Below are 230,686 nucleotides of genomic sequence, written 5' to 3'. Positions count from 1 at the left end.
CTTTGTTGCGGATGAATATGGGAAATCGGGCAAAGTAAACAATATTGAGAAGATCGACTATCGCAGGGAATCACACTATTACTTCAATCTCGGCAAGTCGGGAACCATATTTATTATTGCTTAGGCTTATACCTAAAAGCCCGGAATCGTTAATGATTCCGGGCTTTTACTTTTGAGAGGTTAACTAAAATTTATAGGATAGTGTGGTTACAAACTGACGTGGAGGAATTGGGTTTACACTGTAGTTTTCGTGAACAAAATAATTTAGCTCGTTGGTGATGTTTGAAATTCTGCCTAAAAGCGAGAGTTTCTTCCAGGAGTAACCTGCTGAAAAATCGAAAGTTGTAAAGGCACTTAATGGAATCAATCTGCTATATGCCTGTATTTTGGTGTCATTATAGCCTCCGTTACGTGCACCTGTGTAATAGGCCGATGCACCTAGTTTCAGGCCTTTAACACTACCTTCCTGAAAAGTATAGAACAAGGTCCCATTTGCCGTATTTTTAGTAGAACCGACAAGTCTTTGTCCTTCAACCACACCGCCCAAAGTAACTGTTCTGGTTGCATTTGGATTTGCCGTTGTTGGGGCAGGAACAGTGAAAACGGTTTTATCGCGGGTTTCGGTATATCTGATAAAATTATAGCTATAACCTGCAATGAAATTTAGTCCTTTTACAATTGTTCCTGTGATATCCAGCTCTAAGCCATCACTTAATGATTTTCCGTTAAGTTCTTTAATGTTAGTATCGCCATTAGGTGCTCCCTGTGCATTGATCAGTGCCTGCTGCGCAAATTTATCATTGGCTATTCTATACCAGGTTAGGTTTACCGACAAACGACCCTTTAACAAATCATTTTTAATTCCTGCCTCATATTGTTGCAGTGTAGATGGATCAAGTGGTGCCAGATTAATATCTGTTCCTGTATTTTGTACGAAGTTACTTGAGTAGCTTGCATAAATTGAGGTTGTTTTTAGTGGCTGATATATCAATCCGAATTTTGGTGTAAAAGCGCTTTCAACCTTCGATTTATCTAAGCTGTTTACACTTAGTGTTTGCACCCCTGTAGCGATATTAGTACTCACCGTTCTCGGCGTTTTCTGGAAGGTATAGCGAACACCTGCAAGAACTTTAAATTTTTCAGTCACTGTAATGAGGTCTTGAACAAAAGCACCCATTCTATATAATGGTGCAAATGTCTCTGTAATCAAATTAGCAGTGGGTTCAATACCTGATCCATAATAGGTTGAAGGATCAAGCAAGTTCACATTTCCGTAGTTAAAGCTAGTTAAATTCGCGTTAAAGGTAAATCCACCACTGGTTGTTCTCGACTGATCAGCATCAGCGCCAACTAATAATGTATGATTGATCGAACCGGTTTTAAAAGCACCGTTTAGGTTAATCTGTTCGTTATACGTATACTCATGCGTTTTAGAACGGGTAACGTTTCGCGCTGCGAATCCATATGGGAGTGGGTTTTGGGCTTTAGTATCCGCGAAGGGACGTTCGGCACTGAAGTAGTTACGGTTGTACGACTGCAGATTTGCCAGCACATTCAATTTCCAGCTGTCGTTAAATTTGTGGTTTACACTCAGCTGTGAGGTAACGGTATTCGTTTTGTTATAGGCCCATGGCGCGTTAACATATGCACCACGACCAATATCAACTATTGTGTTTTCAACTGTACCAATACCAAAATCGGGAGTCATATTACTTTTTAAATAGTCTCCCTGAAGCAGGATATCTGTTTTGTTACCAATCTTATAAAGCAATGAGGGGTTTACATAAAACCGGTTAGATTTTACAGTGTTTCTAAAACTAGCCGCATCCTCATAGGTTCCGATTAAACGAAAGGCCAGATTTTTAGTTATCGGGCCATAAACATCAGCAGTAGGCTTATAAAGATCGTAACTTCCTGCACGCATGGAAACTTCACCGCCATATTCGAACTTTGGTTTTTTCGTTACCAGATTGACCACGGCACCACCAGACACTCCGCCATATAATAATGCGGCACTGCCTTTCAATACTTCAACAGACTCTAATGTACTTACCTCAGGCATACCACCACTGGTAGCGCGTGAACCATTTTTAAAAACATTATTCGCGCCCAGGCTATAGCCGCGTGCAAAAAATGTTTCTCCGCTTACAGATCCCCGGTTTTCGCCAAATGCTACGCCGTTCACATTTTTTAATACATCGCTTAAGCGATTGGCTTGCTGATCAGTGATTATCTGACTGCCGATCACCTGAACGGACTGAGGCAAATCCATTGGTGCAATAGCGATTTTACCCAGGTTTACAGGTTTTTTATTGGGTGTACGGTATCCGTTTACTGCGACCTCATCTAATTGTGATAACGATTCAATCGTAGTAAAAGTAATTTGCGCTACCTGGTCGGCAGTGACATTAACTTGTTTCTCCTGGGCAGATAAGCCAATTGCCGATATTTTAATGGTATAGGAACCGGGATTAATATTTTTAATGGTGAAGTTGCCCTTTTCATCTGTTTGGGCAGTTTTGTTTGTGTTCTTTAAACCCACACTCACGAAAGAAGCAGGGCTTCCATCACTTGTTTTGATTGATCCGGACACCGAACCATATTTGGATTGTGCGATGGCAGAGGCAGTAAACAATAATACGACAGCCAGCACGGAAAAAAATTGGGTAATCTTTTTGTACATCATTATTTAGATTAATTCTTAGTTGGCGCAAAGAAATGACATTAAAACCGTATTAACAAAATTATTTTTACTAATTCTAAATAAGATTAAAAACTTATCACAAATACTCAGATACTTTAATCAATCTGCTTGTTATATTGTTATATTAGTTAACAGATGGCAGCTCATTCAGATCACTTTTATTCCAATCTCCAGATTAATAAAATGCCTTTGCACCAATTGTTGCTTAAGGCTAAGCTATTTAATGATATTCCTGCTGACTGGCACGTGATTATCACCGATATCAGGAGTTCAACCGTAGCTGTCAATTCGGGATTACATGAAACGGTTAACCTGATCGCCACAGGAAGTATGGTTACCGTATTAAATATTGCCTTCAAAGCGAATATTTCGATTCCATTTTTCTTTGGTGGTGATGGGGCAACCTTTCTTGTGCCAGAAGGGATTCTTGATAAAGCACTCAAAAGTTTATCCCAGTATAAAGTAAATACGCTTAATAATTTTAATCTCGATTTGCGTGTGGGTGTAGTTTCAGTGAAAGAGATTTACAGCAATTCCCATCGGCTAAGCATCAGCAGGTTTAGTGCGTCTGAGAACTTTGTGATCCCTGTAATTCTGGGCGACGGATTGGACTACGCAGAGAAACTCATTAAAGGAGAAGATTATTTGCTCGCCGAAAAGCAATATGGAGCTGAAGAACTTGACCTTAGCGGCATGCAATGCAGATGGGATAAAATTGCCCCACCAGAGAACAGGGAAGAAGTGGTTACGCTGATTGTTATTGCACAGCAGGGCTGTAACCAGGCCGCTGCATTCAGCAGGGTAATTAAGTATATTGACCAGATTTATGGAACACCTGAAAAACGGCAGCCCATCAGCATTCCAAAACTCATATTTAAAACCAGCTTCAATAATTTAGGAAAAGAAATGCGCCACCGAATAGGTAAACTTAAGTGGTTTGAATTGATTAAAACCTGGTTTGTTAACGTATATGGCTATATTTATTTTAGAACAGATAGTGGAAAGAAGTATTTGAAACAACTGGTTGAGATGTCGGATACGCTTGTAATGGACGGACGAATCAACACGGTAATTACAGGTTCGGAAGCGCAAAGATTACGGTTGCAGTCCGCTTTGAATGGACTGGAGCATCAGAATGAAATTTTGTATGGCTTGTATGTGAGCAAAGAATCTGTGATGTCATGCTATGTCAGAGATTTGGAAGATGATCACATTCATTTTGTCGACGGCAGTGATGGTGGCTATACCCGTGCGGCAGCCTTACTAAAACAGAAAATCAGGCAGATTATGCCATTGTGATTGGTTCAGAAAATTTTAAAAAAAGACACACAATTTCTCCGGCTCAGGTGTTGTTATTTTATGAGCCTAACGTCTATTAATCCCCTGAACGGGGAAATCATCAGAACTTATCAGGAGGACTCTCAGGAAATCCTCATCAGCAAAATTGAGTTGGTTCACCGAACCTGGGCACGTTATCGTGATACCTCTTTAGCTGAGCGAGCAAATTTACTTTTAAACCTTTCCCGGTTGTTAGATGAACGTAAAGTTGAGCTTGCCGCTTTAATGGCTAGTGAAATGGGAAAACCACTTAAGGATGGTTTAGCCGAAATTAGCAAATGTGCTGCTGTGTGCGCCTATTATGCAGCAAATGGTGAACGCTTTCTTGCGGATCAGTTAATAGAAACAGCTGCATCAAAAAGTTATGTTACGTTTCAGCCGATTGGTGTGGTATTGGCCATTATGCCCTGGAACTTTCCATTCTGGCAAGTTTTCCGTTTTATTGCACCAGCTTTAATGGTTGGAAATTGCGGTGTGCTGAAACATTCATCAAATGTAACCGGCTGTGCGCTCGCGATTGAACAGGTTATCTCGGATGCAGGCTTCCCTGAATCCGTTTTCAAAACGCTAATTTGCACGAGCGAAAATATTAATACGGTAATTGAACACCAGCATGTAAAAGCCGTTACGCTAACCGGGAGTACCGGCGCGGGGAAAAAAGTTGGGGAGAAAGCGGGCAGCCTGATTAAAAAAACGGTGCTGGAACTTGGGGGAAGCGACCCCTATATTATCCTTGCCGATGCCGATCTGGAAAAAGCGGCCAAAGTTTGTGCAGACGCACGGCTGATTAACAATGGACAGAGTTGTATTGCAGCGAAACGTTTTATTGTGTTGAAAGAGGTTGAAGCGCTGTTTACAACACTATTTAAAACAGCCATGGCCGAAAAGGTTACCGGTGATCCTTTTGGAGATGATGTACAGCTCGGTCCTATGGCAAGGGTAGACCTGAGAGATGAGCTACATCAGCAGGTACTGAAAAGTGTAGCGCAGGGAGCTGTTTGTATTCTGGGAGGAAGGATTCCGGAATGGGAGGGAACACATGCCTTTTATGAGCCAACTATTTTAACCAATGTAAAAAAAGGAAATCTGGCTTACGATGACGAGATTTTTGGACCCGTTGCCGCAATCATATCAGCCGATAGCGTTGATGAAGCCATCAACATTGCCAACGATACACCATTTGGCCTTGGTGCAGCAATATTTACCCAAGATGCGCGCATTGCCGAAGACATTGCCCGAAACCGGTTAGTTGCAGGGTCATGCTTCGTAAATGAAGGGGTGAAGTCTGACCCGGCGCTACCTTTTGGAGGAGTTAACCAATCCGGCTACGGGCGGGAGTTAAGCCTTTTCGGAACCTATGAATTTGTTAATATCAAAACCGTATATGTAAAGTAGCCTTCGGTTAATCAAAATCGTTTTAAGATGTGATCTAAAGACAATCTATATTATTTCAGGATGATGTCGTTAGCATTTTCGTTCTCCGGGGCGTTTACCGACTGTGGCTGGATAATAACGAATTTAATGATGTCGTATTCTGCTTTTATCTTATCCCTTAGCCTGTCGATGGCACTGGTAATTTCTTCGGTGCGCAGGTCAGCCTGAAAGGTGAGTATCAGTACTAAAAGAACTTCTTTTGGAGATTGGTAAGTAGAAAGCAAACTTTTTAGCTCTATTACATCCTCGTCAGCTTGTATGAGATCTTTCAGCTTCAGTTGTGTTTCCGGGGTTAAGCCTTCTCCCATTAAAAGGCTCCTGCTTTCCCTCGCCAGAATAAAAGAAACAAATATTAAAAGCGTACCAACCAATACTGAAGCCAGCCCATCGAGCACCGGCATATTGAGGTTGTGGCTTAACACCATGAAAATAAATACAATGAGCAAACCCAAAACAGCAGCTCCATCTTCAAACAAGACCAGAAAACCCGAGGGGTCTTTGCTTTTGATGATGGCTTTCCACCAGGGCAAGCCTTTACGGGTTTTATCAAACTCCTTTATGGCAACGATTAACGAAGCACCTTCAAAAATAAACGATAGCCCCAGCACGAGATAATTCCATATCGGATTTACTAAAGTTTCAGGGTGGCGCATGTGGGTTATCCCCTGAGAGATAGAAACTACGCCACCTAAGCCAAATATCATAATGGAAACGATAAAGGACCAGAAATACAGTTCTTTACCATAGCCGAAGGGGCGGTACTTATCTGGTGGTTTGATACTACGTTTTAAGCCATACAGTAATAAAATCTGGTTGCTGGTATCCACTGTTGAGTGAATGCCTTCGGCAATCATGGACGAGCTGTTGGTAAACGCACCCGCAATAAATTTAGTTACTGCAATCAGCAGGTTTGCGGCTAAAGCGCTATAGATAGATTTATTGGCTCTTGCCATATTAAGAATTAAAGATTTACTTCTTAAACGAAATAGTATTGATTTGGTTTTGGATGTGTGAAATCAAATCGAAGCTTCGTGGCAGAGTACCGAATTACACTACTGAATCCAAACCCGAAAATCAAGATGAATTCAGTAGTAGTAGTAGGTTGATTTTTTTACTTTAGTATTTGATTGATCAGACCGATTTCTTCATCGCTAAAGGTGATATTATCTAAAGCTTTAATGGAATCAGTAATCTGCTCTGGTTTACTTGCGCCAATCAGAACCGTTGTGATTCGGTCATCTTTTAAAATCCAGGACAGCGCCATGTGCGCCAGTTTTTGTCCACGTGATTCTGCCACCTCATTTAACTTGGCGATAGTTGCAATTTTTTCGGGCGTGATGTTGCTCTCTTTCAGGAATACCCCGCTTGTAGCCACACGCGAATCGGATGGAATACCGTGAAGATATTTATCGGTAAGCAGGCCCTGAGCCAAAGGCGAGAAAGGGATACAGCCAACGCCATTTTCTTGTAACACATCAAGTAAGCCATCTTCCACCCATCGTTCGAACATAGAATATTTTGGCTGATGGATTAAACAAGGTGTTCCATTGGCTTCTAATATTTTGATTGCTTTTTCGGCTTCGGGGGCTCTGTAATTAGAAATGCCTACATAAAGTGCCTTGCCCTGTTGTACAAGCAGACTTAATGCACCCATCGTTTCTTCAAGAGGTGTTTCAGGATCGGGACGATGATGATAAAAGATGTCTACATAATCCAGTTTCATCCGTTTTAAACTTTGGTCGAGACTCGACACAAGGTATTTTTTAGATCCCCAGTCTCCATAAGGGCCATCCCACATGGTGTATCCGGCTTTGCTTGAAATGATCATTTCGTCTCTGTAACCACTAAAATCATCCTTCAGTATCCTCCCGAATACTTCTTCTGCCGAGCCTGGGGGAGGCCCGTAATTGTTAGCAAGATCGAAATGCGTAATGCCGTTATTAAATGCAGTATAAATTAAGTTTTTGCTGTTTTCGTATACATTTACATGTCCGAAGTTGTGCCATAAGCCTAAGGACACTGCCGGAAGCTTTAATCCGCTGTTTCCACAACGACGATAAATCATCTTTTCGTAGCGGTTATCTGAGATATTCTTGTTCATTATTGATGTTGATTCGAAGGCAAATTAGAAAGTTTATGTTAAAACTGCAATTTTAAATAATTAACCATTTCGCAGATCGCTTATATACTACAGAAATCATCTTGAAATGATATGTTGCGACCTGTGCCAGTCAGCTTGGTAAAACGTTTTATTTGTAAACTTGACACTTATTCCTATATTTAAAAATTAAATAATACCCTACACCAAATATCAGTACATATGAAATTTAAATCTCTAGCCAGTTTAGGCGCTATTGCAGCGATCGGATTTACATCCTGCCAGTCTGAAACCAAAAAAAGCACTACAACAGACAGTTCCAATACGAAGAAAACAGCAGTGGTGAAATTAATTGCCGATTCCTTTAAAAAAGAAATTGATGGTAAGCAAGTTGCACTTTATACTTTGAAGAATAAGAATCACGCTGAAGCCACATTTACGAACTACGGTGGCCGTTTGGTAAGTTTGATTATACCAGGAAAAGACGGTAACCCTGTAGACGTGGTTGTCGGCTTTAAAAGTGTTGGTGATTATGAAAAAGCAACAGAACCTTATTTTGGCGCTACCATTGGCAGGTTTGGAAACAGGATTGCCAAAGGTAAGTTTACTTTAGAAGGAAAAACCTACTCTTTATTTACCAATAACGGCCAGAATACCTTACACGGAGGTAAAAAAGGTTATCAGTACGTTGTTTGGGATGCAAGTCAGCCGAATACGAATACATTGGTGTTGCATTATCTTTCAAAAGATGGCGACGAAAACTTTCCTGGCAACCTGGATGTAAAGGTAACCTACACGTTGACCGATGATAACGAATTAAAAATGGACTACGAAGCCAAAACTGACAAAACTACAGTGCTGAATTTAACCAATCATGCTTTTTTTAATCTAAACGGAGATGGAAGCGGAACCATCTTAAACCATGAAGTTCAGATTTTTGCTGATGCATATACCCCTGTAGACTCTACCTTAATCCCAACAGGAAAAATAGATAAAGTAGCCGGAACACCATTTGATTTTACAAAGCCCCTCACTATTGGCGCCCGCATTGAAGATCAAAATGAGCAGCTAAAATTTGGCAAGGGTTATGACCATAACTTTGTACTCAATAAAACAAAAGGAATGGGCATGTTTCATGCAGCTAAAATCAAAGGTGACCTATCTGGTATTGTAATGGATATTTATACACAGGAGCCTGGCTTACAATTTTACAGCGGTAATTTTATGCAAAGTAAAAATACATTTAAAACAGGAGCGAAGGATGATTTCAGGACAGCTATTGCCGTTGAGACACAGCATTTTCCTGATTCGCCAAATCAACCTGGCTTTCCCAGTACAGTATTAAAACCAGGACAGGTTTATAAAACGAGCTCTGTTTACAAATTTTCAAAATAGTACAGCCTGTTTAACAAAAAAGGCTTCTGGATAAACCAGAAACCTTTTTTGTTAAAGCAAATCATCTATCACGGGATCACGATAATCGGCAATGAATGCAATAATATTATCATAAGCAGCAAAGTCCTCTTCGGTATGCATGGTAGTGAGTGCAATACACCCCATGCCGGCATTTCTGGCAGCCTCTACGCCTTTTGGGGCGTCTTCAAATACAATGCAGTCTGCTGGACTGACACCCAATAAATGTGCAGCTTTTGTAAAGGTATCCGGTGCCGGTTTACTATTCACTACATCTTCGGCACTTACAATGGCTGTGAAGTAAGCCCTGATATCAAGATTATCAAGTACAAAATTTATATTGAACGGAATGGCTGCCGAACCAATAGCCATTGCAATACCGTTGTGTTTTGCCTTTTCCAGAAATTCTCCCAAACCGGCTATGAGTTCCAGATGTTTGAGGTATGCTGCCTGATATCTTCTTTCTTTTTCAATGGAGATCTGATCGATCTGATCCTGGCTAAAATGACCAACACCAAATACCCGCTCCAGTAAGTCCTGGTTTTTACCATACATTTGCTTTTTAACCTCATCGAAACTAATGTTGGCACCTAAATCTTTTGTCAGGATTTCGTGCCATGCATGGTTATGAAAAACCATATCGTTTACCATTGTACCGTTAAGGTCGAAAAGAAATGCTTTAGCTTTTGTTGTTGTCATGGCGGTAAAATTATCAGATTTTTCTGATGAAATTACAGTAGAATTGTCATTCTTGAATCTATTTTACCGGAGACAATTGATATGAAAGATAATTTTATGTTTTAGGTTTGAAATAGAAATAACACAGCGGATATAAACAGATCAATCCCAATAGAAATCCGCCAAGTGTATCGGTAAACCAATGTGCACCCAGATATATCCTGGAAGGGGCAACCATGACGATTAAAAAAAACGAGCATGCACTTACAATCATCCTGGTGGTTTTGGGAATCCCTTTCAAATGACTCATCAAAATAATCAGGAAGCCAAAAAACAGTACATACGAAAGGGTATGGCCGCTGGGATAACTTTGAAAACGGTTTACTTCAACCAGCCTTACATAAAAAGAAGTGGGACGGGGCCGGTTGATCACATTCTTGACGCCCAGGATAATGAGCCCGGATAAGAGGACTGTTAAAATAAACAAAGCTTCTCTTTTATATTTTTGCCAGTAAAATATCAATGCAACTACCACTACTGATAGAAGGGAATAGGGCAATTCGCCAAAGAAGCTGATGGCAAGCATTAGTTTATCTAACCAGTCAGACTGGAACTGCTGAATGAATAAGGATATTTTTAGATCTACCTCCCAAATGATGTGTTGAGCGACAAAAATGCTCAGTGATACAAAGGCCACAACAAGGGCAATAAATACAATAAACAACCAGTTTCTATTCGGGAATGCAGACATAAATTCAAAACTATATAAATATGCTGAATCGGGAATATAAAAAAGAAAAAAATAACCGGCATTAAATCTTCATCCCGGAACCCGACCTGTTCATCAAGGATAAACTACTTTCTGTATAAACATTTGGTTTATTTGAGGGGCATTCTTCATATTTGCTTCAGATAATAAGGATATCTGTGCTTGGAAAGTCGGCGGATGCTAATCTGCCGACTGAAAGGCAATTCACCAGGATAAATCTCTCTAAAAATATACCCACGATTAACGCTCCAACCTAAGTCATCCTCCTAAAAAATCAGGAGGGGCTTCGGTTGATTTTTAGGTATCTTATTTTACCACAATCTGTTTTGGTTCGGTAACTACAATCTGCGGTTTGCCTTTAAATTCAGTAACCAGGCCGGTTACACAAATATTATTACCAATATACATGCTGCTGGGCTCTGATGTAAACTTTGCCAAATCATCCTTGTTAATGACGACCGTGACCAGTTCTTTAGGAAAAGCGCCGCCAAGATTAATCAAAGTAAGTTTATCCAGTGCTTTTGTACTGTAAACTGAATCGCAAATGGTTACGGTTTTGCCGACATACTGTGCGGCATCTTTTGCTAAAACCATCGTTTGGCTTTTAGCGATATAACCGGCAGATAAAAACAATAAAAACAGGAATAACTTTTTCATGGCGTTGGGATGTGTTCAAAGTTAGGAAATTAAAACCGGGATTTTTAAGATCAGGTAAAATTTGCAGGCTTAACTCTATTATCCGTAATTTGGCTTCCGGTTATTAATCCCACCCTCATTTGAATGAAGACTAAGTTATTTGCCCTTGCTTTTGCGATAGTTTATATATTACAGGTGTATGCTGAAAGTTCCGGAGATTTGTTTGCCGGCAATGTCACTAAGCCTCTAGTTGCCATCATACTGATGTTGTGGTTGTATGTGTCTACAAAACTGAAGGGCAGATTTCACAAGCGGATTTTTGCAGGATTGTTATTCGCCCTTGCGGGAGATATCTTTTTGATGATTGAGGCGAACCGACCAGGTTATTTTACCTACGGGTTGGTTGCTTTTCTACTGTGCCATATTTTTTACATCAGGGCTTTTATTCTGGATCATAAATCTAATCCATCCGTTAAAATACCGTTTTTCCTGTGGTCAGTAGGGGCGTTATTTATTTTCTGCATTGGTTTGTTTTTTTACCTGCAGCCATTTTTGGGCAGTATGCAGTTTGCCGTACTGGTATACGCCATAATTATCACTGTAATGGCAGTTATGGCGTTAAACCGTTATGGTAAGGTGAATATCCTCAGTTATAAACTCATTTTGTTTGGCGCTTTGTTTTTTCTTCTGTCAGATAGCGTTCTGGCGGTAAATAAATTTGCGCAACCAATACCACAAAGCGGTGTTTTGATCATGGCAAGTTACATGATTGCGCAATACCTGATTGTTTACGGCACTGTTGTAAGAGAACTGCTGGTGAAACGCACTGAAATTTAGATTAAAAACTCACTTTATTTCTTCTCTTTATCCAGTATTGTAAAAACCTGTTCCAGGCGTTCGCCATTTTCATCGACTAATGTCAAAGTATGTTTTCCTGGCATGGGGCTTACCGCTAGTTGGTGATAGTTCGTCGTGGTGGCGACATACTCATTGTCTATATGCCAGTAAATCTTAACATGCTGGTTTCGATGTGCCGCATTCAGCACCACCTTTCCGCGCTGACCATTAAGCTCCAGAGGGATATAAACCACCGCACCATTTTTTGGGTAAATCAGCTCCATCACGTTATTTGCACCGTTGAAATCACAACCCGTTAGGTATGGGGGTAATGTTTTGTAGTCGCTGTTCTTAATGCGGTAGTAATATTCCATAGCAGGGGGCAAAACGAACCAGCTTTTGTGCAGCATATGGGTTACCGTTTCACATTGATCGGTTACGCGGTAAGTTGCGGTTCTGTCCAGATGAATTAACTTATGATAGGGGCATATGACGGTCTTTTCCCCAGCTGGAGGCACCAGCTCATCCACCGCATCCGGGCAGTAATCACCGGCCTTAAAACCACTTTGTTTACATACTTTAGTCTTTTTAAGCTTTGTGAGTGGAGTATCAAACCATCTTCCATTGGGCAGCAGCCTGAAAACATCGAACAACACTGGTGCTGCTGCTTCTATGCCCACTAATCCCGGCCTGCCTTCTCCATCAGCATTACCGACCCAAACACATACCACGTAATCTGGTGTAAGCCCCACTGCCCATGCATCCCTGAAGCCAAAACTTGTTCCGGTTTTCCAGGCTACGCGCCTGGAAGAGGAAAACTGTTCCCACAATCCTTCATCACCAGGACGCATTACTTCTTCCATGGCATTGAACGTTGCCCAAATCGAGCCGTGGTCTAAGAAGGAATTACGCTGATCATCTTTCGACTCCTCATCTTCCCTCAATACATAACTTGCCTGATTATAGTCTGCCGGGCGATACATTCCTTTATAAGTATTGAAATGGTTTAAGGTCCTCACCATCCCCATATAGGTATTGGCCAGGTCCCACATGGTCACTTCGCTGCCACCAAGTATAAGAGAAAGGCCATAATGATCGGCTGGCTGATTCAAAGTACTGATGCCAAGCTTTTTCAGTTTATCATAGAAACGCTCATATTTATATTGCTGAAGCATTTTCACAGCTGGTATATTGAGTGAGCGGCTCAGCGCCTTATCTGCTGCGATGGCACCATCGTAACCCAGATCGTAATTTTGTGGCGAATAACCTGCTATCTGTGTCGGAATATCTGGTACAAGGGTGTGCGGCAGGATGAATCCGTCGTTAAGCATACTCGCGTATAACAAGGGCTTTAAGGTGCTCCCCGGACTTCTGGACGCTTTGATCATATCAACATGGCTTTGCAGATCTGCATTTTCAGGCTGATAAATATTGCCCACGTAACTTACTACTCTGCCCGTTCGGGCATCCAGTACCAAAGCCGAGATATTGTTAATATCATTGGCTCGGTAACGGTTATTATATCGCTTTAAAATGGTATTGATTTTAAGTTGGACATCTTCATCAAGGGTAGATCTTATTCTTGTCGAGGTGATATTGAGTTCAGCTCGTTCTGCCTTGAACCGATTAAGTAAATGTGGCGCATTTTGTGGTAAAGGGAGTGGTTTACCCGGAACCGGTTCAAGCTTCGATAAATTTGCCGTTGACTGATCAATATACCTCAATGTCGCAAGCTTGTCAAGCAGGTCATTCCGCTTTTTGATCAATCTCCCTGTATTTTTGCCGGGGTGCACCAAAGACGGACTATTGGGCAGTACAGCCAATGTTGCCATTTCACCCCATGAAAGGGTGGCTGCATCCCTGCCGTAATAACGCCAGCTCGCTGCTTCCAGGCCTACCACATTGCTACCGAAGGGGGCGTTTGCGGCATACAAACCAATGATTTCTTCTTTCGAATACTTAATCTCTAAACGGAACGCCAGTATGATTTCAAAAAGCTTCTGCCAAATGGTGCGTTCTTCTCTTCTGGACAAGCGGATCACTTGCATGGTTATTGTACTACCGCCGCTTACAATGCTTTTTGCCCTGATGTTTTGTCTTACAGCCCTTGACATAGCCATTAAGTCGACTCCAAAATGGCTGTAAAATCTTTTATCTTCAAATGCAATGATACAGGCTTTGAACTTTGCGGGCACGGAATCGGCAACCGGGAAGCGCCATTGGCCGTCCTTCGCAATTGAAGCGCTCAGTAATGCTCCGTTACTGGCCTCAACAACGTAGGAGGTGGGAGAGGTAAATAATTTTGACGGCAATATGAAAAGAAAAACCAGAAGCAGCATAAGGCAACTGATGTCTGAGACTAAAAAAGCATTGGATTTTTTGTTCATGTCAACAAATCAACTCATTGAAAAAGCTTTTGCCTCGCATTGACGGGTATGGTATCCGTTATGACGAGGCAAAAACAATTTAAGTACAGGTATAATGGGATGTATTCTATTTCACTACCTGAACCCATTTACCTGCCTGTGTGGCAGAAATATCATTATTATACATGGCCTCACACTGTACAGCAGATAAATAGTATTTGCCCACGTATGATGCATTAAGCAAGACTTTATAAACCAGGCTTTCATTCTCACGTATATTAAAATAAGTAAAAACACGGTCATCGCGAATATCCTGATAGGTATACGGAGATGACGACAAAATACTCTGGTTATCATTTACACGAGTATTAATTATTTCCCATCCTGACGGAAAGATCTGTGTTAAGGCCATCTGTTCGTAATAACCCATGCGACCGGGATTTTTAACCGTCACCTCTGCATAAAAGTCTGTACCCTGCTTAATGGTTACCGGATCGATAACTGTTCCGTTTAAGCGTTTGTATACCACATTCATATCCAATACGTCTGCCCGGTTCGGTAAGAAGTTGTTTTGACCTGCAACAGGTTGCCCTTCCAGTACCAGTCGCACAAATAAAACATTATTTCCGGTATTAGTGACCGCTGCCGTGCTGCCTTTAAAAGTAACGGCTGTGCTGTTCAGGTATTGTGCTGAGTTAATTGTTGCTGATTTGCCATCCAGCGCGTACTGATATTGCAATTTATTCGACGATTGATTTGAACCGCAGAACTTAGCAATAGCCAGTAAACTGTAAGCAGTGGTTTGGGTGCTGTACCAGGTGTTTTCTCCGAGTTTTGAAGCTAAGGGTAGCAGCAGTTCAGCTGCTTTGGCTTTTTGTCCCATCAGGGTAAGTGTCTCCAGAATCATGGCCTGATCACGAACGTCCGATCCGTAGGTTCCGCCAAGCTGTTTATAAGGTTGAACAGAAATATCCAGACCATTTATAATGCTTTGCGCCACGTTATTCTGACCGGCCAGTTTGTAGGCAGCTGCCAAACGCCATTTCGCAGCAACCGACAGGTATTCAAATGCCTTCAAACGATTCATTGCCGCCATTTCCGGCTTTTTAGCGAGGGCAAGCATATACAAACGGTAGGCCTGCGATAAATCGCCACCGTAGAAGTTACTGCTGTTTGGTGCCCAGTTTGTAGCTTTCCCTTTTTGATAACGTAACAGGTCATCAAGCAAACCTACAGGGAGCGTATAGCCGGCATTTTGTGCTTCAACCAGAAAGTGGCCTGCATAGTTGGTGCCCCATTCGTCGGAACTGCCTTCGCCCGGCCAGTAAGATAAACCGCCATCTGTGCTCTGAAAACCCTTAAGCCGGTTAATACCAGCTTTTATATTGGCCTCGGTTTTGGTTTTCTGTTGCTCGTTTAGCGGACTTAGCCGGTCGAGGTAAAGTTGCGGAAATATTCCTGATGTGGTTTGCTCGATGCATCCATGTGGATATTGAATCAGATAACTTAACCGCTTACCTAAATTAATGGCCGGGATGGAAGATACTTCCAGTGTACCTGCATTTGTGCCCGCCATGCCGATAGGCTGATAATTGACTGCCCATTTTGTATGTGGCTGAACAGTGGCTGAAACCACATTAGTGACGTATGGATTGGGATTTCTGATATCCATCTCTACATCGTAAACAGTCTTTTCAGCACCGCTCTGTGCAATCACCTTTACTTTTGCTATACCGACATTATTAGGGGCTTTGACTTCGAAATAGGCCATTTGCTCACCCGTTTTCTTGTAATATAGCTGCTGTTTACTGGTTCCCTGAACGATCAGATTGCCGGCCTGAAGCTGAACTGATACGTTTTTAAGATTAGCCTCTGTGGCAAACACCGTAACCGGAAGGGTGAAACTTTCGCCCGGGCCGATTACCCGTGGCAGGGTGGCTAATACCATGAGTGGTTTTTTAACCTGTACTGATTTCTCTGCAAAGCCGTAGGCTGCATCCTGTCCGGCAACAACCATAGCCCTCACTGCACCAATGTATTGCGGTAGCTTAAATTTATGGGTTTTGCTTTCGCCTTTGCCTAAACTAAAGGGGCCCAGGTATTTTACAACTGCCTGGAAACGATTGGCTTTAGCAGGATTGAGATTTTTGTTGATGCTGCCATCACCACCTATGCTCAGAATCCTTTCTAAATTTCCACCCCAGGCACCCAAAACGTAGTCGAATAAGTCCCATGTTTTTACGCCAAGCCCTTCACGTGCATAAAATGCACTATGCGGATCAGGCGTTTTAAAACGTGTAAGATCCAGTAATCCCTCATCAACCAATGCAATGGTGTAAGTCATGGCCTTGCCATTCTGTTCTCCAACGGTAATGGTGTTTTCAGTTTCCGGCTTAATTTTATCCAGCATTTTTATGGTGGGTTTCAGTATCGTCTGCGGATCTTCAACAGCCAGCGGAATTGCCCCATACATCCTGATTGGTAGGTCATTTATGGTTTGAGCGTGGGGTTGCAGTAAAGTAATATTGGCAAAAACATTCGGTGCCATTTCCTTCTCTGCCTTAAATTTGAATTGTGTTTGTCCTGCATCAGTGTCTATCCAGAAAGTTTTGAGCACATGGCTTCCGTTCTCGATGGAAATTAAAGCCCTTCCATTTTTAGCCGTCGGAATCGTTAAGGTAATCTCTTCACCCACAGTAAACTTTTCTTTATTGGCTGTAAACGATAGCATGGATGCTTCGGTAGGGTTGGCGCCCTGCTCACGTTGTGCCCATCCCGGCCAATCTATATAAACCGATTTGCCTGTAACATGCCCGCCATTTAAATCGCGAACCAGCACTAAATATCGTCCCCACTCAGGCTCGTCTATTCGTAAATTATAATTTCCCTTTCCATTAACCAGGGTAACCTGATTGCTTTCTACCAGCTTGTTGTATTGATTCTGGGTAAAGTTGGCATAAGTATACTGGTTATCCTGTTCCCACCACCAGCGCCACTGCGTTTTGTAGAGCTCTACCTGAACAGCTTTGGTTCCGCTGAGTAACTTACCATCTGTGTTTACATTTACAATCTCGATCTTATGGTCCTTTCCGGTAACCAGCATACCGCTCAAACGGTCGCCTTTAGGCGGACGTATCCCCAGGTAGCTCTTATAAACGTGATACGGAATACTAAAATTATCGATACTGAAATTGCCGCCCGGTTCGAATACTTTAGTGGTAAAATTGGCCCTTAAAACGCCAGGTGCGGTATTATTTTCATTTAAATTCGTATTAATCTGTGCTGTACCAGCAGCATTCAGCGTGCCTTCGAAAATAGTTTTTACCTGTGATTCAAAGCTGACAGTAGGGTTGTCGAAACTATAACCCTCAAAACCCTTAAACTTTGTCTCTGTGGTATTCAGGTTTACATCAACTTTGGCTTTTAAGTTTTGTGCTGCTGCACCAAAAAGCCATTTAGCCGAAAGGGTAGCAGCAGATGTACCTGAACTCAGGTAGGTTCTGTTGCCTACATTGAAGTCGATCTTCAACCGGTTTGGCATCACCGTTTCTATCTTCAGGGTTTTAGTAAATGTTGCACCACCAGCTTTAACTTTAGCCAGCCAGTTACCTGTGGGTGCCGTGCTCTCGGTTGCTGTTTTAAAGGAATAAAATCCATTTAAGGGTCTGCCATTAATTAAACGCTTATATAGCTGTCCTTTAGGATTATAAAACTCCATGGTTACAGGATAATTGGCGGGTAACTTTTTCAGTTTGTCTTCCAAAATAAAAGACACATATAAGCTGTCGCCCGGGCGCCAAACGCCCCGCTCGCCATATATAAAACCTTTCAGCCCACTCTGAACCACATCACCGCCTACATCAAACCTGCTGAGTGGGAGCGAGCCTCCATCATCAAGCTTCAGGTAGCCGCGTTCTGATCCGTTTTTAGCAATCAAAAGGAAGGGCTGACGTTTCAAGTCAAAATTAGCAAAGCCATCTCCATCTGTCTTGGTGGTGAAGATAATCTGTTTTTGATAATCCATCAGTTCCAGACTCACCCCACTTAAAGGTTTTGCGGTAAGCAGGTCGGTGGCCACAATCAGCATGCTGTTGTCGTTACCACGCTTGGCGATTAACCCAATATTTGATGCAATCAGGTTTCTGCTTGCCCAACGTTCGTTGGTATAAAAAGAGGGGGTGCAAGGGTTATCTTTATCTGCCCAGCGGTAATTATTCGGATAATAGGCATTGTAGCGTTGCCAGAAGTCATCGTCTTCGTCAATCTTTTCGCCATAACCTTCATATTCTTCCTCTCCCTCATATCCCTCATTATCGCTATCTGCCTTTTCTTCACCAGCCTTACAGTTAAAGGCATTATATTCCCTTCGGAAAGCAATGGTCACGCGATACATGGCTCCGGGTTCTGTGCGCAACATCTTATCAAGATCAAGCGTAAACCTGTTTTTCTTATGCAGGTTCAGTGATTTATCTTCATCCAATCGCACAGTTTTCTGCAATATGGGTTTGGCTACCCGGCGCAGCTCATTGCCATCTTTATAGCTGTTGGTTTGAAAAAACTGTGGAATGTTATTTTCATAAATTTTTATCACGGTTACATCAACTGCCTTTAAATTTGTTGCTTCAAAAGGAAGAACCAGCTTACCCGAATTAGGTAAAATCGTCCCTGCTCCGGAAACGGTAACCGATGGCAGCTTGTCTTCAAAAACAAGATTAGCCGTTTTACTGCCTTCCAATACCTTTCCGTTTATATTCTGGATACCGTTATTTACATTCAGTGTATAGTTGCCTTTTAATTCTTCGGCGGCATAAACTTTAATCTGACTGGCATCTATGGTGTAGCGCAAATCACTGAGGTTTCCCAGAGAAATCATCCCGTTGAGATCCTGTCCAACGCCAATGGGTTCAGAAAACTGAACCAATCCATAATCTTCTTCTCCCTGGATGGCTTTGATGTCCAGTACTTCAAATTTATTTAATGCCGGGATCCGGATTTCTTCTTTGCCCTTTTGATCAGCATCAATGGCATCGCCATCCCAGGTCAGCTCAAGTGTTTGGTCTTCAGCTTTCTTTTTAATACTATCTATAGTAAACCTGGAGATATTTTTCGCCGGATCATGTTGCCATTTAACTTTAAGTTTCTGGTCGAAATCCAGTTCAATAATTTTCTCAATCTTTGTTGTTTCTTCAGCATCAGCGGTAGCCACTTCACCTGTAAGTTTCATGTAATCAAGGGAAGTATTGTTTTGCGAAACCAGCCCGTTCTGACTAAGCATCACACCCGGAGTGATCACTTTAAACTCAAAGTCGAAATCTTCGAGACCTTTTTCGGTTGCAGAGACTTCTGAAAGCTTAAACGTTGCTTCATATTCTTTTCCGGGCTTTAGGTTTTCATCTGGCCGAAACTCAATAGTTTGGGGATCTACCCAGTAAGCTTTTCCTGATATGGATGGTGAAAAATCGAATAGTTCCCTTGAATCAGCTTTACCAAGGTCCTGCATGCCGCTTGCTGCATTGGCGAGATGAACGCGGATAAAGCTTTTTTTGGAAATAGTACCAGAGGTGTAGGCTTCAATGTATTTAGCATAAGCCTGGTTGTCTTCATTTGATTTGTTTTTCCGGTTGAAAAAGAAAAATAATAATGCTGCGATCGATAGCCCCAGCAGACCGATGAAAATGATTTTTCTCTTTCGCGAGGATTGGTAGGTAGATGGTTGTTCCATTCTTAAATTAATTTAGATGTAACGTAAAGTGCTGTTTAGGAGTTTGCTGTACGTGAAACAGTACAGGAGCGTTCTCAAAATCAACACGACGATTTTTTATAGGTAGCGAAAAATAACTAAAATTAATGTGAATAAAAATGATGTTGAAAATTAAGCGCCGAAACTTTGCGCTTTGCGCGTATTTGAATATGTTTACGGTATCAACCTAATTTTGACCAGATATGATAAAAAAAATAGTGATATTTTGTGGATTACTCTTCGTCGCCAACGCGGGCTTTGCCCAAAATGAGCGCGTTGAAGATGCGGTAAGCTTACTTACAAAACTGATGATCAGTCCCGATAGTTTGGCATTGGATAAGCTTGTGTTGAATAAACTGAGCTATGGGCATTCCAGTGGGAAAGTCCAGAATAAACAGGAATTTTTGCATTCACTGTTATCAGGAGAATCAGACTTCGTAGATATCAGCCTGACCGATCAGGCAATAATTGTTCAAAACAATACCGCACTGGTAAGGCATACCCTTACGGCCAAGACCAATGATAAACAAGTACCCGGAAATGTTAAGCTATATATATTACTGATCTGGAGTAAAGAGAAAGCGGGGTGGAAGCTACTGGGCAGGCAGGCAGTAAAGGTGCCTTAATTGTTGGCTTATTTGATCATCACCCCAGGCCGGTTCACCAGCGGGATTTTGATCAGGTTGGAATCGATAATACTTTCGGGAAGGAAGATGAATTTCTTATCAAAGATTGTTGAGCCGATGTAGTAACTCAACCAGTATTCATTTGTAAGGCCGAAAACTTCAGGGTCGATGGCTTCAACACCTTTAAAATCGTTTGCGGCCATGTCGCCTATAAAATGGCGAAGTACAGAAGTTTTCACTTGTTTACCATCTTTCTCCCCGTAACCTTTTGAGCTGATTAACACGTTTGTAATCGGCTCACTTTTCAGGTTAACAAGATAAACAGTCCAGTTTTTTACCTCCGGCGTTTCGCTCATCAGCACCACCGCCATAGCAATATCTTCAACTGTATTTTCTGGTAAATCTGCTTTCAACTGCTTATTATTGAATAAATGAGTGATTGGACTATTAAATTATTATTTCTTTTTTGCCACTGTTTTTTTAGCCGGAGCTTTTTTTGCTGCTGATTTTTTCGGCGCTGCTTTTTTCTTTGTTTCGAAGGCGTTTGGAACCTGCTCCACAATCATCTTTTTAACTACCTCCAGATCGATATCAACCAATTCTTCAGCAGTATATTTTTGTTTGGTAGCCTCATTGTTTCTGAGTTTCAACATGAGTTTTCCAAAGCGGATAAATGGTCCCCATCGTCCGTTTTCTATCGAGATTTTCTCTGCATCCCAGGTTTTAATGTAACGATTGGCTTCTTTTTCAACTTTTTTACTGATTAACACATCAATATCGGCCTGAGTTAGGTTATCATAATCATATCCTTTTGCAGGTATATTGATAAACAGATCGTTCCATTTGATGAAAGGGCCGAAGCGGCCTTTACCTTTTGTAACCTCTAAGCCTTCATAATAGGCAATGGGCGCATCTGCATCCATTTTCTGTTGAATGATCTGTACCGCTCTTTCGTAGTTAACTGAAAGTGGTTCTTCGTTTTTTGGAAGGGAGATAAATGCTTCACCCCATTTCACATATGGGCCAAAACGGCCAATACCTACCATCACTTCTTTGCCCTCAAAATCAGGAAGGGCAAAAGGAAGTTTGAAAAGTTCCAGTGCATCTTCGAGTGTAATTGTAGCCACCGATTGACTGCGCATCAAACTTGCATAGCGTGGCTTTTCTTCTTCATCGAGCTCACCAATTTGAACCAAGGGACCAAATTTACCGACTTTAGTATATACATTTTTCCCGCTTGCCGGGTCTAACCCGAGCAAACGTTCACCTGTAGCACGTTCCGCATTTTCCAACGTAGTCTCCACTTCCAGGTGGAAAGGATTATAAAAAGAATGCAACATTTTGGTCCATTCCTGTAATCCTTGCGCAATCTCATCAAATTCCTTTTCTACCCTGGCTGTAAAGTTAAAATCAACAATCCCTTTAAAATGTTCAACCAAAAAATCATTTACTACCTCGCCAATATCGGTAGGAAATAGCTTGGATTTCTCGGCTCCTGTAATTTCGGATTTTGTTTCTTTTTTTAACTGTCCGTTTGCCAGCACAATGGAAACAAAGTTTCTTTGCTTACCATCCCGATCCTCCTTTACCACATAACCGCGGTTTTGTACCGTAGAAATGGTTGGCGCATATGTTGATGGTCTGCCTATACCCAGTTCTTCTAATTTTTTAACCAGACTGGCTTCTGTATATCTTGCAGGCGGACGTGAAAAACGTTCCGTTGCCTGCATTTCCTTTAACAATAATTCTTGTCCTTTAGCCAAAGGAGGGAGGATTGAACCCCCTTCTTTTTCATCTCCTTCTTCTTCATCGGTTGATTCGAGATAAACCTTTAAAAAGCCATCGAATTTTAGCACTTCACCTTCAGCCACAAGATGTTCTTTTCTGGTGGAAGCTGTAATCTGGGCCGTTGTTTTTTCAAACAGGGCTTCACTCATCTGAGATGCGATAGAGCGTTTCCAGATTAAATCGTACAAACGTTTTTCAGAATTGTCGCCATCTACTGAGTGCCTGTCAAAATAGGTCGGGCGAATAGCTTCGTGAGCCTCCTGAGCGCCTGCCGATTTAGTTTTATAAACCCTTTGATGATGATATTTCTCTCCGTAAGCTGATTTGATTTCTGCAGCAGCAGCATTGATAGCGGTTTCTGATAAGTTTACCGAATCCGTTCTCATGTATGTAATCTTACCGGCTTCGTACAATCGTTGTGCCACCTGCATGGTCCTTGCTACCGAGAAGCCCAATTTCCTGGATGCCTCCTGCTGCAAAGTAGATGTGGTGAAAGGCGCTGCCGGGTTGCGTTTGGCCGGTTTGGTTTCCAGACTGCTGATATCAAACCTGGCTGATGCGCAGTCCTGAAGGAATTGTTCTGCTTCAGCCTCATTTTCAAAACGCTGGGGAAGTTCTGCTTTTACCACTTCTTTTCCCTTACCGGTAGAAAACTGAGCGGTAATTTTGAAAGCTGCAGCTGCACTAAAGTGCTGAACCTCTCGCTCTCTGTCGACAATTAACCGAACTGCTACCGATTGTACGCGGCCGGCTGAAAGCGATGGTTTTACTTTTTTCCATAAAACAGGAGAAAGTTCGAAACCCACTAAACGATCTAAAACGCGACGGGCCTGCTGGGCATTTACCAGGTTATAATCAATCGTTCGCGGACAATCAATTGCTTTCAGGATAGCAGGTTTGGTGATTTCATGAAAAACGATACGTTTAGTCTTCTCCACTTTCAGGCCTAAAGTTTCGAATAAGTGCCATGAAATGGCTTCTCCCTCACGGTCTTCATCGGATGCAAGCCATACCATTTCGGCATCCTTGGCAAGTTTCTTTAATTCGGCTACCAGTGCTTTCTTATCAGCCGGAACCTCGTATTTTTGCGCAAAATCATTTTCAATATCGATCGCCATATCGCCTTTGGCTAAATCCCGAATATGGCCATAGCTTGATTTCACCAGGAAATCTTTGCCTAAGTAGCCTTCTATAGTTTTAGCTTTTGCGGGTGACTCTACGATTAATAAGTTTTTGGCCATGAAATACGTTTTTGTGCAAATAAAGCTATAATAAAGGGATAAATCCAAACCTAAACATGATTTTGTTCAATTATTTATGCCTACATTACCTTTCTAAATCCTATTTGTGCTTATCTTCGTATATAAAATAAAACAAAGCAATGATCAACACTATCCTTATCCTTTTAAACTTTTTGGTGCCAAATCCGCCGAAAAATGTTTACGATTTCAGCTTCAAAACTATTGACGGCAAAGAAATCAAGTTATCGAAATTTAAAGGTAAAAAAATTATGATTGTCAATACCGCTTCTAAATGTGGCTTCACTCCGCAATATGAAGATCTTGAGAAACTGCAAAAACAGTACGGCAAGAAAGTGGTATTAATCGGATTTCCTGCAGGAAACTTCGGTGGTCAGGAATTTTCGACCAATGCAGAGATTAAAGAATTTTGCACTGGTAAATACAACGTTTCTTTCCTCCTGGCAGAAAAAAGCAGTGTAAAAGGTGACGATATCAGTCCCTTATTTAAATACCTGACTACTCAAACCAATACAGAGGAACAAGGTGATATCAAATGGAACTTTGAAAAGTTTCTGATTAATGAGAAGGGGGAGTTGGTTCACCGTTTCCGTTCAAAAACCAAACCTACAGACGAGGCAATCGTTAAGAACCTTTAATAGATAGGAGTTATGTAATCACCAGTGTTTGAAGACTTCCAATGTGGTTACAGAATACTTAAAAAAAGAGACTAATGAAAATTAGTCTCTTTTTTTTTGTTAATCTAAGTCGTTCCCGTTGATCTTGCTTAACAAATCAGAAATGAGAGTTTTTAATGTAAATACCAATAGTGATTTAGGGCCATTCTAGAACAGATTTAATTGTTCAGCCTGATGGCTATATGGATTAAAATGGTATGTGCTGCTACAGGAATTTTCGTTGCCTATATAATACAATTCTGTTTCTTCATAGCGCGAAGCAACTTTTATCAAAGTATTTCCGGCTACCTTTTTAAAAAGTTCTTCCACCAGCGATGGATCATTGTTATCCTTTGATAAATGACTCAGCAGGAGATGACTCATAAAGTCGGGTTTATGATTTTGAAAAAGATCAAGCGCCTGCGCATTGCTGAGGTGACCATGTCCGCTGGTGATGCGCCTTTTGAGAAAGTAAGGGTAATTACCGTTGGCTAGCATCCGGGCGCAATAGTTAGCTTCAAGAAAAGCTGCATGACAGGTTCTGAACTGGCTGATAAGCCGTTCGCAAACTGCGCCGATGTCGGTAAATATACCTACACGAATGTTATTGTGTTCTACAGTGAAACTATACGGGTCGGCAGCATCGTGAAACTTTGAAAAGGCAAAAACCTTCAAGTTCCCGATGCTGATGCTCTGGGTATGGGCAATAGGGAAGGTGCAACCTTCGTTGAACAGTAATTTACTGCTTTTTAAAGTTGGGCTACTGATATAAACAGGGATTTTGAATTTCCTGGCAAAAACGCTGAGTCCCTTGATGTGGTCACTGTGTTCATGCGAAATGAAAACAGCTTTCACTTTATGTACGGACAATCCAAGCCTCAGCATTCTCTTTTCCACTTCTTTACAGGTCAATCCCACATCAATCAGCACGGCTTCATCCTGATTGCCCACGTAATAGCAATTGCCGTTACTGCCCGAATTTATTGAAGTAAAATATAGTCCCATGCTGTGTGGCAAGTTACGGCTATTTCGGGTAAAGAGAAAGTAAAACTATACTCTTGTTCCGTTATGTTCTACTAACCGCGAAAGCAGGGGAAGAAATGCCTGTATCAGGTTAATTTCTTCTGAGGAGAATATTTTTTCCATGGTTTGTACCAGCCATTCCTCTTTAATCTTTCTGCTGGCGATGATGTGTTTCTCACCAAGCTTTGTTAAAGCGATATAAACTTTCCGCTTATCTTCCTCACTCGGGAAACGTTCCACACACTTTGCCTCATGTAAACGATTGATAATTTGCGATATCGCCTGCTTTGAAACGCGCTCCAGGTCAGCCAGCTCTGTAGATAGCATTTTTCCATGCTGCTCCAGTAAAGACATGGTAAGCAGCTCGGCATTACTAAATTCAGAACTTACATTCTGCTTCCTTAACTGGCGAGTAAGCCGGGTAACTGTACTTCTTAACTTAGCTGCTATTTCTTGTGTTTGCGATGGCATTATATTGGTAAATAAACTTTACAAATATAATGCTTATTATTTAATTATTATACAGTGATCTTAAAGATGAAGGATTCTAAATGATCTACAGATGATGAAAATAACAGATTTACATTTTGTAAATACTGTGGTAATCGTTACTTTTGTAAAGTTACTTTACTATTTAATCATGAGTATTTTTCGTTCCTTAAGACATTATAATTACAGGTTATTTTTTACCGGGCAAGCCATTTCACTTGTTGGCACATGGATGCAACGCGTAGCCATCAGTTGGCTGGTTTACAGATTAACGGGATCGGCTTTCTTACTGGGTTTAATTACCTTTCTTAGTTTAATCCCATCTTTAATACTGGCGCCATATGCCGGCAGCTATGTAGACAGGCATAATAAATATAAAATCCTGGTAATTACTCAGATTATACTGATGTTGCAAGCAGGGGCGCTTGCCGCGATGATCTGGTTCAAGGTGTATGATATGTTCTGGATAGCAGCCCTTTCACTTGTTCAGGGACTGGTGAATGCATTTGATGTTACGGCCCGCCAGTCATTAATGGTTAATTTAATTGATGATAAGGAAGATTTGCCGAATGCGATTGCACTCAACTCTTCTATGTTCAATGCGGCCAGGCTTATTGGTCCGGCGCTTGCTGGGGTAATTCTTAGTACCTTGGGTGAAGACATCTGTTTTTTAATCAATTTCCTTAGTTTTATTGCAGTGCTGGGTTGTATGGTGATGATGAAACTCAATCTGGCTGAACCAGCAAGATCCAAAGAAAACATCTGGATCGATCTGAAAAAGGGCTATGATTATCTCAAAGCGTCTCCGGATCTGGCCTCCATGATTTTGATGATGGCTGCATCCAGCTTGCTTGTGATTCCCTTTACCACCTTACTGCCCGTATTTGCTAAAGATATTTTTAATGGTAATGCCACTACATTTGGCTGGTTTGAAAGTGCTGCAGGTTTCGGGGCCTTCTTTGGTGCCATTTACATGGCTACCCTAAAACCAGGGCAAAACCTTCAAAAAATTGTGATACTATCGGGCACCGTACTGGCCATCGCCGTGATCGCCCTTGCTGTTTCCCCTTCACTCATACTGGCTTTAGGTTGTACCGGACTGGCCGCTTTGGGTTTAATGGCCCAAACATCATCCATCAATACCTACCTGCAAACACATGCTGATGATTTAATGAGGGGGCGTACCCTGAGCTACTATATCATGGCGTATCAGGGGGTGTTACCGATTGGAAGTTTGTTAATGGGTTATTTTGCCCATCAGTTTGGTACGCAAACCGTGGTAGCCTTTGAAGGGGCAGCAGGTTTACTAATTGTATTTGCGTTCGTATACCACGAAAAACACATCACTAAAACTAATGCCATCGCATTTTAATATGCACGAATAAAACATACGTCAATGTACTACCAATCGGCAATCAACCATCACCTTTTTGTAATCCTGCAGATCAATCTCCCGGTTGATGAGTTGCAATAACAATTTTATAGCGTTTTCGCCGACTGATTCCGGATTCTCCTCTATAGAAGCCACCGGCGGATTGTCCAGATAGGTAATAAATGCATTGTTTCCGAATCCAACACACTCTATTTTAGCAAATCCGGGATAGTTTATTGATTTCAGGTATTTGATTGCATCGAACAGGATTGGCTCCTTGAAAGCCACCAACGCAGTCGGTATTTTTTCAGCAGAAAAGAGGTGTTGTATTGCAGTAATGGTATTTTCCTGATCAAAATCAGTATAAGCAACCAGCTCAGCTGAAAAAGGAATTTGATTATCCTTTAGTGCATTAATATAGCCATTAAAACGATCATGGGTAAAATTGATCATCTTAGGACCACCCAGGTAGGCTATTTTTCGGTGGCCCCGTTCAATCAGGAATTGAGTAGCCTGATAGCAACCTTGAAAAGTATTCCCGAGTACTTTATGGCAATTTAAATTAAAGCTGGGATTCCGGGTATAATACACTACCGGCACACCCATTTTTTCAAACTGATTAAGGTGATCGAATTGCTGTGTATGTTTGGATATAGCCACGATCAATCCATCCACGCGGCTTCTTAAAAGCATATCTGCCGACTGGATCTCTTTTTGCAAATCATCGTGAGACTGACTGATGATGACATTATATCCATGTGCAGTGGCAAATTGCTCCACACCATCAATACTCCGGGTAAAAAAATGATCTGATAAATTTGGAAGGATGATACCGATAATCCGTGAACGTCTTTCCTTTAAATTGATGGCTGATTTATTAGGCGTGAAGTTCAGTTCCCTGGCCATTTCCTGAACGCGTTTCTTCGTAAACTCGTTTATGGTTGGATAATTATTAAGCGCCTTGGAAACTGTAGAAACCGACATTTTTAATTTACCGGCAAGAAATTTAAGCGTAACAGGCGTATTTTGCATCATCATTTCCAATCTCCATGCATAGTTAAGAAAAAAACGCAATTATTTCAAACGTTTGAAACGTTGTTTCTATCTGCTCTGCATGCCGGCGGGCATTTTGTAACTCTTTTATCGGGTTCCCTTTTATAAATTCGCTATGCTTTTAACATGAAAATATCCATCTATAACCAAATTTTGCCCTTGATGGAAACATCGTCAGTTATTTAATTGTTAGTTTTGGAACAATCAATTAATTAACAAATTAAAAATAAGTTATGCTAAAATTAACCTATAGAGTACTTTTAATCTGCTTATCGCTTTTTGCTTCAGTTAGTTACGCACAGGTTACCGCTATACAAAATATTCAGGCCCGCAAGGTGCAGAGTCTCAACGGCAAATGGAATTACATCATCGATCCATACGAAAACGGCTACTATGACTACAGGCATGAGCCTTTTGATAAATCCAAAAGTGGAACAGGCGGCTTTTTCGACGACCGTGTTCAAAAAGATAAATCGGAACTGATTGAGTATGACTTCGATCATTCACCTCAAATGAATATTCCCGGCGACTGGAATTCACAACTGGAAAAACTGGAGCTTTATGAGGGGAATATCTGGTTCAGAAGGAAATTTGACGCCAAACCTGAAAAGGGCAAGAAGTACTTTATCTATTTCGCCGCAGTAAACTATGAAGCGCATGTATATGTAAACGGAAAAAAAGTTGGCATACATAAGGGTGGTTTTACTCCCTTCCAGTTCGATGTCACCAGTGTATTAAAAGCGGGGGAGAATTCTATCGTTGTAAAAGTTGACAATACCCGGAAAGCCGATGAAATTCCGACCGTAAATACTGACTGGTGGAACTACGGCGGTATTACACGTGACGTTTTCCTGGCAGAATTCCCGGAACACTTTATCAGCGATTATAAATTACAACTCGTTAAAGGAAACAATAACTTATTAAGTTTTACTTTAAAACTCAATGATGCCACTCCAAATCAGGAAATTACACTTTCGATACCGGAATTAAAGCTGGAGAAAAAATACAAAACTGATGCAGAAGGTAGGGTAGCCGATGATTTCACCTGGAACAATTTAAGCCTATGGTCGCCGGAAACACCCAAGCTTTATGCGGTGAATATCAAAACCGATAAAGAAGATATTAATGATAAGATAGGGTTCAGAACGATTCAGGTAGATGGCGACAGCATCCTGTTGAACGGAAAATCAGTTTTCCTTCGTGGCATTTCAATTCACGATGAAAATCCACTACTGGCTGGCAGGTTGCGTGGGGAAGGTGATATGCGCATGATGCTGCAATGGGCAAAGGACATGAACTGCAATTATGTCCGCCTGGCGCATTATCCACATAACGAAGAGATGATTCGTTTGGCAGATGAGATGGGGTTGCTTGTTTGGGCCGAGGTACCTGTATACTGGACCATCAGCTGGACTAACCCCGCAACTTATGCCAACGCTAAACAGCAGCTTACTGATTTAATTGTGCGTGATAAAAACCGGGCCAGTGTGATAGTGTGGTCGGTAGGTAACGAAACACCACTGAGCGATGCACGGTTAAGCTTCATGACGAATCTGGTAGAAACCGCCCGCACGCTTGACGATACCCGGTTGGTGGCAGCTGCTTTGGAAGTACACCGCGATGGAAATGCAATGGTACTGAACGATCCGCTGGGCGAAAAAATCGACCTGGTTAGTTTTAATGAATATGCGGGCTGGTATTGGGGAGGTAATCCATCAGAGATTACCAAATATACTTTCAATATCAAATATAACAAACCAGTGGTGGTTACGGAGTTCGGTGGCGATGCCCTGGGCGGCTTTCACGCGGATGAAAATACCCGTTGGAGCGAAGAATATCAGGAAGCACTGTACAAAAACCAGATTACACTCTTATCTAAGATAGGTGCTTTACGCGGGATGACGCCCTGGATTTTAACCGATTTCAGGTCTCCAAGACGGCAGCATCCCATTTATCAGAATTTCTGGAACCGTAAAGGACTGATTAGTGAAACAGGTAAGAAAAAGAAGGCCTATTACATACTAAAAGATTTTTACGGGCAAATGCAGACGAAATATAAATAGAGATATTAAATAAACAGATGATGTTATTCGCCTAATAAATAATTGGTTAAACCCAAATCAGGGTGCTACAGAAAAAAATATACCTTAGAATGATGTTAAATGATGTAAGTAATGAAGTTTTTATTCGGAAATTCGGCATTACAAATATATCGATGTCTTCATTGGCATTTAACATAAGTATACGATCATGATGAAAGAGAAACTGAGCATCCTGTTAATTCTGGCCACCGCCTTTACTGCTGGTGCCCAAACCAGGAAAGTAACAAAACCAGCTGTGAAAAGCACCGGAAGCTATTCGACAGTAAACAAAAAAGTAACCGTTTATATAACTGCAGACAAGTCTGATTACCGGTTGAGTAAAACAGAAACATTAAATTTTACGGAACATAAACAACCATTTGAAACCGAGCCTTGTATTTTTGTTGATCCAACGATCAAATATCAAACTTTTGTAGGTATTGGTGGCGCGCTCACCGATGCTTCTGCTGAAACATTTGCCAAACTTTCTAAAGCAAATCAGCAGGAATTACTGACTGCCTATTATAGTACTGATAAAGGAATTGGTTACAGCCTGGCCAGAACCAATATCGCGAGTTGCGACTTTTCCAGCGGAACTTATGCTTATATTCAGGATAACGATAAGGACCTGAAAACATTCAGTGTGGCACATGATGAGCAATATAAAATTCCGCTGATTAAACAGGCTACAGCTGCCGCCGGCGGTAAATTAACCTTATATGTTAGCCCGTGGTCGCCACCCGCATGGATGAAAGACAATAACAGCGTAATCGGAGGCGGTCACTTGCTACCTGCATATCGCCAGGCATGGGCCAACCATTATGTTAAATTCATTAAAACCTACGAAGCGATGGGCATACCGGTTTGGGGTTTGTCGGTGCAGAACGAGCCTATGGCCAAACAAATCTGGGAATCATGCGTGTACACTGCAGAAGAGGAGCGGGACTTTATTAAAAACTTCCTGGGCCCAACTTTACAAAAATCCGGACTAGCGGCTAAAAAACTTATCGCATGGGACCATAACCGGGATCAGATATTCCAGCGTGCAAGTACTATTTTGAATGATAAAGAGGCGGCGAAATATGTTTGGGGTATTGGGTATCACTGGTACGAAACCTGGACGGGAAGTGGTATGCAGTTTGGAAATGTAAAACAAACACATGAGGCTTATCCGGATAAAGCCCTGATTTTTACCGAGGGATGTAAAGAACAGTATGATGTAAAAAAACTGGATGACTGGACTTTGGGTGAGCGTTATGGCTATTCCATGATCAACGATTTTAACGCCGGTACCGGCGCATGGACCGACTGGAATATTCTTCTGGACGAAAAAGGCGGTCCCAATCACGTAGGAAACTTCTGTTTTGCACCGGTACACGCCGATACTAAAAAAGATAAACTCATTTATACAAATGCCTATTACTATATCGGCCACTTCTCCAAGTTCATTCGTCCCGGAGCCAGAAGGATTGGTACAGCATCAAGTCGCGACAAACTGTTTTCTACAGCTTTCTTAAATACTGATGGTAAGCTGGTAGTTGTGGTGATGAACCAATCAGATGAAAAATTAAAATACAATTTATGGATTAAAGGTGAAGCAGCCGAAGCGACCAGCTTACCCCATTCCATAGCCACATTAGTGGTAAATTAACCAGATAAAACTAAACAAATGGTAAATAAAGTCGAAAGTCTGTTTTCGTTAAAAAACAAGGTGGTTGTGGTTACAGGTGCAACCGGTGTTTTAGGAGAGGCTTTTATTAACGGGCTGTGTGCAGCTGAAGCAACAATTGTAATCATTGGCAGAAATGAAGATGCCGCCAGGCAGCGTGTAAAAGAAGTCACTGAAGCTGGCGGAAAAGCCATGTATGTGATTGCTGATGTACTAAACGAGGAAAATTTAAATCATGCCCACTGCGAAATCATGAACACTTATGGCCGAATTGATGCGCTGGTGAATGGCGCAGGTGGAAATATTCCCGAAGCCGTTGTTCAGCCTGGGAGCGATGTTTTCAATTTAAATATTAATGCCTTGAAACAGGCTTTTGACTTGAATTTGTTTGGAACCATAGTACCTACACAGATTTTCGGGAAGGAAATTGCCAAACATGGAGGGAGTATTGTAAACATCTCATCGGTGTCTGCTTCACAAGCGGTAACACGTGTACTGGGTTATTCGCTTGCTAAAACGGCAATCGACAGTTATACCAAATGGATGGCGGTGGAGCTGGCCAACAGGTACGGCGATAAGATCAGGATGAATGCCATTGTTCCCGGTTTTTTTATCACCAATCAAAACAGGGCATTGCTCACCAACCCTGATGAATCATTAACCAGCAGGGGTCAGGCCATTATTACCAAAACGCCCTTTAAACGATTTGGTTCTCCAGATGAATTAATAGGGGCTTTGGTGTACCTTTTAAGTGATGCTTCGAAATTTGTAAGTGGCGAAAGCATTACGGTAGACGGTGGATTTTGTGCGTTTTCAGGTGTTTAGAACCAAATTTAAATATATCACAATTTTTTATGAAGTATAAAAAACTCGAGCAAACCTGGCGTTGGTACGGACCAAATGATCCGGTTAGTTTACAAGATGTAAAGCAAGCCGGTGCAACAGGAATTGTATCTGCACTACACCACATTCCCCATGGCGAAATCTGGCCTTTGGAAGATATTCAGGAACGAAAAGCCATTATTGAGGCATCAGGGCTCACCTGGTCGGTAGTGGAAAGTGTACCTGTTCACGAAGCTATTAAAACACGCAGAGCCGATGCGGAGCATTACCTTGAAAACTACAGGACTTCGTTGAGAAACCTGTCTGCATGCGGCATCAAGACCGTTTGCTACAATTTCATGCCTGTGCTGGACTGGACACGTACGCAACTGGACCTCCAAATGACTGATGGCTCCAAAGCTTTATATTTTAATTGGATCGACCTGGCCATTTTCGACCTCTACATCCTGAAACGTGATCAGGCAGCTTCAGATTATTCGCCTTCTATTTTGCAACGGGCACAAGATAAATATGCTACGCTGGATGAAAACGCCTTAAATGATTTACGCGTAAACGTACTGATGGGCATTCCCAATGAAAAAGAGATTGAACTGGAGACTTTAAGGGCCAGCATTAATGAATACGCTGCAATAGGTACCGCAGGGTTGAAAGAAAACTTAAATTTTTTCCTTTCTTCGATTGCCGGTGTATGTACCGAAGAAGGGATCAGGATGACTATCCACCCTGATGATCCGCCTTATCCTATTTTAGGCTTACCCCGGATTGCCAGTACCCTTCAGGATTTCAAAGACATTATATCTGGTGTAGACCAGCCTTTTAATGGTGTATGTTTCTGCACCGGTTCATTAGGTGCCGGCATGAAAAATGATGCCCTCGAAATTTTCCAGGCGGTAAAAGAGCGGGTATATTTTCTCCATCTGCGTAACGTGACAAAGGATGAAGACGGTAGTTTTTATGAAGCAGATCACCTCGGTGGCGACGTAAATATGTATGATATTATGAAGGCCGTTACAGAGGAGAATGCGCTACGTCAGCAGCCCATTCCGTTTCGTCCTGATCACGGGCATCAGATGCTGGATGATCTGGCCAAAGAAACGAACCCGGGGTATTCGGCAATTGGCCGTTTACGAGGCCTTGCAGAGCTAAGAGGACTGGAAATAGGGGTGACCGGAAATTATTAAAATCATTGTTTTTTGAGTTGCAGAAGTATTACTTCATCATTCAGACGATAATAGTGAAAAATTAATTCATTAGTATTGAATTACTTATTCCGCTGTAGCGCAGAATGGGCGATATTTTTGAAATATATTTTCTCTTATTAAATAGAACTTCTATATTTGCAGCTCATTAAAAAATGAGCCTCGGTAGCTCAGTTGGATAGAGCAACGGTTTTCTAAACCGTGGGTCAGGGGTTCGAATCCCTTCCGGGGTACAAAAAAATCCTCTTTAATTAATTTTAAAGAGGATTTTTTTTTGGCCAGTGATTGCATTGAAGTCGTATTTCAGGTTTACTGTTTATCAATACGATATAACCTTCCTCCATCGGTGACGGCGTAAAGTGCATTATCTATACCTTGCGTAATGTCGCGGAAACGCTGTCCCTCACTGGCCAGTAGCCTTTCTTCACCCACTACCTTATTATTAGTGATGACCAGCCGGGCAATATGCGTGGCGCTCAGCGAACACATAAACAAATTGTTCTGCCATTCAGGTATACGGTTGCCACTATAAAAAGTCATGCCACTTGGGGAAATTACCGGATCCCAGTAATAAACCGGTTGTTCCAGTCCATTCTGCTGCTGGATAGCAGAACCTATTGCCGCGCCGCTATATTCGATACCATACGTAATAGTTGGCCAGCCATAGTTTTTGCCGCCCTGTAGTCTGTTGAGTTCATCGCCGCCACGTGGCCCATGTTCGCTTTGCCAGATATCTCCGGTAACAGGATGCAGCGCTAATCCCTGCGGATTCCGGTGTCCCATACTATAGAGTTCTGGTAGTGCCCCTGACGTGGTGAAAGTCGGATTTGCAGCGGCTGGCTGACCGTTGGTATTGATTCGTATCACCTTGCCCAGTCCTGCGGTTACCGATTGTGCTAATGGTCTTGTTGCCAGGTCTGATCGTTCGCCTGCACTCACGATGAGGTTACCGGTTTTGTCGAAAATAATTCTGCCACCATAATGCAATGTGCCATTATAAGCCGGCCCTGCACGGTAAATTATTGTAGCATTCTCAATGGTCAGTTCATTTTGTGCCAACCGACCCTTTGCTACTGAAGTTTGTGTACCACCCGGCACATTTTCTGAAAATACCCAATAAACCATTCGATTGCTTGAAAACTGCGGATCGATACAAAGGCCGAGTAATCCGCCCTGTCCGTTTGCATTTACGGCGGGAAGACCGGTTATCGGTGCGCTTAAGGTTCCGGTAGAGGTGGCGATGCGCATGGTGCCAGCTTTTTGAGTAATTAAAAATCTCCCGTCAGGAAGGGTTGTAATACCCCAGGGAGCAATAAGCGATGTTGATATTGCGGTGCCTTGTATCGCCGTATTGGTACGTACCGCTGTCATTCTCGTTTGTCCGGCAAAGGCCGGAGGATAACTGGTATTCGGAGCACTGGTTTCAACGCCAGGACCAATAACCGGGTCAATTTCAGGATCTGTTTCATCAATGCTTCCTTTGGAGCATGCTGCTGCCAGCAGAACGAAACTGGCGATGGTAATCAGGTTAAGCTTGTTTTTCATGGTAGTGATTTTTAGATTTCTGATTAATTTTAGTTCAATTAAAGCTGCTACTTGTAATGAATATTCTTGTTATCATCGATATAGAAACCATAATCTTTTTCGTGATAAAAAATATGGTAAGGGTTATCCTTTGTTGCACCAAGGGTTTGTAAAACAGGAAAGAATGCACTAAAGATTGGTGTCATTCTGTCAACGGTTTCCTGAAAAGCTACCTCTTTAAGATCAATCGAGGCTTTAAGCGCTTCAGATGCTTGTTTGCCCGCTGCACTTTTATCCTGATCTGCTTCTGCTAAGGCTGGCTTCAGTTCCAGGTCTATCTCGGCACGTTCTGCAAGTGCTTTTTCTTTATTTTCTAAGTATTGAATTGCTAGTATTTCATTTTCCATAATTAGTTAACCGGCATCCATGAAAATAGTTTCCAATAAAAGAATTCTCCTTTCAATGGCACTGATCGCCGCGTTTAGCGGTTTTACAAAATAATCCACCATGGAAAAACAGTAAGCAGATAATAATAAAACTTGCTACCAAGACTAACTTCGATCCGCTGTAACCTCTGCAATGTAATGCGCCAGAAAAGGAGCTGTTCTACTTTCTGTACAACGGCTAAGTCCTTCGGTTGTTCCTGCATATACAATTTTACCTCCTTCATCTCCGGTGCCAGGCCCGATATCAATTACCCAATCACTCTGGGCAATTACCTGCATATCGTGTTCTACAATAATTATTGTATTTCCGGCATCCGCTAATTTATTGAGCTGTATCATCAATCTTTCAACATCAGCAGGGTGGAGTCCGGTTGTTGGCTCATCAAGTACGTATAGCGAAGACCCTTTCTGAATTTTTTGCAATTCGGTAGCGAGCTTGATTCGCTGTGCTTCTCCACCGGAAAGTTCAGTTGCAGATTGTCCCAGGCGCAGGTATCCCAATCCAACTTCCTGAAGAATATCGAGTGAACGGTAAATCTGTGGATCTTCATCAAAAAGGTTTCGCGCCTGGTCTACAGTTAGTTCCAGAATCTGGGCGATGGTTTTGTCTTTAAAAGTCACCTCGAGCGTAGCGTTGTTATAACGTGTTCCGTCACATACCGGACAAGGTGTATAAACACTTGGCAAAAATAGCAATTCAACCATTACGAAGCCTTCTCCCTGACATCTGGGGCAACGGCCTTTAGCTACATTGAAAGAAAAACGACCTGCATCGTATTTTCGCTTTCTGGCCAGCGGTGTTTCCGCGAATCGTTTTCGCACATGGTCAAAAAGACCGGTATATGTGGCCAGGTTTGAACGGGGGGTACGCCCTATAGGCTTTTGGTCTACAACAACCAAACGGGAAATGTTATTCAATCCCGATATGATTTTGCCTTGAACAGGAGCACTGACTTCTGCGTAATAACCATCGGCCGGGTTTACAGGCAACACTTCAAAATCTTGTCCAAGTCCTTTGGCGACGAGTTCTACGAGAATGTGGCTCACCAGACTGCTTTTGCCCGATCCTGAAATACCGGTTACGCAAGTCAATAAGCCGAGTGGAAACTCAACGCTGATATTTTTGAGGTTATGCCTGGTGGCTCCGCCAATACTCAGCTTTCCTGTTGTCTGACGGTTAGCTGAACGATTCTTTACAGGTGCGCTGAGGAGATATTTGGAGGTGAGTGAGTCTGCGATATTCTTTAGGCCGCCCGGCAAACCATTATATAAAATCTGGCCTCCGTGTGCACCTGCAGAAGGCCCCACATCAACAATCCAGTCTGCATGGCGGATGACTTCAATTTCATGTTCTACGACAAAAATGCTGTTCCCTGCTGCCTTTAGTTTGTCCAGGATGTTAAGCAGCGCCCGGGTATCTGCCGGATGTAATCCTGCGGAGGGTTCGTCAAGTACATAAACAACGCCAAAAAGATTTGAATGAACCTGTGTGGCCAGGCGGAGCCGTTGAAGTTCTCCAGGTGAAAGGGTAGGAGTGGTCCTTTCTAATGTAAGATAGCCAAGTCCCAACTCGAGCATCACGCTGATGCGCGAAAGGATGTCGGCGCAAATCCTGTGCTTAACCACTTGTTTTTCGCTTTTTCCGTTATTGCGGGCATATTTTCTAACAATAGCAGAAAGTGACGAAAGGGAGAGACGTGACATTTCTGCGATATCTTTTTTATCAAACTTAACCGATAGCGCGGCGCGCTGCAGGCGTTTGCCTTCGCATACCGGACAGGGTGTGCTGATCATGAATTCACTGACCCTTTTTTTCATCAGTTCAGACTGACTTGACGAAAAGGTTTTGAGCACGTACGGTTTTGCACCTATAAAAGTACCCATATAATCTGGTGTTCTTTTCTGCCTGATTGCCTTTGCTGTCTCCTCCGGCGTAAAACCCGGATATACCGGTACCGTTGGTGTTTCTTCTGTAAAGAGGATCCAGTCGCGGTCTTTTTGTGGCAAATCTTTCCACGGAATATCTACATTGTAGCCCATTGAAACCAATATGTCGCGTTGGTTCTGTCCCTGCCAGGCTTTTGGCCAAGAGGCAATAGCATGTGCCCTGATACTAAGGGAAGCATCAGGTACCATTGTTTTCTCTGTCACTTCAAATACGCTTCCAAGTCCATGGCATTCGGGGCATGCACCCTCTGGCGTGTTGGGCGAAAAGCCCTCTGCATAAATGATTTCCTGATCTTCAGGATAATCTCCTGCCCTGGAGTATAACATGCGGAGCAGGTTTGAAAGGGTGGTAACACTGCCAACAGAAGACCTGGTGCTGGCGCCTCCGCGCTGTTGCTGGAGGGCCACTGCGGGCGGAAGTCCATCTATCGAATCCACCTCGGGTACACTCATTTGATTGAAGAGGCGGCGTGCATAAGGAGAGACTGATTCCAGATACCGTCGTTGTGCTTCGGCATACAAGGTCCCAAAGGCCAGTGACGACTTACCTGATCCGGATACACCGGTAAATACTACCAGTTTGTCGCGTGGTATATCAAGCGAAACATCTTTCAGGTTGTGCTCCCGTGCGCCGCGGATCCTGATCATATTGTTATTATTTTTATCTGCCATCATGTATTCAATATTACAAAGATCCAAACCGCTATATTGTTTTAAAACCAGCAGAGATAATTTCTTCTTTGAAAATATAATTATGGTCAAACATTATATGAGCTTTGTTTGTATAGTAGCTACTATCGAGAATCATTAACACTTTATTTATTCTATGAAGCTACCTATACAAAGGCAAATTTTCTTTCTGGCCTTGTTTTCTCTAGCCGCAGGTGCGCAGGCTCAAATCAAAACAGATACAGTCCGGCGCCGAACGGACAGTACTTCCCGGCCAGTTAATCCACCAGATACTGTCCCGAAGACGCAATCCATACCAGAAACTCCAGTAAAAACGCCTCCCAATCCTCTCTCTGGAAGATCAGCCGCTCCGGCCAGTACAGGTAACAACCTAACCAACACTTCCTCATCCAAATCATCAGATACGACGGCTATCGTAGTGAAAGGTACTGTACGCGATGAAAAAAATCTTCCTGTTCCAGGCGCTGTTGTACAGGTTGTAGGAAAACCTGTTAAAACCACTACTGATGAAAATGGAAAGTTTACCATCAATCTGCCAGCTAAAAACAGCAGCATTCAGGTATTGTTTATCGGATATATCACTAAAACAGTTACACCCGGAACCCAGCGTGAGCTTTCAATAACCCTTGTTCCATCCAGCCAGAAGTTAGACGATGTTGTGATTACGGGTTATTCTACCCAGCAAAAGAAAGACCTTACGGGAGCCGTATCTCAAATCAGATCATCGGATATCGACAATATGCCGGTTGGGGGTGTTGATCAGGTACTTCAGGGAAAAGCTGCCGGGGTTTCTGTAACACAAGGCACAGGCGCTCCTGGTGAAGGTATTGCTGTGCGTATTCGCGGTATCGGAACCATTAACAATAACAATCCGCTCTATGTGATCGATGGCGTGCCAAGTACATCAGGCATTAACCAGATTTCACCAACAGATATTGAAAGTATCAGTATTCTAAAGGATGCTTCTTCGGCCTCAATCTACGGTGCCCGGGCATCTAATGGCGTAGTAGTTGTCACTACGAAAAAGGGAAAATCAGGAAAATCACATTTCAACCTGTCGCAATATACAGGTGTACAGGTACATGGCGATTTGATTAAAATGGCCAATACCGAACAGTACGTTGCAGCATTTAACACCGCTGCTATGGCAGACGGCAGAACGCAGATACCAGCTACTTTGATAGCTGGTCTTCCGAACGTAAACTGGCAAAAGGAGGTTCTTAAACCCGCATTGATCAACAATACTAACCTCTCTGTAGATGGCGGAAATGAAACAGGTAACTACCTGGTAGCGGCAAACTATTACAAACAGGATGGTTTGATCAATAACAGTGCTTATGATAGGTTTAATCTGAGGACTGCCGTAAACAGTACACTATCGAAAATATTTTCTACAGGCCTAAACCTTAACCTTTCTTATGCACGCACCCGGCAGGTAGGAGCCTCAGGCGATGGTTTCGGAAGCGGAAACCAGGGCGCCAGTGTGATGCGTTATGCGCTTTTCCGCACGCCGGCTACACCCGTGTTTAAACCCAACGGAGATTATGTAGACCTTCCGGATAATCCCGCTTTTTTTGGGGATGGATTGAATCCGGTAGGATATGCGGATAACTTTGACAGAAACAATAATGCCTATAGCATGCTTGGTAACGTATTTCTGGAGGCTAAAATTCTCGAAGGTTTAAAGTTCCGTACTACCCTCGGTGGTACGCTGGTCATCACCGACTTTAAGCAGTTTTTTAAAATCTGGGGAGATCGCGCACAGAACTCACCTGGTAGTTTAGCCCGCTCAAATGCTAACCAGTTGGATTATAACTGGACCAATACCCTGACTTATAACCTTAAACTGGGCGACAACCATACATTTAACTTCCTGGCCGGATCGGAAAGTATCAAAAGCCGCACTAACGGCCTCTCTGCTTCAAGGTCAATTTTTCCAAATCAATCTGCAGATTTCCAGTACCTGGATAATGGAATTGGCATACAGCAGAATGGAGAGAACGAATCCCGATGGGCATTGTTCTCCTTGTTTGGACGGGCCGATTATCAATATGCTGAAAAATATCTTGCCAGCTTTACCGTTCGCCGGGATGGGTCTTCGCGCCTGAATCCTGCAAACCGGTATGGTAACTTCTATGCCGGCTCAATTGGCTGGAGGTTAGATCAGGAATCTTTTTTAAAGAATTTTAAACCACTATCGATGCTGAAACTGCGGGCAAGCATCGGGCAGACCGGAAATCAGGAAATCAGTAATTATGCCTATACCTCACTGAATTCCTTTGTAGGCTTCTATCCATTTGGCGGCACACCTGTAATCGGAAACTCCCTCACCTCGAGAGGAAACAGCAACATTACCTGGGAAACCAGCACACAAAGCAATTTTGGTTTGGATGTGGCATTTTTCGACAATGCACTTCAGCTGAATGCCGACTATTTCATCCGGGATAATTCTGATATTCTTTTTGCCAATCCGTTGCCACCAAGTGCTGGCGGAGGTGGCAGCCCATATGTCAATGCCGGAAAAGTCCGTAATCAGGGCATTGAACTACAGGTTTCCTACCGTGGAAAAATTGCAGAGAACTGGAGTTTTGATGTATCAGGAAATGTGGCTACTTTAAATAATAAAGTACTTTCATTAGCTGGTTCGCCAATTGTAGGAGGCAGGATTGACAATGAGTATTATGCTACATTGACTACTGTTGGACAGCCCATAGGCGCTTTTTACCTGCTTCCTATGGAAGGTATTTTCCAGAATGATCTGGATATTTTCACCCATGCCTATCAGGGCGCCGGAATTCAACCTGGAGATGTAAAATATAAAGATTCGAATGGAGACGGCCTTATCGATGAGAAAGACAGAGAATTCGCCGGGAGTCCGATTCCGAAATTAACCTATGGTTTTACAGGCAATCTGAAATTCAAGCAATTTGATCTGAGTGTATTTTTTCAGGGCGCTTACGGCAATAAACTGTATAATCAGGTAGCTACCGATATTGAAGGCTTTTACCGCGCCTTTAATATCACTGAGCGCATTGCCACCGGAAGCTGGAACGGAGCGGGCAGTACCAATGAGTTTCCGCGCCTTACCTGGAGCTCGGCTTCTTCTACAAACAATAAAAGACCTTCAACCAGATTTCTGGAAAATGGCTCTTATTTGAGACTAAAAAATTTACAGATAGGTTATACCTTAAGCCCCAAAATATTGTCGGCCTTAAAAATCGCTTCAATGCGGGTTTATGCCAGCGGTCAAAACTTATTGACATTTACGAAATACACGGGTCTGGATCCTGAAATTTATACCAGCAGTAACGGCCAGGGAGATGGTGTACGCGCTGTAGGGATTGACTGGGGAACTTATCCTTCGGCAAGAATTTATACGCTTGGTCTTAATCTTAATTTCTAATCTGATGAAAAAACTATATATATTATCCTTTATCGCATTAACGTGTTCAACCCTCGGATGCAAGAAATTTCTGGATCAGCCGGCACTGGGCTATTACTCGGACTCAGACCTTTTTAGCAATGATGCTACCGCAAGAACTGCAGTTAATGCCGCTTATATTCCGCTAACTTTTACCGACGCCGCTTCTAATCCGGTGTGGGTTTTGGGCGACGTGGCAACTGATGATGCCATTATTGGTGGAAATGCAGGAGAACAGGCTGACTATACTGCCATTGATCTGTACAATATTCTGCCGGGAAATGCCGCTGTACAATCTCTTTGGGCACGATATTACGATGGCATTAACCGCTGTAATGTCGTTACCGGTGGGCTCACTTCCGATAATACTAACGTATCGGAAGCGGTTAAAACACAAATTCTGGCGCAGGCAAAGTTTCTGCGTGGCTATTACTACTTTATGCTGACGAATTTTTACGGCAATATTCCCTTGCGGTTGAAAGTAGCAACACTTGAAGATGCAGCACTCGCCGCTACACCACAGGCACAGGTATACACCCAGATTGAAAAGGACCTCACTGAGGCTGCTGCCGGGCTGCCTTCAAAGTGGGAATCGGCTACTGATCAGGGAAGGGCAACTAAAGGAGCCGCACTGGCATTGCTGGCCAAGGTTTCCCTTTTTCAGAATAAATATCCTCAGGCTATTCAATTCAGCGAACAGGTAGAAGCACTGGGCTATATGCTTACAGACAATTTTGCAGATAACTTTAATTCTGGTGCAAAAACGAATAATGAAGCGATTTTCTCGGTATGGCATAGTCGTGGGGCCCAACCATCACAAGGCAACTCATTAAATTACTGGTTTGCACCGAGGGCACTTAACGGTGCAGGAACCTTTTTCCCAACGCAAAGTCTGGTCGATAATTTTGAACCCAATGATCCCAGGCTCGATTTAACACTGGCCAGGGCGGGCAAACCTTATTACGATAACAGCTTTGATGCATCATGGACTACCACAGGTTACCTTTCAAAAAAACATATCCAGCCGATAAGTGAGGTGCCGGTGACTACTAAAAATGATGGTAACCTGAATTACGAGGCTATCCGGTTTGCAGATATATTACTCATCAAAGCTGAAGCCTTAAATGAGTCGGGCCAGTCTACGGCAGCATTAGTACCATTGAACCGTATCCGCGAACGGGCACGTAAAAACTTTTCCGGAACAGCACCCGCTGGTTTACTCGCACCGGTAACGGTTGTAAACCAATCACAGTTAAGAGATATCATCCGCAGGGAACGACGTTCGGAGCTGGCGCTGGAATTTCACAGATTCTTTGATGTGATGCGTTATGGACAGGCCTTTGCTGAATCTGCACTCAAACCTGGTGCACCAAATTTCAACTATAGCACGAACAGGTTCTTTCCTATCCCTCAAACAGAACTAAATGCTAACGGAAAACTTTAATCACAATGAAAATGAACGCTAATATTCACAGATATACCAGGTATTGTTTGACCTTATGTTCGCTGCTCTTTCTCATTTCATCTTGTAAAGACGATGTGGAAGTACCTGATTATGCTTCTAATAAATCAGGGCTCACTCAACTGGCTGACTCGCTGTCACGGGTGTACAATAGTAGTGTTGAAGGACACGATATCGGTCAATACCCAAAGCAGGCCCGTGCCGAGCTGAAATCTGCACTCGATCTGGCTGTTAATGTAAACGCAGGAGCCTTTACTCAACAGGAAGTAAATAACGCATTAGCAAATTTAAGAAGAGTGGCCACCGCTTTCAGCGCAAGGAGAATTGAGGAAGTGGCAGCATCGAACCTTATTGCCAAATGGCTTTTTAGTGGTAATGCTCAGGATGCTACTTCAAACGGTCATGACGGAACGCTGATGACAGGAATTATAGGAAACGCGGCGAATCACAGTGACGGGGGGCGACTTCCTGTTGCTACCGCCGATCGTTTTGGACGTGAGGCGAATGCCTATGCGTTTGATAATGGCGCATATATTGAAATACCCTATACCGCTTCGTTAAACCCCGACCAGCTCACCATGAGTTTATGGGTCAATGTAAAAGAAGCCAACGCAGATAATTACATGGTTTCATTAAATAAATGGAACGGATTTAAATTTCAGCTGCAATCGGATAATTTTCTGTTTATGACATTGAAAACCACCTCGGGAACTTACGACCGGGATAGTAACCCCGGGAAGATGACCGTTGGCGCCTGGCACCATGCAGTGGTTACAGCAGGGAATGGCGCAATTACTTTCTATGTGGATGGTGTTCAAACCAGAACAGAAAGTGCTTCAGGTACAGCATTTCACCTGACTAGCCCCGTAAATATGGCAATTGGCCAGATCCTTCCGAAAAGCACACTCAACTTCACAGATACATCGAGTCCGTTCTATTATTCCAGTGCTGCTTATTTCCGGGGTTCACTGGATGACATCAGGTATTATAACAAAGCGCTCAGTGCGGATGAGGTACTTCGGATCTATAACAACGAAAAACCGGACTAATTTAAATCTGGTTCCTTCATTGAAAAGCTGTCTCCATGTGGGGGCAGCTTTTTTATTATATCAGAAATGCAACAGGCTAATGCACCAGGATTAAAATATTATGTCATCAATCTTCAATGGCTTCGATACCATCATCCTTTAGTTTTGCCAAGTGCATCTTCATGGTATTTACCTGATCATCCGGATGGCCCGCCCAGATTGTAATTTCACCCACAACTTTAAAAGGATCTTTGGAACGATAGGAGAGACTTGGGTTACCCGGGAACTTTTTATCTGTAAGATTAGGATCATCTTCGATGGGCCCGGTGGGCTCCACGAGATAAATCCGCTCTCTTCCATCCCCCAAAGCAAGTTCCGCCCCCCAAACGGCCGCATCAAGTGTTGCACTCAGGTAAATAAACTTTGCATTTTTATTTTGTCCGTAATTAGAACTGATGCCTGTTGTAATGTATTCACCGATTTTTAAAACTGCTTTTGTTCCGTGAAAATAGGTTTGTTTAAAAGGACTGTGAGCCATGGTACTGGTTTTAGGTTTAATGTTTTGTTCCATCAGAATAACGGATTAGCGTAAATTCCTGTATGCACTGAGGTCTAAAGTATTAAAAAAATTATGTTTTGTGAGCTCATTTAAAGATATATTTTCCTGCCACTGCTAATACCTGCGTCGCTGTTAAGTCGGGCTTTGGTCGGACTTTGGTCGGGCTTGTGACAATTGTACCCGACTGAACTCCGACCAAATAGTGAAATAAGTTTGAAGAAAATGTTAACTAATTGAAAACCATTGCTTATATTAGTATGATCATCCCATAATATTATTATTAATTTTTAAATTTATGTATTATGGCAGTATTGAATGACGGCATTAATGGAGGTTTCCGCGGAAAGGTTGGAACCGTAGTTGGCTACCCGCAAAACGGGAAATGGGTGATCAGGGCATTACCAAAGCCCAGCACAAAAAACAAAAAGAGTTCTGTTAAGCAGAACAAATGTAGAAAGAAGTTCAGGGATTTGCAGGAATTTATGTCTCCTGTACAGGAGTTTATCCGAACTGGTTTTAATCTTGAGGCGCGGAGTAGAAATCTATCTGCGCATAACGCAGCAAAGTCATACAATATGCAGCATGCATTCAATGCCGATGACCAGCTTGACTACAGCAGGATTGCCGTCACTTACGGGAAGCTCGAAATGCCGGAGGAAATTTCTGTAAAGGATAATGAGCAGGGTATTGAGGTTCAGTGGGTAAATCTGCTTGGAGATTCACTGATCCGAAACCGCGATCAGGTGATGATCCTAGCATATTGCTTAGAGAGACGTAAAGCTGCTGTATTGTACAGCGGCGCGAAGCGCAAAGCCGGATTAGAACAACTGGAAATTGCGACTGCACTAAAAGGAAAAAAATTCCACATCTGGGTTGCGTTTATCGCCGATAACCGTGAATCTGTTTCGACCAGCAAATATATGGGAGAAATTTTATATTAGTCATTTCCATACCGCAGAGGCACCCGAAAGACTTAGCTGTCAGGGGTGCCTTTGCGGTTAATTACCTATACCATGGTTTTCTTCCATTTGCCTTTTTTGAACAGGATAAAGGCTGCAAGGGCTATACCTGCCTCAGCTGTGGGAATTGCAATAAAAACACCAGTGGGTCCGAATTCGAGATACTTCGCCAAGAAATAAGCCAGTGGAATCTGAAACAACCAGAATGCAAATATATTAATCTTGGTTGGCGTCCAGGTATCACCTGCACCATTGAATGCACTGCTAAACACCATAGCTGCACCATAAATTACAAAACCGATACTCAAAATCTTTAGCGCCTTTCCTGCAATCGCAATTACGGCCAGATCTGATGTAAAAAACGAAGCGAAGAGGTGCCCGCAGGTCAAAAATACCACACTTACGGTGGCCATGAAAATAATAATATATTTTAGGGTCTGAAAAACCGATTGTTCAGCACGCTCTATATGGCCGGCACCCAGATTCTGGCCCACCAGCGTAGCAGCTGCATTACTCAGCCCCCAGGCGGGCAGCATAAAAAACATCATTAAACGCAGGGCTGTCTGGTATCCTGCCGAACCTTCATCGCCACCTGTCGTGGCCACTAGTTCTGCCAGAAAGACCCAACTGCAACTCGCTATGACAAACTGAAAGATAGCAGGTGCAGCAATTTTAACAATGGCCCTGATCTGGCTAAAATCAGGAATAAAATGGCTGACACGTATTTTAAGGGCATTTTTTCCATTGAATAGCTGATATGCCTGATATATGACTCCAAGGCCACGTCCAATAGTAGTGGCAATTGCGGCGCCTGTTAATCCAAAGGCCGGAATGGGCCCGAAACCATTAATTAAAAGAGGGCAGAGGAGGATGTTAGCGATATTGGCGATCCACAAACTTCTCATGGCGATGGCGGCATTGCCTGCACCGCGAAATATTCCGTTGATCAGAAACAGTAATACAATGATGATGCTTCCGCCCATCATAATGCGTACGAAAGGGGTGCCATGATGAGCCGTTTCGCTGGAGGCACCCATCACGCGCAAAATATCACCAGCGTAAATTAAACCTAATATGCTGATGATGATATTGATCACCACGGCAATAACAATGGTTTGCATACCTGCCTTTGCAGCTGCATCAGGATTTTTCTCCCCAATTCTTCTGGCTACAACAGCAGTAGCTGCCATGCTTAAACCAATGGCGAGGGAATAAATAATGGTGAGTACGGATTCCGTTAGTCCAACCGTTTGTATGGCATAACTACTGTTTTCCAGGTGTCCGACAAAATATAAATCAACGAGCGCGAAAACAGATTCCATGGCCATTTCTAGCATCATTGGAATAGCGAGTAAAATGATCGCACGCTTGATGCTAATGGATGTCAGATCGACTTCATTACCCTTTATTGACTGTACGAGTAAACTAAAAAAAGAAGATAATTTGCCCGGTGTCTTTAGTGACTGTGACATATTGTTAGCATTAAATTGTAGTAATAACTAGATACTGTAGGCCTCAATCATTTCTGCAGAAACTTTGGTTCCGCGGCCAGTGTTCAAATCGATCAGCACATAATCAAAGATACCATCGGAAGACACTTTTCCGGTTTTTTTATTGATAATTTCAAACTGTACTGAACAACCTTTCTCCTGCATGGTTAAAATCCCGGTTCTAATCAGCATCAAATCGTTCATTAACAGAGGACGCTTGAAACTAATATCTACGCGGCTTACCACCCAGCCCAAACCCTGATTGGTGAAGTGTTCCCAGGGCATACCATAAAATTTTTCCATTTGCTCGTAACGGGCAGCAAGTACATAATCTAAGTATTTACTGTTGTGAACATGGTTAAACATGTCTATATCATCAGGCCGTACGCGCAGCTCGCTTTCGAAAATGCTAAATTGATTCTTTTCCAAGGTAAATGTTTTGTGCAAAAGTAAGGTATTCGTTCTATTTGTAATCGCTTAAAACAACTCATCCATTAAACAATTCACTCTACTTTGTTAATACAGAAAAATACTTTATCTTTGCGCCACAATTAATTAATTTTTATTGCTTTAATATTATTCAAGAAATGTATTTAAGTCCAGAAAAGAAAGCCGAAATCTTTAAACAACACGGCGAAGTAGAAACCAACACTGGTTCTGCTGAAGGTCAGGTAGCGTTATTTACATACCGTATTGCGCACTTAACAGAACACTTAAAGAAAAATCGTAAAGATTTCTCTACACAGTTGTCACTTCAAAAATTAGTAGGTAAACGCCGCGGTATTTTGGCTTACCTATACAAAAAAGATATTGAGCGCTACCGTGCTATCATCAAAACTTTACAGTTGAGAGATATCATTAAACAAAAATAAGCGAATTTTATCAGCGAGAGCCATTCTTTAGGGAATGGCTTTTTAATTTACCTTAAAATATTTTTGCCTGAATTTTATAGATAGGAATTTTTAATCTTATCTTCGTTAGCAAAAACAAAAACATATATAAACAACGGTGTGTAGAAAGAGGAAAACACATCATAATTCTATTTAAATGAATGTAATAAAAAAATCGTTCGATTTGGGCGATGGCAGAATTGTAGAAATTGAAACTGGTAAACTGGCGAAACAAGCCGATGGTTCGGTAGTAGTTAAAATGGGCGACACCATGTTATTGGCTACAGTTGTATCTACTGTAGGTGCAAAACCAGGTACCGACTTTTTACCTTTATCAGTTGATTATCAGGAAAAATATGCGGCTACAGGCCGTATTCCAGGAGGCTTTTTACGTCGTGAAGCAAGATTATCGGACTACGAGGTTTTAATCTCACGTTTGGTAGACAGGGCTTTACGTCCGATGTTCCCTAGTGATTATCACTCTGATACCCAGGTGATGATTTCATTAATTTCTGCTGATAAAAATATCATGCCTGATTGTTTAGCTGGTTTAGCTGCATCAGCTGCATTATCTGTTTCAGATATTCCTTTCAACGGTCCGATTTCTGAAGTTCGTGTTGCTAAAATCGATGGTAAGTTGGTAATCAACCCATACGCCAGCGATTTAGAGCGTGCAACTTTAGAATTTATGGTTGCTGGTTCAGCAAACGATATCGGCATGGTTGAAGGCGAGTGTGATGAAATTCAGGAAGATGAAATGGTTGAGGCATTGAAATTTGCACATGATGCAATTAAAGTTCAATGCGCCATTCAGGTTGAATTAACAGAAGCTACAGGCAAAACTGTAAAACGCGAATATAGCCACGAAGATCACGATGCTGATTTAAAAGCTAAAGTTTACGCTGATACTTACGATAAAGTATATGCTGTAGCAAAGTCGGGCTCAAATAAAGATGAGCGTAAAGTTGGTTTTACCAATATCATCAATGAGTTTTTTGAGGCAATGCCTGAAGATACTGCAGATTTGACGAAAGCAATGGCTAAACATTATTACCATGATGTACAGTACGATGCCATCAGAAATCTGTTATTAGATGAAGGTATCCGTTTAGATGGCCGTAAAACCACTGAAATCCGTCCAATCTGGAGCGAAGTAGGTTATTTACCTGCAGCACACGGATCGGCAGTTTTTACACGTGGTGAAACTCAATCATTAACATCAGTTACCTTAGGAAGCAAGGATGATGAACAAATGATTGATGGTGCTTTCTTCAATGGTTATCAGAAATTCTTATTGCACTATAACTTCCCGGGTTTCTCAACAGGTGAGGTTAGACCAAACAGAGGTGCTGGTCGCCGCGAAATTGGCCACGGTGCATTGGCACAACGTTCATTGAAAAAAGTGTTACCTCAGGGTGCTGAAAATCCATATACCATCCGTGTAGTATCTGACATTTTAGAATCTAATGGATCATCATCTATGGCAACTGTTTGTGCTGGTACATTAGCACTAATGGATGCAGGTATTAAAATCAAATCTCCGGTTTCGGGTATTGCAATGGGTTTAATCACTGATGAGAAAACCGGTAAATATGCAATCCTTTCTGATATCCTTGGTGATGAAGATCACTTAGGCGACATGGACTTTAAAGTAACAGGTACTGAGAACGGTATTGTTGCCTGTCAAATGGATTTGAAAATCAACGGATTATCGTACGAAGTTTTAACCAAGGCATTACTTCAAGCTAAAGAGGGTCGTTTACACATCTTAAACGAGATGAAGAAAACGATCAGCCAGCCAAATGAGGATTACAAACCACATGCTCCACGTATCGTTTCTTTAGTTATTGATAAAGAATTTATTGGTGCTGTAATCGGCCCAGGCGGTAAAATCATTCAGGAAATGCAACGTGAAACCGGCGCTTCTATCTCTATTGAAGAGGTTGATGGTAAAGGAAATGTTGAGATCTTCGCTGACAATAAAGCGGCAATTGATTCGGCAGTTTCGAGAATTCGTGCTATCGTTGCGAAACCGGAAATTGGTGAAGTTTACCAGGGTAAAGTAAAATCAATTATGCCGTTTGGTGCATTTGTTGAGATTATGCCAGGTAAAGATGGTTTGTTACATATCTCTGAAATTTCATGGCAGCGTTTAGAAACGATGGATGGTGTATTGAAAGAAGGTGATAAAATTGAAGTTAAATTATTAGACATCGATAAACAAGGTAAAATGAAACTTTCACGTAAAGTTTTATTACCAAGACCAGAAAAACCTGCTGCTCCGCAAGCATAAATAAAATTCAGGCGGCGGGATTCCGCAGTCGGGAGAAAAGATTAGCCCTTTCAGAATAAAGCTGAAAGGGCTTTTTTTGTTTATGGTTATTTTGTTTAATTAGGATTTTGTAACTTGCCTTATTACTATATATACAATTTACCCGTTGTTGCGCGGCACGAAGCAATGACGAAAACAACTGATTTGAATGAAAAAGATTATTGCCCCATCCATACTATCTGCCGATTTCGGCAATTTGCAGCGAGATATTGAAATGATCAACAGAAGTGATGCTGACTGGTTTCATGTCGACGTTATGGATGGTGTGTTCGTGCCAAATATATCTTTTGGCTTCCCGGTGATGGCAGCGGTAAAAAAACACGCTGTTAAACCACTGGATGTTCATTTGATGATCATTGAGCCCGATAAATACATTCAGGATTTTGCTAAAGCAGGTGCAGACCGGATTACCGTACACTATGAAGCATGCACCCATTTACACCGAACCATACAACTGATCAAGGCATCGGGATGTAAAGCGGGAGTAGCTTTAAATCCACACACACCTGTTGCCTTGTTAGGTGATATTATTGGCGATCTGGATTTAGTGTTGATTATGTCGGTAAATCCAGGCTTTGGCGGTCAGGTATTTATACCTAATACTTACAAAAAATTACAGGATCTGAAACAACTTTCGGCAGGAATAAATGATGACCTGGTTGTTCAGGTTGATGGTGGTGTAGGGGTGCAGAATATTGCCGCACTGGTAGCGGCGGGTGCAACCGCCTTCGTTGCAGGAAATGCGATTTTTGCCACAGAAAATCCCGCAGATACCATTTCCAAAATGAAAAGCCAGGCGCTTAACCGGTTAAGTGCTTAACCTTCGGTTCAGTTGACTAATTAGTTAACTACTGTCAGCTGGGTTCAATTTGCGTAAATAACCTGATATTGTATTAAAAAGATGCTCAGACTCCGGCTAACTTTTTTTCTTTTGATCGTTTGCTGCAGCGTTGGCATTGCTCAGCCCCTGGTACGGGTGTCAGGCATTGTTTACAATGAGGAGAAATTACCTTTATCACAGGTTACCGTAATTGTATTAGGTCAGGCCCAGTCGACTGTAACTGATGAGTTTGGGGTTTACACCATTTATTCAAGTTCGAAAACATTCAGCATCAAATATTCTTTACTGGGTTATCAGCAGCAAACCTTAAAGTTTGATGAACATTCAGGAGCAAGGATTAACCGGCAGGTTAGTCTGGTAGCCAATATCAATGAGCTTGAACAGGTAAATATTACTACTAAACAAAACCAGCTGAGCAATACCACCACCATCAATATTTCTGATGTTGCTTCAATGCCACTGGTATCGGGCAATTTCGAAACAATGCTTAAAACATTACCCGGTGTATCCACCAATAATGAACTCAGCGCACAGTATAGTGTGCGCGGAGGTAATTTCGATGAAAATTTGATTTACATTAATGATGTAGAGATCAACCGGCCGGTGCTAATCAGAAATGGTCAGCAGGAGGGTTTAAGTTTCATCAACGCCGAACTGGTGAGTAAGGCAAAATTTTCTGCCGGAGGCTTCGAAGCTCGCTACGGAGATAAACTGTCGTCGGTGCTTGATATTAAATACGACAGACCAGATAGCAACCAGCTAATTTTAAGTACCAGTCTCCTTAATACATCGCTGACTGCTAAACGGCTGGCAAAAAAAAGTTTCTTACTAGCCGGGATCAGGTATAAAAATAATTCGAATGTACTCATTAAGCAGGATGAAAAGGGGAGCTACAATCCTAATTTCGGAGATGTTCAACTGCTCTACCAGTATAATTTTTCGCCAAAATTCAATCTTAGTTTTCTGGGTAACATCAACATGGGACAATTTAAACTTGTACCCACAAACCGGGAAACACAATTCGGCACATTAGCCAATACATTAAGGTTAAACGTTGACTATGCTGGGCAGGAAATTGATGATTATCAAACGTTGGGTTCGGCCGTCACGGCAACCTATTCTCCCCAGCCCAATCTGGTCATTAAATTCATAAACAGCTATTTCAATACAGTTGAAAGGGAACGGTTTGATATTGATGGGAGCTATATTTTTGATGAAATAGATCCTGATTTCACAGGAGAGAACTTTGGTATGGTGACCAAAAACAAAGGTATTGGCAGCTATTACAACTATGGGCGAAACAGTTTAAATACGCAGACCCTTGCATCTGAGGTAAAGGTTGATCAAAATTTTAATAATCATTTGTTTTCCTGGGGTTTAAAGTTTGATCAGTCAAAATATAACGACAAGTTGAATGAGTATAACTACACTGATTCTGCCGGCTATATTTTACCTGTTCAGTCAAAGAATATTGTACTCCAGAATGTAATCAATGTAGAAAATAGTATTGATATTAAAAATTATAGTGCTTATATCCAGGATAGTTATACACTTTCCAGTTATGCAGAACTTCAATTAGGAACACGTGCTACATATAGTTCGTTAAGCAGGCAGCTGTTGATTAGCCCGAGGTTATTAATCGCATACCGGCCAAATTCAAACAATAAAATTTTGCGTTTTACGGCGGGTGTTTACAAGCAGCCACCATCTTACAGAACCATTCGTGAGTTCTCCGGAAAGTTGAACATTACCCAAAAGGCACAAAGTTCATATAACACCTCATTAGGATATGATTATGCCTTTGATGCATTTGGTACCCGTTTGAAATTTACCTCTGAAGCTTACTTCAAATATTCTGATCGTCTTATTCCCTATAAAATTGATAACCTGCGAATCAAGTATCTGGCCAATGAAGTTTCCAGAGGTTTCGCTTACGGGGCCGATTTCAGTATTGGCGGTGAGTTTGTGAAAGATCTGGTGTCGTATTTCAGAATGTCGGTGATGCACGCCAACGAGGATATCATCGGAGATAGCTATGTTGATAATGGAAAAATGGTTTACCCGGGCTATTTAAAGCGCCCTACGGATCAAAGAATTAATTTCTCGATCTTTTTTCAAGACAGACTTTTAAACAGCCCGACTTATAAAGTACATCTGAATGCACTCTATGGCTCACGATTGCCAATCGGGCCGCCACAAACGGCAAGATATCTGGACAGGTTTTACATTCCATCTTACAAGCGTGTGGACATTGGTTTCTCCAAGGACTTCCTGGATGATGCTGCCTTTCACAAACCTAAATTTCTCGATAAAAACTTTAATTCTGTTATTCTATTTTTCGAGGTTTTCAATATGCTGAATATCAACAATACAGTTTCATATTTATGGCTTAAAGATGTTGACAATGTACAATATGCCATTCCAAATTACCTTACTGGCAGGCAATTCAATTTAAAGCTCATTGTGAAACTGAAGCCCTAGGCAGATGTAATTGTTATACTGAAAAACCTATGCACAACTATCCATGCTTAATGGGGAAAGTTCTGTGTTTCTACTCTAAATGGTGCAAAAAAAGGAAAAATAAGGTTAAACGTTTTAATTACAAAAACCGCAATAAATACATCAATATCCGGTTGTTTTTTAACAAAATTTAATTTTTTATGATACGATTTTGTAGTCAGAACTCCTTTAAAAATTTTACATTTACGGCCATAAAACATTATATAATAAGATGAAGCATAATTTTGGCGCAGGCCCTTGTATTTTACCTCAAGAAGTGTTTAAACAAGCTGCACAGGCAGTTTTAGATTTTAACGATGGATTATCAATTTTAGAAATTTCACACAGAACAACAGAGTTTGAGGCAGTTGTTGCTGAAGCAGATAAATTGGTAAAGGAGTTACTAAATGTGCCATCGGGTTATTCCGTTTTATTTTTACAAGGCGGTGCGAGTTTACAGTTTGCAATGGTTCCAATGAACTTATTGGGCGAGGGGCAAACAGCAAGTTATTTAGATTCGGGCGTTTGGGCCACTAAGGCCTTAAAAGAAGCTAAATTTATTGGCAACGTGAATGTTGTAGCATCTTCTAAAGAGTCGAACTATACCTTCATCCCTAAGGATTTTGAAATCCCTGCAGATAGTGCTTATTTTCACTACACCTCGAACAACACGATTTATGGTACTGAGCTTTTTGAGGTGCCGGTAACTAATGTTCCTGTGGTAAGCGATATGTCATCGGATATCATGAGCCGCGTGATTGATGTTTCAAAATTTGATTTGATCTATGCTGGTGCGCAAAAGAATGTTGGTCCTGCTGGGTTGACAATCGTTATCGTTAAAGATGAAATTTTAGGTAAAACTGATCGTAAAATTCCTTCGATGTTAAATTATCAATCTCATATTGATAATGATTCCATGTATAATACGCCACCGGTTTTCTCTATCTACACCGCATTGTTGAATTTACGCTGGTTAAAATCAAAAGGTGGTGTTGCCGAAATTGAAAAAGAAAATAAAGCTAAAGCAGAAGCATTATACAGAGAAATTGACCGTAATCCATTATTTAAAGGCACTTGTGCCGTGGAAGACCGTTCAAGAATGAACATTTGCTTTGTAATGGAAAATGCTGAATTGGAAAAACCATTCCTGAAGTATGCTGAAGAGCAAGGTATCGTAGGAATCAAAGGACACAGAAGTGTTGGCGGTTTCCGTGCTTCTATGTATAATGCTTTGCCGATTACCAGCGTACATGCATTAATCGACGCCATGCAGGCATTTGAAGAAAACCAGGCAAAAGCAAATTAATAAAATTTTAGGAGATAATTGATCTGGCACATCAGCCGGTTTAATGAATTTATTCAGTGAATAAACGATATGATTAAGATATTAGCGAACGATGGAATAGATCCCATTGGAAAAGAATTACTGGAAAAAGCTGGGTTTCAGGTGGACACGGAAACCATTCCGCAGGATCAGTTGAGCGAAGCTTTGAAAAACTACGATGCCATTACGGTACGTAGTGCTACCAAAGTTAGAAAAGAACTTATAGATGCAGTTCCGAACATTAAGTTGATTGGACGTGGTGGTGTTGGTATGGATAATATTGATGTAGATTATGCCCGTAGTCAGGGTGTAGCTGTAGTTAATACACCAGCAGCCTCATCATTATCAGTTGCCGAGCTGGTATTTTCACACCTGTTTACCGGAATCAGGTTTTTACAGGATGCTAACCGCAAAATGCCTGTTGAGGGGGCAACTCAGTTTAATAACCTGAAAAAATCTTATGCTAAAGGAACCGAGTTAAGTGGTAAAACCATTGGCATTATTGGTTTCGGACGTATTGGCCGCGCTACTGCTAAAGTAGCCCTGGGTCTTGGTATGAATGTACTGGCTTATGACTTATATCCTTCTGAGTCTGAAATTACATTAGAATTTCAGGGTGGTAAATCCGTCAGCATTCCGGTTAAAACGGTATCATTGGATGAAGTAATTGCCGGAAGTGATTTCTTTAGTTTACATACACCATTTGCAGATAAGCCTATACTGGGCGCTGAAGAATTTGCTAAAATGAAGAATGGAGTTGGTATTGTAAACTGCTCACGTGGTGGTACAATAGATGAACCTGCCTTAATTGAAGCTTTAGATTCTGGTAAAGTTGCCTTTGCCGGTTTAGATGTATTTGATAATGAACCGACGCCACTGGCAGCGATTTTAACGCATCCGAAGATTTCGTTAACGCCACATATCGGCGCTTCGACTAACGAAGCCCAGGAACGTATTGGTACAGAACTTGCCACATTAATTATTGAGCACTTCAAGAAATAAATGGTTTCGTCATTTGGGGAAACGATTTGAAATGTGCTGATTGAATTTTTAAGGCCAACTGGGAAGTTGGCCTTTCTTAATCTAAAGCATTCGTAGTAATCCAATAACGATAACCCAATATCGCTTTCTGGAATGTTGTCAATTTCGCCGGGTCTTTTTTATATAAACTTGGCAGTATCCACTTATTGACTTTAGCCAAAGCCTTAAATAATCCCTTTTTCATTTCACTTTATTGCTTTAAGTTTTCTGTTGAAAAAATAAAAGCCGCCGGCCATCACCAGCAGCAAAAATACGATGATGTAATTTGCGGGACTGCTTCCGGCACTTGTCGACCTGATTCTGAGCGCTTCATTCTCATCTTGCAGCTTTTTGATATTGCGCATATAGCTTTGGATCCTTTCCTGTGAATGATCGGCCACTGCAACCTTTTGCTGGTTTTGCAAATCTTTGTACTCCATCAGCACTTTCAGTTCCTTGAAAATATTATTATCGGTTAAAACTACCTGACGCAAAATTTCATTGGAATTTTTAATGTCTTTTTTGGTTTGCCAGCCGAATATCCCGCTTCGCTGATTTAAACTTTCATCATACTGACCAAATTTGGCGCTGCGTTCGGCAAGCATAGCATTAACCTTAGCACGCTGTGCAGAAAAAGCTGATGTATCCTGTTGAGCCATAGCCTGAAATGCCGGCAACAGAACAAAAAGAAGATAAAAGAATTTATTCATGAGGTATAAACGTGAAAAGGTGAGCAGTTGTTTTAAGAGTGAAACTCTACGCGCACAATATCTCCCAGATGCAGGCCTAGCAAGCCACTTGCCTTGCCTTTATTGATGGCAATTTCAAGATGGTTACTGATCCCAAACAAGCAAAGCTTTTCACCTTCCTGCACCTCATTATAGTGCCAGCTCAGCTGCGTAATGGTTTCACTTTTTCTAAAGTAAAGCGTAAAGTCGCGGTTTTTTTGAATTCTGGTAAACAGGTCTTTCGTGATGTTGGTAATCACATTACAAAATGTATCAATATAAATCACACTACCGCGGATGATATCTTTCTCGATAACAGGGTGCAGAAGCATCTTTTGCTCAATCTCTGCTACAGGTATTCCGATGTCTTTTAACTTTCCGCCCTTTGCCAGATGAGTAGCTGCTTTAACAAAAATATCAACCAGTGGAAAGTGGAGATATTTCAGGTCCTGCATAATGTTCAGTTCTACAACATCTTCCGGAACATCATCAAAAAGCAGTGAGAATATGCCGTTATCTGCGCCTACAAAAAAGTGATCGCGATGTTTAATGGCAATGTATTTTGTGTTTTCGCTGTATACGGAATCGATGCCGATTAAATGTACTGTATTTTTAGGAAAGTAGGGGTAGGCATTCTTTAATACAAATGCAGCATAGGAAATGTTAAATGATGGAACTTCGTGGGTGATATCAACTAAATTAACGTTAGGCATAAGACTCAGCAGACTGCCTTTTAGTGCACTCTGATAAAAATCTTTTGATCCTAAATCTGTTGTTAAAGTAATTATCCCCATTAAAAATTCATTATAATTGCTTATTCTTGTGTAGAGGCATAAGCGAGTGCAAATATTCAAATTTTAATTAATATAGCCCGATAACTTTTTAAAATACTATAGTTTGAACGAATTAAAATTAACTCTGGATACCGTAAATCCTGCTCATTTTTGGGGGGCTAATAACGAGAATTATGAAATGATTAAAGGTGCCTTCGCCAAGCTAAAACTGGTGGCGAGAGGAAGTGATGTTAAGGTACTTGGTGACGAGCAGGAACTTAAGTCTTTCGAGGAGAAATTTAATCAGCTGGTGGCACACCTGGAAAAGTACAGTTCGCTCAGCAATAACGATGTGGAAACTATTTTGGGTGCCAAGGCAAATGGTGTGGCAAAAAAGGAAGTGGAAGCGCCGACTGGTGGTGGTGGTGAAGTGATTGTTTTTGGAACAAATGGCTTATTGGTGAAAGCAAGAACAGCAAATCAGCGCAGAATGGTGAGCAGTATTGCCAAAAATGACATCCTGTTTGCTATTGGCCCTGCTGGAACGGGTAAAACCTATACAGCTGTAGCGCTTGCAGTTAGGGCTTTAAAGAATAAAGAAATTAAAAGGATTATTTTGACTCGTCCGGCGGTTGAGGCAGGGGAGAACCTGGGCTTTTTACCAGGCGATTTAAAGGAAAAGATCGACCCTTATTTACGCCCACTCTACGATGCCCTGGATGATATGATCCCTGCAGAAAAGCTGAAATTCTACATTGAAAACCGGACCATCGAGATTGCACCACTGGCTTTTATGCGGGGAAGAACCTTAGATAACTGTTTTGTAATCCTTGATGAAGCTCAGAATGCTACAGATATGCAGCTGAAAATGTTTTTAACCCGTATGGGGCCAACGGCTAAATTTATTGTAACCGGCGATGTAACGCAGGTAGATTTGCCTAAGAAACAAATGTCGGGTCTGTTTAATGGTTTAAGGATTCTGGAAGACATTAAAGGCATAGACATTATTTACCTGAGCGGAGAAGACGTTGTGCGTCATAAACTGGTTAAAGACATCCTGAAAGCTTATGGAGATATTCAGTAAGTAAGGTTTTTTTCCTATTTTTACTGCCTCATGAAAGCACAAAAAGAAACCAATTTTAATTTCCCGAATCAAAGTAGTTTTTATAAAGGGAAGGTACGCGATGTATATACTATCGCAGACCAATTTATGGTAATGGTTGTATCCGATCGTATCTCTGCATTTGATGTGGTATTACCTGAAGCCATTCCCTTTAAAGGACAGGTATTAAACCAGATAGCAGCGAAGTTTTTAGCTGCCACACAGGATATTGTGCCGAACTGGGTTTTATCTGTACCAGATCCGATGGTGACAATTGGACGTATCTGCGAGCCTTTTAAAGTAGAAATGGTTATCAGAGGTTACCTTGCCGGACATGCCTGGCGTGAGTACAGTGCTGGCAAACGTAAGGTTTGCGGTGTTGCCTTGCCTGATGGATTGAAGGAAAATGATCAACTGCCTCAGCCCATCATCACACCAACTACCAAAGCGTCAGTAGGGCATGATGAAGATATTTCGAAAGAAGATATCCTAGCCAGGGGAATTGTTTCACTTACCGATTATGAAAAATTAGAGCACTATACTTACGCACTATACCAACGTGGTACTGAGATTGCAGCGAAAAGCGGACTGATACTGGTAGATACCAAGTACGAATTCGGAAAAGCGGACGGCGTGATTTACCTGATTGACGAGATTCACACTCCTGACTCATCAAGATACTTTTACGCTGAAGGTTACGAAGCCCGCCAGGCTGCTGATGAACCCCAAAAACAACTTTCGAAAGAGTTTGTGAGGAAGTGGTTAATTGAGAATGGCTTTCAGGGTAAAGATGGACAGGTGATCCCGGAAATGACTCCGGAAATTGTGAGCTCCATTTCGGAGCGGTATATTGAACTTTACGAGCAGATAGTAGGTGAAAAATTTGTAAAAGCTGATGCTGATAGCATTTCCAGCCGGATTGAAGCCAATGTTTTAAAAGCTTTGGAAACCCTTTAAATTTTTATACTTTAGTACAATAAAGATTAGAAGAGATGAAGTTTTCAGTAGATAAACATGATAAATACGTAACCTTAAAGCTTAAAGAACCAAGGTTTACAAATGATAACGCACCTGGATTAAAATCTGAATTATACCTCCTTAATGCAGAAGGATTTAAGAATATCATTGTTGATTTGAGCCATGTTAAGGAATGCAATGATGCCCAGGACCTAAGTTGCTTACTGGTTGGAGACAGATTGTGCAAATCGGTTAACGGACTTTTCATTGTAACCGGCATCAATGATGAAATTGCACCGATTATCGAATTGTCAAACATATTTCAATCTGTGACGTTTGTTAATACATTGGAGGAAGCAACGGATTTCATTTTTATGGATGAATTAGAAAAGGAATTCAGAGGCGAAAAATAGTTATTGATTTAAATAATACTAAAGCCTCGTAATGTTAAAATTTACGAGGCTTTTTACATCATACCCATATGAAATTTGAAGTTACGATTCTTGGAAGTAGTTCGGCGACACCGGTTTATAACCGGAATCCATCTGCACAGCTTTTAAATTGTAACGAAAAATACTACTTAATTGATTGTGGAGAGGGTACACAGCAACAGCTTACCAGGTACAATCTAAAAGCTGCACGGATCGATTATATATTTATCAGCCATTTACACGGCGACCATTATTTTGGCTTGATTGGTTTGCTTTCGAGTTTACACCTGAATGGCAGGGTGAAGCCTATGCAGATTTTTGGTCCTAAAGCTTTATTAGAAATCCTGGAGATTCAGTTGAGGTACTCTGATACTGTTTTAAGGTATCAAATTGAATTCATGCCGATAGAGGCAGATGAGCCAAGGCAAATTTTTGAGAATCAGGATCTGGTGGTTAAAACGATTATTCTAAACCATCGTATTCCGACAACCGGGTTTCTTTTTCAACAGAAGCAAAGACAACGGAAGCTGATTAAAGAGAAGACTGATGAAATTCCGATGGCCTATTATACCGCGTTAAAAAAGGGAATGGACGTGGAATTGCCTGATGGTCAAATCCTGAAGAGCGAGGATTATACTACGCCTGCCGACCCACCACGAAGCTACGCCTACTGCTCTGATACCATTTATGATGAGCGGTATTTTAACGTGATAAAGGGATGTGATACGCTGTATCACGAGGCGACCTTTATGCATGACCTGTTAGAGCGGGCAACAGAAACGCATCATACCACTGCTTTGCAGGCCGGAGAGGTTGCTAAAATTAATGGCGTAAAAAAATTAATCATTGGTCATTTTTCGTCACGGTATAAAACACTGCAAATGCTGCTGGAAGAAACTGAATCCGTTTTTGAAAATACGGAACTTGCAGTGGAGGGAAGAACTTTTCAGCTCTAGACTGAACTTGATAATGACGATAAAAGAGAAAGGCTTGTGATTTCTAATCACAAGCCTTTCTCTTTTACTAATGAGTTTCTTGTTTTTTTATTTATCCTTATTTCCGCCGCCAAATACAGAGAAGTGTACGTAGCGTTTTGGGTTGGCTTTTAAATCGATCATCAAAGCATCGAGGTTTTTGGATGCATTATTCAGGTTGTTATACATCTGATCATCCGTTAGTAATTGCCCCAAGCTACCTTTTCCATTTTTAATTCCTGCGATAACACTTTGCAAATCTGCAATCGCATTGTTTGCATTATCTAATGTTTCTTTAAAATTAGCTGCAGCAAATTTATCGGTAACGGTATTGATATTGGTTAAAATGTCGCTGATCTTTTTATTGTTGTTATTTAAATTAGCAGTAATTCCTTCAACATTTTTAAAGATGGCTTCGATACGCGCACTTTCAGAACCAACCAGACCGTCCACTTTTTTCGAAGTATTTTCCAGCGAAGCCAGGGTTCCTGCGATACTGTTGAAACTTCTGTCTACATTTTTCTGGAAGTTCGGATTTAAAATAGAATTCACGCTGCTCAGAATGGAATCCATTTTACCAATAATCAGTTCAGCTTTCTTTTGAACCGGCTGAACCTGTTCCATCAATCCTTTTTCTACATTGGCATTTAGTGTGAATCCGTCTTCAGCCATTTTTTTGGAGTTTCCCAAAGACATTACGATGGCCTTACTTCCTAATAAATCTGTACCTTCTAAACGGGCAATACTATTTTCAGGAATATCATATTTGCTATTGATGCTTAATGTGGCCAGGATGGTACCTCCAGGTTCGAGTTGAAGTTTAGCTACCCTGCCAATTTGGTAACCGTTAATTAAAACAGGCTTTGAAACAGTTAAGCCATCCACTCGGGTGTAACGTGCAAAAAGTGTGGTTTCGCTTGAAAAAATGGAGTTTCCTTTGAGGAAATTATATCCAATTATTAATAAAGCAATGGCAAAAGCAGCTAATATCCCTACTTTGGTTTCGTTCTTAATCTTCATGAGTGTTTTATTTAATGGCAACAAGCGCTAAAATTAATACTTTAAAACTTGTTAGAGCGCACATTTTGTTTATGGTGCTTAAATATGTAATTTTAATTACATAATGCTAACTGCACCGGTTTTGTTTGATTTTGTGTTATAATTTTTTGTTTTTGTTTGCACTTACTGGATTATTACTACCGTTATTTCACCTCAATGTTTTTTTTATAGGTTTTAATGGCCTCCAGAATAGAACTGGCAACTTCATCCTGTCCTTTAGCTGAGTAAATGTATTTCTCTTCTTCAGCATTGGAAATAAAACCAATTTCAGTTAATACAGCCGGCATGCCACATCTTTGCAACACCAGCACACCTTGCTCTTTAACGCCTCTGCTGGCACGTTCATCGCGACTGATGTAGGCATTTTGAATAAGTTTGGCAAATTTAATGCTTTTATCCCGAAAGGTGTTTTTTAAAAGTGATAAAAGAATAAATGAACTTGGATTGGATGGGTCGTAGCCATCATATTTACTTTTATAGTTTTTTTCAAGTTTAATATCGGCATTTTCACGAATGGCGGCGTCTTGCTCTTTTAGGCGATGTGATCCGGCGACCAGGGTTTCAACCCCCTTTATATGTTTGTTCCCGGGAGGCATAGAGTTGCAATGTATGGAAATGAATAAATCGGCCCCCGCATCATTTGCAATTTCTGCCCTTCTGTATAAGTCTACGTCAATATCTGTTTTCCGGGTGTAGATCACTTTGATATCCGGGAGGGCTTCTTTAATTTTTTCACCGAGCTTGAGACTTACCTTAAGGGCAATAGCCTTTTCTGTGGAGATCTTTCCAGATGCACCCGGTTTTCTGCCGCCGTGACCGGGATCGATTACAATTGTTTTAATCCTGTAACCCTGTGCAGCTAACTCCAACGAAGGAATTAATGAAACGAATAACAGGACTAAAAGCAGTTTAATCTTCATTTATTTATATTTAGAAAGAAGTTTCAGCAATACGCCTGTAATTTTTAATCGCTTTGATGATACCACCTACAATTTCATTTTGTCCCTCCGGAGAACTCATATAGTCCTCCTCATCAGGATTGCTTACAAAACCGATTTCGGTTAACACAGCGGGCATTGAGGCTCTTGCCAGTACGGCCAGGCTTTTCTCCTGAACACCGCGGTTTATCCTGCCGGCGTTAACATATTCCTGTTGTAACATAGAGGCAAACTTCAGGCTTCTATCCCTGTTCGTTTGTTTCATTAACGAGATCATGATGTCGTTTTCAGGAGTGTTTGCAATAAAACCCTCATAGTTTTTCTGGTAGTTGTCTTCCAGAAACATGGAAGCATTTTCCCTTTTTATCACTTCATCTTGCTCACTCATACGTCCTGTTCCCGAAACAAAAGTTTCCGTTCCACGGGTGGATGTACTTTTAGAAGTAACCGTAGTATATACCGGAACTTTTCTGCCTTTTACTTTTTTATAGTAATCTACAACTCTTGAAACACGGACAGGCATGTCGTTAAGGTGAATGGATATGAATAAATCGGCTTTGGCATTGTTGGCAATGTTAATACGCTCATAAAGCGGAATAAAAACATCAGTTTGCCTGGTATAGATCACTTTGATGTCTTTGAGGCTATCTTGAAGCGCTTTTCCCAGATTCAGCGCAGTTTTTAAGGCCACATCTTTTTCCTTGGAATAAACGCCATGTGTAGCCCCATCTTTACCACCGTGGCCGGCATCAATAACAATTGTTTTGATTTTGTAATCCTGTGCAAAAGCTTGATTATCAATACTGTTGAATAAAGCTAAACAAATAATAAATGTTAAAATGGATTTAAGATACATCAATGGTATATTTTTCACTAATTTTGAACGTTTTTGATTAAACATTTGTGCAAAAATAACATTCAAATACGAATTTGAAACTTCTTAAGAGCTCTATTTTACTAATTTCTGTCATTTTATTAACACATGCTGTTGGTAAAGCAAACGCATTTTCTAACTTTTCATTGCAACAGGTTATTCAACAAGACACAACTAAAAAGGATACCACTAAAAAAGTTACGCCGAATAACAGCAGCCTTGATCAAAAGGTAGAGTATAAAGCTGACGACTCCATCAAAATGAATAAAGCTAAAAATATCATTTACTTATATGGCAATGCCCGTGTCATTTATGGCGATTTCGAACTGGATGCTGCCTATATTAAATACGATCAGAAGAACAATACCATTTTTGCCAGCGGAGTGAAAGACCCGAAATCGGGCAAATATACGGGGAGGCCGATTTTCAAATCCGGTGCTGAGGGCACGGCCATTGCTGATTCTATTTTTTATAATTCTACCACCACACGTGCAAAAGTTTATGGGGTATTTTCAGAGCAAGAGGGGGGATTCTTCTCCGGAGGACAGAGTAAAAAGCAGATTGATGACGAGCTTCATGTTAAAAATGTGATGTACAGTACCTGTAACCTGCCGCACCCGCACTTTGGTTTAATGATATCGAAAGGGGTGGTGACAGAAAAGCAGATTATCACAGGTCCTGTATACTTAATTTTTGAAGATGTACCTACCTTTTTTGGTTTGCCATTTGCGTTTTTCCCCAAGCCAAATAAACGAACGTCGGGCTTTATTTTACCTACGCCCGGGGAGGATGCGACAAGGGGATTCTTTTTACAGCAGGGGGGCTATTACCTTGGTTTGAATGACTATTGGGATGCTAAACTTCTGGGTTCCATCTATACCAATGGTTCTTATGAAACCAGTATATTGAGTAATTACACTAAAAGGTATAAATACAGCGGCAACATCAATCTGGCTTACGCCAGCTTCAAAGACGGACTGGAAGGCACCGAAGCATTTGCCAATCCTACCAAAAACTTCAGCATCAACTGGAGCCATAATCAGAATGCTAATGCAAATCCCGGTACTACCTTCAGTGCTTCGGTAAGACTGGTTTCAACAGGGCGTAATAGCTATTATAAAAATACTGCAGCAGGAACAACGTATGACCAGGCGGCAATTGCAACAGCTACAACATCAAGTAGCATCAACTACGCAAAGTCTTACGCCAATGGAATGAACTATTCGGTAGGTGCATCCACCGATCAAACGATCAGTACCGGTGCGATTTCAGTACGATTACCAGAAGTGACATTTAACGTTCCAACCTTTAATCCCTTTGATTCAAAGAAAAGGGTTGGCGAGCAGAAATGGTATCAGAAAATTACTGTTGGTTATAGTTTACAGGGAACAAACAAGATAGACACCTACGATAGTTTGCTCTTTAGCAATGACGGATTGAAAAGACTTCGGAGTGGTGTATCGCATAGTATTCCCGTGAACATGTCATTCACCGCTTTGAAATACCTGAACTTTAGTTTAGGAGGAACTTACAATGAGGTATGGAACTTTCAACATATCGAGCGGAAATATACTTCCTTTGCCGATGGCACCTATACCTACAGACAAGACACTTTAAGCGGTTTCAGACGCGCAGGTAGTTATAACCTCTCAACTAGTCTTTCGACGAAAATTTACGGTCGCCGTGATTTTAATCCGGCCGCGAAGATACAGGCCATGAGGCACGTAATGACGCCAAGTGTTTCACTCAGTTATTCGCCTGATTTTACGCAACCTGGTACCGGACCCTATTTATCTGCGATAGATCAAACCGGTAATCAGATCAGAACAAACGGTTTACCATTAACCTATTCTATCTTTGAAGGTATGGCTCAAGCGGGTTCATTTGGAAGTAAAAACGCCTCGATTGGCTTCAGTTTAGACAATACGGTAGAGTTAAAGGTAAGATCGAAAAATGATACTACTGGTACTGGATCAAAAAAGATTCCGATTATACAAGGCCTTAGCTTTAGCGGATCATACAATTTTCTTGCTACCTCCTATAAACTTTCTAACATCGGTTTCAGTGGCCGTTCGCAATTTACCGATAAACTGGGTATCAACTATAGTGGTACTCTGGATCCCTATGCATTGGGACCAGATACCTTAGGCACGGGTTTACTGATCAGAAGGGATCGCTATTTCTTTCAGGCAGGGAAATTTCTTCCACGTCTGGCCAATTTTGGTTTCTCGTTTGATTATAGCCTGAACCCGGAAGCTTTAAAGCGAAAAAATGAAGCCAATGACAAACTGGGTGATGCGGCAAATAAAAAAGGACTAAACGATATTCAATCCGAACAACTGGCTGCTATTAGCCGGGATCCGAATGCTTTTGTGGATTTTAATATTCCATGGAATTTCTCCTTCTCTTATAGTTTTCAATACAGTAATGATGGAAACACGACCACCTTATCGAACACATTGAATTTTAACGGAGATTTAAATCTTACGCCAAAGTGGAAGGTAACTTTTAATTCCGGCTACGATTTTAAACAAAGTGCCTTAACGCCAATGAACCTTGCTATCTACAGGGATTTGCATTGCTGGGATATGAGTGTGAACTGGGTGCCTTACGGCGCCTACAAAAGTTACTCTGTAACGATAAAAGTTAAAGCTTCTATTTTGCAGGATTTGAAACTGAGCAAAAGACAAGGTTTCTACAGCACCTTACAATAAATTTATGTTAGCCGAAATTATAACCATTGGCGATGAAATACTCATAGGCCAGATTGTTGACACGAATTCTGCCTGGATGGCTCATCAGCTGAATTTGATTGGTGTATCTGTTAAACAGGTTACCTCAGTTTCTGACGATGAACAGCACATTCTGCAAACTTTAGCAGATGCTGAAAAGCGTGCGGACATTATTTTAATTACCGGCGGGCTGGGGCCTACGAAAGACGATATTACCAAAAAGACGCTGGCAAAATATTTCGGAATGGGTTTCCGGCGTGATGAAGGTGCCCTGGAAATGGTCACTTCTATTTTCAGGAAATATAACCGTCCGCTTCTGGATATCAATGCCCAGCAGGCAGATGTTCCTGATGGATGTGAAGTGATTGTAAACAGAAACGGAACCGCACCCTGTATGTGGTTTGAGCAAAACGACAAAATTTTTGTTTCTATGCCCGGAGTACCATATGAGATGATGTACCTGATGGACGACGAAATTCTGCCCAGGATTAAATCGAGATTTAAGTTGCCATTTATTGTTCATAAAACCATTCTTACTGCTAATATCGGTGAGTCATTCCTCGCCAAAGAAATTGAAGATATTGAGGATGCTTTACCGGTGCACATTAAGCTTGCTTATCTGCCTAAATTGGGGCAGGTGCGGTTACGTTTATCTGCAAAAGGCGATTCAGAAGCCATTTTAATAGCTGAAGTTGAGGCTTATGCCCAGCAAATCATGACCAGGGTAAGGAAGTATGTAGTTGCAGATGAGGATATCCCTTTGGAAAAAGCGATCATTAATATGATGAAGCATGAAGGTTTAACCTTATCAACAGCAGAGAGCTGTACGGGTGGCTACATTGCGCATCTGATTACCCAGCATCCTGGCTGTTCATCGGTTTTCTGGGGCGGGGCAGTAGCCTATGCTTATGAGCTGAAGGAATCAATTTTAGGTGTGAAACAAAGTACTCTTGATACTTTTGGTGCGGTTAGTGAAGAAACGGTTACCGAAATGGCGGAAGGGGCTATTAAACAATTTAAGACAGATTATTCGATCGCAGTAAGTGGCATTGCCGGACCTGATGGCGGTACCGAAGAGAAACCTGTTGGGACAGTCTGGATTGCAGTTTCATCGAAAGATAAAACAATTGCTAAAGTGTTTAATTTCAGCAATAAACGCATTCAGAATATCGAGCGTTCGGCTTCCTCGGCGTTGGCAATGCTATTAAATCTACTTAAAGAAGACTTACACAAAGAATAAAAACTGTATTTTTACAGCCTTACCAATACCAAATACTGTAATTTAATATGGCTCAATACGAATTATTGTTACCAAAAATGGGTGAAAGTGTTGCAGAGGCAACTGTAATTAAATGGGTAAAGCAAATCGGCGATTCTATTGATTTAGATGACACGATTCTGGAAATTGCTACTGATAAGGTAGACTCAGAAGTTCCGTCGCCTGTTGCCGGTAAATTGGTAAAACAATTATTTAGTGAAAATGATGTTGCACAGGTAGGTGAGGTGATTGCAGTTATAGAAACAGACGTACCTGAAGCAGTTAATGAAGAGGTTCCTGCAGAGCAGACTCCTGCTGTTGAAGAAAAAGCTGAGCCCATACCAGGTATTGCACAGTTACCGGTTGCGGAAGAGCAGGCGGTGTCAGCCGACTTTATATCATCTGAAAGATTTTATTCTCCCTTAGTTAAAAGTATTGCTTCGCAGGAAAATATTCCGGTGGCAGAACTGGATACGATAAGGGGTTCTGGTGCTGATGGAAGATTAAATAAAGATGATTTATTAAATTATATAGCCAATAGAGCTGGCGATAAGCCTGCAAAGGTTGCCACTGTAACGCTTCAGGCTCCTGCTCCGCCTCTAGCTGAACAAGCAGTTCCTGTTCCGACACCTGCATCTGGCAAAGCATCGACAACTTCAGTATCGGGAGGGGATGAAATCATTGAAATGGACAGGATGCGTAAACTTATTGCCGACCACATGGTAATGAGTAAAACCACTTCTCCACATGTCACCTCATTTGTTGAAGCTGATGTAACCAACATGGTTTTATGGCGTAATAAAGTAAAAAACAGTTTCGAAAAACGCGAAAATGAAAAGATCACTTTTACACCTATTTTCGTTGAAGCGGTTGCCAGGGCTATAAAGGATTTTCCAATGGTTAATGTTTCCGTTAACGGAACTCAGATCATTAAAAAACGTGATATCAATATCGGTATGGCGGCTGCCTTACCAAGTGGTAATTTGATTGTGCCTGTAATTAGAAATGCAGATCAGCTTAATCTGATCGGGTTGACCAAAGCGGTAAACGACCTTGCAGGCAGGGCACGTAATTCTAAATTAAAACCAGATGAGACACAAGGCGGTACATTTACTTTAACAAATGTGGGATCTTTTGGAAATATCATGGGTACACCGATAATCAACCAGCCTCAGGTTGCTATTCTGGCTGTTGGTGCCATTAAAAAGAAGCCTGCGGTTCTGGAAACTGAACAGGGCGATGTGATTGCAATCCGACATATGATGTTCCTTTCATTATCTTATGACCACAGGGTAGTAGACGGATCGCTGGGAGGGATGTTTGTGCGTAGGGTTGCTGATTACCTGGAAGCCTGGGACATCAACAGGGAGATTTAATCAAATCTCCATTAAACTTCGACAACCTGATTTGGCGTTACAGCAAAAATTTGTTCATTCGTTTTAGGATAAATGTTATAAAGACCTGTGAAGGTACTAAAGGCTGGAAGAACAGCATAACTGCTTCCAAAATAAAAACAAGGAAATTTTAGTCTTTGTTTGGCCTTACCTACTATGGTTACCCCAGGATGAATGTGTCCGCTTATTGGATATAATTCCTCGTCGGTACATTTAGGTGCATCGTGTATAAAGCAGAAAGGGCCCAGACAGTAACTGGGCTCGTGGATATCGATTCGCATTGAAGCATAGTCGGCATTCGCCAGGCGATCATGATTTCCTTTGACCAACAAAAAGTTTAGTTCGTTATATTGTATTCTCCATTCGGAGAACGCATCAATATCACTGTTTAAACCATGATGAAACATATCTCCGTTAATCAGCAAGGTTTCAGGTTTGTAGGCTTCAATAAGTAATCCTAGTCTGACTAAGTCATTTTGAGCAATAGTTGCAGGCACCTGAACCCCGGCAGACCGGAAGTGGGCAGACTTCCCGAGGTGTAAGTCGCTAATGGCTAATAATTGATGCTGAGGTAAGTATAAAGCCCTTTCTTTGTCTAAAATCAGTTCTTCGCCGTGGCTTGTAATGGTCATTAATAGGTTCTTATCTTATTTAAATTTTTCTGATTCAGCTTTCATGCGGGCAATTCTTTGCTCTAATTCTTCCGAACTCATATTTTCACGTAAGCTATCCACCTTAATCGGGAATGATAGCGGCGTGAAGCTTTCTGGATTCGTGATCACTATTGTGGCATTTTGGATCCGCTCAAGTGCAGCAGCTAAACGAGGCTCTTCGAGCTGCTGGTAAAAAACTTCATCGTAGGCCTGGCGCAAAAGTAAATTATGTTTATCATAATCACTAAAAACATTGAAAAACAAACCTGCCGATGACTGGAGGTGTTTGTTGGCTACATATTTACCCGGATACCCTTGAAACACCAATCCTGAAATACAGGCGATATCGCGGAATTTTCGCCTGGCCATTTCTGTTGAATTAATGCTCAGGGTAATATCTTCTGTGAGATTCTTCGGCGAAAACACATCATAGGCAATAGCATCGTCCATTGGTATTTCAATGTCGCTTAAAAGTTCGAACCCATAATCATTCATGGCTATTGAAAAACTTATAGGCAGGAGTTTACTTAGCCGGTATGCCACGAGGGCTGCGAGCACCTCGTGTACCAGACGTCCTTCGAAGGGATAGGCAAACAGGTGAAAACCTTCCTTATTATTAATCAATTCGATCAATAATTCGTCGTTACGGGGGACGTGAGAACGCTTTTCCTGCAATAAGAACAGGGGATAAACGGAGTCTAATTCTTCATCCTGATGTGTTTTATCTAAAGCTTCATTGTATTTTTTTCGTAAAACAGAGCCAAGGTTAGATGACAGGGGCAAACGTCCACCGTTCCAGCTAGGAGAGATTGCATTTTTCTGTTTGCTTACCCGTACAATTACAGTCATATCTTTAACCTGTACAAATTCAAGCACCCTACCAGCCAGCCGGAAATTATCACCGGCTTTTAAGCGGGTAACGAAATATTCCTCCACCATTCCAATATAACCGCCCGAGAGAAATTTTACTTTCAGCATGGCATCGCTCACGATAGTTCCAATATGCAAACGGTGCCGCATAGCCAGTTGCCGGCTTTTTACTTTCCATAAGCCATCATCATCCCTGGTAACTTTTTTAAATTCATTGTAAGCACTTAGACTATCGCCACCTGACGTGATGAACTGCATTACCCATGTCCATTCTTCAGGTAGAATAAGCTTAAATGCATGTGTATTTTTGATTTCTTCATAGATCACTTTATCATCGAAGCCATCGCCAATGGCCAGGCTTACCAGATATTGCACCAGTGTATCGAAAGTCATGATAAATGGTTCGCGGCTTTCAATATTATTGGTTACTGCTGCTTCTTTAATGGCTGCTGCTTCTACCAGTTCTAAAGCATGGGTAGGTAAAAAGTATATTTTTGAAACTTCGTGAGGGGAGTGGCCTGACCTTCCGGCACGCTGAAGAAATCTGGCCACACCTTTTGGTGAACCTACCTGTACAACGGTATCTACCGGTTTAAAATCTACACCTAAGTCGAGTGATGAGGTGGCAATTACGGCTTTTAACTGACCGGAATGTAGTGCATCTTCTATCCAGTTTCGCAGTTCGAAGTCAATAGATCCGTGATGAATGGCAATTCTTCCTGCCAGTTCAGGCTCCAGGTTAAGCAAATGCTGATACCACATTTCTGATTGTCCGCGGGTATTGATGAAAATCAAGGTGGTTTTGCTTTTCTCAATAATCGGCAATAATTTGTAGGCGAGCTTTAAGCCAAGATGTCCGGCCCAGGGCAGTGTTTCAATATCATCAGGAAGGATTGATTTTATCAGAATTTTCTTTTCCAGATCAGCTTTAACAATAATCCTTTTAGCTCTGGTATCCGGCTCCAGAACATCTAAAGCTTCTTCTATATTTCCAATTGTTGCTGAAATTCCCCAAACCCTTAAAAACTGATTTTTTTCGAGCTTTTGCAAGCCTTTAATTCTGGATACAGCAAGCTCAACGAGTACACCCCGTTTGCTTCCCAATAATTCGTGCCACTCATCAGCAACAATACATTTAAGATTTTTAAATAAAGTTGATGAGCCTTTTTGTGCCAGTAGTAAATGCAAACTTTCAGGTGTAATCAATAAGATTTCTGGCATTGACTTTTTTTGCTGTACTTTTTCAGCCTGTGACGTATCTCCGTTTCTTACCCCAACGTGCCAATCCAGTTCAATTTCCAGCAATGTTTCGCGCATGGCTCTGGCAATATCTTTGGCCAGTGAACGGAGAGGGGTAATCCAGATCAGTTGAAGCCGGTCTTTTGCCTTTTTATTGCTGGCTTCGGAGGCATTTAATGCTTCTATCACTACAGCCAAAAACAGAGAGAACGTTTTACCGAAACCTGTAGGCGCATTTACCAGTCCACTATAGCCGTTCAGGTAATTCTGCCAGGCATCTTCCTGAAATTTAAATGGTTTGCGACCATTGGCTTTAAGCCATTGCTTAATTGTTTTATAGCCTTTGGTTTTGGTTTGATCCATGTAGGGGTAGAAATTACTATTATTTATTAATATTGCCGTAATTAATGGGAATGAAACTGGAAACTATAATGTTGATTCCAGCAGTTGCTTCAGGTCGTCCAGGGTATTGATTTCAGCGGCTTTTTTGTCTTTTCTCCAACGCAAAATTCTCGGAAAGCGCAGCGCTAATCCGGCTTTGTGACGTTTGCTTTCAGCAATTCCTTCAAATGCAATTTCAAAAACAAGTTCAGGCTTAACGGTTCTGACCGGGCCGAATTTTTCGATGGCATTCCTGGTTACAAAAGCGTTGACTTCCTTAATCTCTTTATCTGTTAATCCAGAATATGCTTTTGCGATGGTGACCAGGTTTTCACCATCGCGAACCGCAAAAGTATAATCGGTAAAGAAATTTGCCCTGCGGCCGCTACCTTTCTGAGCATAAATCATTACTGCATCCACTGTGTATGGGTTTACTTTCCATTTCCACCAGTCGCCACGTTTACGGCCACTATGATAATGTGAGCTTAATTTCTTGAGCATAATTCCCTCGCTATTAATCTCGCGTGATGTTTTCCTTTGCTCTGCTAATTCTTCCCAGGTTTTACAGGTGATCACGGGTGAAAGGATAACTGCGCTTTTTGCCAAGCTGCCAATCAGCTGTTCCAGAATTCTTCTTCTTTCACTAAGTGGCTGTTCACGGAAATCAACGGTTTCATATTCTAAAATATCGTATACAAAAAAACCTATAGGTGCTTCTTCCAGTTGTCTTTTACTGATGGTTTTTCGGTTTAATCTTTGTTGCAAAGTGCTGAATGATAATACCTGTTTATCCTGAACGGCGAGTATCTCTCCATCGAGAACTACTCCATCAGGCAAAATATCCATTAGAAAGTGGAGTTCAGGGAACTGTTCCGTTACCAGCTCTTCGCCTCTCGACCATATAAATAATTCGCCATTGCGTTTAACAATTTGCCCCCTGATGCCATCCCATTTCCATTCTGCCTGCCACTCTGAAATATCACCTAATTTTTCTGGTTCTTGTTCTAAAGCATAAGCTAAGCAAAAAGGATAGGGCCATGAATTATCTGTATTTACATGGACGCCATTTATAAGTTCACTGAAAGTAATTTCGTAAGGGTTCCATTTGCCCATGATGCTGTGCATGATTTGTGCGCTATCCAGATTGCTTTGTTTTGCAAGTGCGTTTACCAGCATTTTATTTGATACGCCAATCCTGAAATTTCCTGAGATTAGTTTATTGAAGATAAACCGTTCCTGGGTTTCGAGTGTGTTCCAGGCGTTCAGGATAAATGTCTTTTTTGCTTCATCGTCTTTACCCTCCAGATTATGCAGATCTTCAATCCACTTATGTAATTGAAAATCCGAAGTATGCTCAGCCGGGGGAAGGAGCAGTGCGATTGTTTCACTTAAGTCGCCCACGTTAGAATAACTTTCTGAGAATAGCCATTCGGGAGTTTGCGTCATTTCAATTGCCCAATATTTTATTAATGCAGATTTAATTGGACGCCGGGGTTTCTTCCCTGTGAATAAAGCAATCACCCAAATCTTATCTCTGTCGTCGGCATAATTGAAATAATCTACCAATGACGCAATTTTATCGTTGGTTTTATTGCTCAGTTCGAGCTGCTGGATGAGTTGTGCAAAACGCTTCATATCTTTGGGTTTTCGCTTTGCATTGCTAAGTCCTTATCCTCTTCATCATCCTCCTGCCCAAATTTAGTCATCACCTCCTCTGACTCGATGCCATTATCATTTAAATAACGGCTGAATGCGGCTGTAAAACCATGTGTAACATATACTTTTTCTGCTCCGGTTGCACCAATGGCTGCTATCAAACCGGTCCAGTCTGCGTGGTCGCTCAATGCAAATCCGGCATCAGCACTTTGCCATCGGCGGTGTGCACGCACCTGCATCCAACCCGAACAAATTCCGGTAACCGGATGAGACAGGTTTTTAATCCAGCGACTATCTCTCATGGCAGGAGGAACAATTACGATTCCTTTTTGCAGTTCATCTTTGGTTGTCTCCGGGGTAATTCTTATGGTTTCAGGCAAGTTAACACCTGCATGGATAATGACCTCATTCAGGTTGGCAATGCTGTTATGAACATAAATGGGTACATCGCCCGAGAGGTTTTTAATTAACCGCTGGGCTTTACCTAAACTATAGGCAATGAGTACACTTGTTTTCTGTTGGTTAATGTTGTCAGTTACCCAGTTTTTGATTTTATCAAATACAATATTTTGTTTCTGCCATTTATAAACAGGTAAACCAAAGGTACTTTCAGACACAAATGAGTGACACTTTACAGGCTCGAAAACATCACTGATACCATCGTCTTCGGTTTTATAATCTCCTGAAATTACACAAATTTCTCCCTTATATTCCAACCGAACCTGTGCAGAACCGATAATATGACCAGCAGGATAAAAAGATATATTTACGCCATTTCTAACTATGCTTTCTCCGTAGTTTAGTGTTTCTACATCCAAATCTTCGCTAATCCGCCGTTTAATGATGGGTTTAGTAAGTGTATGGCATAGATAATGCTTATTACCGAAACGTACGTGATCGCTGTGTCCGTGAGTTGTTACGGCATAATCTACAGGCCACCAGGGATCTACATAGAAATCACCCTGCTTACAGTAAATACCTCTTTTGGTAAATTCGATTAATGCCATGAGTAGTAAACAATGAACTGGGCGATAAGTTTTGGCAGTATATCGGCTAATTACCCGATAAAGTTGAATATCGGGTGATTAGCCGATAAATCAGAATATCTGGTAAATAGCCGATAAATTAAAATATCGGGTAAATAGCCGATAATTATTTGAAATGTAATTAATAAATTGGATATTGTACCATGATTTGCATTATTACAGGCGATATTATTGGTTCAAGAAAAATTAAAGATAGCTGGCTGGTTAACTTAAAAGCTGCTCTGAAAATAGTTTCGGGGCAAAGCAGCAAATGGGAAATTTACCGTGGGGATAGCTTTCAGTTAGAAGTTGAGCCAGATCAAGCCATTAAAGTTGCCGCTTATTTAAAAGCTTGCATCAAAATAAATAAACCAGCTGATGTACGGATGGGGATTGGAATTGGCATGGTGGGCAGCAAGCGGAGGAAACTCTCTGAATCGAGTGGAGAAGCTTTTATTAATTCGGGTATTGCTTTTGATAGTTTAAAGCAGGCTAAAGTGAACCTGGCCATAAAAACGGATTTCTCCGATTTCGATGAAGAGATAAACATTTTGATTAAACTCTCGTTAATTGCGATGGATAGCTGGGGGACTGTGGCAGCAGAAATGGTAAAACTGGCACTGGAAAATGAAAATGTGGTGCAAAGCGGTCTGGCAGCTATTTCCGGACGAACACAGTCGTCAGTTAGTGAAGCATTAAAACGTGCGCATTATTCTGAGTTAATGGAGATGAACGAATTATACCGTAAAAAACTGAAAAACTTAATTCTGAACCATGGAAATCTATCTGGTTAAACTCATCATGGCCCATTTAATTGGTGATTTCTTTTTGCAACCTACCAGCTGGGTGAAAGATAAAGAAGAAAAGAAACTCAAATCAGTAAAATTATATCTGCATGTATTGGTCCATGTGGTATTGATTTTTATTGTTTTTTTGAGTTTTAACGTTTGGAAAACAGCGCTTGCTATAGGAATTATTCATCTAATCATTGATGCCTTAAAATCAATATTACAGACGCGAAGGAACACCAGGTTATTATTTTTTACGGATCAGGTTTTGCACATCAGCTCCATTGTTCTGGTATGGCATATCGTTTATAAAGGCAGTATAAACATTGGTTTTGTAAATGATGTGAGAAGCTGGGTGGTGCTATCCGGCTTACTTTTCTTAACAATGCCTACATCGGTTATTATGAAAGTAATTATTGCCCGCTGGCTACCTGAAAGTAATGATGAAAGTCCGAAATCATTGGAGAATGCGGGGAAATATATTGGCATCCTGGAGCGAACGTTAATTTTTATTTTCATCCTAACGAATCATTTTGAAGCTGTAGGTTTCCTACTTGCGGCCAAATCTATTTTTCGCTTCGGTGATTTAAAAGAAGCACATGATTTAAAGCTAACGGAGTATGTGCTTATTGGTACATTGCTGAGTTTTGGGATTGCAATCGTAGTTAGTTTCTTCAGTCAGATCCTGATTATATGAAAAAGGCAGCCCTGGAGCTGCCTTCGAGAAAATTTATCTTGCTCCCGGAGGGCAATTTTCTTTTAAGAATTTAGTATACGTTAATGACAGATGCTCGCTTGTACCTTCACCTTCAGAAATACTGTGTGTACGATTGGGATAGCTCATTAGCTGAAAAACCTTTTTGTTTTTGATTAATTCATTGATTAGCATCTCTGCATTCTGATAATGAACGTTATCATCACCTGTACCATGAATATACAATAAGTTGCCCTTTAAGTTTTTAGCATAAGTAACAGGAGAACCTTTGATATAAGCTTCTTTGCTTGGGAAAGGAGTCCCCATATAGCGTTCCTGATAAACATTATCATATGTTAACTGATTGCCTACAGCTGCAATAGCAATTCCAGTTTTATAAATCTCCGGATACTGGAACATCAGATTCAGCGTAGAAGATCCTCCGCCACTCCATCCCCAAACCGCTACACGGTCTTTATCCATAAAAGCATTTGTTGCAAGTAATTTTTTAGCTGCCATTGCCTGATCGCGGATATTAATTACACCAATGTTTTTATAGATGCCTTTTCTCCATGCAGCACCCTTTGGCACAGGTGCACCCCGGTTGTCCATAGAAATATAAATGTAACCGTCTTTTGCCATATCGCCTGCATAAAGACCATTTCTACCTGCTCCGTAAGTATCTGATGCTGTTGGAGAAGCCGGCTCACCGTAAACATAAAACACAACCGGATACTTTTTATCAGGATTAAAATTATCCGGCTTTTTCATCCAGCCATCTAATTCTATACCATCTTCGGTAGTGACTTTAAAGAATTCCACTTTATTTTTAGCGGGTTCCTGTTTAGAAAGCTGTGTGGTAATACTTCCATCCATAGTGAACGGGTTACCGGTGTTAAAATTCATCCATTCGGTAACCGGACGCACTGTAGCGCTATTGTAAGTGTGACGGGCAAACGCTGCGTTCGGAGAAATATCATAGCCATGTGTACCGGGAAGCAGAATAGAAGGGGTAACCTCCTCTAGTTTCCCTTTGCCATCCAGTTTGGTTTTGTACAAATAACGCTGAGTAGCATTAGTAGGAGAGGCAATGAAATACACGTAATTATTTTTATCGTCGATTAATTTGACGTCAACCACATCATAATTACCCCTGGTAATTAAAGTTTCTTTTTTGCCATCGCGGCTAATTCTATATAAATGGTTCCAGCCATCCTTATCAGATAAAATAGTAAACTCTTTATTGTCATTTAACCATTTCCACTCATCCTGAGCATCGATCCATGCTTTGGCTTTCTCGGTATGCACAGTTTTTGCCGTTCCAGTAGCAGCATCACAAATGAAAACAATACTTTCATTTTGCTCACGGTTTAATTGCTGAAGAATGATTTCATTACTACCGGGTACCCATTGCATGCGGGGGATATAATGCTGAATATTATCACCTGGTACATTCAGCCAGTTTGTTTTTTCAGAAGCAATGTCGACAACCCCGACCTTACAAGCTGAAGGATTTTCACCAACCTTTGGATATTCAACCGGTATTGTGAAGGGATAAATAGAATCAGTATTGTTAATCATCAGGAAGTTTTTGATTTTAGTTGCATCAATTTGCCAGTAGGCAATTGATTTACCATCAGGGCTCCACCGGAAACCATCTCTGCAATCAAATTCTTCTTCGTAAACCCAATCGAATGTACCATTAATCATCCGATCAGTTCCGTCGGTTGTTAAGGCTTTCGCATCGCTGCCATCAATATTTTCGACATACAGGTTGTGCTTGCTAACGTAAGCCACCTTGCTGCCATCGGGAGATAGTTTAGCAAACATGAGCGATGAAGCGGGTTTGTTTTTCCCGATCTGAGAGATCTTGTTTGCTGTTAAATCTGCAAGCCAATAGTCGCCGCGTGTATCATAGCGCCAAACCTTTTTACTGTTGGTATAAATAAGTGCCTTTGTACCATCTGCAGACAATTGAAAACTACGAACAGCAATGGCATTGTCTTTACCGGCAGGGGTTAGGAGCGCGCGGGAGATAACCGTTTTACGTTCATTTTTGGGCAAAGTAACCGACACAATTTCACCACCAGCAATCTGATAATAGGAATTGCCATCTTTAGCCCAGTTTACGCCCTGAGCTTTTGCATCTGTTAATAAGCAAACAGCAATACAGGCAATCGATAGTTTAAATAATAGATTTTTTATCATAGAGAAATAGGTCATAAAAAAAGCTTTTTAACTTTTCGGCTAATTTAAATAAAATGCCGGCAGTTAAAAAGCCCTTAATTATCAGATATTGGTTATTTATTCTCCACCACCTTGCATGGCTTTTAGCTCATCCATGGTTACTATATCGTAACCTGCAGGAATCTCAGTAGATATTGCACCAACTTTGGCTTCAGAAAGAGACTTTAGAACCAAATCAGAACTTACACCATTAATAACTGCCGAATATTTCACAGGAAAGGCATTCAAACCTTTGAAAAAACCTGCGCTGGTGATTGCTGAAATATCAACGTCTTTAGTTGCCCACAATTCATGTGCACCACCTTTATCATCTTTATAAGTATACTTCTCTGCGCTTAAACCGGCAATGGTTTGCTTTTCACCAGTAGCTTTGTAATCAGAATATTTCGGCAGCAATGCTTCCTGTGCTTCCGTGTCAGCCTTACTAACCTTTACTGCGAATTGTTTTTGCGCAACGGGAACATCAATCAATAATAAACCCGTTTTATCGGCTGTGTTAGAGATAATGTTCACTAAAGCCGGCCCGTTTTCAATTTCTAATTTGGTTAATGCACCATTAAATTTGGTTTTAACATCAGTTGTAGAGCCATTTGCGGTAACAGCAAAAACCAAAGTACCTTCGGTAACTTTCTTTTGGGCGTGTACAATGATAGCTGTACTGACTAGGATTAAAGCGACAACGCTAGTTTTGATTGATTTTAACATGTTTTTATTTTAAGTTAATGTAATATATTACCAATGAATTTTTTCTTTATTGAGGAACGATTGAATCCCATTTTTAAAATCTTCATGCTCCCGAACACGGGCATTTATTTGCACTGCAATTTCCAAACTCTTTTCAAAAAAAGGATTTGTTGTTTGTGTAATCAGCTGTTTTGTAATCATTAAAGAGTTTCCAGAACAATCGCTACACAAACTTAACGCAAATTCAGTTACTATATGATGGATTTCGGAGGAACTTGTTACAAAATTTATTAAATTATACTCAAGTGCCTGAGCTGCTGATAAAATCTTTCCTGTGAGTAGCAATTCTTTGGCAATGGTTTCATTTACTTTTTGCTTTAAAAAACATGAAACGATTGCCGGTACGAAGCCAATTTTCACTTCAGTATATCCAAAACTGCTCTCTGGTGTTGCAAATACGATATCGCAAATGGTAGCCAATCCACACCCTCCTGCAATTGCAGGTCCTTCAACCTGAGCAATTACTACCTTGGGAAGATAATAAATTGTTGTAAACAGTTTCTTCAAACGTTTAGAGTCAACGACATTTTCTTCAAAAGTGTTTTTTTGCAGTTGTTGCAAGTATTCCAGATCTGCACCTGCGCTGAATGCCACCCCATTTGCATTTAGAATCACCACTTTAACATCATCATCTTCTGATGCCCGGATGAAAGTTTCAGTTAATTCAGTGATCAGTTCAGGATTTAGCGCATTCCTCTTTTCAGGTCTGTTGATGGTGATGGTAGCAATTCTCTTATCTACATTATACAAAACCAGATTTTCCATGGATGATTGATTTCTTTATGCTGCAATTATATTACTGGGTTAGATTAATCAAATATGCAGGATTTTTCTTTAAGATATATGATGATACCCTATTATTTTCAGCAAAAGCTTTAAATGCAACTATTTTATATTCTTTATTTGTTGCATCTATAACGAGGTTTTTATATTCAATTTGTTTAGAAAGCTTTTGCAGATCAAATTGATTATTTCCGGTTAACCAAATGCAGGACAATTTCGCCTTCCCTCGTATCTGCTTATCATTGAAGCATTCATCAATAATCATAATCCGATATTTATTGAAGATAATCTGATGATTTTTCTGAATGAAATATGGTCTGACAATATTTTCGTTCAATTTAAAAAATTCGGTTTTATTCGTGTAGGCCTGCTCCAAAGCCGGCTTGACAGCAGACAGATAGATGTTATCTCCGGCAGCCAGATCAGTAACCAACACCGTGTGGCGACCGGTTATAAAGGCGGCTGCGTAATTTTTTCTTAAAGAAAAAAAGATAATTTTTTTTTGCTGCATTATTTTCCATTCCCGATAGGAAATCATTAAACTGTAGGTCAGATAAAATATCATTCCAAACGCCAGGATTTTTTTTTTGAATTTGGCGAAGGCCAAGATAAATAAGATCAAACCGATACATAGGAAAATAAGTTCCGGAAGATTAATCCATATGACCGGAACTGTAGCATACGGCAGATTAGACATCCATTTTAATCCGGTATTGGTTGAAACAATAACCCATTCAAATAGGGGAGAAATATGATTTAGAAAAGGGAATAAAACCGCTAAACCTAAAACCATCATCAGGATTAGGGGTATAGAAATAAAAAGATTGGCAAGCAAAAAATATACAGGGAACTGATGAAAGTAATAGACACTTAAAGGAAAGGTTGCGAGTTGGGCTGATAAAGATAAGGCGATGAGTTCCCAAATTTTATCTATCCATTTGTTTTTAATATAGACCCAGCTATTAATTTTTGGTTGAAGGTAGATTAAACCTAAAACTGACAGGTAAGAGAGTTGAAAACCAACATCCCAGATGAGGAAAGGATTGTAAGCTAATTGACAAAATGCAGAAAAAGCTAAAGTGTTGTATGCATTTTTATTTCTAGCGAATGTTTTCGCTGTTATGAAAATGCTAATCATTATCGACGCTCGTACCACTGAGGGCGACAATCCGGTTATTAATGCATAGATCCAGATAAGGGTACATATCAGTACAAACTTCAGGATGCTTAGCCATTGCTTTTTATCAAGAAAGGCCAAAAGGAAATCAAGCACAAAGAAAATAATGGCTACGTGACTACCGGAAACGGAAAGCGCGTGTATGGTACCAGTTTTCGAATAGGCATTCAGTGTTTCTTTATCCAGATCAGCACGAAAACCTAAAATGAGTGTTGATGCCACAGCGAAAGCCTCGTTATTTTTTATCAGGCTGCGATATTTGATAATTTGATGTTTCCTGATTTGCAGCGCAAGCCTGATTACCGGATTACCACAATTCCTGTTAAGTATCTTCATATGATTCTGATCAATAAATGTTTGCCTATATATATTCTGTGAGGCAAGCCACCATTTAAAATCAAATTCTGCAGGATTGTAGGGGGGATCGACGGGTAAATACCTACCGGAAATGATGAGTTCATCGCCATAGTCCAGGTTAATGGAATGAAGTGTATCTATTGTTAAAGCAACCATTAATTGGCCGGTGGATTTAATTCGCTTACGGGATTGGTATGCACAAATCACCTCAGCTTTAAACCGAAGAATATTACCTTTTCGCTGTGGCTCATCTTTTACCCAGATACGAACGGATGTAGAGGTTTGCTTTCCAAAATAATCGCGGCGAATCTGCTGGTTATTCCATAAACTTATTAAACCACCTAAATTGAAGAAAAAGAACAAAGTTAAGATGCCAGAAATCCCTTTAAAGCGATGCACGTTAAACTTTTTGTAGGTGATGTTCAGCGTCAAGATTAAGACAAAAAGAAAAAAAGTACAAAGAGAAAGCCAGTTAATAACCGTTAGAACCGGAAAAAAATAAAACAGTGGAATTCCTGATACAAATGGCACTAGAATCCTGACAAAGATGTATTCTGATTTGAACATTGGTTAAAACTGATACCTTACCTGCACTTTTATCTCAGATTTTTTATTACCCTGTATTTCATCGAGATATGTCCCAACAGTTTCAGCATTGCTATACACGAACATGGCATATCTTGTCCAGATGTTCATTTTTTTGCCCAGCTTATATCTGAAGTTAACATAAGACCTGAAGCCTTTTCCACTGTACATTCCAAACGTGAAATTATATAGGACATCATCTTCGTAGGCATAAATCCGGCTGTTGTAACCAGGGGTATTGAAATAGGCGAACCGGATATTTCCGCTAAGTTTTGAGACCAGTGAAGAATAATTTATATCCTGATAAATCAGGTAGCCAAACTCGCTGTTGGCATCTCCTTTCTTATATTGAGAAACCTCAGCACGGTTTTGAAAAGCCCAGTGATGGTTGAGTTGCCAGTTGATGTCGAGCCGGTACGCTTCTTTTTTGACGTTATCTAAAAAATTAAGGGGAACTTCAAGATCTGTATTTTGCTGTTTTGTTTCTGTTTTAAAGCGCATGAGCAGTTTGAATGTTTTGGACGGGGTATAAATAGCTTGAGCGAAAATCTCGTCTCCCTTAGAGGGTGCATCTATCCTGTATTTGAGCCAGGGAAACTGAAAATAATCTGTATAAAGGGAAAAGGCCCAACGTTTGTTAGGCGTAATATTTAATCCGGCATACAGGCCCTTTTCATTTACTGCTTCACTGGCTTCGGCCATACCCTGATTAAAAAAGCTATGATAATTTTTCGAATAGTTGCGATAACTTGCAGATGCAGATACAGTTGGCGATATACTCATTAGCAGTCCACTGGTATAAGCAAATCCGCTGTTTAAACTTTTTGCAGCCTCTCCAAATAAATAAACGTTTTTGAAAGTATAATTATAATAAGCACCCAAATTGGTTAAGCCATCACCAGTATAGCTAAACCGATCATAAGTGGCTGCCTGGGTGATGAATGAGTTGCTAAATTTTGTATGGTAAGCAATCCCTCCAATGACCATGTTATTTTTTGTATACTGAAGAACAGCACCATAGATCTTTTGACCTAAAGCGTCATTATTTTTAATTTCTGTCGCCGTTCTATGCAGGCCTGTTTGATTTATTGTTGCCTGGACCGTATTTCCGGAATCATCAATGCTCTGACTGGCATCAAGTTTTCGATAAGACAGGAAAGGGGTAATTTCGATATTGGTTGCGAGAGCAATTGTTCCGGAAATACCCCGGAAGAATGAGTATTCATTGGCGGAAGAATAGGGACGTAAACCAAGATCCTTTTTTGCTATACTGGTTACCTCAGGGCCTTTGCCAAATGAAAATCCGGACCAAAGAGTTAATCCCTGACCAAATTGTAGTGCATAGTCTCCTATAACCAGTTTTTTAATTCTACCCAATTTAAATACCGCGATATTCCATGACAAAAAATCAAATGGTTTAGCCGTAAATTTTTCACCTGCATCTTTATCCAATGTTAGCGAAGCCGAAATTATTGAACCAAAGTGGTAGCGGTAACGGGTTTGAAATTTTTCAGGTGATCCGAGGTATCGGTTGCCTGGTAGATCTTCGAAGCCTTTTTGCTTTTGCAAGTTTTGTGCAAAGCGCATAATCAAATCACTTTCACCAAGTTTAAAAACGTTCCTAAATTTAAACTGCTCATATTCGCCAAGTGACCTGAGCGTTACGAATGGCAGCAAATTTTGTATTGTTCTGATATCAAAACTGTTAATACTCTGAAGCTCCAATACATCAGTCAATTTCCCGTTTTCTTTGATATAGGCGAAGAAATTGCTTATTTGTAAAGGCGAGAGGAATACGAGCGCTTTCAATTCTTCAGGATTTGTATGATTTAAATTAATCGGATGCTTTCTCAACCGGGCTAAGACATCTGTCAATTCAGTTATATCATAATCGTCGGGAAGGTTTTCGGCAACACTTTCCAAAATGTCATTGATGTTAGCCTCCTCAGTATTTACTTGTGCTTTTGTGATAAAACCCGTTAAGACAAATGCAATGATCAAAAAACTAGAACGCATAACCCAGTCCGATTTGAGGTGTATAACCTAAGTTGGCATCATAGGCGGTTGCCATATCAATATTCAGCTTGTTGAAGTTTAGACCAAAGCCAGCATACTGCTTAACCTGCCTTACACTAAAGCCACCTCTCAACCTTAAAATACTCATGATTTTATATTCAAGTCCGAGACCGGCATCTGCTATCTTTTGAATATCTCTAACAAAGTACCCCGCTATTAAGACTTTATCTGACGCAAAATAGGTTGCGCCAACACTTACTGAGGTGGGGATACCGGAGGATACCTGAGACTGAACAAATTTCTGCCGGGAGGGATTACTGATTAAAACGCCGAATGCAAATTTATCTACTTTATAGAGCGCACCAGCATCAATAGAAAAGGCTGTTGCCGAGCCATACTCTGGAATTTTAACCTGATGATAGTTTCCTTTTATCGCAATAGAGAGGTGCGGGCCAAACTTTCTGCTATATGCAAAGGTAGCCTTGCTTTCTGTATAACCGCTAAAGCCATACTGTTGATATCCGGCCCCAACAAAATTATTATCGAGTGGTAAGACGAAAACGGCAGCCTGGGTACTGATCTCATTGCTGAATAAATGTTTGATATAGGCAACAGAAACGGTAGCTTTTTCAACATCAGTGATAGCTGAAGCGTTACCCTGTATGGCCCATACGTCTCGTACAGCTATACCATTGCCACCCAAAGCGGTAAGATGTGGGCCCAAAGTATTTTGAGCTGATGAAGAAAAATGAACAAGGGAGATTAACAATGCATTCCATATTTTCATAAAAGGGCGTTAAACCAGTTAATAAAAAATAGGGGTGATTGTATTTGATTACTCTAATATAGGATATTTATTTAAAAAAGAAAAAAGTGTATAAAATTTTATCTTAGGAAATGCTAAAGATAGCTTACTGACTTACAAACACTTACAGTTCCTGCGCTAAGTTTACCAGAAATCCCTTCAGTTTTTCCAGTGAATCGATTATTTTTTGATTTTCCTTTACATCTGACTTATTGTTTTTCAGGTGTTCTTTCGCACCTTTTAAAGTGAAGCCCTTTTCATCGACCAGATTAAAAATAATTTTCAGATTTTCAATGTCTTCAGGGGTAAATAATCTATTGCCTTTCTTGTTTTTTTTGGGTTGAAGAATATCAAATTCCTTCTCATAAAAACGAATCTGGGAGGCGTTTACATTGAACATTTCAGTCACTTCGCCCATGGTATAGTACATTTTATTGATGTCTCTTTCTTTATACGGCATAACTTGTGCTTGATTATGAATGTTTTATATCGATTAATTAAAGTATTCAAATGTAGCTCGATTTTTCCTGAATAACGCAATAAAGTTTTAATTTTGTTCCTCCAATTAATAAAATGTAATGACAGCAAAAGAGATCAGACAGGCATTCCTCAGTTTTTTCGAATCCAAACAACATCACGTTGTTTCATCGGCACCGATTGTGGTTAAGAACGACCCGACATTAATGTTTACCAACGCTGGTATGAACCAGTTTAAAGACTTGTTTCTTGGGGAGGCTGCAATTAAATATGCCCGTGTTACAGACACTCAACGCTGTTTACGAGTTTCGGGAAAACACAATGATCTGGAAGAAGTTGGCATTGATACATATCATCATACCATGTTTGAAATGCTGGGCAACTGGAGCTTTGGCGATTATTTTAAGAAAGATGCTATAGCATGGAGCTGGGAATTATTGACTGAAGTTTACAAAATTCCGAAAGAGAAACTGTACGTAACCTATTTTGAGGGCGACGAAAAGGAGGGGCTTGAAAAGGATCAGGAAGCCTACGATTTTTGGAAACAATACGTTGATGAAAGTCACATTTTACCGGGCAACAAAAAAGATAATTTCTGGGAAATGGGAGATACAGGACCATGTGGACCATGTTCTGAAATCCATGTGGATTGTCGTACTGATGATGAAAAAGCTTTAGTTGATGGAGCTACACTTGTCAATGCTGATCACCCACAGGTGATTGAGATCTGGAACAATGTATTTATGCAATTCAACAGACTTAAGGATGGCTCTTTACAAAGTTTGCCTGCCAAACATGTGGATACCGGGATGGGCTTTGAGCGTCTGGTGCGCGTATTGCAGGATAAAACATCGAACTATGATACAGATGTTTTTCAACCTTTGATTCAGTTTATTTCTGAAAAAGCAGGAATCAAATATGGTGAGCATGAAAAAACTGACATTGCGATGCGTGTTATGGCCGATCATATCCGGGCAATTTCATTTGTAATTGCCGACGGACAACTGCCCTCGAACAACAAGGCCGGATATGTTATCCGCAGGATTTTACGCCGTGCAGTTCGTTATGCCTATACATTCCTGAACTTCAAAGAGCCATTTTTAAATCAATTAGTTCCACTATTGGCCGAGCAATTTAAAGGGGTTTTCGATGAATTAATTTCACAGCAGGACTTTGTTCAGAAGGTAGTTCTGGAAGAGGAAGTTTCCTTTTTGAGAACTTTATCTACAGGCATTCAACGTTTTGAAAAATACCAGGCAACAAACAATACTGTTCAAGGCGCATTTGCTTTTGAATTATCTGATACGTTTGGATTTCCAATCGATTTAACTGAGCTGATGGCACGTGAGAAAGGCTGGTTAGTGGATTTAGCCGGATATGAGCAGGCGCTGAAAAAACAAAAAGATGATAGCCGGGCTGCTACCGCTATTGACACTGGCGACTGGGTAACTGTGCATACGGACGATCAGAGTGAGTTTGTAGGGTACGATGACCTGGAGATTGAGACCGAAATCCTCAAATACCGCAAGGTTAAGGCCAAAGGAAAAGAACAATTTCAAATCGTTTTGCGTCAAACCCCTTTTTATGCGGAGGGTGGTGGTCAGGTTGGAGATACAGGTAGATTAGAAGACCACAGTCGCCAGTTCTGGGTTGATATTACTGATACGAAAAAAGAAAACGGGTTAACCGTACATTTCGCCGACATATTGCCAGATTATCTGGAAGGAAAGTTCTGGGCTGTGGTGGATGAGGATAAACGAACACTCACAGAAGATAATCATTCAGCCACGCATTTACTGCACGCGGCTTTGAAGCAGGTATTGGGCACTCACGTCAATCAAAAGGGATCACTTGTGAATGCAGATTACCTTCGCTTCGATTTTTCTCATTTTACGAAAGTAACGGATGAAGAGCTGGCACAAATCGAAGTGATTGTGAATCAGAAAATCAGGCAAAATATCAAACTAAAAGAGCAGCGAAACGTACCTTATCAGGATGCAATAGAGAGCGGTGTTACTGCTTTGTTTGGAGAGAAATACGGTGATTTTGTGAGAATGATCACCTTTGATGACCATTTTTCAAAGGAACTTTGTGGGGGTACGCATGTAAAGGCAACCGGGCAAATTGGATCATTTAAAATCGTTTCAGAGAGTGCTGTTGCTGCAGGTGTACGCAGAATTGAGGCCATTACTGCCGATAAAGCAGAGCAATACTTTTTAGATCAACGGAGAGAGTTAGGTCACTTAAAGACACTTCTAAACGGCGCCAAGGATTTGACAGCTGCAGTACAAGCCTTAGTGGATGAGAACACGAAACTTAAAAGAGAGATTGAAAAATCAACACTTGAGCGGGTAAATACTCTAAAGCATGAGATCGTTCATCATGTAAGAGGAATTCATGGAGTAAATCTTATTGCAAAACACATCGACTTGCAAAGTGCAGAGGCGGTTAAAAACCTGGCTTTTTCGCTGAAAGACATGATAGATAATCTGTTTCTTGTTTTCACTACTGAGATCGATGGTAAACCGGGTATTACAGTGATGCTTTCCGATCACCTGGTGAAAAAAGGAATGAATGCTTCAAATATCGTTCGCGAGTTAGGAAAAGAAATTCAGGGCGGCGGCGGCGGTCAGCCATTTTACGCTACAGCAGGAGGCAAAAATTCTGCGGGTTTAGGTACTGTTTTGGAGAAAGCCGAAAGCTTCATTAAAACACATTAATAAAAGAAAAAGAGGCCCGAAAGCCTCTTTTTTTATTTTAGTGTCTACCGTGTTTTTCCCGGTGACCACGGGAGAAGAGGCTGGAATTAACTCTTCGATCGTGTCTTCTGTAATCCACATGCTGTGGTCTGTAATCCCTTCTTGGTCCAGAATATCTGACCGGACCGCGGCCTCCATATGATGAGTGTACTACATTAACATGATTTGCATATCTTACTCTATGGCTGTTATAGCTGCGATATGGACTATTACCATACATCACGATTTTCCTACCATGGTTTAAATCGTAACCCCTGTATCTAGCAGGCAGGTATCTGGACCTTGTCCACCGGTTTCCACTCAAATAAACAAACTGGCGTTGGGGAACATAATAGTAAGACTGCACTTCAGGTAAATAGTAGTAATTTACGTTCTGATAACCTGCAGGAACCCATGCCGGTTGAGTGCCAATATTAAGACTAAGACTAACCTGAGCGTTCGATTGCTTTGATGTTAAAGCCACGATACCTACAATCGCGGAAATAATTAATAACTTTTTCATAATCGATAGTTTTTGTGTGTGTATCAACTGTAATTCAAACGCTATGCCAAAAACAATATTGTAACAGAGATATGAGATTAGGATAGGTAGGTGCGCTCAGTCATGAATTTTAAGAATCTGTTTCAAAAAAACATGGTAGGTTTCTTACAGATAAAGTTTAGTTAATAACTATATTTGCGTGTACAATTTTATCATGGATAAACCTGAACCCTGTTTATCTGTGTTCACCTGAGGATTATAAAAAGTAAATGCCTTTAACAGAAACAAGCCCACATCGCCATTTCGAACTCGTTTCAGGACTAGAAATACATGTTCAGCTGAACACCAATACTAAAATATTTTCTTCCGACAGTGCATCTTACGGGGCGCTGCCCAATCAGAACATCTCAACGGTTTCTTTGGCGCTACCGGGTGCTTTACCGAAATTAAATAAAGAGGTAGTAGCTAAAGCGATCAGAATCGGGCTTGCACTTAATTGCACTATCAATCAGATTAACCATTTCGACAGAAAAAACTATTTCTATGCTGATTTACCTAAGGGTTATCAGATTACTCAGGACAACCAACCGATTTGTGTTAATGGTTTTCTTGATGTTGAACTAGCTGATGGATCAATAAAAAAAATAGGAATAAATAGAATTCACCTGGAAGAAGATGCCGGTAAAAGTATCCATGATCAGGATGATCATTACTCTTTGGTTGATTTAAACCGAGCTGGTGTTCCCTTAATTGAAATCGTTACTGAACCCGATATCCGTAGTGCGGAAGAGGCCTCAGCCTTATTGAGTGAGATCAGGAAACTGGTACGCCATTTAGATGTTAGCGATGGGAACATGGAAGAAGGGAGTTTACGATGCGATGCCAATATTTCTATTCGGGAGCACGGCAGTGTAACATTTGGTACTCGTTGTGAGGTAAAGAACCTGAATTCTATGCGTAACGTGCGCAGAGCGATAGATTTTGAATTCGGACGACAGGTAGAGGTAATTTCAGAAGGGGGCAAGATTATTCAAAGCACGCTTAACTTTGACGCTGACAAGGGGACTACATCCCCGATGCGTACAAAGGAGGAAGCTAATGATTACCGCTATTTTTCAGATCCTGATTTGCAGCCAGTTAATATTTCAGATGAATGGCTAGCCGAAATAAAATCAGCAATGCCAGCATTGCCAGCGGAAATTTCAAAGCAAATGATTGCAGATTTTGGAATCAGCAAGTCCGATGCCGCGTTATTTGCTGAGGATCTGCATCTGTTAACTTATTTTAATGAAGCATTGCCTGCGGTAAAAGTGAAAAGAAATCTGATTAACTGGTTAATTGGCCCTATAAGAGCAGCTTTGAATGAGAAGGGAATAAATATTGGCAGTTACAAAGTTAAGCCCTTACAGCTAGCGGTTGCACTAAATCTGGTGGATGACAAAAAGATCACTCAGCAAATTGCAATTCAACAATTATTGCCGGCAGTAGAAGAGATAGAAAATGCCGATGTTACTGCCTTAGCGACGGATTTAAACTTACTTATTTCAGATGATGGCAACGAGGTAGAAGGGTTTGTCGATGAGGTATTAAGTAAATATCCTCAGCAGGTTGAGGCTTACAAAAAAGGAAAAAAAGGTGTGTTGGGTTTATTTGTGGGCGACGTGATGAAGCTTGCAAAAGGCAAAGCAGATGCAAAAAAAATAAATGAATTGATACTTGAAAAACTAAAATAATGAGATTAAAAAACTTAAGCCTTATCATACTAATTGCAATTGCTTTTACTGGCTGTAAACCGAAAGACAGTTTTACCATTGACGGAACCTTTCAAAATCCTGGTACGGATAAAAAAGTATTTTTATACGGTATGCAAAGCAGCCAGATGGTAGCTGTTGATTCGACTAACTTATCAGAAAAGGGCGAGTTCAAATTTATCCGTAAAACCCCCTCGGTTGATTTCTTCAGGGTTTCAATTGGCAATCATGAATTTATGTTGATTGCTAAAAACGGAGACGAAATTAAACTGGAAGCCGATCTGGCTGATAACTCTATGGCATACAAGATATCAGGTGCCAACGAGGTGGAGAAACTATCTGAATTGAATGTGATCAGAAATGAATTTGCTAAACGGGTTGAAAAGCTTCAGGCTGATTTTGAAACGAAAGTTGCCGGGCAGCCTCAAAACCGTGCTACAATTTTAGAACAAATGAAGCCACAATACGAATCTTACATTAGCCAGCTTAATAATTCAACATTAAAATTTGCGGAAGACAATAAAGGAACACTGGCTGGTTTTTATGCAATGAATACCTTGAGTCCTCAGGATTTTGAATCACAGCTGGTGAAGTATGCAGAGGAAATAAAAGATGAAATTAAAGGCAATGCAACTGTTGATGCATTCATCAAACAAATGGCCTCGCTAAAAACTGTACAGGTTGGACAGCTAGCACCTGCTTTTACAATGAATACATCGGATGATAAACCGATTAGCCTATCTGATTATAAGGGAAAATATGTGTTAGTAGACTTTTGGGCCTCATGGTGCCAGCCTTGCCGTCAGGAAAATCCGAATGTAGTTAAGGTTTATCAAAAGTTTAAAAACAGAAATTTTGATATCCTGGGCGTATCGCTGGATACTGACAAGGCTGCATGGCAGGCGGCAATTAAAGCTGATGGATTAGCCTGGAGCCATGTTTCAGAATTGAAAGACTTCAACGGAGAAACAATTAAGAAGTATCAGGTACAAGCGATACCAGCCTCGTTTTTAATTGATCCTACCGGAAAGATTGTTGCTAAAAACCTTCGTGGTGAGGAATTGGATGCATTTCTAACTAAAACGTTACGGTAAAAGAAACTCAATGTTAACCTAATTTAAGTGATTAACAATTTCTTAACTTATAGTTAACTCATAATTACATCAGAGACAGTACTTTCGTAACAAATATTTAACTATGAATAACGCAGGTCAGAAAATATTAATTGTCGATGATGAACCAGACATCCTGGAATTGATCGAATATAATCTTAAAAAAGAAGGTTATCAGGTATTTACAGCGTCAAACGGGCAAGAAGGAATTACTGTAGCCAAAAAGGTTCATCCTGATTTGATTATTCTTGATATCATGATGCCTAAAATGGATGGAATAGAGGCTTGTCGTTTGATGCGTGCAATTCCGGAGTTTAAAAATACCTTCATGGTATTCTTGACTGCCAGAAGTGAGGAGTACTCGGAAATTGCCGGTTTTAACGTAGGCGCCGATGATTATATTGCAAAGCCGATAAAACCACGTGCTTTAGTAAGTCGCATTAATGCAATACTTAGAAGGAATGCAGGGACAGAGGAGATATCCGAAAACAAACTGGAAATAGGTGATTTGGTAATCGATAGGGAGGCCTATCTGGTTTTTCAGAATGGGACCAAGGTGGTATTAGCCAAAAAAGAGTTTGAATTGTTGTACCTCTTGGCATCGAAGCCTGGTAAAGTTTACACACGTGAATCGATTCTTAAAAATATCTGGGAAGATTCAGTGGTCGTTACTAACCGTACAATTGATGTTCACATCCGTAAACTACGTGAAAAATTAGGTGAAACTTATGTATCGACTGTAAAAGGTGTTGGTTATAAGTTTGAACTTTCTTAAAATATACCTATGCAAGATGAACCGCAGATTTACAGAATGATCAGTAAATCTGCGGTTTTTTCATTTTGGAGGTTTTTTCAGCGGAGATCAACATTGCTCTTTATCGCTTTATCTGGGTTGAATTTCTAAACCAATAAAAATAAATCCGTATTTTTGCACCTCATTAATACGATCATAGTTTGAAGTACCCAAATTTTAAAGACCTTATTCTTTTCGAGGACAACGATTTCATTGTCATTAATAAACCACCCTTTTTGGCATCTCTTGACGAAAGAGGTGGCTCCGGAGAAACCAATGTGTTGCGTTTAGCAAAACAATACAGTGACGATGCCCAGGTTTGTCACCGTTTGGATAAGGAAACTTCAGGTGCTTTGATCATTGCGAAAAATCCTGAAGGATACAGGCATGCATCTATGCAATTTGAACGCAGAAAGGTTGACAAGACATACCATGCGGTAGTAGACGGCCATGTTATTTTCGATGATTTGCTGGTTGACTTGCCGATCTTAAATGATGGAAATAAAAACGTAACCATCGACAGGATGGAAGGTAAACGTGCTGAAACACGTTTCAATTCGTTAAAGTATTATAAGCACTACACCCTCGTTGAATGTAAGCCAATTACAGGACGTATGCACCAGATCAGGATTCATTTGGCTACACAACGTGCCGCGATTGTTGGCGATGATATGTACAAAGGGAAACCTGTTTTTCTATCGTCCATTAAACGTGGTTATAAACTCACTAAAGGAGAAGAGGAGCAGCCGATTATGAAACGGTTTGCCCTGCATGCACGCCACCTGGTATTTAAAGCTCTGGATGATCAGGACATTGTTATTGATGCCCCTTATCCGAAAGATTATGCAACTCTGATTAAGCTGCTAGATAAATTTGATGCTTAGCCTGTAGGGCCAGGCAAGAAATTAAAAAAAAAAACAATGTATATCCGCTTCGTAAATTACCTTGATAAGATTAACCAATATAGAAAATCTAAAATATCAAACCGTAATTTCCTGGTTATACTAGCCGTTGTTGTTGGCGTTTTGGCAGGCCTCGCGGCTGCAGTTCTTAAGAGTTTAACACATCATATTGAAGAATTTCTGCAGTCTGACTGGCACTGGAAATATAAATACTACCTGTATTTTGTATTTCCTATGATCGGGGTATTCCTGACCGTTTTATATATTAAATACTTCATCAGGAAAACGAAGTTTGAAACAGGCCTGACACCACTGTTGTATGCTATATCTAAAAAATCGAGTAAGATAGATTCACATAATATCTATTCACAAATTATTACGGCTGCAGTAACTGTCGGATTTGGCGGCTCCACAGGACTGGAAGCGCCCATTGTTACCAGTGGATCTGCAATAGGGTCTAATTTAGGAAGAACATTAGGCCTGTCTTACCGGGAGGTTACTATGCTTGTTGCCTGTGGAGCGGCCGCTGCAATTGCGGGCGCTTTTAATAGTCCGATCGCAGGTATTGTTTTTGCAATTGAAATTTTATTGCCTGAATTTACCATACCGGCATTTATTCCCTTATTACTATCCGCTGCTACTGCAGCAGTAGTTGCCAGACTGTTTTATACGCAGCAACTTTTTTACCTGATTACCGAAGGCTGGGAGGTGAATGCACTGTTATTCTATGTCGTTCTGGCCGGATTAATTGGTTTATTCTCCATTTTTTTCACCAAAGCTAATTATGCGATCAAAGGCTTTTTCTATAAAATCAAGCATCCTTATTCAAAGGTAGTCATCGGAGGACTATTGCTTGGTGCATTGGTGTTTTTGTTTCCTACATTATACGGTGAGGGTTACATTACGATAAATTCCTTGCTTAAGGGTGATTACCTCGCTGTGATAAATAATAGTATTTTTTCAGACTACAATCAAATCTCGGGCATAGTGATCCTGTTTACCGTAGCGACAGTTTTCATGAAATCGGCAGCCACATTAATTACTCTTGGCGCAGGTGGAAACGGTGGAACATTCGCTCCAAGTTTGATTATGGGCGGTTTAATCGGGTTTGTATTTGCCTATTCAGTTAATCTTTCAGGAGTTGCTCACTTAAATGTGTCAAACTTTATTGTTGCTGGAATGGCTGGGGCTTTAGGCTCTATCATGCATGCTCCTCTAACCGGGATTTTCCTGATCGCTGAAATTACCGGCGGCTACATTCTCATGGTGCCATTAATGATTACGACGGCCATTTCTTATGCTATTAACCGTAGCGTTCAGAAGCACTCCATCTACACCAAAGCTTTAGCAGATAAGGGCGAACTTTTGTCGCACGAAGATAAAGATAGTACTGTATTGAGCCAGATGAAACTCAGGTATCTGATTGAAAAGAGCTACCCTATACTTCAGCTAAACGACATCATTTCATTGAAGATGAGTGAGATGGTTAAATCACACAAGAATGTTTGCGCTGTTACCGATGAGGCCGGAGATTTCAAGGGAATTATCTATATGGAGGATTTATTTAACGAGATGCTCTCTACACCGGGTAAAGAAATGGTTAAAGCCTCGGACCTGGTTCAACAGGCGCCCAATGTTCTTAGTGAATCCGATGATTTGAAGCAGGTTCTTGAGAAGATGGAACAGGAAAATGCCTGGATTTTGCCGGTGGTTGATGAAGCTAACCGTTATGTAGGATTTGTTTCCAAAACAGCAATATTTAATAAATACAGGGCTTTATTGATGCGGCAAAACGATTATATGGATTAAAACAATTTGTGATACTAAAAAAGAAGGCCTGAATGATTCTCATTCTGACCTTCTTTAGTTTATCTTAAACCAGAACTAATTTATTCTGCCCGTTTCAGGCCAAATTTCTCTATTTTACTGTACAGGTGACTGCGCTGGATATCAATCTCATCGGCTGTTTTCGATACATTCCAGTTGTTTTTCTCCAGCTTAAATTTGATAAATTCTTTTTCTGCATGGTCTTTATAATCCTGGAAGTTATTGAAGCTATCGAAAGAAGACGAAAAACCTGTGCCGACTGTCGCATTGGCAATCTGAGTACTGGATGCGGCTCCGATATTTGTTCCGCCGCCAGGGTTGGCAAATGCGCGAACATCATTTTCGGTAATTACCTTATCGCTCAGGATAATCAAACGTTCAATCATATTATGTAATTCGCGAACATTTCCCGTCCATGGTAGTGCTTGTAAAGCGGCCATACCACCATCGTTGATCTTCTTGACAGGCATGCCATAATCACCGCATATGCTTTCTAAAAAGTTTTGCGCTATAACCGGAATATCATCAGTCCGTTCCGTTAAGTGCGGTACGTGAATATTGATTACGTTCAAACGGTGGTATAAGTCCATTCTGAAATTTCCGTCTTCAATTTCTTTTAGTAAATCTTTATTTGTTGCCGCTAAAACACGTACATTGACATCAATTTCTTTCTCACCGCCCACACGCGAAATTTTGTGCTCCTGCAGCGCGCGGAGAACTTTTGCCTGCGCGGAGAGGCTCATGTCACCAATTTCATCCAAAAAAAGAGTACCACCATTAGCCAGTTCAAATTTACCAATCCGTTGTTTAACGGCTGATGTAAAAGAGCCTTTTTCGTGTCCAAATAATTCGCTTTCGATCAATTCTGAAGGAATAGCAGCGCAATTTACCTCAATTAGAGGGCTATCGGCACGGTTTGATTTTTCGTGTAACCAACGCGCAACTAATTCCTTACCGCTTCCGTTAGCACCAGTGATTAAAACACGGGCTTCGGTAGGGGCAACACGTTCGATGGTTTCTTTTATTTTAGATATACTTTCAGATTCTCCAAGTATTTCACGTGTTTTACTTGCTTTACGCTTTAAAACTTTCGTCTCGGTTACCAACGTTCCGCGATCCAGACCGTTACGAACGGTGATTAAAAGCCTGTTTAAATCAGGTGGTTTGGAGATAAAGTCGAAGGCACCCTTTTTACTGGCTTCTACAGCAGTTTCAACGGTACCATGGCCGGAGATCATGATAAATGGAAGATCAGGCTTGATGATTTGTGCCTGCTCCAGCACTTCCATGCCGTCCATCTTATTCATCTTGATATCGCAAAGTACAAGATCATAATTCCCTTTTTTGATCATTTCAAGCCCATCGATACCATTATCAATATCATCGACATCGTAATTTTCGTACTCCAGAATCTCGCGTAATGTGCTTCTTATAGCCCGCTCATCATCAATAATTAATAGTTTGGCCATTTGGTAATTGTTTATTCAATTGATATGCGAATATATTATTTTTAAATTAATGTATAGTTTTTTATACAATGATTTAGGCTATAAACGGGAATAGATTGAAAAGGTTTTGTTAATTTTTACAATTGTTGAATTGATCAAAGATATAACAAGTAACGCTTTTGCAACATTCATTTTACATATCCCTTAATTTTACTACTTTTGCGACGCTTTTGGTTTCCGGAGATACAACCGGAATTAAAAGGGAATACAGTGTAATTCTGTAACTGTCCCGCAGCTGTAAGCTTCACAACGGTTTTTCAATCATTTCGCCACTGTTTCAATTCTGGAACGGGAAGGCCGGAAAACCGGAAGTAAGTCAGAAGACCTGCCTTTAGCGTATAATTTCATAGCTTTCGGGGATTGAAGCTAGGATTGAAGTACCAGCATTTTAAGTATTTTCATTTCCTTTTCGAATCTGTTGGCTGTGGGCAAAACTCACAATCAAATGAACAAACAAACAGTATTAATTGCTGCCGGTCTAGGGCTTGCACAATTAACGTTTAGCCAGCAGGCTAAAGCACAAAGCAAAGACAGCGTCCAGTTAAAAGATGTGGTAATCAGTGCTACAAAAAACGACCAGAAACAATCGCAAACCGGCAAGGTGGTTACCATCATCAGCAGGCAAGTGCTGGAGAGAAGCAATGGAAAATCGCTACCAGAGCTGATCAGCGAGCAGGCAGGTATCATCGTTGCCGGATCAAGCAGTAATCCAGGGCTTAATAAATCTGTTTTCTTCAGGGGAGCAGGCAGCGCTTATGCAGTTGTTTTAATTGATGGCATCGTTCAGAACGATCCGTCAGGGAATGGAGGTGCGTTCGATTTAAGACTTTTATCAATTGATCAGATAGATCACATTGAAATTTTACGTGGCGGACAGTCAACCATTTATGGATCGGATGCAGTAGCTGGGGTAATCAACATCATTACCAAAAAAGGGGGACCTAAAGGAAACACAATTTATGGTGTTGCAAGTGCCGGCAGTTACGAAACCTATAAAGGAACTATTGGTTTAAACGGTGGAGTAGAAGGGTTTTCTTACAACATCAACTATACTCATGCTAAAACTGACGGAATCTCTGAAGCTGCAAATCCGGCTGGCAATACCAGCACTTTCGACAAAGACGGGTTTAAGACTGACGCCTTGAATGCAAATTTCGGAATCAAATTGGACAACCACTTTTCGATTAACCCTTTTATAAGATACTATCACGGAAACTATAGTTTCGATGGAGGTGCTTTCGCTGATGCCAATAATTATTCGATATTAAAGAATTTCGCAGCTGGAACAAACGCAAAATATGAGTTTGCAACTGGAAAGGTTACCTTAAATTACAGCTATGAGGGAACAAGAAATGATGCACACAGTCAATATCCAAGTATAACTGAAGGCCGTGTTTCGTTGCTTGACCTGTTTTATAATCAAAAGCTAGGCAATAAATTAGACCTTTTGGTGGGTATTGATAACCGTGAGATGAAACTTTCTTCGGCTACGAACAAGCCTGAAACCAATATTTTTGCTGCTTACGGTTCATTGTTTTTACATGATTTGAGTATTTTTAATTTAGAAGTTGGCGGACGCTATAACAAACACGAGCAATATGGAGAAAACTATACCTATTCTATAACACCAAGCATCAACATCATTAAGGAGATTAAACTATTTGGAACGGTTTCAACTGCGTTTAAAATACCAACATTAAATATGCTTTTTGGCCAGTTCGGCGCTAACCTCGCCTTAAAACCTGAAAAATCTCAGAATTATGAGGCTGGTGTAAACTTCAGCTTCGCCGAGGACAAATTCAGTTTGCGTATTGCGGGTTACAAACGTGATTTAACGGATGCGATTATTTATGCTTTCCCCGATGGATACATTAACCAGATTAGCCAGAAAACTAAAGGTTTTGAAGTGGAACCAGCTGTAAAGGTGGGTAAATTCAATATCAATGGTTATTATGCATACGTAGAAGGGAATGAATTCAACTTTGTTGATAATGCCATTGCAGATTATCTTTTCCGCAGACCAAAACATACTTTTGGTTTAACTGCAGGTGTACAAGCTACAGATGACCTTTTTGTTAGTGCGAACTACAGATATTTTGGTAAGCGTAGCGATGGAAATTTCACAACCTATACTGTTGATCATTTACCAGCATATAAATTGTTGAGTGCATATGCTGAATATGCTTTGGCGAAAAAGCGTGTAAAGCTTTTCTTTGATGCAAAAAACATTCTGAATGAGAAATACAATGAGATTATTGGATATAATAGCTTGGGATTCAATTTTAATACGGGTGTGATTTTTAATATCCACTAAGAAGATTTAACTTTGTATAAATAACAGAAAATATGTCGAATCTAAAATTCAATCCACGCACCTTAATATTACTTTTAATGATTCTTGTTATTACAGGATTTCGTTTATTGGTAACATTTAACTCTGATGCCTTGAAGTTCGCGAACTTCTCTTCGATAGGAGCTGTTGCTTTGTTTGGTGGAGCTTATTTTAAAGACCATTTAAAAGCTTTCGCCTTTCCGTTATTAAGTTTGTTTTTAAGCGATTTCATACTGTCGGCCACTATTTTCAGTGAGTACAGCAATGGTTTTTTATATGAGGGATGGTACTGGACATACTTTGCTTTTGCCTTGATGGTATTGATTGGACGTGTATTGTTAAACAAAATCAATCCAGTAAGTCTATTAGCCTCCACTTTATCGATCGTATTGATACACTGGATTGTGACGGATTTTGGCGTTTGGTTTAAAAATCCAAGTTACACGCAGGACTTCGCAGGATTCTGGCTTTGTTTAGAAAGAGCAATTCCTTTCGAAATCAGATTCCTGGAGGGAACTCTCATTTACGGTGCAATTCTATTTGGTGCATTCGAGATCTTAAAGGCAAAATATCCGGTATTGAAATTCAGCACGAAGCAAGCCTGATTGGACTAAAATAAGCATAAGGTCCCCTTTTGATGCAAATCGAAAGGGGACTTTTTTTATCTTTATACTTTGTACTAAAGTTATTTGTTATGTTAAAAGTGGTATCATTCCTTCCTGCAGCAACCAAAATGATCTATGATATGGGCCTTCAGGATCACCTTTACGGAGTAACTTTCGAATGTCCTAAAGAAGCAGCCGAGTTACCAAAAGTTGTACGGTGCATTTTAGAGGGTAAAAATTACTCCAGTGTTGAGATTGATCGGATCTTTTCTGCTTCAAAGGCTCAAGGGAAAAGTTTATACTGGGTAGATGATGATTTATTGGAAAGCATTTCGCCGGATATCGTGTTCACCCAGGACATCTGTGAGGTCTGTAATATCGATACAGTTTGTACTGAGACAGCTGTAATGAAACTAAGCAAACAGCCATTGCTTGTTCCTTTATCACCTAATAATTTGCAAGATGTTCACGTTTGTGCAATTACTATTGCAAAGGCAATGGGTAAGGAAGAAGTAGCATTACAATATCTGAGTGATTTACAAAAAAAGACCGATTACATTCTAGATCAGCTGAGATTAAATAAGGCACCATTAAAGCGGACCATGCTTATGGAGTGGATTGAACCCATTTACAACTGCGGGCATTGGATTCCCTTCCAAATCGCTGCTGCCGGTGGCGTAGACATGCTCTCCAATCCTGCCGGTGATTCTATTGTTACCCAATGGGATAAAATCAGAAAATACAATCCTGAAGTACTTGTGATCGCACCTTGCGGCTTCGATGTAGACCGGAGTACATTGGAAATGGAATTATTAAGCCGGAAGGATGGATGGAATGATCTTGCAGCTGTACAATCCAATCAGGTTTATATTGCGGACTTCGATATGTTTACACAACCCAGTATTGGTACGCTTGTTGATGGAATAGAGGCCTTGGCGTGCATGTTTCATCCTCAGATATTTCAGCCAAGTCCTTTTATCAGTACAAAATTCAGATCATTTAATATTGTACCCCAAAGCATTTCGATTTGATGAAAATAGTTGTTTTAACAGGAGCAGGAATCAGTGCCGAAAGCGGTTTAAAAACTTTCAGGGATGCTGACGGACTTTGGGAAGGGTACAATGTGTATGATGTTGCGACACCGGAGGCGTGGGAACGCAATCCTGTATTGGTTCAGCAGTTCTATAACGAGCGGCGAAAACAGGTGATTGCAGCAAAGCCAAATCGTGCTCATAAGATCCTTGCAGAACTGGAATCTAATTTTGATGTTGAAATTATAACACAGAATATAGATGACTTGCATGAGCGTGCTGGTTCTACCAAGGTTACTCATCTCCACGGAGTTATTACCAAATCTCAATCAGACAGAAGGGCAGACCTGACCTATATAATAGAAGGAGATGAAATCAAAATGGGAGACCTGTGCGAGTTAGGTACTCAACTGCGCCCCCATGTAGTTTGGTTCGGTGAAGCTGTTCCAATGATCGAAGTCGCGGCTAAAATTTGCAGCCAGGCGGACTTATTTGTTTTGATTGGCACTTCACTGGCTGTTTACCCGGCGGCGGGCTTGATAGACTTTATACCTTCAGCTACAAAAAAATACATTATTGATCCGAGGACACCTGATGTTGGGAGATACAAAAATGTGACCACTATACAGCAAGGTGCTGTTGAAGGCATGTCGGCACTGAAAGAAATCCTGTTAAATGGCCGTTAAAAAACGTTGTATCTTTAACTGGAGTGGGGGCAAAGACAGTACATTGGCACTGCACTATGCGTTGGAGGATCCAACCATTGAGATTTGTTATCTGGTTACAACTTTAACTGCTGAGTTTAACCGCATATCGATGCATGGGGTTAGAGAAAGCTTGCTAATTAAGCAGGCGGAAAGCATTGGCATACCTTTATATCAAATCCGGTTGAGCGAAATGCCTACGATGGAACACTATGATGAAACGATGGGCATGCATCTTGCAAAATTAAAGGCGGAAGGTATTACACATTCCATATTTGGTGACATTCACCTTGAAGACCTTCGCGCTTACAGAGAAAAAAAACTGGAAGAAATTGGACTTAAAGCCATATTTCCGCTTTGGAAAATGGACACTCGTTTGCTTATTCAGGAATTTTTAAACCTGAACTATAAAACCATCATGGTATGCACACAACAAAATCTGGAGATGGTATGTGGCGAGGTAATTACCCTGGATCTGATTGATAACTTACCACCTGAAATCGATCCGTGCGGTGAGAATGGCGAATTTCATACGTTCGCTTTCCAAGGGCCTATATTCAGAAAAAAGATAGAATTTGAGCTCGGAGAAAAGATTTTCAAAACTTATCGGGCACCTGTCAATACGGATCCTAAAAACGAAGAAGCGAAAGATTCAACAAGCATATCAGGCTTCTGGTTTATTGATTTAAAAAATTAATTATCTGAACCTAAAACATTTTGGCATCATTTTTTCTTTAGTAGTTGTAGTTAACTAATCGCACATGGAAAGGAACCTGCATCAACTGGGTTAGGTAGCTGATGTAAGATCTGATTAAATTAAAACGTTATGAAAAAGATATTTGTAGTAATTGCATTAAGTTCTGTAATGTTTGCTTGTAACAACAGGGCAAAAGAAGAGGCTGCTTTGAAACAACAGGAAGCTGATAAGCAACTGGCGATTAAAGCCGTTAAGGATAGTTTAAGACTAGATTCATTCAAAAAAGCTGAAACTGCTAAAATTGAAGCTGAAAAAGAGGCTCAACATCAAGCTGAACTTGTTGCAGCCAGAAGAGCGGGAGCAGCATCATCCAGATCTTACTCCAGCTCAGGTGGAAGTTCAAGTTCATATGGTGGTACCACACAGCCTACAGCTAAGAAGAAAGGTTGGAGTGATGCGGCTAAAGGTGCTGTAATTGGTGGTGCCGCGGGTGCTGTTGGTGGTGCATTAATTGATAAGAAAAAAGGCCGTGGTGCAGTTATCGGTGGTTTAGTTGGTGCTGGTGGTGGTTATCTGATCGGAAGAGGAGAAGATAAAAAAAGCGGTAGAGCTCAATAAAAAAAAGTCTTTAATATATGAAAAAGGCGAATCGTTATACGATTCGCCTTTTTTGTTGGATTGTAGTTTTCTACTATTTGTATGTTGCAGCAAGCTTTAGTGCATTGTATGCATTTACAATACCACCACTAATGCATAGGTCTGAAAACGGAACATATACATCCTGTTCAGCACCTTCTTCGCCTTTTTTATAGGAAACATTGTGATTTACTTTTGTAACTGATTTCACGATAATTTCCTTTACCTGAGCCGCACTCAGTTTAGGATAGTATGAACGAATTAATCCTGCTAATCCTGCAACTACTGGTGATGCCATACTCGTGCCATCGAGGTTTTTATATTTCGATCCTGGAACTGTAGAGTAAATCTGTACACCCGGAGCGAATACATCAACCTGAGTTTTACCAAAATTAGAGAAGCTCGCTTTTAAAGTTTCGTCATCTTTTGGACCCGAAGCGCCAACAGTAATCCATGAAGCAATTGTTTTCTCATCAAGGTCTTTATGATTTGGGAAATTATTTTCTACATCGATATCTTTATTTTCGTTTCCAGCGGCCTGAACGATTAACACGTCTTTTGACGCTGCATATTTCATTGCGTCGTTTACTACTGCTTTATTCCATGAATAAGCCTTACCGAAACTCATGTTGATTACTTTGGCGCCATTGTCGACTGCATACCGTATACTGTTTGCGACATCTTTATCCCGTTCATCACCATTCGGCGTACAACGGACACCCATAATTACCACATTATCGGCTACACCTGAAATACCAATTTTATTTGTTCTATCTGCAGCAATGATACCAGCAACATGTGTTCCGTGCATGGCGTCAGGGCCTGCTACATCATTATTGCCATAAAACTTTTCAGTAGCGTCGTTAGGATTATCACCAACTATAGCACGAGGATCATAATCAAGATTAAGGTTATATTCAGCCTGACGGGTGTAGTAATCTAATCCTTCTTTAATCTGATCTTCATAAAAGTCTTTGAAACTTCCTTTCTGTAACTGTTGAGCCATTACCCCTTGAATGCGGCCTTCGACATCAGAAGCTGGCTTAAAGTTTTTAAAGTCATCGGCAGTGGGATTTTCTTTTCCGATTTTCTTTACCACAGCATCCAATGCATTCTTAAAACCAGTGATACCTGCTAAACCCTCTTTGGCTTCTGCGAGTTGTTTTTCCAAATCTGCTCTTTGGGTTTTGAAAGCCTCCCAGTCTTTTTTATCTTTTTCTGCTACAGTAGCATCAGTAGTATTTGCAAAGCGCGTTTGATCGCGACGCACCAAACGGGTAAGTTCCAGGGTTTCAAAATTAACAGATTCTTTGGGGCCACCTATGAAATTCCATCCGTTAATATCATCGGCATAACCATTTTTGTCGTCGTCTTTACCATTACCTGCAATTTCTTTTGCGTTAACCCACATGATGCGTTTAAGATCTTCATGTGTTGATTCAACACCACCATCATTAACTGCAACAATCACTTTGGTTGATTTTTTTCCTTTCAATAGCTCTTTATACGCTTTCTCAGTGCTGATACCAAAGGTGGTATCGGACTTTAAATCAAGGTTTTGCCAATTGGCTTTTTGTGCATTGGCAAAAAGCGGCAAAGCTATCACAAATGTACCTGTAAGTAGTACATTAAATAATTTACTTTTATTCATTTAGTGTCTTTTTGTATTAAACGTCGAAAGTTAATGTTAATTTTTTCTCTGCCCAAAATGTATTAAAAATAATGTCTTTGGGGCATATCAAAAAAAATCCCGGATGATATGTCCGGGATCGTAAACTTTGTGGTGTGCGTTAGGCTATTTTAAATTCAGCGCAATTTTCTTAGCTGTTTCGTCATGTTGTTCAATAACTGTTAGTGTCTTTGTTGCCCATTGTTTCAGGTCGGCATCCCTGTTCGCCAAACCTTCTTTAAACAAGCTAACTGTTTTATCGTGATCAGTTACCATCATAGCGATATAGTGCTTATCAAATTCAGCACCTGTCAGTTTTTTCATCGCATCGATATGAATCTGATCATCAGCAGGCAATGCGTCAGGGGTAATCACTTTCTTAGCTTGAGCCAATTGTTTAAGTTCGGAGTTGACTTTTGAATGATCTTCAAGCATTTTAGCAGCAAAATCTTTTACCTCTTGCGTTGAAGCATTCTTCAAAGCAATTTTCGATGCCTCCACTTCCATGATGCCACCTACGGCTGCTTTTCTCAAAAACGTGGATCCGCTTTCGTCCAGACCGGATTGTGTACTTTCTGAACCGGTAACATGGTTACCGTTTACCATTGTAGTGTCTCCACCTACACTGTCTTTCAACGTTGATGATTTTTTATCAGCAGTTTGGCAGGCCTGAAATGACAAAGCACCTACTACCAACGTAGAAACTAACAATATCTTTTTCATGTTTTCTCTAAATTTTGATGTGTATTCAGAACAAGAGAGACACAAAAAGGTTTTTAAAAGCTAAACGTTACTAGTTTCGCATGTTAATGTACTGGAAAGGTTGACCAAAGTCTTCAGATCTACATAGATTAATTACCGCCTGCAAATCATCAATCTTTTTTGCCGTAACGCGAACCTGATCATCCATAATTGATGGTTGAACTTTCAAACCACTCGCTTTGATTTTTGCTACTACCTTTTTAGAGGCCTCCTTATCCAGTCCTTCTTTGATGGAAATTTCTTTACGGATCATATTTCCTGAAGCGATATTTTCTTTTCCAAAATCCAAACTTTTTGGATCTAGATCTTGTTTCATCATCCTGGAAATAATAGAACCTTCAATAGCCTTTAAACGCATATCATCCTCGGTAATAATGGTTACCACATTTGTTTTCTTATCCAAATCTATTGTACTTTTTGAGCCGTTGAAATCAAATCGGTTCAGAATTTCCTTTTTGGCATTGTTGATCGCATTATCAAGTGTTTGTGCGTCTACTTTACTTACTATATCGAATGAAGGCATGGTTTTAGCTTTAAATTAAAAATAAGTAGATTTAGTACTTCTAAACCTATTTCACAAAAAAACGAAAAATAATATGAAAACCACTAAAGCAAAGTCCCAAAAAAAAGTAACAAAAAAGGATGTTAAAAAACAATTAGAGCAATCTTTAACCGCTCAGTTTTTAGACGTGGTTAAGGGTTTAGGTCATGACGCTTCTGAAATCAGCACCGAAGTTGCAAAGGCCAGTAAAAGGGTTGCTAAAAAACTAACGAAAAAATTTACCATCATAAAGTCGGATGTAGGCCATAAAATTGATGATTTACTTCATTCATCAAAAGAAAAAGTGAAAACTGCGAAGCAGGATGTTAAAAGCACAGCAAGCAAGGCAGAGAAGACAGCTGAAAAGGTAGTTAAAAAAGCGGTTTCAAAAACGAAACCTGTTATTCAGAGCGTGAAAGTTGCAGCTATTGCATCGGAGGAAAAAGTAGTGGAAGCCATTACAAAAACTGCTTCAGCTTTAAAAGAGAAGACTGTAGAACCCGCAGCAGCTAATGTAATAAAAAAGGGTACCGGTGCGGCTAAAAAGGTAGCAAGTGCTGCATCAGTTACTAAGAAAAGTGCGGATAAGGCTGTTGAAAATATACAAGGTAATCTGGAGAATATCACGGAAATAAAGCCGAAAACTGCTGTTAAAAAAGTAGTAAAGAATGTAGCAAAAAAGTAATTTGTTAACGTTAATGAGCGAATGAATTAACATTGACTTAACAAATTAATGTGCAGTTTTGAGCATCCCTGCTTTGCAGGGATTTTTTATTTTTTACATGAGCAAAGAGAAGATTCCTTTTTTTAACCGAGAAATAAGCTGGTTATATTTTAACGACAGGGTGTTACAGGAAGCAGCCGACGAGACTGTGCCGCTTATTGAGCGGATAAAGTTTCTATCTATTTTTTCCTCCAACCTGGAAGAGTTTTACCGGGTACGTGTAGCAACAATGACCCGGCTGACCAACCTCAATGATAAAGCTAAAGCCCTTCTTGGGTTTAACCCGAAAAAGATTCTTAATGAAATTAAAAACATTGTAGTAAAGCAGGAGCGTAAATTTGATCAGTTATTTCAGGCTACATTGATTAATGAACTGGCTCAAAACAGAATCTTCATTTTAAACGACACACAACTTAACGTAAGCAGAGGAGAATTTGTTAAAAATCATTTTAGAGATAAGATTTTATCCAATCTGGTTCCCATTATGGTGGATATGGATAAACCTTTCCCTGAGCTGAAAGACCGGTACTTATATTTCTTCGTCAAGTTATCAAAGAATGAGCATAAGGTAAGGGAGAAATATGCACTCATTGAAATTCCCCCAAATCTTCCACGATTTTTGGTTCTTCCTGAAACGAACGATTTGAAGTTCATCATTCTGGCAGAAGACATCATCCGTTACTGCCTGGATGATATTTTTTACGTATTTACTTACGATAGCCTTGAAGCTTATTCGATTCAACTTACCCGGGATGCTGAACTCGATATTGATAAAAATATCAACGATAAATTTATCGAGGATTTGAAAAGCAGCCTGGAGAAACGTAAAAAAGGCAAGCCTATGCGTTTACTGTATGATTCGGCGATGCCACTAAATATGCTTACTGTGTTGGTTAACAAGCTCAAACTTGAAGCTGAGAGCTTGATCCCCGGGAACAGGTATCATAAATTCGGAGATTTTATTGCGTTTCCTAATGTTGGTAAAAAGGAGCTTGAATACATGCCTAACGTTCCATTGAAGGTTCATGGGTTACACCGTACAGAAAGTGTTTTTGCTAAAATTGCCAAGAAAGACTATCTGGTTAATTTGCCTTATCAGTCTTACGACTATATTATTTTGTTTCTTCGTGAAGCTGCGATAGACCCAAAGGTAACAGAGATTCAAATCACGTTATACCGACTTGCTGAAAACTCTAAAGTCATCAATGCCCTGATTAATGCAGCAAAGAATGGAAAATCTGTATCCGTTTTGGTGGAGCTTAAAGCGCGGTTTGATGAACAGGCTAACATTTTCTGGACAACGAGACTGATGGAAGAGGGGGTGAAGGTAAATTATGGTTTAACTGATTATAAGGTTCATTCTAAAATCTGTCTGGTAAAGCGTATAGAGAAAGACAGACCTGTTTATTACGCCAATTTAGCCACAGGAAACTTCAACGAAAAAACTGCCGGACTGTACTGTGATCATAGTATTTTTACTGCCAGAAAAGAAATCACTAACGATCTGGTCAAATTGTTCGATGCACTCTCTAAACGAACAGTTACCAAAGGTTTTAAGCACCTGATTGTATCACCATTAGAGAGCAGATCAAAACTGATCAACTTCATTAACAGAGAAATCAGAAACGCAAAGACAGGTAAAATTGCCTACATCATGCTCAAAGTAAACAGTTTAGCTGATGAAGGTATTATCAATAAGTTATATGATGCCAGTAACGCCGGTGTGAAAATTCAGCTTATTATTCGCGGTATTTGCTGTTTGGTTCCAGGGGTTAAAGGCTTTAGCGAAAACATTACCGCAATAAGTATCATTGATAAATTTCTAGAACATGCGCGTGTTTACATTTTTAGTAACAATGGGAAAAATGACATGTATTTATCTTCAGCTGATTTGATGAGCAGAAATTTTGAGCACAGAGTAGAGGTGGGTTTCCCGGTACTTGATCCTGAAGTAAAGCAGGAGATACAGGATATGATAGACCTGCAGTTACAGGATAACACCAAGTCGCGGCAAATCAATGCTACAAATAGCAATAAATACCATAAAAACAGGCAAAGTAAAAAGATAAGAGCCCAGGTAGATATTTACAATTATTTAAAAACCAAGCACCAATCCTAATGTTAAGATACGCAGCTGTAGATGTTGGTTCAAACGCAGTGAGATTACTCATCGCCGATATCAGCAAACAAGACGGGGAATATAAATACAAGAAGAACACTTTGATACGCGTACCCTTAAGATTGGGCGATGATGCGTTTTTAGACAAGCATATTTCAGAAAAGAAAACAGGTGATCTGATTAAAACAATGCAAGCCTTTAAGCATTTAATGGATGTTTATCATGTTTCAGAATACCTGGCTTGTGCAACATCAGCGATGCGTGAAGCCAGTAACGGCTTGGATATTGTACAGCAAATTCAGGAGCAAGCAAATCTCAAATTAGAAATTATAGAGGGCCAGCGTGAAGCTAATATTATTTATGCCAACCACATTGAAGCGGACCTTGATGACAGCAAGACGTATCTGTATATAGATGTGGGCGGCGGAAGTACGGAACTATCTGTATTTGTAAAAGGTGTTCCAGAGGCATCGAGATCATTTAACATCGGGACAATCAGGATGCTCGATAATCAGGATAAGGAAGAAACTTGGGACGAAATGAGGGAATGGGTTAAGGAACATACCAAGCAATATAAACACCTAGCTGCTATAGGTACGGGAGGGAACATCAACAAACTATTCAGGATGAGTGAGGAAAAAGAAGGGGCTCCAATGTCTTTGCAAAAACTTAATGCTTTGTATAATAAGCTTACAAGCTATTCACTTAAAGAGAGAATTAATGTTTTAGGTTTAAATACTGATCGTGCAGATGTGATTATCCCTGCATGTGAAATTTATTTAACATTAATGAAGTGGACAGGCATTAAGCAAATATATGTACCTAAGGTTGGTATGGCTGATGGCATTATTAAGTTGCTTATTGAGGAAAAGTTAGACTAATTCGGCCTGATGAAAAAACCTAAATCCGAACCGATGGGTAGGTGGTGGTGCACATGAGCTCGGTCATGCCTTCGGCTTGCCACACCCCGATAACTAAAGTAGTTTAGCAGTCATGTGGACTGGTTACCTCACATTTCCAAACACGATACTTCAACAAACAGATAGAGATATACTAAACAAAAGTTTATTTTTTAAGTGATACCGTGTGAATAAACCTAATTCACATTTACGAACCTTTATATGCCATTTGCATAACGTTTTTCACTTCACCATTTATATCATCTGTAAAAAGAGCCGGAAATAGTTGTTAAACTGATCTTTACCCGGGACCTGTACAATTTTTGTAAAGCACAGGTTATCCTCATAAGCCTGGTTAAATGGAAAGACAACATGGATAAAACTTTTACCAAACTGTGTTACAAAGGCGCATTTTGATTGTCCTTCGATAGCAATCATTGATTTTAAGGGATTCAGTTTTATATCGCCAATTTGAGAATCTTGATAAATAAAAAAAACGGAATAAACTTATATTCCGTTTTATCATTTAACATTTCATCAATACTTTTATTGTCTTTCACATTAAAAAACAATTATTCTGGATGAAAGGTATTTCTATCCTTCCAAAAGTGCTGTTGCTTTCTCATCAACAAAGAAAGTAAGCTTGCCATCAATCGGATCAATTAACTGGGAAGGATATAGGTCGAAGTTTTTTTCGGAATCACCCACCACATGCTTAATTGCTTCTGCTTTGTTCTCGCCAAATACAAGAAATGCAACATGATCTGCTTTATTAATTAGGGGGGCAGTAAAGCTTATGCGATATGTATCGAGTTTCTCTACATATACCGATGCGATATTAACCTCTTCATTTTTCACAAGCGTTGTATGAGGGAAAATTGAAGCAGTGTGTGCATCATCACCCATGCCTAAAAGAATTAAATCGAAGGCAGGATCTTCACCTTTGAAATGGGTATCAATTGCTTTTTTATATTCAATTGCCGCCTTCTCTGGTGCCAGTGAGGTATTTACATAAAATACATGATCTTCATTGATGCCAAGCGGATCAAGAAGATATGTTTTTGCCATCAGGCCATTGTAGTCTTTATGATCGGCAGGAACGTTTCTTTCATCACCGAAGAAGAAATAGACTTTTTCCCAATCAATACGGTGCTGGCATTCGGTAGCTAGGTATTGATACAGTGCTTTTGGTGAGCTTCCTCCGGTGAGCACAAAATTGAAACGATCGTTTTCTTCGATCGACATTTCTGCAATCTTGATTACGAAATCGGCCAGATCCTGGTTAAGCTCTTCGAGGGTTTTATATATTAATAAATTCATTGTCTATGCTATTCTTTGTTTTTTAACGGGAGGTTGAACCAGTGGAAACCGTCTCTGGCAATAAGCGCTTCAGCTTCCTCAGGGCCCCAGCTATCTGCAGGATAGTTAGGGAAGTTAATAGACTTTTTGCTTTCCCAGGTATTTAAAATTGGCATGACTAATTCCCAGGCAGCTTCCACCTGATCGCCACGCATAAACAGCGTCTGATCGCCCATCATAGCATCGAGTAATAATGTTTCGTAAGCCTCTGGGGTATCACCTTCATAAGTTCCTTTATAATCGAATACCATATCAACCGGGTTTAGTACCATATCCAGACCTGGTCTTTTTGCCTGAACTTGTAAACGGATACTCATTTCTGGCTGAATACTGATTACCAGACGATTTTGTTGCCAGTTTTCAGTAACACCTGAAGAAAATATCTGATGTGGAACATCTCTGAACTGAACAGTGATTAAAGATGATGTTTGGTTAAGGCGTTTACCTGTTCTTAAATAAAAAGGAATGCCTTGCCATCTCCAGTTATCGATATGGAATTTAACTGCGGCAAAAGTTTCAGTATTTGAATGAGCATCGACACCTTTTTCCTGACGGTAACCTGGAACTTCTTTTCCTTCCACCCAGCCTTTGCTGTATTGGCCACGCACAGTGTGAAAACGAATATCTTCAGCAGAGAACGGTCGCATTGCTTTTAAAACTTCTACTTTCCGGTTTCTAATTTCGTCGGCATCAAAATTAATTGGTGCTTCCATACCAATAAGGCAAAGTAACTGAAGTAGGTGGTTCTGGATCATATCTCTTAATGCACCGGAACCCTCATAGTATCCTCCACGATCTTGTACACCTAATTGTTCTGTTACCGAAATCTGAACATGGTCAATATACGATCTGTTCCATAGTGGTTCGAACAACGCATTGGCGAAGCGGAAAGCCATCATATTTTGTACCGTTTCTTTACCCAGATAATGATCAATACGGTAGATCTGTTTCTCGGTGAAGATGGTACTCAATAGGGTATTTAATTCTTTAGCAGATTCAAGATCGTGACCGAAAGGTTTTTCAATAACAATACGGCTATTATCTTCATCCTGCGTAAGTTTATATTTCTGCAGACATTCAGCAATGATCGGGAAGAAATTCGGTGCTACAGCCAGATAGAAAATTACCTGTGTACCCGCACCATATTCTTTTTGATATTTTTCTACAGCAGCCTTTAAATTTTCAAATGTTTTCGGTTGTGCAAAGTCGGTAGGGCAATAATGGATGGTATTTCCAAAGTCGTCCCATTTTTCTTTTTGAACCTTGCCAGATCTGGAAAATTGATTAACCGCTTCTTCCAGAGCTGTTTTATAACTATCATCAGTAAATTCAGTTCTGCCCGTTCCAATTATGGCGAACTTATCTGGCATGTAACCTTCAATAAACAGGTTGTAAAGCGCAGGAGCAAGTTTTCTTTTATTTAAATCACCTGTACCTCCAAATATTACAAATATTGTAGGATTTAATGCGGTTTTGGTTTTCATTTTATGTAAAGCTTCGTGAGTCTTCTGTGAATTATGCTGGTTTGTTCCATTCTGCATGGAACACGCCATCTTTATCAATACGTTCGAAGGTATGAGCACCAAAGAAATCTCTCTGTGCCTGTATTAAATTAGATGGCATTCTACCTGTGGTAATGGTATCAAAATAGGTAAGGGTAGAGGCAAAAGCTGGAATGCCCAGACCTGAATTGATGCATGCAGTAACAGTTTTGCGCGTTCCCGAAAGTGTACCTTTAATGATTTTCTGAATGTCGGCATCGGCAAATAAATGCTCTAAAGCATTGTCTTTGCCATAGGCTTTATAAATATCAGCTAAGAATGTTGCTCTGATGATACATCCGCCTCTCCATATTTTTGCGATCTCGTCAAGTTTCAAATCGTACTGATATTCTTTGGATGCCTGTACTAGCAGGTGTAAACCCTGTGCATACGCACTGATCATGGAGAAATAGAAAGCATCTTCCAACTCAGCCACTGTAACATCGATTTTTGTGTCTTTTTTTCCAAATCCTTCTTCTAAAGAGACCCTTAGTTTTTTGAATTTAGACAAGTCACGATTGGAAACCGCTTCATTAATGGTAGGTATCGGCAACTGAAGTTCCATAGATACTTCAGAAGTCCATTTACCTGTCCCTTTTGAACGTGCTTCATCTTTGATGACATCCAAAAGATCACTTTCAGTTTCTGTATCTTTTACTAAAAAGATTTCTGCGGTAATTTCCAGCAAGAATGATTGCAAACGGCCTTCATTCCATTTTTTAAATACTTGATAAATATCCTGATTTGAATAACCTAATCCGTTTTTAAGAATACCATATGCTTCGGCAAGGAGTTCCATAATGGCGTATTCTATACCATTGTGTACCATTTTAACAAAGTGACCAGAAGCGCCCGGGCCGATGTAGGTTACGCAAGGATCGGTACCAACTTTGGCTGCTACTGCATCAAAAACCTCTTTTACTACATTATAAGCCTGTTTATCTCCACCCGGCATCATACTAGGGCCAAAGCGTGCACCTTCCTCACCACCAGAAATACCCATTCCGAAGAAGTGTAAGCCATCTTTTTCTAGTTCATCAACACGACGGTTGGTATCTGTAAAGTGCGAATTTCCGCTGTCGATAATGATATCACCCTTGCTCAAAAGCGGTTTCAATTCAGCAATAACGCTATCTACAATTGGTCCGGCTGGAACTAATAGGATTAACGTTCTTGGAGTTTGTAAGCTATCAATAAATTTCTCAATGTCACCAAATCCTTCCAGGTTATGTTCTTTTCCTTCTTCTTCAAGTTTAGCGATCATTTTCTGATCCTTATCGTAACCTGTAACAGAAAAGCCTTTATCAGCCATGTTTAATAAAAGGTTGCGGCCCATTGTGCCTAAACCGATCATTCCCAATTTATATTTTTTTAAATCGTTACTTGCCATTTTTCATTATTATTATATAGTCAAAATTAGGGTTTACAAATCAATATTTTATGCATTGATGTTAAATGAATGCAATAAATCTTATTTGATAGTGTACAAATTACACTTCTGGATTTACTGTAAAGATATTATACTTATCTGCCAGTTTCCAAAGCTTAGCACCGCCTTTGATTCCATCTCGGTTGGTAACCAGTTTAATGTTGCTTTCAAGTTTAAAATCAATCTGTTTAGAGTTTCCACCACCGATATAAAGGGTATCGTAATTAAATACAGTTTTATAAATTTCAATTACTTTTTTCAGCCGTTTATTCCAGCGTTCGCTACCATGTTTTTCAAATGCGCGGTTGCCGATATAGTCGTCGTAATCTTCTTCTTTATTAATCGGAAAATGAGCCAGTTCCAGGTGAGGAAGTAGTTCGCCATCAAATAATAACGCGGTTCCGAAGCCTGTACCTACGGTAAACATAATTTCAAAACCTTTACCTTCAACCACGCCAAGTCCTTGCTGATCTGCATCGTTGACGAGTCTCACAGGTTTCATTAGTGCATTTGCAACGCGTTGGGCCAGGTCGACATCTGCCCATTTGTTTTTAGCAAGATTAGGAGCGGTTTTAACGACACCATTCTTTACGTAACCCGGAAATCCTATGGAAATCCTGTTATACGTATCGGGAAAAGGCTTCACCAATTCCACAATACCATTTACAATGTCCTTCGGTGTGGCTTCGACTGGCGTTTTAGTTTTTACATATTCGTTAAGCATGTTCCCACCTTCATCTAAAAGAACCGATTTAATGCTCGTACCGCCAATATCAATGGACAGGATGTTGTTTCCAGCTTGTGTTTTAGTCACCATGGTTATTAAATTGTGTGCGCCGAAGTTCTGCAAATAATTCTAAACAACAAATATAAATTGGTGAGGGAAGTAATTTATATGTAAATAAATAATACACAATATCTACGTATTTAGTAGAATATTTTTAAGTTTGCTTCGTTTAACTTTTAAAGATACCAGCAATATATGACTATCAACTATCTGGCTTTTGCAATTCCAGCTTTTTTTATCTTCGTATACATAGAATTTAAAATAGCCAAATATAAAAACAGGAGTGGTATTTTTAAATACGAAAGTTCCGTTGCAAACTTTAGCGTTGGCATTGCAGAGCGGTTGCTTAATCTGTTTATAGCAGCAAGTTTTTACGAGGTATACCGCTGGGTATATAACGAGTATGCTCTTTTAGATATCAGCAATAAGTGGTATATGTGGATTTTGCTTTTACTGACTACAGATTTTGTATGGTACTGGTATCACAGACTGGGGCATGAAATCAATTTTTTATGGGCGGCACATATCGTACACCATCAAAGTGAAGAGTTTAACCTGACTGCCGCTGCAAGAATTACCACGATACAAGCCATTTTCAGGAACGTTTTCTGGTGTGTATTGCCGTTGATCGGATTTCATCCTAATATGATTATTACCATTTTGCTGGTACACGGAGCTTATTCTTTTTTCACACATACTCAGTTGATTGGTAAGCTGGGCTGGCTCGAAAATATATTCATTACACCCTCGCTACACGGGGTGCATCACGCATCTAACGAACAGTACCTTGATAAGAATTATGGTGACGTTTTTGTGTTTTGGGATAAATTATTTGGGACATTTCAACAGGAAGAAGAAAAACCGAGTTACGGATTGACGCATCCAATTAAGAGCTACAGTTTTTTATGGCAGCATTTTCACTACTATCTTGAAATTGCTGAAGCATACCGCAGAGGGAAAGGAATTAAAGAAAAATGGAATGCAGTTTTCGGCAGTCCTGCATTAATGGATCAGAATATTCGGCCTGTATTAGAGCGTCGTTTTGCTCAAAACAAACAAAACAAGTCTGGCAAAATCAGATTCAAGATATATTTAAATATACAGCTTATTGGGGTCGTGGCTTTGCTTACGCTGCTAACTGCATTATTTGGATCGATTGGGCCGGCAGATCGGATTGCGGCACTTCTTTTTGCGTTACTTACGCTGATCAATATTGGTGCGTTGCTGGAGCAGCGGAAATGGATTTACTACCTTGAATTTATCCGTATCGTATTTATATCGGCCTATATATTTAATTTATATCATGCTATTTCGCTCACCATTTTTCCCATAGCTATGCTTATATTATTAGAACGGTGGTATTCAATCAGTAAAATGTACGCGCGATACGTGTTTCAAACCTAACAAAATTAATACTTCCATAACCTAAGCGCCAAATAAATTTAACATTGGCATAATATTGCGGGGTTACATTTGCGTACAAATGAGGGAGTATATTCTAAAGAGTGATGAAGACCTGATGTCTTTATTAAAATGCAATGATGCGCGTGCTCTGGAGTCGCTTTTTGAGCGGTACTATAGTCAGTTATGCAAGTTTACTTCTATTTATTTAAATGATTATAGTAAGGCCGAAGAACTTATTGCGGATTTGTTTATCAAACTCTGGGATAAACGTGCGACGATTGAAATTATCTCTTTGAAGAAATATCTTTTCGTTTCAGCAAGAAATACTGCACTTAATGAAATTCAACGTGTTAAACTAGACACCTCCCGCCTTGATGATCACGAAGAAAGCTTACTCATTTCGGATGAACGGCTGAACCCTTATGAATTATTAAGCAGCCGTGAGTCATACAAGGAAATTATCGACCTTATTCATCAGTTACCGGAGCGCCAAAGAGAGGTGCTGTTGATGAGCCGCCTTGAAATGTTCGAAAAGAGTACCATATCTGAAGTGTTGGGGATCACTATAAGGACTGTTGAAACATTACTTTATCAAGCGGTTAAAAATCTAAGAACACTCATCTCCCGTCCTAACCAAAGTTCTACTATTTAATTCCCCAGCACAACCACCATTCAAAAACAATTAACGGTTTCTTAATAATATCTTAACCAGTTTCGCTACGTAGAAGCGACCATAATCCTGTCTTAGTGTTAGAACAACGCTATCACATGGATAAACATTATTACAAATTAATTGAGGATTTCACCAAGAAGAACATCAGCAGCGAAGATCTAGCTGATTTGATGTTATGGGTGGATAAAAGCAAGGAGAACCAGCAAATTTTTAGGGAGGTGGTTAAATCCTATGAAGCTGCAGATAGCTTTTTTGAGGCGCCGCAAAAACAACAGCAAAGCTGGGCTAAAATTCAGCAGCGACTTATTTTACAAGAGCCTGACGTAAATGTACCTGTTAATACACGATCGTTTAAGCAATTGCTCTTGATAGCTGCAGCAATTATTGTCACTTTTTCTGTTTCCATCATCTATTTTCAACAATACTATGTAAGGACAAAAGCACCAATTGTTTTTCATGAGATCTACAACCCAAAGGGACAAAAGCGACTGGTAACCATGCCGGATGGTTCGAGTATTTACCTAAATGGTGACAGCAAAATAAAATATGCGGAAAACTTCGATAAAGGAAAGAGAATAGTTTATCTGGAGGGCGAGGCGTTTTTTGATGTGCAGCACAGGCCTAAACAACCATTTATAGTTTACAGCGGAAAAGTAGCCACTTCGGTACTTGGAACATCTTTCAATGTTAATTGGTACAATGGTGCAGATAAAGTAAAGATTACGGTAAAGACGGGAAAGGTAGGTGTGGTTTTCAGTAGGGGAAAAACAAAACATGTAACCTACTTATTGCCAAATGAGCAATTGAGTGTATTGAATAACGGAGAATCGATCAAGAAATCAAACCTGGATGCTGATGAAATTGATTCGTGGCGGGTTTATAAAATGGTTTTTTACGATCAGCCATTATCGGAAATTATGAAGGTAATTGAGCGTGAATATGATGTTGATATCACTTTTAAAAACCAAGCCTTAAAACATATTAAACTGACAACAAAGTTTGATAAATGTTCGGTAATACAACTTATGGATATGATTGCACAGTTATCCAATTTAAAATACACCATCTATGGAAAAAAGATAACCATTTATTAGAGACCTAAAAAACCAAACATGATTTAAAATTTACCCAGAGGAAAATACCCGAAATGCTGGACACATTTCAGGCCTGTAAAGAGTTAAACTCCATTTAAAACGACAAAGTAAAACTTAGTAAAAATATGAAAATTAATACGAGATGGTTAAAAATTATCCATCAGTACGCATCAAAACTCACCATTTTACTTGCTATGATATTGCTGCAAGTTCAACTGGCCAATGCACAGATAGATAAGAGGATCCTGTTTGAAGCAGATGGAATTACGTTAAAGAAGGCTTTTGGAGAATTGGAAAAGCTAAGTGGCCGTAGTATCAGCTATAACAATACGCAGTTAAATGATCAAAGAAAAGTGTATGTAGCCCGGGGTGAACGCTCCGTAGGAGAGGTTTTCGGTCTTCTTTTAAAAAACACTCCTTTCGATTTTAAGGTTAACGCAAGCGGCAATGTACTCATTATCGCCAGAAGCACAACTTCAGGAACTATTACTGGGAAGGTATTGGATGAAAATAAGCAACCTATACCGGCAGCAACTGTTAAGGTTGTAGAATTGAACAAGCTTACTCAAACCAATAATGATGGTAACTTCAGTATTAGCGTACCTGCGGGATCATATACAATTGAAGCAAGTTACATTTCCTATGAGAAAAGCAAGATTCAAAACGTAAACGTTTCTACCGGAGGAACAATCAAGCTGAACATTCAACTGAAGCAATCGGATAATTCGCTGGATGATGTTGTGGTTACAGCGTTGGGTATTAAACGTTCAGAAAGAGCTTTAGGATATGCTGTTACCACCTTAGATAGTTCTGCTTTTACAAACGCTGTTGCTACCAACTGGACCGATGCATTATCGGGTAAAGTTGCTGGGTTAAATCTGGTACGTAATAGCGGACTGGCTGCATCGAATAAAATTATTCTTCGTGGGGAAAACAATCTAACGGGCGATAATGAGGCATTAATTGTGATTGATGGTGTTGTGGCCAGTAGTAGTGCTAAGCGTACAGCCGGAACGGGTGGTGGCGTATATGGTACATCAGGTGATATTCTACCAACTGATTTTGGGAGCGCACTGAATGATTTAAGTCCGGATGAAATTGAGAATGTTACGGTATTAAAAGGCCCGGCGGCCTCTGCACTTTACGGACAACGTGGCGCTAATGGTGCAATTGTGATTACCACGAAATCAGCAGGTAGCAGTAAAAAGAAGTTCAGCATTAACTTCACCTCCAACACTGCCTTCGAAGAGATTAACCGGGGGCCGGATATCCAGCAGGAATATGGTGCAGGCGTAAGCGGAGCAAGTTATTATTCTTTTGGCGCAAGCGCAGATGGAGCAAGTAATAGTGCTACAAGTTCAACTTACGGGCCTAGGTTTGATGGCACCAGTATGTTTTTCCAATACGACCCTGCTACGCAGAAAGGTGGTACAAACCGTACACCTTGGGTTGCCTATCCCAACGCACTGGATGCATTCTTTAAAACAGGAATTGAAACCACGAATTCTGTAAGTCTTGATGGTAATGCAGGAAAAGTTGGCTTGCGTTTCACAGCCAACCATGGTAATAACGACTGGATCATCCCCAATACTAATTTGGAACGTACTTCACTTTCGTTATCAGCAAACAGCAATGTATCAAAGAAACTAAACATTGTGATGAAGGCTAGCTACAACAACAGGCATAGTGATAATCTTCCTGCAACAGGCTATGGTAATCAATCATTGATGTACTGGTTTATGTTTGCTCATCCAAACATGAATCTTGATTGGTTTAAAGACTATTGGGTGGCCGGTCAGGAACAAAGAAAGTTTGTAGATTTAACCTCAAGTTTTCCTGAGGGTCCATATGCCATTTCAGAACAATATTTAAACGGACAAAGACGAAACGGAATTTTAGGGAATATCCAGGCAACTTACAAGTTTACTAACGAGCTAAGTTTATTAGTAAGGTCTTCAATCGATTTCAATCATGATATCCGGGAAACCCGCAGGCCATGGGATGCTGCCGGGGCTAAATTTGCACAAGGGTCTTATCGCGTTCAGGATATCAACTCTTATGAGATTAACGCAGATTTCTTGTTGCGGTATAACAAAGATATTACTAAGGATTTTAAGCTTTCTGCAACAGTTGGCGGAAGCCAGCTGAGAAACCGATATTACAAATCTGAACTTCGGGCAGATGGCCTGGTAATTCCAGGTGTATATAGTCTCGATAACAATCAAAACCCGTTGATATCTGTACCTGATACTGCTAGATACAATATTAATAGTTTGTATGGTACGATGTCCTTGTCACTCAAAAACTATTTGTTTTTGGATTTAACCGGCAGACAGGATTGGAACAGTACCCTGGCATCACCTCTCCGTACTGATAATGTAGGGTTCTTTTATCCATCAGCAAGTTTATCTTTTATTGCTTCAGATTTCTGGAAGCTTCCATCTCAGATTAGCTACCTTAAATTACGTGGATCAATTGCTCAGGTAGGGAGCGGCGGAACAACACCTTACCGTACTGCCTATAATTACACACTAGCTGCAAACGGAATTTATCCGGGTGGAGCGATGACAAATCCGACCATCCTCCCAAACATTAACCTAAAGCCCCTTTCAACTACCACAATAGAGGTAGGTGCGGAGCTAAAATTATTTAAGAACAGATTAAATTTTGATTTTGCCGCTTATACCGGAAACACCAAGAATCAGATATTAAGTCGTTCAATCGATCGTGCTACCGGTTACTCGATTGCGATATTCAATGCCGGCCGTGTAGATAATAAAGGTATTGAGCTATCGTTAAATGCCATACCAATTCAAACGAGATCATTTAAATGGACAGTTAACGGAACATTCTCTGCGAATAGAAATACGATCAAAGAATTGGCCGATAGTTCAGTGATTCTTCGCACAGGTGCACTTGGAGGCACCCAGATTGTAGCGAATGTTGGGGGAAGTTTAGGTGATATTTATGGTTTTGGTTTAAAACGCTCTCCAGACGGACAAATCATTTATGATAACACAGGTAAGGCTATAGTAGATCAAACACAGTTAAAATATCTAGGAAATACTATGCCTAAATTCAGATTCAGTTTTGGAACAGGCGTAACGATTAAGAGGTTTAGTGCAAATGTTTTATTTGATGCACAACTTGGTGCCGTTGCACACTCTTTAACTTTCGCCCGTATGGCTGGTTTGGGTAAACTAAAAATAACATTACCAGGAAGGTATGGTGGTTTAGTAGGTGAGGGTGTAACATTAAATGCGGACGGCATAACTTATAGTCCGAATACGACCGTTGCAACTGATGTAGGCGCATTTTATGAGGCGATGTACGGATCGCAAAATGCTGAAGGGAGTACCTTCAGAACTGACTTTCTGAAGTTTAGGGAAGCCAATTTGAATTATTCGCTCTCCAAAAGACTTGTTGCCAGTTTGGGTTTAAGCCGCATAACGGTTGGTGTATATGGACGTAATCTCTTCACTTGGTCGCCATGGCCTGCTTTTGACCCTGAGTTCGGTACCATATCAGGAAGCGATATCGTTCAGGGCTTTGAAGTGGGACAATTACCATCTACAAGAACTTTTGGGGCGCGTTTAGTTGTGGGAATTAACTAATAATAAAAATGAAAAAGAATAACAATATTATACGGTATGCTTTCTTACTGAGTATTGGGATGACATTCATCTCCTGTAAGAAAGACTTTGATAAAATTAACACAGATCCGATTGGTGTACCTAGTGTGACTGCAGATAAGCTACTGGCACCAACGTTAACCAATGTAATGAGTGCAAACTTAATTCGTAACAGAAGCATTAACAATGAATTGATGCAGGTTTCGGTTTCAACTGTTGATGAAGTGCTAGAAGGCAGGATTTACCGGTACGATATAAGAAGAGCATTATCTGACGCGATGTGGAATTCCTGGTATTCGGAACTGACTAATATCAAAGATATAAATACTATCGCGAGTGATCCGGCCTCGATTAATACCTCCTATCAGGGAATCTCCAGGATTGCGGAAGCGTGGACAATGCAATTACTGACTGATACTTATGGGGATGTTCCATATACAGAGGCAAATCAAGGTAAATTTGGATTGCTTGAACCTGCTTTTGATAGACAAAAGGATATATATGCATCATTATTAACAAAACTTGAAGAGGCTAACACACTACTTACTGCGAATCAAGCTATTGTAGCGGAAAGTGATCCAATTTATAACGGAGATATTTCAAAATGGCGCAGGTTCGGAAATTCAATGTACCTACGTTTATTGCTTCGTATTTCAGGGAAAGCAGAAGCCAGTGCACAGGCAATAGCAAAGATCAAAGAAATTGTGGATACTAATCCGGGAAAATACCCTATTATGGAGGATAATACACATACTGCAAAAATTCTATGGAATGGTACAAACAGCAGTACAGCACTTTATTCTTCACCTTTTATGGTTAGCGTAAGGCCTGCCGATTTCAGAACACCGGCGATTGTTGACTTTTTCATCAACAACCTCACTACCTGGGCTGATCCGCGATTAGACCCCGCTTACGGAAGAAATAACATTAACAGATGGGGTATTGCCGCGGGTGCAGCAGGGTACGTTGGTATTCCAAGTGCCTATCCAATAGGCAGCGGAGCGCCGACAAAACAAGCGTATTTTTATTCAGATGCGCAATCAGGGAGTCCGTTGTCGCTCCAAACAGACCCTTACACCGGTGTAATAATGACTGTAGCTGAAGTAGATTTTATACTCGCTGAAGCTGCTGCAAGAGGGTGGATCAATGGGACAGGTGATACTTATTACTACAAAGGTATTGCAGATGGAATTAACTATTGGATTCCAGCTTTATATAATGCAGGCGACAATGCCGCAGTGCGCAATTATGCTTTAAAAGGAGACTTCAACTGGAACAACGCGTTACCTCTCGATAATAAAGCCGTGGGATCCAACAGCAAACTTGAGCTGATCCATTTGCAAAAATATTACTCTCTATTTCTGGTTGACTTTCAACAATGGTTTGAATATAGAAGAACAGGACATCCTTTACTTCCAAAGGGTTCAAGTTTATTAAACGGAGGAAAAATGCCAGTACGTTTATATTATCCGATACTGGCTCAATCAACTAACCCAACTAATTACAAAAATGTTCTAGCAGCTCAGGGTCCTGATGATGTGAACACATTGATGTGGTGGCAAAAACCTTAAACAAAATTTATAATGAAAAATACATTTAAATATTTTCTTGCATTAGGATTAATAATTGGATTTTACACCAGTTGTAAACGAGAGAGTGATTATCCTTATAAATTTTCGGAGAGTGGTTTCATTTCGAATTTTGATCTGAGACGTTATTATAAAGGATCGGATCTACCTCTCAACGCAGATGCCATCGGAGGTGCAACATCTATTCGGGGAGTAGTTGTATCGGATTTCAGATCCGGAAATTCGGTAACCGGATTAATTGCATTGCAGAATAGCCGGATTAATGGTAACGCAGATTCTCTGCGAGGAATTTCCTTCAATCTTGGAACAGCTGCCTCCAATTTCATTCCCGGAGACTCATTACATATCAAACTGGAAGGAGGAATTTTGAAAAGGGCAGATGGAATATTACAAATCACAGGATTACCGCTTTCCGCTGTAACCAAAGTAGCATCTAACAGAATTATAAAATTACAGGCTGCTAGTACCAGCGCTATCTTAGCCAATCCAGATCGATATGAGAGTACGTTGGTAGCCATCAATAATGCAGTTTACGACCCCGAGCCTGCCAGTGATGTGGTATATTCAGGAGACAAGATAGTCAACGATGGTTTCGGAGTTGCGACTCTAAGAACAAGTTCGACCGCAAGCTTCGCTAACACAGCTATTCAACCATCGGGTAACTTCACGGGAATAGTTTACGTCACGGGGAATGGAAATTCAAAAAGAATTGAGTACCGCATGAGGACTGTTAATGATTTCTTTTACGTAGCCATGCCTAAGTTATCTCCTGCTATTATTTCCGGTTTCCACGTCGATCCGAATGGTACAGATGGTAATTACGAATATATCCAATTCTTAGCCACAAAAGATATCGACTTTTCAGCAACCCCATTCTCGGTCTACACGAATAATAACGCAGGTGCCACGGCTTTTCCGACACTCGGATGGAATACGGGTGCATTAAGAACCTATAAATTCAATCTCACTTCAGGTACGGTTAAAAAAGGGGATTTTTTCTATGTAGGTGGGGCAGGACAGCGGATAAACGGTTCTGCATCAACAGTTATACCTGCATCAAAATGGATAGCAAGTGTAAATTATACCATTGTGCCAGGAGCAAATGGAATCGGCGATGTGACCGGTAATTTATTGGCGAATAGCGGCAACGTTGCAGGCATCGCTATTTTTGAAGGAACAAATGTTACTCCTAGCTCTATTCCATTAGATGTAATATTTTACGGCGGTCCGAATGGTAGTTATTACACAGCGGGCCCACCAGAGTATGGATTCCGCATTACCATAACAGATAAATTCAGTACTTATGCAGGTACAGCTGCGCAGGAATATTATGGGAAAGGTACAAATGGAAATGATAAACGTTTTACCGGTTTTCCTACAGCAGTAAGCTTTGCTAAACTTGGAGGCGTTTATAAGGGCACCAAAGGTGGCTGGGAATCTGCCAGAACAATGATTAGTGTTCCATTAACCAATACGTCTTTACTCAGTGCAATTGAAACTGGGGGGGTAACTACCTTGATTGATAAATAAAATTGAAGGAGACATGCTTTTTGAGCCTGTCTCTTTCCTATGTATTTCTAAGTCAGATGACTAAACCTTAATTAAAATGAACAGAAGATCTTTCATTCAAAAATCAACATTATTAACTTCTAGCATATTTATCAGCCTAGAAACCTTTCCTTCCACTTTATTTACAGAGGAGGGAGTTGTTTCGGGCACTGTCACCAGCAGAGGCAAAACAGTAGCCGGTGCAGTTATCTCGGATGGATACAGCGTTGTACAAACAGATAAAAAGGGGAATTATAAAATTGAACTCCATGAACTTGCGCGTTTCGTTTGGATCAGTACACCATCAGGTTACGAATTTAAAACAGAAAGCAGTATTGCACGGCACTATTACAAGCCAGATACGGCGGGCAAACTTAACTTCGATTTAAAACCCTTAAAACAAAAGGATGATAAACACAACTTTATCATCTGGGCTGACCCGCAGGTTAAAAATAAAAAGGATGTTGCCCAGATGATGGAGACATCGGTTCCCGATACACAAAGAGTAGTTCGTGAAATGGGTAAGACCCTTGTGCACGGCATTGGGGTGGGCGACCTGGTTTGGGATAATTTCGATTTATTTCCTGATTACGATGCTGCAATCGCTAAAATAGGTATACCATTCTTTCAGGCTTTAGGCAACCACGACCAGGATTATCGTCAGGGGGGTGATGATACCGCTGACAGAACATTTCAGGCACATTACGGACCTACCTACTACTCATTCAACAGGGGTAGGGCACATTATGTTGTTTTAGATGATGTTCGATATTTAGGGACAGAAAGAAATTACGACGGGTATATTACTCCAACTCAGCTTGACTGGCTGGCAAAAGATCTGCAGTTTGTGGCTAAAGATGCTTTGTTAATAATTTGTTTGCATATTCCTGTTCATAATTCAGTAAAGAACAATGAAGATTTTTATGCAGTGATAAAAGATTTCAAGAATGTCCACATCATGTCGGGACACACACATTTTAATGCCAACGTGATCAGGAATGGTGTATTCGAACACAATCATGGAACTATTTGCGGAGGCTGGTGGACCGGACCCATCTGCGAAGATGGAACACCACGCGGATACGGTGTTTATGAAGTGGATGGTATCAAGCTAAAGTGGTATTATAAATCGACAGGCAGGGACCGTAAGGAACAACTGGATATTTATGTAGATACGCTCACCAATCAAAAGAGGCTAATTGCTAACGTCTGGAATTATGATCCGGATTGGAAAGTGGAATACTTTCTGGACGGAAAAGCTATGGGAAACCTTGCACAACAGGATGGTTTTGATCCACTTGCCGTTAAATTATATAAAGGTGATAAACTTCCTAACCCTCGTCCATTTGTAGAGGCGCGATCTACTGACCATTTGTTTATGGCACATTTTGAGCCTTCTGTTAGACACGTAAAAGTAGTTGCGACTGATCGTTTTGGTGAAAAGTTCGAAGCAGAGTATAAGGTTTAGTATCTGGTGAAATATAGTTAAAAACAAAAAGCGTATCCATAATGGGTACGCTTTCCGAAAAATTAATTATTACTTATTGTTTTTATCCCTGAGCTGGTGGATCAGAAACTACAGGAGGCTTTGCTTTTCTTCCTCTTTCTCCGAGTCCTTTTCGCATTTTTTCTCCTTTTTCTTTGGCCTCTGCACGAAACGCATCGAGTTTAGTTTTTTGATCTGCAGTTAACACCGCATCTACTTTTGCTTTTTGAGCATCCATTTCTGCTTTACGTTCTTTCATTTTACCCTTTACATCACCTTGATCAGCAGATTTCCATGCCTCCATCTTTTTCGCGTTATCGAGTTCTATTGCATAGATTTTGGCTTTCTGATCTGCGGTTAAGCTCAATTGCTTTTCCATGCGCTCAGTGACTCTTTCTGCACGTTGCTCAGCAGTCATTTTCGGCATTGGCCGTCTCATTCTCTTTGTAGTGTCCTGAGCAAATGCAGCACTTAAACCCATCACTGCAATTGCTATTGTTAAAATCGCTTTTTTCATAGTTTTATTTCTTTTGTGTTTGGGTATATAGATATGAAAATGACTTAACGGTTTAATTACAGTGTGTTAAAATTTGTTAATTTTTATTGAGCTGAGAAATTGATTTTTGCATTTGCGACATCATTTGGGTGAGTGTTTCCATAGTAGGATCTGGGGTTGGCTCAGGCAGCGTAGTGGAAATGTAAGCCTTTGCCCGCCAAATTTCAAGGATATCATCTGCAGCAATGGAGTATGTATCATAAACTTTATTATCTGAAACCAGTTTCAAATCCTTATTTTCTTTGAAACGGTTACCAGCTCTTTTATATACTACACCCTCGTTTTTACTAATCACGATGTATGTTTCTCCGGTTTTGACTTCATTCCAGTTATCCATATACTCACCAATAATAACGCTTCCAGGCTGAACCGGCAACATACTATCGCCCATGATTTCGAAAGCACGGAAAGTACCCTGACGTAAAGCAGGAATGGGCAATTGAAACTTAGGCAGATCGCTAATGTACTGAGGATCGGAAAAACCATTCAGATACCCTGCACTAGCTTTCACCGGTACCAGTTCAATATTCTCCTTGTCATTCTGATCTACCGATATACTTAATACCCTTAAGTTGGAGCCAGAACTTTTTGGCTTAGGTTTCCAGGTGTCTGATATTTTTTCATTGATAAATTCATCGATAGTTAAATCGAAATATTCAGCTATTTTTTTTAGCAATTCATATTTAGGTTCAGCGCGGTCTTCTTCATAGGCGCCGATCAAAGATCTCTTAATTTCCATAATATCAGCGAAATTTTGCTGTGTATGGCCTTTTTTCTTTCTAAGGTATTTCAGGTTGTTGGAAATATTTGACATAAAAAATAAATTTTAAAATAAATTTGGAATTACTAAAATAGTTAGTAATTTTATGCTCATAAAGTTAGTAATTTTATTTTGAATTGCAAGAACACATACTAAATAGTTTAGTTTTAATTTTAGATCCATTATTATGAAAAAGTTTGTTTACATCGTTACCGACCGAAACCGCACTTGTATGCACGTAGGCATGAGTTCAGATTTGATGAAAACCCTGGATTTTTACAAGCAGATGCCGAACTTATTTTTTGATAATGGAAAGCAACTGACTCGTTTGGTTTATTTTGAGGAATTCAAAACTGAAGAACTTGCATTGGTTCGTTTTAAAACCATCAGCAGGTTTACTAGAATGCAAAAAGAGCGTTTAGTAAGGTCGTGCAATCCAGACTGGATTGATCTAACCATTGGATTGGATTTTGAGAATATTCTTTTACATAGAAATATTACTAATCAGGTTAAGCTTGCCTTCACCAGCATGTCTTAATTCTGGTGCACACATCGAGAGATTTTTTATAAAAATGCCCCCAATAAGTGTCTAACTTTTTGGGGGCAGTGTATTATGCGATTCGCCTTTTATATTAGATGATCTATTTCTGAGGGGATAGTTAAATTACCATCCGGGAGCAAAAGTTAATCCGAATACCCCGCCTTTAACATCTTTTCGCTGAAACGGTATTGCATAATATGGTTCAAGTACGAAATAGCCAAATATATTCACGCGAAGGGAAACACCAACACTCATGGCCGGCACACGTTCAGTAGTATTTTGATAAGTAACCCTTTTTCCATCACTATCTACAGCAGGTTGTCCGTTTGCGTCGAGCACTGGTTCGGTGGTGTAGGTTGGTTCGCTTTTAAATTTCACTTTGGTATCATTTGTCCAAGCTAATCCAGCATCGAAAAACAAGTTCAGATCAGAAAAGAGTAACTTAGAGGGGATAGCCGCCAGCTTTTTGGGGCCGGTGAACGGTAAACGTAACTCGAAGTTGAACACCGCAATTTTACTACCTGTTAGCTGATTGATATCGAAAGACTCTGATGACTGTGCTGAGGTTGTTTTATATATTGAATTTGATTCGTATCCGCGAATCAGATAGGGGTATCCCACATACATTGGGTACAAACGATCTGCATCTTTGCCGATACGTAGTGTATTGTAAGATCTTGCTGCGATAGTAACTGGCTTTATTCTCCAGTATTTTCTTAAGTCTACTGTAGCGCCTGCAAAGTTATAAGTGCCGAAATATTTCTCTCCGCTAACACGGTACCTGAATCCATCTAGTGGACCGGTTAGTCCGAAGATGGAATTATCCCCTACAAATCCTGCGTTCACCTGAAACAAAGTAAAAGAATTAAACGGGATTCCATAGTCTGCAGAAGCTTCATCGTTGGAGATTCTGCTTCTATCTGACCCAAGATAGTAACCTGCATTATCATAATAGTTACTATAGCGATCAATCCGGTAATTATAATGAGAGAAAGCTCCACCTAACTCAAAACGGTGTATTTTGCTGAAGGGATATGCCGCAAAAAGCTGAAGCTGATCCTCGAAGGTACGAATGATATCGGTTCTTTGATTTAGTGCCTCGACTGTAGTATTATTATCAGCGGGCAATTTTTCATAAGCGTAGGAATTGAAACCGGATACGTAAGGTATGTGTGAGATAGCTGCACCCCAGTTAATTCTACTTTTCTGGTTAATATATCCTACGAGTCCTCCAGCATCGTAAATTTCGCCATTAACAGACAAGTTTGCAATGATCTGATTAGTGCCCAGAATGTCACTGAACATCCCAACAATACCTCCTGAAACGCCGGTACCGAAGCGGCTTGTTGAAACACCTACACCACTGTTTGCCAGATAATCAAGTCTGAATTTTGGTGTATACGGCACAGTTCTCATGGAATCGGCTATAATTTTTTCGAAGCGATCGAAATTATTAAGGTTAGAATTAATGATATTAACACCAATGTTTTCCATCGGAGGCAAAATGGCTGCATCAAAGTTTTCTTCCTGATTACCAACTCTTTTCGGTTTAAAACTATTTAGCCTGGCATTGTACAAAGTATATCGCTGATAGCGGTAATAACTGTATACGATATCATCTGTGCGGGAAATAGAGATAGCGGGGGAGAACTCTGTAATGCCACTAATTCCTGTAAAATAATCGGTTAGCTGATCCACCGTATTATCAGCAAAACTATATTTATATAGATTACGAAAACCGTCTCTGTTTGAAAGGAAATAAATATTCTGACTATCAGCTGAAAACTGGGCATTTAAATTATTTGCTCCGGGAAAAACATCGAGATTGGTAACTGATTTTGAAGCAATATCGAAAACAGCAAGATTTATTGGAGAAACAGCATTAACTGATTGAGCTTGCAAGGCTGCACGATCAGATGAAAAGACAATTTTCTTTCCGTCGGGAGAATAACTTGGTGCATAATCAGAAAAGACATCGTTTGTGATTTGTGTTACCTGTTTTGTATCGAGATTATATGAGAAAATATCGCTTTGCCCTTCAACCATTCCCGAAAATGCAATATCTTTTCCATTAGAAGACCATGTTAAATTTCCGAATTGGGCTACCTGGTTCATTGCCGTTTGCGAAATGGTTGAACCATTGGCCACATCAATGATCATCATCTGGTTTTTCCCTTGACTAAAGATACTAAATGCGAACTGTTTACTATCCGGCGACCAGGCACCTGCAGATTCAATAAAATTGAAATCATCGATATGTCCATTCGATATCTGGCTACTTAATTTCCTAATAATCCGGCCTGTTTTTGCGTCTGCTAAAAACAGATCGATACCAAACAAATCTTTTTCAGACATGAAGGCGACATATTTACCATCGGGACTAAGGGCAGGGGCTACGTTCATATTTCCTGCATTCTTATTATCAATAATTTTAGTACCGGTAATTTTAATCTGAGAGCTATCGGCTTTCAATAAAGGCTTGTAATGGCCGTCGATTGCATTTTTCCACAAGCCTGATAAGGTTTTGTCATCGTATCCGAAGGTATATCTGATTGCATTTTCATAACCGTATTTAGCGGTATTTTTGAATAAAGGAACAATTGTGGTATCTCCATATTGCGATCCGATATAGGTCCAGAATGCCTGCCCGTAACGATATGGAAAATATTTATTCGAATTGGTCAAATCTTTTAAAGATGGAATATCCCGGTTAAGCATGGCATCGCGCATCCACATTGAGGTAAAAGCATCCTTTTTTCCAATAGAAAGATATTCGGCCATCCCTTCAACCATCCACAGTGGGGTTTGTCCGACATTCTCCAGGCTTATTGAATCTTTTTCAAGCAATACGTGATACTGGAAGGCATGTACCAGCTCATGCCCCAGCACATGGCGGGTTTGACTATTAAGCTCCATTACTGGCATAATTACCCTGTTTTTCAGTGCCTCGGTAACCCCTCCTGTACCAATTCCTATTTCACCATTGAGTACCGTTGTTTGCTGAAAATCCGGGTGGTTATTATAAAGAATCAAAGGATTTTTTTTAAGAAAAGTATCCCTAAAAACCTCCTGATGCATTTTGTACCAGGTTTCGGCATCCTGCGAAAATCTTTTTAAAAGATTTTCATTTTTGATGTAATAGTAAATTTCAAAGTGAGGAGTCTGCAAAACCTTAAAGTCAAGTTTTTTATACCGCACTTTATTTTGTCCGAAGTATTGCGCATTCGCTGTACAGGAAAGTATTAGTAACAACAAAAGCGGGATGTACTTTCTAATAAAAGTAGCGCTTATTTTCATATGCTGGTTTTTCTATTGTTATTCAGTTTTTGGAAAATGGTACTGGTTTTGAGCTATAAAAATAGTAAATGTTTGATGGCGAGCTAAAAGTTTAACACTTTTCTAAAGAGTGTTTAGCATGCCTAATTTTCCCCATTCTTTTTCTTTTCCCGTTCTTCCTGTCTTTGTTTTCTGCGAAGTTCACGTTCTTCTTTCTTGGTTAATGGAACAGTTGCAGCCGGTTGATTTTGTGCTGGTTCAGTTTTTTTCTCTTCCTTTTTTACCTCAGGCTGCTCAGCTGTCGGCTGAGTTTCTGCCGGGTTGGCTTCGGGCACGATAAATTCGGTCGAGTCTACCACAACACTATCCGTAGTGGTCGTGTCTCTGGTAAACTGAGGGCTGGGGCAGTTATAGGATCTAGTAATTTCTACAGTAGCTTTAGGGAAAGCACCATAAGTATATCCCGTCGAGGGATCCAGGTATACCTTTTCCATAAACTTTGCAAAAATTGGCAGTGCGGTTCTGGAACCTTCACCTTGTTCACCATTTTTGAAATGTGCGGTACGTTCATCACAACCTACCCATACTCCGGTTACCAGATCCTTCGTTAAACCCATATACCAGGCATCAACATAATCAGACGATGTACCTGTTTTGCCACCAATCTGATTGTTCTTTTTGAACAAATTGGGCCATTCCCAAAGTGCCTGTGAAGTTCCTCTTGGTTCTTCCATGCCTCCGCGAAACATGTAAGTCATTAACCAGGCAATCTCTTCGGTAAGCACACGTTTAGTTTTAGGCTTAAATTCGTCTATGATATTATTGTCCTGATCAGTAATTTTTTCAACTAAAATCGGATCGGTTTTAACCCCTTTATTCATGAACGTTGCATAGGCCTTCACCATTTCATAAACGGTAACATCATTTGATCCTAAACTCACAGAAGGTACAGATTCCAAATGGCTATCGATACCACACTCATGGGCATATTTAACAACGTTATCCCATCCAACTTTCTCGGTTACCTGTGCAGTGATAGTATTCACTGATCTTGCCATTGCCCAACGTAAACTCATTTCCTGATAGGTTACACTGTAATCAGCATTTTTTGGCTCCCAATATTTTGTTTCCCCTTTATCCTGATAGGCAATTTTTACTGGTTTATCAGTAAATTTATCACATGGACTCATTCCTTGCTCAAGTGCTGTTAAATAAGCAAATGGCTTAAATGTAGAACCCGCCTGGCGTTTTGCCTGGTTTACGTGATCATACTTGAAGAATTTATGATCGATACCGCCAACCCACACTTTGATTTTGCCACTGGCCGGTTCCATTGTCATCATTCCAGTATTCATGATCTTGCCATAATAGCGAATTGAATCCAGCGTGGAAAAGGATGTATCGCGGTCGCCTTTATAAGTGAATATCTGCATTCGTTTTTTCTTGTTAAAATAAGCTAAAACTGAATCAGGTTTATCTGGAAACTTTCTTTGCAGTGCTGTATAAATCGGCAGGTTTTTCATCGCACGTTCCGGATAATTAACCTTTTGCTTTTCAGAGTCGTACCATGGATCTTCATTCCCCCAAACACTGTAAAAGCGGCGTTGCAGAATTCGCATCTGGTCAGCTACGGCTTCCTCGGCATATTTCTGAAGTTTGGAATCAATGGTAGTATAAATCTTTAAACCATCTTCATACAAATCGTACCCGTTATCCGTGCACCATTTTTCCAGATATTTTGCTACTGCACTTCTTAAATAGGAATCTCCGTCGCTGCCATCCTGCATTTTACCTTCTTTAAGCTTTATCGGCTCTTTAGTTAAAATCGCAAGGCTATCTTTGCTAAGAAGGTTGTACTTAGTCATTTGAGCGAGTACAACATTTCTTCTTTCTAATGCTTTTTCTGGATTTTTAGTCGGATTATAGAGTGTTGTGCCCTTCAACATTCCAACAAGCAGAGCAGCATCCGTGGCAGATAACTTTTTTGCTTCCTTATCAAAATAAATCCTGCTTGCTGTTTTTATACCATAGGCATTATTTCCAAATGAAACCGTATTGAGATACATGGTAATGATGTCATTCTTAGAATAATTAGACTCGAGCTTTACTGCCGTCATCCACTCCTTCAATTTTACTATTAATGTTCTCAAAACCGGTATTTTAACCAGAAATCCCTGAGACTTATTATATCTGGTACGGTAAAGGTTTTTTGCCAGCTGCTGTGTAATCGTACTTGCACCACCATCTTTTCCAAGACCGACAACAGCGCGGGCTACAGCCTGAACATCAATTCCCCAATGTTTGTAGAAACGTACGTCTTCTGTAGCTACCAATGCATTAACAACACTGTGAGAAATTTCATTGTAATTTACAGGAGTCCTGTTTTCTTTAAAGTATCTTCCAATTAGCTTTCCGTCGGCTGTGTAAAGCTCAGATCCCACCCGAAGTGTTGGTGCTTTGATATCCTTGACACTCGGAGAGTATCCAAATAACCACAAAAAGTTAAGTTGAAGCGCCGAGAAGAAAATGATTATGAAAAATAAGGTGATTAAAGAATATCGTAAGTACTTGTTTTTTATCTCTTTAAACATATTGCGTAAGATGATATTTGGGTAAATGCTGAAAAGGTTAAATATAAAAAACTCTACATGCAAATCAGCGTATTTAATATACTATTTTTTGTTCTATATTTAGTGATACCTTGACATAAGACTATTATTAAAACTATATCCTTTGTATGAAAAGTGAATTCAAAGACTTAATTGTAAATGGCGGAAAGAAGTTTCTTCTTAAAAATGCTAAAACAGATTTTACAGGCGGCTACACTAAAGAGAAGGCTAAAGACGCCTTGGTGAAGTCGAAAATTGAAATTAGCCACCTACAGGAAAAGCTTTATGCTGCAGGAACATGTTCGCTTTTAATTATTTTTCAGGCTATGGATGCAGCCGGAAAGGATAGTGCAATTGAACATGTTATGAGTGGTTTAAACCCCCAGGGTTGTCAGGTTTTCAGTTTTAAAACGCCCACATCAGAGGAGTATAAGCACGATTTTTTATGGAGACATTACAGGGCATTACCTGAAAGTGGTAGAATAGGTATTCATAATCGTTCTCATTATGAAAATGTTTTGGTTTGTAAGGTTCATCCGGAGTATATTTTGAGCGAGAACATCCCCAACATCGATGATGTGAAAAAGGTGAATAAGGCTTTCTGGAAAAAGCGTTACGAAAGCATCAGGAACTTTGAGGAACATTTGATTGCCAATGGAACGGTTATACTGAAGTTTTTTTTGAATGTAAGCAAGGATGAGCAGAAGGAAAGATTTCTGGAACGGATTGAAGATTCATCTAAAAACTGGAAGTTTTCATCCGGTGATATTGAAGAGCGTGCGCTATGGAATGATTATATGAATGCGTATGAAGACGCCATTAATGAAACCAGCACCAAAGATGCTCCATGGCACATTATTCCTGCAGACAAAAAGTGGTTTGCCCGACTGGCCATTAGCGAAATTATGGAGGATAAAATGAAGCAGTTGAAAATCGAGTATCCGAAACTGGATGAAACAGAACAAGCAAAGTTAATTGAAACTAAACTGGCACTATTGGGAGAGTAAAAAAATGCAGGTCTATAAGCCGGGTTCTGTATCTTAATTGCTTAAGATTTCTATCATTTATCCACTGTAAACGTTGCCGTTTACCTCTAACGACCTACCCACTAACATCGGACGGGCAGCCCTACATGCGTTAGCCTATTTGGTCTTTCAACTCCCGGGGTTTACAATCCATTGCAGTCGCCTGCAATGCTCGTGCGCTCTTACCGCACGTTTTCACCCTTTCCCAATTTGCATCGGGTGGTATATTTTCTGTTGCACTAATCCGTAATTCAGGTTTTCATTCCTAAATTCCTTTCCGTTAGAAAGCGGGATGCCCTGCGTTGCCCGGACTTTCCTCTCTTCCGGTTTTACCCGAAACAGCGATAGAACAACCTGCATTTTTGTGCAAATATGACTTTTTTAAACCATAAACTTACAATGGATAGCAGTTTTTGTATCTATTTACAATTTTGCAACTGAACAGATACTTCTTTATAAGGTATAAATCCCTGCTTATTACCAAACGAATTGGTAACGAATACCAATACCTGAGCTACATCAATATCAGCTAATTCGGGAAATGCCGGCATTTTTTCTTTATAAGTGTTACCATGAATTACAAGACTTTCGTTGGCACCATTTTTAATGATACATGCTAAACGACTGGCATTGGTTTTCAAAAACACGGAATCGGTTAGGGGAGGTGCAAGCTGGCCTAGTCCCTCACCATTTTCGCCGTGGCAATTCTGGCATTTCGCAATATAAATATCTTTTCCATTAGACATATAATTTTGCAAATCAATGGTTTCCTGATTCTGACAAGAAACAACAATCGCAATAATGGATAGCAAGAAAAGAGAATTGACTATGTATTTACGCATGTAAGTTATTTTTATTATTGCCACGGAAACACCGGACAAGTCATTTCCAATGCCTTATCTGTGTTTCCGTAGCAAATATTCTATTTTTTATACTCCGCCAAAAGCAGTGGAATATCTTTTTTTAATTGTTCAACCTGATCTTCTTTAGTGCCGTCATAAGCCCCGCGAATACGCCTCTCTTTGTCGATCAAAACCAGGTAACCCTGGTGAATATACCCATCCTTCGCTGTACTGTCTTCTCCAACAGCAACGAGATAGCTCTTTTCTGCAAGCGTGTATACACTATCTTTACTACCATACAAGAACTGCCATTTGGGTCCGTCTACACCGAGTTTTTGTGCGTATTTTTTAAGGGCTGATGGCTTGTCATACTTAAAGTCGATCGTATGAGATACAAACATCACATCGGGATTGGCTTTAAATTCCTGGTATACTGTCATTAAATTGCGATGCATAGTAGGGCAAATTGTTGTGCATGATGTAAAGAAAAAATCAGCTACATAAACTTTACCATCAGTTATTTTGTTGGTAGTAACAACGCTATCCTGATTTAGAAATGACCAGTTTGGAATGGTTTGATAAACGGTGTCAATCTTTTCAACTCCTGTTGCATCTTTAACTGTTTCTGCATGGCGTTCTCCGTAAAAAGGCAATTTCTTGTCTTGCTGACAAGACGAAAATATGGCGGCGACCAATGTGCAGACCGCTACTGAAGAAATAATTTTATTCATGGTATTTTATTAAAATGTAAATATACAACCTCTGTTTTGAGGGAGGGAATTTAAAGTGTATATATTTAGTGCTTATGATGCTCCATTTGTATTCTTTTCGACGGCATTACCTTATACACCTTAAGCACTGAATCTGATTCCCTCGTAACCGTTATAAATTCATCTTCTACAGCTCTTATTTTAACCATTTCAGATTTATAATATGCAAGATCCTCCTGTTCACTTTTACCTTTAAAATCCTCTCTGAAAAAATGCATCCAATCCACCATATTTTCTTCAGCTTTACTAAGACGGGTGATCAGCATGCCAATCCTGGTAGAATCGTGTACGGCTTTAAACTCAGCTGATTTTAAAACAGCATCCAGCTTAATTCGATTTTTCACTACTTTCCCTGCATCCATCATTATTTTATCATGAATATTGAGTACTTCCTTTTTAACGGCGTTTGAATCGGGTTCTGGATTGCACCCACTAAAGATTAATGCATTAATTGCGATTGTTAGTATTATTATTCTTCTCATTATCATTTACTTAAAAATTATAAGTCATTCCAACATACACCTTCCCTGCACTCATCGGATGGTCGGTTTCTGCTTCCCATATATTTTTCTGAATTCCTGCATTAAGGGCGACATTTTCATAAAAGACATCGACGCCAACACCACCCATTAGATTATTCATCATATGCTCACCTGTTTTGACGCCATTATATTTCTCTCCACCCGAGTATTCGTAAAAAAATTGAGCTGAAGGCATTACCTGAATATCTTTGCCAATTCGTTGGGTGTAAAAAATATTTAAAAAACTGGTTGTGCTGTTTGCAATACTTTCATTGCGGCTGTTTGTTCCATTTACTTTATAAGAAGTATTAAGGCTTGCACCAAATTTCCTGAAACCCACCATATAATTTAAGTAAACAAAACCATCAGTACTTCCTGTTCCAGCCTGCATCAAAGATGAATAACGAATGCCTTCATTGTTTTTGAAATCGTTTTTCCCTGTCGGAAGTTTGATTCCTGCACCTGCGATTAACTGTTGCTTAAAATTATCTGCGAGTTTTTGCACTAAATGATAACCAGCATAAATGTTCACATCGCCAACACCAGAAATAGATGAGGTATAACCATTATAACGTTCACTGTTAGAAACATAAGGGAGTATGGCGTTTATTTCCAGTTTACTATTGATGAAATATTTACCCCTTAACTCGAGCGAACGGTATAATTCATAATCGGCGGGGTTACCTGCGTGACTGGTAATAGGGCTGTTTTGGCTACGGGAAGGGATAAAGAAATTTCCTCCATTTGGAAAAAGTGAATGCGATTGTCCATCGTAACCATTAAATGATCGGTAGCGATATAACAAGCTGATGCTGTTTCGGTTATAATATGGTGTTATTCCCATGAAACAACCGCAAATATCGCAGGCAAAAATTTTACTGCTAAAACAAACTAAAATGATAATTAGCAATTTACGACTCGCTGTATAAGGTGTTTTTGATAAACTCATTGTCTGTTAATGTTTTTAAAAATGCTTTGATCTGTTCTTTTTCGGTAGTAGTTAGCGCAATGCCATTCTTAAGCCTTTGATCTAAATTGGCTGATGCTTTTACGCCAGAATTGTAGTGTTCCAATACTTCATCCAGGCTATAAAAACGACCATCGTGCATGTAAGGGAACGTGTATTCGATATTGCGCAGGGTAGGTACGCGAAAAGTTCCAACATCGGTACTTACGCCTGTAATGTGTGCTCTGCCTTCATCTTTACTTACCAAATCCAATCCGTTACTGCGGTAAGAGAAGTCGGTAAAAAATGGTTCGGCATGGCATGATGAACATTTCTCTTTGAAAAGATTGTAGCCCGATAATTCGGTTGAAGTAAAGGTTTCGCCTTCTTTACGCATCACTTTATCATATTTGGAATTTCCAGAAACCAATACAGCGGTGAACTGGGTAATTGATTTTAGGATTAATTGCGAATTGATTTCTGTTGAGCCAAAGGCTTTGTTAAACATTTCAGGATAAGGTGCCGTATTTTTTAAAAAGGTAATTATAGTGGCTATATCGGTTCCCATTTCGCAGGTATCGGTAATGGCATTTAGCGGTGAGATTTCGATGTTTTTTACTCCACCATCCCAAAAAAAAGATTTTTGCCATGCCAAATTGAATAAGGGCGGTGCGTTACGTTTTCCCTGACAGTTGTTTACACCATGGCTTACCTTATGATCGAGATTGGCAAAGGCGGCAAACTGCTGGTGGCAGCTGCCGCACGATACACTTTTATCGGCAGATAACCGGGCATCGTAAAACAGCTTTTTACCTAAGGCAAAACCTGCGTTGGTGAGCTTATTATCTTCAAAATGATATCCTGGAGCAGGGAAATTGGCAGGAATTGAAAACTTCACGGCTGTTTCTTCGGCTGTTAATTCATTCTCGTTTTTGCTACAGGCATACATTAATGCAATGCTTAAAAAAAGCATTGCAAAAACGGTTGACTTCTTCAACATACTAATTATGGATATGATCTAAACGGAATAAACCTTTAGCATAGTTATTGGCTACAATAACGGAATTTGCACCACCCATAGTAAAATTTAAGGTGACAAAACTGATATCAGTTACACCTGTAAATAATGCTGCTGCGTTTACAATGAAATGCATATTGGGCTTGGCGTCAGCTCTTACCCTGAGGGGATTTGCCGAATTAATTTCGGTAGAGAAGGTACGGATAGTATTATTTGGATCGACAACCCCACCAATATGAAATGTTAAAGCGTTACCCGTAGCAGTTGAAAGTGGCGAAGTGCCTTCTAGCTTTACAAAAATATAGCCACTGTTCCACGTCCAGAACATCCCGTTAACAGGATCTAAGGCACCAGTTTGTGCGCCTGCAAAGTTTCTTGCGTAATCTACGCCTATAGTGTACTCTATTCTAGTGTAATCGCCGACAGGCACATCGCTAACGGTAATCAGTTTTGACGTACTTTTCGATTCATCTATTAAAAAATAACTTTCGGGAACTGAATAAACTGTTCCATCGGTTTTGGTTAACCTGATGTTGCTTACATAATATTTAAAGATGCTGATTTTAAAATCTTCGCCTTTAGCATTTTTGTAGGTTGTAGTGTTCAGGGCCAGTGCGGCTCCGTTTACCTGATGCTCAAATTCAATAGTAAAGCTCGATTTTGCATTGGTTGAAATTTCATCATCGCTTTTTTTGCATGATGTGAATAGTATAACAGGGCATAAGAATGCCAGTAAGTATGTTGTTATTTTCATCTGTCGAAAATTGTATAAGTGAATTAAATAGACTGCTCTCATTCTGAATGCAATGAAGAATCCCCAACATTTTGGCAGAAATTAACATTACAGCAGAAAACAGATTTTTCTACTCCGGGTTATAAGATTTTTCGCTGTGCGAAAAATGATAAATAGCCAAAAGCATGCAATTGAATAACCATTGCATTTAGAAATAATTTTACTTACACCATTTTCGGTGGATGAAAAATTGATGCAGAAAGATCTTTAACAGGTTTTTCGAGGTAACCGCTTTCTGATTTTATAATAAAATATGGAATTTGATGATTGATTGTTATGGACTGAAATTTAGGTTCAGCTTCTATTACTCTTTTTAGATTTTCCTGAACTTGTTTGTTCTTGCCATCTAGATCTTTAAGCTTTTTAGCAAGGAAACATTGTCCATCGCAATGTAATTCGGGATGTTCTTTGTTGATACAAAATACACTGGTAATGTATTCTCTGTTCATTTTGTACCCCGAATAAACAACCAGTTGCATTGCTCCGTTCGAAACAGAGCAAATAATTAAAAGGTATATCAGGATTTTTTTAAACATGGTATTTGCTGCAAAAGTATTAAACATATTGATTGCAGCAAAGGAAAAAACAGAATACCGCAGGTTGCAGAATAAAAAAACACCAAGTTAATCTGGGAACCATTGACTGAAGTAGGCAGAGTAGCTGGGAAGCAGAAAACCTTAGGCTAATTTGTAAAAGTCCTTTCTCATTGCCAGAGAAAAAAAAAACCTGATACAGAAAATCTGCATCAGGATTAATATTTGGATGATCTGTAGCTAAACTATGCTTGCAAATCAGCCATTACAGCTTTTATTTTGTCGCTTAATTCTTCATTAACTTTTGGAAAATCAGCCCGATCAGCTAATGGTGCATTTACACTGCAATAGAATTTAATTTTCGGCTCAGTACCACTCGGACGGGCAGATACAATGCTTCCATCTTCGGTAATAAACTGTAAAACATCAGAAGTTGGGTAATCCAATTTGGTTACCTTTCCTGTGGCTAGATCAGTTTCCTGACTTAATTCGTAATCTTTCAACACCGAAACTTTAGAACCGCCCAGTGTTGCTGGTGGATTTTCACGGAATTTAACCATCATTGCTTTAATTTCTTCGGCACCCGATTTACCTTTTTTGGTAAGCGAAACTAAATCTTCTTTGTATAAGCCGAATTCTACATACATATCTAACAATGCATTGTATAAGCTTGCACCTTTATCTTTATAATAAGCAGTCATTTCAGAGATGAAAGCAGCAGAAACTACTGCATCTTTATCGCGAACCAAATCGCCAATGAGGTAACCATAACTTTCTTCGCCACCGCCAATAAAGTACTTTTTACCTTCAAGCTCAGTCATTAACTGACCGATATATTTAAATCCTGTTAAGGTGTTATAATAGGCAACGTTCTTTTTCTTCGCAATTTCTTCGATCAGGTTTGAGGTTACGATTGTTTTAACAATAAATTGGTTACCATCTAGTTTTCCGCTTTCTTCCCATGCTGATAACAGATAATTAATTAACAAACTTCCGGTTTGGTTACCATTTAAAAGAACCCACTCGCCATCGTTATCTTTAACGGCGATGCCCACACGGTCAGCATCAGGATCAGTTGCCAAAACTAAATCCGCATCAATTTCTTTCGCTTTATTCATTGCCAAAGTCAGTGCGTCTTTTTCTTCCGGATTCGGATAAACTACAGTTGGGAAATTACCATCAGGTTTACTTTGTTCTTCAACCACCGTAACGTTAGTAAATCCAAATTGCTGAAGTGCTTTAGGAACCAGCGTAATACCTGTGCCATGGATAGGAGAGTATACAATCTTAAGATCGTGCTGTTTTTTTATTGCTTCCGGAGAAATTGAAAGTGCAGTAATACCATCGAGATAAAGTTTATCCACAGCTTCACCTATTAACTCGACGTTTGCATCAACACGGTTAAATTTCACTTCATCGATGTTCTTAATTTTATTTACCTCGTCAATTACTAATTTATCATCTGGAGAAGTAAACTGTCCACCATCTGCGCCGTAGGCTTTATACCCATTATATTCTTTTGGATTGTGCGAAGCGGTCAACATCACACCGCTTTTGCATCCAAAATGACGAACTGCGAAAGATAATTCAGGGGTAGGTCTCAGTGCCTCGAAAAAATAAACATGGATTCCGTTCGCAGAAAATACGTCGGCGGTAATTTTAGCAAAGTAATCAGAATTATTACGGCTATCATGTGCAATGGCAACACTGATTTTCTGATCAGGATATTTATTGTTCAGGTAATTTGCCAGGCCCTGGGTTGCTGTTCCGATCGTATATTTATTAATCCGGTTAGAGCCTGCTCCCATAATACCGCGTAAACCACCAGTTCCAAACTCAAGGCTTCTATAAAAAGCATCTGTAAGTTCGGTAGTGGCATTTTTATCTACTAGTTCCTGGATTTCTGATTTCGTTTTTTCATCGTAATTTCCACTTAGCCACTGATTAATTGTGGCCTGTGTTGATTGGTCAATTGATTGCATTGAGCTTTATTTTTAATTTAATATCTGGTGTTGAACAAAATTTCAGTCGTGAAGTTTGGCAGATTAAAAATAATTTCAATCTATCCAAATTTTATTTTGTTGAGGATGTTGCTTTTAAGCTGCTTTTGCTTATTTTCACGCCCCGATACAATAATAAAGAAAATCCACTATTAAAGTGATGCTATTGTAACTTTTTCAAAATAGTTATAAAAATTTTCTTTGCCGCGTATCATTAAGGGTAAAAACCAAAAATAATCAGATGAAACGATCAGCTTTTTCAGCTACATGGAAATCCTGATCAGCTCATCACCATTAAAAACCATAAGCAAAAAATGAAAATTTTAAAATTTGGGGGTACTTCTGTAGGTAGTCCTGAGCGCATGACGAAATTATTGGATATCATTAATCCAAATGAAGAGCAGATTGTGGTATTGTCAGCCGTGTCTGGCACCACAAATAGTTTAGTAGAAATTGCAAATTATTTTTTAGCTGGAGATAAGAAGAAGGGTAGTGAGTGCGTTGAAAATCTATATACCAAATATAAAGCTTTCGTTGTTGAGTTATTACCTGCAGCAGAATTTCAGGACCAAGGTAACGAGGTGATCGACTATCATTTCGGTTTTTTAGCTGGATTGGCAAATGATATTTTCACACCTGTGGAAGAAAAAATTGTTCTGGCACAAGGCGAATTACTATCCACTACATTATATCACATTTATTTAAAATCTATTGGCGTGCAATCAGTACTGTTGCCCGCGCTTGATTTTATGAAAACTGATGAGGATAACGAACCAGACATTCCATTCACAACAAAACATTTAACTCCACTTTTGAATGAGCATAAAGACAATAAGCTTTTCATCACTCAAGGTTACATTTGCCGCAATAGCTTTGGTGAAGTCGACAACTTACGCCGTGGAGGAAGTGATTATACTGCATCGTTACTAGGTGCTGCAATTTTAGCCGAAGAAGTTCAGATATGGACTGACATCGACGGAATGCATAATAACGATCCTAGGATTGTGAAAGGCACTAAGCCTATTGCTCAACTTTCGTTTGATGAGGCTGCTGAGTTAGCCTATTTTGGCGCGAAGATTTTACACCCGCAATCGGTTTTCCCTGCACAGAAATATAAAATCCCTGTTCGCTTATTAAATACGATGGAGCCAACCGCTGCAGGTACTTTAATCACGCATGACAGCGAGCGAGGTAAAATTAAGTCTATCGCAGCAAAAGATGGCATTACCGCTATCCGGATACAGTCGAGCAGGATGTTATTAGCTTATGGATTTTTGCGTCGTGTATTTGAGGTCTTTGAGCGTTATAAAACGCCTATTGACATGATTACCACATCGGAAGTTGCAGTTTCCTTAACAATTGATGAAACTGGAAACTTATTTAAAATTATTGAGGAGTTAGAAAGCTTTGGAACAGTAGAGGTAGATACTGATCATAGCATCGTATGTGTTGTAGGTGATTTCGGGTCGGAGAAGCATGGATTTGCAAGCAGGGTTTTAGAAGGCTTAAAGCATATCCCAATCAGAATGATCTCCTATGGCGGAAGTAATTATAATGTTTCTCTTTTGATTTTAAGTGAATACAAGACTGAAGCGTTGCGAAGCCTACATAACCGTTTATTCGAATAACAGATAGAACGATCCTATTATTACCATCAAGCCAATCAGGAAGTGAAATAAAAGAAAGCTTGAGGGTAATAAGCCGTTCTTGTTTTTCGTAAAGGAATTAAATAAGCCCAAAGAAATAATAAGGACGATAAATATGGCTGCTGCTATCTTCATTTTTTAAGAAATAAAAGGAACAATACAATCAGGAGCAATACGATAGAGAAACGAATTTTTCCGTTGTATTGTTTTTGGGTAATTCTTCCATGCTTTAAGTCGAGGTAGTTACCAATGTAGACCAGCCCAAAGAACAGAATTAAAAATATAATAAGGAATTTAAACATGTTTGCCGATAAAGATATATCAAAGTTTGACAATATAGAAACGCCATTTTACTATTACGACACAGATTTGCTTCAGCAAACTTTAAGTACCTGTGCTGAAGCTGCTGCACCTTATCAGTTTCATATCCACTATGCTTTAAAAGCAAACTTTAATGCCGTTTTGCTTGAGCATATTAAAAGCATCGGTTTTGGTGCAGATTGTGTAAGTGCCGGCGAAGTAAGAAGAGCTGTAGAGGTCGGTTTCGACAATAAGAAAATCGTTTTTGCTGGTGTTGGGAAATCTGATAAGGAGATAAACGAAGCATTGGATCTGGATATATTTTGCTTCAACGTAGAATCCATCCAGGAACTGGAAGTTTTAAATGAACTTGCAGCAGTTAAAGGTAAAGTAGCTCAGGTAGCTATCCGTATCAACCCAAACGTGGATGCACATACGCACCACAACATTACGACTGGTTTAGACGAGAACAAATTCGGTATTAATTCCTGGGATTTACCTGAATGTGCTGATGCCCTGAAAGCTTCGGCGAACCTTAAGTTTATCGGAATCCATTTTCATATCGGATCACAGATTACAAACCTTGACGTTTACAAAAACCTTTGTGTTAGGGTAAATGAGTTTTGTACCTGGTTTGAGGATAAAGGTTTCACCGTTGAAGTTTTAAACGTAGGTGGGGGTTTAGGTATCGACTACTACAATCCTGACAATCAAATCCCTGATTTCAAATCTTATTTTAAAATATTTAAGGATTTCCTGGATATTAAACCTAATCAGGAAGTGCATTTCGAATTGGGAAGAGCATTAGTTGGCCAATCAGCTTCGCTAATTACCAGAGCCTTGTATATTAAGAAAGGTAAAAAGAAAAACTTTGTGGTTTTAGATGCAGGCATGACGGAATTGATGCGCCCGGCACTATATCAGGCCTACCATAAGATTGAGAACTTGTCCCAAATTCAAGGCCCTGACTCTCAGGCTTTGGTTAAATACGATATTGTTGGTCCAATTTGCGAAAGTACAGATTGCTTCGGTAAAGAAGTAGAGCAACCTGAATCATTCCGGGGGGATATTTTTGCTATCCGTAGTGCGGGTGCTTACGGAGAGGTAATGGCATCAAAATACAATTTAAGAGACGCGATAAGATCAGTTTACAGTAATGAAATTTAATCAATTTCTGTAATGTAAATGAAAAAGTCTGCCTATTGTTTGATAGTCAGGCTTTTTTATATATTGTGGTTGTACTAAATAAATTTATTTCCAAAACGCGACTTCACTTCGGCAACAAATTCTTTTACTTTCTGTTCTTCATTCCTCGGGCAAACCATAAGCATGTTATTATTTTCTACAACAATATAATCATGCAGCCCGTTTAAAATAACCAGTTTATCTTTCGGTACATTTACCATACAATTGGAAGAGTCGAACATAATTACCTGCTCAGAAGGTATTACCGCATTGCCTACATAATCTTTATCTGCCATTTCATAGATGGATGCCCAGGTGCCCAAATCAGACCAACCAAAGTCGGCCGGAAGCACATAAACATCATCCGCTTTTTCCATTATTCCAAAATCAATAGAAATGTTAGTACACTGCAGATAGGCATTATTGATAAACTCTTTTTCGTTACTGGTATTCAATTCAGATTTGCCAATATTGAAAATCTCATACATATCCGGCAGATGCTTTTCGAAGGCTTTAAGAATCGATCGGGTTGACCAGATGAAGATTCCGGCATTCCAAAGGAAATCACCACTCTGGATAAACGACTTTGCTAATTCAAGATTAGGCTTCTCTGTAAATGTTTTTACCTTGTGTAAGTCGGTATCTGTGTTTAACACATATTCAGTATGCTGAATATAGCCATACCCCGTATCAGGCCTGTTTGGTTTAATACCTAATGTAATCAGGCAATCGTTTTTTGATGCTGCGTTTAGCGACTGCTGTATTGAATCAATAAATCCATCGATATTGGCGATAGTATGGTCGGATGGGGCAACAACAATTGTAGCGTTTGGATTTAACTCGTGTATTTTAAGGCTACCGTAAGCAATACAGGGAGCAGTATTTCGCATCAGCGGTTCTGCCAATATTTGATTGTTGCTCAGTTCCGGCAATTGCTCTTTAATCAGACCTGAATAAATCTCGTTGGTAACAATGAAAATATTTTCTGGTGGACAGATTTTCAAAAACCGATCATAGGTACTTTGTATTAATGTTTTTCCTACCCCGAAGAAATCAATAAACTGTTTTGGATACTCGGTTCTGCTCACGGGCCAAAAACGGCTTCCAACGCCGCCGGCCATGATAAGTGCGTAATAATCTTTATTCATTTTAGGTTTTAAAATTTACACTATACCTTCGTTTAGCAGGTCGTGTAAATGGATGATGCCAAAGTAAGTATTTTGTTTGAGAACTAGCAATTGGGTAATATTATTTTGCTTGATGATATCCAGCGCATCAACTGCAAGTGCATCATACTGAACACTCTTTGGTGATCTCCCCATGATATCACCTGCAATCAGATTTACTATCGATCCATTGTTTTCCAGCATACGCCTAATATCACCATCGGTAATTACTCCAATTACCTGCTGTTTTTCATCTACAACAGCAACAGCACCCAAACGGTTTTTACTAATTTCGATCAATACATCTTTTACAGGTGCTGATGCATAAATTGAAGGTTTTTCATTTAAGGCAGCTAAATCTTTCGCTCTCAAATAAAGTTTTTTACCTAAAGAACCTCCGGGATGATATTTTGCGAAGTCGGCTTCATTAAATTCACGGCACTCGAGTAAACAAATAGCCAATGCATCACCCATTGCCAGCTGTGCAGTTGTGCTGGTTGTAGGAGCAAGATTGTGGGGGCAAGCCTCTTTTTCGAAGGACGTATCTAACACAATATCAGATTGTTCAGCAAGAAATGATTTTGCTTCGCCAACCATGCCGATCAGTTTGTTTTCTGCTCCTTTAAGTAGCGGAATTAAAACTTTGATTTCCGGTGTGTTACCGCTTTTAGAAAGGCAGATAATCACATCTTTGGTTTGTATCATACCCAAATCGCCATGGATGGCATCGGCAGCATGCATAAAAATTGCTGGCGTTCCGGTAGAATTAAAAGTAGCTACTATCTTTTGTGCAATGATTGCACTTTTCCCTATGCCGGTTACAATGACTCTTCCATCGCACGATAGAATGGCATGTACTGCTTTTTCAAAATCATCATTTAGATTTCTGGCGACATTTAAAATTGCGGCTGCCTCTAGCTCCAAAGTGCCTATGGCTGATTGTATTATTGATTTTTTACTTTTCAAAGAGAAAAAAAATGTTTTGTGATACTTGAATTTCTTGTAAAATTATGTTATTTTGGATAGAAAAATAGCATCGCATATTTTATTACACAAAATGGACGTGAAAAAGTCGTTATTTGATAACCTGCAAAATTTCTTTGGGTTTGATAATTTCAAAGGTGATCAAGAGTCGATCATTACAAATATTTTAGAGGGCAACAACACGTTTGTGATTATGCCAACGGGCGGAGGGAAGTCTATTTGCTATCAACTACCTGCTTTAATGAGTGAGGGAACTGCAATTGTAATTTCCCCACTAATTGCGCTAATGAAGAACCAGGTAGATCAGTTAAGGGCTTTTGGCGGGAATGACAGCATTGCTCATTTTCTAAATTCGTCTTTAAACAAATCTGAGATCACTCAAGTCAAATCTGATCTTTTAAGCGGTCAGACCAAACTACTTTATGTTGCGCCTGAATCTCTGGCGAAACAGGAAAATATAGAATTTCTTAATCTGATTAAAATTTCTTTTGTCGCCGTTGATGAGGCGCACTGTATATCGGAGTGGGGACACGACTTCAGGCCAGAGTACAGGAAAATAAAACAGGTGATTGGGGGATTGGGAAACAATATTCCTATAATTGCTTTAACGGCTACTGCAACACCGAAGGTGCAACAGGATATCATGAAAAATCTTGGGATGAGTGAGGCTACTTTATTTAAGTCTTCATTCAACAGGCCAAATTTATTTTATGAAATCCGCCCCAAAAGAGACATTACAAAAGAAATTATCAAATACATTAAATCCAATCCGGGTAAATCAGGTATTATTTATTGCCTTAGCCGAAAAAAGGTTGAGGAAGTCGCCGAAGCATTGAACCTCAATGGGATTAGTGCACTGCCTTATCACGCAGGTTTAGAGCCTAAAGTGAGGGCAGAAACCCAGGACAGGTTTTTAATGGAGGATGCAGAGGTAATTGTTGCTACCATTGCTTTTGGAATGGGTATCGATAAACCTGATGTTCGTTTTGTGATCCACCATGATGTTCCAAAGAGTATGGAAGGCTATTACCAGGAAACTGGCAGAGCCGGTCGTGATGGCGGGGAGGGTGTATGCATTGCCTTCTATTCGCAAAAGGATGTAGATAAACTTGCCAAGTTTATGAAAGACAAGCCCGTTTCGGAACGTGAAATCGGGACTCAAATCCTTAAAGAAGTGATTGATTATGCTGAATCAGGCGTATGTCGCCGTAAGCAAATTCTTCATTATTTCGGCGAAAACTTTAACGAAACAGGCTGTAACTGCATGTGCGATAATTGTAAAAAACCGAAAAAGCAGTTTGATGCAGAAGTACAGCTATCTGTATTGCTTAAGTTTATTGATACGACAGGAGAAAAGTTTGATGACGCACATCTTCTGAATGTATTTCTGGGTCTGGAGACTGCCCAGACTATCGCATATGAGCACAGCAAAGTTCCTGAATTTGGAATTGGAAAAGGTGAGGGAGAGCTACTATGGAAATCTGTTATCCGGCAGGCTGTTTTGAATAATTATCTTTATAAAGATATTGATAACTACGGACTGTTGAAATTAACTAAACAGGGAAGGGAGTTTATTGTAAACCCTTATAGTTTGAAATTTATCCTCAATGAACCAATAGGCGACGGGGTAGAAGAAGATGAGGATGATGCTAAACAGGTTACAGGCGCATTGGATACACATTTACTTCAATTGCTTAAAGATTTAAGAAAGAAACTCGCAAAACAGAAAAGTGTTCCTCCTTTTGTTGTTTTTCAGGATCCTTCTTTAGAGGAGATGTGTACGCATTATCCTATTACTATGGAGGAGTTACGCCAGATTTCTGGTGTCGGCTCTGGCAAAGCACTGAAATTCGGAGGCCCCTTTATTGAGCTTATCAAGAAATATGTAGACGATAATGACGTTGAGCGACCGATAGACCTGATTATCAAAACTCAGGCAAACAAGTCTCAAATGAAGGTATCTATCATTCAGAATATCGACCGCCAAATAGGCTTAGAAGATATTGCCGACTCAAAAGGCATTACTTATGAAGAGATTTTAAAAGAGGTTGAATCCATTGTTAACTCCGGTACTAAACTTAATCTCAACTACTTTATTGATGAGGTGATTGACGATGACAGACAAGACGAGGTATTTGACTATTTCAGGGCTGCTGAAAGTGATTCAATTGATGATGCTTTAAATGAACTTGGAGAAACTGATTATACCCGTGAAGAAATTCAATTAATGAGAATTAAATTCATGTCAGAACTAGGAAACTAAAATTAGATCTGAGAGGACGGGTATTAGATTTTAAATCGATGGGGTTTGAAATTGCCTGACTCCAATCTCAAATCTCAAATCTCAACTATGCTTAACTATTTAGATAAAATAAAGAATACAGAATCAGGAAATTTCTTTTTGATGGCGGGCCCTTGTGCAATTGAGGGAGAGGATATTGCAATGCGCATTGCAGAAAGGATTATTACTATTACGGATAAACTTCAAATTCCATATATTTTTAAGGGCTCCTACCGCAAGGCAAACCGAAGTAAGGGAAGTTCTTTTACAGGTATTGGAGATGAAAAGGCACTACGTATTCTGGAACGCATTGGCCGGGAATTCGGGGTACCTACCGTGACAGATATACATGAAAGTGACGAGGCTGCAATGGCAGCTGCGTATGTAGATGTTTTGCAGATTCCGGCTTTTCTTTGTCGCCAAACCGATTTATTAATCGCGGCAGCGCATACAGGAAAGGTTGTGAATGTGAAAAAAGGTCAGTTCTTATCGGCTGGCTCAATGAAATTTGCAGTTGAAAAAATTAAAGAGGCCGGAAATGATAAAGTAATTTTAACTGACCGGGGCAATACCTTTGGCTACCAGGACCTGATTGTTGATTACCGTGGATTACCGGAGATGCAAGGTTTTGGTGTTCCTGTGGTAATGGATTGTACTCATTCGTTACAACAGCCTAATCAGAGTAGTGGTGTTACTGGTGGTAAACCAGAACTGATATCTACTATTGCGAAGGCGGCAATTGCAGTTGGTGCCGATGGCTTATTCATCGAAACACATCCAGATCCTGCGAACGCAAAATCTGATGGCGCTAATATGCTCCATCTTGATTTACTCGAGGAAACCTTAACTCAACTCATTCGCATCAGGCAAGCGATCATCTAAAAATCCGCCTTAAAAGTATTTCCCGTTTAAATTTCCCGATTTACCGGAACCTAACCAGGGAAATACTTTTGAGCGACATCTCATATTGCTAGATTTTTGTTATTAAAAATGAGGTTCTGCGGTTACTCTTTCTTCCAATTTCAGTCTTATTATCTGCAATTGGCCTGCTCGCTCCAAATCCTTTAAAAGTGAGTCTTTTTAAATCAATATTATTTTTCAGTAAATAATCGTAGACAGCATTTGCTCTATTCAGCGACAGTTTTTCATTAAGCTTTGCATCGCCAATATTATCCGTATGCCCCTGGATTTCAATATTTACGGTTGTATTTTCATTCAAAAAGTCTATTAATAAATCAAGTTCTTTTATTGAAGAAGGGAGCAGGTTATATTTATTAGTATCGAAGAAAATGTTCCTTAATGTAACATTTCCACCTTGCTTGATCTTTTCGATGTAAACCTCAATCTGATAAGGCTTATTGATGTCGCCGGCCTTGAGCTCAAAGTTTTCTGAATAAAATAAGTATCCTTCAGCATTCACGTTAAAAAGATAATCACTTCCAATTGGCATTACGGCTAAAAACTCACCTGTTTCAGGATCGGTATAATCATCAAAAACTGTTTTATTTGTTTTTAAATCCACCACCTGTACGTTGCTTTCTATCGTCTTCTTAGTATCCTTATCCCGAACGATACCTTTGACATAAGAAACCTTTAAGGGTTTCGCTGGCTCAGGAATGCCAAAACTATAAATATCCTGACCTCCAAAACCATCTTTTAAGTTAGAGGAAAACATCCCCAGGTTACCATCGGCACTTACAATCAAACCGCTTTCATCATCAAATGAGTTAATGGGATACCCCAGATTAACAGGCTGTGTAAACTTACCGCTATCATCCATTCTGCTGTAATAAATGTCTTTATTACCGAATCCAGGCCAGCCATTCGAAGAGAAATAAAGCGTTTTACCATCGGCATGAAGAAAGGGAGTATTCTCATCGTAAGCAGTGTTTATTTCTGGGCCAAGGTTTACCGCAGGTCCCCACTTGGCATCGTCTGTTATGGTACTTTTCCAAACATCATATCCACCAGAACCTCCCGGACGGTTACTGATGAAATAAAGTGTTCTGCCATCCGGACTAATTGCGGGCTGCGATTCCCAATATTCAGAGTTAACGGGTTTACCGACATTATACGGTTCACCCCAGTCATTCCCTTCACGATGTGAAACATATATATCACATCTACCTAAACCATCAGGTCGGTTACATCCGGTAAAAAACAGGTATTTTCCATCTGGCGATATGGTCTGAGCTCCTTCATTATACCTTGGTGTATTTATTTTCTGAGACAAAGGCGTAGCGATGCTCCACGAATTGTTTTTAAATTTAGAGGTCCAGAAATCCTCATTACCATTTACTTGTCTCGTGAAGACCAGTGTTTCGCCATCTGCTGTTAGCGCAGGGAAATATTCAGCATCAGTGGTATTTACACCCTTACCAAGATTGTTTGGGGTATATTTAAATGGCTTTTTTATTGCTACTACTGAAAAGTCGCAATCCATAAGATATTTTGTGGCTTTCTTTGCACGCTCTGAGGATGCATCCAAATTTAGCAACTGAGTAAAATGTTGTCTGGCTTTCTCATATTCCTGAGTAGCGAACTCCATCTCCGCAGTACCAAAAAGTACTTCTGGGGATACGTTTTTACTTAAAGTAACTACTCTCTGAAATGCACCCTTAGCCTCAATGTATTTCCGTTGTGCTTTGTAAACTCCGGCTAGCAATTCATATGCATCCTGAAATAGGGGGTCTGCTTCAACAGCATTTTTCAGTACCTGCTCTGCAGATGCATAATCCTGTTTCTGTATAAAAGGATTTGCCCTTTCGAAAAAGTTTAATGCTTTTTTATTTGGAGAATTTTGAGCATTTGCGAAACCACTCAAAAAAATAAGCGAAAGAAGAAACCAGTATTTCATTACATTAACATTTGGTTATCAAAGCTAATGTAAACTATTTACGGAATATTTAAAAATTTGTGTGTTTGTAAAGAAATTTCCCATTTCGGATTGGCCATTACGTAATCAATGATCAATGGAGTAATCTCTTTTGATTTTGACCATTCAGGCTGCAAATATAGTTTGCAGGTTGGAGATACCATCGCAGCGTACTCTTCTGCCCATTTAAAATCGCTCTTATTGAAAACGATCACCTTTAGTTCGTGAGCAAACGGTGTAATATCAGGGCGAGGTGCTTTGAATTTTTTTGGAGACAAACAAATCCAATCCCAATTTCCCGACAACGGATAAGCGCCAGAAGTCTCAATAAATGTTAATATGCCGCGTTCCTTAAGTTGATTTGTTAGATAGTCCAGATTATAAATCAAGGGTTCACCACCCGTAATTACTACAGCTTTTCCAGGAAAGCGGTCAGCGTTTTCAACAATGACATTGGCAGGAGTAAGTGGGTGAATTTCGGCATCCCAGCTTTCCTTAACATCGCACCAGTGGCAGCCCACATCGCAGCCCCCTAAACGAATGAAATATGCCGCTTTTCCCGTATTAAATCCTTCGCCTTGTATGGTGTAAAACTCTTCCATTAAAGGAAGTAATGTGCCGTCTTCTGGTATGTCTTGTTTCATTTTTGAGGATGCAAATATCCTAAAAAAATATGGTGAAGCTGTTTCTCTTTTGAAAATTAATACAAAGATGAAATAACACTGATATTTAATTGATATTTTAGCTTTATGAAGTGGTTCAAAGCGTTAAATAAAATACAGATTCCAGGTTCAGGCACGATAAAAACGGTAAATGTAAATGGCAAACAACTTTGCATCATAAACGATGAAGAAAATTTGACCGCTACACAATCTCACTGTCCGCATGCCGGTGGACATTTTTCCGGAGGATGGTGTAAGAATGGACATCTAATCTGTCCGATCCACCGCTTCGAATACAGTTTAAGTACAGGGAGAGGGGCCGGGGGGCAAGGAGACTATATCAACATTTACCCCACTGATTTTCGTGAAGATGGCTTGTACGTGGGTTTTGAAGAAAGCTGGTGGAGTAAATTATGGGGCTAAAAAACAAGCGATCCAGTTTCTTGGAACGCTTGTTTTTGTAAAAGTGCGGAGCAATCTCCATCGCTATGCCTTAAGGGTAAATTTCTTTTCTGGCCGATGCCAATGTATTTTTCAGCAAACCAACAATTGTCATTAACCCAACTCCACCAGGCACAGGGGTTATGAAAGACGATATTGGTGCAACATTCTCGAAATCCACATCACCATATAATTTAAAGCCTGATTTGGTTTCTGTTGAAGTTTCGCGGTTAATACCAACGTCGATAATAATTGCTCCAGGTTTCACCATATCAGCAGTGATAAAGTTCTTTTTACCAATCGCAGCAATGATGATATCAGCCTGTAATACCTGTTCTTTTAAATCTTTTGTACGTGAGTGTGTTAGTGTCACCGTACAATTTCCAGGATTAGCGTTGCGAGCCATCAGTATGCTCATAGGGCTTCCGACAATATTACTTCTGCCTACTACAACGCAATGCATTCCTGTAGTGTCAATATCGTATTCTTCCAGCATAAGCATGATGCCGTAAGGTGTAGCCGGAATAAAACATGGTAAATTGCGCATCATTCTACCCAAATTCACCGGATGGAAACCATCAACATCTTTGCGATGGTCGATCTTTTCGGTAACCTTTTCAGGATCGATATGTTTCGGCAAAGGCAGCTGAACAATTAGTCCGTCCACCTCATCATCCTGATTAATTTCCTCGATTTTAGCGAGCAATTCAGCTTCAGATACTGAATTATCATATCTGTGAAGTGATGACCTGAAACCAACTTTTTCACAATTTTTCATTTTGCTGGCCACGTAGGTTTCACTGCCGCCATCATTACCCACTAAAATGGCAACCAGGTGAGGCTTTCTGCCACTTTTATTCAAAAATTCTGCAGCTTCTTCTGCAATTTGAACTTTAACTTTTTCTGATACGTATTTACCGTCTAATAATTTCATTTTCAAAAGATGTGAGAAGTGAGATTTGAGATCTGAGATGAACTAATTGTCTGATGTCTCCTGTCTATTATCTCCTATCTGATTTCTAATCTAATTTCAACACTGCCATAAACGCTGATTGGGGAATTTCTACGTTTCCAACCTGCCGCATTCGTTTTTTACCTTTTTTCTGTTTCTCCAATAACTTACGTTTACGGGAAATATCACCACCATAACATTTAGCGGTTACATCTTTACGTAAAGCACTAAGGGTTTCACGGGCAATAACTTTAGCACCAATCGATGCCTGGATTTTAATCTCGAATTGCTGGCGTGGAATTAATTCTCTCAATTTCTCGCAGATTTTCTTTCCGAAGTCGTAAGCGTTACTGCGGTGGATGAGTGATGATAAAGCATCAACAGGTTCATCATTAATCAACATATCCAAACGAACCAAATCTGATTTTCGGTAACCAACCTGATGATAATCAAAAGAAGCGTATCCTTTGGAAATGGTTTTCAATTTATCATAAAAATCGAATACTATTTCGCCCATTGGCATTTCAAACACCAATTCAACCCGGTCAGATGTTAAGTACGATTGATTTACTATCGTTCCCCTTTTCTGAATACAAAGTGACATTACAGGTCCGACAAAATCGGCTTTAGTAATAATGTTAGCTTTTATATATGGTTCTTCAACCGAATCCAGTTTACTTGGATCAGGCAAATCTGATGGATTGTTTACAAAAATTTCATCGCCTTTGGTAGTATGGGCAACGTAAGAAACGTTGGGAACAGTGGTAATTACTGTCATGTCGAATTCACGCTCCAGACGCTCTTGGATAATCTCCATGTGAAGCATTCCAAGAAATCCGCAACGGAAACCAAAGCCCAGAGCAGCAGAACTTTCCGGTTCGAAAACAATCGATGCATCATTCAGCTGTAACTTGTGCATCGCTTCGCGAAGTTCTTCAAACTCATCAGTATCAACCGGATAAATCCCCGCGAAAACCATTGGTTTAACCTCTTCAAAACCCTGAATTGCATCTAACGATGGTCTTGCAGTAGTCGTAATCGTATCACCAACTTTCACCTCTCTCGCTTCTTTAATACCAGAAATAATGTAACCTACATCACCGGTTTTTACCACATTACGTGGCGCCATATCCAGTTTCAGAATACCAACTTCATCAGCCAGATACTCTTTACCGGTATTGATAAATTTTACTTTATCTCCTTTTTTGATTTCACCGTTAACCACCTTGTAATAAGCGATAATTCCTCTGAATGAATTAAATACAGAGTCGAAAATCAATGCTTGTAACGGCGCTTCAGGATCACCAACCGGAGCAGGAACGCGGTCAACAATGGCTTGAATAATATCTGGAATTCCCATACCCGTTTTACCAGAAGCAGGAATAATGTCTTCACGTTTACAACCAATCAAATCAATAATCTGGTCCTTTACCTCTTCAGGCATTGCACCAGGTAAATCCATTTTATTGAGAATGGGAATAATTTCGAGATCGTGCTCTAAAGCCAGGTATAAGTTAGAGATTGTTTGCGCCTGAATACCCTGCGATGCATCAACAATAAGTAATGCCCCTTCACAGGCCGCAATTGAACGTGATACCTCATATGAGAAATCCACGTGTCCGGGAGTATCAATTAAGTTAAAGTTATATTCAATATCTCCAACCTTATAATTCATTTGTATAGCATGACTTTTAATCGTAATGCCTCGCTCACGCTCCAAATCCATGTTGTCCAGCAACTGCGCCTGCGCTTCACGCTGCGAAATTGTTGCTGTATATTCTAATAACCTATCTGCCAGGGTACTTTTACCGTGGTCGATATGTGCAATAATGCAAAAATTACGTATATGCTTCATCTTTGCGCAAAGATATGCTTTTTAATGGAATTTGTGAGGCCGAAAATGAGTGCAAAAAACTGCATTCATTACCGCTCCTCAGGCATCTTCTCCATTCCAAACATCATCGTCTGCATGTTCAATACGATCATGGCTGGGCGCGCTATTCCCTAAGTCTTCGTGGTGGTAATTTCGCTCCGGATTTTCTGGAAGTAAATCATCATGGTTAGGTAAGGCTTTTCTCAGGTGTTCAGGCTTTCTAACCTCTGGCAAATCATCATGAATTACTGATGGCTTCAGAATTCTTTTTTCGGGATATTGATTTTCTTCCATAAGATACGGTTTAACAAAATTCAAGCCATAAATACTGCCAGATCAATATTATCGAAGTGCACACAAATTAAATTTGATTTATATAAATTTAAATTTAGATTTGTCTAAAAATATATTTAGATAAGTTACCATTATGAAATACTACTACCTGATGCTATTGGCGTCTGTTTGTACCGTGACTGTTAAAGCCCAGGATATTCACCTGAGCGGGACAGTTACATCTATGGGTCTGCCTGTGGAGAATATCAACATCCAATTACCAGCGCTGAAGAAACTTGTGAAATCTGACAGTAAAGGTCACTATTATTTCAAAAACTTACCAAAAGGCGAATGGTTGATCGTATTTAGCGGTATTGGTTATCAAAACAGAAAATTGAAACTTAACTTGAATCAGGACACCGCAGTGTTTGATTTAGAAATGATCAATCTCAGTTCGGAACTTGATGAGGTTGTGGTAACCGGCGTTAATCGGGCAACGCAACTTAGAAAAAATCCGGTTCCAATTGCCGTTTTAAATAAATCAGCGATGAATCAGAATATGAATACCAATCTGATTGATGCTATTGTAAAAGGGATTCCCGGCGTTTCTGCGGTAACGACCGGTCCAAATGTATCCAAACCATTTATCAGGGGGCTGGGCTATAATCGTGTTTTAACCCTTTATGATGGCTTAAGACAAGAGGGGCAGCAATGGGGCGATGAGCATGGAATAGAAGTAGATGAATATGGTATTGCAAGAGTGGAGGTGATAAAAGGGCCGGCCAGTTTAACTTACGGTTCTGACGCGCTGGCAGGCGTAATTAATATGATTCCTGATGTTGCAAAGACAGAGATAGCCATGCTTAAAGGTGATTTCACGTCAAACTACCAAACTAACAATGGAATGTACGGTGCTTCGCTCGGTCTAAGTTATACCACTGATCATTGGAAATTTTCTGCCCGGGCAACTTCGAAAGCGGCACATAGTTATTACAATAAAATCGATAGGTATGTTTACGGTACAGCATTTAAAGAGCAAAATCTGTCGGCAAGTGCAGTCCTGGATCAATCAGGATTCTATTCGAAAACAGCAATAACATTCTATAACAACTTAATGGAAATTCCTGACGGAAGCAGAGACTCCATCACACGCAGATTTACAATGCAAACACTTGACGAAGGTGATGACATTAAAAGCAGACCAGTTGTTGGTGAACAATCACTTAGAAAATACAGCATTAATCCACTTCATCAGCATATTCAACATTTCCGCTTGTACAATTCTAGCCGACTGAAATTCCGTAACAGCGAACTTCAATGGCTAATTGGCCGCCAGCAAAGTGTGCGAAGAGAATTTAACCATCCAACTGCACCTGATCAGGCCGGTTTATATGTGGTGCTAAACACCATAAACTATGATATCAAATATAATTTACCCGACTTCTCCGGTTTTGAAAGCACAATTGGTATCAATGGCATGTACCAAACTAACAGAAGTAAATCGGCTACCGATTTCCCAATTCCGGATTATAATCTCTTTGACATTGGTGCCTTTTATTTTATTAAAAAAACAATAGATAAAATTGACATATCCGGCGGGGTGAGGATAGATCGTAGAAACACTTACTGGAATAATTTTTACGTGGGTAATAATCCTGAAACCGGATTTGGTATGCAGGTTACTGCTCAAACCCCTAACAGCAACTTACAGTTCCCATCTTTCGACAAGAATTACTACGGATTATCCGGAAGCCTGGGTCTCACCTATAATCTTTCAAAAAAGGTGGTTATCAAAGCCAATATCGCCCGCGGATATCGTGCGCCCAACATCACAGAAATCGGGTCTAACGGTCTGGATCCGGGAGCTCATATCGTTTACTTGGGCAACAGAAACTTTAAGCCGGAGTTTAACCTTCAGCAAGACCTGGGCACGATCGCCTATCTCAAAGATCTGGATATTAGCCTTGAAGTTTTTAATAACCATATCCAGAACTATATCTATCAATCACGATTAACTGATGAAAACGGTAATCCGGTAGTAATTGTACCCGGCAACCTGACTTATCAATATCAACAATCAAAAGCCAGGTTGTATGGTACAGAATTTTCAGTAAATCTCCATCCATCTTCACTAAAATGGCTCAGTCTGAATAACAGTATAGCCTACGTAACAGGAATAAATCAAAACAGTGAATTATTGCGACTGCATGGGAGGGATGCCAGGTATTTACCATTTATCCCACCGCTTCAAATTAGATCTGAATTAAAACTGACTGCTCAAAAACAATCTGGATTACTGGATAAACCTTTTATCAAAATGGACGTGGCCATTACTTCCGCTCAGCATAAGTTCTATGCGCTCGACAATACAGAAACCTTCACAAGTGGCTATACGTTGTTTAATGCTGGCATTGGCTCAGCAATCATGGGCAAGTCTGGTAAACGAATTGCTGAGATATTTTTTCAGGCCGAAAACATTTTCAATATTGCTTATCAATCCCATTTAAACAGGTTGAAGTATTTTGAGTACTACCAGTCCTCTCCAAATGGCCGGTCAGGGATTTATAATATGGGTAGAAACTTTAGCTTTAAACTGGTTTTGCCGTTTTAAACTGGTAAAGATAGTTGATCCAAAAATAATCGTTTCTGGATATGGCACAAATCTTTAACTTTACGATATACATTTTCTTATCACTATGGATGAATCATTAAGTGAACAGCGTTTAAATTTCTTACGTCAGTCTTTAGGGCAAATTATTACAAATTCGCCTTCCAACTTTATGAACTGGCTTGCACCGGTTTTGATTAAAGCCGAAAACGGAGTTTTGGCATGTAGATACACTGTTCGACAAGAAATGACAAACCCATACCAGATTCTGCACGGTGGTGTTACAGCAGGGATAATAGATGATTTAATTGGAGCTACTGTTTATACTATGGGTCTAAATGATCGCTATACAACAGTTAGTAACTATATCGACTATTTTGCACCAGCAGCAGAAGGGGATGAAATCATCGCGGAAACAGTAATCGTAAAAAAAGGAAGGACCATATTAAATCTCCAATGTGAGATACATTTGCCTTCGAAAAAGCGTTTAATAGCAAGAGGCTACTCGAACATGTTAAACATAGGTTAAGCTTCCTGAATTTAGTTAAGAATTATTTATTGATTCCTTTAAATTAACAAAACATTCTCATTAATACATTGTTGTAACTTAACCAAAAATATAATGAGCCATGTTAGAAAATTATTCAACCCTGCAATTTATTGTTAGAGGCAAGATCTTCAAGGGATTTTGCATGCGCATTCAAGATGACTTTCATGAAACCTACGCCGTTGTTTTAGATGGTTACCATTCATTCTGTATCTGGCTTGATACAAGATCGGAAAAATGGTGTGCATCCAAAAATGTCGCTATTGAGCCAGATGCTATCGATGAAATTATCAATAGGTTATCTTTGCCAGCCTGAGTACCTAAAAATTCAACCCATTTAATACAACGCCCGTAAAAAAATCCCAGCTTTTAAAGAAGCCGGGATTTTTTTGTGTTCAGGCAAGCTTATTAACCAAAAAACAGGTAGCATATGCCTATAGCAGTACAAACACCTACCAGATCTGCAAGTAACATCGATCCAATGGCATACCTGGTATTTTTGATTTTTACTGACCCGAAATAAACGGCTACCACATAAAAAGTAGTATCAGATGCTCCTTGAAATATTCCGGATAGCCTGCTAGCAAAGGAATCCGCCCCATAGGTTTCCATCGTACTCACCATCATGCCCCTTGCAGCGCCACCACTTAAGGGCCTGATTAAAGCCGTTGGCAGCCCTTCTACAAAACGGGTATCAGTGCCTAAATAAACAAATACGCTCTTTATGCCATTAATTACGACATCAAAGGTACCACTGGTTCGTAGTAAACTTATGGCTACCAGCATCCCTACCAGATAGGGGATAATGTTGATTGCAGTATTGAAACCATCCTTTGCACCATCTATAAATGCATCAAATACATCGATCTTTTTATATAAGGCACCAATTACGATGACGAGAAATATAAATAGGATTAAACCATTACTCAGCAAACCGGAAAATGACTGGATTCCAACAGCATCCAGCGAACGGATGTAGAATACCAGACTTGCTATGATCAGCGAGAGTCCCATTATCCAACCGATCACAACAGGCTGAAAAATATTTATTCTTTGTTTGAAGGATACAATCAGCATGGCAGCCATGGTACCCACAAAAGTTACAATCAGGCAGGGGATGAACACATCCGTAGGATTAGAGGCATTTTGAGAAGCACGGATGGCAATTACACTTACAGGAATTAAACTCAAGCCTGCAGCATGTAAACACAAAAACATGATCTGCGAATTGGAAGCCGTATCCTTCCGGGGATTAAGTTCCTGAAGGCTCTCCATAGCCTTCAGTCCGAATGGGGTAGCCGCATTGTCAAGCCCCAATAAATTGGCTGAAAAATTCATAATCATGTGCCCCATTGATGGATGCCCCTTTGGTATATCAGGAAATAGCTTTGAAAAGAACGGACCTACAATTCGTGATAATAAACGAATTCCACCAGCCTTCTCTGCGATACTCATTAATCCCATGAAGAGGGCTAAAATACCGATGAGTTTAAGGCAAAGTTCAACCGCAACCCAACAGGTTTGAATTACTCCATCAAGTTTCAATGGATTTGCAGCGTCATCAGCTTTACCAATTACCATCCAGTTAAAAATATCAGTTTGCCCGAAGAAAAAGCATTTGATACTTGCTACAACAATAGCTACAATAATAAATCCCGACCAGATCCTGCTTAATGCCATTTAATTTGTTTCGTTTTTATGATTGGTGAAAATAGGTTTTTTAGTTTAATTTCTCTGCATAAATCAAATAGTCAGTTCTTGAAAAGCCTCTCGCCAGTTGTTCTTAAATAAAAAGCGTCCATAATGCGGATATGTAAACCAGCACTATGGACGCTTAACGCTACGTAAAAACCTCGTGATTAATTAAGGCTTATCATCAGTTAATTCAAAACCCCAGGTCTTTCCTTTTTCAGTTGCCGGAATACCATTGGTCATCCAGGCAGGTGCTTTGGCTCCCTTAAGGTAGTAATCAAAAAACTGTTGCTCGCGAATCTGAATATCTTTTCGGTTCTGGCGCTGTACAAGATTATGTGCTTCACCATTATAATTTAACATCCAAACCGGTTTACCTAAACGGCGTAAACCCGTAAACATTTCAATGCCCTGATACCATGGCACAGCACCATCGGCATCGTTTGCCATCACAACCACTGGCGTACTCACCTTTGGAAACATAAACAAGGGAGAGTTCTCAATATAAAGCTCAGGTTTCTCCCAAAGGGTAGCACCGATACGACTTTGTGTTTTTTCATATTGGAACTGCCGGTTCATACCGGTTTCCCAACGAATACCGCCATAAGCAGATGTCATATTTGCTACTGGTGCACCAGCCCAGGCGGCCGCATACATGTTGTTTTGCGTAATTAAATACGCAACCTGGTAACCTCCCCAGCTCTGACCTTGAATACCAATTTTAGTTCCATCTACCCAATTATTTTTCTTTAAGCTTTCTACTCCTGAGTTGATATACTCCACTGCCGATTGGCCTGGATGTCCTGCTTCGTAACTGATATCCGGTGCAAAAACAAGATAGCCATTGCTCACAAAAAAAGAAATATTCAGTCTGGAAGGAGTGGGGGCTGGGGCTTGATACGTATATAAACCATCAGATAACTTCTCGTAAAAATAAGCAATCATCGGATATTTCTTATTTGGGTCGAAATTCTCAGGTTTGTACAAAATGCCTTCCGCCTTATAACCTTTTGGAGTGACCCATTTCACCAGTTCTGCAGTGCCCCAATTGTAATTCTTTTGTTGAGGATTTGTATTGGTTAATTTTGTCTCTGTTTTAAAATCGTTAGTTACATATACATTAGGCGATTCAACATAATTACCTTTATCATAAATATAAACATCAGCGTCTTTAGCCTTTAACAAGTTAGAGTATTTGGTTTTTCCCATTACAACCAGTTCAGGTGCTTTAACCGAGCCCACAGTAGTTTTATAAAACCCGTTTTCTTTGGTAATGTTATTAAACCCATCCAGCCAAACCAGTTCATTCGCTTTAACAAATTTATTATCTGCATTACGCTCGAAACGGTTTTCCTGCTGAACCCTTTCGTAACGGAAGGTAATGTTGTTTGCTCTTCCGAAACCGGCAGTAATGTTTTTAGCCGGGCTTTTTCCATCTGGTGAAAAAGACCAGATATCATACCTGTCATTCAACAAAACAGCTTTATCGCCTTCTGTCCAGGTAGCCACTCCATATGATCCCGGAAGGTCAGGCACGTCATTATCTTCATCGACAAATTTAACATTCAAACTTTCGGTGAGCGCAACGATTTTGCCATTTGCAACATTGTAAGTATACCAGTTTGCGGCTTTCCGGTCGAAGTATAAAATGTAATTGCCACCAGGAGAGGCCATAGCGTTTCCATTCAGACCTGAAATAATTTTTTTCCGTTGTCCGGTTTTGGTATCTACCAGAAAATAATCTTTTGATGTAGAGCCGCTCCATTGAGATTCAATACGATGTCCATAATCTGTCGACGCTAATACAAAGTTAGCATCACCCTCTGCAATTAAACTGGCATCAGGAAGAGTAACATCAGTCAATGGTACCACTTTCGGATCGCTGCTAAATACATCGATCACCGAAAGATAGCTTTTTTTGCTATCGCGCTCTGCATTCTTTAGTTGCATCGGCTGAAGATAATCATCTTTATAGTTCCAGACATCAACCTTGGCCACCTCAAAATCAACTATTGTGGTGTCTTTTGGCTTTTTCACAGGAGCAATTCCAAAGAAAAGCTTCTTTCCATCTTTACTGAAATTCACTCTGCCATCTCCGCTTACCGACCACTTTGCAGGTAATCCAGGCATATCAAAATCAACCAGAATCTGTGCTGTATCTAAACTTAATGAATTGTAGTAGATATTATAGTTCTTGATTTCCTGCTTTTCAGGATCCTGTTCACCTATAAAAGCTAAATGTTCGCTATCCTCATCAAAGGTGAAACTTTTAAAGGTTCCTTTACCTTTTATTAAAGTTTTTAAATTTCCCTTTTCTGTATTCAATAGAAATACACCCTGAGGCGCCAATTTATCTTTTTTAGAACCGCTACATGAAAATACAAGCTGTTTGCCATCTTTACTAAATGCATAATCGGTAACAAACTTGTAAGTTTTATCTATACCAGTAATCAGATTCCTGACAATAAGATCGGTTCCTTCTTCTGATTTTCCTTTGGCAGCAGGTTCGTCATCAGCGAAATCAGCTACACCATCTTTTTTATCCGCAGGTTTTGCATTTTTCCTTGCTGTATCTGGTTTCTCAGTCAGGTAAGCAAGTACGCCAGATCCTTCTTCCGGAAATTTAAAAGATTTTACTCTCGGAAACTTTGAAACCAATCCCGAATTCAGGTTAATAAGCCCTAATGAATCTTTTGGCATTTCATCTGGCTTTCTTTTTTTGATCCTTGCCTGACGCAGGTCTTTATTAAAAGGACGGATATTGAAAGCAGCAAATTTAGAATCGTTACTAAATTGCGCATTCATTCCCCTTGCGATATTAATCTTCGCATTAGTCTTCAGGTTGCTGATGTACAATTGTGCATCGCCTTCCTGTTGTATAACGCCATACATGGCCCACTGACCATTGTTTGATAATTGCTTGCTTCCTACTGATTCCCAGGTATCATAAACGCTATGATCCAGTGGTTTTTTTTGTGCGTAGGCAAAAGTGACAACGAAAAGCAGAATAACTGTTAGTCTTTTTTGCATTTTGGAATGTAAATTAATTTGTTGGTGAAGTTCTAATCGTCTAAAATTGGAATTTTTTGGCTTATTTAAAAACTTGTATGCCAAATATTACAATAAACCGCCAGGGCAAGCTATTAGAGGGGATGTAAAGCAAAGAAGCCACGACTGTTAAACAATCGTGGTCTCTATTCAATTTTAATAGTGCAATTATTTTTTAGCTTGCTGCTGCTGACGCATATAATCATCTAAACGCTGTTGGAATTTAGATTTTTTCTTTTTTTCATCAGCTGGTCTCGCTTTATTTTGTTGAATTAAAGCATGTATCTTATCGTCATCAACCATTTTACGAATTAAAATCTGCTGACCAAATGTCATTAAGTTCGCCAGGAAATAGTAGTAGTTCAATCCTGATGGGTAACTATTTAAAACACCAAGGAAAATAACCGGCATAATGTAGCCGATATACTTCATCTGACCGGTAGCACCAGACGTCTGGTTGTTGAAATAGGTCATGATTAATGTCGAAATCGTCATCAGTACGCACATCAAACTCAAGTGATCACCGATAAAAGGTAGCTTCACACCAAACTTGATGAATTCGTCGTAAGTTGATAGATCTTTCATCCACAAGAAACTTTCCCCTCGCAACTCAAACAGGTTAGGGAAAAAGAAAAAGAAAGCCATTACGAGTGGCAACTGTAATACCATAGGCAAACAACCACCAAGCGGATTTACACCAGCTTTTTTATATAATTTCAAATATTCCTGCTGAACAAGGGTTTGATTATCTTCACCTACCTTAGCTTTAATTTCATCCATTTCCGGCTTCAAAACTCTCATTTTGGCCATAGACAGGTAAGATTTGTAAGTCAACGGAGACAATGCAACTTTTAACAAAATCGTTAATACCAGGATGATTAAACCGAAGTTCCAGCCAAAGTTGTTCAGAAAATTAAAAACAGGCAATACGATAAAACGATTGATGTATTTTAATGGCCAGTAACCAAGATCAACCTGTTTTTCCAAATCATAACCCTGATCCTTTAACGCAGAAAATTTATTGGTTCCAAAGTAAAATTCCATGTCATAGCTTTGGTTTGGAGCGTGTGCATAGGCCAATTCCATGTTAGCATCATAAAACTTCACCTGTCCGGGAGCAGTCGGGATTTTAACTTCCAGACTGCCCTTATCAAAACCTTGTTTAGAAATTAAAGATGCCGAGAAAAAATGCTGTTTAAAGGAAAACCACTGTATTTTACCTTTGGTAAGTTCTTCTTTCTCATCCTTAGAAACACTCAGGTGGTCTACATCTCCATCAACATACTTGTAATATGGTGCTGAATATCTGTGTTCACTCTCGATCGACTTTTCTTGCTGTAATAATACCGTAGACCAGTTTAAATTAACCGCATTACCTGCTATCACTTGCTGAAGGCCAACCAGATTGATTTTGAAATCAACCTTGTTACTCAAGCCTTTCAAACTATAAACATATTCAACATACGCATTGGCACCGTAATCGGCACGCATTGTAACTTTATTACCAGCTTTAACTGGTTTAAAATACAAATCATTTGTATTGATTACTTTACCTGTTGCATTTAAAGTCAACCCAAATTTATTGGCTTCACCATCAAACAAGATTAAGGGTTTACCCGCAAATGTTTTCTGACCTTTAACTTCAACAGATGAAATTCTACCGCCCTTGTTGCTGAGGCTAATCAATAAATTTTCGTTTTCGAGTACGGTGTTGGTACTTGTACCGGCTAAAGCAGTGCCAAACGGACCTTTTAGTGCCAGAGAGTCAACTGTTGGAACCGTAGCGATAGTTTTAGCGGCAGTAGTATCTTTAACAACTGGTGCTATACCAGCCTTTTTTAAAGAGTCTTGGTGCTCAATTTCGCGGGCTTTTTTCATTTCGGCCTCGCTTGGCCTAAAAAAGTAGAATGATCCTGCCAATATGATCATGATCAGGAACATTCCTGTAAAGGTATTTCTATCCATTATATTTATTTGTACTGCTTTTAATTTGTTTTCTTTTTCGCATACTCCATTGCAGCGGCGACAAATTTAACAAAAAGTGGGTGAGGATTAGCAACTGTTGATTTTAATTCTGGGTGAAACTGTCCGCCAACAAAAAACGGGTGATTTTTAAGTTCAACTATTTCAACCAGGTTGGTTTGCGGATTAATTCCTGAAGCAACCATTCCTGCTTCTTCGTATTGTTTCAGATAAGCATTATTGAATTCATAACGGTGACGATGACGCTCATTAATATGTTGCTTGCCATATATCGCAAACGCCTTTGATCCCTTTTTAATGTCGCAAGGATAAGAACCTAAACGCATCGTACCCCCCATATTTACAATACTCTTTTGTTCTTCCATCATATTAATTACCGGATTTGCAGCCTCAGGATCAATCTCGGTAGTATGTGCGCCTTTTAAGCCCAGCACGTTACGTCCGTATTCAATCACCGCACATTGCATTCCTAAACAGATACCAAAGAAGGGAACATTATTCTCTCTTACGTATTTGATGGTATCAATTTTACCTTCAATTCCACGGCTTCCGAAACCAGGGGCAACTAATACGCCCTGTAAATGTCCAAGCTTTTCTTTCACATTATCCGGAAAAATACTTTCCGAGTGAATATACTCCACCTTTACTTTACATTCGTTTTTAGAACCTGCATGAACAAATGATTCAATAATTGACTTGTAAGCATCAGGTAATTCCACATATTTACCAACCAGACCGATTTTAACCTCGGCAGTAGGGTTTTTTAAGCGACCAAGAAAATCTTTCCAGCTTTCCATGTCCGGATCGTTTTTAGTTGGCAGCTTTAATTTTGCTAAAACCGTTTTATCTAATTGTTCTTTTAACATTAACAATGGCACATCATAAATAGTGGATGCATCCATCGATTCGACTACCGCATTAATGTTAACATTACAAAATAATGCTATTTTTTTTCTAAGGTCTGGGCCAAGATGGTGTTCTGTTCTGCAAACCAGAATATCTGGTTGAATTCCATATTCAAGTAAAGCTTTTACTGAGTGTTGTGTAGGCTTCGTTTTTAATTCGCCAGCGGCCGCCAGGTATGGTACTAATGTGAGGTGAATAACAATTGCATTTGAACTTCCTTCCTCCCATTTGAACTGCCTAACCGCTTCAATAAAAGGTAAGGATTCAATATCGCCAACAGTACCGCCAAGCTCCGTAATCACAATATCGTAATCTCCGCTTTCACCCAAAATGCGCATGTTACGTTTAATCTCATCTGTAATATGAGGAACCACCTGCACTGTTTTACCCAGATATTCGCCTTTACGTTCTTTTTGAATGACGTTTTGATAAATACGGCCGGTTGTAATATTATTGGCTTGTGATGTTGGAACGTTTAGGAAACGCTCATAATGACCAAGATCTAAATCTGTTTCTGCACCATCTTCCGTAACAAAACATTCGCCGTGTTCATATGGATTTAATGTTCCGGGATCGATATTAATGTACGGATCGAATTTTTGAATGGTTACACGGTAGCCCCGTGCCTGTAAAAGTTTAGCTAAAGATGCGGATATGATGCCCTTACCTAAAGAGGAAGTAACACCGCCCGTAACAAAAATATACTTAGTCATGATTTTGATTTTTTACAGCAAAAGTGTTCTTATTGCTGCTTTTTGTACGGGATACAAAGGTAGGAAAATTAGTTGTTTCTGCTCTGGTAAAATGAAGATTATTAAAAAATGATAATGCAATGTGATTCAGGATAATAACATATCTGATAACCCAAAATCGTAAAATCAGGAGTTATTTAGTTCAATTCAAACGGGGCATCAACGCATTGTAAAGGCTAAACCTGGCCTTTCGGTTCATTTTCTGGCTCTAAGCAGATGACTCCGTTTTCTTAAACAAAATACCCCAGTAAAGCTTGTTAACAAAAACAGATAAAACACCTGGCTATCCAGAGGGCACTGATAAACTTTAGAATTATTGAAGTAAACGCGTACACCTAACTGGAATGCATTGTCAATGTACTCTGCCTGGCAACTCCCGCCCTGAGGAACAGAACGTACGACAACATCGCTGGTTAATACAAATAAGTCTGTTCCCGATGTACAAGATGCAGGGCTGGTATATTGAAAATAATAGGGCTCATCGAATTTCTCAGGGTTACTCGTTCCGATGTTAATTTGGTGTGTATAGATCCGTCCCATATATCTACATCCATAAACTACATCAGAAAATGCATCACCAGAACGAAAAAACAGAAACAGGATGATTAAGGCCCACTGAGTTTTCATAACGCTAAATGTTTGGATCAGAATAGGGGGCGCTGATTATGCGTAATACACCGAACCCCAGAATTGCAGAAATAAAAAGCCATAGCCATGAATTGGTATCAAGCGGACAACTGACAACGTTCAAGGTCATTTCGACTCCGCAGAAACCGTTGGCATAGCAGGTGCGATTAGTAGACCTCGGTATCACGGGATTGTAACACGCATCTGGATCGACACGTATACCGTTGGTGTATTGTACTATTTTCCCATCTGCGTTAACAGTAGTGGTAGAGGTGCTACACACACCACCTGATTTACTTGGATTATATGTTGGGTTATTATTAACATAGCTACGCGTAGTGGTAGCTGTGAGGTAAAAATTGCTTCCGGTACTGCAACAAATACCATTATCGCTAACGATAACACAGCCAGTCTGCGCAAATGACTGCACAATAAAAACAGAAGAAACCAATAGTAATAAAAATATCCTTTTCATAAAAAATTATAAAAAGGGATGGATTTACAACAATAGGGGAGTTAGTACGGAGACTAAGACGGTTTGATCAATGTAAAAATAGGCTTTTAAAATCGTAACAACAAATATTAAATCAGCTATCGATTAGGATCAACAGCAATTATAATAAATTTTCACCTTCTTTTCTTTTTCACTCCAGGCGATATAAAGGTTATTCTCTTTACTTAACCGGTATTTAAAGCCATTCAAGCCTGATTTCTTTAATTCTTCATAAAGCGCTTTATCAGGGACATACTTGTCCGCTTTATCCTCAGGCATCACCGCTGGTTCAAGAAAATTATCTTCCGAAAAAAAGTCATCTGCAATCGTTTTCAAAAAGATCACCTGATCCTTCTCTTTAGATAAATCTACGTTAGGATCAGTACTGCCCAACAAATCAGTTCCTTTTAATTTGGTATGATATAGCTCCTGGCCCGCTGCATTTTTAATCGTAAAATTCAATACCATCTCCTCTGGCTTTCTTCCGGTAAGCTCTATCTTAAAAGTATCAGGTACATCCAGATTTGAGAATGATTTTGTAATTATTTGATTTACATTTTTAAATTCAACAGACCCCTCTTTTTTACCTGAATCAGATTGACAGGCAGAAAAGAACAGAACAGATGCAAGAATAAAGAATAGCGGATTTCTCATAGCCGAAAATACAAATTTTAGGGATTTATACCGATGAAATTCAAAAAGAATAACCAAGAAACAACCATAACCGAAAAATGGACATACTCCTTTTCGTCCTGCTGCCCAAGGCGGTTATTCTTTAAGAATGTATTCCTCTAATTAAATAAAAAAAGCTTTTTTTTGCGCTATTCGAGTTTCAAAGCCTCTAGTAATTTGTTTAGTTTTACTAAATCTTCAGGCGTATCAATAGCAACCGTTTCCAGATCTGTAATTTTTGTTTGTATGTAAAAGCCGTTTTCAATCCAGCGTAACTGCTCCAGGCTTTCTGCAATTTCCAAAGAGGATGGAGGAAGTTTGGTGATTGCCTTTAATGCCTCCGCACGATAGCCATAAATACCTATGTGCTTGTAAAACTGATGTTTTTCCGCCCAAACACCCGGTTCGCCGCTTCTGATGAACGGAATAGGACTACGGCTAAAGTACATCGCCCGCCCGTGTATATCAATCACTACTTTCGGACTATTTGGATTGTAAATACTTTCCTGGCTTTGAATCGGCTTGATTAACGTTGCCAATTCTACCTTATTATCTGTAAAGCTGCTTGCCAGCAAATCAATCTGAGCTGGTTCAATAAATGGCTCATCACCCTGTATGTTAATTACGATATCAAAATCAGGAAGCTTTTCTATCACTTCAGCACAGCGATCCGTTCCGCTTTGATGATGTGCAGCGGTGAAAACGAAGTCCCCGCCAAATCTTTGAACTTCTTCAGCAATCCGTTCATCATCGGTAGCAACAACCACCTTTGCTAAACTTCTGGCTTTACTGGCTTGCTCATAAACCCGCTGGATCATACTTTTGCCGGCAATGTCAACCAAAGGTTTACCCGGAAAACGGGTAGAAGCATAACGCGCCGGAATGATTCCAATGATTTTTGAATCACTTGTAGCCGATTCTTGCTGATTTATGCTCATATATTGTAATTTCTTCTCCTTAGAATAATCCGTTTATTTCAGCTTCAATCGACTGAATTACGGTTCCCAGATCTTCCGGGTTGTTTGTAAAATCCAGTTTGTCTTTATCCAGAATTAAAAGTTTTCCTAAGCTATAACCTTTTATCCAGGCTTCATATTTTTCGTTCAGTTTCGAAAGATAGTCAATTCGTATTCCCGCTTCATATTCGCGCCCGCGACGTTGAATGTTATTTACCAGCGTTGGGACAGATGCCCTTAAATAAACCAATAAATCCGGAGGTTTAATAAAAGAGGTAATGTTATCAAATATTGCACGATAATTATCATGATCGCGCGTGGTCATTAACGCCATATCATGAAGGTTTTCGGCGAAGATGTGTGCATCCTCGTAAATCGTTCTGTCCTGAATTACATTGCGTTTATTTACTTCAATATCAGTAATTTGCTGGAAGCGGCTATTCAAAAAATAAATCTGAAGATTAAAGCTCCAGCGTTTCATATCGCCATAAAAGTCTTCCAGATAAGGGTTGTTGTCCACAGCTTCGTATAAAGCTTCCCATCCATAATTTTTGGCCAGTAAACCTGTTAAAGTTGTTTTACCGGCGCCAATGTTTCCTACGATTGCTATGTGCATCTTTTTTGGTATGAGATTTGAGAGGTGAGCAATTAGAAAGACAAATTTGCCTAATCTATAAGCTAAAGCTCAAACCTGTTAATATTAATTAAAAACTTTTAAATCCGATTAAACTACGAACTTCCCTGATTGTTTTTTGCGCACTTTCGCGGGCTTTTAAAGCACCGTGCTTGGCCACCTGCCTAAGGTATAATTCATCTTTCGACAGCTCCTCTATACGCTCCCTTATCGGCGAATTAAAAACAATCATATCTTCGGCCAGTTGTTTTTTCATGTCACCATACCGGATTTGCATTTTATTATACAATCCGTCGAAATGTTCAACCGTATCTGGCGTAGAAACAATTTTCATCAGATCAAAAAGATTTTGAATGGCTTCAGGTTTATCCTGATTTTCTTCTGTAGGGCCGCTATCACTTACCGCTCTTGCAACTTTTTTACGGATCACTTCCGGACTGTCAGACAAATAAATACAGTTCCCATCGCCGTCTGATTTACTCATCTTTCCTTTTCCTTCCAAACCGGGTACTTTGACCAGATTTTCAGCATAATTAAACGCAAAAGATTCAGGGAAAAAATCTGCGTTATACATTCTGTTAAAACGGTTACCGAAATTACGCGTCATTTCCAGATGTTGTTCCTGATCTTTTCCGACAGGCACTTTGGTTGCACGGTGAATGAGTATATCTGCAGCCATTAATGTTGGATAGGTTAATAAACCAGCATTAACATTATCAGGGTTCGATCTTATTTTTTCTTTGAAGGAAGCACTTCTTTCCAGCTCGCCCAGATAGGCATTCATGTTAAGGTATAAATACAATTCTGAAACTTCTGGTACATCAGATTGGACATATATTGTCGTTTCTTCCGGATTGATGCCGCAAGCTAAATATTCCACCAGAACGTGACGCACATAACCGTGCAAATCGCCAGGGGTGGGGTGAGTGGTTAACGAATGAAGATCGGCAATAAAAAAATAGCAGTTGTAATCATACTGCATCTTCACAAAGTTAGTTACTGCACCAAAATAATTTCCTAAATGTAGCTTTCCTGTTGGCCTGATGCCACTCACCACTGTTTCTTTCATAATGGCACGAAATTAAAAATAAAATACATCCGATGCATATTTTGTAAACAATTTAATCTGAAAGTATCCTTCAGGCGATGCAAATCAGAATGTGAATTTCAGGCAGGCGGAGATAGATTGAAAAAATATGACCTGCAAAATTGATATTGTCACCCTATTTTATATTTTTGATATACCTATGATTAATTTCTTACGCCAGGCACACCGGGTATGGTTTCTTTTTTGGATCATATTCTTTTTTGCTCTGCTTTATCCGTTCTACTACCTTACATCCCGTAACGAAAAGTATTACGGGGCCCTCAACTTTTGCAGAAAGCTAAACAGTTTGTTGTGCAGCTTTTTCGCGGGGGTATTTTTTTGCTACACATTTGAAGAAAAGCTGAATAGTGAGCAAACCTATATTTATTGCGCCAACCACAGTTCTAATCTGGATATTATGGTTTTCTGTATCATGTGTTCAGGAAGATACCACTTTATGGGGAAGGACGAGTTACTTAAAAATCCTGTTCTAAGCATCTTTTTCAAAACCATTGATATATCTGTGAATAGAGAAAGTAAAATTTCAGCCTTTAGGGCGTTTAAAAAAGCCGGCGATAACCTGGAAAAGGGGATGAGTCTGATTATTTTTCCTGAAGGCAAAATTGATGATCACTATCCTCCAAAACTGGGTGAGTTTAAGAATGGACCTTTCCGCCTCGCAATCGACAAAAATATCCCGCTGATACCGGTGAGCATTACGAATGTATGGAAGATCAACTGGGATGACGGAGCAAAATATGGAAGTAAGCCGGGAATTTGCGATATTTACATTCACAAACCCATCAATACTGCTTCCCTGGCTATTGATGACGCTGACGTTTTAAAAGAAAAAGTGTTCCAATTAATTGATAGTAAACTAATAGTATGAATTTAGACGCAAAAACCATCCATAAAATAGCCGATTTAGCCAGAATTCATATCGATGAAAAAGAGGTGGATACGCTCATTCCTGAAATGAATAAAATTTTATCCTTTATGGAAAAGCTAAACGAGCTGGATACGAATGACGTAAAACCACTGGTTTACATGAATGAAGCCACCAACGTTTGGCGTGAAGACATCGTTAAACAGGAAATTTCTACATCAGATGGTCTCAAAAATGCCGCTAAATATACTGATGCATTTTTCATGGTTCCAAAAATTATTGAAAAATAAAAGGCATACATATAGCACCAGTTCAGAGTTTGCCTATATTTTGCCATGGCTGTAACATCTCTACCATAAGCCTTGTCTAAAAAAGAAAAAACATGGAGAAACCACTCATCACGATAAAAGAAATTGGTCGCAAATATGTTATTGGATCTGAGATTATCCATGCTTTAAAATCAGTTTCCCTTGATATCAACAAAGGGGAATTTGTTGCTTTAATGGGCCCTTCCGGTTCAGGCAAATCCACGTTAATGAATATTCTGGGATGCCTGGATACGCCTACAAACGGATCTTATATCCTCAACGGTACAGATGTAAGCCGGATGAGCGATGATGCTTTAGCAGAAGTACGAAACAAGGAAATTGGTTTTGTTTTTCAAACTTTCAATCTTCTTCCCCGTTCTACGTCCCTGGATAATGTAGCACTACCTTTAATTTATGCCGGGAACAGTAAAAAAGATCGCGAAGCACGTGCCGCTACCGCATTACAGAATGTTGGACTAGGCAACCGGATGGATCACAAACCCAATGAGCTTTCAGGAGGTCAACGCCAGCGTGTGGCTGTCGCCCGTGCGTTAATCAATGACCCGTCAATTATCCTGGCCGATGAGCCTACGGGAAACCTGGATACCAAAACCTCGATCGAAATTATGGGCTTGCTTGAAGAAATCCACAGCAAAGGAAATACTATTATCCTGGTAACGCATGAGGAAGACATCGCTCAACATGCTCACCGAATTGTGCGTATGCGCGATGGACTGATCGAAAATGATTACATCAATACAGACATTAAAAACGTTTCACCACGATTACAAGCCTTAAAAGATAGCGGCAGTGATTGGGAGAAGATATCATGAAAATCTATACCAAATCCGGCGATAAGGGCCAAACTTCGCTAATCGGTGGTACAAGGGTACCAAAATATCACTTACGCATTGAAACCTACGGTACGGTCGACGAACTCAATTCCTATATCGGTTTAATCATGAGCCAGGATATTGATCCACATTCGAAACAACTTCTCAAAGAGATACAGGACCGCCTGTTTACAGTGGGTGCATCCCTGGCAGCGGATCCCGAAAAATCAAAAATGAAAATTCCTGATTTACATGATGCGGATGTAGAGTTGCTTGAACAAGAGATGGACGCCATGAATGTTATGCTGCCGGCACTGAAACATTTTGTTCTGCCAGGTGGCAATACTGTCGTTTCATATTGTCATGTTGCCAGATGTGTTTGCCGGCGGGCAGAAAGACTAACAACAGAATTGGCAGAAAATAGCTTTGTGGATGAGCGTGTAATCGTTTATCTCAACCGCCTGAGCGATTATTTATTCGTTTTGGCACGAAAACTGACGAAGGATTTTAACGCGGAAGAAAACATTTGGATACCCCGTGTTTAATAGTGGAAAAATAAGTTTGCTTTGCTCAAATATTTTAATATACTTTGCGCATAGTTAAGAATAAAAATTTAACTGAATTTAAGATATGTATTGGACATTAGAATTAGCATCGCACCTGGAAGACGCACCATGGCCTGCAACTAAAGATGAATTAATTGATTACGGTATCCGTTCTGGTGCACCGGTAGAGGTTATTGAAAACTTACAGGCACTGGAAGATGATGGCGAGCCTTATGAAACCATTGAGGAAATCTGGCCTGATTATCCTACTAAAGAAGATTTCTTTTTTAACGAGGATGAATACTAGAAATTTAAAAAGATAAAAACCGCTCAGCATGCTGAGCGGTTTTTTTTTTACAACTTTTAAACAAAATCCTGTACCGTGTTGTTACTACTTCAACATTTACTTAAAAATTAACACTATGGGAAATTTATTGTATTTAGTAGCGGTAGTATTGGTAATACTATGGGTTATAGGATTTTTATTTCACGGATTTGGAGATGTAGGTAACATCATCCACGTGCTATTGGTAATCGCAGTTATAGCTATTCTGCTGAAAGTGATCGGCAGGGCTGCTTAAGATATATTTAAGCAAACATTCATCAGTTTTAAAAGTAGATCTTAGCAAACAGATGAATTAGAAAAGGTGTTCTGATGCTCAGAGCACCTTTTCTTTTTTATTTTTTAAGCAGAAGTTCCGCGAACGCCAGATCAATCGGGAAGGTGATCTTGATATTACTTCGTTCTCCTTCAATGATATTAATTTCTTCTCCTATAGCTTCTACAACACTCGCATCATCTGTAAAATGGCTTGTAAAAGTCTGCGTATAAGCCCGCCTTAACACATCCGAACTGAATGTCTGAGGCGTTTGAACCAGGTAAATCTCATCGCGCTTGAGGGAGGCCGTTTTTCCCTCACTCCATAATCGCACGCTGTCACTTGACTGCACTGCCGCAATTACATTACCTTTTAGTTCGGCTTGTACAAAACAGCTATCGATCAGTTCCTTTGAAACTAAAGGCCTTACAGCATCATGAATAGCAACAAAGCCAGCTCCGGGAATCACATCAACTGCATTCTTAACGGAATAGAAACGCTCGGAACCTCCATCAATGACTTCATGGGGAACATGAAAATTAAACTCCTCGCAAAGTCTCCTCCAGTATCCTTGCTGTTCGGCACTTAACACTAATAGTATCTTGGGTTGCGTATTGCTTTGTGCAAAAGCTCTAATCGTATGCATCAAAACCGGAAGGTTCTTCAGCAAGAGAAATTGTTTAGGCGTTTCGGTTTGCATCCGGTTACCAGAACCGCCGGCCACAATTATAGCGTAGTATTTCATCATCAAAAGTATCAAGTATTTAGTATCAAGTAGCAGGTACAAAAGTTAAATTCCTGTTACCTGATACTCAATACTTGAATCTATTCTAGATAATCAGCATGGCATCGCCATAGCTGTAAAATTTATATTTTTCTTTTACAGCAACTTCATATGCATTCATTACATTTTCATAACCACCAAAAGCGCTCACCATCATCAATAGTGTAGACTCAGGAGTATGGAAATTGGTAATCATTGAATTTGCAATACTAAAATCGTAAGGTGGGAAGATGAACTTACTGGTCCAGTCATTCGCTGCCTTCAACGTTCTGTTGGCAGAAACCGCAGATTCGATAGAACGCATTGAAGTAGTACCTACCGCACAAACTCTTCGTTTAGCTTCCAGCGCTTTATTTACAATGTCAGCATCTTTTTGTTCGATGATGAATTGCTCAGAATCCATTTTATGCTTAGTCAAATCCTCAACCTCAACCGTTCTGAAAGTACCTAAGCCTACGTGCAAGGTAACTTCAGCAAACTCAACACCTTTAAGTTCCAGGCGTTTCATCAACTCACGGCTAAAGTGTAAACCAGCAGTTGGTGCTGCAACAGCGCCCTCATGTTTGGCAAAGATGGTCTGATAACGCTCTTTATCTTCAGCGGTAGCTTTGCGTTTAATGTATTTAGGAAGCGGGGTTTCACCCAAAATCTCTACATTTTTTCTGAACTCTTCATCGGTTCCCTCAAACAAAAAGCGAATGGTACGACCGCGGGATGTTGTATTATCTACAACCTCTGCAACCAGCAAATCATTTTCACCGAAGTAAAGTTTATTACCAACACGAATTTTACGTGCCGGATCTACTAATACATCCCACAAACGCAATTCTTTATTTAACTCACGTAAAAGAAAAACTTCAATAGTAGCACCGGTTTTTTCCTTATTGCCATATAAACGTGCAGGAAAAACTTTGGTGTTGTTCAATATCATAACATCCTTGTCATCGAAATAACCCAGAACATCCTTAAATATTTTATGCTCAATTTTACCACTGTCTTTGTGCAAAACCATTAAACGTGCTTCATCGCGTTCTTCTGATGGAGTATGGGCAACTAACGACTCTGGTAAGTTGAATTTAAATTGTGATAATTTCATTCCTGATGAATTTTTTGAGGTGCAAAAATACGAATTTAATATTTCTTTTTTGTATTTAAAGAAACGCAATTACCGATATTATGTTTTAAAGGCTGTTTATATGACTTAATTCTGTGCCGAACTGCGCATTGAACATAAAATTAATTAGTTTTGATAGATGTTGTAACCTTTTCGGCAATAAAGCATCTAAACACTGATTATGATTATTTTTAGGCTAATAGGCGAAAGTTTCCGTTTTGCGTTTGATGCATTACGTCAGAATAAATTACGTACCATGTTATCGCTCTTAGCCATAACCATCGGGATATTTACCATTATAACTGTATTCTCGGCAGTCGACACCTTTCGGGGTAAACTCCAGGCGAGCGTTGATAAGCTGGGTTCAAACACCATTTTTGTCCAGAAGTGGCCATGGAGTTTTAGCGATAATTATCCCTGGTGGAAATACATGAACCGCCCGGAACCCTCTCTCCGCGATTTTCAGTCTCTAAAAGAACGAATGGAAAATGCCAAAGGCATTACTTTCGAAATATCAACCAGTAACAGAACCATTAAATACAGGAGTAACTCTGTTGAGGGGGTTACCATTTCCGCCGCTTCGCAGGACTTTGATAAAACCTGGAATTTTGAACTGCAGGACGGACGCTACTTTACAGAAAGCGAAAGCAATAACGGAGCCCCTGTACTGATCATGGGAGCAGATATTGCCGAGGGTTTATTTGGTTCTGAAGATCCTAAAGGAAAACAGGTCCAGATATTGGGAAGGAGACTAACTGTTATCGGGGTATTTAAGAAAGAAGGAGAAGATATTTTTGGGACAACCCTTGACAAAAACGTCAATATCCCCGTTAATTTCGCTAAAGGCGTGCTCGACATTCAAAGTGAGCGTTATGATCCACAGATTACGGTGCGTGGAAATGACAATGTATCGCTGGAAGAAATTGAAAGTGAACTCCAGGGCCTGATGCGGTCCATCCGCAGAATACGCCCGGGTCAGGAAGATGATTTCGCCCTGAATAAAACATCAATAATTTCCAACAAACTCGACTCCATGTTTACCATGGTAAACTGGGCAGGATGGATAATTGGCGGTTTCTCCATATTGGTAGGAGGCTTCAGTATCGCCAACATCATGTTTGTGTCTGTTAAAGAACGAACAAATATTATCGGAATACAGAAATCTCTGGGCGCGAAGAACTATTTTATTCTCTTGCAGTTCATATTCGAATCTATATCACTTTGCATTCTTGGTGGCCTGCTTGGCCTCATCCTGGTTTATCTGATGGCACTGGCAATAGGTGCGGCAACCGATTTCCATATCATACTGGGGTTGAATAATATTGCACTGGGTATAGGTATTTCGATTATCATAGGAACTATTTCCGGATTCTGGCCTGCATATTCTGCCTCAAAATTAGATCCCGTGGAAGCCATAAGGAGCTAAACCTCCCTTACCATATTCAGGTTGCAGCAATCATTTCGGTAGAGATATCAAATGCAACCTAAAAAAAATCCCTCGTCAAAGTTAAATCTGCCGAGGGATTACATTTTTAAAAGCAACTTTTAGTTCAGCTTAGCTAAAGCTTCCTTAATTCTCTTCAATGCTTCAACTAAACTCTCATCTGATGCCGCGTAAGATAAACGGATGTAATTGTTATTTCCAAAGGAATCACCACCTACGGTAGCTACGTGACCCACATTTAACAAGTACAAAGCCAGGTCCGATGAATCTTTGATCACGTTGCCTTCAGCATCTTTTTTACCAAAAAAGGAACTGATTTCCGGAAAGAAATAGAATGCGCCATCAGGCAGGTTTGTTTTAACGCCAGGAATCTCATTTAATAAATTGTAAACCAGCTCTCTTCGGCGTAAAAATGCTTCTTTCATTTTCAGCACGCTTTCAAGTCCCTGCTCGTAGGCAACAATGCCAGCTCTCTGGGCGATTGAACAAGTACCAGATGTAGTTTGTCCCTGCAGCTTATCATTAGCGGCTGCAATCTCTTTATTTGCGGCGATATAGCCCAATCTCCAGCCAGTCATAGCAAATGCTTTTGAGAAACCATTTACAATAATTACCCGGTCTTTTATGCTATCAAACTGTGCAATCGATTCATGCTGATCAACAAAGTTGATGTGCTCGTAAATTTCGTCAGATAAGATGTAGATATTGGGGTATTTTTCAAAAACTTTAACCAGCGCTGCCAGTTCATCTTTACTATAAACTGAACCGGTAGGGTTACAGGGAGAAGAGAACATGAACAATTTAGACTTCGGTGTAATCGCCGCTTCTAACTGTGCTGGTGTGATTTTGAAATTGCTATCCAGATCAGTATCAATAAACACTGATTTTCCTTCTGCCAGCGTCACCATTTCCGAATAAGAAACCCAGTATGGAGTAGGGATAATCACTTCATCATCTGGATCAATTAACGTTAAAATCACGTTTGATAGCGATTGTTTAGCACCTGTTGAAACAACGATCTGCGAAATGTCGTAATCCAGATTATTTTCAGTCTTTAATTTATTAACGATTGCCTGGCGTAAATCAGGATAACCTGGTACGGGCGAATAACGGGTGTAATTCTCGTCTAATGCTTTTTTTGCAGCATCTTTAACGTGTTCTGGAGTGTTGAAATCGGGTTCACCAACGCTTAAACTAATAATGTTAATTCCCTTGGAAGCTAATTCGCGGCCAAGTTTAGTCATTTTAAGGGTTGCAGATTCTGACAGGCTGTTGATTCTTTTAGATAAGGTGCTCATGGTTAATTACTTTGAGCGCAAATATATAAACCAAATATTATTCTGCACTAAAAAAGCCTGAGTTTTTCTCATTTTATTTCTCGCATAAGCGTATTTTTGTAAAAAAAAGTTCGTGACGGTAAAGAAGAAAGCAATTGTAATTTCACTGGCGGTGAGTGTGATATTGATGTTAGCCAAGTTTGTTGCATACTTTATCACAGGTTCCAACGCCATTCTAACAGATGCAGCCGAAAGCATTGTGAATGTAATAGCGGGGAGTTTTGCCTTCTACAGTATTTATCTCAGTACTCAGCCACGCGATGAAAACCATCCTTACGGGCATGGTAAGGTTGAATTCTTTTCAGCTTTTGTAGAAGGGATACTTATACTCATAGCCGGTGTTATTATTATTTTTAAATCTTCATATAACCTCATCTATCCCCATGCCGTAGGAAAGCTGCTGGAAGGAACTTTGATTATTGGCATCACCGGTGTCATCAACTTAATTGTTGGATTATACCTCATCAAAACTGGTGAGCGCGAACATTCCATCACATTAAAGGCAGATGGACAACACCTGCTTACTGATACCTATACCAGCATTGCCATTGTCATTGGACTGATACTGATTCAGATTACTGATGTCATCTGGCTGGATAGTCTGCTTTCTGTTCTCGTTGGATTTTATATTGTTTATTCTGGTTATAAGCTAACCAGGGGATCAATCGGCGGGTTAATGGATGAAAGCGATTTTCAGTTGGTGGAAGAAGTAGTTGAACTGCTACAGAACAACCGCCACAATCCCTGGATTGATGTACATAACCTTCGTACTCAACAATACGGACCAGAGTTTCATATTGATTGCCACGTTACTTTGCCTTACTATTTTGATCTGAACGAGGTGCATAGGGAAATCTCACAAATCGACGAGTTAATCAATAAAAGCGGCGTAAGAAAGGCAGAACTTTTTATTCATGCTGATCCATGCTTACCCGAATGTTGCAATTATTGCCACATGAGTGAATGCCCGGTTAGACAAGAACCATTCAGAAAAGAAATCACCTGGACCCCTGAGATTGTCATCAGAAACAAAAAACATTTCGAAAATGAGCTACTTTAATGTCAGGGTATACGGCCTGTTACTCAATGATCAGGATGAAGTTCTGGTTAGCGATGAAGAAGAACATGGTTTTCGCTTCAGCAAATTCCCGGGTGGTGGCCTGGAATTTGGAGAGGGATTAATCGACGGATTAAAACGGGAATTTATGGAAGAATGTAATGCGGAAATTGAAGTCTTATCTCATTTCTATACCACAGACTTCTACGAAAAATCTTCTTTTAATGAAAGTCAGATCATCAGTGTCTATTATTTAGTAAAAGAGAAGGCACCTTTAACGCTTAATTTCAAAACTAAAATTTATGATTTTGATGGGGAAGGGGATATACTTCAGGCCTTCCGATGGGTTTCAATAGCGAATTTAAACATTGACGAAATTACTTTCCGTACCGACAAAACAGTTGCTCAGCTTTTGAAACAACAATTTTAACCGTTTTGCAACACCTTCCAATGCAGAAGTGGGAAGTGTTGCCAATATACCATTCAACAATCGTTATCCTAAAGGCATTTTGCTCACGTCCATATAAAGTATACTCCACCGTTGCCCGTCCAGGTCAATAAATCCACAGCCGTACATCCATCCGTCCTTATAACCTGGCTCACCATATATTGTGCCGCCGGCCGCTACGATTTTGTCTGCCAGTTCATCTACCTCTTCCGGGCTCTCCGCATCAATTGAAAACAGCACTTCATTGCCCAGGCGCTTATCAGAGACCTCAACACCTGCAAAGCCTTCAAAAAGCGATTTTTCAAAAAGCATCAGCACAAAATTGGAGTCTCCAATTAGAAAGCTTGCAGAATCTTCTCTAACCCCATATTGCGTATTCAGCGTAAAACCCAAAGCACTAAAAAAGCGCTTAGATGCATTTATATCTTTTACAGGAAGATTAATCCAGATTGATTTTGTCATAACGTAATATATTTTAAACCAGGTAAATATAGTGATCTACTGACAAGATCTGCCGGTAAGAAACGAAAATTATAGTGGCATTTAAGATAAGTACTACTTTTTAGCACGCGTTTTCTTATATTTCGCTGCCAATTCTTCTGGTGCAACTGAGCAATAGGATAAGGTTAATGCCTTCTCAATGGTTTCAGCCTCAATAAAGTTAAGTTCAAAAATCGTCCAGCCTTGCTTACCCCATCCAGCTTGTGCCGGGTAAATTGCTGATGGATCTAAATCAGAAAATTTCTGCTGTTCTTTAGGCGATAATCTGAAAACTGCTTTCATATTAACATTATCGATAGTGATGAAAATCTTCTCATCTACTTTAAATGAATTTTTATTAACATTAGGTGTCTCAACAACATCCTCGAATGATAAAGCAAGTTCTCTGAAAGAATCTGGGGTCATATGATTTATTTTTTTATTATGGTTATCTGATAGGCCAGCTACCAAAAATTTGAGGTACAAACTTACATCATTTTTGAATGAGGACAGATATTATTTACAATTTATAAAGCTTTTGGGGATGTTGTTCAGCATGATTTAAAATCAGATTCAAAATGTAACTGTTAGAATGGTAAACGGTCAGGTCGTTTTTAATAGGAGATAAGCCCTCGTTTAAGTAGCTTTTATCAGTAAAATAGCCCATACCATAAAATTTACCTTGCTCTACTAATAAACAGCTCCATTCATCAGAATTCCGGCCTTCATCTACAAGTGCGAAGCTGGGCTGCTCCTTTTCAATTTCTATGAGCGCTTTATTTAATCTGTTATTGTACACCGCTACTGTTTCAATACCACTACAGGCCCCAAAACACTGTCCGTTCTCGTGTGCCATACATTTCGTAGCCGTTTTCTGCAAATAGCAAAGTCTGGCGCAAAGCTGGTATTTCTCAACAAGATGATTGAGGTAATTGTAGCCTTCAAGCAAATTGTTAAAGCTCTGCAAAGCTTTAATATTCTTTTTATGCTTGTCTATTGCAAGTCTTAAATATCCATTCTGATCTTCAAACGCATATAAGTCATATTTATGTTCATAACGTTTCATCGACCTATTGTTTTCAGGCCATAATCTCCTGATTTCATTTGCTTCTAATATCAATGCCATTAATTCAGTACCACAGATAACATAGTCTACACTGAAGATTGTTCTTAAAAAATCCTGCCGCTGCCTGTTCGGTTTATTACCTGCAAAGTGACTTAATACACGTTTTTTCAGATCTTTTGCCTTACCTACATACACAATCTTCCCCTTATTGTCTTTGAAATAGTAAACTCCTGGTTGGCTTGGCAACCGGGTTACCGAAGCTTTGTCGAGGTGTGGAGGCAATACCTGTTCCTTGGATGTTTTTTTAAGCATCTCGGAGATCATCCCTTCCTGATCGTGATCCAGCAACAGCTTGAACAAAATACTGGTAGCATCCGCATCTCCGGCTGCACGGTGACGGTTCTGGATGGGAATTTGTAAGGCCGAACAAAGTTTACCTAAACTATAAGACGATTTGCCAGGGATGAGCTTCCTGCTAAGCCGTACTGTACATAGCTTCCGGCAGTTGAGTTCGTACCCTGCAGCCGCCAAATGATGTTTCAGAAATGAATAGTCGAAATTAACATTATGCGCAACAAAGACTTTATCGTGGAGCAACTGATAAATCTGCAGGGCAACATCCTCAAATAAAGGCGCATTCACCAACATTTCATCATCAATCCCGGTTAATGCAGTGATGTGCATCGGCACAGGACGCTTTGGATTGACTAATGTGCTGTACGACTCAACAATTTCACTGCCATCGTGAATGTTAATGGCAACTTCGGTAATTCCGTTTGCCGACGCATGGCCCCCCGTGGTTTCTATATCTACAACTGCGTATAACATGATCTGAGATGAAGCACAAATTTATACTAAAATAATTAGTATATGAAATATTTTATCCGGTAATTTTTAGTTTTGTTTAGCCATAAAAAAAGCGACCAACATCATAACGTGGTCGCTTTCAAAAATGGTATAAGTAAAACTAACGTTTTCTCAACAGTTTACTCAAATTTGGTTTAATCCCAATTGTAACGGGAACAGTATTAAATGTTCTGTCTTGAATTTTACTAAATCCGTACATATAACTCACCTCGGCAAACAAATTTGCACCACCAATATTGTACTCAATTCCTCCGCCGCCTTCGGCAATGCCCAGCGCATTTGATTGGTTGCTCATCGTAACCTGCAGTGTTGATGCATTAACAGCAGCCTGAGGAGTAAGGATAAAACCACCGCCAGCCCCTGCAAAACCATAAAAAGCCCATTTATTTACAATTTTACGGTATCCCAACGCCACGTTAAGCAAATATGTGGTGGCCCTGCTATCTTGTAGCGTATAGGTGTAGCCGGCATCAGGTACAATCTGATTGTAGCTGAAGGCATGCAGACTTACTTTAGGATACAGGAACAGGCCCCCGTCACCCAGACCAAGATTCACTCCCAATGTAGTGGAAAATTTAGGCTTAAAATAGTCTGAGGTTTGCCCCATAGGGAAGGCAAACCCTATTCCGCTCATCGAATATAGCTTATCAGGCCGGCTGGTTTGTCCAAAAGTTCGCAGCGTAGCTACCGATAATAGCAGCAGACATGGCACAAGGATTTTTAATTTCATATTTTTTAGGTTAATGTTTTAACTTCCTGAAGTAACCTTGCAACCTCAAATGGCTTTTCTAAATAGGCATCAGGATGATACTGCTGCGAGTGAATATAAGTTTCATCATATCTGGCCGAAGCCAGAATAACAGGGATATTCTCTGTATCCGGATTAGACTTTATTTCCTTGAACACAATCCGACCATCCATTCCATTTAACATAATGTCCAGAATAATCAAATCAGGTTTAAAATTTTTGATGTTTTTAAAAATATATCTTGGTGAAAGAAGAGGTAAAACCTGGTATCGTTCACTTTCCAACGCCATCTGAAAAACCTCCAGTATATCGGGGTCATCATCCACAACTAAAACTCTTTTCAAAACGAATAATAAACTAGTAAAATTAGACTAAGCTAATACAATACTCAGCTCATAATGTTTTGTGTAAATCGAAAAAAATCAGGGTACAGCCGGAAGAACTGTTATTCTCCGGAATCAGGATTAATGTTTACGTGATCTTTAAGGAAACGATTAAACATTAATTCATAAGAAGGCGCAATTGTGTAGAATAGCTCACCTGAAAGCAAAACCCGGTTACCCAGCACACTTTTGATGTGTTGCTTTGAAACCATTACTGATGCATTGATCTGAATAAAAGCCGGGTGCTGCTTCAGAATTTGTATGGTTTTAATAAAATTCGATTTTGCACTGGTAAAGCTGTCGTGTGTAGTCTTAAACCGCACCTCATCACCAGATTCTTCTACAGATATTAGTTCATTCAAATCAATCCTGATCAAATCACTGCCATCGCCATGTAGTGGCATATAGAAAAAATGATCTTCGAAAATGGAAAAGGCGGCATCTTCTTTTTTTCCGGTGGGGTAAAGATTATTAATTGTCCTTGCAAAATGCACCATCGAATAGGGTTTTAACAGATAGGCATCGGCATCTACCTTAAATGCATCTATCGCGTAACGGGTGTGGGCAGTGGTAAAAATTAAGTGTTTCGTCTTTGTTCTAAGCAGAGCTGCAAGGTCAATCCCTGAAAGCGATGGCATCTCCACATCCATAAAAATAATGTCTACCGGGTTTGCATCAGAAATTTCAGCCAATGCTTCAAGCGGTTCAGTAAAGCTTTGAACCAGTTCAAGACCGGGCAGTTTATTCATATATGCCATTAAACTCTCCAGAGAATGAGGATCGTCATCAATAGCAATGCAACTTATTGACATTTTCTAGTTTTAGATGATGCAAATTACAATTCTACCTAGTAAAAAAGAAAAAAAAGAGCCTTATACTCCTTTTGTGTTTAAATAATCCTATAAAATACTGATTATCAATTACGAATTGACAGACAATTCAATGATTAAATTTCACAGATGATGTTTGGATTGGAAATAGATAGCCGGACGGTGAAAAAATGTTCCATTTCAGTACTAAAATTTAATTCATGCCTGTCCTGATACGCGAAATTAAGTCGTTTTCTAACATTTTCCAATCCAGACCTCAGGCTTTTCTGCTCATTATTGTTCTTTTTTAGATTGATGGTTTCAATAAGCAATATTCCATCCTGGTAAGCTATACTGATTTGCGCCGGGTTATCTAATTGAGACAAGTCGCCATGTTTAAAAATATTTTCAACCAGTGTAATCAGCACCAGGGGAATGATCAATACATCTTCAATCTCATTTTCGTAAAACAGATGTATCTGAAGACTATGACCCTTGCGGAGTTGATGCAGGTTAATTAAATTTTCTACCTGATTGATCTCCTCCTTTAATGATACAAGATCCTTGTTGTGATTGCTATCCACCGAATAGCGCATCATTTCGGAAAGTGATAATATTGTCTCTGCTGCCACGGGTGATGAATCTCTGGCACTATGGTAAATAAAATCTAAAGTATTAAACAACAAATGAGGCTGAATCTGTGCCTTCAAAAATGCGTTCTCAGATTTTGCAATCTGAATTTCATTGTGCAAACGCTGAGATTCCAGGTCGGCAGTTTTCCGTCTTTCCCTTAAATAATTCATCAGAAAATAATAACCTGATGAAAAAATAATGAAATAAATGCAGCGGTAGAGGGGGCCGATTAAATGATGCAGACTCAGTATTTTAAACTTGGGACCATCATAACCAACATAATTGATAATGACATAGTCCAGGCACATACTCACCAGGAAATATCCTGTTAGTTCTGACAATAGCAAAAGCGGTAGTACCCATAACGACCTTTTGCTTTTCAAACCAAAGGTTAATACTACGTGTGCATGAAAGTAGAAAAGGTAAATATTGAGCGCATAGTAAAGTACATAGGATGGTACCTTCGCAAATCTCCCTGAAATTAATCCGGCAATCACCACTTCATAAAATATGAAGATGATCCAAACTACAAAATGAAATTTTTTTTTCACTATCCATTGGAGGATAGCATTTTGTTTGAATTGTTCTAAATGGTTAGTACTCATCTTTTCGGAACGGCCAAGTAATGTGGTATCAGCAAAATAAAAAAATAAAGATATTATAACACCATGTTTGCTAACTAATGATGTAACGTTTTTTCTCCTAAGTTCTGTTGGTTTTAATCGTCTTTTGTTTAATATAATCCAAAATATGATCTTTATAATGCTTACCTAAGCTAATAGATAGACCATTGATAAGTTTTAAATTATTTCCTTCAACCTTTTCAATAAAATTTTTAGCGATGATAAACGAACGGTGTGCCTGTGCAAAATTTGAATAACCTTCTAAAATTGCCTTTATTTCGGATAGGGAAATATAGGAAACGATAATTTCATTTCGCGTGAAAATTCTTACATAATTTTGCAGACTCTCTACAGCAACAATTTCTGCATATCGTACTTTAAACAGATTATTGTTATCGCTCTTATTCCGAACGAAGAAATAATCGTCTTTCGGTTCTGTGCCCAATGGCTGCATGCCCGATGGCGGTGGAAAAAGTCTGTTCATAGTTTCTGCAAAACGGGCAAAAGTGTAGGGTTTTAATAAATACCCATCAGCATTAAGCTCGAAAGCATCATAAGCATATTTTGAATGAGAAGTAGTGAAGATAAGTTTATCAGTTTTATGTCTGATCATTTTGGACAGCTCAATCCCTGTAATCATTGGCATGTCCACATCCATAAACACGATGTCCACACCTGATCCATTACTAATTTCATTTAACGCCAATAACGGATCAGAATAAGATTGAATGAGCGAGAGATTGGACAGCGCCTGAATGTATGCGGATATGCCTTTAATGGCGTAAATATCATCATCAATTACGATGCAGCTTAATTTCATAGAGACAGATTAGACGTTGCCAAATTACTAATAGATGATGTAATACCGGCCATTTTTCCATAAAATGTGAATCTTTTACAATAAAATGAACAGACCGAGACTTTTAAATCTGAAACAATGAACAGAATAAAATTAATTTAATCCATTGTATTACAATATATTGCATTGAAAAGCGTAAATTAGATCTACGCTTTCTCATTTATATTTAACCTAAACAAGTCCCAATGAAAAACAAAATCAGAACCACCAACAGGCTGAATGTCTCACTAACTAATCAGGTCATTGAATTGCAAGAGCAAGGTTACGACTGCGATTTCCTTTTGCTTGCAAATGGTAATCTCCATTGTATGCAAACCAATTACAATTATCCCTTAAGTACCGTTTCTATCAAACGAATCGAGAACGCCTACGATTTTTTTAGTCACTCATACAAAAACCTCCATACTATTGAAACAGGAAACGGAGAAAAAGGGGTTTTATTATCTGAAACGGCCTTTTTATAAGCCCCCTTCACATCACTCATTTCCAATAACATCCGGAAACTTCCAGGTTACCGGGTGTTAAAAAGATTCAAAACAATTTGTTTTTCAAACCATGATGTTTATTTTTAAACCATAATAACCTGTTTAAATTCTGGTCCAGTAGCTTTCAACGGCCTGATGTTTGACCAGATACTCAGATGATCATAAATCACCGGAAAGCAAAACAATGAATATGGAAGAACAGGTAATACTGGTTGACCCAAATGACGTGGCAGTGGGGAAGATGGAAAAACTCGAAGCGCATCAAAAGGGTGTTTTACACCGTGCATTCTCTGTTTTTATCTTCAATTCAAAAAACGAAATCCTTTTACAGCAACGTGCAAAAACGAAATATCACTCTGCGGGTTTATGGACTAATACCTGCTGTAGCCATCCACGCCCCGGTGAAGCCAACCTCGAAGGTGCAAACAGGCGTCTGGCGGAGGAGATGGGTATGCACGCTGATTTAAGTTATGTATTTAATTTTACTTATAAGGCCACTTTCGGCGATGGCTTAATCGAGCATGAACTCGATCATGTATTCTTTGGCTATTCCAACGAATTACCAATTATCAACACCGGTGAAGTAGAAAGCTTTAGGTACCTAAGCCTTGAGGAATTGACCCTCGATATCAGGAAAAATCCAACTATATATACGGAGTGGTTAAAAATATGCCTGGATGAAGTGATTGAATATCTGGCACTCCGCAAATAAAAAACGGGCATACAGCCTAAGCCATATACCCGTATCTAAATTAACGCTCTCGGGTACAAATATAGAGCTCCTACCGAAAATTCAAAATTGTTTAACACTTCTTTTACGTTCAAATTACTATTATTGTCTCAATTTGAAGCAAAGCAATAAATAATTGACTTATAATCAGTTAATTGAAAATAATATAGAATTATTCTGAATTGCATTTTTTTTCTGGTCGTTCAGATTATAGTGTGTATATCTTCAGCGAAACAGCATGGCTGCTAGCCGGGTATTCGTTTAACGTGCCCAATTATTAAAAAGATCCCGGGCATATAAACATTTTTAAAACCTGCCTGTTAATAAGGTACTTAATTATTATAAATATGGAAAGATCAGAAATTCTGGATCTACTGGAAGTAATTAACCAGCAGGTCAACTCGCCGATTCTGGGCGGTATGGAAGAGGATTATGAAGAACTTGAAAGCATGGGCCTGGTTAAAATTAACCGTGAGTCTGTACAGTGGGCTGCCGTAATGACGCCTGCGGGAAATGCGTATCTGGGGCATGATTAACAATTTAGTCTTTTGCCCAAATCAGGAAAGGTTTATCGGTATAATCTTATAAATTTGCAGCAGATACATCGCACATCCACAATTTTGTAAGATGTGCTTCTGATCCTGTTTATGAATAATTTCCAACTTAGAACTGTAAACGTTACCCGTTACGTTACACCATTGCGCGAAGGCGGGTCAATGCCGGCCATCGCAGAGGCAGATGACGGCTTCCTGTATGTGTTGAAATTCCGTGGTGCTGGTCAGGGACCCAGAGCACTCATTGCCGAACTAATAGGCGGAGAGATTGCCAGATTATTGAGTCTTCGCGTTCCCGAGCTTGTTTTTGCAAATTTAGATGAGGCTTTTGGCCGTACGGAACCTGATGAAGAGATTCAGGATCTGCTCAAAGCAAGTGTAGGTTTAAATCTGGCATTACATTACCTGTCCGGTGCGATTACTTTCGATCCGACGGTAACTACTGTGGATGCTAAACTGGCTTCGCAAATTGTTTGGCTCGATTGTTTCCTCACCAACATGGATCGTACCTGCCGCAATACCAATATGCTGTTGTGGCATAAAGAGCTATGGTTAATTGATCATGGTGCAGCACTATATTTCCATCACTCATGGCAGAATTGGGAAGAGCAGGCAATAAGGCCTTTCTTTTTGGTTAAGGACCATGTACTCTTACCGTGGGCTTCTGAACTCTCTACCGTAGATGAAGAGTTCCGTGCCATTCTAAACGCCCAAAAAATTCAGCAGATTATTGATCTTATCCCAGATAACTGGCTGGAAGGAGATACCAATTTCGAAACCAAAGAAGCCCATCGTAATGCTTACACGTATTTTCTAAAAACACGTTTAGCAAACTCTGACATCTTTTTAAAAGAAGCACAGCATGCAAGAGAAATTCTTATTTGAGTATGCCGTAATCCGCGTAATGCCCAGGGTTGAGCGTGAAGAGTTTCTAAATGTCGGCATTATACTATTCTGTGCAAAGAAGAAGTTTCTGAAAAGTGTGTTCTTTTTGAATGAGACTAAAATATCAGCCTTCTCCCCCGAAACTGACTTCAATGAGCTAACCGCAAATCTGAGTGCTTTCCAGCGAATTAGTTGTGGTGCCGAAGGGTCTGGTTCCATTGGCGAATACGATCAGCCATCCAGGTTCAGGTGGCTTACAGCAACAAGAAGTACGGTAGTACAGTGCTCAAAGGTACACCCGGGCTTTTGTATTGATCCTGAAGAAACCATGTTGAGGCTACATCAGGAACTCGTACTATAATTTTCCAACATCCAACATGCATTTATTTGCATCATTAAAACATACCCATTGCCCAAAGAATACTTCAAGAAGCTTCAGGAGCTGCTCAACACAGAACGCGAAGAAGACCTGCAATCTTATGCAAAACTTACGGAAAACACTTCTGCCGCAGACAGGAGAGCGTTAGGCCTTTCCTGGTATCCAATCGCCATTCGAAATACAGAAATCGGTCGTGGTGACTACCTCACCATTGAATTAGAACGCCCAAGCCATCAGGAATTCGCTCATCAGTTTAGATTCGGATCGGCTGTTGTGCTTTTTTCAAATCATAATGCCCGGGAAGACAGGATAGAGGGAATCATTTCAAATCTGGTAGGTAATAAAATGAAAATCAGTCTGCGCATAGATGAGTTGCCCGACTGGACCAGAGATGGTAAACTCGGTGTTGATCTCTTGTTCGATAACAACAGCTACGATGAAATGCAGAATGCACTCAAACAGGCTGTCACCAGTGCTGAAGAGGGCACGAACAGTAAACTTATCAAAATCCTGACCACAGGAGAAAAGCCTTCATTTCAAGGTGAGGAAAAGTTTATGCTCCCCAACAAACTGAATGCTTCCCAGCAATTGGCTGTAAATAGAATCGTCTCTGCCGATCACCTGGCCATCATTCACGGGCCGCCAGGCACCGGGAAGACCACCACACTGGTGCATGCGATAAAATCGCTGATTAAGCACAGCGATCAGAAAATTCTCGTCGTAGCACCCAGCAACACCGCTGTCGATTTACTTACAGAAAAATTATCTGTTGAAGGGCTGAATGTAATTAGGATTGGCAATCCTGCCCGGGTGTCTGAAAGACTTTTAGCTGCGACATTAGAACATAAAATGGCTGATCATGCAGATATAAAAACCATCAAAGCGCTTAAAAAACAAGCCAGCGAATACAAAAATATGGCTCATAAATACAAACGCAGCTTTGGCAGGGCAGAGCGCGAGCAACGTAAGGCCTTATTTGATGAAGCGCACAAGATTGGCAGGGAAGTAGAGAAAACCGAACAATATATTATGGATAGCCTGCTTTCCAAAGCCCAGATTGTTACAGCCACTTTAGTGGGCGCAAACCATTATACCATCCGCCATCTGAAATACCATACCGTTATTATTGATGAGGCAGGGCAGGCGCTCGAACCTGCATGCTGGATCCCCATTTTAAAAGCACAAAAGGTAGTGCTGGCAGGCGATCACTTTCAGTTAGCACCTACCATAAAATCAGATGAAGCTGGTAAAAACGGATTATATCATACCTTACTGGAAAAATCTGTAAGTCTGCATCCGGAAGCAGTGGTGTTGCTTAATGAACAGTATCGTATGCACCAAAACATTATGGCCTACTCATCCGAAGTATTCTATGACAACAAGCTAAGCGCACACAAAAGCGTAGCCGGTCATTTAATTTTTGCCGAAGATGAGGCAGTATCTTTCATCGATACCGCTGGTTGCAGCTTCGATGAGCGACTGGATGGAACAAGTACCACAAACCCCGATGAAGCAGCATTCTTAGTGAAACATTTAACTGCGCTGGTTAACGATTTGAGCTTCAGACAACGTATTAACAGTTTACCACCTATCGCTATTGTATCACCATACAAGCAACAGGTTCAAATATTAAAAGCACTCGTGAATGACAGCGATATACTTGCGGCGCATCAGGATAAAATATCAGTAAACACCATTGATAGCTTTCAGGGACAGGAACGTGACATCGTGTACATCAGTCTCACCAGAAGTAACAAAGATGGACATATCGGTTTCCTTTCAGACACCAGAAGGATGAATGTGGCGATGACCAGGGCCAGGAAGAAACTTGTTGTAATTGGCGATAGTGCAACTTTATCCAAAGCTAAATTCTATGCCGGCTTTATCCGCTACACTGAACAGCTCAATTCCTATCATAGCGCCTGGGAGTTTATGGATATTTGACCTTTCTTTTTATAAAGTTGATAAAATTATTAAATTTGAGAAAAATCATCCGAATTCTGAATTTTCCCGCTTTAAACTATTGGCTTACACCAGTATTTTCGCTCCTCGATTTTCTCAATTTAAATGATTCAAACCCTGGTCATTTAAATGAACGCACAATTAAAAGTTTTAGTAGCGGATGATAACGAGTTAATGCAAACGGTAATGAAAACCCTTTTCGACCGGCTGCTTCACCTCCCGGAAATTGTTGTTTGCGCCAATCTCAAAGATACTTTTACCCTGCTGAAACAGCGGCCATTTGACTTTCTGTTACTTGATATCAATATGCCTGGCGGAGACAGCGATCCTCAATCGGTCCGCGAAATGTTGGCTATCCAGCCTCAACTAAAGATTTGCATGTTTACAGGGAATGATAAAGGCCTTCTTTCTCATTTATACACAGAAGCAGGAGCCATAGGCTTTATTCAAAAAGATCATAAAATTCCGGCAGCATTGGAAGAAGTTTTAAAATCGGCATTTAACTAATTTTTTCTTCCTTCTTGTCTTCAAGCTTTACTGAAATGGTGGCGCCGGCAATTAATAATTCATGCGTGATGGTTTTCGTGTATTCGGTAATTTCCGATTTAAAATCTTTTACCGAAGAACCCGAACGAATCTCTTCGAGTCTTTTTTCCCATTGGCCGGTAAGTTCTGCCTGTGCAATCTGTTTATCTTTAACCACCTCGTATACCGCTAGCCCTTTAATGGTGGGTACCAGATTTCGCTTCTCGCGCGTAATGTATTCCCTGGTAATTAAAGTTTCAATAATAGAAGCCCGTGTGGCCGGGGTACCCAAACCACTGTCTTTCATGGCATACCGCAGCTCTTCATCCTCAATTTCTTTGCCACATGTTTCCAGTGCCTTTAGTAGCGAGGCTTCGTTGTACATGGCTTTTGGCTTGGTTTGCTTTTCCAGAAAAGACTTCTCTGTGATGGGCAATTGCTCGCCAACAGACACCTTGGGTAGGGCCGCATTGTCTTCATCCTTTTTGTCTTCTTCGGTTTCATTAAATACTGATCGCCATCCTGCTGAGCGGATCACCGTTCCGTTCGCGATAAATGTAAGTCCCGACTGGACAGTAATTTTAGTGATTTCTTTCAAACACTCCTGATGGAATGCCTCCACCATTCTGCCCACAACCATATCATAAATGGCTTGTTTATCGCTGCTTAAGCCATAAGCTTCTTCTCCGGTTGGCAGAATGGCATGGTGATCGGTTACTTTTTTTGCATTTACACTTCTTTTATTTAACGCAATAGTTTGTAAAAACTGAGCCTGTTTACCGAAATCAGGGTGGTTGGTAAACTTTGAAATTAAATCAGGAACACCTGCAAAAATATCGTCGCCAATATATCGCGAACCGGTACGGGGATAGGAGACCAGTTTACTCTCATATAAATTTTGCAGGAGACTTAAAGTCTGGTCGGCAGTAAAGCCTTTCTTTTTATTTGCCTCTTGCTGCAGGCTACTCAAATCATGTAAAAGTGGTGGTGGTTCTTTCCTCGGCTTGGCTTCAACTGCTGATATATTTCCCCCGTTTGGAAAACCCGATGGAACATCCTCCACCAGCGCAAATAATTTCTCAGCCTCTTCCTTGTTTTTGTAATTGGAAGTGGAAACTGCTTTAAAAACCTGTTCATCCTTCACCAGCAATATGCTGATCTGATAATAAATCTGCGGAACAAAATGCTTTATTTCAAGAGAACGGGCACAAATCATCGCAAGGGTAGGCGTTTGAACCCTTCCCAGTGACAGTACTGTTCTGTTGCCGGCAGAGATGCTTAGCGCCTGGGTAGCATTCATACCAACAAGCCAGTCAGATTCGGAACGGCAATGTGCCGAATTAAACAGCGTATCGTAATCTGTACCCGGTTTCAGGTTTCTGAATCCATCCTTTATGGCCTCATCTGTTTGCGATGAAATCCACAAACGCTTAAATGGCTTTTTACATTTCAGGTAATAGTAAATATACCGGAAAATCAATTCACCCTCGCGCCCCGCATCCGTTGCTACAATGATTTCACTGGCTTCATCAAAAAGCTTCTTAATCGTATCCAGCTGTTTCCGCACAGCAGGATCTTCAACAAAGCCATCTTTTGTTTTAATCTTTCGTACAGCGAGTTTGAATTTTGCAGGAAGCATTGGTAAATGCTGTTTGCGCCAACCGATAAAGCCATAATCCTGAGGGGGTGCAAGCTGCAACAAATGCCCAAAAGCCCAGGTAAAGGAATACCCCTTACCTTCAATATATCCATCTTTTCTGGTGGTCGCGCCGAAAACTTTTGCAAGCTCACGTCCAACAGAGGGCTTTTCTGCAATAACAATCTTCATCAAACGGGTTTAATTTTCCAACCTCAAAGATGTAAAAATATTCGTTTTTAAAACCAGAATTTTACTCACATCGTAACGCGTTGGATCATAAACATTTCATGAATTCTTTTGTTAAACAGCAACATTGAGGTAACAAAAAACAAGATACAGCATCTTATTATGGAATGGAAAAGGAACTCAGATTGTACGATAGTATTATTAAAATCAAATTTGATGAAGGGATCATCAGGGTTTACAGCAATGCACAGCTCTGGCAGTATGTGAATGGAAAAGCGAAAGAACGCCTGACACAGCTGGCTGAGGCAATAAAGAATGAGTATGCCGCCTTGTTCAGTAAGCCACTCCAGATCAGCACAAAATCCTTAATCCTGGAAATTCTCGTACATGTTTATTGTGATTACCTGGGGCTCGCCTTTAACAGATACGTCCGAATCACCGGAATACAAAAACTTGTAAAAAAATTACTGCTGCGTGCAGAAGTTGTAGATTGTGGTGAAACAGCGAAAGATGGCAACAGGTGGGTATGGGATTTGCTGACTCCTTTTAACGGAGCATTCTTTGCCATCTTACCTGACAACTTAAATGCCACCAACCTCAAAAAGTATTAATCCGTCTTTGCTGCCAGCAATTCATCCTGATGAAGCGCTACACTTGCAGCCAGCGTTTCATTTAAAAATGCCGAATGATAGGCTTGTTCGGAATTATTAATAAATAAAACAGTGCGGTCGGAAATGGCATTGATGACCTGATTTGCAAGTTTAACCGGCACAGCGGGGCAACCCTGACTGCGGCCTAATCTCCCAAGCTGATTAATAGTTTCCTGACACACGTAATCAGCACCGTGTACAACGATTGCCCGTTCCCTTGCATTATTATTGAAGCCCTGATCCATGCCATCCAGTTTCAATGAACGGCCATGTTTACCGTAATAGATCTCACCAGTAAGAAAAAAGCCTATACTGCTTTGATTAGAATTAGGAATATTTGAAAAATAAGATGGTTTATCTCCGCCACTATTCTGACCATGGGCAACCCAGGTATTAAGAACTAATTTTTGTTGTTCGAGGTCGATAATGTATAACCGCTTTTTACAACTTTCCTGGTCAAAATCGGCAATGGTTAAAATTGATCTGGAATGTAGCAGACCGGAATATTTCATATTGTAAAAGCCGGTAATGGCCTTCTCGAAAACTTCCTCTTTAAGTCCGGCAGAATCCAGGCGAACTGCATGGTACAAAGTGTCAATGTATCGGCTGTATAAACTATCAGCTGCAATTTTTTTTATGGTTTCCTGTTGTGTTTGTTGTCCCTCAACCTTTTTCCAACTTACTCCGACAATGCCTATACTCACTAATAAAAACATAGCAATGCCCACGCTTTCTCTCTTCATTCAGATATGTTTGTTTGATACTGAACTAATTATACGAACATTTTTTGCATTTGTTGTCCCTGATTCTCTGTAGTTCTGGAAATACAATAAGTTTTGCTCAAATCTGAACTCGTTTAACCGTTTTTATAGCTTTTAAGAATACGATTTACAGGAACCCGGCATCATACCGGGATGGAAAACCGAACTTTTAATTGGGCAACAGGAATCAACAATTTCTCGAGAATGCCCTGACTGAACGGTATAGCTACGTCACAGCTAATTCGGGGTTCAGTCGGACTTTGGTCGGGCTTGTGACAATTGTACCCGACCCAACACTGACCAAACTTCGAATTAGAGGCGACGTAAACATCAATCGAACAGATCGTGTACATTCTCCTAATAAAGGCATAACAACCATCTAAAAGGAAGGGGTAAGGCGTCTTGAATGATAAAAGATCATGTCGGAATTGAAGCACCCAAAGACTACCATCAAAATTTTACGTATTTTTACCAAAAATTAAATCAAATGCCTGATCGTAAGCACGAATATTCATTCTGGACAAAGTATAAGAGATTTGCCACTACCGAGATCCTGATGTATCTGATTATGATTATCGGGATTGGCCTTGGAATACTTATTTTAAGCTAAGTGCCAGCTTTAAATAATCTGCAGCGTTTACATCACTCATAAACTTAGAGAATTCAGCATACTTTTCCGCAGGGAAGGTTCCATCGTTAAATACAATTTTCCGGTAAAATGTAAGTTGATTACCCGCTATGCTCGCTTTTGAAATATAGCTTCCAAACACACTATCGAGCACACGCTGATTTGTTGTAATGAGACTGGTATCTACATTTTCAGGGAGGGTGTAAACGATAGTGTCTTCATCAGTATAACCACGGTTAAGGTAAACCGGAAGCGTTCTGTTTTTGATTTCGGGTATAGATCTTAAAGTATTGAAAACGTTCGGTTGTAAAAACATTTTTTTACCATTAACCGGAACATAATTGGGAATGATAATATCAACATCCTCTGTAAGCGTAGGCGCAATATCCTTCAGCTGACTAAAAGAAACCGACTTGAAGTCGATATTATCTACGTTATAGGAGGCCTTCAGCATTTTATGTTGCTCGGCTGGAGATTTACCAATCATGGATTCATGGTTGTCGTACTGCGCACCGGAGAAAACAGTTTTCATATTTCCGGTAACATGGCCATCAGCAGAAATAACCAGACTTGCATTTCTGATCTGTCTGTTCTCCTGTGTGGTCAGCTTAGGTGTACGCAATAGTTTACCACCTTCCGCTGTGCATGCCAGTACCAGCCTGTCGTCAGTAAAATCACTTAAAAACCCAAAAGGAATTTTCTGACTGGTGCATTCCAGCCAGGTAGTATCGCCTTTTAAAGGCAAACATAAAATGATGTGATTACCCTGAACCATGCTGGCAAAACCTGGGTCTACACTTTTCTTTTCCGCACCTGCTTCAACAACACAGTAGTAAGAATCAATATCCGCAGCTTTCAGTAAACTCTGGGTATAATTGACAAGGGCTTTGCAATCCCCATAGCCCAAACGATCAACTTCGCTCGCCGAAACAGGCTGAAAACCACCTATGCCAATTTGCACGCTAATGTAGCGTGTTCTGTTTTGCAAGTACTGATATATTTTTTTTGCTTTCTCTTTATCCGTCTTTTCACCTTTTACAAGCTCTTTAATGGCCTGAATAGTATGAAGAGGAAGTGCTGTACGGTCTTTAAGCAAATCATCATAAACCCACTTGCCAAGATCCTGCCAATTGGTATAACTGCCCTTATGGTTATAATAGGTAAACTGCTCAGGTGCAATTTTAATGCTGGTGTAATAGCTTTCCGGATCAGGGCTGTAAGGTTCGGTTTTAACAGCTAGTATATTATTTACTTTCCAAACCATCTTCTTTTGTTTTTCATCCGTTGATACTTCAGGAATGCCGGTGTAGTTGGAGGTTTTTATCCTGACCTGATCTGATGGTTTTGAAATGAAAGTATAAGTACTCTTCTCCACCGAAACATCGCTTGCCGGTTTAGGTTGCCAATCAGGTATAATTAAATTTTGTTTGTTTCTGATTTCGTAACTGTAAACCACCGTATACGGGAATTGGCTTACGTTGGGCAGATAATGTTTTACCCTGCTGTCCACAAACAACGAAAATCCATCTGCAGCACTCACATCCGAGAAATCGTTTTGTGTAAACTTGCTCACCGGCTTACCTACAGCATTGTATACTTCTCCCTTAATACCCTTTATTGAGGTGTTTTTATCGTAATAAAGTACCAGTTCTGCGGCACGCTCGCCATTTTCATTAAACACGGTAACTGCCTTCTTTACCGAAAGCATCACGTTATCCGGTGAGCGCATGTCGATGGTGGTCTCTTCATTTCTGATACAAGAGTTAGCCCTGTTGCGGAGCAGCGAGGGAATCAAATCGATATCATAATTATCCTGCCCGAAACAGGTCACAACAAATGAAACTGATAAAACAAGCGTAAATAAATATTTCATTTTTTAACCTTTTTCAATAAAATTTCTGACTTCTGATTTTGTATAATCTTGCTGTAAAACTCTTTTAAAGCAAAATAATCATCTGGCTGATAGATGGCATTGTTGAACTGTAAAATCTGACTCATTGACAACGTATTTCCATCGAAATCACATTGAACCAGATATTTCCCGCCAGCATTAGGTAAGGCCATGGCCATATTTTTTGGCTTCTCCAACATCTCATACTGATCAGCAAGAGAAACATTAATAATTACCCTTTCATCTGAAGCAGCGCCCACATCAACAGGGTAGGTGCGCTCATTTAAATTGAACGGATTTTTGGATATGGAATTAATAAAAAAAGGACTGAAATAAAACTGATCTTTTAGACCATCGTTAATGGTGAATTCTACCTGATAGGTTTCTGTTAATGCATTTTCAACACTGTCCAGTCCGGTTATCTGATGGTCTGATATTCTGATTCTTGTCAACCGGTCATCAAGCTTCTCTACATATTCATCAGGAGAACTGTATTTTAGTATGTCTCTGCGTTTGTTGTAGGCAGCATAACCCAAAGAGTGAGTAACCAATGTACCTACAATTTTTCCTTCCTGTGTTAATTTACCTGTTAAGATATAATTGGTAGAGGTTTTCTGGCTAGCCTTCAAATCTAACCAATACGATGGCTTCTTAATATTAATCACCCGGCCCTGATCGTTTATGCAGCGCAAGGGTAGCAAACCGAAAGGCATCAATGGTTCAGTAGCATCCAGCAGATAACTGGTTTCACCGATGTTCACCTTAGCCACAATATAATTGAAATCTGAAAGTACTGGATAAAGCTTATTTACGGTGCCGTTGTCACGCGTCGACAAAATAACAGCCTCGGCATCCAGGTTCGCTGCCGAAAGTGCAGCGATCAGGCTCAGGTTAACATCAGCAACATTCCCCGATCGGGAATCAAGTGCCTTTTTGATATTATCTTCTGTGTATTTACCGTAGTAATTGTTCCACTTAATCTGCTTTTTGATGTAATTGTAAATGGCTTTGGCTTTCGCCAGATCATCCGGGGCATCTTTAATAATGGCTGGCATAAGGTCTTTGAAAACGTCTTTCCGCTTCATCTGGCCTCCCAGGCTTTTATCAGACACCAGTTCGTAGTCAACATCTTTCCAGGTTTTAGTATAAGAAGTTTTTCCGCCCGACAAGCTCTGGGCTTCAGCAAGCTCAAAGTAGATGGCAGACTTGAAATTACTGGGGGCAGTCATGTTATCTTCTTCTATAAATGCAGGAATATCTTTCATCACATAGCTAATTTTCGAACAATCAATGGCTACACCTGACAACCTCAAACATTCTTTGCTGAGCTCAACTTTTTGATCGGTTAATTTTTGATAACCCCTTAGCGAAACATTATAGGTATAAATGCCGGGTATGTAAACGAGGTATTCACTGATAACCTTTGGAATATCAGCCTGAAACTGCCAGGTTTTAAAATTAAAAAGGTTTGGAGATCGCAGGCGATAACTGTATTCGATTACTGAACCCTCTTTCAGGTTAGGAAGGGTAAACTTCGTCAACCGCGTGTATTTGGACCGGTTCTCTGTAAACACAGCTTTTTTATCCATTAACGTTTCCACGAATCTGCCGCCATCTAAGTTAAAGGTTGAGGCTTTCAGTTCACTGATCGTTTCTTCCCGGGTATCATCCTTATACATCGGAATGATGATATTTGCTTCTTTAAAGCCTTCCTTATTGTAAATTTTAATTTTAACGTGATGAACGAAAACGAGCTCAAGATGGCCGGTACTTTCATCGAGCTGAATTGATGCGGTGCCGAATTCTTTTAATACAACAGCATTGGCATTGCTGTCCAGCATTTTTTTGTCAAACTCATAATCTGCATAGGTGATGGCGCCAAAAGTGAATTCCTGTGCACGTATGGACATACTCGTTGCGAGCAATACAATCAGGATCAGAAATATTTTATTCATTAGAGCGAAATTAAATTGAGCCAATTTAAGGCTAGTCGGCAACAATCAGAAATAATTTGTCAATTAATTTAAATAAATTATTCCTTTCATCTTACAGAACTAATGAAACCTTTTTAGCACTTTTGATAAAAATGAAAACCGGCATTTCTACGCTTGATTATGCCAAAAATAAAGATCTTTACAGAATGAAATTAAATTTAAAACGCCCTTTAGCTTTTTTTGATTTAGAGGCTACAGGTATAAATGTTGGTGCAGACAGAATTGTAGAAATAGCGATCCTGAAAGCTTTGCCAGATGGATCAGAAGAAGTAAAAACCTGGAGGGTGAACCCTGAAATGCCCATTCCGTTGCAAACTTCACTCATTCATGGCATTTATGATGAGGATATTGCAAATGAGCCTACATTTAAAACGCTGGCTGCAGAAATTGCTGCGTTTATTGGCAAAAGTGATTTGGCAGGTTACAATTCAAATAAATTCGATATCCCGATGCTGTTGGAAGAATTCTTAAGGGCCGACATCGATTTTGATATGAGCGAAAGGAAGTTTGTAGATGTGCAAAATATTTTTCATCAAATGGAACAACGCACATTAAAGGCTGCTTATAAGTTTTATTGTCATGGAGACCTGGTAAATGCACATGCCGCTGAAGCCGACGTAATTGCAACATACAAAGTGTTGTTAGGCCAGCTGGAAATGTATAAGGAAAAAGAGTTTGAGAACAAGCAAGGCGAAAAAAGTATTCCTGTAGTAAATGATGTAGATGCGCTCCATGCCTTTACCAATTTGCACCGTCCGGTGGATTTTGCAGGACGTATGGTGTATAACGATAATGGTGAAGTTTGTTTCAACTTCGGTAAGCATAAAGGCAAAACAACCGAACAGGTATTTTCTGTTGAACCGAGCTATTATGCCTGGATGAAACAGGGAGATTTTCCTTTGTATACCAAAAAGAAACTGGATGAAGAATGGGCAAAGTTCAATGCAAAAAAGAACGAAAATAAACCGGCGCGCCCTCAAAATCAAAATGCCACTCCGAAAGCACCTTATCAGCAAAAACCGAAACCTGTTGCAGAGAAACCTGCGCAGCCAGTTAATAATGATATGCTGGAACAATTGAAAATGAAGTTCGGAAAATAGCAAAACGGTTTAATACCGTTCACTTCATACCTTATTATCGAAAAATGAAATCGATCAACATCCTTTGTGCCTTCATGCTTTCTGCAGCATTTGTAAAAGCACAAACTGTATTACCAACAGAACCGGTATTTGAAAAAACCTACCAGGCCGGAACAAGAAGCACCACTGGCAAGCCTGGCAAAAAGTACTGGCAAAATAAATCCAGATACGATTTAAAAGTAGATTTCAACCCCGTTAGCAGACTGTTGTCTGGTAGGGTTGAAGTAGTTTATACCAACAACAGTCCGGATACACTTAATGAAATCTGGTTTAAACTTTATCCTAACCTTTATAAAAAGGGAACACCCAGAAAATCTAAAATTTCAGAGTCAGACCAGGGTAATGGGGTAACCATATCCCAGCTGTCGGCCAATGGAAAAAACATTGCTGACTTTAAGGTCGACGGAACAAACATGACGGTTGCCGTTCCGGCGGTTTTACCAGGCAAAACCATTTCATTCTCCATCAGCTATAGCTACACGCTGAATAAAGGTTCACATCTGCGTACAGGCCAGGTAGATGAAGGATCGCATTTCGTGGCTTATTTCTTTCCGCGAATTGCCGTGTACGACGATGTTGATGGCTGGAACAAGTTTCCTTATACAGGTGCCGAAGAGTTTTATAATGATTTCGATCAGTTTGATGCTGAGGTTAAAGTTCCCGGTGGTTATGCCGTTTGGGCTACCGGCGACCTGAAAAACACTGCTGAAGTATTTCAAAAGCAAATTGTTGCCCGTATCGCTTCTGCCGAAAAAAATGATCCTGTAGTGGATATTATTACGCCTGATGATTTATCGGCCAAAGGGGTAACCCAGCCAAATGCCTTTAATACTTTTAAGTTTGAAGCCAGCAATGTAACCGATTTCGTGTTTGCCGTCAGCGATCATTATTTATGGAAATCGAGCAGCCTAATGGTTGATCCGAAAACCAAAAGAAGGACGCGTGTGGATGCCGTTTTCAACCCTAAACACAAAGACTATTATGAGGTAGTTGATTTTGCCCGTAAAACCGTCGATGCCATGAGCTATAAGTTTCCAAAGTGGCCTTACCCTTATAATCATGAAACCGTTTTCGATGGTCTGGATCAAATGGAATATCCAATGATGGTTAACGATAATCCGGTTGACAATAGGGAGGATGCAATTACCCTCACAGACCATGAAATCTTTCATACCATGTTCCCTTTTTACATGGGGATTAACGAAACCAAATACGGATGGATGGATGAAGGGTGGGCCACCATAGGCGAGTGGTTAATTTCTCCAATGATCGATTCTACATTGGTTGATGAATATGGCATCCAACCCACTGCGTCTTCATCCGGAGGTAAAGATGATTCACCTATTATGACTTTAACTCCTGATTTGAAAGGGTCAGGTTCGTTTACCAATTCATACCCGAAGCCAGGACTGGCCTATTTATACATCAAAGATTACCTGGGCGAAGATTTATTTACGAAAGCCCTTCATACCTACATCAAGAACTGGAACGGTAAACACCCAATGCCTTACGATTTTTTTTACAGCATGAATGAGGGAAGTGGTAAAAATCTGAACTGGTTCTGGAAACCATGGTTTTTTGAAGGTGGAATCTTAGATCTGGCAGTTAAAGCGGTTGATAAAACAACTGATGGATATGCCATCACCATTGAAAACAAAGGCATGAAAGCATTACCAGTTGATTTGACCCTGACCTATGCAGATGGATCTTCGGAAAAAATGCACAGCACCATTGGTATATGGGAACAAGGCAACAAAACAGCAGTAGTGAAGTTAAAAACCAGCAAAAAACTATCAAAGGTGGTAATGGGTGATGTCCATACCCCTGATAAAAACAAAGGCGATAATTCCTTTTCAGTAAATTAGTTTCTTAAAGACAGAAAAGCCGGAGCATTACAGGTTAAAAAAATCTGTAACACTCCGGCTTCATCATTTAAGGGAATTAATCGCAGTGTGGCACGGTAAACGTCCAGGTTTCTGATGCACCGGTAGGTACGATGTAACCATTTCCTTTAGCGTTCTCAAACCACAACCTTCCACGTAGCTTTTCCCGGGTACCAATTTCATTTAAGGTAGCACTATCGTACAAGCGGCCGTTAATCATTACAGATTTGATCTTTTCTGAATTGCGGATATCGTCTAAAGGGTTGGCGTCCATAATCACCAGGTCAGCGAGCTTACCAACTTCTAAAGATCCTATTTCTTTGTCCATCCCCAGATAATGTGCACCATTTAGCGTAGCATTTCTGATGGCTTGAAGGGGAGAAAACCCACCCTGAACAAACATCCACAATTCCCAGTGTGCCCCAAGCCCCTGAATCTGACCATGAGCCCCAAGATTGACCTTTGTGCCGCCATCGGCGATTTGTTTTGTTGCCTTGGCAATGTCGATATGATTATAATCACTGTATTCTGAAGTCGTTCTCCTTCTTGCCCTCGAATCAATGATCGAACGTGGAGTGAAGGTCATCAGCTTTTCGTTTTCCCACACATTCGTTCTATCGTACCAATAGTTTTCGCCCCATTGGCCGCCGTAAGCCACAATTAATGTTGGGGTATAGCCAACAGCGGTGCTGTTCCAAAGGCTGGTTACATCTTTGTAAACCGGCAATACCGGAATGCTGTGCTCAATGCCCGTATGTCCGTCGACAATCATATTCATGTTATGGAAAAATGTTGATCCGCCCTCCGGAACCACTTCCATTTTAAGTTGCCTCGCAGCTTCCAGGATTTGCTGGCGTTGCTCACGGCGTGGCTGGTTATAAGATTTCACCGAAAAAGCCCCAACGGCCTGCAGGCGCTTTAGGTTGGCCAATGCATCGTTTAAACTGTTAATTACAACTTTGAAATCGCCATCCGCACCATATAAAATGGAACCGGTTGAATACACGCGCGGACCAATCATACGCCCTGCTTTAAGCATTTCACTCTGACTAAATACCATCTCTGTATTGCTTGACGGATCGTGAGAAGTGGTCACACCAAAAGCAAGGTTAGCCATGTAACTCCAGTCGCTTTGAGGTGAAATACCATCCGGACTGGTGCGCAGGTGCGCATGTACATCTACAATGCCCGGCATGATGGTTTTGCCGTTTACATCAATCACTTTTGCATTGGCAGGAATATTTACAGACTCCGTTTTCCCAATGGCAGTAATTTTATTACCGTCGGTTAAAATAGTCCCGTTTTCGATCACTTCATCGCCTTTCATTGAAATAATACGCGCACCTTTCAGTGCAACAATGCCAGTTGGCACATCGCATTTTAGCGTGAGCTTAACATCAATTGAACTGGCTGCCGTTTTTGGCGTACTGCCATCGAAATTAAAAGCGCTGTTTACATCAATCGTAAAATACTTAGGGCCTAAAGTCCAGTGCAGGTTTTTACTATCGGCACTCCATTGCATATAGGTACCGCCATCGGTAGTTACTTTGGTAACTGGTATCGACTTATTGCCTGCAGAAGCATCTTGCGCGGTACCAATGTTAATCATCGGGGTAACGTATACGTTAAACAGCTCGTTAAAAGCCAGCCATTTGTTATCAGGGCTCACCACAAACTGATTGGCATATTGGGAAGTAAAATGTGTTCTTTCATTAGCTCCATTTAAGTCAATACTTTTTAGTGCCTTTTTACCATCAGCATAACTTTGAAAATAAATGCGTGTATCAGTATTATTAAAGGAAGGTTTTATTCCATTGTCCGAAACAAGGGTTTTAGCGCCTCCATTCGCCGACATGGTAAAAATACCTGTTCCGCGACCATAATTGTAACCCAATACATCATTGCCACTGCCTTTTCTGAACACAATTTTATCTCCTTTTGTAGAATACTGTGGAGAATAATAAAACCCCTTTTCATCGCTTAGTGTAATGGTTTTACCTGATTTAATATCCGAACGTTTAATGGCGCCGCGAAGTTCATCACTCCATGTGGTATAAATGATATATTTTCCATCCGGACTAAATGCGGGTTCGAACTCAAAATCAATTCCGTTTGTCAGCCGTTCCGGAGTTCCGTTCGGCAGTTCCTGCTTATACAAGTACCCTGCGGCATTGAACGCAATCAGTTTACCATCCGGAGAAGTGGTCAGTTGCCTCAGCATTTTTGAGGTAAAGTCTGCATTAAAAACCTGTTGTTCGAAATGCAAAGCTTGCTGAACGGTTTGAATGGTATTGGCCTGAAAGGGAATGGTTGAATTAATCAGCGTGAAGATTTCTGTTTTCCTGATTTTACCTTTTGCATAAAACACAATGCTTTTGCTATCGGGTGTCCATGCAAAATTTGGATATACACCGAATATCGCCCAGGTTTCCTGCTGATCGTGTGAAAGATCTTCGTTTACCGGCCACTCTTCACCGGTTTTTAAATTTTGTACATAGAGTGTTGACTTTAAACGCACGCGCTTAACGAAAGCAATCAGGTTACCATCAGGTGAAACCTGCGGACGGCATGCACCCCCTTGTTCATTAATCAGGGTGGTAAGTTTACCCGAGGTTAAATCCAGCTGGCGAATGGCATAAATGGTTCCGTTAGGATCCTTGCTATACTCAAAATTCGGACCCGGACTCACATCTTCGCTGAAATAAACATACTTCCCGTCCGGAGATACATTTGGCTCTCCGGCGTCCTGCTGATCATTTTTACGTTTGGTTAACTGAACACCTTCACCGCCGTTAATGCTATACATCCACATTTCACCAGCACCTAACGAACGGCCTGCGGTGAAGTGTTTACGGGCAATGATGTATTCACTGTTCGGCATCCACGTTGCATTGTTTAGCAACCTGAAGGTTTCTTTGGTAATCTGCTTTTTGTCTCCCCCGTCACGATTCATGATCCAGATATTGTCGCCCCCGCTTTTGTCACTGGTGTAGGAAATATATTTCCCGTTCGGGCTAAAGCGTGGTTGTACGTCCCAGGCTATGCCTCCGCTGATCAAACTGGCAACTCCGCCGGTAACCGGCATCTTATAGATATCACCCAGCAAATCGAATACGATTTCCTGTCCATCAGGACTCACGTCGAGATTCATCCAGGTCCCTTCATCAGTATTTAATGTAAAGTTTTTGGTGGTTCCCTGGAATTTCTCAACGTCCCATTTTTTTTCCTGTGCGTTTGAAGTAAAGTAGAAAAGAGAGAGCGCAGATAGCAGGTAGAGTGATTTCATTTAAAATATAGATTATATAGGAACGCAATTTAGCAATATCACCAGCTTTTTTATAGTTTTGAATCTTCCGATTTATGACAGCAATAGAGATTTTACAAAAGTATTGGGAACATCAGGCTTTCCGGCCACTACAGGAAGACATCATCAGCTCGGTGCTGGAAGGAAAGGATAGCCTGGCACTTTTACCTACAGGCGGGGGAAAATCAATTTGCTTTCAGATACCTGCTTTGCTTAAAGATGGAATATGCATCGTAGTTTCTCCGCTCATTGCTTTGATGAAAGACCAGGTGGAGAACCTTAAATCGAAAGGTATTGAAGCCATTGCGATATATGCCGGAATGGGCAAACGGGAAATCGATATTTTGCTCGATAACTGCATATACGGAAAAATAAAATTCCTTTACCTTTCTCCCGAGCGCTTATTGTCTGATCTGGTTCGCGTCCGCATTTCATACATGAATGTGAACCTCATTGCAATAGATGAAGCCCATTGCATCTCGCAATGGGGTTATGATTTCCGACCGCCTTATTTACAGATCGCCAAACTCAGAGAAATTCTTCCTGATGTTCCAGTACTCGCTTTAACTGCTACAGCTACCGCAGATGTAAGAACGGACATTGTAGAGAAACTTGAAATGAAAGACCCCCAGGTGTTTGTAAAAAGTTTTGCCAGGGATAACCTGAGTTACGTGGTTTTTGATCAGGAAGATAAATATAAGAAGCTGATCGACATTTGCAAAAATGTAAAAGGCACAGGACTGGTATATGTACGTAACCGGAGGGAAACTGCGGAAGTATCAAATTTCATCAACCGAAATCAGATCAGTGCTGATTTTTATCATGCCGGTTTAGAAAAAAATATCCGCTTTCAGAAACAGGCAGACTGGAAGCTGAATAAAACCCGGATCATGGTTGCAACAAATGCGTTCGGCATGGGCATTGATAAAGCCGACGTACGTTTTGTGATACACCTCGACCTCCCCGAAAGTCTGGAAGCCTATTATCAGGAAGCCGGAAGGGCAGGGCGCGATGAAAAAAGAAGTTATGCGGTATTGCTGGCCAACCAATCTGATATACTCAACCTCGAATCCCGCTATATAGACAGCTTTCCATCGCCCGATGAAATCAGGAAGACCTATCATTACCTCGGCAACTATTTTCAGCTGGCTTTTGGAGCAGGTGAGGGGCTAACTTTTACCTTCGACATCGCTGACTTCTGCAAAAGATTTAACATCAGCGTATTAAAAACCATTTCCGCACTGAAATTTCTGGAGCACGATGGTTATGTCACTTTATCCGAAAGTGTTTTTCTACCATCCAGGTTAATGTTTATAGCTGGTCACGAAGATGTATACCGTTTCCAGATAGAAAATAAAGCGTATGACAGCCTCATCAAAACCATTCTCCGGTCTTACGGTGGTGCCTTTGATGGATTTGTAAAGATAAATGAAGCCGATCTGGCGAAGCGGATTGGCCTGTCATACAAAGATATTGTTGCGGTGCTGAATAAATTACAGGAGATCGAAATGATTACCTATATACCGCAAACAGACCAGCCACAATTGCAATACATCAGGCCAAGGGTAGACATGGATCATTTTGATGTGGATGTAAAATACCTGGAAATCAGGAAGAAAATCTTGCTTAAACAAATTGATGCCGTTTCACATTACACGACAACCTACATTTGCAGGAGTGTTCAATTGCTGAGCTATTTCGATGAACCCAATGCACCTAAATGCGGGGTTTGCGATGTTTGCCTGGCAGAAAAGCGATCAGGTCAGCAAGTGCAGCTCATTGACGAGCTTGAGTTTGAGATTGTATCGCTATTGCAACAACAGCCACTGAGCCTGGATGACCTCGTTACCAATATAAAAAACGGTGCTGAGAATGACCGCATAGAAGCCATCCGTGAATTATTAGATGCTGGTAAGATCAAAACTGACGGGAAGAAGTATTATCTTTAGCCAATAAACTGTTTCAACTCTCGATGATAGAAAAAAACAATAAGAAAACCATTCGTTCATGGGCTTTCTTCGACTGGGCCAATTCGGCCTATAACCTGGTCATTACCTCTACCATTTTTCCTGTTTATTACGTTGCCATTACCACCACCAAAGCACATGGCGACGAGGTGACTTTCTTTGGAAAAACATTTATTAATACCGTATTATCCAATTATGCGCTGGCTTTTGCCTACCTGATCATGGTTGTTTTACTCCCAATACTTTCATCCTATGCCGATGCCAGGGGTAAAAAGAAGTTCTTTATGAAGCTTTTCACCTACGTAGGCTCTTTCGCTTGTATGGGTTTGTTTTTCTTTAAGCTGGAAACCCTGGAAACCGGTATCATCTGCTTTGTGTTGGCAGCAATGGGCTATGTTGGTGGTGTGATGTTCAATAATGCCTATTTGCCAATTATTGCAACTGCTGAAAATCAGGATAAAGTAAGTGCTCAGGGCTTCTCTTATGGATATATTGGAAGTGTGATTTTACAATTGATCTGCTTTGTGTTTGTATTAAAGCCCGAACTCTTCGGAATAACCGATCCTTCATTACCGGCGCAAATCTCCTTTCTGCTGGTGGGAATCTGGTGGTTTGTATTTGCCCAGATTCCATTTAAAATTTTACCAAAAGATATTCCTCATACATCACATGCAAATCAGGGGATTATCAAAAGCAGTTTCGGTGAATTTGTGAAAGTGTGGAATCAGCTGAAACAGATGAAGTTCCTGAAAACCTATTTGTTTGCCTTCTTTTTTTATTCGATGGGGGTGCAAACCATTATGCTTGCGGCAGCAGGTTTTGGTGCTAAGGTACTGAAACTGGAATCGGGCAGTTTGATTGCTGTTATCTTAATCATTCAGCTGGTAGCCATTTTAGGCGCATGGATCATGTCGCTACTGGCAAAAAAAATAGGTAATACAAACGTTTTGATTATCGTTGTGCTGGTTTGGATAGCCTGTTGCATTTATGGCTATTCCATTACGAATGAAATTCAGTTTTATGCTTTAGCTGCAATTGTTGGTTTAATCATGGGAGGGATACAATCGCTTTCACGTTCTACCTATTCGAAGCACATCCCTGAAAACAGTAACGATACAGCATCCTTCTTCAGCTTCTACGATGCCACAGAAAAACTGGCGATTGTTATCGGACTATTTAGCTTCGCCATGATTGAAGGGATAACCCATAACATGCGACAATCAATTATCGCTTTGGCATCATTTTTTATCGTGGGACTGGTGTTTTTGCTATTCTTGAAAAAAATCGAGACTAAAGAATCGCTAAAATTGTAAGTTTGCAACTCGAATTGTAATTTTTATAGATGAAAGTAGAATTGTTTGTTCCCTGTTTTGTAGACCAGTTATATCCCGAAACCGCATTTAATACTTTAAGGTTATTAGAAAAATCAGGATATAATGTAGAATACAACTCAAAACAAACCTGCTGTGGACAGCCTGCATACAATGCCGGCTACTGGGATGAAGCCAAACAGGTTGGAACAAAATTTCTGAACGACTTTTCTGAAAACACTTACGTTGTTGCGCCTTCAGCCTCCTGCGTAGGAATGATTAAGAGTGGCTATAATGACCTGTTTACCAATACCATTGTGCATAACAAATGCCGCAGTCTGCAGTCCAACATCTGGGAGCTTTCTGATTTCCTGATCAATGTAGCCAAAAAGGATTACTTTGGTGCAGAGTTGGAGGGTAAAGCCGTTTATCACGATTCGTGCAGTGCACTGCGTGAATGCAAAATTAAGGATGAGCCCCGTCAGTTATTGTCGAAAGTACATGGACTTGAAATGCTCGAGCTGAAAGACAGTGACATGTGCTGTGGTTTCGGCGGTACATTTGCCGTAAAATTCAATGCCATTTCTTCAGCAATGGCGGAGCAAAAAGTGAATCATGCACTCGATCAGCAGGCAGATTACATTATTTCTACTGATCTTTCTTGTCTGCTGCACCTGCAGGGCTATATTGATCAAAACAATCTGCCGATAAAAACCATGCATATTGCCGATGTATTATGTAATGGCTGGTTGGAAAGTACGGAATACTAAGCTGCATCATCGTTACGGTAAAAAATCAATTACAGTTTAAACCTTCATCAGGGTTTTATATCTAACCACAACAAAACATAAAACAATGAAAAAAATATTCATCGCTTTACTGGGCGTTTTATCAATAGCCTCGGTGGCCAATGCTCAAAAGAAAACATCCGGAGCTATACAATTTGAGAACACGATAGATCCAGCCGCAATGGCATCAGCAAGTGGAATGCAGATTCCTGATCAGATGAAAGCCAGAATGCCCTCATCAAGCAAAACAAATTTCGAGTTATTATTTACCGCAACTAATGCGAGCTACATGCCTGTAGAAGAAACAGAAGACAGTAATGGTGGTGGCGGTAACGGTGGTGGAATGGGCCGTATGATGATGCGTTTTGGAGGTGCAGGCGGAAACCGTGAATACTATTATACATTCGCTGATAAAAGCCTGGTTGAAGTTTTCGACTTGAACGATACCACCTATTACATGCCCAACAAACTAAAATTATCACTGGCTAATCCAATGGCCGGTATGAGAATGGGTGGTAATGGAAACCAAAACGACTCGGCTAAAGCCAAACCTGCAGCAGAGCCGACAATAGAAGTGGTAAAAACGGATTCTACTAAACAAATCCTCGGTTTTACCTGTCACCAGGCTATCGTTAAATCTACAAGAGCCATCAAAATTCTGGATATGGACAAAAACGTAGTTGAAGAGACCAAGATCTGGTATACCAAAGATTTGGGCTTTGACTTTTCACCAAACCCAAATATCTGGACTGAAGGGGCAGTTTTAGCCATTGAAGCCAGAGGAAACAAATCTGTTGCCACCAGTATTGAGTACCGTAATGTAAGTGCCAAAGATGTAACCGCTCCGAAAAAAGCGAAGCTGATTACGGCCGACGAGTATAAGGCTAAAATGGAAAATATGATGAAACGCTTTAGAAATAACCGTCCGGGTGGAAATTTCGGTGGAGGCAGAGCGGTAGTCATTGGCGGCGGTCCTTTTTAATTATCACAACAAAATTAATATACAGGCCTGTTTGGATAAAACCAGACAGGCTTTTTTGTTTCGTTTCCATTTTATTTCGCTATCTTCGCGTCAATCAGAAATCACTTTGTATGTGATTTAGAATTAACATTATTTTTTAAACCGTTCCGGATTTTAACGAAGACGAGGAACAAATCATAGTTGTAGATGATTAACATTACTTTACCTGACGGCTCGGTTCGTCAGTACGAAAAGGGCACTTCTGCCCATCAAATTGCATTATCCATTTCTGAGGGCTTAGCCCGTAACGTTTTAGCTGCCGAAGTAAACGGAGAGGTATGGGATTCAACACGCCCTATCGAAGCTGATGCTGCTGTAAAATTGTTGACCTGGAACGATGCCGCAGGAAAATCAACTTTCTGGCATTCGTCGGCTCACTTAATGGCCGAGGCTTTGGAAGCGCTTTATCCGGGCACTAAATTCGGTATCGGTCCGGCAATTGAAACCGGATTCTACTACGATGTGGATTTCGGGGAAAAGGAATTTTCGTCCGATGATTTCAAAGCCATTGAAACCAAGATGATTGAACTGGCTAAGCAAAAAGAAACATTTACCCGTGAAAGTGTAAGCAAAGCTGATGCAGTTAAATATTTCACTGAAAAAGGCGATGAATACAAACTGGATTTGATCGATGGCTTGGAAGATGGCAAGATTACATTCTATACCCAGGGATCGTTCACAGATTTATGCCGTGGACCACACATTCCAAATACTGGTTTTGTGAAAGCAGTGAAACTGATGAACGTAGCTGGCGCTTACTGGCGTGGTGATGAAACCAAAAAACAGTTAACCCGTATTTATGGTGTAACTTTTCCGAAAGCGAGTGAGCTCACTGAATATCTTGCCATGATTGAGGAAGCCAAGAAGCGTGATCACCGTAAACTGGGAAAAGAGCTTGAATTATTTGCCTTCTCAGAAAAAGTGGGTATGGGCTTGCCATTATGGTTACCTAAAGGTACTGCCTTACGTGAGCGTTTGGTTAACTTTTTAACCAGAGCGCAGGCAAAAGCAGGTTATGAGCAAGTGGTAACGCCACATATCGGACATAAAAACCTGTATGTAACTTCCGGTCACTGGGAAAAATATGGAAAGGATTCGTTTCAGCCGATTAAAACCCCACAGGAAGGAGAGGAGTTCTTCTTAAAACCGATGAACTGCCCGCATCACTGTGAAATTTATAAAACCAAACCGCGCTCTTATAAAGATTTACCGGTTCGATTTGCTGAATTTGGTACCGTTTACCGTTACGAGCAAAGTGGGGAGTTACATGGCTTAACCCGTGTACGTGGCTTTACTCAGGATGATGCCCATTTGTTTTGTATGCCTGAACAGGTAAAAGATGAATTCAAAAAAGTAATTGATCTTGTATTATATGTATTTAAATCTTTGGGTTTCGACAATTATACTGCACAGGTATCATTGAGAGATCCGGAGAACAAATCAAAATACATTGGTTCTGACGAGAACTGGAGGTTATCAGAAACAGCCATTATTGAAGCTGCTGCTGAAAAAGGCTTAAATACAGTTGTGGAATATGGAGAAGCGGCCTTTTATGGCCCTAAGCTCGATTTCATGGTTAAAGATGCGCTGGGCAGAAAATGGCAGCTGGGAACCATTCAGGTAGATTACAATTTACCAGAACGTTTTGAGCTGGAATATACTGGTAGCGATAATCAGAAACACAGACCGGTAATGATTCACCGTGCCCCTTTTGGTTCACTGGAGAGATTTATTGCAGTATTGATTGAGCATTGTGCCGGAAACTTCCCTTTATGGTTAAGTCCTGAGCAATTCATCATCCTTCCTATTTCAGAAAAATATGAAGATTATGCAAAAAAAGTTTTAGATGAACTAAATAATTCCGATATTCGCGGGCTGATTGACTTTAGGGATGAGAAAATCGGACGTAAAATCCGTGATGCTGAAGTTAAAAAGATCCCTTACATGCTCATTATCGGCGATAAAGAGATGGCTGAAGGTAAAGTTTCAGTACGTAAACATGGCGAGGGTGATTTAGGTGAAATGACGTTGGAAGACTTCAACAATTTATTAAGAACAGAAATAACAGTTTAAATTAAAATAATACAAATTTGGCATTAGGAAGACCAGGATTTAACAGGGGACCACGTCCGCCTTTTAAGAAAAAAGAAGCAGAACATAACATTAATCAGTACATTAAATCGCCTGAAGTGCGTTTGGCTGGCGATAATGTTGAACCGGGGATTTATCCTTTGGCAAAAGCTTTGGCACTTGCTGATGAACTGGAACTGGATTTGGTAGAAATTTCTCCAAATGCTGTACCGCCGGTTTGTAGGATTATTGATTACAGTAAGTTTGTTTACGAGCAAAAGAAAAAGCAGAAGGAAATTAAAGCCAATGCTAAACAAACGGTAATTAAGGAGATCCGTTTCGGTCCGAATACCAACGACCACGATTTCCAGTTTAAACTGAAGCATGCCATTAGCTTTTTGGAGAACGGTGAAAAAGTTCGTGCTTATGTGCATTTTAAAGGTAGAGCAATTGTATACAAAGAACAAGGTGAAATTTTATTATTGAAATTTGCCCAGGCTTTGGAAGATGTAGGAAAAGTAGAGTTATTACCTAAGTTAGAAGGTAAACGTATGTTCCTTACAGTTGCGCCTAAAGTAGTGAAAAAATAAAAATAGGTTTATAAATTAAAAAACAGGTTATGCCAAAAATGAAAACCAATTCCAGTGCTAAAAAGCGTTTCTCGCTTACTGGAACAGGTAAAATCAAAAGAAACAAAGCATACAAAAGTCACATCTTAACTAAGATGAGTACTAAACGTAAACGTGCTCTTGGAAATGCAGGAATTGTAACAGATGCAGATTCAGGTAACGTTAAACGTATGCTTTGTATCGGAAAGTAATTTATTAATTCACCAGGTATCAGGCTTTAAAGATCCTTAGATGGACGCCGCTTACCAAAAAACAACAACAACATGCCACGTTCGGTAAACGCAGTAGCTTCGAGAAGAAGACGGAAAAAAGTCCTTAACCTTGCAAAAGGTTATTGGGGAGCAAGAAGTAAAGTTTTTACAGTTGCTAAAAACACAGTAGAAAAAGGTTTGCAGTATGCATACCGTGACCGTAAAGTTAAGAAAAGAGAATTCCGCGGATTATGGATCCAACGTATTAATGCAGGTGCTCGTCAGCACGGTATTTCTTACTCTCAGTTAATTGGTAAATTAGCTTCTAAAGAAATCGGTTTAAACCGTAAAGTATTAGCTGATTTAGCGATGAATCACCCAGAAGCTTTCAAAGCAGTGATTGATGCGGTAAAATAGAAATTTTCGCTAAGGCGATAATGATATTAAAAAAGGTCCCGGTTTTATACCGGGACCTTTTTTTGTTTTAAACACGTTCGGTTACTTAAAAGCTTCTTTCAATTGTTCTGCTGCATAAGCCTGTGCGGCTTTGGCTTCTGGCACCAGCAATGCCATACCGAAAAATTCATGGGTAACACCTTCGTAGTTTCTGCTGTTCACTTTAACACCAGCTGCTGAAAGCTTGTTTCCCAGCATTACACCATCATCATGTAAAGGATCAATCTCAGCAGTAATGATTGTGGTAGGAGGAAGGCCTTTGAGGTCTGCATTTACTAAAGACATTCTGGGATCCTGAGCCTCAATCATCGTATTCAGGTAGTGTTTAGTGAACCAGCCCATCATTGGTTTATTCAGTGGCTTAGCACTTGCATACATCTTGTACGATTCTGTATTCATATCAGCCTGTGCAATCGGGTAAACCAGTACTTCATGAACCGGAACCATGATTTTCTTATCTCTCGCAGCGATAGATACGTTCGCAGCCAGATTACCACCAGCACTTTCACCAACTACAGCAATTTTTGCCGGATCACCTTTAAGATCAGCAGCATGTTTAACTACCCACTCATAGGCTGCAAAGGAATCATTATGCGCTGTAGGGAATTTATTTTCCGGAGCTAAACGATAAGCTACGGAAACCACAACGGCATTTACCTGTTCAGCTAATCCCTGTGCCGAAGCATTATAAACGTCAAGGTTAGCAATTACAAATCCTCCTCCATGGTAATATACAATTACCGGAAACGGCCCGTTACCTGCCTTTGGTGTGTAAATGCGCAGGTGTACTTTGGCTCCGCTCACATCTATATCTTTACCCATGGTATCCACCTTTGACTCAGGCATAGTCACGTTATTCTCTTTAGCCAAATCCATTACGGCATCTGTAGGAGTATGATTTTTCCTGGCTTCAGTTGCGGTTAATGTTTCTATCGGTTTGTCGCCGTAACCTGCTAACTTTTCGATTACCACCTGCATTTCAGGCTTGATGGTTTTACCCCATTCAGGCGCAGGGCCCGCAGGCTTAAGCCCAACTGTTTTTGCTGAATCAGCCATGATGGAATCCGTTTGATTTGCTGACTTATCGCCACTTGAGCAGGCACTCACGGAAATCGCTACGGTACATATGGCCGCAGTGAATTTAAATAAATTGTTTTTCATAGGTATTTTTGTTTCAAGGTATTGGTTTTATAACACCCTGAAATCTTAAGAGTTTTTACATACCCACAACTTTTCAGAATTTACCGAAACTGCAAACTTCTTGAGTATTTAAGTTGTTCTCCTACTAAACGGGATCAGGAACTACAGCAACCTGAATGCACGTTTAAAAGTCTAACGAAAAATATCAACAATATGACAGACAAAAAAACAGCAGCGGAAAGCAGCAAGGCTACTTCCGCAAATAAAGAAAAAGCAAAAGGAGCAGAAGAAAAAGTGACTTCGGCGAAAGACGCAAAAAAAGTTGAAGTAACGAAAGATGGCACTGCAAAGCATAAGAAACCTTAAACAGTCTGTTTAACTGAGAGCGAAGCTGACTTATCTACCGTAAGAGTTATTTCTTAATTAAGGCGTATATTTTGTCCATCAACTCATCAATATTGAAAGGCTTAGCCATAAAATCATCAGCTAAAATCCCATCTAATGCATAATTAGTTGAATTATAACGTGCAGAAATCATTAAAACCGGCACATGGTTGGTAGTGTCGGTTGCCTTTAATTCTTTCAGGAGTACTCTGCCGTCAATATCAGGAAGCATAATGTCCATAATAATGACATCAGGTTTGAATGCAATAACATGATCTATAAAATCTGCACCTTTATTTAATCCGGCTACATTGAAGGCTTCACTTTCTAAAATAAGTGTGATAACATCTAAAATTGCGTGATTGTCTTCTATTACGAGTATATTTTTCTTTGCCAAGTGTGATGCGAACATTTAAAAATCCGAACAAAGATAAAATAAAAATCAAATCAATAATACTGTATAGAACAATTTAGAGTATCTTAACACAGCCCGGACATTTATTAATTCAAAAAATCTGATACTTTTGCATTACGAGACCCTATTATGAATAATTTTTCCGTTGATTTAACCAACTGCGATAAGGAACCTATACACATTCCCGGTAAAGTCCAGTCACATGGTTTTTTGATTGCTGTAAACAAAGCCAGTTATACTATTAGTTACGTAAGTGAAAACGCGGAAACTTTTGTGGGTAATCCTGTTTCAACTATCCTTGATCAACCGGTTTCAGCACTAAATGGTTCAATAACACAACAGGATCCTGACTTCAACCTTGAAGATGTGCTAAGGTTAGGCATCATAAAAAAGAGTTTTGATGCGATTAGTCCGCTACCGGTTGAAATCAACAACAATCCATTTTATCTTATTATCAATCAATCTGAATCCAGCTGGCTACTGGAATTTGAACCAGTAACCTTACAGTACGACATCCAAAGTTCTATAGGCCGCTCGGCATCATCAATGCTGCAGGGGAAAAGTGTACCTGCATTATTGAAGGCTGGAGCAGCTGAAGTTAAAAGACTGATCGAGTATGATCGGGTGATGATTTATAAATTTCTGGACGACGGACACGGAGAAGTAGTGGCTGAAGAGAAAGAAGAACATCTTGAGCCTTTTTTCGGATTGCATTATCCTGCTTCAGATATCCCTAAACAAGCACGGGAATTATATAAGCTCAATTTAACCCGGTTAATTGCCGACGTCAATACAAATGATTCTCCTATACTCACTTTTCAGGAAAATACGCCACTTGATTTAACGAACAGCAGTTTACGCGCAGTATCTCCGATACATATCCAATATCTCAAAAATATGGGCGTGCATTCGAGCTTTAGCATTTCACTAATATCTAATGGAGAATTGTGGGGCCTGATCGCCTGTCATAACTACAGCCCTAAATTTATTGATTATAAAGCAAGGGAAGGCTCCAAACTCATCGGAGAAATTTTATCTTCAGCACTAGAATTCAGACAAGGAGAGGAGGATTCAGAAATCCTGGAAGGCTTTAAAGATGCTGCTTCCGTACTTACAGAACACCTATCAAGAGATCAGTATTTAGTAGATGCCCTGACAGGCCATAGTACCACGATTCTGGATGCCACACAGGCTTCTGGGGTAGCCATCATTTTTGAGAACAAACTTAAAACTATCGGCAAAACTCCCGAGGATAAGGATATTTGGGAACTGGCGGATTGGTTAAAAACCAATAGTGATGAGTCGATATATTATACCCACCGCCTTTCAGAAATATTCAACCCTGCTAAAAAGTACAAGCAGGTCGGCTCAGGTATTCTATCCTGTTCAATCAGCAAACACCCGGATGAGGTAATGATCTGGTTTAAACCGGAACAAATCACTAACGTAAACTGGGCCGGAAATCCCGACAAAGCAGCTGTACCGGCTGCTGACGGAATGCTGCAATTATCCCCGAGGAAGTCTTTTGAGATCTGGTCGCAACAGGTGAACAATACTTCAGAAAAGTGGTTGCCGGAAGAAGTGACTTCAGTACTCCGCATACGGGAGATCATTGTTGCACACATTAACAAAAAGGCGAACGAAATCAGGTTATTAAATGAGAAGCTTCAGACGGCCTACGAAGAACTCGACACTTTCAGCTACACCATTTCACATGATTTAAGAACACCACTTACCTCAATTAAAACATACGCAGAACTGATGCTCAAGAATAAGAGTATCGATGAAAACGGTAATAAAATGTTATCCAGAATACTGACGGGTGCGGATAAGATGAACTTCCTGATCAAAGAAATCCTGAATCTGGCAAGAGTTGGCCGTTCGGAAATCAATTTTGAAATGGTTAATATGACCAACCTGATTAATGAAATTACAGGCGAGGTGTGGACGGCTTATAAAGCAGACAAGTCCGAACTTATTTTAGGGCAACTACCGGATATCAAGGGCGACAGAACCATGATTGCCCAGGTTTTCACCAATCTGATCAGCAATGCGGTAAAATATTCATCAGCATCTCAAAAACCGAGAATCGAAATTAACGCTACAGAAAATAATTCAGAAATTATCTATGCTGTTAAAGATAATGGTATAGGAATTGATAACCGTTACTATGACAGGGTCTTTGAGCTGTTTAAACGCATGGACAATGTAAAGGAAATTGAAGGAACAGGGGTAGGGCTGGCTATTGTAAAACGAATTGTTGAGCGTCATTCAGGACGCGTTTGGTTTGAAAGCAAACTGAACGGCGGTTCTACTTTTTACGTAGCTTTTAAGAATAGATAAAAATGAAAACGCCAGATATATTTTACGTGGAGGACGATACCGATTATGCATTTTTTATGCAGAGTGCGGTTCAGGAAATAAAAGATACTTTAAATTTAACCATTGTTGAAGATGGTACGGAGGCATTGAGCAAACTACAGAGCTTTGTAGACAGTAAGGTGAAACCAAAACTTATTTTGCTGGATTTGAACTTACCAGGCTTATCAGGACTGGATTTGCTTAAATTTATTAAAGACATCCCTTATCTTAAAAGCATACCGGTGATTTTGTTTTCTACATCCGATAATCCGGATGATGTTAAAGCATCGATAGAGTTTGGTGCTAATGCTTATCTCACCAAACCCAACGGATATGAAAATCTGGTCAAATGCCTGCACTCTGTGCACGATTTCTGGTTTAACCAGCACCTTCGGCTGAATTAACATTAAATAAATTAATATTAAGATTCGAATGTTTACATTCGAATCTTTTCTTTTTTATAACCCTTAACAGCATAAAAATTCCGAATATGATTGCCAATTTATTGAGAACAGAGACCGCCGCATGCCATAAAGAACTGGAATCGCTCATGTATGTCAATGAAATTATGAACAATTCACTAAGCATTGAACAATATAAAAAACTACTCACCATCAACTACATCATTCACCAGAAACTGGAGAATAAGCTGGCGAATATGCTCGATGCCGATCTGGCCAGTGACCTGGATATGAATAGCAGGCTGAAACTCTCTGCACTGGAGAAAGATTTAACCTACTGGAATATTGATAGCCTTACCCTGCCGGGCCTGAATTTCGATTTGTTTATTCCGGAAAAAAATAATGCGGAAGTGTTGGGTGCTTTATACGTTCTTGAAGGCGCAACACTGGGCGGAAACATGATTAAACGGCATATTTTAGCAAATCCGAATTTTAAGGATGAAGAAGGCGGACTGAATTATTACGGGGTTTATGGAGACGAGCTGAGCGCGAAATGGAAATCCTTTGTGTCCATCCTGAACGATACGGTTTCAGAAGCAGATTATGAACGCTGCATTGCCAGCGCGAATCACACCTTTAACAACCTGATCAACCTTTCAAAACAGCTGAATTAAAAAACTATAAACACAGCAAAATATTAAAAAAATACTCCTGTTATATTGCCACGGCATTTTTGACATGTGAAAATGTGCAAAACTTATTTTAAATTAATATTTGCATTCTCTTGTTAATTCGGAGTAAATATGTATAATTGAACAAAAATAAATTTTTTAAACCTTTAAAAACATCAATTAGCGATGGAAAAATTCTCAAAAGTTAAAGCTGCTGTTGCTGCTATCGAAGCAGATGTAGAAAAATTTTATAATGCTGGCAATGCAGCTGCTGGTACTCGTGTGCGTAAAGCAATGCAAGATCTTAAAGTTTTAGCACAAGAAATCCGTGCAGAAGTAACTGACAAGAAAAACTCTGGAAAATAATATTTCGCGAGTATGAAACAAAAGGGGTTCTGGTATGCCAGAACCCTTTTTGCATTTTCACCAGCTAAGATCGTGGGTGAAACTGTGTAACCACTTCACGAAGGTAATTACGATCGAGATGAGTGTAAATTTCGGTTGTAGTGATGCTGGAATGCCCGAGCATTTCCTGTACGGCTCTTAAATCTGCCCCACCTTCGATCAGGTGTGTGGCGAAAGAGTGCCGGAGGGTGTGTGGGCTGATGGTCTTTTTGATCCCTACAGCACAGGCCAATCCCTTAATGAGGGTAAATATGGTTATTCTCGAGAGCTTTGTGCCAAACCGGTTCAGAAAGATAAAATCTTCACTTCCTTTCTTCACCTTCATATGTACACGAACCTGGTGCAGGTAAATATCAAGTAGCTTTAGCGCAACGCCGCCTATGGGCACCAGGCGTTCCTTGTTTCCTTTCCCTATCACTTTTATAAATTCAATTTGAGGGTAGAGATTGGATATTCTCAGCTCCGTCAATTCGCTTACACGTAAACCACAGCCGTACAAAACTTCCAATATTGCCTTATTTCGCATGCCTTCAGGTCTGGAAGCATCTATCGCGTCGATAAGCTGATTAATTTCCAATACATTTAAGGTATCCGGAAGCTTGCGGGTAATTTTAGGCGCTTCAATCAAAGCAGTCGGATCAAGCGTGATCTCCTCTTCAATTAAAAGGTAAGTAAAAAAAGCTTTTAACCCCGATATTACCCTTGCCTGTGTACTGGCCAGCATACCAAGCTCATTTAGCCAGGAAATAAAGGCCTTCAGGTGAGCTGGGCTAACCTCTGCCAGTGCCGGCGACAAATTAACAGAGGCAAAATATTGGGTAAGTTTATCGATATCACTTAGGTAAGCGTGGATTGAATTTTTAGATAGTGAACGCTCCAGCTTCAGATAAGCAGTAAATCCCTTAATATATGATTGCCAAAGCATGTTTTTCTTTAAGATTTTTTATAACATTGCATCGTTACAATATTTAGCGTTGCAAATACATGAAAATACAAATTATAAACGGCCCCAACTTAAACCTGTTAGGCGTTCGTGAACCATCAATTTATGGAAATACAAGTATAGAGGATTATATTGGAGAACTGAAAGCCATTTATACACATATTGAAATTGAATATTTTCAGAGCAATGTGGAGGGTGAACTAATTAATAAGCTTCACGAAGTAGGATTCAGCTACGATGGAATCATCCTGAATGCCGGTGGATATACACACACTTCGGTAGCACTTGCCGATGCCATAGCAGCGATTAAAACACCGGTAGTCGAAGTTCACATCTCCAATATTTATGCCAGGGAAGAATATCGCCATGTTTCGCTAACAGGCAAAAACTGCCAGGGTGTGTTAACGGGTTTTGGTATGCATGGCTACAGGCTGGCAATGGAAAGTTTACTTATTAAAAAATAATATCATGCTTAAAAAAACGCTCTTTTTTCTATTATTCACCGTTCTTTTGGGAAACGTTAAAGCCCAAACTAAGCCTGCAAATAAACTGGACGAGCAATCCGTTGTCAGGGCTGAAGATGGCAACGTTTATCCTTATGCCGTGTGGCGAAAGTTACTGTCAACAGGCAAATATGCAATAAAAAACCGTAAGACATTTACAGATAGCGGAAAACCCGAATATTTGCTTTACGAACTTTCCGATGAACAAAAGGAAGCTTATTTCGATAAAATGCCAAAACCCCGCAAAAGCGATAATTTCGCGGAAGGAGAGGAGTTTAAAGGGTTCAAAGCTACAGATATGAACGGAAATAAATTTGATCTTCGGAATGCAAAGGATAAAGTTATTGTTCTGAATTTCTGGTTTATCAATTGTCCCCCATGCCGGTCCGAAATTCCACAACTGAACGAGCTTGTAGAACAGTACAAGGACAATAAAGATGTGATCTTTCTTGCCATAGCTACCGATGACCGTTACGATTTAAAGAATTTTATTAAAACCAATCCTTTTCAATATAATATTGTTGATAGCGGTAGGTCTATTGCCGAGAAATATAATTTAAGGTTATATCCAACGCATGTCGTTATTGATAAAAACGGCATCATTAAATTCGGAACCGTCGGACTGGCTTCAAATACCATGCATTGGCTCAAAAGGTCAATCGATGAATCGCTGGCCCTTAATTAAGCTTAGAAAAATACCTGATCTTTTTGATAAAGAATGACCATACGATGCTGTGGGCGTATACCCCGGTGTGTGACTGGTAGGGCTTTTGAAAGCTTTTACGCTTTCTGTTGGTTTTTGCAATAGACTTGATGAAATGCCAGTGTCCCTTGCTCACAGCGATAGTAAATTTGGGTTTACCTGACAACAGAAAGTGCCACCAGGCTACAAAATCAATCCACATCCGTATGGTGATTCTAAAAATCGCATCGCCTGCAGGCAGGTTTTTCTGCATAATGATCAGGCTGTTTCTAAAGTTAAGATAGGTTTTGAATGGGTTTTCGGTTTGTAGCGTACCACCACCTACATGGAAAACCTCAGCATTGGGGCAATACACAATCTTATAATCCATGTTTTTCAGTCGCCAGCAAAGATCAATTTCCTCCATATGGGCAAAAAGATCGGCATCCAGACCTTCTGCTTCTTTCCAGCATTTGCTTTTGATGAAAAAAGCTGCACCACTCGCCCAGAATACCTCTGATTGCTGGTTATATTGTCCTTTGTCCTCTTCGTACACATTAAAAAGTCTTCCCCGGCAAAAAGGATAAGCATAAATATCCAGATAGCCCCCTGCGGCACCAGCATATTCGAAATAACTTTTGCTTAATTGCGACTTGATTTTGGGCTGTGCAGCAGCAATAGCCTGATCACTTTCCATCAAATCAATTACCGGCTTAATCCAGTTTTGTGTAACTTCCACATCAGAGTTCAGGAGGATAAAATAATCAGCTTCTACACGCGCTAAAACTTTATTATACCCACCGGCAAAACCATAATTTGAATCGTTCTTCAACACCTTAACTGCAGGGAAGTTTTCTTTCAGGAAAGCGACAGAATCGTCGGTAGATCCGTTATCGCCAACAACAACCTGCAGGTTATCATAATCGCTTAGGAGTACACCTGGTAAAAATTGTTCTAAAAATGCCTTACCGTTCCAGTTTAAAATGACAACAGCTACAGATGGGTTCATGCTCATTATTCGGGTTTAAACTTCCAGCGTTTATGGCTCCAGAGCCAGTATTGCGGATGTTCATTAATTATATCTTCTAAAAATTTAAAGTGCAGGTGTGTAATTTTGTATTCATCCAGTTCCACTGGATTGAGGCACAAGGGTAAAACTTCTACATGATAAAACCCCCTTCTAACCACAGTTACCTTGAAGTAATAGATTGGTCGCCCTGTAGATTTCGCAATTTTCTCTACACCTAGCAAAGCAGCGGTGGGCTGATGAAGAAAATCGACAAAATATTTTGTTTCGTGTTTTACGGGAGCCTGATCACTGGCAAAGCACAACAACGTAGGCTCGTTTTTATAAGTGGCCATCCCCCTTAGTGTTTGGCGCATTGCGATAAATATATTGCCATATCTCGTTCGCATTTTATCAAACCAGGCGCCGAATATTTCATTGCTCAGCGGCTTATAAATAACCAGGGTTTTGGCTGAAATATTTAGCCCTAATGCCAGTGTTCCGAGTTCCCAGTTACCATAATGACCTGTGCAGGCCAATACACTTTCGCCGGCTTTGAAATGTTTCTCGAGAAGCTCCAGTCCGGTAAACTTCACCCGTTTCAAGGTTTCCTCTTCAGAAATGGTAGACATTTTGATGATTTCGAAAATGAGATCTGCGAGGAATCTGAAGAATTTCTTCTCTATAGCAATGATTTCATTCAAAGACTTTTCAGGAAAAGAATTTGTTAAATTCTCCCTGACTACTTTTTTTCGGTACCCAATTATGTAATAAAGCAGATAATATAGTAATCTTGCAAAGAAAAAGAGCAGAGGCAGCGGCAACAGCGATAGCGTAAATAAAAAAAATACGCCCAGGTGCGCAAATCCTCTTTTAATCATTATTTTTAAACGTTTCAGCTACAAACATAAATTTTCAAATGCACAATACAGCAATACTTCCTTTATTTTATCTTCCTCCAGTGGGTTATTTCAGTTTATTGCAACAGGCCGGGCAGGATTTCCTGATCGAAAAGCATGAACATCTGGTGAAGCAAACTTATAGAAACCGGGCAAGTATATATTCACCAAATGGAAAGCTGGATTTAACCGTTCCATTGGTAAAGGGTTCCAAAACGCATACAACGATGAAAGATGTTAAGATCAGCTATGATTTCAACTGGCAGCGTCTACATTGGTTAAGCCTGGAAACCTGCTATCGCAGTTCTGCTTATTTTGAATATTATGAGGATGAGCTGTCTGTATTTTATACAAACAGGTTTGAGTACCTGTTCGACTACAACCTGCAGCTTCTGGAATGGCTGAATAAAAAACTGAAACTGAATATTAGCCTGAATACCACTACATCTTATGAAAGCGAAGTTGGCGAAGGGATGGATTATAGAACGGCCATGAACCCTAAAAAAGCCGATGAGCTTGGCAATAACAAACCCTATTACCAGGTTTTCGAAGATAAACACCAGTTTATACCCAACTTAAGTATCGTAGATTTGTTATTTAATCAGGGCCCGCAAGCCCGGTTATATTTATAAGTTATGGGTAAAAACAAACCACGTAATCGGCACAAGCATTATAATGTACCTGCACCCGGAACCAGTCCGGGTTTATACGCCATTGATGATGATGCGCTTAAACCTAAAATAGTCCTTCATACTTATAGCGAAAAGAGCTATAAAAAAGAGGAGCTTCAAAACATCAATAATATCGATAAACTGGTGGAGGACAAGGGTTTTTACTATTGGTTTGACATTAAGGGATTAGCTGATGCCAGTATTTTCGAGACCTTATATAGCAAGCTGGATATCAGCCGGCTGGTCTTGGAAGACATCACGAGTTCTTATCAGCGGCCTAAGTTAGATGAATACGATAATGACAAATATATTTTCGCAGTCAGCCGACACTTGTATTTGAATGATGAAGATGTTTTGACCAATGACCAGATTTCATTCATTCTTTCAGAACGTACCCTGATTACATTTCAGGAAACCTATGAAGACTGCTTTGAACCCGTAAGAAAGCGGCTGGAACTGGGCAAGGGAAATATCCGTATCGGCGGCAGCAGTTACCTCATGTACGCTATTATGGATGTCATTGTAGATAACTATTTCGCATTACTCAATTTCTGGGGGGAAGAACTCGACGCCATCGAAGACCGTTTATACGATCACCCGGACAGGCGCATCATGTACGATACCCAGGCCATTAAACGTTCGCTGATTACCATCAGGAAAGTGGCCTGGCCGGAACGCGATAAGCTCAATGACATCATCAGAACGGATAGCCCTTTAATCTCCGATTTGACGAAAACCTATATGAAGGACGCTTACGACCATTGTATCCAAATCATTGATTTTATTGAATCGCTGAAAGAGATTGCATCTGCAAACATTGATATGAATCTTTCGATCATCAGTAACCGGATGAATGAAATCATGAAAGTACTGACCATTATTTCGTCTATTTTCATCCCTTTAACATTTATAGCAGGTATTTATGGTATGAATTTTAGCAGGGAAGATCCGGCGACTGGCAAAATAATGCCCGACAATATGCCTGAGCTTTACAGTCCCCACGGTTATTTATGGACCTGGATTGTAATGGGTATCATCGCTATTGTACAGGTAATTTATTTCTGGCGCAAAGGATGGTTTAAATAAAACGTGTTTTTTATATTTATTGTACCTAATTTTAGCTATTTATAGGTGAATAAGGTAGATTTACCCTATATGATAAAAGCAGGTTAGCAAAATCCCTGGCTAAAATTGGTTAAATAAAGATGCAGTCATTCGAGATAGATAAAAGCGACGTACTAAAAGTTAAAAATGCCATTTTAGCTGGTGATGAAATCTTGAAAGAGGTTTTGGATGAATACCATGCCTCAGAAATAGCCATTCTTTTCGAGCGACTTGATAAGTCCGAGCAGCAGCACATCATTAACCTCCTGCCTGCAGAAACCGCATCAGAGATTATCTCTGAAATGGACGAAGAATCTCACCCTGAAGATTTGCTGTTTCAGCTCCATCCCGACAAACGTACCGAAGTAATTGAAGAACTGGATTATGATGATGCCACCGATATTATTTCACAGCTTGAAGATCATGAGCAGAATGAGATACTGGAGGATTTGCAGGATGAACATGCAACGGAAATCAGGAACCTTTTAACCTACGACGAGAAAACCGCGGGTGGTTTGATGAACACCGATATCATCTGCGTAAACATCAACCTCACAAAAAAGGATGCCATTGACGAAATTATCCGCCAAAGTGAGGAAATGGAAGAGTTTTACACCATTTATGTAGTTGACGACGCAGAGATTTTCAAAGGAATAGTTTCACTCAAAGATATTATTAAGGCAAAACACGATGCTAAAATTACTGAATTAGTTAAAATAGATGCCGTATATGTACACCCGTCTACCGATCAGGAAGAAGTGGCTAATCTGATTTCTCAGTATAATCTTACCAGTATCCCGGTAATTGACGACAACCAAAAGCTCCTCGGCAGGGTAACTTTCGATGATGTTATCGACGTAATGGAAGCGGAAAGTACCGAAGATATCCTTAAGATTTCAGGGGTTTCGGAAGATGAAGAACTGAGCGGTAACTGGATTGAAGCGGTTAAATCACGTTTGCCCTGGCTAATCATTAACCTGGGCACAGCATTCCTGGCCTCATCAGTGGTGCGCTATTTTGATCCTACCATTAAACTTATTCCATCGCTGGCAGCTTATATGACGATTATTGCCGGCATGGGGGGCAATGCCGCCACGCAGGCACTTGCCGTAACCGTAAGACGTATTTCTCTTTATGATTTAACGGATAAACAGGCTTATCGTACCGTTTTAAAAGAGTTCACTGTAGGCCTGATTAACGGCGCAGCAAACGGCCTAATTGTTTTTGGCTTTGCCTGGTTTTTTGATGGAAACCCATTGCTCGGACTGGTTATTTTCCTGGCCATGACTGGTAACTTGCTTATTGCGGGTATCACAGGAGCGGGGATACCACTGATTTTGAAAAGACTGGGTATAGATCCGGCAATTGCCTCTTCTATCATCATTACCACATTTACTGATGTATTTGGGTTTTTACTGATATTGGGGCTGGCAAGCAGATTGTTGCTTTAATTTTTGCTTTGTTTTAAAGTTAATATGGTAGGCTCCCGCTGATAAAGCTGATTTTCGCAGATCATTCAATACAAATCTGCGTGCATCTCCTTAATCTGCTGGAGAAAATTCTAATGATATGGTATCGATAAATTCCCGCTGATCACGCTGATTTACACAGATATTAGTTATCCCAGCCTTGCATTAAAACAAAATGCCCCGACGAAGCAGAACTTCATCGGGGCATTTATCCTTGTCGTTTAATTAACGACTAGTATAAAGTAAACTCTACACGACGGTTTTCCTGACGACCGGCTGCAGTTTTATTTGTTGCAATTGGCTGATCAGGTCCGTAACCTGTAGCTTCAATTCTC

The 230,686-nt window shown here is 40.1% G+C and carries 196 protein-coding genes, 1 tRNA gene, 1 other RNA gene and 1 riboswitch (1 of these 199 cut by a window edge); of the genes, 102 read left to right on the top strand and 96 right to left on the bottom strand.

Translation table 11 applies throughout. From position 1 onward, the window contains the following. Positions 1–124, top strand: the 3' portion of a protein-coding gene (locus R2Q80_RS10045) for a hypothetical protein (protein ID WP_316799472.1). It extends 74 nt beyond the left edge of the window; 124 of the gene's 198 nt are visible here — the last part of the coding sequence; its start codon lies beyond the left edge, outside the window; the stop codon is at positions 122–124. A 60-nt stretch (positions 125–184) separates the two neighbouring features. Here R2Q80_RS10045 and R2Q80_RS10040 read toward each other — a convergent pair whose 3' ends face one another. After that, entirely contained in the window at positions 185–2,686 is a 2,502-nt protein-coding gene (locus R2Q80_RS10040; RefSeq protein WP_316799471.1) for a TonB-dependent receptor, read from the bottom strand. Between the two features lie 153 nt (positions 2,687–2,839). Between R2Q80_RS10040 and R2Q80_RS10035 the strand changes: the two genes are divergently transcribed. Both R2Q80_RS10035 and R2Q80_RS10030 read left to right on the top strand, forming a co-directional pair. Further along, entirely contained in the window at positions 2,840–4,003 is a 1,164-nt protein-coding gene (locus R2Q80_RS10035) for a DUF3095 family protein (protein WP_316799470.1), read from the top strand. Between the two features lie 60 nt (positions 4,004–4,063). Beyond that, positions 4,064–5,437: an NAD-dependent succinate-semialdehyde dehydrogenase gene (locus tag R2Q80_RS10030; RefSeq protein WP_316799469.1), complete on the top strand. Its 1,374-nt coding sequence runs from the start codon at positions 4,064–4,066 to the stop codon at positions 5,435–5,437. Positions 5,438–5,487: 50 nt separating this feature from the next. On the opposite strand, the gene R2Q80_RS10025 is transcribed toward R2Q80_RS10030, so the two are convergent. After that, positions 5,488–6,429, bottom strand: coding sequence for a cation diffusion facilitator family transporter (locus R2Q80_RS10025; protein ID WP_316799468.1), 942 nt, complete (start codon positions 6,427–6,429; stop codon positions 5,488–5,490). 158 nt (positions 6,430–6,587) lie between these two features. Beyond that, positions 6,588–7,577, bottom strand: coding sequence for an L-glyceraldehyde 3-phosphate reductase (gene mgrA / locus R2Q80_RS10020; protein WP_316799467.1), 990 nt, complete (start codon positions 7,575–7,577; stop codon positions 6,588–6,590). 219 nt (positions 7,578–7,796) lie between these two features. Between mgrA and R2Q80_RS10015 the strand changes: the two genes are divergently transcribed. Further along, positions 7,797–8,969: an aldose epimerase family protein gene (locus tag R2Q80_RS10015; RefSeq protein ID WP_316799466.1), complete on the top strand. Its 1,173-nt coding sequence runs from the start codon at positions 7,797–7,799 to the stop codon at positions 8,967–8,969. A 51-nt stretch (positions 8,970–9,020) separates the two neighbouring features. Here R2Q80_RS10015 and R2Q80_RS10010 read toward each other — a convergent pair whose 3' ends face one another. The 3 genes from R2Q80_RS10010 to R2Q80_RS10000 form a co-directional block, all read right to left on the bottom strand. Continuing rightward, complete coding sequence (locus R2Q80_RS10010) at positions 9,021–9,686, bottom strand: HAD family phosphatase (RefSeq protein WP_316799465.1); 666 nt, start codon at positions 9,684–9,686, stop codon at positions 9,021–9,023. Positions 9,687–9,780: 94 nt separating this feature from the next. After that, positions 9,781–10,416: a phosphatase PAP2 family protein gene (locus R2Q80_RS10005; RefSeq protein ID WP_316799464.1), complete on the bottom strand. Its 636-nt coding sequence runs from the start codon at positions 10,414–10,416 to the stop codon at positions 9,781–9,783. A 324-nt stretch (positions 10,417–10,740) separates the two neighbouring features. Next, positions 10,741–11,091, bottom strand: a complete 351-nt coding sequence (locus R2Q80_RS10000; protein WP_316799463.1) for a hypothetical protein — start codon at positions 11,089–11,091, stop codon at positions 10,741–10,743. A gap of 123 nt (positions 11,092–11,214) precedes the next feature. Between R2Q80_RS10000 and R2Q80_RS09995 the strand changes: the two genes are divergently transcribed. After that, positions 11,215–11,907, top strand: a complete 693-nt coding sequence (locus R2Q80_RS09995) for a lysoplasmalogenase (protein WP_316799462.1) — start codon at positions 11,215–11,217, stop codon at positions 11,905–11,907. A gap of 14 nt (positions 11,908–11,921) precedes the next feature. Here R2Q80_RS09995 and pbpC read toward each other — a convergent pair whose 3' ends face one another. After that, positions 11,922–14,294, bottom strand: coding sequence for a penicillin-binding protein 1C (gene pbpC, locus R2Q80_RS09990; RefSeq protein ID WP_316799461.1), 2,373 nt, complete (start codon positions 14,292–14,294; stop codon positions 11,922–11,924). 106 nt (positions 14,295–14,400) lie between these two features. Continuing rightward, positions 14,401–19,995, bottom strand: coding sequence for an alpha-2-macroglobulin family protein (locus R2Q80_RS09985; RefSeq protein WP_316799460.1), 5,595 nt, complete (start codon positions 19,993–19,995; stop codon positions 14,401–14,403). A gap of 221 nt (positions 19,996–20,216) precedes the next feature. Between R2Q80_RS09985 and R2Q80_RS09980 the strand changes: the two genes are divergently transcribed. Further along, on the top strand, positions 20,217–20,639 hold the full coding sequence (locus R2Q80_RS09980) for a nuclear transport factor 2 family protein (protein WP_316799459.1): 423 nt from the start codon (positions 20,217–20,219) through the stop codon (positions 20,637–20,639). Positions 20,640–20,647: 8 nt separating this feature from the next. Here R2Q80_RS09980 and R2Q80_RS09975 read toward each other — a convergent pair whose 3' ends face one another. Beyond that, positions 20,648–21,052, bottom strand: a complete 405-nt coding sequence (locus R2Q80_RS09975; RefSeq protein WP_316799458.1) for a hypothetical protein — start codon at positions 21,050–21,052, stop codon at positions 20,648–20,650. Positions 21,053–21,094: 42 nt separating this feature from the next. Continuing rightward, entirely contained in the window at positions 21,095–23,668 is a 2,574-nt protein-coding gene (gene topA / locus R2Q80_RS09970; protein WP_316799457.1) for a type I DNA topoisomerase, read from the bottom strand. Between the two features lie 140 nt (positions 23,669–23,808). Between topA and R2Q80_RS09965 the strand changes: the two genes are divergently transcribed. Beyond that, on the top strand, positions 23,809–24,324 hold the full coding sequence (locus tag R2Q80_RS09965; RefSeq protein ID WP_316799456.1) for a glutathione peroxidase: 516 nt from the start codon (positions 23,809–23,811) through the stop codon (positions 24,322–24,324). A gap of 186 nt (positions 24,325–24,510) precedes the next feature. On the opposite strand, the gene R2Q80_RS09960 is transcribed toward R2Q80_RS09965, so the two are convergent. Both R2Q80_RS09960 and R2Q80_RS09955 read right to left on the bottom strand, forming a co-directional pair. Continuing rightward, the gene (locus R2Q80_RS09960; protein ID WP_316799455.1) at positions 24,511–25,347 is read right to left on the bottom strand and encodes an MBL fold metallo-hydrolase; all 837 of its coding nucleotides are present in this window, start codon (positions 25,345–25,347) and stop codon (positions 24,511–24,513) included. A gap of 45 nt (positions 25,348–25,392) precedes the next feature. Then, a complete protein-coding gene (locus R2Q80_RS09955) occupies positions 25,393–25,836 on the bottom strand; it encodes a MarR family winged helix-turn-helix transcriptional regulator (protein WP_316799454.1) in 444 nt (147 codons plus the stop codon). A 91-nt stretch (positions 25,837–25,927) separates the two neighbouring features. On the opposite strand from R2Q80_RS09955, the gene R2Q80_RS09950 reads away from it, so the two are divergent. Then, positions 25,928–27,226 carry an MFS transporter gene (locus tag R2Q80_RS09950; protein WP_316799453.1) on the top strand — a complete coding sequence of 433 codons (1,299 nt, stop codon included), beginning with the start codon at positions 25,928–25,930 and terminating at the stop codon, positions 27,224–27,226. 21 nt (positions 27,227–27,247) lie between these two features. On the opposite strand, the gene R2Q80_RS09945 is transcribed toward R2Q80_RS09950, so the two are convergent. Continuing rightward, positions 27,248–28,300 (bottom strand): LacI family DNA-binding transcriptional regulator, encoded by a 1,053-nt coding sequence (locus R2Q80_RS09945; RefSeq protein WP_316799452.1) that lies wholly within the window; start codon positions 28,298–28,300, stop codon positions 27,248–27,250. Positions 28,301–28,512: 212 nt separating this feature from the next. On the opposite strand from R2Q80_RS09945, the gene R2Q80_RS09940 reads away from it, so the two are divergent. The 5 genes from R2Q80_RS09940 (at position 28,513) to R2Q80_RS09920 (ending at position 34,304) form a co-directional block, all read left to right on the top strand. Further along, a complete protein-coding gene (locus R2Q80_RS09940) occupies positions 28,513–30,342 on the top strand; it encodes a glycoside hydrolase family 2 TIM barrel-domain containing protein (protein WP_316799451.1) in 1,830 nt (609 codons plus the stop codon). A gap of 187 nt (positions 30,343–30,529) precedes the next feature. Then, entirely contained in the window at positions 30,530–32,011 is a 1,482-nt protein-coding gene (locus R2Q80_RS09935) for a glycoside hydrolase family 30 protein (protein ID WP_316799450.1), read from the top strand. An 18-nt stretch (positions 32,012–32,029) separates the two neighbouring features. Further along, positions 32,030–32,854: an SDR family oxidoreductase gene (locus R2Q80_RS09930; protein ID WP_316799449.1), complete on the top strand. Its 825-nt coding sequence runs from the start codon at positions 32,030–32,032 to the stop codon at positions 32,852–32,854. A 29-nt stretch (positions 32,855–32,883) separates the two neighbouring features. Further along, positions 32,884–34,053, top strand: a complete 1,170-nt coding sequence (gene uxuA / locus R2Q80_RS09925) for a mannonate dehydratase (RefSeq protein ID WP_316799448.1) — start codon at positions 32,884–32,886, stop codon at positions 34,051–34,053. A 177-nt stretch (positions 34,054–34,230) separates the two neighbouring features. Next, positions 34,231–34,304, top strand: a tRNA-Arg gene (locus tag R2Q80_RS09920). Positions 34,305–34,380: 76 nt separating this feature from the next. Here the strand turns inward: R2Q80_RS09920 and R2Q80_RS09915 are convergent. From R2Q80_RS09915 to uvrA, 3 genes are all read right to left on the bottom strand, one after another. Then, a complete protein-coding gene (locus tag R2Q80_RS09915; protein WP_316799447.1) occupies positions 34,381–35,616 on the bottom strand; it encodes a PQQ-dependent sugar dehydrogenase in 1,236 nt (411 codons plus the stop codon). Between the two features lie 47 nt (positions 35,617–35,663). Beyond that, a complete protein-coding gene (locus R2Q80_RS09910) occupies positions 35,664–36,002 on the bottom strand; it encodes a hypothetical protein (protein WP_316799446.1) in 339 nt (112 codons plus the stop codon). Positions 36,003–36,146: 144 nt separating this feature from the next. Then, positions 36,147–38,663, bottom strand: coding sequence for an excinuclease ABC subunit UvrA (gene uvrA, locus R2Q80_RS09905; protein ID WP_316799445.1), 2,517 nt, complete (start codon positions 38,661–38,663; stop codon positions 36,147–36,149). Positions 38,664–38,814: 151 nt separating this feature from the next. Between uvrA and R2Q80_RS09900 the strand changes: the two genes are divergently transcribed. From R2Q80_RS09900 to R2Q80_RS09890, 3 genes are read left to right on the top strand one after another with little or no spacing between them, the layout of a single operon-like run. Continuing rightward, positions 38,815–42,081 (top strand): TonB-dependent receptor, encoded by a 3,267-nt coding sequence (locus tag R2Q80_RS09900; protein WP_316799444.1) that lies wholly within the window; start codon positions 38,815–38,817, stop codon positions 42,079–42,081. Positions 42,082–42,085: 4 nt separating this feature from the next. Beyond that, the gene (locus R2Q80_RS09895; protein ID WP_316799443.1) at positions 42,086–43,543 is read left to right on the top strand and encodes a RagB/SusD family nutrient uptake outer membrane protein; all 1,458 of its coding nucleotides are present in this window, start codon (positions 42,086–42,088) and stop codon (positions 43,541–43,543) included. 11 nt (positions 43,544–43,554) lie between these two features. Beyond that, on the top strand, positions 43,555–44,610 hold the full coding sequence (locus R2Q80_RS09890; protein ID WP_316799442.1) for a LamG domain-containing protein: 1,056 nt from the start codon (positions 43,555–43,557) through the stop codon (positions 44,608–44,610). Positions 44,611–44,716: 106 nt separating this feature from the next. Here R2Q80_RS09890 and arr read toward each other — a convergent pair whose 3' ends face one another. Next, entirely contained in the window at positions 44,717–45,127 is a 411-nt protein-coding gene (arr, locus tag R2Q80_RS09885) for an NAD(+)--rifampin ADP-ribosyltransferase (protein ID WP_410478735.1), read from the bottom strand. Positions 45,128–45,450: 323 nt separating this feature from the next. On the opposite strand from arr, the gene R2Q80_RS09880 reads away from it, so the two are divergent. Next, positions 45,451–46,089: a DUF6266 family protein gene (locus R2Q80_RS09880; RefSeq protein ID WP_316799440.1), complete on the top strand. Its 639-nt coding sequence runs from the start codon at positions 45,451–45,453 to the stop codon at positions 46,087–46,089. A gap of 65 nt (positions 46,090–46,154) precedes the next feature. On the opposite strand, the gene R2Q80_RS09875 is transcribed toward R2Q80_RS09880, so the two are convergent. Then, a complete protein-coding gene (locus tag R2Q80_RS09875) occupies positions 46,155–47,579 on the bottom strand; it encodes an MATE family efflux transporter (RefSeq protein ID WP_316799439.1) in 1,425 nt (474 codons plus the stop codon). A gap of 27 nt (positions 47,580–47,606) precedes the next feature. Then, a complete protein-coding gene (locus R2Q80_RS09870) occupies positions 47,607–48,026 on the bottom strand; it encodes an acyl-CoA thioesterase (protein ID WP_316799438.1) in 420 nt (139 codons plus the stop codon). A gap of 158 nt (positions 48,027–48,184) precedes the next feature. Here R2Q80_RS09870 and rpsO point away from each other — a divergent pair, with 158 nt between their 5' ends. The 6 genes from rpsO (at position 48,185) to R2Q80_RS09840 (ending at position 56,485) form a co-directional block, all read left to right on the top strand. Next, on the top strand, positions 48,185–48,469 hold the full coding sequence (gene rpsO, locus R2Q80_RS09865) for a 30S ribosomal protein S15 (protein WP_047797868.1): 285 nt from the start codon (positions 48,185–48,187) through the stop codon (positions 48,467–48,469). A 175-nt stretch (positions 48,470–48,644) separates the two neighbouring features. Then, positions 48,645–50,780 (top strand): polyribonucleotide nucleotidyltransferase, encoded by a 2,136-nt coding sequence (gene pnp / locus R2Q80_RS09860; protein ID WP_316799437.1) that lies wholly within the window; start codon positions 48,645–48,647, stop codon positions 50,778–50,780. Positions 50,781–50,967: 187 nt separating this feature from the next. Beyond that, positions 50,968–51,639: a ribulose-phosphate 3-epimerase gene (gene rpe / locus R2Q80_RS09855; RefSeq protein WP_316799436.1), complete on the top strand. Its 672-nt coding sequence runs from the start codon at positions 50,968–50,970 to the stop codon at positions 51,637–51,639. A gap of 81 nt (positions 51,640–51,720) precedes the next feature. After that, positions 51,721–54,141, top strand: coding sequence for a TonB-dependent receptor (locus R2Q80_RS09850; RefSeq protein WP_316799435.1), 2,421 nt, complete (start codon positions 51,721–51,723; stop codon positions 54,139–54,141). A gap of 250 nt (positions 54,142–54,391) precedes the next feature. Further along, complete coding sequence (serC, locus tag R2Q80_RS09845) at positions 54,392–55,465, top strand: 3-phosphoserine/phosphohydroxythreonine transaminase (RefSeq protein ID WP_316799434.1); 1,074 nt, start codon at positions 54,392–54,394, stop codon at positions 55,463–55,465. 69 nt (positions 55,466–55,534) lie between these two features. Then, a complete protein-coding gene (locus R2Q80_RS09840; protein WP_316799433.1) occupies positions 55,535–56,485 on the top strand; it encodes a D-2-hydroxyacid dehydrogenase in 951 nt (316 codons plus the stop codon). A 76-nt stretch (positions 56,486–56,561) separates the two neighbouring features. On the opposite strand, the gene R2Q80_RS09835 is transcribed toward R2Q80_RS09840, so the two are convergent. The 3 genes from R2Q80_RS09835 to R2Q80_RS09825 are packed head-to-tail and all read right to left on the bottom strand — an operon-like array spanning position 56,562 to position 58,025. Continuing rightward, positions 56,562–56,708 carry a hypothetical protein gene (locus R2Q80_RS09835; RefSeq protein ID WP_316799432.1) on the bottom strand — a complete coding sequence of 49 codons (147 nt, stop codon included), beginning with the start codon at positions 56,706–56,708 and terminating at the stop codon, positions 56,562–56,564. A 1-nt stretch (position 56,709) separates the two neighbouring features. Further along, complete coding sequence (locus tag R2Q80_RS09830; protein ID WP_316799431.1) at positions 56,710–57,213, bottom strand: hypothetical protein; 504 nt, start codon at positions 57,211–57,213, stop codon at positions 56,710–56,712. Positions 57,214–57,245: 32 nt separating this feature from the next. Next, positions 57,246–58,025, bottom strand: coding sequence for an SAM-dependent chlorinase/fluorinase (locus R2Q80_RS09825; protein WP_316799430.1), 780 nt, complete (start codon positions 58,023–58,025; stop codon positions 57,246–57,248). Between the two features lie 103 nt (positions 58,026–58,128). Between R2Q80_RS09825 and R2Q80_RS09820 the strand changes: the two genes are divergently transcribed. The 4 genes from R2Q80_RS09820 (at position 58,129) to R2Q80_RS09805 (ending at position 61,450) form a co-directional block, all read left to right on the top strand. Then, positions 58,129–59,088: a PhoH family protein gene (locus R2Q80_RS09820; RefSeq protein WP_316799429.1), complete on the top strand. Its 960-nt coding sequence runs from the start codon at positions 58,129–58,131 to the stop codon at positions 59,086–59,088. 30 nt (positions 59,089–59,118) lie between these two features. Further along, positions 59,119–60,063, top strand: coding sequence for a phosphoribosylaminoimidazolesuccinocarboxamide synthase (locus R2Q80_RS09815; protein WP_316799428.1), 945 nt, complete (start codon positions 59,119–59,121; stop codon positions 60,061–60,063). A 35-nt stretch (positions 60,064–60,098) separates the two neighbouring features. After that, positions 60,099–60,476 (top strand): STAS domain-containing protein, encoded by a 378-nt coding sequence (locus R2Q80_RS09810; RefSeq protein WP_316799427.1) that lies wholly within the window; start codon positions 60,099–60,101, stop codon positions 60,474–60,476. A 68-nt stretch (positions 60,477–60,544) separates the two neighbouring features. Then, the gene (locus R2Q80_RS09805) at positions 60,545–61,450 is read left to right on the top strand and encodes a ribonuclease Z (protein WP_316799426.1); all 906 of its coding nucleotides are present in this window, start codon (positions 60,545–60,547) and stop codon (positions 61,448–61,450) included. Positions 61,451–61,537: 87 nt separating this feature from the next. Here R2Q80_RS09805 and R2Q80_RS09800 read toward each other — a convergent pair whose 3' ends face one another. The 3 genes from R2Q80_RS09800 to R2Q80_RS09790 form a co-directional block, all read right to left on the bottom strand. Further along, a complete protein-coding gene (locus R2Q80_RS09800) occupies positions 61,538–62,488 on the bottom strand; it encodes an MlaD family protein (RefSeq protein ID WP_047797857.1) in 951 nt (316 codons plus the stop codon). A 182-nt stretch (positions 62,489–62,670) separates the two neighbouring features. After that, on the bottom strand, positions 62,671–63,447 hold the full coding sequence (locus tag R2Q80_RS09795; protein ID WP_316799425.1) for an N-acetylmuramoyl-L-alanine amidase: 777 nt from the start codon (positions 63,445–63,447) through the stop codon (positions 62,671–62,673). A gap of 10 nt (positions 63,448–63,457) precedes the next feature. After that, positions 63,458–64,321: an N-acetylmuramoyl-L-alanine amidase gene (locus R2Q80_RS09790; RefSeq protein ID WP_316799826.1), complete on the bottom strand. Its 864-nt coding sequence runs from the start codon at positions 64,319–64,321 to the stop codon at positions 63,458–63,460. A gap of 74 nt (positions 64,322–64,395) precedes the next feature. On the opposite strand from R2Q80_RS09790, the gene R2Q80_RS09785 reads away from it, so the two are divergent. Genes R2Q80_RS09785 through R2Q80_RS09775 form a run of 3 tightly spaced genes read left to right on the top strand, consistent with a single transcriptional unit; the run spans position 64,396 to position 69,705 of the window. Continuing rightward, complete coding sequence (locus R2Q80_RS09785) at positions 64,396–67,053, top strand: putative LPS assembly protein LptD (protein ID WP_316799424.1); 2,658 nt, start codon at positions 64,396–64,398, stop codon at positions 67,051–67,053. A gap of 4 nt (positions 67,054–67,057) precedes the next feature. After that, positions 67,058–68,311, top strand: a complete 1,254-nt coding sequence (locus tag R2Q80_RS09780; RefSeq protein ID WP_316799423.1) for a competence/damage-inducible protein A — start codon at positions 67,058–67,060, stop codon at positions 68,309–68,311. A 47-nt stretch (positions 68,312–68,358) separates the two neighbouring features. Continuing rightward, positions 68,359–69,705: a dihydrolipoamide acetyltransferase family protein gene (locus R2Q80_RS09775; protein ID WP_316799422.1), complete on the top strand. Its 1,347-nt coding sequence runs from the start codon at positions 68,359–68,361 to the stop codon at positions 69,703–69,705. Between the two features lie 11 nt (positions 69,706–69,716). On the opposite strand, the gene pdeM is transcribed toward R2Q80_RS09775, so the two are convergent. The 4 genes from pdeM to R2Q80_RS09755 all read right to left on the bottom strand — a co-directional run bounded on the left by pdeM (position 69,717) and on the right by R2Q80_RS09755 (position 75,529). Then, positions 69,717–70,355: a ligase-associated DNA damage response endonuclease PdeM gene (pdeM, locus tag R2Q80_RS09770; protein WP_316799421.1), complete on the bottom strand. Its 639-nt coding sequence runs from the start codon at positions 70,353–70,355 to the stop codon at positions 69,717–69,719. Between the two features lie 15 nt (positions 70,356–70,370). Continuing rightward, positions 70,371–72,848: a ligase-associated DNA damage response DEXH box helicase gene (locus R2Q80_RS09765; protein ID WP_316799420.1), complete on the bottom strand. Its 2,478-nt coding sequence runs from the start codon at positions 72,846–72,848 to the stop codon at positions 70,371–70,373. Positions 72,849–72,911: 63 nt separating this feature from the next. Beyond that, positions 72,912–74,501 carry an ATP-dependent DNA ligase gene (locus R2Q80_RS09760; protein ID WP_316799419.1) on the bottom strand — a complete coding sequence of 530 codons (1,590 nt, stop codon included), beginning with the start codon at positions 74,499–74,501 and terminating at the stop codon, positions 72,912–72,914. After that, on the bottom strand, positions 74,498–75,529 hold the full coding sequence (locus R2Q80_RS09755; RefSeq protein ID WP_316799418.1) for a ligase-associated DNA damage response exonuclease: 1,032 nt from the start codon (positions 75,527–75,529) through the stop codon (positions 74,498–74,500). Before R2Q80_RS09755 ends, R2Q80_RS09760 begins: the two co-directional genes overlap by 4 nt. Before the next feature lie 182 nt (positions 75,530–75,711). On the opposite strand from R2Q80_RS09755, the gene R2Q80_RS09750 reads away from it, so the two are divergent. Together R2Q80_RS09750 and R2Q80_RS09745 are read left to right on the top strand one after the other, a co-directional pair. Next, entirely contained in the window at positions 75,712–76,341 is a 630-nt protein-coding gene (locus tag R2Q80_RS09750) for a SatD family protein (protein ID WP_316799417.1), read from the top strand. After that, positions 76,322–77,032 (top strand): DUF3307 domain-containing protein, encoded by a 711-nt coding sequence (locus R2Q80_RS09745; protein ID WP_316799416.1) that lies wholly within the window; start codon positions 76,322–76,324, stop codon positions 77,030–77,032. The genes R2Q80_RS09750 and R2Q80_RS09745 overlap by 20 nt, the downstream gene beginning before the upstream one ends. 33 nt (positions 77,033–77,065) lie before the next feature. Here R2Q80_RS09745 and R2Q80_RS09740 read toward each other — a convergent pair whose 3' ends face one another. The 7 genes from R2Q80_RS09740 to R2Q80_RS09710 form a co-directional block, all read right to left on the bottom strand. Continuing rightward, the gene (locus R2Q80_RS09740) at positions 77,066–79,237 is read right to left on the bottom strand and encodes a S9 family peptidase (protein ID WP_316799415.1); all 2,172 of its coding nucleotides are present in this window, start codon (positions 79,235–79,237) and stop codon (positions 77,066–77,068) included. A gap of 96 nt (positions 79,238–79,333) precedes the next feature. Next, entirely contained in the window at positions 79,334–79,981 is a 648-nt protein-coding gene (locus R2Q80_RS09735; RefSeq protein ID WP_316799414.1) for a DUF4412 domain-containing protein, read from the bottom strand. 27 nt (positions 79,982–80,008) lie between these two features. Then, a complete protein-coding gene (locus R2Q80_RS09730; RefSeq protein WP_316799413.1) occupies positions 80,009–80,785 on the bottom strand; it encodes an enoyl-CoA hydratase/isomerase family protein in 777 nt (258 codons plus the stop codon). A 31-nt stretch (positions 80,786–80,816) separates the two neighbouring features. After that, the gene (locus tag R2Q80_RS09725) at positions 80,817–82,904 is read right to left on the bottom strand and encodes a ComEC/Rec2 family competence protein (protein ID WP_316799412.1); all 2,088 of its coding nucleotides are present in this window, start codon (positions 82,902–82,904) and stop codon (positions 80,817–80,819) included. 3 nt (positions 82,905–82,907) lie between these two features. After that, a complete protein-coding gene (locus R2Q80_RS09720; protein WP_316799411.1) occupies positions 82,908–84,938 on the bottom strand; it encodes a helix-hairpin-helix domain-containing protein in 2,031 nt (676 codons plus the stop codon). Next, positions 84,928–85,725 (bottom strand): type IX secretion system membrane protein PorP/SprF, encoded by a 798-nt coding sequence (locus R2Q80_RS09715; RefSeq protein ID WP_316799410.1) that lies wholly within the window; start codon positions 85,723–85,725, stop codon positions 84,928–84,930. Before R2Q80_RS09715 ends, R2Q80_RS09720 begins: the two co-directional genes overlap by 11 nt. Before the next feature lie 142 nt (positions 85,726–85,867). Beyond that, a complete protein-coding gene (locus R2Q80_RS09710) occupies positions 85,868–86,203 on the bottom strand; it encodes a MerR family transcriptional regulator (RefSeq protein ID WP_316799409.1) in 336 nt (111 codons plus the stop codon). A gap of 118 nt (positions 86,204–86,321) precedes the next feature. On the opposite strand from R2Q80_RS09710, the gene alaS reads away from it, so the two are divergent. After that, a complete protein-coding gene (gene alaS, locus R2Q80_RS09705; RefSeq protein ID WP_316799408.1) occupies positions 86,322–88,940 on the top strand; it encodes an alanine--tRNA ligase in 2,619 nt (872 codons plus the stop codon). A 37-nt stretch (positions 88,941–88,977) separates the two neighbouring features. Here the strand turns inward: alaS and R2Q80_RS09700 are convergent, their stop codons facing one another. Then, positions 88,978–89,481 (bottom strand): hypothetical protein, encoded by a 504-nt coding sequence (locus tag R2Q80_RS09700; protein WP_316799407.1) that lies wholly within the window; start codon positions 89,479–89,481, stop codon positions 88,978–88,980. Between the two features lie 248 nt (positions 89,482–89,729). On the opposite strand from R2Q80_RS09700, the gene gatB reads away from it, so the two are divergent. The 5 genes from gatB to R2Q80_RS09675 all read left to right on the top strand — a co-directional run bounded on the left by gatB (position 89,730) and on the right by R2Q80_RS09675 (position 95,827). After that, positions 89,730–91,193 carry an Asp-tRNA(Asn)/Glu-tRNA(Gln) amidotransferase subunit GatB gene (gene gatB, locus R2Q80_RS09695; RefSeq protein WP_316799406.1) on the top strand — a complete coding sequence of 488 codons (1,464 nt, stop codon included), beginning with the start codon at positions 89,730–89,732 and terminating at the stop codon, positions 91,191–91,193. Next, positions 91,193–92,305, top strand: coding sequence for a TlpA disulfide reductase family protein (locus R2Q80_RS09690; protein WP_316799405.1), 1,113 nt, complete (start codon positions 91,193–91,195; stop codon positions 92,303–92,305). The genes gatB and R2Q80_RS09690 overlap by 1 nt, the downstream gene beginning before the upstream one ends. Before the next feature lie 103 nt (positions 92,306–92,408). Beyond that, complete coding sequence (locus R2Q80_RS09685; protein WP_316799404.1) at positions 92,409–93,098, top strand: response regulator transcription factor; 690 nt, start codon at positions 92,409–92,411, stop codon at positions 93,096–93,098. Positions 93,099–93,277: 179 nt separating this feature from the next. Then, a complete protein-coding gene (locus R2Q80_RS09680) occupies positions 93,278–94,000 on the top strand; it encodes an RluA family pseudouridine synthase (RefSeq protein WP_316799403.1) in 723 nt (240 codons plus the stop codon). A gap of 36 nt (positions 94,001–94,036) precedes the next feature. After that, entirely contained in the window at positions 94,037–95,827 is a 1,791-nt protein-coding gene (locus tag R2Q80_RS09675) for a chloride channel protein (protein WP_316799402.1), read from the top strand. Between the two features lie 80 nt (positions 95,828–95,907). On the opposite strand, the gene R2Q80_RS09670 is transcribed toward R2Q80_RS09675, so the two are convergent. Continuing rightward, the gene (locus tag R2Q80_RS09670; protein ID WP_316799401.1) at positions 95,908–97,314 is read right to left on the bottom strand and encodes a sigma-54 dependent transcriptional regulator; all 1,407 of its coding nucleotides are present in this window, start codon (positions 97,312–97,314) and stop codon (positions 95,908–95,910) included. A 193-nt stretch (positions 97,315–97,507) separates the two neighbouring features. Next, a riboswitch (cobalamin riboswitch) is annotated at positions 97,508–97,701 on the top strand. A gap of 97 nt (positions 97,702–97,798) precedes the next feature. Here R2Q80_RS09670 and R2Q80_RS09665 point away from each other — a divergent pair. The 6 genes from R2Q80_RS09665 to R2Q80_RS09640 all read left to right on the top strand — a co-directional run bounded on the left by R2Q80_RS09665 (position 97,799) and on the right by R2Q80_RS09640 (position 103,340). Then, a complete protein-coding gene (locus tag R2Q80_RS09665; protein ID WP_316799400.1) occupies positions 97,799–99,667 on the top strand; it encodes a TonB-dependent receptor plug domain-containing protein in 1,869 nt (622 codons plus the stop codon). A gap of 32 nt (positions 99,668–99,699) precedes the next feature. After that, on the top strand, positions 99,700–100,290 hold the full coding sequence (locus R2Q80_RS09660) for a DUF6580 family putative transport protein (protein ID WP_316799399.1): 591 nt from the start codon (positions 99,700–99,702) through the stop codon (positions 100,288–100,290). A gap of 89 nt (positions 100,291–100,379) precedes the next feature. After that, complete coding sequence (locus tag R2Q80_RS09655) at positions 100,380–101,321, top strand: ABC transporter substrate-binding protein (protein ID WP_316799398.1); 942 nt, start codon at positions 100,380–100,382, stop codon at positions 101,319–101,321. Next, a complete protein-coding gene (locus tag R2Q80_RS09650; protein WP_316799397.1) occupies positions 101,321–102,007 on the top strand; it encodes an SIR2 family NAD-dependent protein deacylase in 687 nt (228 codons plus the stop codon). Before R2Q80_RS09655 ends, R2Q80_RS09650 begins: the two co-directional genes overlap by 1 nt. After that, the gene (locus R2Q80_RS09645; RefSeq protein WP_316799396.1) at positions 101,997–102,722 is read left to right on the top strand and encodes a diphthine--ammonia ligase; all 726 of its coding nucleotides are present in this window, start codon (positions 101,997–101,999) and stop codon (positions 102,720–102,722) included. The genes R2Q80_RS09650 and R2Q80_RS09645 overlap by 11 nt, the downstream gene beginning before the upstream one ends. A gap of 129 nt (positions 102,723–102,851) precedes the next feature. Then, complete coding sequence (locus R2Q80_RS09640; protein ID WP_316799395.1) at positions 102,852–103,340, top strand: YMGG-like glycine zipper-containing protein; 489 nt, start codon at positions 102,852–102,854, stop codon at positions 103,338–103,340. Positions 103,341–103,413: 73 nt separating this feature from the next. Here R2Q80_RS09640 and R2Q80_RS09635 read toward each other — a convergent pair whose 3' ends face one another. The 3 genes from R2Q80_RS09635 to R2Q80_RS09625 all read right to left on the bottom strand — a co-directional run bounded on the left by R2Q80_RS09635 (position 103,414) and on the right by R2Q80_RS09625 (position 106,312). Next, positions 103,414–105,009 carry a S8 family peptidase gene (locus R2Q80_RS09635; RefSeq protein WP_316799394.1) on the bottom strand — a complete coding sequence of 532 codons (1,596 nt, stop codon included), beginning with the start codon at positions 105,007–105,009 and terminating at the stop codon, positions 103,414–103,416. A 144-nt stretch (positions 105,010–105,153) separates the two neighbouring features. Further along, positions 105,154–105,750, bottom strand: coding sequence for a DUF4142 domain-containing protein (locus tag R2Q80_RS09630; protein ID WP_316799393.1), 597 nt, complete (start codon positions 105,748–105,750; stop codon positions 105,154–105,156). A 70-nt stretch (positions 105,751–105,820) separates the two neighbouring features. Next, a complete protein-coding gene (locus R2Q80_RS09625) occupies positions 105,821–106,312 on the bottom strand; it encodes a YajQ family cyclic di-GMP-binding protein (protein WP_316799392.1) in 492 nt (163 codons plus the stop codon). A gap of 73 nt (positions 106,313–106,385) precedes the next feature. Between R2Q80_RS09625 and R2Q80_RS09620 the strand changes: the two genes are divergently transcribed. From R2Q80_RS09620 to R2Q80_RS09610, 3 genes are all read left to right on the top strand, one after another. Continuing rightward, complete coding sequence (locus tag R2Q80_RS09620; protein ID WP_316799391.1) at positions 106,386–107,015, top strand: hypothetical protein; 630 nt, start codon at positions 106,386–106,388, stop codon at positions 107,013–107,015. A 97-nt stretch (positions 107,016–107,112) separates the two neighbouring features. Next, positions 107,113–109,173 (top strand): polyphosphate kinase 1, encoded by a 2,061-nt coding sequence (gene ppk1 / locus R2Q80_RS09615; protein ID WP_316799390.1) that lies wholly within the window; start codon positions 107,113–107,115, stop codon positions 109,171–109,173. Continuing rightward, positions 109,173–110,054: an exopolyphosphatase gene (locus R2Q80_RS09610; protein ID WP_316799389.1), complete on the top strand. Its 882-nt coding sequence runs from the start codon at positions 109,173–109,175 to the stop codon at positions 110,052–110,054. Before ppk1 ends, R2Q80_RS09610 begins: the two co-directional genes overlap by 1 nt. 612 nt (positions 110,055–110,666) lie before the next feature. Here the strand turns inward: R2Q80_RS09610 and pgl are convergent. From pgl to R2Q80_RS09590, 4 genes are all read right to left on the bottom strand, one after another. After that, positions 110,667–111,392, bottom strand: coding sequence for a 6-phosphogluconolactonase (gene pgl, locus R2Q80_RS09605; RefSeq protein ID WP_316799388.1), 726 nt, complete (start codon positions 111,390–111,392; stop codon positions 110,667–110,669). 8 nt (positions 111,393–111,400) lie between these two features. After that, a complete protein-coding gene (zwf, locus tag R2Q80_RS09600; protein ID WP_316799387.1) occupies positions 111,401–112,915 on the bottom strand; it encodes a glucose-6-phosphate dehydrogenase in 1,515 nt (504 codons plus the stop codon). Between the two features lie 31 nt (positions 112,916–112,946). After that, the gene (gene gndA / locus R2Q80_RS09595) at positions 112,947–114,362 is read right to left on the bottom strand and encodes an NADP-dependent phosphogluconate dehydrogenase (protein ID WP_316799386.1); all 1,416 of its coding nucleotides are present in this window, start codon (positions 114,360–114,362) and stop codon (positions 112,947–112,949) included. 100 nt (positions 114,363–114,462) lie between these two features. Further along, positions 114,463–115,218 (bottom strand): ROK family protein, encoded by a 756-nt coding sequence (locus R2Q80_RS09590; RefSeq protein ID WP_316799385.1) that lies wholly within the window; start codon positions 115,216–115,218, stop codon positions 114,463–114,465. Positions 115,219–115,383: 165 nt separating this feature from the next. On the opposite strand from R2Q80_RS09590, the gene R2Q80_RS09585 reads away from it, so the two are divergent. The 7 genes from R2Q80_RS09585 to R2Q80_RS09555 all read left to right on the top strand — a co-directional run bounded on the left by R2Q80_RS09585 (position 115,384) and on the right by R2Q80_RS09555 (position 126,596). Beyond that, positions 115,384–116,592, top strand: coding sequence for a sterol desaturase family protein (locus R2Q80_RS09585; RefSeq protein ID WP_316799384.1), 1,209 nt, complete (start codon positions 115,384–115,386; stop codon positions 116,590–116,592). A gap of 79 nt (positions 116,593–116,671) precedes the next feature. After that, complete coding sequence (locus R2Q80_RS09580) at positions 116,672–117,244, top strand: RNA polymerase sigma factor (RefSeq protein WP_316799383.1); 573 nt, start codon at positions 116,672–116,674, stop codon at positions 117,242–117,244. A 116-nt stretch (positions 117,245–117,360) separates the two neighbouring features. Next, positions 117,361–118,359, top strand: a complete 999-nt coding sequence (locus R2Q80_RS09575; RefSeq protein ID WP_316799382.1) for a FecR family protein — start codon at positions 117,361–117,363, stop codon at positions 118,357–118,359. 125 nt (positions 118,360–118,484) lie between these two features. Continuing rightward, complete coding sequence (locus tag R2Q80_RS09570) at positions 118,485–121,973, top strand: SusC/RagA family TonB-linked outer membrane protein (protein WP_316799381.1); 3,489 nt, start codon at positions 118,485–118,487, stop codon at positions 121,971–121,973. 8 nt (positions 121,974–121,981) lie between these two features. After that, the gene (locus R2Q80_RS09565; RefSeq protein ID WP_316799380.1) at positions 121,982–123,562 is read left to right on the top strand and encodes a SusD/RagB family nutrient-binding outer membrane lipoprotein; all 1,581 of its coding nucleotides are present in this window, start codon (positions 121,982–121,984) and stop codon (positions 123,560–123,562) included. Between the two features lie 12 nt (positions 123,563–123,574). After that, a complete protein-coding gene (locus tag R2Q80_RS09560; protein ID WP_316799379.1) occupies positions 123,575–125,110 on the top strand; it encodes a DUF5689 domain-containing protein in 1,536 nt (511 codons plus the stop codon). Positions 125,111–125,186: 76 nt separating this feature from the next. Then, a complete protein-coding gene (locus R2Q80_RS09555) occupies positions 125,187–126,596 on the top strand; it encodes a calcineurin-like phosphoesterase family protein (RefSeq protein WP_316799378.1) in 1,410 nt (469 codons plus the stop codon). Between the two features lie 82 nt (positions 126,597–126,678). On the opposite strand, the gene R2Q80_RS09550 is transcribed toward R2Q80_RS09555, so the two are convergent. Beyond that, complete coding sequence (locus R2Q80_RS09550; RefSeq protein ID WP_316799377.1) at positions 126,679–127,131, bottom strand: hypothetical protein; 453 nt, start codon at positions 127,129–127,131, stop codon at positions 126,679–126,681. A gap of 76 nt (positions 127,132–127,207) precedes the next feature. Then, a complete protein-coding gene (locus tag R2Q80_RS09545; RefSeq protein ID WP_047797807.1) occupies positions 127,208–127,984 on the bottom strand; it encodes an XRE family transcriptional regulator in 777 nt (258 codons plus the stop codon). Positions 127,985–128,117: 133 nt separating this feature from the next. Here R2Q80_RS09545 and R2Q80_RS09540 point away from each other — a divergent pair, with 133 nt between their 5' ends. Next, the gene (locus R2Q80_RS09540) at positions 128,118–128,468 is read left to right on the top strand and encodes a GIY-YIG nuclease family protein (protein ID WP_316799376.1); all 351 of its coding nucleotides are present in this window, start codon (positions 128,118–128,120) and stop codon (positions 128,466–128,468) included. A 126-nt stretch (positions 128,469–128,594) separates the two neighbouring features. Here R2Q80_RS09540 and R2Q80_RS09535 read toward each other — a convergent pair whose 3' ends face one another. Both R2Q80_RS09535 and R2Q80_RS09530 read right to left on the bottom strand, forming a co-directional pair. After that, positions 128,595–131,768, bottom strand: a complete 3,174-nt coding sequence (locus R2Q80_RS09535; RefSeq protein ID WP_316799375.1) for a peptidase MA family metallohydrolase — start codon at positions 131,766–131,768, stop codon at positions 128,595–128,597. Positions 131,769–131,890: 122 nt separating this feature from the next. After that, complete coding sequence (locus R2Q80_RS09530; RefSeq protein ID WP_316799374.1) at positions 131,891–134,338, bottom strand: transglycosylase domain-containing protein; 2,448 nt, start codon at positions 134,336–134,338, stop codon at positions 131,891–131,893. 146 nt (positions 134,339–134,484) lie between these two features. Here R2Q80_RS09530 and R2Q80_RS09525 point away from each other — a divergent pair, with 146 nt between their 5' ends. Next, positions 134,485–135,363: a polyphosphate kinase 2 family protein gene (locus R2Q80_RS09525; RefSeq protein ID WP_316799373.1), complete on the top strand. Its 879-nt coding sequence runs from the start codon at positions 134,485–134,487 to the stop codon at positions 135,361–135,363. Here R2Q80_RS09525 and rnpB read toward each other — a convergent pair. From rnpB to R2Q80_RS09480, 9 genes are all read right to left on the bottom strand, one after another. Then, positions 135,363–135,742, bottom strand: an RNA gene (gene rnpB / locus R2Q80_RS09520) — RNase P RNA component class A. The two genes, R2Q80_RS09525 and rnpB, sit on opposite strands and share 1 nt — an antisense overlap. Positions 135,743–135,800: 58 nt before the next feature. Next, complete coding sequence (locus tag R2Q80_RS09515) at positions 135,801–136,223, bottom strand: cytochrome c (protein ID WP_316799372.1); 423 nt, start codon at positions 136,221–136,223, stop codon at positions 135,801–135,803. Between the two features lie 80 nt (positions 136,224–136,303). Continuing rightward, positions 136,304–136,954 (bottom strand): SCO family protein, encoded by a 651-nt coding sequence (locus R2Q80_RS09510; RefSeq protein WP_316799371.1) that lies wholly within the window; start codon positions 136,952–136,954, stop codon positions 136,304–136,306. Between the two features lie 65 nt (positions 136,955–137,019). Continuing rightward, positions 137,020–137,475 carry a hypothetical protein gene (locus tag R2Q80_RS09505; RefSeq protein WP_316799370.1) on the bottom strand — a complete coding sequence of 152 codons (456 nt, stop codon included), beginning with the start codon at positions 137,473–137,475 and terminating at the stop codon, positions 137,020–137,022. Between the two features lie 10 nt (positions 137,476–137,485). Then, entirely contained in the window at positions 137,486–138,358 is an 873-nt protein-coding gene (locus tag R2Q80_RS09500; RefSeq protein WP_316799369.1) for a hypothetical protein, read from the bottom strand. Positions 138,359–138,425: 67 nt separating this feature from the next. Beyond that, positions 138,426–139,460 carry a cytochrome-c peroxidase gene (locus tag R2Q80_RS09495; RefSeq protein ID WP_316799368.1) on the bottom strand — a complete coding sequence of 345 codons (1,035 nt, stop codon included), beginning with the start codon at positions 139,458–139,460 and terminating at the stop codon, positions 138,426–138,428. Between the two features lies 1 nt (position 139,461). Next, positions 139,462–140,232, bottom strand: coding sequence for an MbnP family protein (locus R2Q80_RS09490; RefSeq protein ID WP_316799367.1), 771 nt, complete (start codon positions 140,230–140,232; stop codon positions 139,462–139,464). Between the two features lie 203 nt (positions 140,233–140,435). After that, complete coding sequence (locus R2Q80_RS09485; RefSeq protein ID WP_316799366.1) at positions 140,436–140,720, bottom strand: hypothetical protein; 285 nt, start codon at positions 140,718–140,720, stop codon at positions 140,436–140,438. Positions 140,721–141,049: 329 nt separating this feature from the next. Then, entirely contained in the window at positions 141,050–142,786 is a 1,737-nt protein-coding gene (locus R2Q80_RS09480; protein ID WP_316799365.1) for a phospho-sugar mutase, read from the bottom strand. Positions 142,787–143,118: 332 nt separating this feature from the next. Between R2Q80_RS09480 and R2Q80_RS09475 the strand changes: the two genes are divergently transcribed. Then, positions 143,119–144,432, top strand: coding sequence for an aspartate kinase (locus R2Q80_RS09475; protein WP_316799364.1), 1,314 nt, complete (start codon positions 143,119–143,121; stop codon positions 144,430–144,432). Between the two features lie 318 nt (positions 144,433–144,750). Further along, positions 144,751–145,917 (top strand): diaminopimelate decarboxylase, encoded by a 1,167-nt coding sequence (gene lysA / locus R2Q80_RS09470; RefSeq protein ID WP_316799363.1) that lies wholly within the window; start codon positions 144,751–144,753, stop codon positions 145,915–145,917. Between the two features lie 74 nt (positions 145,918–145,991). Here the strand turns inward: lysA and R2Q80_RS09465 are convergent, their stop codons facing one another. Both R2Q80_RS09465 and R2Q80_RS09460 read right to left on the bottom strand, forming a co-directional pair. Continuing rightward, on the bottom strand, positions 145,992–147,083 hold the full coding sequence (locus tag R2Q80_RS09465; protein ID WP_316799362.1) for a mannose-1-phosphate guanylyltransferase: 1,092 nt from the start codon (positions 147,081–147,083) through the stop codon (positions 145,992–145,994). 15 nt (positions 147,084–147,098) lie between these two features. Continuing rightward, positions 147,099–148,067, bottom strand: coding sequence for a KpsF/GutQ family sugar-phosphate isomerase (locus R2Q80_RS09460; protein WP_316799361.1), 969 nt, complete (start codon positions 148,065–148,067; stop codon positions 147,099–147,101). A gap of 91 nt (positions 148,068–148,158) precedes the next feature. On the opposite strand from R2Q80_RS09460, the gene recQ reads away from it, so the two are divergent. Continuing rightward, positions 148,159–150,348, top strand: coding sequence for a DNA helicase RecQ (recQ, locus tag R2Q80_RS09455; protein WP_316799825.1), 2,190 nt, complete (start codon positions 148,159–148,161; stop codon positions 150,346–150,348). Between the two features lie 87 nt (positions 150,349–150,435). Further along, positions 150,436–151,248, top strand: a complete 813-nt coding sequence (gene kdsA / locus R2Q80_RS09450) for a 3-deoxy-8-phosphooctulonate synthase (protein WP_316799360.1) — start codon at positions 150,436–150,438, stop codon at positions 151,246–151,248. Positions 151,249–151,336: 88 nt separating this feature from the next. Here kdsA and R2Q80_RS09445 read toward each other — a convergent pair whose 3' ends face one another. Together R2Q80_RS09445 and R2Q80_RS09440 are read right to left on the bottom strand one after the other, a co-directional pair. Beyond that, positions 151,337–153,223 carry an OmpA family protein gene (locus R2Q80_RS09445; RefSeq protein WP_316799359.1) on the bottom strand — a complete coding sequence of 629 codons (1,887 nt, stop codon included), beginning with the start codon at positions 153,221–153,223 and terminating at the stop codon, positions 151,337–151,339. A 38-nt stretch (positions 153,224–153,261) separates the two neighbouring features. After that, the gene (locus R2Q80_RS09440) at positions 153,262–153,885 is read right to left on the bottom strand and encodes a 7-carboxy-7-deazaguanine synthase QueE (protein ID WP_316799358.1); all 624 of its coding nucleotides are present in this window, start codon (positions 153,883–153,885) and stop codon (positions 153,262–153,264) included. A 105-nt stretch (positions 153,886–153,990) separates the two neighbouring features. On the opposite strand from R2Q80_RS09440, the gene R2Q80_RS09435 reads away from it, so the two are divergent. Beyond that, on the top strand, positions 153,991–154,326 hold the full coding sequence (locus R2Q80_RS09435) for a Rieske (2Fe-2S) protein (protein ID WP_316799357.1): 336 nt from the start codon (positions 153,991–153,993) through the stop codon (positions 154,324–154,326). 70 nt (positions 154,327–154,396) lie between these two features. On the opposite strand, the gene R2Q80_RS09430 is transcribed toward R2Q80_RS09435, so the two are convergent. The 3 genes from R2Q80_RS09430 to R2Q80_RS09420 form a co-directional block, all read right to left on the bottom strand. After that, the gene (locus R2Q80_RS09430; protein ID WP_316799356.1) at positions 154,397–155,278 is read right to left on the bottom strand and encodes a bifunctional 5,10-methylenetetrahydrofolate dehydrogenase/5,10-methenyltetrahydrofolate cyclohydrolase; all 882 of its coding nucleotides are present in this window, start codon (positions 155,276–155,278) and stop codon (positions 154,397–154,399) included. Positions 155,279–155,363: 85 nt separating this feature from the next. Further along, positions 155,364–157,151, bottom strand: a complete 1,788-nt coding sequence (gene lepA / locus R2Q80_RS09425; protein ID WP_316799355.1) for a translation elongation factor 4 — start codon at positions 157,149–157,151, stop codon at positions 155,364–155,366. A gap of 78 nt (positions 157,152–157,229) precedes the next feature. Beyond that, positions 157,230–157,463 (bottom strand): hypothetical protein, encoded by a 234-nt coding sequence (locus R2Q80_RS09420; RefSeq protein WP_316799354.1) that lies wholly within the window; start codon positions 157,461–157,463, stop codon positions 157,230–157,232. A gap of 133 nt (positions 157,464–157,596) precedes the next feature. Here R2Q80_RS09420 and R2Q80_RS09415 point away from each other — a divergent pair, with 133 nt between their 5' ends. The 3 genes from R2Q80_RS09415 (at position 157,597) to R2Q80_RS09405 (ending at position 160,913) form a co-directional block, all read left to right on the top strand. Then, on the top strand, positions 157,597–160,053 hold the full coding sequence (locus R2Q80_RS09415) for a TonB-dependent receptor (RefSeq protein ID WP_316799353.1): 2,457 nt from the start codon (positions 157,597–157,599) through the stop codon (positions 160,051–160,053). A gap of 85 nt (positions 160,054–160,138) precedes the next feature. Beyond that, positions 160,139–160,579, top strand: coding sequence for a PaaI family thioesterase (locus R2Q80_RS09410; RefSeq protein WP_316799352.1), 441 nt, complete (start codon positions 160,139–160,141; stop codon positions 160,577–160,579). A gap of 100 nt (positions 160,580–160,679) precedes the next feature. After that, positions 160,680–160,913 (top strand): hypothetical protein, encoded by a 234-nt coding sequence (locus R2Q80_RS09405; protein ID WP_047797781.1) that lies wholly within the window; start codon positions 160,680–160,682, stop codon positions 160,911–160,913. A gap of 92 nt (positions 160,914–161,005) precedes the next feature. On the opposite strand, the gene R2Q80_RS09400 is transcribed toward R2Q80_RS09405, so the two are convergent. From R2Q80_RS09400 to trpS, 10 genes are all read right to left on the bottom strand, one after another. Next, on the bottom strand, positions 161,006–162,277 hold the full coding sequence (locus R2Q80_RS09400) for a nucleoside recognition domain-containing protein (RefSeq protein ID WP_316799351.1): 1,272 nt from the start codon (positions 162,275–162,277) through the stop codon (positions 161,006–161,008). 183 nt (positions 162,278–162,460) lie between these two features. After that, positions 162,461–165,319 (bottom strand): prolyl oligopeptidase family serine peptidase, encoded by a 2,859-nt coding sequence (locus R2Q80_RS09395; RefSeq protein ID WP_316799350.1) that lies wholly within the window; start codon positions 165,317–165,319, stop codon positions 162,461–162,463. 186 nt (positions 165,320–165,505) lie between these two features. Next, positions 165,506–167,302: a membrane protein insertase YidC gene (yidC, locus tag R2Q80_RS09390; protein WP_316799349.1), complete on the bottom strand. Its 1,797-nt coding sequence runs from the start codon at positions 167,300–167,302 to the stop codon at positions 165,506–165,508. Positions 167,303–167,322: 20 nt separating this feature from the next. Beyond that, complete coding sequence (locus tag R2Q80_RS09385; protein ID WP_047797777.1) at positions 167,323–168,939, bottom strand: CTP synthase; 1,617 nt, start codon at positions 168,937–168,939, stop codon at positions 167,323–167,325. Between the two features lie 234 nt (positions 168,940–169,173). Next, positions 169,174–169,605, bottom strand: coding sequence for a hypothetical protein (locus tag R2Q80_RS09380; RefSeq protein WP_316799348.1), 432 nt, complete (start codon positions 169,603–169,605; stop codon positions 169,174–169,176). A gap of 4 nt (positions 169,606–169,609) precedes the next feature. Next, positions 169,610–170,080 carry a hypothetical protein gene (locus R2Q80_RS09375; protein ID WP_316799347.1) on the bottom strand — a complete coding sequence of 157 codons (471 nt, stop codon included), beginning with the start codon at positions 170,078–170,080 and terminating at the stop codon, positions 169,610–169,612. A 129-nt stretch (positions 170,081–170,209) separates the two neighbouring features. Continuing rightward, positions 170,210–170,752, bottom strand: coding sequence for a hypothetical protein (locus R2Q80_RS09370; protein ID WP_316799346.1), 543 nt, complete (start codon positions 170,750–170,752; stop codon positions 170,210–170,212). A gap of 167 nt (positions 170,753–170,919) precedes the next feature. After that, the gene (gene kdsB / locus R2Q80_RS09365; protein WP_316799345.1) at positions 170,920–171,708 is read right to left on the bottom strand and encodes a 3-deoxy-manno-octulosonate cytidylyltransferase; all 789 of its coding nucleotides are present in this window, start codon (positions 171,706–171,708) and stop codon (positions 170,920–170,922) included. 19 nt (positions 171,709–171,727) lie between these two features. Next, on the bottom strand, positions 171,728–172,342 hold the full coding sequence (locus tag R2Q80_RS09360; protein WP_316799344.1) for a deoxynucleoside kinase: 615 nt from the start codon (positions 172,340–172,342) through the stop codon (positions 171,728–171,730). 88 nt (positions 172,343–172,430) lie between these two features. Then, complete coding sequence (gene trpS / locus R2Q80_RS09355; protein WP_316799343.1) at positions 172,431–173,429, bottom strand: tryptophan--tRNA ligase; 999 nt, start codon at positions 173,427–173,429, stop codon at positions 172,431–172,433. A 178-nt stretch (positions 173,430–173,607) separates the two neighbouring features. Here trpS and R2Q80_RS09350 point away from each other — a divergent pair, with 178 nt between their 5' ends. The 6 genes from R2Q80_RS09350 to R2Q80_RS09325 all read left to right on the top strand — a co-directional run bounded on the left by R2Q80_RS09350 (position 173,608) and on the right by R2Q80_RS09325 (position 176,600). After that, positions 173,608–174,336, top strand: coding sequence for a lysophospholipid acyltransferase family protein (locus R2Q80_RS09350; protein WP_316799342.1), 729 nt, complete (start codon positions 173,608–173,610; stop codon positions 174,334–174,336). Further along, a complete protein-coding gene (gene gatC / locus R2Q80_RS09345) occupies positions 174,333–174,623 on the top strand; it encodes an Asp-tRNA(Asn)/Glu-tRNA(Gln) amidotransferase subunit GatC (protein WP_316799341.1) in 291 nt (96 codons plus the stop codon). Before R2Q80_RS09350 ends, gatC begins: the two co-directional genes overlap by 4 nt. A gap of 92 nt (positions 174,624–174,715) precedes the next feature. Continuing rightward, complete coding sequence (locus R2Q80_RS09340) at positions 174,716–175,474, top strand: ABC transporter ATP-binding protein (protein ID WP_316799340.1); 759 nt, start codon at positions 174,716–174,718, stop codon at positions 175,472–175,474. Continuing rightward, positions 175,471–176,019, top strand: coding sequence for a cob(I)yrinic acid a,c-diamide adenosyltransferase (locus tag R2Q80_RS09335; protein WP_316799339.1), 549 nt, complete (start codon positions 175,471–175,473; stop codon positions 176,017–176,019). The genes R2Q80_RS09340 and R2Q80_RS09335 overlap by 4 nt, the downstream gene beginning before the upstream one ends. Before the next feature lie 85 nt (positions 176,020–176,104). Beyond that, a complete protein-coding gene (locus tag R2Q80_RS09330; protein WP_010603503.1) occupies positions 176,105–176,326 on the top strand; it encodes a DUF2795 domain-containing protein in 222 nt (73 codons plus the stop codon). Between the two features lie 115 nt (positions 176,327–176,441). Beyond that, the gene (locus tag R2Q80_RS09325; protein WP_156166633.1) at positions 176,442–176,600 is read left to right on the top strand and encodes a lmo0937 family membrane protein; all 159 of its coding nucleotides are present in this window, start codon (positions 176,442–176,444) and stop codon (positions 176,598–176,600) included. A gap of 97 nt (positions 176,601–176,697) precedes the next feature. Here R2Q80_RS09325 and R2Q80_RS09320 read toward each other — a convergent pair whose 3' ends face one another. Beyond that, complete coding sequence (locus tag R2Q80_RS09320; RefSeq protein WP_316799338.1) at positions 176,698–177,366, bottom strand: 2-C-methyl-D-erythritol 4-phosphate cytidylyltransferase; 669 nt, start codon at positions 177,364–177,366, stop codon at positions 176,698–176,700. Between the two features lie 82 nt (positions 177,367–177,448). Further along, positions 177,449–178,498, bottom strand: coding sequence for a tRNA preQ1(34) S-adenosylmethionine ribosyltransferase-isomerase QueA (queA, locus tag R2Q80_RS09315; protein WP_316799337.1), 1,050 nt, complete (start codon positions 178,496–178,498; stop codon positions 177,449–177,451). Positions 178,499–178,697: 199 nt separating this feature from the next. Here queA and R2Q80_RS09310 point away from each other — a divergent pair, with 199 nt between their 5' ends. Further along, positions 178,698–179,942: an ABC transporter permease gene (locus tag R2Q80_RS09310; RefSeq protein WP_316799336.1), complete on the top strand. Its 1,245-nt coding sequence runs from the start codon at positions 178,698–178,700 to the stop codon at positions 179,940–179,942. 119 nt (positions 179,943–180,061) lie between these two features. Here R2Q80_RS09310 and R2Q80_RS09305 read toward each other — a convergent pair whose 3' ends face one another. After that, positions 180,062–181,258 (bottom strand): pyridoxal phosphate-dependent aminotransferase, encoded by a 1,197-nt coding sequence (locus R2Q80_RS09305; protein ID WP_316799335.1) that lies wholly within the window; start codon positions 181,256–181,258, stop codon positions 180,062–180,064. A 112-nt stretch (positions 181,259–181,370) separates the two neighbouring features. On the opposite strand from R2Q80_RS09305, the gene R2Q80_RS09300 reads away from it, so the two are divergent. Further along, entirely contained in the window at positions 181,371–182,357 is a 987-nt protein-coding gene (locus R2Q80_RS09300) for a cation diffusion facilitator family transporter (protein WP_316799334.1), read from the top strand. Continuing rightward, positions 182,344–182,784 (top strand): NUDIX domain-containing protein, encoded by a 441-nt coding sequence (locus tag R2Q80_RS09295; protein ID WP_316799333.1) that lies wholly within the window; start codon positions 182,344–182,346, stop codon positions 182,782–182,784. The genes R2Q80_RS09300 and R2Q80_RS09295 overlap by 14 nt, the downstream gene beginning before the upstream one ends. A 63-nt stretch (positions 182,785–182,847) precedes the next feature. Here R2Q80_RS09295 and R2Q80_RS09290 read toward each other — a convergent pair whose 3' ends face one another. The 8 genes from R2Q80_RS09290 to R2Q80_RS09255 form a co-directional block, all read right to left on the bottom strand. Continuing rightward, positions 182,848–183,264 carry a VOC family protein gene (locus tag R2Q80_RS09290; protein ID WP_316799332.1) on the bottom strand — a complete coding sequence of 139 codons (417 nt, stop codon included), beginning with the start codon at positions 183,262–183,264 and terminating at the stop codon, positions 182,848–182,850. Positions 183,265–183,357: 93 nt separating this feature from the next. Beyond that, a complete protein-coding gene (locus R2Q80_RS09285; RefSeq protein ID WP_316799331.1) occupies positions 183,358–183,708 on the bottom strand; it encodes an MmcQ/YjbR family DNA-binding protein in 351 nt (116 codons plus the stop codon). A 94-nt stretch (positions 183,709–183,802) separates the two neighbouring features. Further along, positions 183,803–185,176, bottom strand: a complete 1,374-nt coding sequence (locus R2Q80_RS09280) for an exonuclease domain-containing protein (RefSeq protein WP_316799330.1) — start codon at positions 185,174–185,176, stop codon at positions 183,803–183,805. A gap of 139 nt (positions 185,177–185,315) precedes the next feature. Further along, on the bottom strand, positions 185,316–185,945 hold the full coding sequence (locus R2Q80_RS09275; protein WP_316799329.1) for a hypothetical protein: 630 nt from the start codon (positions 185,943–185,945) through the stop codon (positions 185,316–185,318). 5 nt (positions 185,946–185,950) lie between these two features. Then, positions 185,951–186,307: a two-component system response regulator gene (locus R2Q80_RS09270; protein ID WP_316799328.1), complete on the bottom strand. Its 357-nt coding sequence runs from the start codon at positions 186,305–186,307 to the stop codon at positions 185,951–185,953. Between the two features lie 101 nt (positions 186,308–186,408). Beyond that, positions 186,409–187,158: a LytR/AlgR family response regulator transcription factor gene (locus R2Q80_RS09265; RefSeq protein WP_316799327.1), complete on the bottom strand. Its 750-nt coding sequence runs from the start codon at positions 187,156–187,158 to the stop codon at positions 186,409–186,411. Positions 187,159–187,292: 134 nt separating this feature from the next. Then, a complete protein-coding gene (locus R2Q80_RS09260) occupies positions 187,293–188,339 on the bottom strand; it encodes a sensor histidine kinase (protein WP_316799326.1) in 1,047 nt (348 codons plus the stop codon). 151 nt (positions 188,340–188,490) lie between these two features. After that, positions 188,491–189,231, bottom strand: coding sequence for a LytTR family DNA-binding domain-containing protein (locus R2Q80_RS09255; protein ID WP_316799325.1), 741 nt, complete (start codon positions 189,229–189,231; stop codon positions 188,491–188,493). 224 nt (positions 189,232–189,455) lie between these two features. Here R2Q80_RS09255 and R2Q80_RS09250 point away from each other — a divergent pair, with 224 nt between their 5' ends. From R2Q80_RS09250 to R2Q80_RS09220, 7 genes are all read left to right on the top strand, one after another. After that, positions 189,456–189,734, top strand: coding sequence for a hypothetical protein (locus R2Q80_RS09250; protein ID WP_316799324.1), 279 nt, complete (start codon positions 189,456–189,458; stop codon positions 189,732–189,734). Positions 189,735–189,945: 211 nt separating this feature from the next. Then, positions 189,946–190,467, top strand: a complete 522-nt coding sequence (idi, locus tag R2Q80_RS09245) for an isopentenyl-diphosphate Delta-isomerase (protein ID WP_316799323.1) — start codon at positions 189,946–189,948, stop codon at positions 190,465–190,467. Positions 190,468–190,832: 365 nt separating this feature from the next. Then, entirely contained in the window at positions 190,833–191,021 is a 189-nt protein-coding gene (locus tag R2Q80_RS09240) for a hypothetical protein (RefSeq protein WP_316799322.1), read from the top strand. A gap of 111 nt (positions 191,022–191,132) precedes the next feature. Next, complete coding sequence (locus tag R2Q80_RS09235) at positions 191,133–191,924, top strand: HipA family kinase (protein ID WP_316799321.1); 792 nt, start codon at positions 191,133–191,135, stop codon at positions 191,922–191,924. Then, positions 191,902–192,285, top strand: a complete 384-nt coding sequence (locus R2Q80_RS09230) for a DUF3037 domain-containing protein (RefSeq protein ID WP_316799320.1) — start codon at positions 191,902–191,904, stop codon at positions 192,283–192,285. Before R2Q80_RS09235 ends, R2Q80_RS09230 begins: the two co-directional genes overlap by 23 nt. Positions 192,286–192,333: 48 nt before the next feature. Then, the gene (locus R2Q80_RS09225) at positions 192,334–194,247 is read left to right on the top strand and encodes an AAA domain-containing protein (RefSeq protein ID WP_316799319.1); all 1,914 of its coding nucleotides are present in this window, start codon (positions 192,334–192,336) and stop codon (positions 194,245–194,247) included. A gap of 147 nt (positions 194,248–194,394) precedes the next feature. Next, positions 194,395–194,772 (top strand): response regulator transcription factor, encoded by a 378-nt coding sequence (locus R2Q80_RS09220; protein WP_316799318.1) that lies wholly within the window; start codon positions 194,395–194,397, stop codon positions 194,770–194,772. Here R2Q80_RS09220 and topB read toward each other — a convergent pair. Further along, positions 194,765–196,618: a DNA topoisomerase III gene (gene topB / locus R2Q80_RS09215; RefSeq protein WP_316799317.1), complete on the bottom strand. Its 1,854-nt coding sequence runs from the start codon at positions 196,616–196,618 to the stop codon at positions 194,765–194,767. The genes R2Q80_RS09220 and topB overlap by 8 nt on opposite strands. Before the next feature lie 164 nt (positions 196,619–196,782). Between topB and R2Q80_RS09210 the strand changes: the two genes are divergently transcribed. After that, entirely contained in the window at positions 196,783–197,226 is a 444-nt protein-coding gene (locus tag R2Q80_RS09210; protein ID WP_316799316.1) for a hypothetical protein, read from the top strand. Here R2Q80_RS09210 and R2Q80_RS09205 read toward each other — a convergent pair. Next, positions 197,223–198,008 (bottom strand): murein L,D-transpeptidase catalytic domain family protein, encoded by a 786-nt coding sequence (locus tag R2Q80_RS09205; RefSeq protein ID WP_316799315.1) that lies wholly within the window; start codon positions 198,006–198,008, stop codon positions 197,223–197,225. The two genes, R2Q80_RS09210 and R2Q80_RS09205, sit on opposite strands and share 4 nt — an antisense overlap. Before the next feature lie 505 nt (positions 198,009–198,513). On the opposite strand from R2Q80_RS09205, the gene R2Q80_RS09200 reads away from it, so the two are divergent. After that, positions 198,514–198,636: a hypothetical protein gene (locus R2Q80_RS09200; protein WP_316799314.1), complete on the top strand. Its 123-nt coding sequence runs from the start codon at positions 198,514–198,516 to the stop codon at positions 198,634–198,636. Here R2Q80_RS09200 and R2Q80_RS09195 read toward each other — a convergent pair. Beyond that, entirely contained in the window at positions 198,623–200,527 is a 1,905-nt protein-coding gene (locus tag R2Q80_RS09195) for a DUF3857 domain-containing transglutaminase family protein (RefSeq protein ID WP_316799313.1), read from the bottom strand. The genes R2Q80_RS09200 and R2Q80_RS09195 overlap by 14 nt on opposite strands. Further along, positions 200,524–202,500, bottom strand: coding sequence for a transglutaminase domain-containing protein (locus R2Q80_RS09190; protein WP_316799312.1), 1,977 nt, complete (start codon positions 202,498–202,500; stop codon positions 200,524–200,526). The genes R2Q80_RS09195 and R2Q80_RS09190 overlap by 4 nt, the downstream gene beginning before the upstream one ends. A gap of 185 nt (positions 202,501–202,685) precedes the next feature. On the opposite strand from R2Q80_RS09190, the gene R2Q80_RS09185 reads away from it, so the two are divergent. After that, the gene (locus tag R2Q80_RS09185; RefSeq protein ID WP_316799824.1) at positions 202,686–203,639 is read left to right on the top strand and encodes an exonuclease domain-containing protein; all 954 of its coding nucleotides are present in this window, start codon (positions 202,686–202,688) and stop codon (positions 203,637–203,639) included. 44 nt (positions 203,640–203,683) lie between these two features. Then, positions 203,684–205,543, top strand: coding sequence for a M1 family metallopeptidase (locus R2Q80_RS09180; RefSeq protein ID WP_316799311.1), 1,860 nt, complete (start codon positions 203,684–203,686; stop codon positions 205,541–205,543). A gap of 76 nt (positions 205,544–205,619) precedes the next feature. Here R2Q80_RS09180 and R2Q80_RS09175 read toward each other — a convergent pair whose 3' ends face one another. Next, positions 205,620–208,847: an amidohydrolase family protein gene (locus tag R2Q80_RS09175; RefSeq protein ID WP_316799310.1), complete on the bottom strand. Its 3,228-nt coding sequence runs from the start codon at positions 208,845–208,847 to the stop codon at positions 205,620–205,622. A gap of 74 nt (positions 208,848–208,921) precedes the next feature. Between R2Q80_RS09175 and R2Q80_RS09170 the strand changes: the two genes are divergently transcribed. From R2Q80_RS09170 to rplT, 8 genes are all read left to right on the top strand, one after another. Then, a complete protein-coding gene (locus R2Q80_RS09170) occupies positions 208,922–210,814 on the top strand; it encodes an ATP-dependent DNA helicase RecQ (protein ID WP_316799309.1) in 1,893 nt (630 codons plus the stop codon). Positions 210,815–210,837: 23 nt separating this feature from the next. Further along, positions 210,838–212,145 carry an MFS transporter gene (locus tag R2Q80_RS09165; RefSeq protein WP_316799308.1) on the top strand — a complete coding sequence of 436 codons (1,308 nt, stop codon included), beginning with the start codon at positions 210,838–210,840 and terminating at the stop codon, positions 212,143–212,145. 29 nt (positions 212,146–212,174) lie between these two features. Continuing rightward, entirely contained in the window at positions 212,175–212,912 is a 738-nt protein-coding gene (locus R2Q80_RS09160; protein ID WP_316799307.1) for a (Fe-S)-binding protein, read from the top strand. Positions 212,913–212,997: 85 nt separating this feature from the next. Beyond that, positions 212,998–213,912, top strand: coding sequence for a hypothetical protein (locus R2Q80_RS09155; protein ID WP_316799306.1), 915 nt, complete (start codon positions 212,998–213,000; stop codon positions 213,910–213,912). 186 nt (positions 213,913–214,098) lie between these two features. After that, a complete protein-coding gene (gene thrS / locus R2Q80_RS09150) occupies positions 214,099–216,024 on the top strand; it encodes a threonine--tRNA ligase (RefSeq protein WP_316799305.1) in 1,926 nt (641 codons plus the stop codon). A 17-nt stretch (positions 216,025–216,041) separates the two neighbouring features. Then, a complete protein-coding gene (gene infC / locus R2Q80_RS09145) occupies positions 216,042–216,611 on the top strand; it encodes a translation initiation factor IF-3 (protein WP_047797741.1) in 570 nt (189 codons plus the stop codon). Positions 216,612–216,640: 29 nt separating this feature from the next. After that, positions 216,641–216,841: a 50S ribosomal protein L35 gene (rpmI, locus tag R2Q80_RS09140; RefSeq protein ID WP_010600880.1), complete on the top strand. Its 201-nt coding sequence runs from the start codon at positions 216,641–216,643 to the stop codon at positions 216,839–216,841. A 72-nt stretch (positions 216,842–216,913) separates the two neighbouring features. After that, the gene (rplT, locus tag R2Q80_RS09135; protein ID WP_010600881.1) at positions 216,914–217,258 is read left to right on the top strand and encodes a 50S ribosomal protein L20; all 345 of its coding nucleotides are present in this window, start codon (positions 216,914–216,916) and stop codon (positions 217,256–217,258) included. Positions 217,259–217,339: 81 nt separating this feature from the next. Here rplT and R2Q80_RS09130 read toward each other — a convergent pair whose 3' ends face one another. Beyond that, positions 217,340–218,458 carry an alpha/beta hydrolase gene (locus tag R2Q80_RS09130; RefSeq protein WP_316799304.1) on the bottom strand — a complete coding sequence of 373 codons (1,119 nt, stop codon included), beginning with the start codon at positions 218,456–218,458 and terminating at the stop codon, positions 217,340–217,342. 192 nt (positions 218,459–218,650) lie between these two features. Between R2Q80_RS09130 and R2Q80_RS09125 the strand changes: the two genes are divergently transcribed. Then, complete coding sequence (locus tag R2Q80_RS09125) at positions 218,651–218,803, top strand: hypothetical protein (protein WP_316799303.1); 153 nt, start codon at positions 218,651–218,653, stop codon at positions 218,801–218,803. 46 nt (positions 218,804–218,849) lie between these two features. Here the strand turns inward: R2Q80_RS09125 and R2Q80_RS09120 are convergent, their stop codons facing one another. Beyond that, positions 218,850–219,218 (bottom strand): response regulator transcription factor, encoded by a 369-nt coding sequence (locus R2Q80_RS09120; protein ID WP_316799302.1) that lies wholly within the window; start codon positions 219,216–219,218, stop codon positions 218,850–218,852. A gap of 147 nt (positions 219,219–219,365) precedes the next feature. Here R2Q80_RS09120 and R2Q80_RS09115 point away from each other — a divergent pair, with 147 nt between their 5' ends. The 4 genes from R2Q80_RS09115 to R2Q80_RS09100 all read left to right on the top strand — a co-directional run bounded on the left by R2Q80_RS09115 (position 219,366) and on the right by R2Q80_RS09100 (position 223,035). Next, the gene (locus R2Q80_RS09115; RefSeq protein ID WP_316799301.1) at positions 219,366–221,579 is read left to right on the top strand and encodes an ATP-binding protein; all 2,214 of its coding nucleotides are present in this window, start codon (positions 219,366–219,368) and stop codon (positions 221,577–221,579) included. 2 nt (positions 221,580–221,581) lie between these two features. Then, positions 221,582–222,001: a response regulator gene (locus tag R2Q80_RS09110; protein WP_316799300.1), complete on the top strand. Its 420-nt coding sequence runs from the start codon at positions 221,582–221,584 to the stop codon at positions 221,999–222,001. A gap of 86 nt (positions 222,002–222,087) precedes the next feature. Further along, positions 222,088–222,672 (top strand): biliverdin-producing heme oxygenase, encoded by a 585-nt coding sequence (locus R2Q80_RS09105; RefSeq protein WP_316799299.1) that lies wholly within the window; start codon positions 222,088–222,090, stop codon positions 222,670–222,672. 183 nt (positions 222,673–222,855) lie between these two features. Continuing rightward, a complete protein-coding gene (locus R2Q80_RS09100) occupies positions 222,856–223,035 on the top strand; it encodes a hypothetical protein (protein ID WP_010602585.1) in 180 nt (59 codons plus the stop codon). A 64-nt stretch (positions 223,036–223,099) separates the two neighbouring features. Here the strand turns inward: R2Q80_RS09100 and xerD are convergent, their stop codons facing one another. Then, positions 223,100–223,999: a site-specific tyrosine recombinase XerD gene (xerD, locus tag R2Q80_RS09095; RefSeq protein WP_316799298.1), complete on the bottom strand. Its 900-nt coding sequence runs from the start codon at positions 223,997–223,999 to the stop codon at positions 223,100–223,102. Positions 224,000–224,058: 59 nt separating this feature from the next. Between xerD and aroQ the strand changes: the two genes are divergently transcribed. Both aroQ and R2Q80_RS09085 read left to right on the top strand, forming a co-directional pair. After that, positions 224,059–224,481 (top strand): type II 3-dehydroquinate dehydratase, encoded by a 423-nt coding sequence (aroQ, locus tag R2Q80_RS09090; protein ID WP_316799297.1) that lies wholly within the window; start codon positions 224,059–224,061, stop codon positions 224,479–224,481. Positions 224,482–224,485: 4 nt separating this feature from the next. Then, entirely contained in the window at positions 224,486–225,205 is a 720-nt protein-coding gene (locus R2Q80_RS09085; RefSeq protein ID WP_316799296.1) for a TlpA disulfide reductase family protein, read from the top strand. Here R2Q80_RS09085 and R2Q80_RS09080 read toward each other — a convergent pair. Then, entirely contained in the window at positions 225,198–226,211 is a 1,014-nt protein-coding gene (locus R2Q80_RS09080) for a glycosyltransferase family 2 protein (protein WP_410478734.1), read from the bottom strand. The two genes, R2Q80_RS09085 and R2Q80_RS09080, sit on opposite strands and share 8 nt — an antisense overlap. 5 nt (positions 226,212–226,216) lie before the next feature. Then, positions 226,217–227,089, bottom strand: a complete 873-nt coding sequence (locus tag R2Q80_RS09075; RefSeq protein WP_316799294.1) for a lysophospholipid acyltransferase family protein — start codon at positions 227,087–227,089, stop codon at positions 226,217–226,219. A gap of 38 nt (positions 227,090–227,127) precedes the next feature. On the opposite strand from R2Q80_RS09075, the gene R2Q80_RS09070 reads away from it, so the two are divergent. From R2Q80_RS09070 to mgtE, 3 genes are all read left to right on the top strand, one after another. Then, a complete protein-coding gene (locus tag R2Q80_RS09070) occupies positions 227,128–227,739 on the top strand; it encodes a WbqC family protein (protein WP_316799293.1) in 612 nt (203 codons plus the stop codon). Positions 227,740–227,742: 3 nt separating this feature from the next. Beyond that, complete coding sequence (corA, locus tag R2Q80_RS09065) at positions 227,743–228,864, top strand: magnesium/cobalt transporter CorA (protein ID WP_316799292.1); 1,122 nt, start codon at positions 227,743–227,745, stop codon at positions 228,862–228,864. Positions 228,865–228,983: 119 nt separating this feature from the next. Further along, positions 228,984–230,333: a magnesium transporter gene (gene mgtE / locus R2Q80_RS09060; protein WP_316799291.1), complete on the top strand. Its 1,350-nt coding sequence runs from the start codon at positions 228,984–228,986 to the stop codon at positions 230,331–230,333. Positions 230,334–230,686: the final 353 nt, after the last annotated feature.

Source organism: Pedobacter frigidisoli (assembly GCF_032678525.1).
Lineage (GTDB): Bacteria > Bacteroidota > Bacteroidia > Sphingobacteriales > Sphingobacteriaceae > Pedobacter > Pedobacter frigidisoli_A.
The sequence above is the reverse complement of the archived record's forward strand: the minus strand, read 5'-3'. Positions and strand labels throughout refer to the sequence as shown.

Coding starts and splice junctions, on each gene's coding strand:
- R2Q80_RS10040 (WP_316799471.1), bottom strand. CDS start 2,686: ATGATGTACAAAAAGATTACCCAATTTTTTTCCGTGCTGGCTGTCGTA.
- R2Q80_RS10035 (WP_316799470.1), top strand. CDS start 2,840: ATGGCAGCTCATTCAGATCACTTTTATTCCAATCTCCAGATTAATAAA.
- R2Q80_RS10030 (WP_316799469.1), top strand. CDS start 4,064: ATGAGCCTAACGTCTATTAATCCCCTGAACGGGGAAATCATCAGAACT.
- R2Q80_RS10025 (WP_316799468.1), bottom strand. CDS start 6,429: ATGGCAAGAGCCAATAAATCTATCTATAGCGCTTTAGCCGCAAACCTG.
- mgrA (WP_316799467.1), bottom strand. CDS start 7,577: ATGAACAAGAATATCTCAGATAACCGCTACGAAAAGATGATTTATCGT.
- R2Q80_RS10015 (WP_316799466.1), top strand. CDS start 7,797: ATGAAATTTAAATCTCTAGCCAGTTTAGGCGCTATTGCAGCGATCGGA.
- R2Q80_RS10010 (WP_316799465.1), bottom strand. CDS start 9,686: ATGACAACAACAAAAGCTAAAGCATTTCTTTTCGACCTTAACGGTACA.
- R2Q80_RS10005 (WP_316799464.1), bottom strand. CDS start 10,416: ATGTCTGCATTCCCGAATAGAAACTGGTTGTTTATTGTATTTATTGCC.
- R2Q80_RS10000 (WP_316799463.1), bottom strand. CDS start 11,091: ATGAAAAAGTTATTCCTGTTTTTATTGTTTTTATCTGCCGGTTATATC.
- R2Q80_RS09995 (WP_316799462.1), top strand. CDS start 11,215: ATGAAGACTAAGTTATTTGCCCTTGCTTTTGCGATAGTTTATATATTA.
- pbpC (WP_316799461.1), bottom strand. CDS start 14,294: ATGAACAAAAAATCCAATGCTTTTTTAGTCTCAGACATCAGTTGCCTT.
- R2Q80_RS09985 (WP_316799460.1), bottom strand. CDS start 19,995: ATGGAACAACCATCTACCTACCAATCCTCGCGAAAGAGAAAAATCATT.
- R2Q80_RS09980 (WP_316799459.1), top strand. CDS start 20,217: ATGATAAAAAAAATAGTGATATTTTGTGGATTACTCTTCGTCGCCAAC.
- topA (WP_316799457.1), bottom strand. CDS start 23,668: ATGGCCAAAAACTTATTAATCGTAGAGTCACCCGCAAAAGCTAAAACT.
- R2Q80_RS09965 (WP_316799456.1), top strand. CDS start 23,809: ATGATCAACACTATCCTTATCCTTTTAAACTTTTTGGTGCCAAATCCG.
- R2Q80_RS09960 (WP_316799455.1), bottom strand. CDS start 25,347: ATGGGACTATATTTTACTTCAATAAATTCGGGCAGTAACGGCAATTGC.
- R2Q80_RS09955 (WP_316799454.1), bottom strand. CDS start 25,836: ATGCCATCGCAAACACAAGAAATAGCAGCTAAGTTAAGAAGTACAGTT.
- R2Q80_RS09950 (WP_316799453.1), top strand. CDS start 25,928: ATGATGAAAATAACAGATTTACATTTTGTAAATACTGTGGTAATCGTT.
- R2Q80_RS09940 (WP_316799451.1), top strand. CDS start 28,513: ATGCTAAAATTAACCTATAGAGTACTTTTAATCTGCTTATCGCTTTTT.
- R2Q80_RS09935 (WP_316799450.1), top strand. CDS start 30,530: ATGATGAAAGAGAAACTGAGCATCCTGTTAATTCTGGCCACCGCCTTT.
- R2Q80_RS09930 (WP_316799449.1), top strand. CDS start 32,030: ATGGTAAATAAAGTCGAAAGTCTGTTTTCGTTAAAAAACAAGGTGGTT.
- uxuA (WP_316799448.1), top strand. CDS start 32,884: ATGAAGTATAAAAAACTCGAGCAAACCTGGCGTTGGTACGGACCAAAT.
- R2Q80_RS09915 (WP_316799447.1), bottom strand. CDS start 35,616: ATGAAAAACAAGCTTAACCTGATTACCATCGCCAGTTTCGTTCTGCTG.
- R2Q80_RS09910 (WP_316799446.1), bottom strand. CDS start 36,002: ATGGAAAATGAAATACTAGCAATTCAATACTTAGAAAATAAAGAAAAA.
- uvrA (WP_316799445.1), bottom strand. CDS start 38,663: ATGATGGCAGATAAAAATAATAACAATATGATCAGGATCCGCGGCGCA.
- R2Q80_RS09900 (WP_316799444.1), top strand. CDS start 38,815: ATGAAGCTACCTATACAAAGGCAAATTTTCTTTCTGGCCTTGTTTTCT.
- R2Q80_RS09895 (WP_316799443.1), top strand. CDS start 42,086: ATGAAAAAACTATATATATTATCCTTTATCGCATTAACGTGTTCAACC.
- R2Q80_RS09890 (WP_316799442.1), top strand. CDS start 43,555: ATGAACGCTAATATTCACAGATATACCAGGTATTGTTTGACCTTATGT.
- arr (WP_410478735.1), bottom strand. CDS start 45,127: ATGGCTCACAGTCCTTTTAAACAAACCTATTTTCACGGAACAAAAGCA.
- R2Q80_RS09880 (WP_316799440.1), top strand. CDS start 45,451: ATGGCAGTATTGAATGACGGCATTAATGGAGGTTTCCGCGGAAAGGTT.
- R2Q80_RS09875 (WP_316799439.1), bottom strand. CDS start 47,579: ATGTCACAGTCACTAAAGACACCGGGCAAATTATCTTCTTTTTTTAGT.
- rpsO (WP_047797868.1), top strand. CDS start 48,185: ATGTATTTAAGTCCAGAAAAGAAAGCCGAAATCTTTAAACAACACGGC.
- pnp (WP_316799437.1), top strand. CDS start 48,645: ATGAATGTAATAAAAAAATCGTTCGATTTGGGCGATGGCAGAATTGTA.
- rpe (WP_316799436.1), top strand. CDS start 50,968: ATGAAAAAGATTATTGCCCCATCCATACTATCTGCCGATTTCGGCAAT.
- R2Q80_RS09850 (WP_316799435.1), top strand. CDS start 51,721: ATGCTCAGACTCCGGCTAACTTTTTTTCTTTTGATCGTTTGCTGCAGC.
- serC (WP_316799434.1), top strand. CDS start 54,392: ATGAAGCATAATTTTGGCGCAGGCCCTTGTATTTTACCTCAAGAAGTG.
- R2Q80_RS09840 (WP_316799433.1), top strand. CDS start 55,535: ATGATTAAGATATTAGCGAACGATGGAATAGATCCCATTGGAAAAGAA.
- R2Q80_RS09835 (WP_316799432.1), bottom strand. CDS start 56,708: ATGAAAAAGGGATTATTTAAGGCTTTGGCTAAAGTCAATAAGTGGATA.
- R2Q80_RS09830 (WP_316799431.1), bottom strand. CDS start 57,213: ATGAATAAATTCTTTTATCTTCTTTTTGTTCTGTTGCCGGCATTTCAG.
- R2Q80_RS09825 (WP_316799430.1), bottom strand. CDS start 58,025: ATGGGGATAATTACTTTAACAACAGATTTAGGATCAAAAGATTTTTAT.
- R2Q80_RS09815 (WP_316799428.1), top strand. CDS start 59,119: ATGAAAGCACAAAAAGAAACCAATTTTAATTTCCCGAATCAAAGTAGT.
- R2Q80_RS09810 (WP_316799427.1), top strand. CDS start 60,099: ATGAAGTTTTCAGTAGATAAACATGATAAATACGTAACCTTAAAGCTT.
- R2Q80_RS09805 (WP_316799426.1), top strand. CDS start 60,545: ATGAAATTTGAAGTTACGATTCTTGGAAGTAGTTCGGCGACACCGGTT.
- R2Q80_RS09800 (WP_047797857.1), bottom strand. CDS start 62,488: ATGAAGATTAAGAACGAAACCAAAGTAGGGATATTAGCTGCTTTTGCC.
- R2Q80_RS09795 (WP_316799425.1), bottom strand. CDS start 63,447: ATGAAGATTAAACTGCTTTTAGTCCTGTTATTCGTTTCATTAATTCCT.
- R2Q80_RS09790 (WP_316799826.1), bottom strand. CDS start 64,321: ATGTATCTTAAATCCATTTTAACATTTATTATTTGTTTAGCTTTATTC.
- R2Q80_RS09780 (WP_316799423.1), top strand. CDS start 67,058: ATGTTAGCCGAAATTATAACCATTGGCGATGAAATACTCATAGGCCAG.
- R2Q80_RS09775 (WP_316799422.1), top strand. CDS start 68,359: ATGGCTCAATACGAATTATTGTTACCAAAAATGGGTGAAAGTGTTGCA.
- pdeM (WP_316799421.1), bottom strand. CDS start 70,355: ATGACCATTACAAGCCACGGCGAAGAACTGATTTTAGACAAAGAAAGG.
- R2Q80_RS09765 (WP_316799420.1), bottom strand. CDS start 72,848: ATGGATCAAACCAAAACCAAAGGCTATAAAACAATTAAGCAATGGCTT.
- R2Q80_RS09760 (WP_316799419.1), bottom strand. CDS start 74,501: ATGAAGCGTTTTGCACAACTCATCCAGCAGCTCGAACTGAGCAATAAA.
- R2Q80_RS09755 (WP_316799418.1), bottom strand. CDS start 75,529: ATGGCATTAATCGAATTTACCAAAAGAGGTATTTACTGTAAGCAGGGT.
- R2Q80_RS09750 (WP_316799417.1), top strand. CDS start 75,712: ATGATTTGCATTATTACAGGCGATATTATTGGTTCAAGAAAAATTAAA.
- R2Q80_RS09745 (WP_316799416.1), top strand. CDS start 76,322: ATGGAAATCTATCTGGTTAAACTCATCATGGCCCATTTAATTGGTGAT.
- R2Q80_RS09740 (WP_316799415.1), bottom strand. CDS start 79,237: ATGATAAAAAATCTATTATTTAAACTATCGATTGCCTGTATTGCTGTT.
- R2Q80_RS09735 (WP_316799414.1), bottom strand. CDS start 79,981: ATGTTAAAATCAATCAAAACTAGCGTTGTCGCTTTAATCCTAGTCAGT.
- R2Q80_RS09730 (WP_316799413.1), bottom strand. CDS start 80,785: ATGGAAAATCTGGTTTTGTATAATGTAGATAAGAGAATTGCTACCATC.
- R2Q80_RS09725 (WP_316799412.1), bottom strand. CDS start 82,904: ATGTTCAAATCAGAATACATCTTTGTCAGGATTCTAGTGCCATTTGTA.
- R2Q80_RS09720 (WP_316799411.1), bottom strand. CDS start 84,938: ATGCGTTCTAGTTTTTTGATCATTGCATTTGTCTTAACGGGTTTTATC.
- R2Q80_RS09715 (WP_316799410.1), bottom strand. CDS start 85,725: ATGAAAATATGGAATGCATTGTTAATCTCCCTTGTTCATTTTTCTTCA.
- R2Q80_RS09710 (WP_316799409.1), bottom strand. CDS start 86,203: ATGCCGTATAAAGAAAGAGACATCAATAAAATGTACTATACCATGGGC.
- alaS (WP_316799408.1), top strand. CDS start 86,322: ATGACAGCAAAAGAGATCAGACAGGCATTCCTCAGTTTTTTCGAATCC.
- R2Q80_RS09700 (WP_316799407.1), bottom strand. CDS start 89,481: ATGAAAAAGTTATTAATTATTTCCGCGATTGTAGGTATCGTGGCTTTA.
- gatB (WP_316799406.1), top strand. CDS start 89,730: ATGCCTTTAACAGAAACAAGCCCACATCGCCATTTCGAACTCGTTTCA.
- R2Q80_RS09690 (WP_316799405.1), top strand. CDS start 91,193: ATGAGATTAAAAAACTTAAGCCTTATCATACTAATTGCAATTGCTTTT.
- R2Q80_RS09685 (WP_316799404.1), top strand. CDS start 92,409: ATGAATAACGCAGGTCAGAAAATATTAATTGTCGATGATGAACCAGAC.
- R2Q80_RS09675 (WP_316799402.1), top strand. CDS start 94,037: ATGTATATCCGCTTCGTAAATTACCTTGATAAGATTAACCAATATAGA.
- R2Q80_RS09670 (WP_316799401.1), bottom strand. CDS start 97,314: ATGGCCAAACTATTAATTATTGATGATGAGCGGGCTATAAGAAGCACA.
- R2Q80_RS09665 (WP_316799400.1), top strand. CDS start 97,799: ATGAACAAACAAACAGTATTAATTGCTGCCGGTCTAGGGCTTGCACAA.
- R2Q80_RS09660 (WP_316799399.1), top strand. CDS start 99,700: ATGTCGAATCTAAAATTCAATCCACGCACCTTAATATTACTTTTAATG.
- R2Q80_RS09655 (WP_316799398.1), top strand. CDS start 100,380: ATGTTAAAAGTGGTATCATTCCTTCCTGCAGCAACCAAAATGATCTAT.
- R2Q80_RS09650 (WP_316799397.1), top strand. CDS start 101,321: ATGAAAATAGTTGTTTTAACAGGAGCAGGAATCAGTGCCGAAAGCGGT.
- R2Q80_RS09645 (WP_316799396.1), top strand. CDS start 101,997: ATGGCCGTTAAAAAACGTTGTATCTTTAACTGGAGTGGGGGCAAAGAC.
- R2Q80_RS09640 (WP_316799395.1), top strand. CDS start 102,852: ATGAAAAAGATATTTGTAGTAATTGCATTAAGTTCTGTAATGTTTGCT.
- R2Q80_RS09635 (WP_316799394.1), bottom strand. CDS start 105,009: ATGAATAAAAGTAAATTATTTAATGTACTACTTACAGGTACATTTGTG.
- R2Q80_RS09630 (WP_316799393.1), bottom strand. CDS start 105,750: ATGAAAAAGATATTGTTAGTTTCTACGTTGGTAGTAGGTGCTTTGTCA.
- R2Q80_RS09625 (WP_316799392.1), bottom strand. CDS start 106,312: ATGCCTTCATTCGATATAGTAAGTAAAGTAGACGCACAAACACTTGAT.
- R2Q80_RS09620 (WP_316799391.1), top strand. CDS start 106,386: ATGAAAACCACTAAAGCAAAGTCCCAAAAAAAAGTAACAAAAAAGGAT.
- ppk1 (WP_316799390.1), top strand. CDS start 107,113: ATGAGCAAAGAGAAGATTCCTTTTTTTAACCGAGAAATAAGCTGGTTA.
- R2Q80_RS09610 (WP_316799389.1), top strand. CDS start 109,173: ATGTTAAGATACGCAGCTGTAGATGTTGGTTCAAACGCAGTGAGATTA.
- pgl (WP_316799388.1), bottom strand. CDS start 111,392: ATGAATTTATTAATATATAAAACCCTCGAAGAGCTTAACCAGGATCTG.
- zwf (WP_316799387.1), bottom strand. CDS start 112,915: ATGAAAACCAAAACCGCATTAAATCCTACAATATTTGTAATATTTGGA.
- gndA (WP_316799386.1), bottom strand. CDS start 114,362: ATGGCAAGTAACGATTTAAAAAAATATAAATTGGGAATGATCGGTTTA.
- R2Q80_RS09590 (WP_316799385.1), bottom strand. CDS start 115,218: ATGGTGACTAAAACACAAGCTGGAAACAACATCCTGTCCATTGATATT.
- R2Q80_RS09585 (WP_316799384.1), top strand. CDS start 115,384: ATGACTATCAACTATCTGGCTTTTGCAATTCCAGCTTTTTTTATCTTC.
- R2Q80_RS09580 (WP_316799383.1), top strand. CDS start 116,672: ATGAGGGAGTATATTCTAAAGAGTGATGAAGACCTGATGTCTTTATTA.
- R2Q80_RS09575 (WP_316799382.1), top strand. CDS start 117,361: ATGGATAAACATTATTACAAATTAATTGAGGATTTCACCAAGAAGAAC.
- R2Q80_RS09570 (WP_316799381.1), top strand. CDS start 118,485: ATGAAAATTAATACGAGATGGTTAAAAATTATCCATCAGTACGCATCA.
- R2Q80_RS09565 (WP_316799380.1), top strand. CDS start 121,982: ATGAAAAAGAATAACAATATTATACGGTATGCTTTCTTACTGAGTATT.
- R2Q80_RS09560 (WP_316799379.1), top strand. CDS start 123,575: ATGAAAAATACATTTAAATATTTTCTTGCATTAGGATTAATAATTGGA.
- R2Q80_RS09555 (WP_316799378.1), top strand. CDS start 125,187: ATGAACAGAAGATCTTTCATTCAAAAATCAACATTATTAACTTCTAGC.
- R2Q80_RS09550 (WP_316799377.1), bottom strand. CDS start 127,131: ATGAAAAAAGCGATTTTAACAATAGCAATTGCAGTGATGGGTTTAAGT.
- R2Q80_RS09545 (WP_047797807.1), bottom strand. CDS start 127,984: ATGTCAAATATTTCCAACAACCTGAAATACCTTAGAAAGAAAAAAGGC.
- R2Q80_RS09540 (WP_316799376.1), top strand. CDS start 128,118: ATGAAAAAGTTTGTTTACATCGTTACCGACCGAAACCGCACTTGTATG.
- R2Q80_RS09535 (WP_316799375.1), bottom strand. CDS start 131,768: ATGAAAATAAGCGCTACTTTTATTAGAAAGTACATCCCGCTTTTGTTG.
- R2Q80_RS09530 (WP_316799374.1), bottom strand. CDS start 134,338: ATGTTTAAAGAGATAAAAAACAAGTACTTACGATATTCTTTAATCACC.
- R2Q80_RS09525 (WP_316799373.1), top strand. CDS start 134,485: ATGAAAAGTGAATTCAAAGACTTAATTGTAAATGGCGGAAAGAAGTTT.
- R2Q80_RS09515 (WP_316799372.1), bottom strand. CDS start 136,223: ATGCGTAAATACATAGTCAATTCTCTTTTCTTGCTATCCATTATTGCG.
- R2Q80_RS09510 (WP_316799371.1), bottom strand. CDS start 136,954: ATGAATAAAATTATTTCTTCAGTAGCGGTCTGCACATTGGTCGCCGCC.
- R2Q80_RS09505 (WP_316799370.1), bottom strand. CDS start 137,475: ATGAGAAGAATAATAATACTAACAATCGCAATTAATGCATTAATCTTT.
- R2Q80_RS09500 (WP_316799369.1), bottom strand. CDS start 138,358: ATGGGAATAACACCATATTATAACCGAAACAGCATCAGCTTGTTATAT.
- R2Q80_RS09495 (WP_316799368.1), bottom strand. CDS start 139,460: ATGTTGAAGAAGTCAACCGTTTTTGCAATGCTTTTTTTAAGCATTGCA.
- R2Q80_RS09490 (WP_316799367.1), bottom strand. CDS start 140,232: ATGAAAATAACAACATACTTACTGGCATTCTTATGCCCTGTTATACTA.
- R2Q80_RS09485 (WP_316799366.1), bottom strand. CDS start 140,720: ATGAACAGAGAATACATTACCAGTGTATTTTGTATCAACAAAGAACAT.
- R2Q80_RS09480 (WP_316799365.1), bottom strand. CDS start 142,786: ATGCAATCAATTGACCAATCAACACAGGCCACAATTAATCAGTGGCTA.
- R2Q80_RS09475 (WP_316799364.1), top strand. CDS start 143,119: ATGAAAATTTTAAAATTTGGGGGTACTTCTGTAGGTAGTCCTGAGCGC.
- lysA (WP_316799363.1), top strand. CDS start 144,751: ATGTTTGCCGATAAAGATATATCAAAGTTTGACAATATAGAAACGCCA.
- R2Q80_RS09465 (WP_316799362.1), bottom strand. CDS start 147,083: ATGAATAAAGATTATTACGCACTTATCATGGCCGGCGGCGTTGGAAGC.
- recQ (WP_316799825.1), top strand. CDS start 148,159: ATGGACGTGAAAAAGTCGTTATTTGATAACCTGCAAAATTTCTTTGGG.
- kdsA (WP_316799360.1), top strand. CDS start 150,436: ATGCTTAACTATTTAGATAAAATAAAGAATACAGAATCAGGAAATTTC.
- R2Q80_RS09445 (WP_316799359.1), bottom strand. CDS start 153,223: ATGAAATACTGGTTTCTTCTTTCGCTTATTTTTTTGAGTGGTTTCGCA.
- R2Q80_RS09440 (WP_316799358.1), bottom strand. CDS start 153,885: ATGAAACAAGACATACCAGAAGACGGCACATTACTTCCTTTAATGGAA.
- R2Q80_RS09435 (WP_316799357.1), top strand. CDS start 153,991: ATGAAGTGGTTCAAAGCGTTAAATAAAATACAGATTCCAGGTTCAGGC.
- R2Q80_RS09430 (WP_316799356.1), bottom strand. CDS start 155,278: ATGAAATTATTAGACGGTAAATACGTATCAGAAAAAGTTAAAGTTCAA.
- lepA (WP_316799355.1), bottom strand. CDS start 157,151: ATGAAGCATATACGTAATTTTTGCATTATTGCACATATCGACCACGGT.
- R2Q80_RS09420 (WP_316799354.1), bottom strand. CDS start 157,463: ATGGAAGAAAATCAATATCCCGAAAAAAGAATTCTGAAGCCATCAGTA.
- R2Q80_RS09415 (WP_316799353.1), top strand. CDS start 157,597: ATGAAATACTACTACCTGATGCTATTGGCGTCTGTTTGTACCGTGACT.
- R2Q80_RS09410 (WP_316799352.1), top strand. CDS start 160,139: ATGGATGAATCATTAAGTGAACAGCGTTTAAATTTCTTACGTCAGTCT.
- R2Q80_RS09405 (WP_047797781.1), top strand. CDS start 160,680: ATGTTAGAAAATTATTCAACCCTGCAATTTATTGTTAGAGGCAAGATC.
- R2Q80_RS09400 (WP_316799351.1), bottom strand. CDS start 162,277: ATGGCATTAAGCAGGATCTGGTCGGGATTTATTATTGTAGCTATTGTT.
- R2Q80_RS09395 (WP_316799350.1), bottom strand. CDS start 165,319: ATGCAAAAAAGACTAACAGTTATTCTGCTTTTCGTTGTCACTTTTGCC.
- yidC (WP_316799349.1), bottom strand. CDS start 167,302: ATGGATAGAAATACCTTTACAGGAATGTTCCTGATCATGATCATATTG.
- R2Q80_RS09385 (WP_047797777.1), bottom strand. CDS start 168,939: ATGACTAAGTATATTTTTGTTACGGGCGGTGTTACTTCCTCTTTAGGT.
- R2Q80_RS09380 (WP_316799348.1), bottom strand. CDS start 169,605: ATGAAAACTCAGTGGGCCTTAATCATCCTGTTTCTGTTTTTTCGTTCT.
- R2Q80_RS09375 (WP_316799347.1), bottom strand. CDS start 170,080: ATGAAAAGGATATTTTTATTACTATTGGTTTCTTCTGTTTTTATTGTG.
- R2Q80_RS09370 (WP_316799346.1), bottom strand. CDS start 170,752: ATGAGAAATCCGCTATTCTTTATTCTTGCATCTGTTCTGTTCTTTTCT.
- kdsB (WP_316799345.1), bottom strand. CDS start 171,708: ATGAGCATAAATCAGCAAGAATCGGCTACAAGTGATTCAAAAATCATT.
- R2Q80_RS09360 (WP_316799344.1), bottom strand. CDS start 172,342: ATGCACATAGCAATCGTAGGAAACATTGGCGCCGGTAAAACAACTTTA.
- trpS (WP_316799343.1), bottom strand. CDS start 173,429: ATGAAAGAAACAGTGGTGAGTGGCATCAGGCCAACAGGAAAGCTACAT.
- R2Q80_RS09350 (WP_316799342.1), top strand. CDS start 173,608: ATGATTAATTTCTTACGCCAGGCACACCGGGTATGGTTTCTTTTTTGG.
- gatC (WP_316799341.1), top strand. CDS start 174,333: ATGAATTTAGACGCAAAAACCATCCATAAAATAGCCGATTTAGCCAGA.
- R2Q80_RS09340 (WP_316799340.1), top strand. CDS start 174,716: ATGGAGAAACCACTCATCACGATAAAAGAAATTGGTCGCAAATATGTT.
- R2Q80_RS09335 (WP_316799339.1), top strand. CDS start 175,471: ATGAAAATCTATACCAAATCCGGCGATAAGGGCCAAACTTCGCTAATC.
- R2Q80_RS09330 (WP_010603503.1), top strand. CDS start 176,105: ATGTATTGGACATTAGAATTAGCATCGCACCTGGAAGACGCACCATGG.
- R2Q80_RS09325 (WP_156166633.1), top strand. CDS start 176,442: ATGGGAAATTTATTGTATTTAGTAGCGGTAGTATTGGTAATACTATGG.
- R2Q80_RS09320 (WP_316799338.1), bottom strand. CDS start 177,366: ATGATGAAATACTACGCTATAATTGTGGCCGGCGGTTCTGGTAACCGG.
- queA (WP_316799337.1), bottom strand. CDS start 178,498: ATGAAATTATCACAATTTAAATTCAACTTACCAGAGTCGTTAGTTGCC.
- R2Q80_RS09310 (WP_316799336.1), top strand. CDS start 178,698: ATGATTATTTTTAGGCTAATAGGCGAAAGTTTCCGTTTTGCGTTTGAT.
- R2Q80_RS09305 (WP_316799335.1), bottom strand. CDS start 181,258: ATGAGCACCTTATCTAAAAGAATCAACAGCCTGTCAGAATCTGCAACC.
- R2Q80_RS09295 (WP_316799333.1), top strand. CDS start 182,344: ATGAGCTACTTTAATGTCAGGGTATACGGCCTGTTACTCAATGATCAG.
- R2Q80_RS09290 (WP_316799332.1), bottom strand. CDS start 183,264: ATGACAAAATCAATCTGGATTAATCTTCCTGTAAAAGATATAAATGCA.
- R2Q80_RS09285 (WP_316799331.1), bottom strand. CDS start 183,708: ATGACCCCAGATTCTTTCAGAGAACTTGCTTTATCATTCGAGGATGTT.
- R2Q80_RS09280 (WP_316799330.1), bottom strand. CDS start 185,176: ATGTTATACGCAGTTGTAGATATAGAAACCACGGGGGGCCATGCGTCG.
- R2Q80_RS09275 (WP_316799329.1), bottom strand. CDS start 185,945: ATGAAATTAAAAATCCTTGTGCCATGTCTGCTGCTATTATCGGTAGCT.
- R2Q80_RS09265 (WP_316799327.1), bottom strand. CDS start 187,158: ATGTCAATAAGTTGCATTGCTATTGATGACGATCCTCATTCTCTGGAG.
- R2Q80_RS09255 (WP_316799325.1), bottom strand. CDS start 189,231: ATGAAATTAAGCTGCATCGTAATTGATGATGATATTTACGCCATTAAA.
- R2Q80_RS09250 (WP_316799324.1), top strand. CDS start 189,456: ATGAAAAACAAAATCAGAACCACCAACAGGCTGAATGTCTCACTAACT.
- idi (WP_316799323.1), top strand. CDS start 189,946: ATGGAAGAACAGGTAATACTGGTTGACCCAAATGACGTGGCAGTGGGG.
- R2Q80_RS09240 (WP_316799322.1), top strand. CDS start 190,833: ATGGAAAGATCAGAAATTCTGGATCTACTGGAAGTAATTAACCAGCAG.
- R2Q80_RS09235 (WP_316799321.1), top strand. CDS start 191,133: ATGAATAATTTCCAACTTAGAACTGTAAACGTTACCCGTTACGTTACA.
- R2Q80_RS09230 (WP_316799320.1), top strand. CDS start 191,902: ATGCAAGAGAAATTCTTATTTGAGTATGCCGTAATCCGCGTAATGCCC.
- R2Q80_RS09220 (WP_316799318.1), top strand. CDS start 194,395: ATGAACGCACAATTAAAAGTTTTAGTAGCGGATGATAACGAGTTAATG.
- topB (WP_316799317.1), bottom strand. CDS start 196,618: ATGAAGATTGTTATTGCAGAAAAGCCCTCTGTTGGACGTGAGCTTGCA.
- R2Q80_RS09210 (WP_316799316.1), top strand. CDS start 196,783: ATGGAAAAGGAACTCAGATTGTACGATAGTATTATTAAAATCAAATTT.
- R2Q80_RS09205 (WP_316799315.1), bottom strand. CDS start 198,008: ATGAAGAGAGAAAGCGTGGGCATTGCTATGTTTTTATTAGTGAGTATA.
- R2Q80_RS09200 (WP_316799314.1), top strand. CDS start 198,514: ATGCCTGATCGTAAGCACGAATATTCATTCTGGACAAAGTATAAGAGA.
- R2Q80_RS09195 (WP_316799313.1), bottom strand. CDS start 200,527: ATGAAATATTTATTTACGCTTGTTTTATCAGTTTCATTTGTTGTGACC.
- R2Q80_RS09190 (WP_316799312.1), bottom strand. CDS start 202,500: ATGAATAAAATATTTCTGATCCTGATTGTATTGCTCGCAACGAGTATG.
- R2Q80_RS09185 (WP_316799824.1), top strand. CDS start 202,686: ATGAAATTAAATTTAAAACGCCCTTTAGCTTTTTTTGATTTAGAGGCT.
- R2Q80_RS09180 (WP_316799311.1), top strand. CDS start 203,684: ATGAAATCGATCAACATCCTTTGTGCCTTCATGCTTTCTGCAGCATTT.
- R2Q80_RS09175 (WP_316799310.1), bottom strand. CDS start 208,847: ATGAAATCACTCTACCTGCTATCTGCGCTCTCTCTTTTCTACTTTACT.
- R2Q80_RS09170 (WP_316799309.1), top strand. CDS start 208,922: ATGACAGCAATAGAGATTTTACAAAAGTATTGGGAACATCAGGCTTTC.
- R2Q80_RS09165 (WP_316799308.1), top strand. CDS start 210,838: ATGATAGAAAAAAACAATAAGAAAACCATTCGTTCATGGGCTTTCTTC.
- R2Q80_RS09160 (WP_316799307.1), top strand. CDS start 212,175: ATGAAAGTAGAATTGTTTGTTCCCTGTTTTGTAGACCAGTTATATCCC.
- R2Q80_RS09155 (WP_316799306.1), top strand. CDS start 212,998: ATGAAAAAAATATTCATCGCTTTACTGGGCGTTTTATCAATAGCCTCG.
- thrS (WP_316799305.1), top strand. CDS start 214,099: ATGATTAACATTACTTTACCTGACGGCTCGGTTCGTCAGTACGAAAAG.
- rpmI (WP_010600880.1), top strand. CDS start 216,641: ATGCCAAAAATGAAAACCAATTCCAGTGCTAAAAAGCGTTTCTCGCTT.
- rplT (WP_010600881.1), top strand. CDS start 216,914: ATGCCACGTTCGGTAAACGCAGTAGCTTCGAGAAGAAGACGGAAAAAA.
- R2Q80_RS09130 (WP_316799304.1), bottom strand. CDS start 218,458: ATGAAAAACAATTTATTTAAATTCACTGCGGCCATATGTACCGTAGCG.
- R2Q80_RS09125 (WP_316799303.1), top strand. CDS start 218,651: ATGACAGACAAAAAAACAGCAGCGGAAAGCAGCAAGGCTACTTCCGCA.
- R2Q80_RS09115 (WP_316799301.1), top strand. CDS start 219,366: ATGAATAATTTTTCCGTTGATTTAACCAACTGCGATAAGGAACCTATA.
- R2Q80_RS09110 (WP_316799300.1), top strand. CDS start 221,582: ATGAAAACGCCAGATATATTTTACGTGGAGGACGATACCGATTATGCA.
- R2Q80_RS09105 (WP_316799299.1), top strand. CDS start 222,088: ATGATTGCCAATTTATTGAGAACAGAGACCGCCGCATGCCATAAAGAA.
- R2Q80_RS09100 (WP_010602585.1), top strand. CDS start 222,856: ATGGAAAAATTCTCAAAAGTTAAAGCTGCTGTTGCTGCTATCGAAGCA.
- xerD (WP_316799298.1), bottom strand. CDS start 223,999: ATGCTTTGGCAATCATATATTAAGGGATTTACTGCTTATCTGAAGCTG.
- aroQ (WP_316799297.1), top strand. CDS start 224,059: ATGAAAATACAAATTATAAACGGCCCCAACTTAAACCTGTTAGGCGTT.
- R2Q80_RS09085 (WP_316799296.1), top strand. CDS start 224,486: ATGCTTAAAAAAACGCTCTTTTTTCTATTATTCACCGTTCTTTTGGGA.
- R2Q80_RS09080 (WP_410478734.1), bottom strand. CDS start 226,211: ATGAACCCATCTGTAGCTGTTGTCATTTTAAACTGGAACGGTAAGGCA.
- R2Q80_RS09075 (WP_316799294.1), bottom strand. CDS start 227,089: ATGATTAAAAGAGGATTTGCGCACCTGGGCGTATTTTTTTTATTTACG.
- R2Q80_RS09070 (WP_316799293.1), top strand. CDS start 227,128: ATGCACAATACAGCAATACTTCCTTTATTTTATCTTCCTCCAGTGGGT.
- corA (WP_316799292.1), top strand. CDS start 227,743: ATGGGTAAAAACAAACCACGTAATCGGCACAAGCATTATAATGTACCT.
- mgtE (WP_316799291.1), top strand. CDS start 228,984: ATGCAGTCATTCGAGATAGATAAAAGCGACGTACTAAAAGTTAAAAAT.